Genomic DNA, 230,686 nt, shown 5'->3' with positions numbered 1-230,686 from the left:
AGGCAGGTGACGGCCGATACCTGGGCGAACTCCAGCTTGTTGCCCGCGACGTCGGGTGAGCCGGAGAGGATGACCGGGTTCAGCACGATGATGTAGGCCATCGCGATGAAGGTGACCAGGCCTCCGCGGACCTCGGAGAGGGCCGTCGAGCCGCGAGCCGAGATCTCGAAGAAGCGATCGAGTCGATTCATAACCGATGAGCCTAAGGTCGTGGCGCCCGACTCACGCCGCATTGCCGCACCGTGGGTGGCGTCGGGACCCTGTCCGAAAATCGCTTGACCTCAAGCTATGTTGAGATGTGATGCTGCCGGTATGAACGACGGGCGGGCGGAACGATTCGAGCGCGATGCGCTGCCGTTGGTGGATCAGCTTTACGCGGCGGCGCGTCGCTACACGCGCAGTACGGCCGACGCCGAAGATCTCGTTCAGGAGACAATGGTCAAGGCGTACAGCAGTTTTCACACCTACCAGGACGGCACGAACATCCGGGCCTGGTTGTTTCGGATTCTGACCAACACGTGGATCAACTCGTACCGCACCGCGCAGCGCCGACCGCAGGAGGTCTACGCCGACGAACTCACCGATGCCCAACTCGCGGAGGTGGCGCAGCGCTTTCCGCTCGGTGTGGTCTCGGCGGAACTGGCAGCCCTGGAGTCGATGGGCGACGACGAGGTGCGCCGGGCGGTGCGGGCACTGCCGGAGTCGCAAGGTGTCGTCGTGTACTACGCCGACGTAGCGGGATTCCGGTACAAGGAGATTGCGGAGATTCTGCAGATTCCGGTCGGAACGGTGATGTCGAGGTTGCACCGCGGACGGCGTGCGCTGCGTTCGCGGCTGGTCGAAATGGCAGTCGCCCGAGGCTATCTCGACCGTCCTTCGCGCAACGGCTCGGCGGCCTGACCCGCCTCGGATCTCGGGCTTTCAGGTAATCGACAGCAAGTTCACAATATTTGGACCTCCGGCGACGTTCCCGGTCGAAGCGGTGTAAAGTCCCCCGCGCTGTACATAGTTATTCGAACTAATTCGCCGATCGCCGGGGCGTCTCGCCGTCGGCGGGTTCGGGTAATCGTCGGGAGGTACCGGTGAGTCCTGGTGGGACTGTTCGTCGTGCGTTGAAACATGCGTGGATTCCGTTGGTTCTGGTGGTCGTGCTGGCGGTGTCGGGTCTGGTGGTCTCGCGTCTGCACCGGATGTTCGGCTCCGAAGATCTCAATGCCAACGCCGGCGCGGGCATCGAGATCGTCCAGTTCAATCCGAAGGTCATGGTCTACGACGTCTATGGCCCGCCCGGAACCACCGCGCAGATCAGTTATTTCGACGCCGACGCCAAGGTGCATTCTCTGACGGCGCCCCTGCCGTGGTCGGTCACCCTGTCGACGACGTTGCCTGCGGTCAGCGCCAACCTCATGGCCCGCAGCGACGGCAACTCAATCGGCTGCCGTGTCACCGTGAATGACGTTGTCCGCGAGGAGAAAACCGCCGATGGCATCAATGCGCAAACGTACTGCCTGGTGAAGTCCGCATGATGAATAAGGCCGCCACCCATGAGAAAAGACCTGTCGTAGCTCACGCGCTCCGCATCTTGGCGGTGCCGATCATCGTGTTCTGGGTCCTGGCCACCGTCGCCGTGAACGTGGTCGCCCCGCAACTCGAGGTCGTCGGTGAGGCCCATTCGGCTCCGATGGCTCCCGCGGACGCGCCCTCGATGATCGCGATGAAGCGGATGGGCGCCAACTTCAAGGAATTCGATTCCAACAGCACGGTGATGATCATCATCGAGGGCCAACAGCCACTCGGTCCCGAAGCTCACCAGTACTACGACGAGATCATCCGCAAACTGCGGCAGGACCCTGAGCACGTCCAGCACATTCAGGACTTCTGGGGGGACACCCTGACCGCCGCCGGTGCTCAGAGCGCCGACGGCAAGGCCTCCTACGTGATGATCAACCTGGCCGGCGAAACCGGCCAGACCTTGGCCAACGAAGGCGTCGAGGCCGTTCGCAAGGTCATCGAGGAGACCACGGCCCCGCCGGGGGTACAGGCCTACGTCGCGGGTCCGACGGCGCTCCTTGAGGACATGCACGTCATCGGCAACGCCAGCCTGGCTCAGATCACCCTGTTCACCCTGGTGGCGATCGCGGGCATGTTGCTGATCGTCTACCGCTCGATCGTCACCACACTGATCCAGCTCTTCTTGACCGGTATCGCACTACTGTCATCGCGCGGCGTGGTTGCGGTCCTGGTCAACCATGACGCATTCGGCCTCACCACGTTCGCCGGGAACATCCTGACGATGTTGGCGATCGCCGCCGCCACCGACTACGGCATCTTCATATTCGGCCGCTACCGCGAGGCGCGGGGCATGGGCGAAGATCGGGACACCGCCTACTACACCACTTTCAAGTCCGTCGCTCCGGTCATCATCGGCTCGGGCCTGACGATCGCCGGCGCCACCTACTGCCTGAGTTTCGCGCGCCTGCCCTACTTCACCACCATGGGCGCCCCCGTAGCGATCGGAATGGTCGTGGTCGTGGCGTCCGCGGTCACGCTGGGACCGGCCGTACTCTTCCTCGGCAGCCGCGTCGGGCTCTTCGAATCCAAGCGACCTGCCCAGAGTCGGTTCTGGCGGCGGGTCGGTACCGCGGTGGTCCGGTGGCCCGGACCCGTTCTGGTGGCAAGCGGGTTCGTGGTGCTGATCGGCGTGATCGCCCTTCCAGGCTTCAAGCCGGCGTACAACGATCGCTACTATCTGCCGGACGACGCCAAGACCAACATCGGCTTCGCCGCCGCCGACCGGCATTTCTCGCAGGCGCGGATGAACCCGGACATCCTGATGGTCGAGGCCGACCACGACATGCGCAATCCGGCCGACATGATCGTTCTCAACACGGTGGCCCGAAATGTCATGCATACCGAAGGCATTGCGATGGTCCAGAACATCACCCGGCCGTTGGGTATTCCGATCCAGCACAGCTCGATTCCGTTCCAGACGAGCGTCCAGGGCCAGACGAACAACATGAACCTGCCGTTCCAGCGGGAGCAGTTGGCCAACCAGCTCAGAATGGTCGATGCGACCAACGTCTCGATCGACATCATGGAGCGGCAGTACGAACTCGCCCTCCAGCAGACCAAGCTCACCCAGGACTCGGCGGCCAAGTCGCAGGAGTTGCTCGAGGTCACCAAGAAGATGCGGGACAACATCGCGAACTTCGACGACCAGTTCCGGCCCATGCGCAACTACTTCTACTGGGAACCGCACTGCTTCGACATCCCCATGTGCGCGGCGGTGCGTTCGGTCTTCGACGCTCTCGACGGGATCGACGAACTGACCGACAAGACCTCGGCGGTGCAGACCAATACCGACCAATTGGCGGACCTCGCTCCGAAACTGACTGCGCTGCTTCCTCAGACGATCGCATCGATGAAGGCCAGCAGGGACCTGTCGCTGGCGTCGTACAACTCACAGAAGGCTCTGCTCGATCAGATGGAGGCGATGAACGACACCGCCCTGGCGATGGGCCAGGCCTTCGACGAGGCGAAGAACGACGACATGTTCTACCTGCCCCCGGAGGCGTTCGAGAACCCCGACTTCAAGCGTGGCCTGGATATGTTCCTGTCGCCGGACGGCAAGTCCGCTCGGATGTTCATCACCCACCAGAGCGACCCCGCGACGCCCGAGGGGATTGCCCGGGTCGATTCGATACGAAAGGCCGCACAGGAGGGCTTGAAGATGTCCTCGCTGTCGGACGCCAAGGTCTACCTGGGTGGCGTCGCGTCCAACTACAAGGACATGGCCGACGGCGCCCGCTACGACCTGATGATCGCCGTGGTGTCGGCACTGACCCTGATCTTCATGATCATGCTGATCATCACTCGGAGCGCGGTGGCAGCACTCGTCATCGTCGGCACGGCGGCCAGTTCGATCGCCGCGGCCTTCGGTGTCTCGGTGCTGCTCTGGCAGGACCTGTTCGGCATCCACGTGCACTGGCTGGTGATGTTGATGTCCGTCATCATCCTGTTGGCGGTGGGTTCGGACTACAACCTGCTGCTGGTCTCCCGATTCAAGGAGGAGATCCACGCCGGCTTGAAGACCGGCATCATCCGCTCGATGGCGGGCACCGGCGGCGTGGTGACCTCGGCGGGCATGGTGTTCGCCGCCACCATGGCCGGGATGCTGGGCAGCAAGTTGATCGTGCTGGCCCAGATGGGGTCGACGATCGCGATCGGTCTGCTGCTGGACACGTTGATCGTGCGCTCGCTGCTGATGCCGTCGATCGCCACCCTGCTGGGCAGGTGGTTCTGGTGGCCGCAGGTGGTTTATCCCCGCGGGGACAACCACTTTCGCACGCGTGTGACGCCGCGCCCGCCGCACGCCGACGATGAGGACACGACGGTCCTTCCGGTGACGTCGGGTTAGCGCCGCGACGGCTTCCTCGATGAAACGATCGCGGCCGCTCCGCAGGCCTTCCTCAACGACAAGGAGATCTACGGAGTTGCGGAGCTGCCGGTCACCTGGTGACTGCCGGCGCGGCATCCGGCTGTACAACTGACAGCACTATGACGTACTTCGGCGAGTTCCGGACCAACTGGCAACCGTTGGCCGCCGCGACCGCAGGCCTCAGTGCGGGTTTGAGCCTGAGCGCCTACACGAACGCGGTGATGGGGCCGCAGTTCCTGGCGGCATTCGGGTGGAGTCGTTCGGACTTCGCGCTGACCGGTGCGATCACCTTGCTCACGTTCGTATTCCTACCGTTCTACGGGCGTCTCGCCGACCTGTTCGGGGTGCGCCGGATCGCCGCCATCGGCGTCGTCGGACTGCCCGCGTGCTGGATCGCGTACGCGATGATGTCCGGCCCCATCTGGCAGTACTTCGCGATCAACATCGTCCTCATCGCGCTCGGGGTGACCACGACGCCGGCGATCTACAGCCGACTGGTCGCGACGCGTTTCCGGGCGGCCCGGGGTCTGGCCCTGGCCATCGCGATCTCGGGCCCGCCCCTGTTGGGCGCGATCGGCGCGCCGGTGGTCGATGCCGTCAACCGCGCGTATGGATGGCGGTCCGGGTGTGTGGCAATCGCCGTCACCATCGCGGTCGTCGGCCTCATCGCCCTGATGCTCGTACCCAGGCGCAACGGTGACGCCGTGTCGGTCGTGGGCGAACGCAAGGCCGGCAGGGATTACCGCGCCATCGGCGGCAGTCGGGTCTTCTGGATTCTGTTGGCGGGTGTGCTGCTGTGCAATCTGTACCACTCGGTGACCACCACCCAACTCGGGATCATGCTCGGCGACGCCGGGGCCGGCGACGACGTCGCGGTGCTCATCACGGTGTTCGCGACCGCCGTCATCATCGGTCGCTTCGTCTGCGGCGTAGCGCTCGATCGGCTGCCCGCGCAGGCGGTTGCCGCGGTGGCGATGGCACTGCCTGGTCTCGGCTGCCTGCTCATCGCGTCGCCGTGGGACGGCCTCGGCGTCCTCGCCGTGGCCGTCTGCTGTCTGGGCGCGGCCTGGGGAGCCGAGGGGGACGTGATCGCCTATCTGGTGGCACGCCATTTCGATCTCGGTGTCTACAGCACGGTGCTCAGCATCCTGTCCGCGGTCATCGGTGTCTCGTCGGCGCTGGGTGCCGTGGTGCTGAGTCGTATGTTGGCCGCCACCAACAGCTTCGACGGGTTTCTGGTCCTGGTCGGCATCGCCGCGTTCATCGGAGGCGCGCTTCTGCTGCTGCTGCGACATCAACAGGTCGTATTTACAAATGACGGTGAAAATGTCACGGTGTCCTGATGGACTTCTCCCATGTCGAGCTCTCCGAGGAAGACGCGGTCTTCCGTGACGAGCTGCGCGCCTTCCTAGCCCGCGTCGTCACCGACGAGGTGATCGAGCGTGACCGGGAGACCGGCGAGAACTTCGACGAGGCAGTGCATCTGGCGCTGGGCGAGGCCGGCTATCTGGCCGGCGACTACCGGGCCGAGGCCGACGGCGGTTTCAGCGCGGTCCGGCGCCGCATCTGGGAACTGGAGATCGGCCGCGCGCACACCCCCTGGTTCCACTGGGGAACGACCGCGATGGTCGCCCACACCGTGGAGAAGTTCGCCTCGGCCGAACTCCTCGACGAGGTGCTGCCCGGCGTCCTGGACGGGCGGCTGCGGCTGTGCCTGGGCTACACCGAACCCGAGGGCGGGTCCGATGTCGCGACCTGCAAGACCCGTGCGGTACGGGACGGGGACAGCTGGATTGTTAATGGCTCCAAGATGTTCACCTCGAATGCACACAACGCCCAGTATGTGTTCCTGCTGACCAACACCGACCCGGCCGCGGCCAAGCACAAGAGCCTGACGATGTTCCTGGTGCCGCTGGGATCTGAGGGTGTGGAGATCCAGCCGATCCGTACCGTCGACGGGGACCGCACCAACATCACCTATTACAGCGATGTCCGGGTCAGTGACCGGTACCGCGTCGGTGAGGTGAACGGCGGCTGGACCGTCCTGCGCGGCGCGCTCGAACTCGAACACGGCACCTTCGAACGCGAGACCCGCGGTCTGCAGAAGCTCGCCACCATGACCGAGCACATCAACTTGATGGCCGAGGCGGTGGACCACGTCGCGGCCGTCGCCCCCGATGACGCGGCGTCGCGCTACCGGTTGGGCCGGGGCGTCGCCCGGTTGGAGGCCGCCCTGAGCAGTCCCGACATGTACGGCCGCGTCGCGATCGCCCAGACCATGCGCGACGTGTCCCCGGACCTGATGGACCTCCTCGGATCGGCCGGTGCGTTGCCGGTCGGCGCGACCGGGGCGGCCGACGACGGCGGCGCCGAGTACATCTTCCGGTTGGCCGGCCCGACTGGCATCTACGGCGGAACTCTCGAGGTGTTCCGCAACATGATCGCCCAGCAGGCGCTGGGGCTGGGCCGGCCGAACTACTCGCCGCCCGCAGCGAAGCGAACGGGCTGATCCTTGGGTCTCCCGGGCCATACCTGACCAGGCCGCCGTCAAATCTTTTGACGATGTTCCCCTTCAGATAGTGCGGTCGGCAGGGCATCGGCGGGCCGAGCCACGCACGGCGCACTGGGTAATGTGGTCGGGTGCACCCGTTGGACAAGGCCCTGGAGCTCGAACGGTCCGGTGATGACCGGTGGTGCGGGCGGACGATCCCGGAATGGGCCAACATGGTCGGCCCGTTCGGCGGCATCACCGCGGCCGTCATGGTCCGGGCGGTCGAGTTGCACCCACAACGGCACGGTCAGCCGATTGCCCTGACCGTGAACTACGTGGCGCCCATCGCCGACGGCGCGTTCGACATCGTGACGCGGGTGGTCAGGACCAACCGGTCCAATCAGCACTGGATCGTCGAACTCAGCCAGGACGGCGAGGTCAAGACCACCGCCACCGCGGTATTCGGGCTACGTCGCGAAGGCTGGTCGGACACCGAGATCACCGCACCGCAGGCCCCGGCGCCCGAGGGAATCGAGCCGTCGGCGCCGCCGTTCGGCGTGGCGTGGTTCGACAACTACGACATGCGATTCGTCGACGGGGGGATGCCCGACGCCGGTGATGAGCCCACCGCATCGCCGAGTTCCACCACCAGCCTGTGGGTACGCAATAATCCTTCCAGGCCAATGGATTTCGTAGCGCTGGCTGCGGTGAGCGACATCTTCTATCCGCGCGTGTTCCTGCGCCACGGCCAGTTCGTGCCGGCCGGGACGGTATCGATCACGGTGTACTTCCACGCCGACGACGAGCAGCTTGCCGCGCAGGGGGACGACTATGTGCTGGGAACAGCGCGGGCGCACAAGTTCTCCGGCGGCTACTTCGACCAGACTGCGCAGTTGTTCGGCCGCACCGGCACCCTGCTGTCCACCAGCCACCAGTTTGTGTACTTCAAGGCCTGAGGTTTTCGGGGACCGATTGTAGGGCGATCCAGGCGCTCACCCGGGTCTGCGGATCGTCGAGCTTCCCCGGCAGTGCCGCTTCGATGGCTGCGAGACGATTGCGCACCGTATTACGGTGCAGACCGAGTTCTTCGGCGACCTTGAGTCGGGATCCGTGGTGGCGCAGGAAACAACGCAGAGTTTCCAGCTGCTCGGAATCGAGCCCACGCAACCAGGATTCGGCGAAGGCGGTGGCCTTCTCGGGGTCGATCAGACCGAGCGGACCATTGTCGATCACCCGGTCCCACACCACCGCGCCGGATCCGTCGGTGGCCTGGCCCAGCGCCAGGCCGGCGGTCTGGTAGCCGGTCTGGCCGTCACCGGGGACGACTGAATTTCCGACGCCGACGAGCAGTCCGCCTTCGGCCAACCGGGAACCGGTCGCGGCGGCGCGGGACGGCTCGGTGACCGCGCACAGTTCACCGGCGTAGACCCCGGCGAGGATGCCGCGCCGCTCGAGAGCCGCTACCGCGTTCTCGATGGCGGATTCGTCTCCGACGCCGCGGAGGAAGCGGATGTGCTTGGGCAGCTCAATCGTTGCCTGGTCCACCTCTAACACCAATTGTGCTGTGCGGAGATCGCTTTCGGCGAGAAGCTCAAGAGCCCGGCTGTGCAGGTGCCGTCGGGTGGCGGCGCGGCTGCGGTCCTGTTCGTCGATGAGCCCCAGCAGGGCCACCGCAGTCGTCACGGCCTGGCGCTGGTTCTCCGACGCCCGAGCCGGCATCAAGGCGGCCAGATAGGCCGATGCTCGCCCGCTCAGCCCGATGGGGTGCACCGACACCGAGGTCGTCGGATTGGACTGTGCCGCAGCCGAACGCAAGCCGTGTGCCCCGAGCTTCTTGACGTCGTCGGCCACGTCATCGAATGGAAACTCGGAGCGGCGGGTGCCGACCGGGCCGGTAACGACGCGGCCGTCGGGATTCATCAGGCAGGCCGCCCCGTCGAGCGCAGTGGCCAGGGCGGTGATGACCGCAACGGCAGGATCCGCTTTGGCCGCGGCCGAGATGAGCTTGCGCTGCGTCTTGAGCGACTCGCGCGTGGCGGTGGACTCCTGCTCCTCCAGCAGGTGTGCGACGTAGCGGCTGATCGCGACGAACGTGGTCGGGCGCGGCACCTCGAAAAGATTCACCTGGTGTCGTCGGCAGGCGACGGCCAGTTCGGCGGGCGTTTCGGCGTGGGTGAGTCCGACGGCGAATCCCACCGCCGCCACGCCGGCGTCGCCGAGTCGGCGCACGTAGCCATCCCACTGGTCGTCCCAGTCGCCGGTCTCCAGCCCGGTGGTCAGCAGGATCTCGCTGCCCTCGAGGAACGGCCCCGGGTCGGCGAGCTCACTCGTGGCCACCCAGCGGACCGGTGCGTCGGGACGACAGATCTGGATGGCGCGCAGCCCGAGAACACGCTCATCGAGGAGATCGCCGACCAGGACCACACTGTCAGTGTTGCACAATAGTCGAGTACTCAAATGTGCATTTCCGACCTGCCGCCGGTGCCGCCCGCTGCCTAGCGTGAGGACAAACATCCGCCAGCAGCAGGAGGAAACGTGACCATCGCCGAGATCGCGGGTGCGGCCGTCACCCAGGAACGCCGGCTCGTCACCGCCATTCCGGGCCCGGTCTCCCAGGACATGCAGGCACGGAAAACCGCTGCGGTCGCCGGCGGCATCGGGACCACGCTGCCCGTGTACGTGGTGGCCGCGGGCGGCGGAATCCTCGTCGACGCCGACGGCAACCAGCTCATCGACTTCGGGTCCGGCATCGCGGTGACCACCGTGGGCAACAGTGCCCCCGCCGTGGTGGAGGCCGTCACCCAGCAGGTCGCCGCGTTCACCCACACCTGCTTCATGCTGACCCCGTACGAGGGTTACGTGCGCGTTGCCGAGGAGCTCAACCGACTCACTCCCGGCGACCACGTCAAGCGCAGTGCACTGTTCAACTCCGGCGCCGAGGCCGTCGAGAACGCCGTCAAGATTGCGCGGGCCTATACGCGCAGGCAGGCCGTCGTGGTGTTCGACCACGCCTACCACGGCCGCACCAACCTGACCATGGCGATGACCGCCAAGAACCAGCCGTACAAGAACGGCTTCGGGCCTTTCGCCGGTGAGGTGTACCGGGTGCCGACGTCCTTCCCGTTCCGGGACGGCGAGACCGACGGCGCCGCCGCGGCCGCCCGCGCCCTTGACCTCATCGACAAGCAGGTGGGCGCCGACAACGTCGCCGCCGTGGTGATCGAGCCCATCCAGGGGGAAGGCGGATTCATCGTTCCCGCACCGGGATTCCTTCAGGCGCTGCAGAACTGGTGCACCGAGGCCGGCGCGGTGTTCGTCGCCGACGAGGTGCAGTCGGGCTTCGCTCGCACCGGCGCGATGTTCGCCGTCGAGCACGACGACGTCGTGCCCGACCTGATCGTCACCGCCAAGGGCATCGCCGGGGGCCTGCCGCTGTCGGCGGTCACGGGCCGCGCCGAGATCATGGACGCGCCGCATGCCGGCGGGCTCGGTGGGACCTACGGCGGCAACCCGATCGCATGCGCCGCGGCGCTCGCCGTCATCGACACCATCGAGCGGGACGGACTGCTGGCCCGCGCCGTGGAGATCGAGAAGACCATGACCGGCCGTCTCAACGCGATCGCCGCCCAGGATTCCCGGATCGGCGACGTCCGCGGCCGCGGCGCCATGATCGCCGTCGAACTGGTCAAGGCCGGCACCACCGAGCCCGACGCCGACCTCACCAAGCAGGTCTCGGCCGCCGCTGCCGCCCAGGGTCTGCTGGTGCTGACCTGCGGAACCTACGGCAACGTGCTGCGGTTCCTGCCGCCGCTGTCGATGCCCGATCACCTCCTGGAGGAGGGGTTGGACATCCTCGCCGCCATCTTCGCCGAGACCCGCTGACCTTCGCGATCCCCGGAGCCGCCGTGAACACACAGAAGGCGATCGCCGAACTGGATGCCAAGCACGCCATCCTCGTCGACGGACAGACCCGCGGTGCCGCAACCACATTCGAGGTGTACGACCCGGCGACCGGCCTGACCATCGCCGAAGTGGCCGACGGGACGGTGGCCGATGCCCGCGCGGCCGTGGACGCCGCGCACCGCGCCTTCGGTGGCTGGGCCCGGACCAGCCCGCGGCACCGAAGCGACATCCTTCGCCGGGTGTTCGACCTGATGGTCGCCGACACCGAACGATTGGTCGCCCTGATCGGTGCGGAGAACGGCAAATCACAGGCCGACGCGCGGGCCGAGGTGGGCTACGCCGCCGAGTTCTTCCGCTGGTTCTCCGAGGAGGCGGTGCGCACCGACGGCGCCTACGGCGCCGGCCCCGCGGGTGGCACCCGCACATTGGTGACACACAAGCCGGTCGGAGTCGCCGCACTGGTGACGCCGTGGAATTTCCCGGCTGCGATGGCGGCCCGCAAGATCGCCCCGGCGCTGGCCGCGGGTTGCACCGTGGTCCTCAAACCGGCCGCCGAGACGCCCCTGACCGCGTTGGCGATTGCCGGAATCCTCTCGGCCGCGGGCGTCCCCGACGGTGTGGTCAACATGGTGCCCACCACCGGTGCCGCCGCTGTGGTCGAGAACTGGTTGAGCGATCACCGGGTGCGCAAGGTGTCCTTCACCGGTTCCACCGGCGTCGGCCGGGTGTTGCTCAAACAAGCCGCCGACCGAATCGTCAACGCCAGCATGGAACTCGGCGGCAACGCCCCGTTCGTCGTGACCGCCGACGCCGACGTCGATGCGGCCGTCGCCGGTGCAATGGTCGCCAAGTTCCGCGGTGGCGGTCAGGCCTGCACCGCGGCCAACCGGTTCTATGTGCACGCGTCGGTGGTCGACGAGTTCGTCGTCGGCTTCGGCGCCGAGGTTGCGGCGCTGCGGGTGGGTCCCGCGTCGGATCCGGCGTCAGAGATCGGTCCCCTGGTCAGCGAACGCGCCGCGCAACGGGTCACCGCGGCGATCGATGCCGCGGTGGCCGACGGTGCGGTGATCGCCGCCCGAGCCGACGCGCCGGCCGACGGGTGGTTCGTCGCCCCGACCTTGCTGACCGGAGTTGACCCGGACGCCGCGATCCTCGCCGACGAGATCTTCGGACCTGTCGCTCCGGTGGTGGTGTGGGAAGACGAGAAGGAACTTCTGCGCTGGGTCAACGACACCGAATATGGTTTGGCCGCATATGTTTACGCCGGACGGCTACAGGATGCGCTGCGGCTCGCCGAATCCTTCGACGCCGGCATGGTCGGCATCAACCGGGGGGTCGTGTCCGACCCGTCGACCCCGTTCGGCGGGATGAAGCAGAGCGGCCTCGGCCGCGAAGGCGCACGGGTTGGCCTTGAAGAGTTCCAGGAGACGCAGTACTTCAGTGTGGCCTTCGACTGAGCGGTCGACTCAGAACGGCGCCGAGTGCTGCATCAGGCTCAACATCAGCACGACCAGGCACAGCAGTGAGCTGAACATGATCAGCCCCATGGCGATGATCACGATCCACGGCGCGCAGAGTTTCTTGTCGCGGCCCAGTTTCGCGAGCCGCTCGTCGTGCATGAGTTCATCTGCCACGATGGCGAATTCGACACTGGCCCGCTCGGCGTCGGCAGCAGGTGCGCCGCAGGATATTTCGCGCAGGCGCGCGGAGGTGATACCGACGCCGACCCCGGCGAACCGCCGACTCATCTGACGCGCCTGCCGGCGGCTGAGGTGGTGATCGAGCGCACCGATCGGAAGCGGCCGCTGTGCCCATCCGCCATGCGCGTTTGACGGGGTCGTCATAACCCATTGAGTCTACGAGCGTGCCGGGTTGTCAGGAAGCGTTCGGGAGGGGACTTTTTCCGTGCGCAACCTCTGAAGAAGTGGCATTCCGGCCGGGAGCGGAGGGGTGCCACGCCGGTCTCGCTACACTTACCGTAAGTCCAACGGTCAGGAGTCGCGTTGATCAAGGTCATGCAGGGCGTGCGAGTGCTCGAGGTCGCGCAGTTCACTTTCGTACCGGCGGCCGGGGCCATCCTCGCTGACTGGGGTGCCGACGTCATCAAAGTCGAGCACCCAGTGCGCGGGGACACTCAGCGGGGCTTCATCAACATGGGCGGGTTCCAACTCGACCCGAACCGGCATCCGCTCATCGAGCACCCCAACCGCGGCAAGCGCAGCGTAGGTATCGACGTCTCGACCCCCGGTGGGCAGGAGGTGCTGTACGAGATCGCCAAGACGGCCGATGTCTTCCTGACCAATTATCTTCCCGCCCAGCGGCAGAAGAACAAGTTCGATGTCGAGCACATCCGTGCGGTGAACCCGAACATCATCTACGCCCGCGGCAGCGCATACGGCGACAAGGGTTCCGAGCGCGATACCGGCGGCTTCGACGGCACCGCCTTCTGGACCCGCAGTGGTGTCGGCCATGCACTCACCCCGGAGGCCATCGACGGTGCACTGTCGCAGGGGATTCCGGCCTTCGGTGATTCGATCGGCGGGATGAACATCGCCGGGGGCATCTCGGCCGCACTGTTCCACCGCGAGCGGACCGGGGAAACCGCCGAGATCGACGTGTCGCTGCTGAGCACGGCGTGGTGGGCGGCCGGCGCCAGCGTCACCCAGGGTATGGAGACCGGTGAGACGATGCGCTCGCTGATGCCCGACGACGCGACTTCGGTGAACCCGTTCATGGCCAACTACCGGACGTCCGACGGCGGCACCATCAATCTGTGCATCGTCAGCCCGACCGGCTACATCCGCGATGCCTTCGAACATCTCGGTCTGCCCGAGCTCGCCGATGACCCGCGGTTCTCCGATGTGCTGCCGCTGATCGAGAATGCCTCCGAAGGCGTCGAACTCATCGCCAAGGCGATCGCCGGCAAGCCGTTCGAGTACTGGCGTCAGCATCTCAAGACCATGAAGGGGCAGTGGGCGCCGTTCCAGAGCCTGGTCGATCTGAACACCGATGAGCAGGCGATCGCCAACGACATGGTCGTCGAGGTCGAGGCTGCCGACGGGGGCAAGCCGTTCAAGGTGGTGCGCGGGCCGGTGCAGTTCAACCACGAACCGCTGCAGACCACCCGGGCGCCTCAAGCCTCCGAGCACACCGAGATCGTGCTGATGGAACTCGGCATCGACTGGGACCGGATCGAGGAACTCAAGGACTCGGGCGCCATCGCCTGAGCGCGGGGTCTTGGTCTGACTGGGCTGACTGGGCTGACTGGCCTGACTGGGCGCCGCTTTCTACCGCACGGCTGTTCATCGGCCGCGGCCGCAGCCTCTAGGTAGAAATCGGTGCACGGCGGCGTGGAAAACGCCGACGCGTCATCGCCTGAGCTAGTTGCAACCGCCCGCGTGGACCCACCGGCCGTTGTAGCCGATGCAGCCGCTCACGTTCGAACCCGGTGGGGGCGGCGGCGGTGGCGCGTCCTCCGGGAGCGGGGCGTAGTAGGCCGGCGGCGGAACGTACGGGGCTACGGCGTCGGCGACGTTCACGCACCCGCCGACTGAGATCCGGCGTCCGGCACTGGCGCACACGTCGGCGTGGGCGGTTCCGGCCGGGGCGGCCAGGACGATGGCGCCGGGCAGGGCGGTGAAGGAGAGCAGGACCGTGGCCGCGCGGAGCCACGATGATCGACGCGTTGGGGTGTTCATCGTTGTCCTAGGGGCTGATCGGGTGGCTTGATCCCACAGCGGCTGCGGAAATCGGTCATCGGCTGACGGATTCCCACCAGGTCGGCGTGGGCCTGAGGGTTGGCGTCGAAGTAGGCACGAATGGCGTCCGGCACTTCTTCCTGTGGGCGGCCGTGCAGATTTGTGTAGAAATCGTTCACGTCTGGATGGGTCCACAAATACGTGGATGTGGCGGCGGCGACCCCGGAGGCGATGCCGGCGAGGTCGGCGGCCGTGCAATTGGGTGGGCGCGGTGGCGGCTCGGCGGTCGCTGTCACGGGGCCGAACAGACCGACGGCAAGCCCGACGGCACCGGCGGCGAAAGCGGGCACCATTCCGTAGCGCACGGTGGTCAGTGAGCGGGACACAGCAGGGCTCCTTCCCGAGGCGGGCAGGTGCCGATTGCATCGCCCGGCGGGCCGAACTTTAGCAGCTGGGACGGGGTGCGCGCGATGAATCCTTCGTTCGTCATGGACGTGGCTTGGCTTGGCATGGCTGGTGTTTAGGGTCGCGGCGGTGCCGTGTGCCGGGCGCATGGACCCGACAAAACGAGGTGGCTGCCGGACCAGGTCCGGCAGCCACCTCGAAAGTTGTTTGGTGCGCGTTGGTTTAGATGCGCACCACCCGGTGGCGATGACGAAGCAGGCGGGTCAACCAGCGGACATCGATCAACATTGCGTTGGCCTTTCTCTCAGGCGCTCTTGACAAGCAGGGGCAGCAACCGGCGACGTGCCGTGTTGCCTTCGGCGAAGTGATGCAGGGCTTCGGGTACCGACGAGCTGAGCGGCACGCCCATCTGTTGGTGGCGGATCTCGGCGACGACCGGTCGGCTGGCGACTACTGCCCAGTCCACACCGAGTGCGCCGCACCGGTCATCGATGTCGTAGAACAGCGAGATCGCCTGCGGTGAAAAGCTGTTCACGCCACTCAGATCGAGTGCCAACGGCTTCTCCGCAAGAATGAACCTGTTCACATACGATGCGATCTGGTCGATGTTGGTGCTGTCGATATCTCCCTTGACCGTCACCACTGTCGCCAGTTGGCGGCACTGCGCGCGCATCGATGCGCCATCGCAGATGACTGCCGAGTTCCCGTACCGAAAGTGTCGATCCAATGCCGGGGTGTTGTTCGTGAATGTCATGATCAGCCTCCCGCCGTCTTTCCTGAGCCCTGGCTGAGCTCCGTCGCGTCAACCTGAAGACCACGCTATGCGGGCAATTTAAGGCGGCGGGGAGCCAGCGTTAATGCTTTGCTAAGAACATTCGCGTCCTACCCGCCAGTAGGGTTCTCCACGATCAGCACGTCCAGAGTTCGGGGCCCGTGGACACCCTCAACCCGCTGCAGTTCGATGTCGCTGGTGGCGCTGGGGCCGGAGATGAAGGTCAGCGGCCGCGTCGGCGTCAGCACGGCGAATGCCTGCGGCACGGTGTCGACGATCTGGTCCGCACGGACCACGCAGAGGTGATGGTCGGGCACCAGGGTCAGCGCCCGCCGCCCCTGGCCCGGACCCGCATCCAGGACGACCGTCCCGGTCGCAGCCACACCCAACGCGCAACCGGTCAGCACCGCATCGGCCCGATCGAGTTGCTCGACACTCAGCGCGAGCGTGTCGCGGACCGTCGTCAGCCCGCTCACCCATTCGGACGGCAGATCGGCCGGGATGACCACGGTCGCATCGGGCCCGACCAACTCGAGAACGGTGGAGGCGATCGCGTCGGCTCTGATGCGATGGACCCGCGCCCGGTATTCGGCGACCGTCTCGGCGAACCGTTCGACGTTGCCGGCACCGGTCAGCTGGTCACGGTGGTAGTCCCTGGGCACCGTGACCGCCTGCGGCGGCGCTGCGGCCAGGGCGCCATGGATGCGGCCGAGCACCGCGGCTCTCGCCTCGGACGTCACGCTCGGCCTCCCTCGTGGGTGCGGTGCCACCATTGCCGGAACGTCTCGGCGGGCGGCTCGGGAATGTCACGGCTGGCGGTCCACTTGGAGGCCGGCCAGGGCAGCGCCGAGATGCGGTGATCGCGCCCGGCGATCAGTCGACCAGCGCCCAGGGCCTGCTCGGCCAGTGCGAACCGGCCCGCACCGGCCATCGCCCAGCCCGCGGCCTTCATCGCCAGATCCTGTCCGGACGGAAGGCCGCCCCGTTCGGAATCCACCTGGTTGGCGCGCAGGTGGACGAGGATCGTCGGGATGTCGATGCGCACCGGGCAGGCGTCGAAGCACGCCCCGCACAGCGTCGAGGCGAACGGCAGGCTGGCGTTCGGATCGCGATGACCCGTGGTCCCCGTTAGCTGCGGGCTCAGGATCGCCCCGATCGGGCCCGGATACACCGAGCCGTAGGCGTGGCCGCCGGTGCGCTCGTAGACCGGGCACACGTTCAGGCATGCGCTGCACCGGATGCAGTGCAGGGCCGCGCGGCCTACCTCATCGGCCAGCACCCGGGTGCGACCGTTGTCGAGCAGGACCAGGTGGAATTCCTGCGGCCCGTCGCCGGGGTGCACGCCGGTCCACATCGAGGTGTACGGGTTCATCCGTTCCGCGGTCGACGAGCGCGGCAGCAACTGCATGAAGACCTCGAGATCGGTGAACGACGGCACGATCTTCTCGATGCCCATGACGGTGATCAGGGTCTGCGGCAACGTCAGGCACATCCGGCCGTTGCCTTCGGACTCCACTACCGCGAGCGTGCCGGTGTCGGCGACCCCGAAGTTCGCCCCACTGATCGCGACCTTCGCGGTGAGGAACTTGCGTCGCAGATGGGCCCGGGCCGCCATGGCCAGCACCCGTGGGTCGTCGGTGAGCTCCCCCGCGTCGGGCATCGCCCGGTTGAAGATCTCGCGGATCTCGGCCCGGTTGCGGTGGATGGCGGGCACCAGGATGTGGCTGGGCTTGTCATGGCCGAGCTGCACGATCAGCTCGGCAAGGTCGGTTTCCACCGCGGCGATGCCCTGAGCTTCCAGGTACTCGTTGAGGCCGATCTCCTGGGTGGCCATCGACTTGACCTTGACCACCTCGTCGGAGCCCGTGGTGCGGATGAGGTCGGCGACGATGCGGTTGGCCTCGTCGCCGTCGCGGGCCCAGTGCACCACGCCGCCCCGACGGGTGACGTTGTTCTCGAGTTGTTCGAGCAACTCGGGCAACCGAGCCATGACGTCCTGCTTGAGGGCGCTGCCCGCGGCACGCAACTGTTCCCAGTCGTCGCATTCGGCCACCGCGGCCAGCCGTTTGGCGCGGATGGTGTGGGTGGCGTGGCCGATGTTGCGGCGCAGTTGGGAATTGGCCAACGCGGTGCGGGCGGCTTTCGGGAAGGGTTGCTCGCCACGGAGATTGCCGACGCCGGGGATACCCAGGAAGGTGGTCATGTGGTCGCCGCCAGGATCTCGGCCAGGTGCACGGTGCGTACGCCGGAACGCAGCCGGCTCAGCCCGCCGCCGATGTGCATGAGGCATGAGGAGTCTCCGGCGCTGCACACCTCGGCGTCGGTGTCTGCGATGTGGGCCATCTTGTCGGCCAGCATGGCCGCGGAGGTGTCGGCATTCTTGATCGCGAAGGTTCCGCCGAAGCCGCAACAGGATTCGGCCTCCGGCAGCTCAACGAGAGTGAGTCCCCGCACGTTGCGCAGCAGGCGCAGTGGTTTGTCGCCCACCCCGAGCATGCGCAGTGAGTGGCACGTCGGGTGATAGGTGACGCGGTGTGGATAGTAGGCGCCGACGTCGTCGACGCCGAGCACGTCGATCAGGAACTCGGACAGCTCGTAGGTGGTGGCGGCCAGTCGCTCGGCGCGGGTGGCCAGATCCTCGTCACCGGCGCGACGGGCCACCATCGCATGCTGGTGGCGGGCTGACCCCACACACGAGCCCGACGGTGCGACCACCGCATCGCAGTTCGCGGATTCGAAGGACTCGATGTGGTTGCGCACCAGCGCGGTGGCTTCCTTGAGATAACCGGTATTGATATGCATTTGGCCGCAACAGGTTTGGCCGGGCGGGAAAATCACCTGATGGCCGAGGCGCTCGAGTAGTTGCACGGTGGCGATCGCCGCGGGTGGAAACATCGCATCCGCCAGGCAGGTCGCGAACAGGGCGATTCGCATGTGCACTCCTAAGAATCCCGGTGCCGCTGTGCGCCGCGGTAGTGCTCCCACGGGTTGTAGTCGGCGAGCAGCTCTTCCTGCGGCGGCCGCTCGGCCTCGGGTACGTGCTGCAGGTTGATCCGCACCCGGTACCAGATCGAACTCGGGCCGCGCATCCCGTCGAGCAGAACATCGACGGGTTCCAAATACCCGGCCACCGCGGGATAGCGCTCGCGCCACGCGTCCAGCGCTGTTGTCGCCTCGTCTTTGGTCTTGGTGCGGGCGATCTCGATCAGCGGCATCGAAGAAACGCGCCTGCCGTCACCGCTTCGCCCGCCACCCTTGGGTGCTTTCTCCGCTGGGCCGAGCTCGTCTGCGAGGGTGAGCAGGGGACCCAACCCGCCGACCGCGAGATCCATGCCCTCCCACGGGTCGCCGATCTCAGCGAACCGGTCGGGCACGGTGGCGACCGTGAACACATCGGGGTGGCACCCGTCGACCTCGTCCCAGCGCAGCGGGGTGGACACCCGGGCATCGGGGGTGGCGCGCACGGAATAGGCCGAGGCCACCGTGCGGTCCTTGGCGTTCTGGTTGAAGTCGACGAAGACCCTGGCGCCTCGTTCTTCCTTCCACCAGCGCGCTGTTGCGAGATCGGGAACGCGTCGCTCCACCTCACGGGCCACTGTCTCGGCGGCGAGCCGGACCTTGGTGAACGGCCAGCGCGGCTGAATGCGCGAATAGATGTGGATGCCGCGCGAGCCCGAGGTCTTCGGCCACGCGGTCAGGCCGTGCTCCTCGAGCACCTCGCGGGCGACCTGAGCGACATCGACGATCTGGGACCAGCCGACCCCGGGCATCGGGTCCAGGTCGACCCGCAGTTCGTCGGGATGGTCGAGATCGTCGGCCCGCACGGGGTGCGGATTGAGGTCGACGCACCCCAGGTTCACCGCCCAGGCCAGGCCCGCGGTGTCCCGCAGCACCGCTTCCTTGGCCGACGTACCCGACCGGTACTTGAGTTCGGCCACGTCCACATAGTCCGGCCTCTTCTCGGGCGCCCGCTTCTGGAAGATGGCTTCGGTGGCGATGCCCTTCACAAACCGCTTGAGGATCATCGGACGCCCGTACACGCCGCGCAGGGCACCATCAGCGACGGACCGGTAGTAGTTGATCAGGTCCAGTTTGGTGATCTGCGCGTCAGGGAAAACCACCTTGTCAGGGTTGCTGACGGCGACCACGAGGCCGTCGATCTCCAGCGACAGTGCACCGGCCATCACCACATGCTAGTTACCGCCCCTGGTGCGATAGATGTCACATATTGTGGCGACATGCCAAGTTTGTCTGATCTGCCGGCGAACCTCACCGCGAAGGCCAAACAGTACGCAGAGCGGGGCGTGGCCGAATTGCACTATGCGCGCAAGATGTTGGAGGCGGGCGCGTTACGGCTGGAACCGCCGCACCATATCGCGGCCATGCTGAACGACATCCGGATCTGGGGCGAGATCGGGATGATCCCTGCGCTCAACGCCCGTCGGCATCCCGACCGCGTCGCGGTGATCGACGACGAGGGCGAGTTGACGTTCGGTGAGCTCGACGCCGCAGCGCATGCGGTAGCCAACGAACTGCTCACGATGGGCGTACGGGGCGGCGACGGCGTGGCCATCCTGGCCCGCAACCACCGTTGGTTCCTGATCGCCGAATACGGCGCGGCCCGCGTCGGAGCCCGGATCATCCTGCTCAACTCCGAGTTCTCGGGTCCACAGATCAAGGAGGTCTGCGAGCGCGAGGGCGCGAAGGTGATCATCTACGACGACGAGTACACGGCTGCGGTGGCACAAGCCGAACCGGCGCTGGGGAAGCTCCGCGCGCTGGGGGTCAACCCGGACAGTGCTGAATCTTCGGGCTCCGCCCGAGGCGACAAGCCGTCCGGCAGCACCGATGAGACGCTGGCCGACGTCATCGCGCGTAGCAATGGCCGGCCCGCGCCCAAGGCCACCAAACATCCGTCGATCATCATCCTGACCAGCGGCACCACCGGCACTCCCAAGGGTGCCAACCGGGCCGCCCCGCCGTCGTTGGCCCCGATCGGGGGAGTGCTGTCGCATGTCCCGTTCAAAGCCGGCGAGGTGACCTCACTGCCCGCGCCGATGTTCCACGCGCTCGGGTTCCTGCACGCCACCCTCGCGATGATGCTGGGCTCCACGCTTGTGCTCCGTCGCCGGTTCAAGCCGGCCACCGTCTTCGAAGACGTCGAGAAGCACGGAGTCACCGGGATGGTGGTGGTGCCCGTGATGCTCTCGCGGATGCTCGACCATCTCGATCAGATGCAGCCCAAACCCAACCTGTCGACGTTGCGGATCGTGTTCGTCTCCGGATCGCAGCTCGGTGCGGAATTGGCTTCCCGCGCCCTCAAAGAACTCGGGCCGGTCATCTACAACCTCTACGGATCGACCGAGATCGCCTTCGCGAGCATCGCGCGTCCCAAGGACCTGTCGATCAATCCGTCGACGGTCGGGCCGGTGGTCAAAGGGATCACCGTCAAGATCATCGACGACAACGGCAAGGAGCTTCCGGCGGGCCAGGTCGGCCGGATCTTCGTGCGAAACACCTTCCCGTTCAAGGGATATACCGGTGGTGGCGGCAAGGAGATCATCGACGGCATGATGTCGTCGGGCGACGTCGGGTACTTCGACGAGCACGGTCTGCTCTACGTCAGCGGCCGCGACGACGAGATGATCGTCTCCGGCGGGGAGAACGTGTTCCCGGCCGAGGTCGAGGATCTGATCAGCGGGCATCCCGACGTCATCGAGGCCACCGCACTCGGTGTCGAGGACAAGGAATGGGGTGCCCGGCTGAAAGCGTTCGTGGTGAAGGCCGAGGGCGCCACGATCGACGAGGACGCCATCAAGACCTACGTCAAAGAGCATCTGGCGCGGTACAAGGTGCCGCGTGAGGTGGTGTTCCTCGACGAGCTGCCGCGCAACCCGACCGGCAAGATCCTCAAGCGTGAGCTGCGGGACATCGAATAGGGGCGTTGAGCGTCGAACGGCCACTTGCGGTACGGATTTTCGTCGATCGCGTGCAATAAGTGGCCACTGGACATAGCTCAGGCGAGCATCGCGGTGCCCGGTACTGCCAGGCACATCAGCGACAGCGCCAGCAGGAACCAGCCTGCGCCCTGCCAGATCGGCCAGGTGCCCTCGGCCTTCCACACCTGGTAGGTGCGGACGAATGCGCCGACACCCCCGACGAACAGAATTGTCGGCACCAGCGTCGCCGAGAGCAGGGAGTGGTCAAAGGCGTAGAACGTCAGCGCCAAGCCGGCAAGGGCGACGACCGCGACCACGTAACCCACCGCCGAGCGGAACATCTCCGGGTCGTGCCAACGCTTTTCGACATCGTTCTCGTCGCTACCCATATCTTCCGCTCACCTCCTCACGGCGGCCCATTGATGTACCAGGCCAGGCACCCCGGCCGGTCTCGGCACGCGATGATGGCGCCGGCGTCGGGAGCCGATCCGCGGACCCGGGGTGGCCGGGGTTGCAGATTGCAGTTCACCACATACGGGTTCCACGGGATGACCCCGTTCACACACGGGTCGGCGCGGGTTTCGGCGGGCCCCGGGGAGACCTGCCCCGACACCGCAGTCGGCGCGATGACGACCGACAGCGCCGCTGCGCCCAGCAGTATCGGGCGCAGAATGCGTTGTCGTGACGTGCTCATCGTTGAGTGTCAACCGTTTCTGGTAGGCGCCTATTTCGACGGTACGCCTGACACCGCAGAGAAAGTTACGGATCGCGGGGCAGGCCCAGCAGACGTTCGGCGATGATGTTGAGCTGAACCTCGGTGGTACCGCCGTAGATCGTGGTGGCGCGGCTGGCCAACAGGTACTCGGCCCAGCGGCCGAATTCCTGCTCGGGATCGCCGACGGCGCCGTCGGTGCCGAAGGACGCGACCGCGAACTCCGCATACCCCTGACCGGTCTTCATCGACAACAGCTTCGAGATCGCCGCGGCCGGCATGGCGTCGCCGCCGGCCAACGTCAGCAGGGTGGACCGCAGGTTCAGTACGCGGGCGGCATGGCCTTCCGCGATCAGTTGGCCCGCGCGATTCTGGTCGATCTGGTCGAACTGGCCCGCACCGAGGAAGGCCACGAACTGCTCGAGGTTGGCCAGGAACGGCGGCTCACTGCTGCCGATCGACACCCGCTCGTTGGTCAGCGTGTTGCGGCTGACCTCCCAGCCCCGGTTGACCTCGCCGAGCACCATGTTGTCGGGCACGAATACGTCGTCGATGAACACGGTGTTGAACATCGCGTTGCCGGTCAACTCACGCAGCGGCTTCACCTCGACGCCGGGAGCCTTCATGTCCAGCAGGAAGTAGGTGATGCCGTTGTGCTTCGGAGCGTGCGAGTCCGTCCGCGCCAGCAGCGCACCCCACGCCGAGTATTGAGCACCCGTCGTCCAGATCTTCTGTCCGGTGATCCGCCAGCCGCCGTCGACCTTGGTGGCCTTGGTGGTCAGGCTGGCCAGGTCGGAACCCGCACCCGGCTCGGAAAACAGCTGGCACCAGATCATCTCGCCGCGGAACGTCGGTGACAGGAATCGCTGCTTCTGCTCATCGGTGCCGAACGCCACGATCGACGGGATGATCCAGGAGGCGATACCCATCTGTGGCCGCCGCACTCGGCCGCTGCTGAATTCCTGGGCGATGATGATCTGCTCGATCGGCTCGGACGCGCGACCCCACGGCTTGGGCAGGTGTGGCTGCACCCACCCGCCCTCGGCGATCGCGGTGTTGCGTTCGGCCCCGCTCGGAATCTCTTTCAGTGCAGCGACTTCCGCGCGGATCTCGTCACGCAGCTTCTCGGTGTCGGGATCGAGGTCGATATCGACCAGACGCATCCCGGTGGCGGTCGCGGTATCGACCACGGCCTGCGGGTAGTCCGAGGCCCGGCCGAAACAGGCGGCCAGCACCAGGGCGCGTCGGTAATAGACGTTTGTGTCGTGTTCCCAGGTGAATCCGATTCCGCCGTGCACCTGGATGCAGTCCTGAGTGGTGTGTTGTGCGGCGGCAGGTGCCAGGGTGGCGGCCACCGCTGCGGCGAACTCGAAATGGGTTGTTGCCGAGGGGTCTTCCTGGGCGTCGTCCAACGCCCGGGCGGCGTCCCAGACGGCGGCGGTAGCGCGCTCGGTGTCGGCGATCATCCCGGCGCACTTGTGCTTGATCGCCTGGAACTGGCCGATCGGCCTGCCGAACTGTTCGCGGATCTTCGCGTACGCGGTGGCCGTGTCGGTGGCCCAACGCGCGACACCGATCGCCTCCGCCGACAGCAGTGTGGTGATCAGTGCCCTCGCGTGGGCGCGGCTCAGGTCGGACAGCACCCGGTCGGCCTCGACCTCGACGGCGTTGGCCCGCACGTGGGCCAGTGGGCGCAACGGGTCGACGCTGCGCACCGGCTCGATCTCCAACTGGGCGGCGTCCAGCACCACCCATTGGACGCCGGATTCGATCGCGACCGGGAGCACCAGGATCGACGCCTGCGCCGCGGCGGGCACCGCCCGGGCCTCACCGCGGATGACCAGGCCGTCACCGTGGCGGGTCGCGGTCAGACCGGAGTCGATGGCATAGGCCGCGATGGTCTCGCCGGAGGCCAGGCCGCTGAGGACCGTGGCCTCGGGGTTGCCGGCCGAGATGAGCGCGCCGGCAATCGCCGACGGGACGAAGGGCCCGGGCACCGCTCCGTAGCCGAACTCAGCCAGTGTGATGGCTAGCTCCAGGATGCCGAAACCTTGCCCGCCAACGGATTCCGCGAGGTGGACGCCCTGCAGTCCCTGCTCGGCCGCGGCTTTCCAGTACGGCGGGGGATTGGGGATCGGAGTCTCGAGCGCTTCGTGCAGCACCTCCGACGGCGCCACCCTGGCCACCAGGGACCGAACAGAATCGGCCAGATCGCTGTGCTCAGACGTGATCGCAATAGGCATGCGGTTCCTCCATCCGGGGTCCATTAACCGGTCGGTTGGGCCGAGGGTACCCCGACGTGACGCGCGCCACTCCGGCGGCCTATCTCACCCCGTTAACTACGTTGGCCAACGGTTCTCCATCATGAATGCGCCGGCAATTGTCCACCGCCATGGTCAGATACCGCCGCATGGTGTCGGCCGTGTACCAGGTGACATGCGGCGTCAGCACCACATTGGGCAGCTCAAGCAGGGGGTTGCCGGGCGCTACCGGCTCCTGTGCGAACACATCGAGGCCGGCCGAGGCGACCTGCCCGGTGCGCAGTGCCTCGACGAGGTCGGGCTCGTCGATGATCGGGCCGCGCGCGGTGTTGACGACGACGGCGCCGGGCTTCATCGATGCCAGAGCCTGTCTGTCGAGGAGGCCTCGGGTGGCCTCGGTCAGCGGGAGGTGCAGCGAGACGATGTCGCTGGCGGCCAACAGGTCTGGCAGGCTGCGCCACTGCGGATGACCGGTGTCGCGGGTGCTGGTGTGGATCACCTGTGACGGGTCGGCACCCATCGCCACCACGATCTTCTCGACCCGCTTGGCGATATTGCCGTAGCCGACCAGGCCCACTGTGCAGCCGCCGATGTCACGCACGGTTTCGCCCAGGCTGTGATCCGACGGCCAGCCCGTGCCGTCCCGGGTGGCGCGGTCGAGTTCGGGCAACCGGCGCAGCGCTGCCAGCATCAGCAGCACGGTGCCCTCGGCCACCGACGGCGCATTGGCGCCGGGCATGTTGGCCACCAGGATGCCCAGTTGGCCGGCGGTGTCGACGTCGATGGTGTTCACCCCGGCGCCCAGCTTGTGCACCAGTCGCAGCCGCAGCCCGCGCTCCAGGTCGTCACCGGAAACCGGTCGCAACACATGCCAGAGCACCTCGGCCGCGGGCAGTTCCCGGTAGAACGTAGTGTCGTCGTCCTCGGCGCAGAACGTCACATCGAGCCAGTCCCGATGGGGGGCAAGAAAATCCATCACCTTGTCACCGGGGGTGAAGTGGGCCAGGACCTTGATCCGGCCGGGGTTCACCGCCACCGCTTCGTGATCCATCGGGCGATGGTATCGGCCTGCTCGTCGCGCGCGCCCGGAGTGGTGAAGTAATGATCGGTGTCGATCGAGCATTGGGACTTGTCCGTGCTCGCCAGCGCGTCGTAGATGCGTCGGGCGTCGGACGGGTACACGCCCGTGTCCTGCCCGGCGTTGATCACCAGGGCCGGGCAGGTGATCCGGGTGAGGTGCGGCTCGGCCCGGGTCTGGGCGTGGCGCAGGCTCCACATGCCGATCCAGTTGCGCACGGTGGTGGCCGCGGCGATGCCCCGGGCCGACCGGTTGGCCTTGATCGGTACCCCGGCATAGCAGAGGTTGGGCTGCCTGTTGGTCGGCTCGATCGTCGGATCGACCATCCGCGGGTCGGCCCAGGTGCGCATCACGGTGAACGGCCGGTCCGAATACCCCGCCGCCTGAATCCTTTTGAGTTCGTCCTCGGCCCAGTCGGTGATCTTCTCGTTGCGCGCGACCTGCGCCGCGCAGTAGCGCGCCACGAACTCGGCCGAAAAGGGTGCCGGGTTGCGCTCGTCGAACAGGTCCAAGTCGGGGTCGCCGGCGATGGCGTCGTTCTCGTCGACGACGGAGGCGTCCATCCAGGCGGTCAGCACGTCCGGGCGGCCCGGATGGGCCGCGCTGGCCACATACCCGTCGGCGGGCGGCAGTTCGGTCAGGCCCGTCGCCGGCCGCATGCCCTCGAGTGGCTGTACGTTCGGCTCGACCGCCTGGGACTGATAGGCCGCCATCAAGGAACCGCCACCGGAATTACCCAGCAGAACAACGGTTTCAATCCCCTCGACCTCGCGCAGCCAGCGCACCCCGACCCCGATGTCGACCAGGGCGTGGTCGAGCAGGAAGCTGCTTTCGAAGCCGCGGAACCGGGTGTTCCAGCCGAGGAAACCGACGCCCCTGCTCGCCAGGTAGTCGGCGATGTAGTGCTCGGAGAAGTCGATCTGGTAATGCGTGGCGATTACCGCGACCGTGGGCTTGTGGTCCGCGCTCCGATAATAGAGGCCCTGGCAGGGGTATCCGCCCGCACCCGCGCGCTGGGCCGTAGGCGATTCCAGGCCGATGAACTCGCGAACCACTTCCGGTGACGCATTGGTCATGAGCGGGGGGTCTCCTCGTGGTAGATGGTCCGGTAGAACACGTTGGCCAGGGTGGTGATGCAGGCGGAGTCATCGGCGACGGCATCCCGGCCGCCGGACAGTTGCACATAGCAGAACTGGTTGAGCATCGACACCAACGCGACAGCGGTGAGGTGGGCATCGTCGTCGGGGCAGAATCCTTGCTGCTGAGCATGTTTGACCATCTCGGTGATCATGGCGATCGGTAGCTGGCAGATTTCGTCCCAGTATTCGGCGAAGTCGTCGTCGATCATCGCCATCTGGGACACGGCGATGATCTCGGCCAGCCGGTGCCGGTAGGTGGTCCAGTGGGCGGAGGCGGCCTGGTAGCTGCGTTCCCAATTGGTCAGGTTCGGTCCGGTCGCGGGAAGGGCGCGTTCGCGGGCCTCGTTACGGAATCGCAGGGCCCATTCGCGGACCATCGCTTCTTTCGAGGCGTAGTAGTTGTAGAACGACGCGGCCGACCGGCCTGCCTCGGAGGCGATGTCGGAGATCGTGGTGGCCAGGATGCCCTTGCGGGCGATCACCGCACGGGCTGCGGTGTCGATCGCCGCCTGGGTCTGGCGGCCACGCGCGGTCGGCAACGGGGTGCGGGGGCTGACGGTCACAGACTTCCTCACTCCCGGCGGGCCGGGAAATCTTGCACGGCCATTGATCACATCTGAATCTGATGTTAGATTCAGATTCGCATCTGCGCCAGTCCTTGGCGCGTTCGCCCCGGAGGTTCATCGACGTGATCAAGCCCAACAATCCCAACTCTGAGTTCGAGTTCGGCGGAATCAACCATGTGGCGCTGGTGTGCGCGGACATGGCGCGCACGGTCGACTTCTACACCAACGTGCTCGGCATGCCCCTGATCAAATCGCTCGATCTGCCCGGCGGCATGGGGCAGCACTTCTTCTTCGACGCGGGCAACGGGGACTGCATCGCCTTCTTCTGGTTCCGTGAGGCACCCGACGGCGTGCCCGGGATTTCCGCGCCGGCCGCGATTCCCGGCATCGGCGAATTCGTCAGCGCCACCGGATCGCTCAACCACATCGCCCTGCACGTGCCCGCCGAGAAGTTCGACGAGTATCGGCAGAAGCTCAAGGCCAAGGGTGTTCGCGTCGGCCCGGTGCTCAACCACGACGACAGCCCGATGCAGGCGTCGGCGACGGTGCATCCCGGGGTCTACGTTCGGTCGTTCTACTTCCTCGACCCGGACGGGATCACCCTGGAATTCGCTTGCTGGACCAAGGAATTCGCTGACAACGACGTGCAGGCGGCGCCCAAGACCGCTGCTGACCGGCGTCCGCCGGTGGCGGCGGGGTAGTCGATTCCCGACACTGTGGCGAACGTGTAGCTTGTTGTGTCATTCTCCGCCTGTGGTCACAGCAGCCTGCACGTTCGTCACAGTGCGACGCAGGGAGCAGGGAGTGCCGGCGTCAGGACTTGGTGGCGACGACGAAGTAGCCGCGGGGTACGCCCGGAACGTCCAGCGGCACCGTGGGGGTGAACCATCGGCCCCACTTGTTACCCGGCCCGGCCACGTCGGTGACCACCGCTGACCAGCCCAGCGTTTCGCACAGCTGCTCCGGGGCGTCGGTGCCGAACAGCCACGGCGCCCCGTTCCGGGACATCTCTTCGAGGACCGGGGCCAGCATCACGCTGTCCAGCAGTGTCTTGCCGACGATGTCGTAGAGCAGCACCGAACTGGGCGCCGACAGCGCGTCGACCTGCTCGAACAGCGTGTGCACGGCACCCTCGTTGAGGTACTGCAGCAGCCCTTCCATCAACCAGACGGCAGGCAATTCCGGGTCGAAGCCGTTGGATCGCAAGGTATCGGTCCAGTCGGTGGTGAGATCGCCGCCGATGGCCACCCGCCGGCAGCGCGGTTCGTCGCCGGCCAGCGCCTCAGCCTTGGCCGCGATCACCGCGGGCTGATCTAGTTCGAACACCGTGGTGTCGTCGGGCCACGGCAGCCGGTAGGCCCGGGCGTCCAGTCCGGCCGCGAGAATCACCACCTGTTTCACCGGCGGTACGGCATTCGACAGCGCCTCGTCCCAGAACCGGGTGCGCACCACGATCTGCAGCGTCGACTTGTCGCCGGTGGCAGCGACCACCTCGGCGAGCATCCGTTGCCCGGATTCGCCGGCCAACTTCTGCGCGAACGGATCGTCGAAAAGCCGGTCGGGACGGCGGGTTTCTTCGGCGCGGATGGCCGCCACCAGAACGCCGGTGTCGGCCACGGCCTGGCCTGGTGTCTGTCCGGAAGTCATACCGCCATCATGCGCGAGTGCCGGTGCCTACGCCTCGGATCGCAGTCAATATCAAGCAGGAATCCGGGGCGTTGTCACCGCTGGGGGTCCATGCCGGCCACGGCGTCGAGCATCGAGCGCAACTGGCCGATGAGCTGTTCGGGGGACAGTACGACCTCGCCTGACAGCCACGCGCTGATGGTCTGGGTTACCCCGCCGACCGCAAAATATGAAGTGGCCCTCAGGTAGTCGTTCTCCTTGAGGCGCAGGGCATCGCCGGCGTGCTGACCGAGTAGTGTGGCGAACAATGTGACGGATTCGGTGCGCTTGCGAAGTAGCACCTCGTTGGACAGTTTGACGCTGAACAGTAACCGGCCGATCCGCGGATCTTTGGCGATCAGATGCACGATGTTGGTCATCCCGGCGGTGGTCTGGTCGGCCAGCGGAACAGCCGCGACGGCGGCTTGCGTCGACGTCGCGATATCGGCGATTACCCAGTCGTAGACCGCGGCGATGAAGTCGTCCTTGTCGGTGAAGCTCTCGTAGAAATACCGGGCGGCCAACCCGGCGCTACGGCACACCGCGCGGACGGTGACTTCGCCGTCTTCGGCTCCGAGCAGATCCAGCCCGGCCTCGAGTAGCTGGCTGCGGCGCTGCGCCAGGCGGTCGGCCGCTTCGACGCCGCGGTACGGGCGGACCTGCTTCACCTACACATCTTGACACCCGTCAGTCCGGCAGGCCAGTATCAGGAAACACGCGTTCTCAGTTTCCAGGAAGGGTGGCCATGACGGTCAGCGAACCGGTCCCGCATATCGAGCGGCCGATGAACGAGTCGGCGCGGCCCGGAGCCGCGCTCAAGCGCCGGCGGGGTGCCGGCTTCGACGACGGGCTGATGGGGGTGGCGCTGCTGGCAGGCCCGGCCAACGTGATCATGCAGCTGGCCAACCCCGGCGTCGGCTACGGCGTCGTCGAGAGCCGCGTCGAGAGCGGCCGCACCGACCTACACCCGGTCAAGCGGGCCAGGACGACCTTCACCTACCTCGCCGTGGCCACCCGGGGCAGCGATGCGCAGAAGGCGGCCTACCGGCGTGCGGTCAACAAGGTGCACGCGCAGGTGTACTCCACCGAGGACAGCCCGGTGAAGTACAACGCGTTCGACAAGAACCTTCAGCTGTGGGTGGCCGCCTGCCTCTACAAGGGCGGCGTCGACGTGTTCCGGATGTTCATCGGCGAGCTGGACGACGAGACCGCCGACCAGCACTACCGCGATAGCGTCACGATGGGCACCACACTGCAGGTGCCCGAGGATATGTGGCCGGCCGACCGGGCGGCGTTCGACAGGTACTGGCAAGAGTCGCTGGAGAAGCTGCACATCGACGACACCGTGCGTGACTATCTGTATCCGATCGCCGCGGGCCGGCCCAAGAATCCGAAACTGCCACGCTTCGTGCAGCGCCGGCTCGATGCGGTGGCCCTGTTGATCACCACGGGGTTCCTCCCGCAGCGCTTCCGGGAAGAGATGCGGCTGCCGTGGGATGCCAAGAGTCAGAAGCGGTTCGACCGGCTGATCACGGTGCTGCGCACCGTCAACAACCTGCTGCCGTCGGTTGTTCGGCAGTTCCCGTTCAACGTGCTGCTCAAGGACCTCGACTGGCGAATCCGCACGGGCCGGCCGTTGGTGTAGCTGTCAGAGAAGCGGCGTACCCTCGCGCTGGTGCGCACCGAAAATGACAACTGGGATATCACCACGAGCGTAGGTTCGACAGCGTTATTCGTCGCGGCCTCAAGAGCATTGGAGGCCCGCAAGGCTGATCCGCTCGCCGTCGACAAGTATGCCGAGGCATTCTGTCGCGCGGCCGGCGGCGAATGGGCGAGCGCGGTCGAGGGCGCCGACCCTGAGCACCCGTTGCACAGCGAGTTCGGCGAGAACTTCGTCAATTTCCAGGCGGTCCGCACGAAGTACTTCGACGAGTACTTCACCCGGGCCATCGACGCCGGCGTCACCCAGATCGTGTTGCTGGCGGCCGGTCTGGATTCGCGGGCCTACCGGCTGCCGTGGGCCGACGGCACCGTGGTCTACGAACTGGACCAACCCCGGGTGCTCGAGTTCAAGCGCGAAACCATCGACCTGCTCGGTGCGGCGCCGACGGCCGAGCGCCGCGAGGTGGCTGTCGATCTGCGCGACGACTGGCCGCGCGCACTGCGGGAGAGCGGCTTCGATCCGTCGCGGCCCTCGGCCTGGATCGCTGAGGGACTGCTCATCTACCTGCCTGCCACAGCACAGGAACAACTGTTTGCTGGTATTGATGCGCTGGCCGCGCCGGGCAGCTTCGTCGCCGTGGAGGAGGGCGCTCCGATGCCGGAGGAGGCGTTCCAGGCCAAGCGTGCCGAGGCGGTGTCCTCCGGCGAGGAGAACGCGTTCTTCACCCTGGTGTACAACCAGCAGCACGCACCCGCGGAGCAGTGGTTTGGCGAACATGGCTGGGATGCGGTTCCGGCACCGTTGAATGACCTCCTGGATCGGGCGGGCCGGTCGGTGCCCGGTCCGGACTCCGACGCCGGCGTGATGACGGGAACTATCACCCTGGTGGCTGCGACTAAAAGGTGAGGCAGTTCACGAGCTAGTCCACCTACGTGCCTCTCGACAGTTAAGTTATGCAATGCTAACTTCAGCAAAAGTTAGCTTAGCCATACATAAGGGAGAGATTCGGGGGCTTAGTCGCTCCCGTGCACGCATATGGGTAGTGACACGCTTGCGGCTCCGCCTCTGGGAGCGCCCCGGCTCGATCGCGATGTAATCAGCCGTTTTGCCACATGTTGTCGAGCGCTGGGCCTGACGGTGAACGACCGGCAGCGCCCGGCCGACCTCACCGCAGCCCGGTCCGGCTTTGCTGGAATCGCACACATCGCGCACGACCACTGTGACGCCTGGACCGGTCTGGCCGCCGCGGGCGACGTGTCCGGTGCGGTCGTCGACGCCGTGTGGCGCACCCGAGGCAGCGCCGGTCTGCTGCAGCGCGAGATCGACCTGGCCGCCGGAGACCTCGGTTTCACCTATGACAGCGGGCTGTACCTCCAGTTCCGGGCCACCGAGGTGGATGACTTCCAGCTGGCCTACGCGGCGCGCCGGGTAGATCAGGGGCAGCTCGCCGAGGCCGACGAACTCGTGGGTGAGCTGCTGGCACGTCGGCCCGGATGGTTGAACGCCACCTGGCTGCGGGTGGCGATCAACCATCAGGCGCAGCGCTGGAACGACGTGGTGCGGCTGCTCACCCCGATCGTCACCGACCCGTCGCTCGATGAGATCACCGGTCACGCCGCACGGGTCACCCTGGGGATCGCCCTGGCCCGGCTCGGCATGCCGGCACCCGCCCTGTCGTATTTGGAAGATCCGTCCGGCCCGATCGCCGTGGCCGCGCTCGACGGCGCGCTGGCGAAGGCGCTGACCCTGCGTGGGCAGGGCGAGGATGAAGACGCCAACGAGGTGCTGCAGGATCTCTTCGCCGCGCACCCGGAGAACAAGCAGGTCGAAGAAGCCCTGTCGGATCCCACCTTCGGGCTGCTCGTCACCACGGCCTCCCGGATCGACGCCCGCACCGATCCGTGGGATCCCGACTCCGAACCGTCGGAGTCCGAATTCGTCGACCCGGGTGCCAAGGAGCGCAAGGCCCACCTGCTGGTCGAGGCCGAAGCCGAGCTGGCCGAATTCATCGGCCTGGAAGAAGTGAAGTTCCAGGTGGCGCGGCTCAAGAGCTCGGTGGCCATGTCCATCCGGCGCCAGGAGCGCGGACTCGCCGTCGCGCAGCGCACCAACCACCTGGTGTTCGCCGGCCCGCCAGGAACAGGCAAGACCACCATCGCCCGCGTCGTCGCCAAGATCTATTGCGGCCTGGGACTTCTCAAGAAGGAGACGGTTCGCGAGGTGCACCGTGCCGACCTGATCGGTCAGCACATCGGTGAGACCGAAGCCAAGACCAACGCCATCATCGACAGCGCGCTGGACGGCGTGCTGTTCCTCGACGAGGCCTACGCGCTGGTGTCCACCGGGGCCAAGAACGACTTCGGTCTGGTCGCCATCGACACGCTGCTGGCCCGCATGGAGAACGACCGCGACCGGCTCGTGGTGATCGTCGCGGGGTACCGCAAGGACCTGGACATGTTCCTGGACACCAACGAAGGTCTGCGTTCGCGTTTCACCCGCAGCATCGACTTCCCGTCCTACTCGTCCTCCGAACTCGTCGAGATCGCCGAGCGGATGGCCGAGAAGCGCGACAGCACATTCGAGGAGGCCGCGCACGACGACATGGAGAAGCTGTTCGGCTATCTGGCGGAGGCCACCACGCCGGACTCCAACGGTGTGCCGCGGCGCAGCCTGGACATCGCCGGTAACGGCCGCTTCGTCCGCAACCTGGTCGAGCGTTCCGAAGAGGAGCGCGAGTACCGCCTTGATCATTCCGACCACGACGACTTCACCGACGAGGAGATGATGACGATCACCGCCGGTGACGTGAACAGTTCGGCCGGCCCTCTGCTGCGCGGCCTGGGTCTGACGGTGCCCGCATGACCGCGCCCGGCCCCGACGAGCGTCGCTCCTTCACGTCCCGCACGCCGTCCAACGAAAACCCCGACCAGGTGTCCTACCGGCGTGGATTCGTCACCAAGAACCAGGTCACCGGCTGGCGTTTCGTCATGCGCCGCATCGCTTCTGGGGTGGCCCTGCACGACACCCGCATGTTGGTCGACCCGCTGCGCACGCAGAGCCGGGCGGTGCTGACCGGCGCCCTGATCCTGGTCACTGGTCTGATCGGTTGCTTCCTGTTCTCACTGTTCCGGCCGGGTGGATCGGCGGGCGGCGACGCGGTCCTCGCCGACCGGTCGACGGCGGCGCTGTACGTGCGGGTGGGTGAGCAGCTGCATCCGGTGCTCAATCTGACCTCGGCACGGTTGATCACCGGCAAGGCGGACAACCCGACCACCGTGAAGACCAGCGAGATCGACAAGTTCCCGCGGGGCAACCTGCTGGGTATCCCCGGCGCGCCCGAAAGGATGGCCCAGAACACCGCGAGCGCCGCTGATTGGACTGTGTGCGATGCAGTTTCGGGCGTCAACGCGGGTGTGACGGTCATCGCCGGCGAGCTCGCGACCGGCGACGAGCGTGCGTTGCCGCTGGCGCCGGGTCAGGCTGTGCTGGTGCACAACCCGGCCGGGCCTACCCCGGGTGACTGGATGCTGTGGGACGGCAAGCGCAGTCCGATCGATCTGGCCGACCGCGCCGTGACCGATGCACTCGGTTTCGGCGTAGACATTCCGGCGCCGCGACCGATCGCCGCCGGCCTGTTCAACGCCATTCCCGAGGCGCCGGCACTGACCGTGCCCGGCATCGCCGACGCCGGCGCGCCGACGAGCTACGCCTTGTCGACGCCGGTGCCCGTCGGCGGCGTGCTGGCCGCCTACGATGCCGACAACACCGCCCGCTATTACGCGGTGCTCTCCGATGGCCTGCAGCCGGTTTCGCCGGTGCTGGCCTCGATCCTGCGCAACAGCAATTCCTTTGGGCTGGACCAGGCGCCGCGCATCGGGCCCGATGAGGTGTCGCGAATGCCTGTCTCGCGTGCCATCGACACCGCGGGCTACCCGGCGGCGCCGGTCACCTTGGTCGCACCGTCGACCGCCCCGGTGACCTGTGCACAGTGGATCAAGCCAGCGGGTGCCACCGAGAGCAAGCTGTCGGTGCTCTCCGGAGCGGCCCTGCCGGTACGCGACGGTCTGCACACCGTCGAGCTGGTCGGGGCGGGCAGCAACGGTGCCGCCAACCGGGTCGCGATGACCCCCGGCAGCGGCTACTTCGTGCAGACAGTCGGCGCCGAACCGGGATCGCCGACCGCAGGCTCGTCGTTCTGGGTGAGTGACACCGGCGTCCGCTACGGCATCGACACTGCAGGTGACGGCAAAGTTGTTGAGGCACTTGGCCTCACCTCGCCGGCCCGGCCCATTCCGTGGTCGATCCTGACGCAGTTCGCGGCTGGTCCGACGCTGTCCCGCGGCGACGCTCTGACCGCACATGATGCGCTGTCGCCCAACGTAAATGCTGCGCGTCTGGAGGCCACGCGATGAGTAGGCTGATCTTCGAGCACCAGCGCAGGCTGGCGCCGCCGACCACCCGCAAGGGCACCATCACGATCGAGCCGCCACCTCAGTTGGAGCGGATGGTCCCACCGTCACTGCTGCGCCGGGTGCTGCCATACCTGATCGTCATCCTCATCGTGGGGATGATCGTGGCGCTGTTCGCCACCGGCATGCGGATGATCTCGCCGACCATGCTGTTCTTCCCGTTTGTGCTGCTGCTGGCAGCCACGGCGCTCTACCGCGGTAGCGGCAACAAGATGCGCACCGAGGAGGTCGACGCCGAGCGCGCCGACTACCTGCGCTACCTGTCCGTCGTCCGGGATAACGTCCGTGCCCACGCCGGTGAGCAGCGGGCGGCGCTGGAGTGGTCACACCCGGAGCCCGAGATGCTGGCGACCATCCCCGGGACCCGCAGGCAGTGGGAACGCGATCCGCGTGACCGCGACTTCCTGGTGCTTCGTGCCGGTCTGCACGATGTGCCGCTGGATGCTGCGCTCAAGGTCAAGGACACCGCCGACGAGATCGACCTGGAACCGGTGTCGCACAGCACCCTGCGCGGTCTGCTCGATGTGCAGCGCACCGTGCGCGATGCTCCGACCGGTATCGACGTCACCAAGCTGGCCCGGATCACGGTGATCGGCGAGGCCGAGGAAGTCCGTGACGCACTGCGGGCCTGGATCGCCCAGGCCGTCACCTGGCACGACCCGACGATGCTCGGGGTGGCACTGGCCTCACCCGACGTCGATTCCGACACCTGGTCGTGGCTGAAATGGCTTCCACACGTGGATATTCCGTCGCAGGCCGACGGTGTCGGCCCGGCCCGGTATCTGACCACCGGTGTCAGCGACCTGCGGGGACAACTCGATTCGGCCCTGGCCGGTCGGCCCGCTTTCCCCGCAGAAGCCGATCAGGCCCTGAAGCATCTGCTGGTCGTCCTCGACGACCCCGAAGCCGATCCCGACGACATTGCGCGGCGGCCCGGCCTGACCGGCGTGACCGTGATCCACCGAAGCGAGACGCTCCCCAACCGCGAGCAGTACCCGGACCCCGAGCGGCCCATCCTGCGGGTCCTCGAAGGCCGGATCGAGCGCTGGCAGAGTAGCGGCTGGCAACCCTACGTCGCGCAGGCTGACACGATATCGACCGCCGAGGCTGCGCACATCGCGCGCCGGTTGTCGCGGTGGGATTCCAACCCCGGCTACGTGCGGTCCACCGCCACCGGCGGCGCCACCTTCGGCACGCTCCTGGACATTCCGGACGCCTCGGCCCTGGATGTGGCCAGCCTGTGGGCCCCGCGCAATCGCGACGACGAACTACGGGTGCCGATCGGCGTCACCGCCACCGGCGAGCCGCTGTACTTCGACCTCAAGGACGAGGCCGAGGGTGGCATGGGCCCGCACGGTCTGATGATCGGTATGACCGGTTCGGGCAAGTCCCAGACCCTGATGTCGATCCTGTTGTCGCTGTTGACGACTCACTCCGCCGAGCGGCTCATCGTGATCTACGCCGACTTCAAGGGTGAGGCGGGAGCCGACATCTTCCGCAACTTCCCACAGGTCGTCGCGGTCATCTCGAACATGGCCGAGAAGCGGTCGTTGGCCGACCGGTTCGCCGACACCTTGCGCGGTGAGGTGTCCCGTCGCGAGCAGTTGCTCAAGGAGGCCGGTCGCCGGGTTCAGGGCAGCGCGTTCAACTCGGTCACCGAGTACGAGGCCGCGATCGCCGCCGGGCATGACCTGCCGCCGATGCCGACGCTGTTCGTGGTCGCCGACGAGTTCACGCTGATGCTCGCCGAGCATCCCGAGTACGCCGACCTGTTCGATTACGTTGCACGCAAGGGCCGTTCGTTCCGGATTCACATCCTGTTCGCGTCGCAGACCCTGGACGTGGGCCGGATCAAGGACATCGACAAGAACACGTCGTACCGGATCGGCCTGAAGGTGGCCAGCCCCAGCATCTCCCGTCAGATCATCGGGGTCGAGGACGCCTATCACATCGAGTCGGGTCGCGAGCACAAGGGCGAGGGCTTCCTGGTGCCCGCCCCGGGTGCGGTGCCGATCAAGTTCCGCAGCACCTATGTCGACGGTATCTACGACCCACCGCGGGCCGAGAAGTCGATCGTGGTGCGGGCCCTGCCGCAGCCGCAGCTGTTCACGGCCTCGCGGGTCGAGCCCGAACCCGACACCGTCATCGTCACCAACGAGCCGGAACTCGAAGTGGTGCCGCCGCGCAAGCTGATCGCCACCATCGGCGATCAGCTGGCCACCTACGGCCCGCAGGCACCGAAGCTCTGGCTGCCGCCGCTGGACGGCGCGATCGCCCTGGACGATGTGCTGGCCCGCACCGACATCGAACCGGGTCAACTCCGTTGGCCGCTGGGCGAGATCGACAAACCGTTCGAGATGCGCCGGGACGCATTGGTGTTCGACGCCAACTCGTCGGCAGCCAACGTGCTGATCCACGGTGGTCCGCGATCCGGCAAGTCGACCGCGCTGCAGACCTTCGTCCTGTCGGCTGCCGCGCTGCATTCGCCGAGTGAGGTGAGCTTCTACTGCCTGGACTACGGCGGCGGACAGCTTGCCGGTCTGGCCGATCTGGCTCACGTCGGCAGCGTGGCGACCCCGATGGAGCCCGAGCGCATCCGCCGCACGTTCGGCGAGCTCGAGCAACTGCTGCGGGCCCGCCAGCAGCAGGGCGCGGTGAACCGGAATGCGGGCTCCGCAGGCAAGTTCGACGACGGCTATGGCGACGTATTCTTCGTCATCGACAACCTGTACGCGTTCAGCCGGGACAACACGGACACGTTCAACACACGTAATCCGTTGCTGGCCAAGGTGACCGAGCTGGCCAACACCGGGCTCGCCTACGGCATCCATGTCGTGATCACCACGCCGAACTGGCTGGAGGTGCCGCTGGCGATGCGTGACGGCCTGGGCCTGCGCCTGGAGCTCAAGCTGCACGACAGTCACGACAGCATCGTGCGGGTGGTGGGTGCGCTGCGGCGGCCGGCGGAGTCGGTGCCCGCCGATCAGCCGGGCCGCGGCCTGACGATGGCGGCCGAGCACTTCCTGTTCGCGCAACCGGCACTCAGCGACATCGCCGTCATCAACTCCCGCTACCCGGGGCAGAGCGCACCGCCGGTGCGGTTGCTGCCCACTGCGCTGGCCCCCACCGCGCTGGGACCGTTGTACCCGGCCCCCGAGCGGGTGGTCATCGGGCAGCGTGAAGAGGATCTGGCGCCGGTGGTGCTCGACTTCAAGGACAACCCGCTGCTGGCGGTGTTCGGCGATACGAAGTCGGGCAAGACAACTCTGCTACGCCACATCATCCGGACCATCCGGGAGAACTCCCGGCCGGACGAGGTCGCCTTCACGGTCATCGACCGGCGGCTGCACCTGGTGGAGGAGCCGTTGTTCCCGGACAACGAGTACACGGCCAACGTCGACCGGGTGCTGCCGGCCATGCTGGGCCTCTCGGCACTCATCGAAAAGCGCCGTCCGCCCGCCGGTTTGAGTCCACAGGAGCTCAGCGCCTGGAATCAGCGGCCGGGACCCGACGGCCACATCCACTATCTGATCATCGACGACGTGGACCAGATCCCCGATGGACCCGCAGCCGGCGGGCCGTTCGCCGGGCAGCGCCCGTGGACGAATATCGCGGGACTGTTGGCCGAGGCGACCGATCTGGGCCTGCGCGTCATCGTGACGGCCCGGGCCACCGGGTCGGCGCACGCCGTGATGACCGCACCGCTGCTGCGTCGCCTCAACGATCTGCAGGCGACCACGTTGATGCTGTCGGGCAATCCGGCCGACAGCGGCAAGCTCCGCGGGCACCGGTTCGCCCGGTTCCCCGCGGGACGAGGCATGTTGCTCGGTAACGGCGACGTGCCCGAGTTCGTCCAACTCGTCAACCCACTCATTGAGGACACGGCACTTTCCGTGAACAACGGGCGAAAGGAATTCTGATGACATTGCGGGTAGTTCCAGAAGGATTGACCGCCGCCAGTGCGGCCGTCGAGGCGCTCACCGCGCGCCTGGCTGCCGCACATGCCGCGGCCGCCCCCTTGGTCTCGGCGGTGATCCCACCTGCGGCCGACGCGGTCTCGTTGCAGACCGCGACCGGTTTCAGTGCCCACGGCGCCCAGCATTCGGCGATGGCCGCCCAGGGTGTCGAGGAACTCGGACGCTCGGGCGTCGGCGTCGGCGAGTCCGGTGCCAGCTACCTGACCGGCGACGCGATGGCGGCTTCCTCCTACCTGACTGCGCGCGGCATCTGAGATGACTGCCCCCATGTGGATGGCCCTACCACCCGAGGTGCACTCGACGCTGCTCTCCAGCGGTCCAGGCGCCGGGTCGTTGCTGGCCGCCGCGGGGGCCTGGCAGTCACTGAGTACCGAATATGCCTCGGCAGCAGCAGAACTCACCAGTGTGCTGGGTGCGGTGCAGGCCGGGTCCTGGGAAGGGCCGAGCTCGGAGCAGTACCTCGCCGCGCACGGGCCCTACCTGACCTGGTTGGCGCAGCAGGGCGCGAACAGCGCTGCGGTGGCCGTGCAGCACGAGACCGCGGCCGCGTCGTACACCACGGCACTGGCCGCGATGCCGACCCTGCCCGAGCTGGCACTCAACCATGTGGTGCACGGCGTGTTGATCGCCACGAACTTCTTCGGTATCAACATGATTCCGATCGCGGTCAACGAGGCCGACTATGTCCGGATGTGGATCCAGGCGGCCACCACCATGGCGACCTACCAGGCCGTCTCGGGGGCCGCAGTGATGGCGGCACCGGCCGGCACACCGTCGCCGATGCTGCTCAAGCCGGGTGTCGGGGAGGCCGGTACGGCCTCGGCCAACGCGCGGCAGATGGCCTCGCAGGGCACTGCGTCCGAATCCGGATCGGCGCTCACCACTGCCGACGCAACCGCCGACAACCAGTACCCGAACCTGCCGCAATGGCTGGTCGATTACCTCGGTAACGATTCGATGATCGGCGGCAAGGAGATGCTGCAGTTCCTCAACGATCCGTTGGGGACGATCCAGCAGATGCTGCAGTCGCTGATGACCAACCCGGCGGGATTCTTGACCACGTGGGGGCCGTTCCTGCTCGCCGTCGGCTACCAGGCGTTCTTCCAGCCGGTCGGTTGGGGCACGTGGATCAGTGTCGCGTTGTCCCCGTTCCTGGTGCCGCTCCTCGGCATCGGCCTTGCCGCACTGGGTTTCCTCGACCTGCTTCCCACCGACGACGTGGCACCCGACGCCCCGGCCGACGGGGACGCTCCGGTGGCACCGGTGCGGGGCGATCAGGGCCTGCCGGTGGCAGGCCTGGCCCCGGCGGGAGTCGGCGCCGGGGCGGGAGCCGCCGCTGCGCCCGCCGCTGCCCCTGCCTCCGCAGGGGTTGCGGCACCGGCTCCGGTCGCTGCGGCGGCCTTCGCACCGTATGCGGTGCTCGGCAGCGACCCCGAAGAGGGTTTCAGCCCGACGGTGGGGGGCAAGTCCAGTGCACATGCACCGGCTTCCGGCATTCCCGCCGCGGCATCCGGTGTGGCCGCATCGCTTGCGGCACGGCGCAAGCGCCGTCGCAAGCGAGGTGCCGCACTGCAAGACCACGCCTATGCAGACGCATATATGGATTACGAGCAACCTGACCCGGATCCCGCACCCCGGCCGGAGCCGAGGGTGCGGGTGTCCGAAAGGGGCACCGGCGTCATGGGATTCACCGGTACCGAAACGAAATCCGATACCACAGCGGTCGGGCTGACCACCCTGGCCGGCGAGACCTACGACGAGAGTCCCGTCTCGCCGATGCTGCCCGGCTCCTGGGAGCCCGGCGATTCGGGAGGGGGTACCCGCAGCTGATCAGATCAGCTCCACCACGTTCGATGCACCGCCAAATATCTACGACCCGAAAGGAAAATCCATGAGCCTGTTGGATGCTCACATTCCCCAGCTGATCGCCTCCGAGGCGGCCTTCGGCGCCAAGGCCGCCCTGATGCGCAGCACCATCGCGCAGGCCGAGCAGGCCGCCATGTCGTCTCAGGCCTTCCACATGGGTGAGGCGTCCGCGGCGTTCCAGGCCGCACACGCCCGCTTCGTCGAGGTGTCGGCCAAGGTGAACGCGTTGCTGGACATCGCCCAGCTCAATCTCGGCGACGCCGCCGGTACCTACGTCGCCCAGGATGCCGCCGCCGCCGGCACCTACACCTCGGTCTAACCGAAACACCCCCGGATACAGGAGTTCTCATGTCTCAGATCATGTACAACTACCCGGCCATGCTGGCGCACGCCGGAGAGATGAACACCTACTCGGCTGCCCTGCACGCCGTCGGTGCCGACATCGCCAGTGAGCAGGCCGCGCTGAGCAGCGCCTGGCAGGGTGACACCGGTATGACCTACCAGGCCTGGCAGGCCCAGTGGAACCAGGCGATGGAAGAGTTGACCCGCGCCTACCGCGCCATGGCGTCCACGCACGAGATGAACACCATGTCGATGAGTGCCCGCGATGCCGCCGAAGGCGCCAAGTGGGGCTGATGCCGGAGGCCCGTTGGAGCCGTCTGCATTGAGCACCGGAGCCAACGCGGTCGAGCTGACCACCGATCAGGCCTGGTACCTCGCCGAGGTACTGGGTGCCGGGGCGTACCCGTGGGTGCTGGCCATCACGCCGCCCTACAGCGAACCGGCGCAGCGGGCCGGCTTTGTCGCCGAACAGGCCGCTGAACTGACCAGGATGGGCGTGCTCGACGCCGGTGGCGGAGTCAATCCGCGGGTGGCGCAATGGGTTCGGCTGGCCTGCCGGGCGACCCAGTGGCTGGACCTGCGGTTTGTCTCCGGGCCGGGGGATCTGCTGCGGGGCATCGTGGCCCGCTCGGAGGGGCGCACGGTTGTCGTCCTGCGTAACGCGCAGTTGGTGGCGTTCACCGAGATGGACATCGCCCACCCGCACGGCCTGGTTCCGGTGCTCACGGCCGGGCTGTCGCAGCGCAGGCCGGCGCGGTTCGAGGAGTTCGCGCTGCCGGCCGCGGCCGGTGCCCGGGCCGACGAGCAGATCCGCAACGGCACGCCGCTGACCGAGGTGCTGGGATTCCTGGGAGTCCCGGCCTCGGCCCGCCCGATCGTGGAGGCGGTGTTCGACGGGCGGCGAACGTACGTCGAGATCGTGGCCGGAGAGCATCGCGACGGCCACCGGGTGACCACCCAGGTGGGGGTCAGCATCATCGACACCCCCGGGGGCCGGATTCTGGTGTCCCCGTCGAAAGCCTTCGACGGGGAGTGGATTTCGACCTTCACGGCAGGCAGCGGCGATGCGATCGCCATGGCGATCGAACGACTCACCGACTCCCTGCCGAGTGGCTCCTGGTTTCCCGACCAACCCCTCATCCGCGACTTCGACCGCGAAGCCGTCACCAACGCACTATCCGACGATGCTGTATCCCACCAAGATCCACGCTTCATGAGAAGAACCCAGAAAGCATAGGAATGTCCGACAACACTGTGATGCCGATCGTCCGGGTAGCCGTACTGGCTGCCGGAGACGATGGTGGCCGGCTGACCGAGATGGCCCTGCCGTCCGAGTTGCCGCTGCGCGAGATTCTGCCCGCGGTCCAGCGCATCGTGCTGCCCCCCAGCGGCGGCGATGACGGCGCGAGCGCCCCGGACCCGGTGCGGCTCAGCCTGGCCCCGGTGGGCGGTGCGCCGTACAGCCTTGACGCCACACTCGACACCGTCGGTGTGGTGGACGGGGACCTGCTTGCGCTGCAAGCTGTCCCGTCCGGCCCGGCTGCCCCGCGCATCGTCGAGGACATCGCCGACGCGGCGGTGATCTTCTCGGCGGCCCGGCGACATCCGTGGGGTCCCACGCACATTGCCCGGGGCGCGGCGCTGGCCCTGATCGGGCTGATCCTGGTGGGCACCGGCCTGGCCGTCGCGCATCGCGTCGTCACCGGTGAGCTGCTCGGGCTGTTCGTGGCCGGGGGCATCGCCATTGCCACCGTGTTGGCCGCCCTGTCGACGCGGGCCCGGTCCGGAGCCCTGGCCACCGCGTTGGCCGTCACCGCGTTGGTCCCGGTCGGCGCAGCGTTCGCGCTCGGTGTTCCAGGCGATTTCGGTGCACCCGGCATTCTGCTGGCCGCCGCGGGAGTGGCGGCATGGTCGTTGATCAGCATGGCCGGCTCGCCCGGTGACCGGGGCATCGCGGTGTTCACCGCGACCACGGTGGCCGGAGCCGGTGTGTTGTCGGTCGCCGCAGCGGCCACACTGTGGGAGCTCAGCGCGACGGTGATCGGGTGTGCCCTGATCCTGATCGCCCTGGTGGTCACCGTTCAGGCTGCCCAACTGTCAGCGATGTGGGCCCGCTTCCCGCTGCCGGTCATCCCGGCGCCGGGCGATCCTTCCCCGTCCGCACAACCACTTTCGGTGCTGGCAGATCTGCCGCACCGGGTCCGGGTGAGCCAGTCGCATCAGACCGGCGTGATCGCCGCGGGTGTGCTGCTCGGCGTCGCCGGGTCGGTGGCCCTGGTCGGTTCGTCGACCGCGTCGCCGTGGGCGTGGTACGTCGTGGTCGCTGCGGCACTCGGCTCCGTCCTGCGGGCTCGGGTGTGGGATTCTGCCTCCTGCAAGGCCTGGCTGCTGGCCCATCCCTACCTGCTGTCCGTTGTCCTGTTGGTGGCCTTCGCGATCGACGGCCGGTACCAGGGCGCCTGGTTGACGCTGGCGACGCTCGCCGTGCTCGTCGCGGGGTGGATTTTCGCCGCGCTGAATCCGCGGGCGGCGTCGCCGGACACCTACTCGCTGCCGATGCGGCGCCTGGTGGGCTTCCTGGCGACCGGGCTCGATGCTTCGCTGATTCCGGTGATGGCCTTCCTTATCGGCCTGTTCAGTCTCGTTCTCGACAGGTGATGAACCGGTGATCCACAAGAGTCTGGGTGTTCTGGCCACAGCCGGTCTGGTGCTGTTGGTCGGGTCCCCGTCGGCGGGTGCGGTCAGCCCGCCCGAGATCGACCCGCAGATCTCCCCACCGGCCGGTAGTGCCGGCCCGGTGGAGGCGATGACGCAGCGTTCGGCGTGCGTCACCACCGAAGCGAGGCCGGGTACCGATCCTGGCGCGGTCAACCCGAACCAGTTGGCGCTCAACCTGTCCGGTGCCTGGAAACAGAGTCGCGGGCAGGGTCAGACCGTTGCGGTCATCGACACCGGGGTACAGCCGGGACCGCGGTTGCCCCACGTCGAGGGCGGTGGAGACTTCATCGAATCCACTGACGGCCTGAGCGACTGCGACGGGCATGGCACCGCGGTCGCCGGTCTCATCGCCGGCCAACCCGGGACCGACGGTTTCTCCGGGGTGGCGCCGGAGGCTCGGTTGATCTCGATTCGGCAGAACTCACCGCGTTTCGCCCCGCGAACCCCCAGCGCCGATGCCGCCGAGGCCCGTGCCGCAGCCGATGTGGCCAGCCTGGCCCGGGCCGTGGTGCGCGCCGCCGACATGGGTGCGCGTGTCATCAACATCTCGGTGGTGACGTGCCTGCCCGCCGACAAACAGATCGACCAGACCGAACTCGGTGCGGCGCTGCGTTATGCAGCGGTCGAGAAGGACTCGGTCATCATCGCGGCCGCGGGCAACACCCAGGGCGGGGTCACCACGGGGTCGGCGTGTGCGTCCAATCCGCTGTCCGGAACGCCGGGTGATCCGCGCAACTGGGGCGGTGTCTCCTCGGTGTCCATCCCGTCGTGGTGGCAGCCCTACGTGTTGTCGGTCGGCGCACTCAACGCCACCGGCCAGCCGTCCGGATTCACCATGTCCGGTCCCTGGGTGGGAATCTCGGCGCCGGGGGAGAACGTCTCCTCGGTGAGCAACGCGCCCGGAGGAGGGCTGGCCAACGCGCTGCCCACCGACCAGGGCAAGCTGGTTCCGCTCGACGGCACCAGTTACGCCGCGGCCTATGTGTCCGGGGTTGCGGCCTTGGTGCGCAGCAAGTTTCCCGATCTGAACGCCCGCCAGGTGGTGCACCGATTGACCACGACGGCCCAAGGCGCGGCCCGGTCGCCGTCGAACATCATCGGCGCCGGCGGTGTCGACCCGGTCGCCGCACTCACCTGGGACGTCGCCGACATCCCGCTGGACGGACCCGCGGCTCCCGCAGGCAAACCCATTGCCGCACCACCAGAACCAGCCCCGCGTGACAACACCGGCCGAATCGTCGCTTTCGCCGGCACCGGAGCACTTGCGCTCGCGGCGCTCGCCGTCGCCTTCGCCGCATATCGACGGAAGGACCCCACCACATGACCGCCCGACTCGCGCTGGCGTCGCTGTTCATCGTCGCAGCCGTCCTGGCCCGGCCATGGCAGACCAACTCTGAACGGTGGGTGCTCGGAGTTTCCGTCGCGGCCGTGGTGCTGTTGCTGACCTGGTGGGGCGGGGTGTTCCTGACCACGCGGATCGCCCGGCACCTGGCGATGTGGCGGCGCAACCGTGCCAAGACCGGGCCGGCCGAGCAGTCGGACTCCGAGACCGTCACGCTGCGCGTCGATCCCGCGGACCCGGCGCAGTTGCCGGTGGTGGTCAGCTACCTGGATCGCTACGGCATTCGCTGCGACAAGGTCCGGATCACCCACCGTGACGCCGGCGGCACGCGGCGCAGCTGGATCAGCCTGACCGTGGCAGCAGTGGACAATCTCGATGCGCTCCGCGCCCGCTCCTCGCGAATCCCGTTGCGGGATACCACCGAAATCGTCGGTCGTCGGCTCCGTGACCATCTGCATGAGCAGGGCTGGACGGTCACGCTCGTCGACGGGGTGGATTCCCCGCTGCCCGACCCAGGTAAGGAAACCTGGCGCGGCGTGGCGGACGACTCCGGCTACGTGGCGGCCTATCGCGTGAGCGTGAGCAACGAGCTGGACGCCGTGCTGGCCGGGATTGGTGCGCTACCGGCCCAGGAAACCTGGACCGCACTGGAATTCACCGGATCTCCGACCCGGCCGCAGCTGACGGTGGGCGCAGCGATCCGTACCCAGGACCGGCCCGCACGCAAGGCTCCACTGGCCGGCCTGAAACCGGCGGGTGGCCGGCACCGTCCGGCGTTAGCAGCGTTGAACCCGCTGTCCTCGGAGCGCCTGGACGGCACTCCGGCCGTACTGCCGCAGGTGCTGCTGGTATCAGTCGAACATGAAGTCCCGCAGGAAGCGGGTCATCCGGCGTAGATAGTCCGGCTGGCTCACATGCAGCAGATGATTGCCCGGGAACCAGTGGAATGCGCAGCGATCCCAGTGTTCCCACAGCATTTCGGCCTGTTGCGGTGGGGCCAGCCGGTCACCGAGGCCGGTGATGATCAACCGTCGTTCCTTGGGGACCAGCGGCGCGTAGTTGAGCGGCGAGGTGTACCGCGCCGCGGCTTCGATCAATGCCGGGTCCGTCCCGGCGACGCGACGCTGCAGCGCCACCAGCTTGTTGGCCGGGAACCACTCGTCGACCGTGCGATCCGGCGTCACCACGGGAACATTCGGCACCACAGCCTGGATCCGGTCGTCCACACTGGCCAGCAGGGCCGAGGAGAATCCACCCAGAGAGATTCCGGTCAGGGCGATCCGGTCGACACCGGTGAACTCCAGATAGTCGATCACCGAACGGAAGTCGTGCACGGCCTGGGCCATGGCCTCGGAGAACCCGGCATATCCGTGGGCGAAGTATCCGTAGCCGCTGAACGGTGAGAACCGTTCGGCGCGTTGGCCGTGAAACGGCAGGGTGTAGAGCAGCACGTCGTAGCCGGACCGGTAGAACCACGGCAGCGACAGGAACAGGCCGTTGGCCAGATACGGCGATCCCATGAACCCGTGGATCACACACAACGTCGGGTGCGGCCCGTCGTCATGGCGCCAATGCTGGGCCCGCACAACATTGTTCCGGGTGAACCCGCCCCACATCTCACGCAGCGCCGGGTTGACCGCGGTGAAGCTGCTCTCGAACCGGATGTTCTCCACCCGGCCGTGCGCGATCATCTCGGCTACCGGATTGGCCGGGCGGGTGGACACCCGTGGCAGCCGGGTCGGTGCCGGGAACGACACCGTGGGATCCTGGGCCGCAGCCAGATCCGCGTAGAACCGCATGTGGTCGTTCTCGGCGCGCGACGCGGACGGATGCAGCATCGACGCCAGCGTGGTCGGCACCATCGACGACGCCACGATCGAGGCCACCCCGGTACGTAACGCGATGTCGGCGACCGCCGAGGCGTCGACGATCGCGCGCTGCTTGAGCGTCAGATCGGCCCGCCGCGGCAGGCCCCGCGCGCCGGCGTCACCGCCGGGAACGTCGGGAACAGGAATCGGGGGTTCGACCGGATCTGCGCTGGACGGCTCCACGATTCCCGATGCTAGCCAACTGCTCAGCTCAGCCGAACAACTTCGCGGCGTTGTCGTGCAGGACGTTGCGGCGCCAGGTGTCGTCGACGCCCGGCAGGTCGATCAGATGGTGCACGGCCTCGGCATAGCCGTAGGGAATGTTCGGGAAATCGCTGCCGAACAGGATGTGCTCACCCAGGGCTTTCAGCCGGTTCGCCTCGGTGGCGGGAAACGGCATCGTCTCCTCGACGAACGGCGTGAACGCCATCGTGGTGTCCAGCCTCACCTGCTCGAACTGTTCGGTGAGATCCAGGAACGCCGAGTACTCGGGCATCCCCATGTGCGCGACGATCAGCACCAGCCGCGGATAACGGCCCAGCAGCCGGGCGATCGGGTCGGGCCCGGTGAACTGCCCCGGAACCGGACCGGAGCCGCAGTGGATGACCACCGGGATCCCGGCCTCCTCGATCAGCCCCCAGACCGCGTCGAGCAGGGGATCGTTCGGGTCGTAATTGCCCACCTGGATATGCGCCTTGAACACCTGGGTGCCTGCGGCGATGGCCTCCGCGACGTACTTCGGGGCCTCGGGTTCGGGGAAGAACGTGGCGGTGTGCAGGCAGTCCGGGGTCTCCTCGGCAAAGCCGACCGCCCACTGGTTGAGCCAGGCGGCCATCTCCGGTTTGTGCGCGTAGATCAGTGAGGAGAACCTGCGGACACCGAATCCCCGCAGCGTGGCGACCCGCTCGGCCTCGTCGGCGCGGTAGGTGATCGGCCATTCCCGACCGATCATCGGACCCTGGCTGTCGAAGTACTGCCACACCTTGTCCATGACGTTCTTGGGCATGAAGTGCGTGTGCACGTCGACGATGCCGGGCAGCCCCAGCTCCGTCCAGATCGTCCGCACCTTGTTTGCTTCGTCCATCGTTCCCAGACGATAACCATCCACCCTCGACCCGCGGGTGGCGGGCATGATCGGGGTATGTGGAATCCGGACGCGTACCTCGCCTTCGCCGACCATCGGGGCCGGCCGTTCTACGACCTGATCACGCGGGTTGCGGCGGAGGCGCCCCGACGGGTCGTCGACCTGGGTTGTGGACCGGGCAACCTCACCGAGACCCTCGCGCAGCGCTGGCCCGCCGCGGCTCTGGAAGCCTGGGACAGCTCACCTGAGATGGTGGCCGCGGCGAAGGACCGCGGGATCGAGGCACAGGTCGGGGCGATCGAGGACTGGGAACCACAACCCGACACCGACGTGGTGATCACCAACGCCGCGCTGCAGTGGGTGCCCACGCATCGCGAACTCCTGGTGCGCTGGGCCGGGCAGTTGGCTCCGGGCGCCTGGGTCGCCTTTCAGGTGCCGGGCAATTTCGACGCCCCGTCCCATCGCGCGGTGCGTGAGCTGGCCCGTCGTGAACCGTTCGTCGAACCGCTGCGCGACATGCCGTGGCGCGATGCCGGTCAGGTGGACACACCCACGCAATACGCCGGGCTGCTGACCGATGCGGGCTGCGCGGTGGACGCCTGGGAGACCACCTATACGCACCAATTATCCGGTGAGACACCGGTTCTGGACTGGATCGCCGGGACCGCTCTGACGCAGGTGAAGGGGCGGCTGAGCGAACAGATGTGGGAGCAGTACCGGCAGGCGATCATCCCGATGCTGGCCGAGGACTATCCGAAGCGCGACGACGGCATCACGTTCTTCCCGTTCCGGCGCGTGTTCGTGGTGGCGCAAATCGCGGGGTAGCTACGGGTGATAGGGCACGCCGACCGCGCGGAACACGTACTCCGGGCCGACGTCGAAGGCCAGCGACCGGCGGGGCAGCTGCGCGAGCACGTCGGCCGGGATCTCGGTCTTGTAGTGCAGTGAGAGCTTCCCGTGACAGCGCCGGTCGATCTGGGCCACGTCGGCCTGCAGGGTGAGCCCGGTCTCGCCGATCTCGGCGTGCACCGCGCCGACCTGCGGGGCCGACCAGAGTTGGTCGATGCTGCGGCCGGCGAGCTTGGGCAGGGTGGACATGGTGGCCAGCGCCCGGTAGTTCGTCAGAACCAGGGAGCCGGCATAGCTGGCGACACTTCCTGCCGATCGCATTCCGGGGATCGATCCGGTGAAACGCCTGGTGACCGGTATGTACTCGGCCAGGAACAGGATGCCCTCGGCGTCGGCCTCCGACCGCAGACTGTCCGGCAGCCCGCCGATGTGCATCAGCTTTCGCAGGATCACAGCCATGCCTTCGACGGTAGCGCGCAAAGATGGCAAATCGGTTGGAGCTGGTAGAGATTGTCTGGTGAGAACTCGGGCGGGCCGGCTGATCGTGACCGCGGTGCTGGCCGTCGCGGTGTATGCGGCGTTGTGGATCGGCTACGAGAGGCCGTGGGCCTGGTTGGCCGACGTCGACGCCGCGGCTTTGGCGGGTCCGTACCGGTACGGCTCGGCCCACCCGGGCTGGGTGACGGCATGGGACGTGTTCTGCACCGTGCTCGGGCCGTTCGCCTTCCGGTTGCTGGCGTTGGTGATGATCGTCGTCGCGCTCGTGCGTCGCCACCGGCGCATCGCGTTGTTCCTGTTCTTGACCATCGAGCTCAGCGCGGCGACGACCGAGGTGGCCAAGTACCTGGCCGACCGTCCGCGCCCCGACACTGCGCTGGTCCATGCCCTGTCCACGTCGTTCCCGTCCGGGCATGCGCTGGGCGTGATGGTCGCGGTGCTGGCCCTGCTGGTGCTCGCTTGGCCGACGCTGCGACCACACCGGCGGGGATGGTGGGTGGCCGCCGGCGCGCTGGTCGTCGTCGCGATCGGGGTCGGGCGGGTGGTGCTCAACGTCCACCACCCCTCCGATGTGGTGGCCGGGTGGGCCTTGGGCTACGCGTGGTTCGTGGTGGTCTACCTGCTGTGTCCGCCCTATCCGGCGGTCACGGCAGCGGACAGAACACCGGTAGCACTCGATACCGCACGGTGAAACTGGCCTCACTGAGCGTCTCGCCGACCTCACCGTCGTGCGCGACGACGGTCGGCCCGTCGACGGCGACGAACCGGAACTGTGGCACCTGCAACTCGTGATAGAGCGGGCTGCGTTCGAGCCGGCCGAGCGCCACGGCCGTCGCGATGCGAAGCCGGCTGAACCGCCGCCCGGTCTCCAGGATCCGCACATCGATCAGACCGTCGTCCAGGCGTGGGCGCTGAGACGGGGCGAAACCGGACGGGAAGTACGTCGAGTTGCCCAGGAAGAACAGTTCCGTCTCAAGTGTCTTGTCGTCGTAGCTGATTCGTACCGGAGCCTCCCGGCGCAGCGTCAGGTACAGCGCGTACATCCCGGCCATCCGCTTGCCCATCCGGTGCTCGAGCTTCTCGCGCAACCGCACGTAGTTCGGGTAGGCGCCGATGCTGGCGGTGTTGATCACCATGCGTTGCTCGTTGAGGCACACCAGGTCGACATAGGCGGCGGTGCCGCCGGTGATGGCCGCGACGGTGCGGGCCACCGAATCGCAGCCGATGTCCTTGGCGAAGTGGTTGAACGTCCCGCCGGGGAACACCGCGAGCGGAACACCGGCCTCGACGGCGATGCCCGCCGCGCAGGCCACCGTGCCGTCGCCGCCGCCCACCGCGAGCACGTCGACGCGGGCGGCGGTCTCACGCAGCACCGTCTCGATGTCATCGTCGTCGCCGAGTTCGACGATCTCGGTGCTCGGCAGGGCTTTTCGGACGTCGTCGACGATCCGGGCACCGGTCCCGTCACCGGAGGCCGGGTTGATCACCAGGGCTACACCGGCACCGTCCGGTCGGGGCTCGGTGTGGAACCGCAGCGGATCCGACGTCGGCAGGGTGGCGGCCGGGATGGTCGGGACGATGCGTGCGCCGAGGACCGCGATCGCCGCGCCGATGCCGAATCCCGCGAAGACATCGCCGGGATAGTGCGCCCCGGTGGCCACCCGCGACAGCCCGACCAGGCCGGCGAGCAGCGCCAGCGGCAGACCGACCGGTGCGGACTCCAGGCCGACGCCCACCGCGAAAGCCGCGGCGCTCGCGGAGTGTCCCGACGGCAGGGAATGCGAGGTGGGGACCCGCCGGGTCCGCCGGGCCAGCGGGATCCTGCTGCGGTCCGGTCGCGGCCGCCGCCAGATCCGTTTGGCCACCTGGTTGGTCACGAGACTGGTCACGGCCAGGCTGACGACGCCGCGGGCGGCGCCACGCCGCAACGATGTGCCGCCCAGCGCACCCATGATGGCCGCGATCGCGAACCACAGTTTGGAATGGTCTGCGGCCCTGGTCAGCCTGGGCATCACGGCGTCCAACAGTGGGCTCGGCGACTCGGCGACCGCCTCGAACACCTCGCGGTCCAGGGTGCCCAGGCCTTGGCCGATCGCGCGCACGTCCATGGCGCCAACGTAGCGGCCGCGACCGGATCGTGCTCGTAGCTTTATCCGGCCGTGAGGGTTGCCGACGACGATGGACGGATGCGCCGACTGCTCGCCATGCTGTGTGCCGGGGTGTTGGCTCTGGCATGCGCGCCCACGGCCGGTGCCGTCGACCCGCCCTGGTTCGCGTCCTCGGTGGGCAACGCCACACAGGTGATTTCCGTTGTCGGCGTGGGTGGTTCGAAGGCGAAGATGGATGTCTGGCAGCGCGGGCCTGCGGGCTGGCAACCGATCGGCGCGGGCATTCCGGCCAATATCGGCTCCAACGGGATGGCCCCGAAAACCCGTGAAGGCGATATGGCCACCCCGATGGGCGTATTCACCCTGGACTTCGCCTTCGGGACCGCCCCCAACCCCGGCGGTGGTCTGCAATATGTCCAGGTCGGTCCAGACCACTGGTGGGACGGCGATACGAAGAGCCCTACCTACAACACCATGCAGGTGTGTCAGAAGGCGCAGTGTCCGTTCAGCACCGATTCGGGAAGTGCCACCGAGAACCTGCAGATCCCGCAGTACAAACACGCTGTGGTGATGGGTGTCAACAAAGCCCGGGTGCCCGGCGACGGGAGCGCGTTCTTCCTGCACAGCACCGATGGCGGCCCGACTGCCGGTTGCGTGGCGATCGACGATGCCACGCTGGTGCAGATCATCCAGTGGCTGCGGCCGGGAGCGTTGATCGCCGTCGCGAAGTAGCCGTCAAATATTCAGGGCGGCACCGGGTTCGAGCTTGAAGTTGAGGCCCTCCAGCGACAGGGTGGCGTCGTAGGTGCGGTCGTAGCCGGTGGCGCTGATCTTCCAACCGTCGGCGGTCCGCCGGTAGCGGTCGTGGTAGAACGCCGACCCGAACAGCATGAAGTTCATGCTCGGGATGATCACGCGGTCCTGCAGGTACCAGGTGCCGGTGGCCTCGTCGCCGTCCACCACGATCTCCGGGTGGGCGACGCGATGCTCGGAGATGACCTCCGGCCCCAATGACGCCTTCATGTACTCGACCAGGGAGTCGCGGTCGGTGAAGTGCAGTGTCTTGCCCATGGACTGTCCGTAGTCGCCTGCGATGTCCTCGGTGAGGGTGCCGGCGAAGTCGTCCCAGTGCTTGGTGTCCAGCGCCCGGAGGTACCGGTACTTGACCTGCTTGATGTCGTCGATGTCACCCATGCCCGACATTGGAGCACAACTCCGGCGGACGCAATACCCGCAATCCCGCCACCCGGGCACCAGTGGTTTGCCGACCCGACGGGTCGATCTTCGTCGACGGTGACCATGATCGTTCCCGCACGCGAGGTGGGCGTTGCTGACCTGGTCAAAGATGCACCGCCGGAACGGGCTTCGCCAGGGGTGCTGCGGAGTGTCGAGCGGCCCCGGCGCCGCGCGACGGCTATCGTGGCGAACGTTATGAGCGGCCCGTTGGGGTTGTCGATCGGGACCACCAACTTGGTTGCGGCGCGTGTCGGCAATCAACCTGTCAGCCGGCGTTCGGTGTTGACGTTGTCGACCGACCGGACGCCGCAGATCGGCGTGCCCGAATCCGGTTCGGGTGTCACCTTGAGCGGGTTCGTCGAGCGGGTCGGTGATCCGGTGCCGCTGGTGGCGCCCGACGGTGCGTCCTATCCCGCCGACACCCTGTTGGTCGAGTCCCTCGATGCGATGGTCGAACTCGTCGGCGGCCCCTCCGAACAGTTGGCCATCGCGGTACCCGCCCACTGGGGTGCGCCCACATTGCGGGCGCTGCGCAACGCGCTGCGGCACAATCCCAGCCTGGCGCGCGACGGGCGGCCGCCCCGGCTCATCCCCGATGCCGTCGCCTCGCTGGCCGCGCTGCGCGCCAACCCGGGCCTGCCGTCCAACGGTCTGGTGGCCCTGCTGGACTTCGGCGGCGGTGGTACCAGCATCACGCTGGCCGACGCCGCGGCGGCCTTCGAGCCGATCGACGAGACCACCCGCTATCCCGATTTCTCCGGTGATCAGATCGATCAGGCGCTGCTGACCCATCTGCTCGACGGTGTCGCCCAGGCCGGCGGTATCGATCCGGCCGGCACCGAGGCGGTCGGGTCACTGGGCCGGTTGCGTGAGGAAAGCCGTCAGGCCAAGGAACGTCTGTCGGCGGAGACCGCCACCGATGTCGTGGTAGAGCTGCCCGGATATTCGGCCACGGTGCGGGTCACCCGTACCGAACTCGAAGGGCTGATGCAGGCGCCGCTGGCCGGCGTGATGGATGCGCTGGAAAAGATGTTGGAGCGCAACGGGATCGGCTGGCCCGCGGTCTCGGCGGTGGTGACCATCGGTGGCGGCGCCAGTATTCCGCTGGTCACCCAGAAACTTTCGGAGCACTCGCAGGCGCAGGTGGTGACGACTCCGCAGCCGGCGCTGGATGCCGCGATCGGTGCCGCGTTGTCCGCCGCCTACGCCGTCGATGCCGATGCGCAGACCGGCGTGGCCCCCACCCTGGGCGTGGCGGCGGTGCCCGTGACGGCCGGAATCCCTTCCGGCGCAGAGGGGTCCGCGGATTCCTCGACCTTCCGCGCGTTGGCCTGGTCGGAGGATGAGGCCGGCGACGACGTGGTGCCCTACACCGGACCGGATCTGGTGGATACCTACGGCAGTGAGACGGCGGCGCGTCCCGCCGTGCAGTACGTGCCGCCGACGGGTCCGATCGAGCAGCAACGCGGCGGGTGGGAGCGGTTGCCGCTGACCGTCTTCGCGGTGGCCGCGGCCCTGGTCCTCGTCGCCATCGGCGGTGTGACGTACGCGTTGACCAGCGCGACGGGCACCGCGCCGACTGCAGAGGTCAAGCCGCCCGAGCCGAAGCCGTTGCCTCCGCAGGAGGTGGCGCCGAGCCCGGTCGCACCCCCGCCTCCGGTCGAACCGCCGCCGCCGGAACCGGTGAAACAGGCACCCCCGCCGGTCACGGTGACCCAGGCTCCGCCGCCCCCGGTGACCGAGACGCACGTCGTCACGCAGACGACGACGCCGCCTCCTCCCACGACCACGACGACCACGACGACCACCACAACCACGACAACAACGACGACGACAACCACGACTCCGCCCACCACCACGACGACGCCGCCGACCACCACGACGAATCCGATGACGACGACCTACGTCACCGTGCCGTTCGTCCCGGTGCCCATCCCGATCCAGGTGCCGAACCGCGGTGAGCCGCAGAACCCCTACCCGCAGCAGCCGCAATATCCGTATCAGCAGCAGCCGCAGTATCCGTACCAGCCGTATCCCTGACGAAAAGTGGCCGGAGAAGGTAGCTTTCGGTCAACGCCGGGAGGACCGATGAAACTCACGCATATCGCTGCCATGGGCGCGGTGACCGCAGTCGCCGCAGGTGTATCGATCGCCCCGGCCGCAGCTACCCCGGGCGAGGGCGACGTCGTGCGCACCGATCTCGGTAAAGGCACCACCTCCGCGCCGATCTGGGTCGTGACGGCGGGACAACCGACCACGTTGCACGTGCAGGGTCTGGTGCTCAAACCCGGGGCCGGCAGCGGTTGGCACACCCACCCCGGTCCGGAGCAGTCGGTGATCAACGATGGTGCGGTCGTCGTGCGGAGCGCGGGGAATTGTGCGCCGGCGGTGTACACCGCCGGCCAGATGGTCGTCATCCCGGGCGGGGTGGCCCACCAGGTCACCAATGAGGGGGCCGACGACGCCGATGTGGTCGTGACCTACACGTTGCCCGCCGACGCTCCGGTGCGTGGCGACGCGCCTGCCGAGTGCCCCTAGCTGGTGAAACAGGCTTGCCGCCACGAAACTTTGGGCAGGGCTCGGATATCTCGGTAAGAGTTCGGTTAAGGTTCTGCTGTGCCTGAGATGGATCGACGCAGCGTGATGTTCATGATGGGTCTGGGGGTGGCAGCGGCAGCGCTGCCCGCCGGGACAGCGAACGCCGACCCGGTCGCACCTGGTCCCGTCGCACCCGGGGGTCCGACTCCGCCGGCCGCTACCGCGGCGGCACCCACGTTCCTGTTCCAGGATGAGTTCAACGGTCCGGCCGGGTCCCCGCCGGACCCCACGTGGTGGCACCTGGTGCCCGAGCGGGAGACGATCAAGAACCCGGTCGAGTGGGACAAGCCGTTCAACATGGGCCGCTACGTCGCCGACACCAACCACGCCTTCCAGGACGGCAAGGGCAACCTGGTGATCCGCGCGACCCGCGGCCCGGGCACCACCGTCCAGGAGAAGTACGCCAGCGCCAAGGTGGTCGGAAACTGGCGCGGTGGCATCGGCACCACGTGGGAGGCCCGGGTCAAGCTCAACTGCCTGACCGACGGCGCCTGGCCCGCGTTCTGGCTCCTCAACGACGATCCCGTCCGCGGTGGCGAGGTCGACCTCGTCGAGTGGTACGGCAACCGCGACTGGCCGTCGGGCACCACGGTGCACGCCCGGCTCGATGGTGAGTCCTTTGCCACCAACCCCCATCCCATCGACAGCGGGTGGCACACCTGGCGGATGTCGTGGACACCGCAGGGCATGTACTTCTGGAAGGACTATGCCCCCGGCATGGAGCCCTTCTTCGAGGTCCCGGCAAACTCGTTGCAGGACTGGCCCTTCAACGATCCGGGCTACACGATGGTGCCGGTGTTCAACATCGCAGTCGGCGGCTCCGGTGGCCGCGATCCGAGCGGTGGCAACTACCCGGCCGAGATGCTGGTCGATTGGATCCGCATCTTCCAGGGCTGAGTTTCTCTGCTTCAGGGGCAGACCGCGGTCCGGAGCTTGCCGGGCGGCGGTGGATTCAGTGCCGACGTGATCTCGTCCAGCGCGACCGGCGGCGTGACCAGACATTCCCACGGATAGCGCTCTCGGGTGCGGTCGAGGAATTCGACGGCCCGGTGCAGATGTCGGGGTTCGTAATTGTGCACACCGGTGATGGTCAGCCACCGCCGGACCACGGTTTCCGGATCCACTGACAGTGGTGGGCCCGGGGTCACCGATCCGGCGAGCACCAGGGTGCCACCGATGTCGAGGCGTCCCAACGCATCCGCGACGGCGGCGGACGAACCGGTGTAGTCGATCGCCACGTCGACCGGCCCACCGTCGGAGGCGCGGCCCCCGAAGTCTGCCGCCAGCGCCAGGCGGTCGGCGTTGCGGTCGACGACCTGGACATCGGCCCCGGCCTCGGCGCAGGCCGCGACCGCGGTCAGCCCCAACATGCCTGCCCCGCCGATGAGTACGCGCCGGCCCGTCAGATCGTCGGCGGCTTCCAACGTCGCCATCACCGTCGCCGTCGCACACGCGGCGGGTGCGGCGACCGCGTCGGGTAGCGCGTCGGGAACCACGGCGATGGTGGTGCCGCGCGGCAGAACCAGATGTGCGGCATAGGAACCCGACAGCGGCCAGTCGCTGTCGAACGACTCGTGGCCCACCTTGCGCACCGACAGGCACTTGGCGGTCAGACCGGACCGGCACCGGCCGCATGTACCGCACGCCACGGTCACCGACCAGATGACACGTTGTCCGACTTGGGCATTCGCGTCCGGGCCGGTGGCGACGACCTCGCCGACTGCCTCATGGCCGAGGATCGACGGGCAGGCGGCTGGACGCCGGCCCATCACGGTGTGCAGGTCGCTGCCGCACACCGTCGCCAGCCGCACCCGGACCAGGATCTCGCCGGGGCCCAGTTCGGGGATCGGCACCATCCGCAGGTCGACATCCGAACCGGTCCACACCGCGGCCACCGTCACACGAGGCGGGATCGGATCCATCCGGACAACCTTTCGATGGCGTAGACGATGACGAAGATGACGAGGACGATGGCACCGGCGACATCGAAGTTGAGCGTGCGAATCGACTCGAACAGCAGGTAGCCGATACCGCCCGCACCGACGATGCCCAGAATGGTCGAGGTACGCACGTTCACGTCGAACTGGTACAGGCTGGATCCGACCATCGCCGGCATGGCTTGCGGAATCACCGCGGAGAAAAGCGTTTTCCACCACCCGCCGCCGACCGATCGCACCGCCTCCAGCGGTCCCGGATCGATTTCCTCGACCGCATCGGCGACGAGTTTGGCCAGGAATCCGATGGAACCGATCGCCAGCGCGCAGGTACCGGCGACGGGTCCGAGCCCCAACGCCGCGACGAACACCACGGCCAGGATCAACTCGGGTACCGCCCGCACCAGCAGAATCCATGCCCGCGCGGCCCAGTAGACCGCCGCGTGGGGTGTGACGTTGCGGGCGGCCAGGATTCCGACCGGGATCGACAGCACCACACCGATGGCGGTGGACACCACACCGATAGCGACGGTTTGTCCTGCGGCCGCGAACAACTCACCGCCCAGTGCGGAGAAGTTGGGCGGGATCATCCGGGCGAACACCTCGACGGCCGGGCCCACCCAGGTGACCAGGGAGAGCGGGCTGATCTTCAACACCACCAGGGCCGCCACGCAGACCGCGACCAGTGCACCGCCGAACCCGAACCGGGCGGCGCGCTCGCGGGCCGGGTTGGACACGGCAGCATCGAGGAGCATCCGGCGGATCACGATGGACAGCAGTTCCATCGCGGCGATGATCACCAGGATGACGCAGGCAATGCCGAGCGCCCGCGGATAGATCAACCCCCGCAACGCATCCTGCAACGCGAAGCCGATTCCGCCCGCGCCGACGAAGCCAAGTACCACCGACATGCGCAGGTTGATGTCGATGCGGTAGATGAAGGTGGAGACCCAGGACGGGACGACCTGGGGGACGACGGCGTTGAGCATCTCGCGGAAGTAGCCGACGCCGGTGCTGCGAACCGCCTCCCGCGGTCCCGGATCGGTCTGCTCGATGGCATCGGCGAAGACCTTGCCGAGCATGCCGATGGAGTGCAGGGCCAGCGCGAGAATGCCCGGGAGAACGCCGATTCCGAGGGCCCGGACGAACAGCACGGCGAACAGCAGGTCGGGCATGGCGCGGCAGAAGGTGATGATCGCCCGGGCCACCGCCTGCACGGCCGGGTGCGGGGTGGTGTTGCGCGCCGCCAGGAAGGCCAGCGGCACCGAGGCGATCGCGGCGAGCACGGTTCCGAGCACGGCCATCAACAGGGTCTCGACGGCCAGTCCGCCGATCCGACCCGGATCGTCCAGCCGCGGCGGAATCATGCGCTGCAGCAACGCCATAACGTCGTCGAACCCGTTCAGCAGCGTGGCGGGGGCGAAGTCGATCGACCAGGCCGCCACGAGGGTGGCCAGCAGTGCGGCCACCGTGAGCAGGTGCAGCAGACCGGGCAGCGGTCGGCGCGGGGGCGCCGGTCGCGCGGTCGGTGCCGGGCGTTCGGTCAGGTCAGTGCTCACGACGGGCGGACCGCCGAGCGGGCAGCGGGGTCGACGCGCTGATAGATCTCCATGACGTCGTCGCGGGTCATGCCGACTGCGGACCGGTCGAGGATCTTCTGGCCGTGCCGCAGTCCGACCAGTCGATGCGCCCAGCCGAGTGCGAGGTCCACCTGGTGCAGGGTGCACACGACCGTCAGCTTCTCCTCGATGCAGACCCGGAACAGCAGATCCATGACGACACCGGCATTTTCGGGATCGAGCGAGGCGACGGGTTCATCGGCCAGCAACAGACCGGGTTTCTGCATCAGGGTGCGGGCGATCGCAACGCGTTGCTGTTGGCCACCGGAGAGGGTGTCGGCGCGGCGGTCGGCGTAGTCGGCCAGGCCGACCCGATCGAGGTAGGTCAGGGCTTCGGCGCGCATCGCCTTGGGGTATGTCAGTGCGCCGTACCGCGGCAACCGCAGTTGACCGAGCCCGCCGATCAGGACGTTCTCCAGGCAGCTCAGCCGCCCGACCAGATTGAAATGCTGGAACACGAACCCCACGTTGCGGCGCAGTGCGCGCAACTGCGTGGCCGAGGCCGTATCGACGTGGGTGCCGCCGACCTCGACACTGCCCGAGGTGACCGGATGCAGGCCGTTGAGACAGCGCAGCAGCGTGGACTTGCCCGAGCCGGAAAGGCCGAGCAGCACCAGCATCTCGCTGCGCCGGACGTCGAGGCTGACCCGGTCCAGGGCCAGGGTGTCCCCGAATCGTTTGGTGACGTCACGGGCGATGACGACGAGGTCGTCACCGGCGACGGCAGGGTGGGGGCCGTTGGTGCTCATGGGTGGTCAGCCCTTGCACTTCTCGGAACCGGTGACGTCGCAGACGCGGCGCACGCCGCTGTAGTCCGAGTCCTCGACCGGCACGAATCCCCAGGCGCGTTCGTCGGTGATCCGGCAGGCATCGCCCTCGCAGAGGCCCTCGGCCTCGAGGTTGGGCACGTTGACCTTCTCGGCGAAGAGTGTCTTGAGCTTGCCGATGGCCTCGCTGCCCAGCGAGTCGTTGGCGGCGAACACCGATCCGGCGATCGTCTCGGACTTCCAGACCGTCTTGAGCTGACCGGGTTCGAGGTCGCCCTTGGCGATCATGGTCTTGTCGACCATGGTGTCGAACGCGAAGCCGGCGTCGCAGTCGCCGTTGGCGATCGCCAGGGCCGAGGAATCGTGACCACCGGCGTAGATCGGGGACATCGCCGCGGAGAGATCACCTTCGGATCCGGATTTGATCACCCCGGCCTCGATCAGCCCGGCCGTCGGGTACAGGAACCCCGAGGTCGAGCTCGGGTCCACGAAGCAGACCTTCTTGCCGGCAAAGTCCTTGAGACCGTTGATGTTCGCCTCATCGGCACGGGCGAGGCCGTAGGACTGATAGCCGGGATTCGCGCCCTGCTCCTGGGTCACCGCGCCGACCGGGGTGACCTCGGCGCCGTTGACTCCGGCCACCACGTAGGCGAACGGACCGAAGAAGGCGAGGTCGACGTTGTTGGCGATGATGCCCTCGACTACCCCGGCGTAGTCGGAGGCCTGCACGAACTCGACCTCGGCGCCGGTCTCCTTCTCCAGCAGCTTGATCAGCGGCTGGTAACTGGCCTTGAGGTCGGTGGAGTTCTCGGCGGGGATCGCGGCCAGGGTGAGGGTTTCGGGGAAACCCTGGGCGGTCTTGGCGTCGGAGTTGTCGGAGCTCGAACAGCCGGACAATACGAGGGCGGTGCCGGCCGCTGCCACGGCTGCGATCCGGGCCGGCTTAAAGGAGGTACGGAACAACATGGCGCGCAGGACCTTTCGTGGCGGGGCCGATTGACGGGCAGTGCGTCCGCGGAGGCGGACGATTGCCATGACCCACACCCTGTGTGGTGGTCTATACCAACGGGTGCCCCCGAGTTGGCGCGGAGGTTAACAACGCGGCAAGTCTTGGTCTATACCAAGACTTGCTACGGTGAGCGGGTGTCCGCGAGCGCTGAACCTCGGGTTCTCAAGCATCAGCTGGTTCGTGCGCAACTCGAGCGCCTGCTCGATGACCTGGAGGTCGACGACCCTTTCCCGGCGGAGCGGGAGATCGCGGAACGATTCGACGTCGCCCGTGAGACGGTCCGACAGGCGTTGCGAGAGTTGTTGTTGGCCGGTCGGATCGAACGCCGTGGCCGCACCACCGTGGTTGCCCGGCCCAAGATCCTGCAACCCCTGTCCATGGGGTCCTACACCGAGGCAGTCAAGGAGCAGGGCCGCAGCGGTGGGCGCATCCTGGTCGGTTGGAGCGCCTTGGTTGCCGACGACATTCTGGCCGGGCAGTTGGCCATCCAAATCGGATCTCCCGTACTGCAATTGGAGCGCGTACTGACCACCGACGGCATCCGGGTCGGCCTGGAAACCACCAAGCTGTCCGCAGCTCGATACCCGGGGCTACGGGACACCTTCGACTACCGGGACTCTCTCTACGCCGAGATCCGCAGCCGTGGTGTTCATTTCGCCCGGACCGTCGACACCATCGAGACCGCACTGCCGGACTCCCGCGAATCGGCGCTGCTCACGGTCGACACCCGCACCCCCATGTTTCTGCTCAACCGGGTGTCCTACGACCAGAACGGAATCCCGATCGAACAGCGGCGCTCCCTGTATCGGGGTGACCGGATGACTTTCACCGCGGTGATGACCGCGCCGTAGCGGCGTCAGGGCGGGCCTCGTTATGCGGTTCAGGCCGGATATTTCGCCAGGTCGCAGTTTTCTTAGTGTTTTCTTATTCACGTTACCGATTTGTGACTAATGACCTGCAAAAACACATCGGTGAAACATGCAAGACGTTCCTGAGGAAACTCCCAGATCGGGGGAGAGGTTGCTGCCCCACCCCGGAACTGTCCGTATGGTGCTCGTGTGGGCCGACACGTATTAGCCAGCCCCCGCCAGCGCAAACTTCAGGCGGTAGCGGCTGTGATCCTTGCGCCCGTCGCTGCGTTCTTCGTCAGTGGTGGTGATACCCACCCGTACCCCGCCGAGCGCGCCGCCAAACCCGTCGCCGCCACCGAAGCTGCGCCCTGTTGCATGGAGATCGTGTCCGCAACCGCCGCGTCCGCGTCGGCTCCGTCCGTACAGACCGTCGCGTTGAGCGCCGCGCAGGCGCAGCCCGCCACAGCCTCGCGTTGGCGCGTCATCAACATCCCGCAACTGCTGCCCGTCGGTATCGCCCCCGAGCGGGGTTTGCAGGTCAAGACCATCCTGGCCGCCCGCAGCGTCCACGCCGACTTCCCCGAGGTACGCAGCATCGGCGGTGTCCGGCCCGACTCCCTGCGCTGGCACCCCAACGGTCTGGCCCTCGACGTGATGATCCCCAACCCCACCAGTGCGGCCGGCATCGCGCTCGGTAATCGGATCGTCGCCTATGCGTTGAAGAACGCCGACCGGTTCGCCCTGCAGGACGCCATCTGGAGGGGCACGTATTACACGCCCAGCGGGCCACAGTCCGGCGGTTACGGTCACTACGACCACGTCCACCTGACCACCAAGGGCGGCGGCTACCCGACCGGCGGCGAGCAGTACCTGCGTTGAGCGTGCTGCTCACCCCAGCGTGTCCCCGGACCGGGGAGCGCTGGGCCATTTAGATTCGCCTCGTGGTGCGCAGAATGTCGTTCCGCCGGGCACGATCGGTGATGAGCGCCGAGATCGCCGCGATCCGGCGGAGTGATCCCGATCTGGATCCCGGCGATATCGCGGGTTTCACGTTTCCCATCCTGGTCCGGGTGCTGGGCGTGTGCGTCGTCGGAGCGGTGCCGCTGCTGGTGGTGCGCAACAGTCAATCCGAGAACTCACAACTGGTACCGGCGATCGCCTCGTTCGCCCTGGTGCTCATCTGCGCGGCCGTGGTGACCTGGTTGATCTCGATCGTCCTCTCCGGGTTGGTGGTGATGGTCCTGTACCGAACCCGCCCGGCTGCCTCGTCGAAGCTGGTGATGAATGTCCTGACCGCGTCGTTCATCCGCATCAACGAGGCCACGTCCGCGCTGATGCTGTTGGCGTTGTTGACCGGTCTGCTGTCGTTGGCGGCCGGGTTGCCCACCAGGATGGATGACGAGCTGGCCAACTCGGTGATCGATGACCTGCTGGCCGCCCAGATCGGTGTGCTGCTGGTGGCATTGGGCTGTGCCTTCATCGTGGAGTCGATTCGCTCGGCCGCCCACATCGTCGACGATCAGTCACTGCTGCTGGCGTGGCCGTGGGCGCTGCTGATCGCGTCACTGGCCTGGGTACTGGGCACGGCCTTCGGACCATTCGAAGCAACCCGGATGCTGACCATCCTGTTGCACGAATGGTTGCCCGCCGTCGTCGACGGTCGACCGAGCGCCCAGGTGATCGCCGAAGTCGCCACGCCCGCCGCACGGTGGTGGGTCGCATTCGGGCCGCTGCCGATCATCGCCACGATCTGGGCCTACCAGGCACACCGCCACGGCGGGTTCCTCGCGATCCGGCAGTTCTTCGAAGGCCCCAGCCCTATCGCCGGTCCCGTCGCCGGCCCGGACGCTCCCCGCGACAGCGAAGACCCCGCGGGATAGCCTTCGCTGGAAGGGGGTGCCGGTGGCCACAGTGGCGTCGTCGCTGCACATGGTGTGGCGCAGTCTGAGCATGCTGCGCGCGGTCCGCGGCGTGCTGGCCCTGCTGCTGGTGATCGGCGGGATCGCCTCAGCGCTGCCCTATGTCACCGTGGCCGCCTTCGGGCCGATGGTCCAGGTGATCGCCGACGCCGGGAACAGCGGAAACCTCAGTGGCGTATGGGATCTCAGTGGTCCGCTGGTAGCTCGTCAGGACGGTGTGCTGCATTCCCTGGCGGCGTCGGTCCCCTTTGCCGTGCTGTTGACGGTCTGGGCGTCCTCGCTCGTGCTGACCCAGCTCATGTACTTCGTCAACGCCTGGATCGGCGCATACGTCGAGCGGGTGCTGGTGGTCGACATCCGGCAGCGCGTGCACGACCACCTGCAGTCGCTGTCCCTGGACTTCTTCCTGGCTTCACGCAGCGGCGAGCTGATGCACCGGGTGATGACGGAATCGACTGGTGTGCAACGGCTTCTGACCGACTGCCTGCTGCCGCCGTTGATCGATGCGGTCGTGCTGGTGGTGGTGATCAGCTACCTGCTCGCCATCTCGTGGCAGATGACGGTGGCCGCATTGGTGCTCACGCCGCTGGCGCTGCTCACCCTCAGATTCGCCGGTCGCCACGTGCAGGCGGTGATGCATCGGGTGATGAAAGCGGAGCGGGCGATGGCCGCCGAGGTCGAGCAGACGATCAGCGGGATCGCCGAAATCCAGACGTTCAACGCGCAACCGCTGCGGAGCAAGCGCTTTCATGCCGTCTCGGAGGAGGCCGCCAGGGGATCGGCAGCGTCGGTGGTGTGGATGCAGGCTACCGTCAACGGCTCTCAGATCTTCGTCGCGCTCAGTACGGTGGTCGTGCTCCTCGTCGGCGTAGGACTCAGTGGACACTTCGGACTGACCTTCGCCGGCCTGTTGGTCTTCGCTGGTGTGGTTCCGGTGATGTTCAGTGCCGCACAACGGGTTCTCGGGGCGTACACCACATACAAGTCGCTGGCGCCGAACGTGACGTCCACTTACGAACTGCTGGATACGACGCCCTCGGTTCGCGAAGCCGAGGATGCCGTGGCGCTGGGCGAGGTTCACGGCAACGTGGTCTTCGAGGATGTGACGTTCGGCTACACGCCCGGTCGGAACATCCTCGAAGGGCTGTCGTTCTCGATCGCCGAGGGGGAGACGGTAGGGCTGGTCGGTGGTATCGGGTCGGGCAAGTCGACGGTGTTCAACCTGATGCTGCGGTTCCGCGACCCTCAACACGGCCGAATTCTGTTGGACGGTCATGACATCTCGACCGTGACCATCGCGTCGTTGCGCGAGCAGGTGTCCAAACTCGCCCAGTTCCCGTTCTTCACCAAGGACACCATCCGGGAGAACATCCGATTGGCGCGGCCCGACGCCACCGACGCCGACGTCGAAGCCGCCTGCGTCGCGGCGCATATCGATTCCGTCATCACGACGCAGATGCACGACGGCTACGACACCGTGGTGGACGTCCAGATCCCCTCCGGTGGGCAGAAACGCCTGATCGCGCTGGCGCGCTGCCTGCTGCGCCGGCCCGAGGTGCTGCTGCTCGACGAGCCGACCGAGAACCTCGACGCCGACGAGCGGGCCCGGATGATCGGGGTGATCCGCGGCTACGCCAAGGACCGCACCTGCCTGGTGGTCAGCCATGACCTGGATTTCATTGCCGCGGTGGCCGACCGGATCCTGGTGCTCGAGGACGGGCGTATCTCACAGAGCGGAGATCATCAGACCTTGATGAGCCAGGGTGGCCTGTACAAGCGTTTGCACGAGGTGCAGACCGGGAGTGCAGTCAATAAGCATTGAATTCCAGGCATAACCGCTTGACCGCCCGGTGCAGGAGATGCCATGGCAGTTATGCATCATTTTTCAGACATAGGGGTGGGCGGCGGTTCCAAGGTGGCCGCGACCGCCGAGCTACTCAAGACCGTCGTGTTTTCCTGGCGCATCGGAAACGGCGATCTGCACGGAAAGAACTTGTCGATCTATGACCCCGACGGGGTGTGGCAACCAACGCCCGCGTACGACCTGCTGTGCACCCAACCCTACGCAGTCGATGAGCTTGTTGGCGCTGCGTACGACTGGCCGGACAGATGTGTTCAGATCGGATTCGATGACCGGCGGACAGAGCTTCTGGCCGAGATGCCGCGGACAAGCTAAATCAGTTCTCCCTGTGTGCCGCAACACCATTCATATTGACTAGATATGCTCTACATCTAGGATTGCAGCCACATGCTGGCAGTAATCCTAGACGTAAGTGCTTCCAGGGTTGAATTAGCTGCGCCTGGGCCAGCGTCCGCTGCGACACCATGGCCGGCGACTTGGGTCTGCCCGAATTGTCAGACGCGACCTAGTCGGTCTCGGGTTCGGCGTCGGGCACTTCGCGTCGATGCGCGAACATCAGCACGATGTCACGGATCGGCGCCTCGCGCCGGCCGCCCCACTCCGGGCCGACGGCATAGTCGGCATCGGTGGCCACGAACCGGTAACCCGGGAGATCTCGTTGCGGCGCAAACGGAAACTTCATGTGCCACAACCTTTGTGCAGTGACAACGGCCGCATCGATGGGCATCGGCCGGTCGATCCCGAGCGGGATGCAGATGTCCTGGGTGTGTACGAGGACGTCCATGAGCGGATCGACCTCCTTGGTCATGGGCGGACGCTTGCGCGAACCCGCCATGGCGCGCAGCCGCGCGGTGATGGCAGCCGGGTCGGAAGGATCGTCCAGCGCGGCCCGGCGCACCATGGCGTCGAACCGGAAGCCCGACTTGAGCGCCGCGGGCAACATCTCGCGGAGGCTCGCATGAGACTGCGTGATGTGGATGGCGACCTCACGTACCGTCCAGCCCGCACACAGTGACGGTGTGGCCCACTGTTGGGGCTCGAGGGTGTCGAGAAGATCGGCGAGCTGTCCGCGCTGCTCGTCGATGTTGCGCCAGATCGTGTCGGAGTCCACGGCTGTTCCTAACGTCAGGGTTGCCTGATCAACTTAGTCGTGCCGGACGCCGATCAGTCCGTTGCGAACGCGGCCTGCGCCTCCCGGTTCAGATCGACGTACTTCAGCTCGCTCACGTCGACCGCGACGCCCTTGATGGTGCCGCCGGTGAACCGTCCCGGGTTCTGGTACAGATCAGACACGTTGTCGCCACTGTCGAACCCGACGCACAGCCCGTCGCCGGCGAGGGTGAACTTGCCGATCTGGGCCCGCATCGGACCCTTGGCCGCTTCCTTACCGTCAACGTAAAGGATTGTGGTTCCCAGGGATTCACCGTGGTCACCCTTCTTCTCCCAGACGAACTCCATGCCCAACGCATGCTTGCCCTCGGGCAGCGGACCGGAAACGAACACCTGCTCGGGTTTGATACCGAGGAAGTTGTAGACGTAGTGCAGCTTGTTGTCCTTGATGAACAGTGAGTGCCCGCCGAAGCGCGATCCATGGGCGAACAACACGCCCTGGGCGCCTTTGGTCATATCCACGTCGGCGATGATCTTGTACGACCGCCCGCGGATGTTGACCGCTACACCCTCGGGCACCGGAGAGGTGTCCGGGTAATAGAGGTAGCGGGTGCGGGGCGGTTCGAACTGGGGTCGCTCGATGGTGATCATCTCGACGGCGGTGCGATCGTCGAGGGGCAGGACGTAGTTGTTCTTGGCCTCCTCGTTCCACGCGTCGATCAGCTCCTTGAGTTTCTCCGGATTCTGATCGGCGACGTTCTTCGACTCGGAGCGATCCTCGTCAACGTGGAAGAGCTCCCACTTGTCCTGATCGAAGTGGCTCTTTCCGCTGAGGGGCGCGTGCAGTGCGGACGCTTTCCAGCCGTCCTGCCAGATACCGCGGGTGCCCAGCATCGCGTAGTACTGACGCTTCTTCGTGGTGGCGGCATCGGCACCGTCGAAGCTGTACCGCATCGACACTCCGTTGACCGGGTACTGCTTGATGCCGCGGTAGTCCTCGGGCATCTCGATACCCGCCACATCCAGAATGGTCGGGACGACGTCCGTGGCGTGGTGGTACTGATGACGCACTTCGCCCCTGGCCTTGATGCCCTTGGGCCAGTGGATCACCATCGGATCGCACGTCCCGCCCGAGAACTGCGAGTACCGCTTGAACATCTGGAACGGTGTGGAGAACGCAACCGCCCACCCCGTCGGATAGTGGTTGTAGGTATCGGGCGTGCCGAGCTTGTCGAGCATCTTCATGTTCTCGGCCAGATCGTCGGGATAGCCGTTGAAGAACTTGTTCTCGTTGACCGACCCGTTCGGCGAACCCTCTCCGGACGCGCCGTTGTCGGCGCAATAGAAAATGACGGTGTTGTCCAACTGCCCGGTCTGTTCCAGGTAGTCGACGACCCGCCCCACCTGGGCATCGGTGTATTCGGAGAAACCGGCGAAAACCTCGGCCATCCGGGAGAACAACTTCTTCTCGTCGGGGTTCAGTGAATCCCAGGGGCGAACCGCATCTGCCTCGACCGCGACGTCGGCCGGCAACGGGTTGATCGGCGTCAGCTCAGTGCCTTTCGGCATGATGCCCTTGTCGATCATCCGGCCCAGCACCCACTCGCGGTAGGCCTCGTAGCCGTCGTCGAACTTGCCCTTGTACTTCGCCGAGTACTCCTCGGGGCTGTGGTGCGGCGCGTGGTTGGCGCCAGGGCAGAACCACAGGTACCAGGGCTTGGACGGGTTGCTGGACCGCTGATCGCGCAACATCCGAATCGCTTGATCAGCAAGGTCTTTCGACAGGTGATAACCCTGCTCCGGCGGATACGGCTGATCGATGAACCGGTTGTCCTCGGATAAGTCGGGATACCACTGGTTGGTTTCACCGCCGAGGAAGCCGTAGAACCGGTCGAAGCCCTTCTGCAGCGGCCACTCCGACTTGCTCCCGCCGCTGGAGACATCCTCCTCCGGCACGTTGTGGTCCTTGCCCACCCAGAACGTGCTGTAGCCGTTGTCCTGCAACACCTGTCCCACCGTCGCGCACTGTGCGGGCAATCGCGCCGCCGCACCCGGGAAACCGTCGGAACCCTCGGTGATGCTGGCGAACCGGTTCACATGGTGATTGCGGCCGGTCAGCAGGCAGGACCGGGTGGGCGAGCACAGGGCGGTGGTGTGCCACTGCGAATAGGTGAGTCCGTTGTCGGCCAACTTTTGCAGCGTCGGCATGTTGATCCGACCGCCGTACGGCGACCACGACGCCATACCGGTGTCATCGAACAGGACCACCAGGACGTTCGGTGCGCCCTCCGGTGCGTGCTTGAGTTCGAAGGGTTTCCAGTCCGGCTTCGAATCACGAACGTCGAGTTCGATCTTCCCGTCGAAACCTTCGTTGATGCCCGTGCCGTAGTCGGGTGGGCCGGCGTTTCCGCCGGCGTCGGATTTACCGCCGGCCTTGTCGGTGTCGTTACAGCCGGACGCCAGTGCGCCTACGGTGGCCGCGCCTACACCGGCGGCTGCGATGCCTCCCAGCATCGAACGCCGCGACAGCTTCCCGTGCTTGTCGGTCTCGGTGATGTCATCGCTGGTCGATTCCATACGGCAAGACTAAGCAGGGTTTGCATGCGTTGTCCGGATATCAACCGCAGAATTGGTTGGGTAGCGGCGGTGCTACAGCGGAATCGGGCGGTTCAGATCGTCGGCATCGTCCTCGGTGAGTAGCTCGTGGAAGCTGCGCAATGCCGACGCACACGCGGCCCGCTCGGCCGGGTCGAGCCGGTCCAGCACCTTGCTCAGTTCCCGCCGGCGCCGAGAGTTCACCTGCCGGACCAGTTTCCGGCCACGCTCGGTCAGTGACAACGTGACGACACTGCGGTTACTCGGATCGGAGCCGCGGACCAGGTGTCCGGATGCGTCCAACCGGTCAGCCAACCGCGTCACCGTCGACCCGACCACCCCGAGCGCCTGAGCGCACTCCGTCGATGTCGACTTCCCGCGCTCCTGCAGCACAAGCAACAGCCGGAACTGCGGTAGTGAGATCTCCAGTTGTTCCACACTGCGCAGCGCCACGCCCACCAGGTCGCGGGTTGCGACCTCGAACACCGACAACTCGTCGGCCGGAGTGCGGGTCATCTCGTGCTGCTGCGGCGCGCTGCCCATCAATTGAGTATCCCACGATCTGGGGCCACGTCCGGTGCGCAATGTGGCGGGTCGACCGAGTTCACAGGAAGAACACAGTCGCCGCACCTTTCCATCGAGAGGTGCGGCGACCGGGCGTGAACCTAGTCTGCGGATCCACCGTTGTCCGAAGCCCCGCCCTTGCTCTTGCTCTTGCTGTCGGCTGACTTCTTGGTGGCGGCGCTCTTCTTGCCGCCGAGGGTCTTCTTGATGCCGTCGGCCACCTTGGAGACGGTCTTGTCGACCCCCGTGCGGATGTTCTTCAGTGCGCTGCTCGGCCGTACTGTCTTGCGCAACTTGCTTGTCGGAGCGACCGTGCCCGGCGTGGCCTTGTTGCCGTCGGAAGCTGCAGTGGTACTGGCGGATTCAGAACCTTCGGATTCAGCACTGCCGGATTCATCTTCGTCGGCCACCGGAGCCGCCGGGAGCGCAGCAGGCCCCGACTCTGAGAGCTCGGCATCGGGTGCACCGACGTTCAACGCCACCATCGTGGAACCACCCACGTTGGTGTCGGTGACCGACATACTGGTGGCGGCGGGAGCGGGAACGGGCGGCAGCGCCTTGGCGAGGCGTTCCGGCATCTTGACCAACAACGAGGTGAGCGCGCCACCCAAGATCACCCGGCCGCCGGCCACCGACCGGTAATCAAGCAGACCGCCGTCGCTGTTCAACAGCGCATTGGCAAGGGTCGCGGGAGTGTTGATGATGGCACCCAAGGCGGCCACCGGGTCGCCGGCCTCCATGGCGTCGACCACATGTTGCGCGCTGACTCCCAACGCGTTGAACGGGTTGTAGAACGGCAGCTGGACGCCGTTCAGGATGTCGGTGACGGTGTTGAGCGTAAGCGTGAACTTCACCGTTGCGGTGAGGTCTTCCATCACAGCTTGAGGCACGTAGAGCCATCCCGACATCCCCATGCCGGCCCAGATCACGCCGCCGATCGCGGCCGTGACGGTCTGGGTCGCAAGGGCTGGCTCACCGGCGAGCACCTGCTCGACCGCCGTCTGTAACCCGGCAGGGAGACTCTGCGTCGCCCAATTGCCAAGGGCCTGAAGAAAAGCGGGGTACCCGCCGAACAGCTGGTCTCCGTAGAACTCCAGCTTGGCTTGCAGGACCCTTTGCAGTGCAGGGTTGGTGGAGACGCGGGTGAATATCTCGGTGAGATTGGCCGACGACTGTTGCAGGACGTCCGCCCAGGCGGTGACCGGGTTGAGGACGGCGAGATCGCTTGCGGCCGCGGACAGCTGCACCGCGCTGGCGCGAACGTCGGGCAGGGCGGGTGGTGCGGAGATGGGCGTGACGGCGATGGCGCCGGCGCCCACCAGGGCGACGCCGGCTGTCACATAGGGCCGAAGTGTGCGTTGCAAGGCTTTCCTTTGCTGACTGGATGGCGACGCTGATCAGCGACCGATGACGCTGCGAAGAATCTCGGGGTCGCCGATGATGGTTGATCTGACGGGGTAGTTGAAGGATGAGACGACCAGAAAGTAATGGACTGAGGGGCTCTGGAAGCCTGACGCCGGGAAACTCTGTCCACCTGATGGACGGCTGCGATCCGGCCGCACCCATTTTGAGCAGGTAGTTTGCTGTCTCGGTGGCTCGGAAATTGGTCGTCGGCTGCTTCAAGATTCAAAATGCCGGCTAGTTGCCGGAATCGCACGCGCACATACTGGATACCGTGCGCCCGCAGTCATGGCCGGCGGCGGTGTGGAGATATGTTCGCAGCGCCCCGCTGACCTACGCCTGGTTGGCGGCACTGCTGGTCACCACGATCATCCAGCGTCAGACGCATGGGCGGGAGTTGCACGACCTGTTGGTCGAGAGCTCGACCAACATCCACCACCTGGAGACCGATCCGCTCTACGTACTGGTCACCAGCCTGTTCTGGATCGACGGCCGTTTCTGGACGCCGTACCTGGTCCTGTTCAGCCTGATCCTCGCGCCGGCTGAGCGTTGGCTCGGTCAAATACGTTGGCTGACTGTCGGTTTGATCGCCCATGTGCTGGCCACCTACCTCAGCGAGGGGCTGCTGTATCTGGCGATCCACAACCACCTCGCACCCGAACGGCTCGTCCATGTCCGCGACGTCGGGGTCAGTTACTTCCTGCTCGGGGTCGGCGCCGTGCTGGCCTATCGCATTCCGCGGCCGTGGCGCTGGGGGTATCTCGGTGCGGCATTCGTGTGCTTCGGTGCCGCTTTGGTGGTCCACATCAACTTCACTGCGATCGGTCACCTGGCGGCGCTGTTGGTCGGGTTGTGCTGTTACCCGCTGACGCGGCGGAGGGGTGGGGGCGGGCTCAAGACCGCGGCTGATCCAGCAACGCGACCACGGCGTCGGTCAACGTCGCGCGGGCGATCTCCAGGTCCGAGGTGAAACCCACCTGACGTTCGTTACTCAGGCCGCGGATCGCGGCGGGCAGCAGACACCGCACTCGATACAGCTGGTCCGCGTCCAGGTCCAGCCCGTCCATCAGATAGTCGAAGCCCTGAATCCAGTCGAGTTCGCGTGCGGCGAAAGCCGCTGCCGTGAGCGGATACTCGGCAGCGATATCGGAACGACGTGCAGGCAGCGAGGTGCGCAGAGCGGTGAGGGCCCGGCCTTCGGTGGTGTCCAGATAGGCCCAGACGGAATCGATGGCTGCGGTCACGCGCTCCCGCAGGGTGTCGCTGCGCGTTATTTCGTCATCGGGTGACCAACTGCGGGAATGGATCTCGGTGATCACCGCCACCCACAGCCCGTCCAGGTCGCCGAACTGGTGCTGCACCGTGCCCCAGGTGACGCCCGCGTCTTTGGCGATCCGATTGGCCGAGACCGGCTCGCCACCGCTGTCGGCAAGACAGCAGATGGCGACGTCGAGGAGGCGCGCCCGGGTTTCCAGGCCGCGCTTGTTCAGCCGCGTGCCCGCGGCCGACTGGGCGACCGCGTCGTTCCATTGTTCTCGGGCGCGGGTGGCCTGCGGGGATTCGCGGGTGTTCAGGCGAACCGTCCGGGGTTCGCCGCGACAGCCCGGCGCAAGGTCGGCCGGTTGTCTCGGTACGCCTGCACGACGGGCGCGAGTTCATGCGGGCTGGCGCCGTGCATGATGACCGAGTGGGTGCCCAGGCCATATTGCCGGGCAATGGTTTTCGCGCAGTCCTGCGGCGAACCTTTGGCCACCGAGTCCAACCATTCGGCGGGAATCAACTCGGCGATGCGTTGCAGCGTCTCGAATGAGGCACTGGCGTCGATCGGCCCGGCCGTGGCCGCATCGGCGAACAGTTCGGTCTGCTTGATCCGCTCCCATACCGCCGGATCCCAACCGTTGGACGTGACGAGCACGTCGGCGTACGCCTGCAGGTAGGTGGCCAACCGGCCGACACCGCGACGCATCTGATCCTCCGGCGACAACGCGTCGGGGACCGTCGCCAGGCACGCCCAGATGCGGACGCTGTCGGGATCTCGGCCGGCGCGTTCCGCCCCGCGGCGCACTGCGGCGACCGACGACGTCGTCGCCTCGTCGGAGAAAAAGGTATGGAGCACAACGAAATCCGCGATCTCGCCGGCAAGTTCCATGGTCTTGGGGCCGACCGCTACCAGGCCGATCGGAGGGCCGTCGGGCAGGCCGCTCGCGTGGCGCAGGAACGGGTATTTCCCTGCCGGCCCGTCGTGATCGAGGATCATCTCGCCGGCCCAGAGTCGGCGCAGGATCCCGAAGAAGTCACGCAGACGCGCCTCGGTCACCACAGGCAGGCCGATCGCCTGCCAGTACGCCGCCATACCGCGCCCGAACGCCATCGCGAAGCGGCCCTCGGTGAGGGCGTGCATCGTCGACCCGATCGTCGCGGTTACCGTGGGGTGCCGGGTGTGGTAATTCGTCGACGGCGCGATCCCCAGCGTCGTGCTGGCGCCTGCGACCGCGCCGGAGAGAACCGCGGGATCCTTCACCGTGAAACGTTCACCGATGTGGCACGAGCCCAGGCCGAGCTCGTCTGCGGTCCGGGCTTCGGGCAGAACCACCCGGACATCCGCGGGGTGGCGGGTCACGGCGTAGTAGCCGAGTTCGTTGAGCTGGTCGAGCTGGTTCGTGCTCAATGACGTGCCTTTCGTTCCGTGGACGTCTTGCACTGTCGGTCGCGGTGGCCGTAATTGTCAATGAGGGTTCTCAATGAATGGGAAAGTGAGTACTAGCATCATCTTCGAGGGGCCGATAGCGACCGGTGTCCGCTCGGCGGTGGGAGCAACGACATGGCTCACAGGGTCAGGGTTTCACCCGATCTGGTTGGCGGCGGCGTCAACGAGGGTTACGGGAAGGTCGTCGACGCGTTTCGTCGCAACCTCGACGGCGGAAGTGAGATCGGTGCCGCCGTCGCCGCCTATCGCGACGGCCGCAAGGTCGTCGATCTGTGGGGTGGCTACCGCAACGGGACGACGCACTCACCGTGGGAGCACGACACGATGGTGATCGTCTTCTCGACGACGAAAGGGATCGCCGCGCTGACCGTGGCGCTGGCCGTCTCGCGCGGATACGTCGCGTATGACACACCAGTGGCTGACTACTGGCCCGAGTTCGCCCAGAACGGCAAGGATTCCGTCACGGTCCGGCAATTGCTTTCGTATCAGGCAGGATTGGCTGTTTCCTCCCCGCCGTTGACGCTGGGCGACTATGCCGACCCGGCGCAAGCGTCGGCGAAGCTCGCGGTCCAGCGACCCGCCTGGACCCCGGGAACTCGGCACGGCTATCACCCCTGGGGCCTGGGCCCGTACGTGAGTGAACTGATCCGGCGTACCGACCCCGCGGGGCGGACGCTCGGTCGGTTCTTCGCCGAGGAGATCGCCGCACCGCTCGGATTGGATTTCTACATCGGGCTACCGGAGTCGGTCGATCGCGACCGCGTGGCGCACCTGCACGCGTTCTCGGCGGCCCAAATGCTGTTGCATCTCCACACGCTTCCGCCGGGCTTCGTCCTTGCGATGATGAATCCACGCAGCCTTACCGCCCGCGCCGCCATACCGCCCGGCGTCAAGGCTTTGGACGAGTTCAACCGCGATGAGTTGCGCGTTGTCGAGATGCCGGCGGGAAACGGCACCGGAACCGCGCGGTCCATTGCGCGGCTGTACGGCGACGCCGCCACCGACGGCGCCGGGATCGGCTTGTCGTCGACGACCCTCGAGGCGTTGAAAGCGTCGGCGGTACCCCCGGCAAACGGATTGCACGACACGCTTTTACACCTGGATGCCTCATGGTCGCTCGGCTTCTTGAAGCCACCAGTTCCGAGCGTCTTCGGCTCGTCCGACCACGCGTTCGGCACCTGCGGGGCCGGCGGTTCATTCGGATTCGCCGACCCGGATACCGGCACCGGCTTCGCGTACGTGCCGAACAAGATGGGCTTCCACGTGGTCAGCGATCCGAGAGAACTGGCCCTTCGGCAGGCGCTCTTTCGGGATGTGATCGGCGCTCGGGTGCAGACGTGAGCTGCAGGTATGGAGCCGATGACGGGAATCGAACCCGCGTATTCAGCTTGGGAAGCGATGGAGTGCCGGCGCTGTGGTTCCAGCGCCGGCGTCAGTCGTCGATGGTGACGTCGGGCTGCCAATAGGCCGGCAGTCCGCCGCTAACCCGTTGCTCGATGACCCGGTCGACGGCGCGGGTCGCCTCGGTGAGCGGATGTCCCTCGCCCAGAACACGACCCGCCTCCTCGATCAACGTATGCGTGCGCTTGCGGGCGAGTTCGAACATTCCGCCCTCCCAAAACAGCCACGCCAGCCAGTACCGCCACAGCAAGGCCTGCTCGCTGTCGTTGCCGAAGCTGCGAACCGCGTCACCGAAGCCTCGTTTGCCGGCGATCACCCGGAGCATCAGATCCCGCATCTCGGATTCCTCGTCGCTGGCGAAACCGTCGGCCTCCGCGATCGCGTCCTCGTCAAGGTCGCCGGATCCCAGCCACGGCCGGTCCGGGTCTAATTCCACCTCCTCGCGTTCGGCCTCGAACTCGATACCCAGGTCGTAGGCCATGTCCCGGTACTCCTGTAGGTACCGCTGCCATTCGGCCCGGGCGGCCTCGCGCTTCTCGTATGCATCGACGGTCAGCGGATCCTGCGCTCCACGGCCGCGCGCCAGATCGTCCGCCAGCACTTCCCACTCTGAGATCCGGTCGATCGCTTTCGCGTCGTTCGGTGTCCACGTCGCCCGCGTGCTGCGGGCCAGCAGGGTATTCGGGCTGTCGTATCCGAACACGTTCTGCAGGGTCGGGATCAACTGATCGAGTTCCTCGAGAATCCGTGGCGTGACGCCCACGGCTTCCCCTCTCCACGTCCACTTGGCCAGCGCCGCCACCAGGGTCCGCGGATGATGTTCGCCCAGAAGCGTTGTGCTATAGATCTGCACGGTCGACGCGTCGACGCTGGCGCCGAACGGATCGCGGAGGGCGTGGCGGGCCTGCGCGGACCCGTAGAGCGACGCGAGGGTCAGTTCGTGCTTGACGCCGAAACGCCGGGTTTCGGCGCCGCACAGTTCGGTCCAGGTGAGCAGGCGCTGTGCCGGAGTGTCGCTGGCATCCGCCAGGTATGCCAGGGTGTGACGAGCCTGCAGCGTGGCCGCGTGCTCGGCGCCCAGCACGCCGGACATTGTGGGGACCAGGTTTCGCAGTGTCTCGCCGGCGTCGGTATCGCCTCGGTGGTAACACCAGTCGGCCCGCATACCGGCCACGGTCAGGGTGTCGGGGTGGTTTTCGCCGAGGATCTCCCGGCGGCCCTCCAGCACGGAGGTGACCTCGTCGATCGCGGCGTCGGTGTCGCCGGCGGCCATCCGGGCCGACGACAGCGTCAGCAGCGCATCCAGGGTCTGGGAATCCCGATCACCATGTGCGGCGCGCAACGCCAGCCACTGCTGCTCGGCAGCGGCCACTGGATCAACGGGTCGGTCCTCGTCGGCCACGGTATGTCCCCTCTCGATGTGTCGTCGGCGTGGTCAGCGGATCACGCTGACGGTGACCACGATGACCACAAAAACCAGGTATGCCGTCGCCCAAGCCAGGCTCGCGGCGGCGAACCCGAGAGCCACCGGCCGCGCCGGTCTGATGAGCGACACCAGCGCCGCGATCGCGGCCGGAACGATCCAGGCGACCGGGAGTAGGTCGATGAATATCGGATGCGCTGTCGTCAGCGCTCCGAGGAACAACCCGAGCACCTGCAGGGCCGGCCGCGACGATAGAAGAAGCGGCTGTGACGCAGGTGCAGGCTCGAACCGATCGGTCACTTGGCGATTCCGAAGATCATGAGTGACAACAGCATCGGCAAGCCCAGCAGGGCGCCCAAGGTGATCGCCGCGCCGATTCGAGGAGCTTTGTACCGATACAGCCCGATGCCAGCGGCGGCGATCAACAGCGCAACCGCACCCACCGTAACGACATTGCGTGTATGCGGGACCGGATCGAAGATGCCGATGCAGGCCAGCAACACCGGCCACAGCAGTCCGGCGAAAACCGCGGCGCCGAACACGCTCGGACCCCAGCTCTTCATGGTCGTGGACGAACCGGCGATCATCGCGCGGGCGCCATTGTCGGAAGTATCAACAACGGCCCAACGATCGGTACGGACACGGGGCGCACACTGGACCCTGGGGGGGCTGTGGCCAGCGGAGCGGCGAGCGTCGGCGAGGCGGCCGGAACCGGCTCACGCTCGTGGGGTGTCAGGGACGGCATGCCGATATCGGCGAGAGTCATCGACCCCATCGGCATCCTCCTCGTCGTGGAATCAACCCCGGAACGGAGGGCGTGTTCCATAGTTTATCTAGCCTCGCGACGGTCACCGGACACAAAAGTTCCGCGGACGCCATGTCGGGGGCCCGCCCGTAAGCCTGGGAATCGGCTGTAGGTGAAGGGCGCTGGCGCCGCGTGAAAATGAGTGTGTCGGGGGTTTGAAGGCGGCATTGGGTCCGCCGGCTCGCCCGCCGCGCGACTTCCGCCTGCCCAGCGGTGACCCCGGCGATTGGCCGGGCACCGGCTAGTTCGGTGCCGGAGTGTCGCAGTTGGATGTGGAGCCGATGACGGGAATCGAACCCGCGTATTCAGCTTGGGAAGTATTTTCCAGACGCGAACAGGTGAGCGATAACGCCTGGTAGATCGGCCGCATAGCAAAGCCAAATTGCAACGCGGCCTGCAACTTAGGTACGGCTAGCGCACTAGTCGGGTACGGCTACGGTACGGGCGCAGTACGGGTTCAGTCGGGGGTATGGACGGGGTACCGGGACACGACGCCCCCGTCGACACGCCGAGTCGTGTCAGAGCACGGTCATAGACTGGCTCCAGTCGCTCGAACGCATGAGCGAGAACTTGCGCATGCACCACAGAAGGCGAGGCAATGACAACCACAGGCGACCTCCCGGCGAAGTACAGGGATGCTGCTGTGATCACCTTCGAACACCACGCGATCAAGATGGCTAGCAAGATCACCGCGAGCAAGGTCAACCCGCTGACCGGTGACGTGACTCTCACCCTCATGCCTTTTGAGGGTTTGATCCACCCGTATCCGTTGCTGTTCGACCCGCCGCTGATCGAGCATGCCGTGGGCAAGAACAACGGCTTCGCGCACCGCTGGGAGATGCTGAGCTACGCGTTCGCTCTGCCGGACCCGGCTGACTTCCCAGCCCTCGCAGGCCTCACCGATGACGACAAGACCGTGTTGCGTCGCTACGCAAAGGTATGTCGGCGGCTCGCCGGATACTCTGCGCTCAACGACGAGACCGGCCTTAGTTGGTCCGTGAAGAAGGGCGGCCAACCCGACGTCAAATTGTCGTTCCCGACTGAGGAAGCCTTTGGGGGCACCTCGCTTGCCTTCCGCCAGCTGCACAGCGACGACGAGACAGCGTCATTTAGCCGGACAAAGGGCCTGCTGATGAAGGCGATCAAGCTGCTACCCGCTGCCGAACAGGAAGCACCGAAAAATGTTGTAACACAGTGGGCAAAGGCCCGCGGCAAGCTAATGAATCGGCTGTTGGAGAACATCGTCGCGACCAAGGTTGGCAAGTCCGGTCCTCACCCAGCGCCGGATGACTTCCCGTTCAGCTACTGCAACATCGATCCGCAGAAGTTGATTCTGACGTTCAACTACGGCGACACCATTCACTTCTCTGGCGAGCAGGAGTCGCTATCCGAATTGCTTGAGGTCGAAGCGAACGCAGCCTATTACAGGCACGCCGTGTTGCTTGCGATCACCAGTCTCAGCCACCTGTATTTCGGCTTCGCGGTGTTGGCTGAGGCCGCAATGGCAGACGCGAGCTAGCGCGCTTCTTCTGCTTGGCCGTGCTACTAGCGGCTTACGCTCCACTATTAGTGGGTCACGGGGTCGCCCGAGTAACCGCGTGGTGCACCGCTGCGCCTGTACCTGCCCTTCGGCGGATCGGTCATGTCCGGCGACCGGCCCACATATGCGCCACCCTCGCTCGGCGGGGCGTACTCCCGCCCTGGCGGGGCCGGCCCCGGTCCCCAGGAGAACTCGGTGGCGCCGGTGTGCTCACAGCCACGGGCGTGTTCGCCGTCGCCGTACCACTTACGGTCGAAGCTCATCGTGGTTACCTGTGGGCGACGATGACGGGCGGCGTGTAGGTCGTGCTGCCCGTGATCTGAATTGCTAGGGCCGCGCTACGGTGCCGAATGCCGACGCCGAACGAACGCGCCAAGAACGACTCTTGCAGCGGGTACGGCCCCACACCGGGAATCGCGCGCAGACCGCGATAGGCCGGGTTGGTATGTTCCCTAAAACCAATGGGATTCGACTCACTGTTGGGCCCACCAGTCGCAACAATGGCCGCCCAACCTGCGGGGATAAAGTAGCTTTCGATCACCAACGCCTTGCCGTAACTGCCGGTGACCTCTAGGCCGTTGTAATCGGGCGGCGGGGCAGCCCCTTCCACGCGTTCGGTGGTGAGCCGCGCCGGGGCGTTGGAGGACGGGATGAAGTCGTACTTGGGAGTTTTACTGGTATCGAACGTCACTCCCGCCCGCCAGCTCGTGATCTTCGACGACTCCAAATCGTTCGGATGTACCAAGAGCAGGAACCGCGCGGATTGTGTTGAGCCGTAGCCGTGTTCCTTCACATGGTTGATGCCGGCCTCGACATGAACGGGGTCGAGTGTGACACTTTGGGTCGTGAGGTAATGGGTGTGTGCACCGTCGAACGTGCGGCCCAGGTGCGCGGGCGGGACCATCCCGTCACCGTTCCACAGTCCGTAAACCGAATGACCGAAGTCGTTGGTACGCACCACGTTGGAGAACAACCGCTGAAGGATCGTGCCAGTGGTGAGCCGGTTATCGGCTTCGAATGCGCGGATGATGCGGTTGTCGACCTGCTCCCGCGTCGCATCGCGGAGGTAGCGCCAGGTCATCCGTAGCGCGAGGTCGTGGTCTTTGAAGCTGTAGCCGAGCTTTAAGTACGACGGATCGGAAATGCCACGGGGAGCGCCGAATTCTGTGGCCTCCTCAAAAAGTTCCGCTTGCACGTCCTGCGCTACAGCGTCGGCGGCGTTGATTGTCTTGTACGACAGCAAGTTGGCAATGGCGCTTCGGTGCTGGTTGTACTCCGCCAAGGCGGTGGTCAGCTCATCCCAGATGACCGAGAGGTCTGTGCCGTCCGCGAGCTGATTGACAAGTACATCACCGCGGGTTTGCGTTCCGCTGCGGTTCACCATAGTCGTCTCCTTGTGTAGCGGTTAGGGAGAACCTACGCCTGAAACACACTGCCGCGCTGAGCCAAAGACGCCGACTGTTAGTTTCGCGGCGGTCGGCAGCTTAATGTCGGCGGACCGGGGCGGTTAGCGGCTAGAATCGAATATATGACGAATAGCGCTGCACCGCCGATGAATACGGCGCGACGAGCGGAAACCTTTGCAAGAGATTGGCAGGTCGAGCCAGTGCCAAAGAGGCATGAACCACCGCCCGGCGTGGTCGTGTCGGAAGTGCCAACTATCCGAGGTCGAGCCGGTGCACACCGCTGGCTGAACGATGTTCTCGGTGTGCCAGTGCGCCTGAACTATGTTCGCGCCGCGACGGCCAAGGGTGAATTAAGTGGCGTGAGAATGTCTGGCGCGCTGTTTTTCTCAACACAAGGACTATTCGACTGGATCATGTCCCGATACGACGACACCAACAAAGGAGCGACTACATGACCATGGATCCGCAAAGCCGACAACTCTTTGACAAATATCGGATGGGTGAGTCGCCCGACCCCGATCACCCCATTGTGCAGGCGATGCTTGACGCCAAGCGGATCGTGGTGCGGTCGACAAGGTCTGGCGATGACGCAAGCTCGCTTTTCGACCCGGCTTGGTCACCGAGGATGTACGACCTCGCCGAGCGGACATTAAGCAACGTCCACCATGGCCTCGGCCGCGGAGGCGACATGCGGTATGTCAACACCGCCGGCAATACCCTTCGAGGGCCAAGACGCGACCGTGAAACGTATGTACATTTCGTTGGCGACGAACGGGCTTTCGTCTGCAAGGGCAAGCCTGATGAGTTCGCGGCGACATTGCCCCACCTGCATTGGCTACACGACATCGCGAACGGATGCCAGATCAATATTGCGGACGACTGCGGCGGGGCGACGGTTCGGGTTCCGCTGCTGCGGGGGCGGTTCTTACTGATCTTCGCGTGCTGTGTACCGTGCCGCGAGCAGGCGGGTGTGATGGCCGACGACGGTTTCATCATCAGTGAGATGGATGAACAAGCGGACCTGCTACCCGGCGCGCGGATCATGCCAAACCCCGAGCCCGACGTGAACCCCGACGCCTGGGCGTAGAACACATCGCCCTGGCACCCGTCGTGGTGCGTAGCGGCGTGCCGAGCACCGGGACGGCGACCGGGTAGGCCGGGGCGGGCGGCACCCCTGATAGTTGTGGACGGCGTGCACAAGTTCGCCGGGTTAAGGACGGTCCTGGCACGCTCGGTGATGGCTGGCTAGACTGATGGGGACCGCCGTGATCGGCTCGGCGGGATGAACAGTCTTTCGGTGACGGCATCCGCCCCACGGGGCGGGGGACCAGAACAGACTGAGGCGCAGCAAGCTGACGCAGGGTGCCCTCGGAGAGACAAACCAAGTCTGTACAGAAGTGCAGGTGAAAGTTTGCTTCTCCGAGGGCACCTTTGGTTTCTCCGGGAGAGGCATAGAACGGAGGAACACATGAAAGAGACGGACGAGCACGCCGTGGTCTTGGGCCAGCTGGACCCGCACGACAAGGCCATCCGTGAGGATGAAGGCAGGAGCATCGAGGCCCGTTGGGACTTTGGCAACGTCCTGTTGAAGCAGCGCGACGACAAGAAGCAGCTGCGGCGCGGGTTGGTGGCGAGGGTCGTGAAGGAGTACGGCGTCAGCCGTAGCGAGATCCATCGGCGTATGCAACTCGCCGAGAAGTTCAAGAGCAAGAGCGAAGTGTCCCACGCGTGGGACAAGTACGGCTCGTGGCGACGCATCACCCGCGACGTACTGCCGAAAACTCCACGCAAGGAGAAGGCTGAACGATTGACGGAGAAGGTCGAGCCGTCGCCGGAGGATCAAACCAGGGTGACGGTTCGCCGCCTTGCGCTGTGGGCCGGGGGCTCCGATGATCGCTGTGACAAGCTCGTGGCGATCCTGCGCGAGGATTTGCGCCCGCTGGGCATCAACGTCACAAAGGCCGGATCATGAGCGCGGAGTGGAAGATCGGTGCGAGCCAGCTGTGCAGTCTGCGCGGCATGATCATCGACCGGGATGCGGCGTGGCGGGCTGACCCCGAGTGGGCGCCCATCATCGACGCAGCGATTCGCGCGGGCATCGAGAACATCGATGGGCCCACATTCGGCCGCATCTTCGCGCAACTGTGGGGTGGCGGCTACCGAGGCGACTACACCACCTACGGGATGGGAGAGGTACGCATGGCGAAGGCCTGGCGACGGTACCTCAAGAAGCACAGGGTGCAACCCGCCGACACGTAACCCGCTGCGCCGCTGCCGCGTTCGTCGGTGTTGAATCGGCGGCGCGGCTGCGGGCCGGGTAAGGTATAGGTATCGACAACTGAATATCGCCCGCGAAAGGCCACATAGACGAGCTGTTTCGTCAGCAACATTCTACGGACCGACGCGACGCGCTAAACCGATCTGAACTGGCGTGCGTCGAAGGCAATCCCTCACATACCTAGAGGGTGCGCTTTCGATGCGCGCCAGTTTTGTTTGCGCGCCGATTTTTCCGAGGACAGTGATGGACGAGAGCCAGAAGCCGACCATGACCGAGCAAGAACTCTGGGAGTGGCTGCACTACGACGAGGGCATCCCCGTGACGCGACGTGCAATCAAGCACGCGGTTCTGCGCCGGGAGATTCTGCCGACGCGTATCGGCAATTACAACCTCTACAGCAAGCAAGACGGCTGGGACTGGATCAAGTCCCGCAAGCAACCGGGCGTCTATCGGCTGCCGAAAACTGCGGCAGCCCAATAAGAGTGTTGCCCCGGTGGGGATGGCAACCCGCCGGGGCGATACGACCGTCAAGCCTGGCAACCGAAGGACGTAATCGTGAGCTTACCTGAACGGACAGAACGCCGAAAGCGCAAGCGGCGCAACCCGATGTACCTAGCGATCACGAACGGTGAGTCTGTGCCGCAAAAAGGTCTGCACTTTCCGGACGTGACCGGCATGACTCTGTTGGAAGCGGCCTTGGCCTATGCCGAGGCGGGGTGGTTCGTGTTGCCGGTGAAGAGTGGCACCAAGAACCCTGGCAGTGTGGTGGGCGGTCGGTGGCAGGAGCTGTCTAGCCGCGACCCCGAGCAGATACGCGAGTGGTGGTCCGAGAACTCAAATCACGGGATCGCCCTACACTGCGGCCGCTCTGGTGCTGGGGTGTTCGACTACGACATGAACAACCTGGACGCTCTGAGGGTCATGGGTCGCGGCGACCTGGCTGACGCTCTGTTGAGTGCCGAGGCGGTGCAGGGCACGCGCGGCGAGGGCGACCGAGGGCACTACATCTTCTTGCTACCCGACGACGGCAAGGAGTACGGCAACAGCGCTGGCGCGTTCACCGTCGTCGGAGAGTTCCGGGGTAAGAACGGCGTCATCATCGCCGCCCCGACACCACACCCCGACGCCGAGACCAAAGGCGGGGAGTACCGACAGGTCAGGACCGGCCCGGTGGGGCGGATGCCGGACGTGTTGCGGGAGTGTTTGTCCGAGGCGGGGGCGAGCGCCGACCCGCTGACCGATGCGGAGACGGAAGCGCTTCTCGACACACACACCGCGCGGGGCGAGTGTGGCCGGGAGGGATGCCGACACGGAGTCGAAGGTCCGGTGAAGCAGTTCCGCGAGCGCATTGCGAACGGCGAAAGCCGCCACGACAGCCTCGTGAGAGTTGCGCCGTGGGCTTTCGCGGAGGCGATGGCCGGCTGCTATCCGGCGGGCGAGTTGTTCGGCACGCTGCACTCGGCCTACGCAGCAGAGTTCAGCGCCGACGACGAGCCCGAGCGAGTGGCTCAGTTGAGCGACGAGTACGTGCGGGTCGTGCGGTGGGCGATGGCCGTCGCGCAGGCTGACCCAGACCGGGCTCACCGCAATGATGACTTGCCGACCGATGCGGAGTTGGAGGCGTTCTGGTCGGCACGGGACATCCTGCGCCACATATACGCGTCGTCGTTGGCGCAGCAGATGGACCCGCGTGGTGTCTTGGCGGTGCACCTTGTGCGTGCGATCTGCTCGATACCGCCGTATGTGACGCTGCCGGGAACCACTGCGGCGCGTGCAAGCCTGAATCTTCACGTAGCTTTGGTGGGTCCGAGTAGCGGCGGCAAGAGCAGTTCGGTTGGTGTCGCCAAGGCAGCGGTCGCGGTGACACCGGAACCTGAAGTGACGACGCTCGGCAGCGCGGAGGGGATCGCTAAGCAATACGCCTACCGCGACACCAAGACCAAGACCATAGTGACCGTGACAGACACGCTGCTGTTCAACGACACGGAGATCGAATCTGTTGAGGCGCTGTCGAAGCGGTCCGGCAACCCGCTGATGAGCCAGTGGCGCAAGACCTTCACCGGCGAACAACTTGGCTTTGGCTACGCCGACCCCAAGCATCGGATACCCGTGCGCGCCCACAAGTATCGGTTCTGCCAAGTTCTCGGGATTCAACCGGAACTGGCGGGATGGCTACTCAACGGAACGCAAGCGGCAGCTGGTACGCCGCAACGCATCCTGTGGGCGCCGGTCGTCTACTCACAGATGCCGCGACCAGAGGACCTGCCCGCCTGGCCGGGGCAGAAAGTGTTGCAGGAGTGGCCTATGCCGGTAGATGAACGCAGCACCGATACATCTGGCACGAGGACCAAGTGGCCGAATCTGAAGGCTGTCGACCGGGACGCGAACGAAAACATGTTGCGGGAACACGAGTTAGGGGTACCGGGGGCTGTGGGCGCGTTGATCCGTGAGGCCCGTTACAGGTTCCACCACGGTGAGGTCGACAGTTTTGGCGGCCATTCGACGCTGACGCGGTTGAAGGTCGCTGCGGGACTCATGTGGCTAGACGGCCGGACCGACAAAGTCACCGAGGAGGACTGGGACCTAGCCGGGGTCGTGATGAGGGTGTCGAACTCGACGCGTGCGAGCGTGCAGAATGCTTTGGCCACCGAGGCGAGGGACACGAACAGGCGACGTGGACACGCAGAGGCTGAACGCGAGGACGCCAAAGAGGACTACAAGTACGACAAGACCATTGCGCGAGTGTCCGAGCGGATACGAGAGAAGCTGCGTGGCAACAACGGACAAGCCAAGGCGAGGTTGCGGCGACAGTTTGGCCGCGACAAGGAGTATGTGGACGAGGCTCTCGCGCGACTTATTGCAGTCGGCGACGTTGAACTAGAACCCATTGAAGGCACAGGGAATCCGGGCCACCGAGTGTGGCTGAAGGCGGGCCGATGAATAAGCGGCTCGAAGGGGGTACGGGGGTACGAACGTACCCCCTTGCGCCGAAAGTTCGTGACTTAGGCCGTCCTAAAAAGACCTGGTCGTCGTCAATCGACCATTCGCGTTATACGCGCGAGGCTGAAGGTTTCGCGCCGCAGAGGGGGTACGGCGTACCCCCCGTACCCCCCCGTACCCCCTTGAACGCCGCCTTGGCTATACGCCTTGGCCGAGAATCGAAGCGACGGCGCACCGCGCGTGAGGAGGAACCGATGAATGTATTCACCCCGCTGGAACCGCCGTATTGGTGGCGGCCCCAGAAGCGAACCCGCCGTGGGCATCCCACGCGACCGCGACGAAACCCGCGTGGTGAACCGAGACCGCCAGAAGCCGCCTGGCGTCCGGGAATGCGTTGACGTGACCGATAAGTGCTAGGACAAAGAATATGGCTGAGAAACAGCCTTGGGCTGCCACAAATGCACCCACCTACGCGGAGCGCATGGCCACACAGCACCCGCGACTTTGCAAGGCACACCGGGCAAGTGATGGCGAGCCATGCGGCGCTTTTGCGATCCGCGGCGGGTCTGTGTGTGCCGTCCACGGCGGGCGGGCACCTCAAGTACGGCGAAAGGCACAGCAACGCTTGGAGTTTGCAAAGGACATGATGCTCGTGCGCGCCTTCAGGGGCATACCTGAGCCACAGGCACCGCCTATGCCCCGGTGCAAGCCCGCGCCGAAGCCCCCGCCCCGCCGAGCCACACGGCCCGCTGGCCCCGCCGGGTCACCCGCCCCAGCAGCGCCGGTAGACCCACCCCGGCGGGCAGCTCCTGTGGACGAGGGCCATGCGGGCGCGCCGGGCGTACCCGAGTGGGCCGAACCGCCCCCGCGCACCGCTACGGGCCAGTTAGTCACAGAAGAGGACGCGCTAGCCGCCGTAGCCCGCGCCAACCGACGTGCAGGAGTTCGCAGACGGAAGCAAAAGCGCAGGTGAAGCGGCAGACGCGCATGTGGTACTGGCGTACCGTTTCGGGGCGTAAGGCGGTTACGACCGTTTCCGCCCCGACGAGAGGAACCGACGTGGAGAACATCCGCTATCCCGCCGACTGGCTCACCAAGGGTGGGCCGCCATTCGAGTCGATGGGCCTGCGCCAGCTGCCGGGACCGCTAACCGATTACGCGGCGCTGACGCTCGTCCGCGACCACGGCGTGTGGATATTTGTTGCAGGCGAAAACAATACGATGCTCGGCACGACCGACGAGCTAGATGATGTTGTCCAGTACGTCGGCACGTACGCGTGGCACGTCGAGCACGCCGAGCGACAGGGCGACGCATGAACGCGGCAGCCAAGGCGCGGGGCGCGTTGATGTTCGGATATGCGCGTGTCAGCACCGAAGAACAAGCCGAGAAGCGCAACGGGTTGGAGGCACAGCGCACGACTATCGACGCCGAAGCCGAGCGCCGGGGCTGGACCGTGGAGCACCACACAGACGCGGCCGTCACCGGCAAGATGATCGGGCCGCAGCTGCGGGAAGTGTTGGAACTGTTGGCGTCCGGGCAAGGCGACGGCCTTGTGGTGGCGAAGCTCGACAGGCTATCGCGGTCGATAGTCAACGCCGCCAACATAATCGAAGCCGCCACCACGCAAGGTTGGTCGCTAGTCGTGTTGGACCTCGGCGTGGACCTGACGACTGCGGCGGGCCGCATGGTGGCGATGAACCTGGTCAACTTCGCACAGTACGAGCGCGAGTTGATATCAGAGCGCACGCGGGCCGGTCTCGCCGCGAAGCGGGCACGTGGTGAGCGGTTGGGCCGTCCGCGACTGGCGAAGCCGGGAGTGGTTCGACGAATCGTGTTGGACCGCGACGCCGGTCTGAGCTTCACTAAGATCGCATCCGCCTTGGAAGCCGAGGGCATCCTGTCGCCTGCAGGGCGACCGAACTGGCAGGCCTCCACTGTGCGGCGCATCTACGCGAGCGCCACCGCCGCAACAGAAGCCGAGCAGGCCAGCGCATGAGGCCGCTAATCCGCCGCACACCGGACGGGCGCAAGGTCGCCGTGCCGAGCACACCCCGGCAGCCCGTGCCGCAACCGCCCGAGCAGTCCACGAACGGCCACGACGGCGGGCCGGAACAGACGACCCCGCAGGGCCGCGAGCGACGGGTGAAGCTGGACCCCGACGACGTGCGGGCGATCCGCGCCGATTACGCGGCGGGCCGGTGGGACCAGGCCGACCTCGCCTACATCTACGGCGTCACCCAATCCACCATCAGCGCCGCGATCAGCGGCAAGACCTGGCGAGACGTCACCGACACACCGAGAGAACAGGATTCATAAATGGCCCGAGTACAGAAGCGCGTAACCACCAAGGGCGCAACAACCTACGTGGCGAAGTGGCGGGAACCGGATGGGCGCGACCGCTCTAAGGGCGGGTTCACGACCAAGAAGGCCGCCAGCGACTACGCGAAGAACGCCGAGAGCGCGGCAGCGCAGGGACTGCTGTTCGACCCGGCCAAGGGCAAGTTGCTGTTCCGCGACGCGGCGGCGATCTGGTTGGAGTCCCGCAAAGCCGACACCCGCAACAACGCCGAGAACCACCGCTACGCGCTCGCCCCTGCCGCAACTCGTCGCGGCGACGGCAAGACGCTCGGCATTGACGCGGTGTTCGGCGGCTACCCGCTGAACAGGATCACCCGCGAGTACATTCAGGCGTGGGTCAACCGGCTCACCGAGGCGGGCAAGAAGCCGTCGACCGTGCGGCACGCGTTCTGGACGGTGCGAATGGTGTTGGAGCAGGCGGTGGTCGATGCCCGGCTGGCGAAGAACCCCGCCGATTACGTCAAGCTACCCACGGAGCGCAGCACCAAGGGCAACAAGCCCGGTGTGGTCGATGACCCGGCGCAGTTCCTCACGGCGCAGCAAGTTTCAGCACTCTTTGACGCCACGCCTTGGCCGTACAACGTGTTGGTGCATGTTGCGGCGTGGGGCGGGTTGCGGGCGGCAGAGCTCGGCGGGCTGACCGTGGGGAACGTCGAACTGCCGGACCCACCGCTGAACCCGAACGCCCCGGCGAAGCCAGGAGTACTGCGGGTAACGCAGGCGGTCCGGCACAACGGCACGGTGGTCGAGTACGGCCCGCTCAAGACGGACCAAAGCTATCGGCGGGTGCCACTGACGCCCGAGACGACGGCGCTGCTGCGGGACTACCTCGCGCAGCACCCGCGCCGCGACGAGCCGACCGCGCCGCTGTGGCCAGCTATGGTGCTGAGCCGCCCCCGGCCTAGCGGAGTCCGCGCCGACGCCGCCGACCCGCGAGCGGCCAAGCCGGGTGTGGAAGGTGCCCCGCTGAGCGCGACCGCGAAAGCCCGCGCACGACGGCAGGCCGACGCCTTGGCCAAGTTATCGGTGGAGGACGCCGAGGCGCGGTTGCTGCTCGACTGGACGCAGCCGCTACGGCACGCGACGTTCTACAAAGCCATCTACCGGCCCGCTGTGCTCCGTGCCAACCGGACGACTGGCGCGACGGTGCTGCCGCCTGAACTCAAGTTCCACGCGCTCCGCCATACCTACGCGAGCCTGTGCGTCGCGGCGGGGATCAAACCGGACAAGCTCAGCGGGCGGATGGGGCACGCCAACGTGCGGACGACGCTGGACGTGTACGTGCACCTGTTCCCCGATGACGACGCGACCGAAGACATGGCCGCGCTGGGCGCGTTGGCCACGCCGAAGCCGACCTACCGCGGAAATGTTGTGCCGCTGCACGGTTAGACGCCGCCCCGCGCTCGCGGAAAGTAGTGCCCGCCCGTTTGAGTAGTCCGCGCACGCGTGTGATTCCGTAACCAGTCTCGGCGACATTCTGACGGATGCTTTCCCCTGCCTCGTAGCGGATGCGGAGTTCTTTGCCGTCGGCGACGTGCCTGGCCGCGAGCACGGCGAGAGGTACCCGTAAATGCCCTAGAGTTCTGATGACAAAGGTGTTAAGTGTTAGTTGTGAATTCGAAGACATGGATCGGCTGGGTAGCAGTAGCCATCGGCATCTGCGCTGTGGTGTCGGCGTTCGCGTTCAGTTCGACTCAGGTTGGGGAGGGATTCGCCTTCGGCTTCGGCGCATTCATCGCCTTCTTCGGGGCGCTGTCCGTCCTCGCCCACAACCGGACCCCCGATCACTGGGGCTTGGTCGTCGTCGGCCTGGCCATGTTCACCGTTCCGTTCATTGGCAACGCCTACAGCTACGACCGGGGGGCCTCCTGGACGTGCTGGGTCGCCGGGAGCTTCGCCATAATTCTCGGTGGCATCGCCTGGACGCACGATAGGACGCCGACCGAGTACGGCATCACCGAGTTGGGAGACAGCCAACGGCTGCGACACCCCTGGAGTTACTGGATCGGGCGGCTCGCGTTGATCATCGGTCTCGCCAGCGTGCTTCTGGGTATCGAGTTCCACTCGACGGCAGCCGGGACCGCAGTCACCATCGGTCTGGGCGGGATGATCGCCGTGGTCGCCGTCTGGTCGCTGCTCGCCTCCGAGCCCACCCACAACTTCCTGACGCTCGCCATCACGGGATTCGCACTATTCTTGTCGCCCTGGGTGGCGGCGTTCACCGGGGACAAACTCGCATGGACGGCCTGGGTGGCTGGTGCCCTCGCCACCGCGCTTGGCGTGGCAGGCTACCTGCGAGATGAGCGCCTAGACTTCGCAACCGCCGTCCGCGACGATTCGGCTGAGCGGTACCGCAGACGATACCGCTGACGCTGCGCTGGAAAACGTCCTACTTACCTTCATCTAAGAAGTTGTCGGCGGCGTTGGTGCCGGTCGCTACGCTTTTGCAGCATGCCGCGACCTAAGCAGGTCTACAAGATGACGTACCCGAACGGGATGATCTATGTCGGCATGGGCCTCACCGGATCGATTACCTATTTCGGGAGCCACGCTGGGAAGCTACCAGCCGTCACCCGCGCCGAGGCCAGGCAACTCGGGGTACGGGCGGGGTACTGGCTCAACAGCCGGGCCGACAACCCAGGGCTGAATGCCCTGTTCAACCTGGAGCCGGTGACGGGAATCGAACCCGCGTTCTCAGCTTGGGAAGCTGATGTTCTGCCATTGAACTACATCGGCGTGGTGCTGACGAAGGATAGCAACCCGGCCCCGGTGGTGGGTCAGGCGGGCGGATATCGCCTCGGTGAGTCTAAGAAATTGACGCCGGCTTGCCGGACGGGTGATGGCCGGTTCCCGGCGAAGCGTGCCGACGCGGCCGAATCCACGCTGCCCAGGGCGGATCCGGAGCCTGGGCCGGCCCGGCGAAATTCATGACCCCAGAACATGATTGCCGTTCACACGCGACCCTGAGAGTCACGTAAAACCTCGGGCCGTCGTTCTCAGGCGCCCGGCCTACCGTCGGTTGTCGTGGGCTCCATCCGGTGCTGAATGGAGCGAGCAGGCCCGCCGGTCGGGCCGAACCAACCGAGGGGTTTGGACCCATGGACGTTGTTATCGGTATTGCCATGACCTCGCGCGATGCCCGACTCCTCCTGGTGGAGGGCAGCCACGGCGACGGCGCGGTGATCGACCACGACTCGTTCGACGCGGACACCGTCGTCAACGCCGTGCTCGACACCCACGCCGACGCGCCCGCGAACGGATACACCGCGACCCGCGTCGCGCTGACCTGGACTGATGAGGTGGCCACTGACGCGAAGCTGGTGCTCGGCGCCCTCGAGGAGCAGGGCATCGCCGCCGTGGTGGTGGTCTCCGAAGCGGACGCGGAAACCCTTGTTGGGGAAGGAAATTCAGTGACAGCGCGGCCCGTCGCACCCGGCGATGACGAGGCCCTGCTGCTGGCGCGTGGTGCGCTGCTGGCCAGTGCCGACATTCGGGATGAGGCGACGGCGCCGAAGCGCGACCCGCTGATGCGCACCTTGGCCATGATCGTGACGACGGCGGTCCTGATCGTGGCGGGTTCGGCGTTCCTGGCGATCACCGTCCATCGAAACGACGACAGCCCGCCGTCGCAGGCGTCGACCTCGGCTCAACACAGTGCACCGGCCCCACCGCCGGTCCACACCGTCGTGCGCAAGGTGGTCCCGCTGGCCGGGCGGGCGGCTCAGAGGTCCCTGGCGGCGCCCTATGCCGACACCGTTCTGCCGCCGTCGACGGGGGTGGTCCGTCGCTAACCGATACGCTCGTCGGGTGCTGCTCTCCGATAGGGACATCCGGGCCGAGATCGCCGCGAAACGCCTGGCCATCGAGCCGTTCGACGACACCCTGGTCCAGCCGTCGAGCGTCGACGTCCGCCTGGACACCCTGTTCCGGGTGTTCAACAACACCCGTTACACCCATATCGACCCGGCCAAACAGCAGGATGAGCTGACCACCCTGGTCGAACCCGCCGAGGGCGAGCCGTTCGTGCTGCACCCCGGTGAGTTCGTGCTCGGCTCTACGCTCGAGGTGTGCACGCTGCCCGATGACCTGGCCGGACGCCTGGAAGGTAAGTCCTCGCTGGGCCGCCTCGGATTGTTGACGCACTCGACGGCCGGGTTCATCGACCCGGGCTTCTCCGGACACATCACCCTGGAGCTCTCGAACGTCGCGAACCTGCCGATCACGTTGTGGCCGGGCATGAAGATCGGCCAGCTGTGCCTGCTGCGGCTGACCAGCCCGGCCGAGCATCCGTACGGCAGCGACAAGGTCGGCTCGAAGTACCAGGGCCAGCGTGGCCCGACGCCGTCGCGCTCGCATTTGAACTTCATCAAGTCGTCGTAAGCCGCCCCGAGTGGCCACTTGTGACACGCGGACCAGTGATTCGCGTGTCACAAGTGGCCGCTGGGCGCGACTGGCAGGGCCTGGCCCGGTGAACTTTCAGTAACCGCACGGCAACACGAAACACGGCTGAAACACGCTCGCCCCGCGGCTGAAACGCGCGCCGGACATTCTCGTCGAGACCGAAGGAGTCCGACGTGCCCGAAATCGATCCGGCCGCCACGGCCTGGCTGCTGGCCAGCACCGCGTTGGTCCTGCTGATGACCCCCGGCCTGGCCATCTTCTACGGCGGCATGGTGCGCACCACCGGCGTGCTCAACATGATCATGATGAGCTTCATCTCGATCCCGCTGGTCACGGTGGCCTGGCTGCTGGTCGGCTACACCCTGGCGTTCTCCGAGGATGCGGGTGGCGGTCTGATCGGCGGTCTGCAGCACTTCGGCATGCTGGGCATCACGCCCGGCACCGTCCACGGCGCGGTACCCGAACTGCTGTTCGCGACATTCCAGCTGACCTTCGCGATCATCACTGCCGCCCTGGTCAGCGGGGCCATCGCGGACCGCGCGAAGTTCGCCGCCTGGATGCTGTTCGTCCCGGTCTGGGCCGTCGCGGTGTACGCCGTCGTCGCGCACTGGGTCTGGGGGCCCGGTGGCTGGCTGGCCGGCCTCGGCGTCCTCGACTACGCCGGCGGCCTCGTCGTCGAGATCGTCTCCGGCTCGTCGGCCCTGGCGCTGGCCCTGGTGCTGGGGCCTCGCATCGGCTTCAAACAGGACGCGATGCGCCCGCACAACCTGCCCTTCGTGCTGCTCGGCGTCGGCCTGCTGTGGTTCGGCTGGTTCGGCTTCAACGCGGGCTCGGCGATGGCCGCCAACGGCACCGCCGCCGCGATCTTCCTCAACACCCTGGTGGCCGGCTGCCTCGGCATGCTCGGCTGGCTGACCGTCGAGCAGGTCCGCGACGGCAAGCCGACCACCTTCGGCGCGGCCTCCGGTGTGGTGGCCGGCCTGGTGGCGATCACCCCGTCGTGCGGCACGGTCAACACGCTCGGCGCGGTCGTGGTGGGCCTGGCCGCCGGCGTGGTGTGTTCCTTTGCAATCGGCCTGAAGTTCCGGTTCGGGTATGACGACTCGCTCGACGTCGTGGGCGTGCACTTCGTCGGCGGTGTGGTCGGTGTGCTGCTGATCGGATTCCTGGCCACCGAGGTGATGACCCAGGGCCCGCAGGGTCTCTTCTACGGCGGCGGGCTGACCCAGCTGGGCAAGCAGCTGCTGGGCGCCATCGTGGTGGCGGCCTACGCCTTCACCATGTCCTACCTGCTGGCCAAGGCCATCGACCGGTTCATGGGATTCCGGCTCAGCCCCGAGGACGAGACCACCGGCGTCGATTTCACCCAGCACGCCGAGTCCGCCTACGCCGAGGGCGTACACGGGCACCTGCCGCAGCGCCGTCCCGGATTGTTCGGGCAGCTGGGCCAGCCCGGGGGCCTGATGCCGCGCCCGGATCCGGCCGAAGAAGACAGTGCGGGATGATCCGGGCGGCGTTATTTGTCGTAATGCCGAGTAGGGTCTGACTAACCGGCGCCGGCGCGCAGCATGCCGTCGCGGTCCGACCGGAATCTGAGTGCGTTGGCTGATGCGCAGGGTGTAACGATCGACCTCGCTACACCGAAAAAGGTTCTAGTTGTCGGTTCGTGCGGAATGTGTGCGCAATGGCGACAAAGGCAGTGCAGCAAACACATTGGAGGGCTCGGTGGACATCGTACTGGGTGTGGCGATGGCACCTACGACAGTCCGCATGGTACTGGTCGAAGGGGAGAAGGCCGACGGGGTCACCGTCGATCACGACGTCTTCGACGTCACGGCCGGTGATGATTCGGCAACCACTTCTGCGTCCGATCAGGTGGTCGCCGCCATCCTCGGAACCCAGGAGAGCGCCACCGCGGGCGGGCACCATCTGAAGTCGATCGGCGTCACCTGGACCGACCACTCGGACGCCGCCGCGCTGCGCGACACACTGTCTGCGCACGGCATCGACGACGTCATGCTGGTCTCCGAAGGTCATGCCGCCGCGGCACTGGCCCAGGCGGTCGGTCGCGCGGTCGGTTACGACACCACCGCATTGCTGTTCATCGATCGTGACACCGCGACGTTGTCCGTGGTGAAGACCGACGACGGTTCCGTGGTGAAGGTGTTGGCCCAGTCGTTGCACAGTGCCGACGCGATGGCCGTCCTCACCGACATGGCCGCAGCGGTCGAAGCGTCCGACTCCGCGCCCGACGGCATGTTCGTCCTGGGCGCCGGGGTGGACGTCGCCTCGGTGAAGGCGCATCTGGAGAACCTGGTGTCGCTGCCGGTCAGTGCCCCCGACGAGCCGGAGATGGCGCTGGCCCGCGGCGCCGCGCTGGCCTCGGCCCATGCGCCCGCGTTCGAGGCGACGACCGTCGGTCTGGCCTATTCGCAGGATCCCGACGGCAGCACCGCGGGCAGCGCCTACGCGCTGGCCGGTCTGGCCACCGAGATGGCCCCGTTGGGTGACGCGCCGGTCGACGGCGTGGAGCTCGTCGGCGACGAGATGCCGATGGAAGAGGAGCGCAAACCGTTCCTGCTCGTCGGTTCCGCATTGACCTCGGTCTTCGTGGTTGGCGTTGTGGCACTGGTTATTTCGCTTGCGGTGAATATCCGGCCGACGGTCGATCAACGCCCCGCGCCGGCGCAGGGTGCCGTGGCACCCAGCGCCCCGGCCAAGCTCCCCGCCCCGGCGCCGCCGCCGGCAGCGCTGGTACCGCCGCCACCGGCTCCGCCGCCGGAGACCATCAAGGCTCCGATCCCGGTGGTGCAGGAGGCCCCGGCGCCCGCACCGCAGGCGCCGCCGCGCACCGTCTACGTCGAGCAACCCGCCGCGGTCCCGCCGCCGGCGCCCGAGGCCCCGGCCCCGGCCCCGGTACCCGAGGCTCCGGTGCCCGCTCCGCCCCCCATCGCGCCGCCGCCGGCGCCGTACATCCCGCCGCTGGTCGTGCTACCGCCTGCGCCACGGCTGCCGAACATCTTCCGGCCCCAGTGGGATCCGCCGCAGCGTCAGTGGGATCCGCCGCGGCGCCAGTGGGATCCGCCGTCCCGCCATGAACGCGAGGCCCCGCAGTGGCCGGGCCAGGGTTCGGATGACTGGAACCCCGGCCGTTCGGGTCGCGGGTCCGACGATTGGAACCCCGGCCGTTCCGGTGGTTCGCACCGCGGTGGCGACGGCGGAACGCTGTGGCCCTTCCCGTTCGGTGGGCACTGAAAACCGTCACCTGACGTTGGCCTGCCGCTCAGTGTCACGTAGCAACTAGCTCATCCTGGCCGCCTATCCAGGCAGTATGCGATGCACCGTATTCGGTACCGGTTATCTGGGCGCGACACATGCCGCGGGGATGGCAGAGCTCGGCCACGAGGTGATCGGGGTCGACATCGACCCGGGCAAGGTCGCCAAACTCGCCGCGGGCGACATCCCGTTCTACGAGCCCGGCCTGCGCAAGGTGCTGAACGACAACCTGTCTGCCGGGCGGTTGCGGTTCACCACCGACTATGACGAGGCCGCCGACTTCGCCGATGTGCACTTCCTCGGCGTCGGCACCCCGCAGAAGAAGGGCGACTACGGCGCCGACCTGCGCCACGTGCACGCCGTCATCGACACCCTGGTGCCACGGCTTCGGCGGTCCGCGGTGATCGTCGGCAAGTCGACGGTTCCGGTCGGCACCGCCGGCGACCTGGCCGAGCGGGCCCGCGGACTCGCGCCTGCCGACGTCGACGTCGAGGTGGCCTGGAACCCGGAGTTCCTGCGGGAAGGCTACGCCGTGCACGACACCCTGCATCCGGATCGCATCGTGCTTGGGGTGCAGCACGATTCGACTCGGGCCGAGGCCGCGGTGCGCGAACTCTACGCGCCGTTGATCGACGACGGGGTGCCGTTCCTGGTCACCGACCTGCAGACCGCCGAGCTGGTCAAGGTGTCGGCCAACGCGTTCCTGGCGACCAAGATCTCGTTCATCAACGCGATCTCCGAGGTGTGTGAAGCCGCCGGCGCCGACGTCACCCTGCTGGCCGACGCGCTGGGCTACGACCCACGCATCGGACGGCGATTCCTCAACGCGGGCTTGGGTTTCGGTGGTGGCTGCCTGCCCAAGGACATCCGGGCGTTCATGGCCCGGGCCGGTGAGCTCGGTGCCAACCACGCGCTGACCTTCCTGCGTGAGGTCGACAGCATCAACATGCGTCGTCGCACCGCGATGGTGGAACTGACCACCCGGGCCTGCGGCGGATCCCTGCTCGGCGCCAACATCGCCGTCCTCGGCGCGGCATTCAAACCCGAGTCCGACGACGTGCGCGACTCGCCGGCCCTCAACGTCGCCGGCATGCTGCAGTTGAACGGGGCCGCGGTCAACGTGTACGACCCCAAGGCGATGGACAACTCGCAACGAGTGTTCCCCACCCTGAACTACTCCACCTCCGTCGTCGAAGCCTGCGATCGGGCCGATGCGGTGCTGGTGCTCACCGAGTGGGCCGAGTTCGTCGACCTGAATCCGGCCGAGCTGGCCGACACGGTGCGCGTCAAAGTCGTTGTGGACGGCCGCAATTGCCTGGATGCGCAGCGGTGGCGGGAAGCCGGATGGCGGGTCTACGCGCTGGGACGCCCCGTCGCCACTGTTTGACGCTTGTAGAACAATTTGTACGGCCGTAGGCTCGGGCCATGCGGGAACGAATCCGGTGGATGGCCCTGCACGGGGTGGTTCGGGGCATCTCTGCGTACGGCGTGCGTCGCGGGGATCCGCAGGCCCGGTTGATCGCGGACCCGGCGGTGCGGGCCGACCCGGCGCCCTTCGCCGACGAGATGCGCCGTCGTGGACCGATCGTGCGCGGCCGCGCGATCTTGATGACCTTCCACCACGACGTGGCCACCGACCTGCTGCGCTCTGACGACTTCCGGGTGTCGCGGCTCGGCGGCAACCTGCCGCGTCCGCTGCGCTGGGTGGCCGACAAGACCGACACCGGAATGCTGCATCCGCTGTTGCCGCCGTCCCTGCTGGCGGTGGAACCACCCGATCACACCCGCTACCGCAAGCTGGTCTCCTCGGTCTTCACCACGCGCGCGGTGGCCCGGTTGCGGGAACGGGTGAAGGAGACCGCCGACGAACTGCTGGACTCGATGGACGGCGACGCCGGGGTGGTCAACATCGTGGACCGGTACTGCGCGCAGTTGCCCGTCGCGGTGATCAGCGACATCCTCGGCGTCCCCGACGCCGACCGCTCCCAGGTCCTGCGCTTCGGCGAACTCGGCGCACCGAGTCTCGACATCGGGCTGAGCTGGCAGCAGTACCAACAGGTGAACTCCGGCATCCACGGATTCGAGACCTGGCTGACTCATCACCTGCGCCAACTGCGGCGCAACCCCGGTGATGACCTGCTCAGCCAGATCATCGCGGCCTCCGAGGCGGGAGCCGCCGGAGAACCGCTCGACGAGGCGGAACTGCGGGCGCTGGCCGGGCTGGTGCTGGCGGCCGGATTCGAGACCACGGTCAACCTGCTGGGCAACGGTATTCGGATGCTGCTCGACCATCCCGAACACCTGCAGACCCTCTCGGCCCGCCCCGAGCTGTGGCCGAACACGGTGGAGGAGATCCTGCGACTGGACTCACCGGTGCTGATGAGCGCGCGGGTGGCCCTGCGCGACACCGAGGTGGCGGGCACCGCGGTGCAGGCCGGGGAGCTCGTCATCGTGCATCTCGCCGGCGCCAACCGCGACCCCGCGGTGTTCACCGACCCACACCGCTTCGACATCGAACGGGACAACGCCGGCCGGCACCTGTCGTTCTCCGGTGGCCGACACTTCTGCCTGGGGGCGGCCCTGGCCAGGGCCGAGGGACAGGTGGGCCTGCAGACCTTCTTCGACCGGTTTCCCGATGTGCGGGCCGCCGGTGAAGGCAACCGGCGGGACACCCGGATCCTGCGCGGCTGGTCGTCTCTTCCGATAACGCTCGAAAAGGCACGCACAGCGGTAGGTTCGTGATGTGGACTTCCGCGCCGCTCTGCTCGACCAGACCCGGAGCTTCGGGGAGCTGATCGCCTCCAGCGATCCCGAGACGCCGGTGCCGACCTGCCCGGACTGGACGCTCAAGCAACTGTTCCGCCATGTCGGGCGCGGAAACCGTTGGGCGGCACAGATTATCTCCGAGCGCCGGGTCTCACCGCTCGATCCGCGCGAGGTTCACGAAGGGAAGCCGCCCGACGATCCCGACGCCGCGATCGAATGGCTCAACGCGGGTGCGGCCCAGGTCCTCAAGTCGGCAGACCAGATCGGCACCGACGCCAGGGTGTGGACGTTCCTGGGCCCCAAGCCCGAGGGTTGGTGGATCCGCCGACGCGTCCACGAGGTGGCGGTACACCACATCGACGCCGCGCTGGCCGTGGGATCCGAGTTCGTCCTCCCGGCCGATCTCGCCGCCGACGCCGTCAGTGAATGGCTCGCGATCGCCACCGGCATGGCCAACAAGCGGCACCATGAACCGCTCGCATTCGGCAGCAGCATCCACCTGCACGCGACCGACGACGGTCTGGGGCCGACGGGGGAGTGGACGATCGAGCACGACGAGGACGGGCTCGGGTGGTCGCACAGTCACGGCAAGGGCACCGTCGCGCTGAAGGGGCCGGCCCAGAAACTGCTGATGGCGGTCACGCGCCGGGGTACGGCCGCCGACCTCGGGCTGGAAGTGTTCGGCGACACCGCGACCTGGGACACCTGGCTCGACCGCACACCGTTCTGAGTAGCGTACGTTTCGTTCATGACCACATCCGAGATCGCCACGGTCCTGGCCTGGCATGACGCGCTCAACGAGGACGACGTCGAGACCCTGATCGCGCTGTCCAGCGATGACATCGAGGTGGGCGATGCCAACGGTGCCGCGCAGGGGCACGCCGCCCTGCGGAATTGGGCAGAGTCCGGCGGGGACACCGTGACGCCCGGGCGGATGTTCGTGCACGACGGCGTGGTCGTCGTCGAACAGACCATCATGGCCGGCGACGGGAGTACCCGCACCGGGGCGGCAGCGTTCCGGGTGGTGCACGACCACGTCACGTCGGCGTTCCGGCATGACACCCTGGCCGCCGCGCTGGCCGCCACCGAGCTCACCGAAAAGGACCTCGTGGGCTGAGGCGCAGGCTATTTCGTCCCGGTGGTGGGCGTGGCGAGCACCGCGGCGATGCCCGTCGTCAACGGGACGGACAGCGCCAGGGCGATACCGCCTACCGCGGAGCGGGCGATCTCGATCGCCACGCTCTCGCCGGTCAGCACGTCACCCAGTGACCGGTTGGCCACGCTGAACAACAGCAGCAGCGGCAGGGCACTGCCGGCATAGGCCAGCACCAGGGTGTAGACCGTGCTGGCGATGTGGTCACTGCCCACCCGCATGGCACCGGCGAAGATCGCGCGCCGACTCCCGCCGTGTTCGGCCAGCTCGAATACCGCTGAGGCCTGGGTGATGGTGACGTCGTTGAGCACACCGAGGGAGCCGATGATGAACCCCGCCAACAGCAGGCCGGTGATCGACACGTTGCCCATGTAGGCCGCGACCTCGTTGTTCTGGTCTTCGGACAATCCCGTCAGGTGGGCCAATTCGATTGCCGCCCAGGACAATATCGCGGCGAGCAACAACGATGTCAGGGTGCCCAGGAGGGCCGCGCTGGTGCGCAGGCTGACACCGTGTGCCAGATAGATCACCGCGTAGAGAATCGCCGCCGAGGCTACCAGTGACACCGGAACCGCCGGGGCGCCGTCGCGCAGCGCCGGTAGCAGGAAGATCATCAACACCGCGAAGGCCACCACGATGCCGACGATCGCACGCAGGCCGCGCCAGCGCGCCACCGCCACGATCACGACCGCGAACACCACGGCGAGCGCGACCAACGGCCAGGTGCGCTCGAAGTCGAAGAACGCATAGCTCGTCGTCCCGGCCTGGTCCACTTGGCGGCTCACCCGAATGCTGTCTCCGGCAGCAAGGTTCGGTTGTCCGGGCCCGGTGGTGAACTCCAGCAGGGTCTTGGCGCCCGCGTTGGGGCCGGAATCGATGGCCACCAGGTTCTGCACGCAGGTGCCGCCACCCGGTTCGGCCGGTTTCGGTGCGGCCGTCAACACGCCCCCGGCCGACGGGCTGCCGCAGTCAGCCAGCGTGCTGGAGGTGACGTGCCCGGCCTCGGTGGTGACGGCCCCGCCCGCGGCGTTCTGGAACGGCAGCGGGATGTCCACCTTCTGGTGGCTCGGCCACAGCATGGCGGCGCCGATGAGCATCGCGACGCCGATCGCCACCAACAGGCCGACGACGATGCGGGCAGCCAGCGGACTCAACGGAGACGAACCGGCCAACGAATGGGAGTGGGAATGCGAGTGCGCCACCCGGACAGCCTAGAGCGGTCGGCTGTCCGGTTCCTGGTGCCTACTGGCGGTAGCCGGCCAGGAAGTTGCCCAACCGCTCGATCGCCTGGGCCAGGTCCCGCGCCCACGGCAGCGTGACGATGCGCAGGTGATCCGGTGTGGGCCAGTTGAATCCGGTGCCCTGGGTCAGCAGGATCTTCTCCTGCAACAGCAGATCGAGCACCAGTTGCTCGTCGTCGTGGATGTCGTGGACCTCGGGATCCAGGCGGGGGAACGCATACAGCGCACCGGCGGGTTTCACACAGGACACCCCGGGGATCTCGTTGAGCTTGTTCCAGGCCATGTCACGCTGCTCGAGCAGCCGGCCACCGGGCAATACCAGGTCATCGATGCTCTGATGGCCACCCAATGCGACCTGAATCGCATGCTGGGCAGGCACATTCGGGCACAGCCGCATGTTCGACAGCAGGCTGATGCCCTCGATGAAGCTGCTCGCGTGCTCCTTGGGGCCGGTGATGACGAGCCAGCCGGAGCGGTAACCCGCCACCCGGTAGGCCTTGGACAATCCGTTGAACGTCAGGGTCAGCAGATCCGGCGCCAGCGTGGCCAGGGAGATGTGCTTGGCGTCGTCGTAGAGGATCTTGTCGTAGATCTCGTCGGCGAGCAGCATCAGCTGATGCTTGCGGGCCAGTTCGACGATCTGCTCCAGGGTTTCGCGGCTGTACACCGCACCCGTGGGGTTGTTCGGGTTGATCACCACGAGCGCCTTGGTGCGCTCGGTGATCTTCGACTCGATGTCGGCGACATCGGGATTCCAGCCCTGGGTCTCGTCGCACATGTAGTGCACCGGGGTGCCACCCGCCAACGCGGTCGAGGCCGTCCACAGCGGGTAATCCGGGGCCGGGATGAGCACCTGGTCGCCGTTGTCGAGCAGGGCCTGCAGGGTCATCGTGATGAGCTCGGAGACCCCGTTGCCCAGGTAGACGTCTTCGATGTCGAACTTGGGAAATCCCTCGACCAGTTCGTACCGGGTGAACACCGCGCGGCGGGCGCTGGCGATGCCTTTGGAGTCGGAATAGCCCTGCGCGTACGGAAGGGCCTGGATCATGTCGCGCATGATCACGTCGGGTGCTTCGAAGCCGAACGGCGCGGGGTTGCCGATGTTCAGCTTGAGGATGCGGTGACCTTCAGCTTCCAGCCGTGAGGCGTGTTCGTGTACCGGTCCGCGGATTTCGTACAGGACATCCTGCAGCTTCGTGGACTGGGCGAACGTACGCGGCTTCGGGTGCTGACCGGTCTGCCACGGCAACTGATGGGTAGTCACGTTCACCATGGTCTCACCACCGTCCACTGATTTTGGAATTTGCCGATCTGCAAAGTGGTCACCGCCACACGTGCAGTTCCTGCAATTCGGGTACGAAGCCACTGTGGATTCGCTTGGGTGGCCTCGCCCCCGGCGGAAATGTGGGCAACCATGACTGCTGACGGTATGTCGACTATTTGCCCAGGTCAGAGGGTATTTGAAGCGGCAAAAGCTAGACAAGGTTGGTAATCCACATGGCACGAATCAACACCCTGGCCGCGGCAATCGGCGGCAGTGCCGTCGTCGCGATGGGCATTCTCGCCCTGACCCTGGGCGGACCGCATGAGAGCCCAACGGCCATCGCGTACGGCGGATCGATGACCATCGGTCAAACCACCACGGTCACCTACACGGGAACGGTCTCCCCCGCCTCCGCGGCGCCCGCCGTCAAGGCCCCGCCCTACGGCAAGCACTGACCTCCCCGAATACGCCGAACGGCCACCCCCTTGCGGAGATGGCCGTTCGGTGCGTCAGGGACGTACTCAGCGCTTACCGGGACGCTTGACGCCCGGCTTCATGCCAAGGCCCACCGCCGGGGTTTCCGGCTTGGCGGGCTCGGCAGGAGCTGCGGTCGGTGCCTCGGCTTCCGGTTCCGGCGTCGGCTCGGCGGCAGGGGCCGCAGGGACTGCGGGCGCAGCCGCGGTGGCCTTCTTGGCCCCCGGACGACGTGCGCCTGCGGCGATGCCCAGACCCACCGCCGGGGTTTCCGGCTTGGCCGGTTCGGCCGGTGCCGCAGCAGGTGCTTCGACAGCAGGTGCTTCGGAAGCGGGTGCCGCCGAGGCCGCGGGTGCCGCGGTCTTCTTGGCGCCGGGACGCTTGGCGCCGCCGGCCATGCCCAGCCCCTTCACCGGAGCCGCGGGAGCGGCTGGTGCTTCGGCAGCGGGTGCCGCCGAGGCCGCGGGTGCCGCGGCCTTCTTGGCGCCGGGACGCTTCGCGGCGCCGGCCATACCCAAACCGGTGACCGGCTTGGTGGTGGCGGCAGTCGCCGTCGCGGCGGGCGCCTCTGCGGCAGCCGCAGGTGCGGCTTCTTCCACGGCGGGCGCCGCGGCTTCGGCCTTGGCCTCTACTTCGGCGCGTGCCTCGGCCCGCTTCTCGGATTCCTTTGCCGCCGTGCCCTTTTCGGGCAGCTTGAGGCCACTCTTGTCCAACGAGTTCAGCAGCAGCTGAGCCACGTCGAGCACTTCGGCCTTCTCGACGTTGCGGGCAGCGGCGACGTCGTCGACACCGTCGGTGATCATCACGCGGCAGAACGGACAGCCCGTCGCGATGGTCGAGGCGGTGTCCATGGCCTCTTCGGTGCGCTCCACGTTGACGCGCTTGCCGATGTGCTCTTCCATCCACATCCGCGCGCCACCGGCACCACAGCACAGGCCGCGGTCGGCGTGGCGGGGCATTTCCTTCAGCGTCACGCCGGAGGCCTCCACCAGCTCGCGCGGAGCCTCGTAGACCTTGTTGTGACGGCCGAGGAAACACGGGTCGTGGTAGGTGACCTCGGGCCCGCCGGTGGACTTGACCGGCACCAGCTTCTTGTCCCGGACCAGCCGGTTGAGCAGCTGCGTGTGGTGCACGACGGTGTAGTTGGCACCCAGCTGCGGGTACTCGCGACCGATCGTGTTGAAGCAGTGCGGACAGGTCACGACGATCTTGCGGTCGACGGTCTCGACACCCTCGAACAGCTCGTTGATGGTCTCGACGTTCTGCGCGGCCAGCTGCTGGAACAGGAACTCGTTGCCGGAACGGCGAGCCGAGTCACCCGTACACGTTTCGCCGGTGCCCAGCACCAGGAACTTCACGCCCGAGGCGGCCAGTAGTTCGGCGACGGCCTTGGTGGTCTTCTTGGCCCGGTCCTCGTAGGCGCCGGCGCAGCCGACCCAGAACAGGTACTCGAAGCCGTCGAAGCTCTCCACGTCCTCGCCGTAGACCGGGACGTCGAAGTCGACCTCGTCGATCCAGTTGGTCCGGTCCTTGGCGTTCTGGCCCCAGGGGTTGCCCTTGGTCTCCAAGTTCTTGAACAGCACGCCGAGCTCACCGGGGAACTCCGACTCGACCATGACCTGGTAGCGGCGCATGTCGACGATGTGGTCGATGTGCTCGATGTCCACGGGGCACTGCTCGACACAGGCGCCACAGTTGGTGCAGGACCACAGCACGTCGGGGTCGATCACGCCGCCCTGTTCGGCGGTGCCGACCAGCGGGCGTAGCGCCTGCTCGGGGCCGGACCCGGCGATGCGGACGAAGCCGTCTTCGGGGACGCCGTGGCCGTGCAGGCTGTCGCCCAGCGTGGTGAAGTCGACCGAGCCCTCTTCGGGCATCGGCTTGCCTTCGATGATGTAGGGCGCCTTGGCGAACAGGTGATCGCGCAGGTTCATCATCAGCAGCTTGGGCGACAGCGGCTTGCCGGTGTTCCATGCCGGGCACTGCGACTGGCAGCGACCGCACTCGGTGCAGGTCGCCATGTCGAGGTTGGCCTTCCAGGTGAAGTCCTCGATCCGGCCCTTGCCGAACACCGCGTCTTCGGCGGGATCCTCGAAGTCGATCTTGTCGCCCTTGTTTTCCATGGGCAGCAGCGGGCCGAGGCCGTCGGGCAGACGCTTGAAGGTGACGTTGATCGGGGCCAGGCCGATGTGCAGGTGCTTGGAGTGCAGCACGATCAGCAGGAAGGCCAGCATGACGCCCAGGTGGGCCATCAGTCCCAGGCTCTCGATCCAGACGTTGGCGGTGTGGCCCAGCGGGGCCAGTAGCGCGGCCATGGCGTCGGAGAAGAACGCGCCCGACTGGTAGGGGAAGTTCTCACCGAGCACGTTGACGGCCGCACCGCGGAACACCGCGTAGGTCGCGATCACCAGGAAGATCATGATCAGGATCGTCCAGGCGCCGCCGTTGTGCGAGCCGTAGAAGCGCGACTCACGGCCGAGCTGCTCGGGGTTCTTGCGGATGCGGATGATCGCGAAGACGATGATGCCGGCCAGCACGGCGACGGCGAAGAAGTCCTGCAGGAAGCCCAGCACGGCCCAGCGGCCGACGAACGGGATATGGAATTCGGGGTTGAACAGGACGCCGTAGGCCTCGAGGTACACCGTGGCGAGGACGAAGAAGCCCCACATGGTGAAGAAGTGCGCGATGCCGGGGATCGACCATTTCAGGAGCTTCGACTGGGCGAAGACTTCCTTGTTCTGATTCAGGAAGCGCTGGACGAGATGGTCTTTGCGGCCACGCTCGTCGCCGACCTTCTGTCCCGAGCTGATCAGCTTGGTCAGCCACAGCACGCGCTTGCCGGCGAACACCAGCACGACGAGCGTTGCGAGCACACCGAGAATCAGTCGCGACACAACCAGCGTGTGTTCGAGACTCTCCACAGAAACGCCTCCATTCGGATGTTACCCGTGAGTAACTTGGGCACAGTTACCCGTCGGTAACTTAGCTTCCTTCTGCTCATAGTGACATTTAGGTGTTTCTCGCCGCTACCGAGGCTTACCTAACTTTGAGATTGCTGTGGTATGGATCTCAGCCCGGCGGCGCCAGCATGGCCCGCAACATCGACAGCATCTCGGTGCGGGATTCAGCCCCCAGGCGCCGGCGAATCCGGGCGACATGGTGCTCGACGGTCTTCGCCGAGATGAACAACTGACTGCCGATGTCCCGGTAGGGCATCCCGAGCAGCAGCAGTTCGGCCACCTCCCGCTCGCGGTCGGACAGCTTCGTAGAGGATGGAGCGGGCGCCTGGCGTGCGCTCCCGGTCGGAGGCTCCGAGCCCAACACGACCTCCTCGACCGCGCTGGTCTGCTTGAGATCGCGGGCCAACTGCAACATCGCCTGGGACACCCGGGCATCCGGGGTCTGCAGCGCGGCCTGGCTGGCCAGCCGGGTGCCGTCCCAGGTCAGACCGAACTGGGACAGGGCCCGGGCCGCGGTGGTGACTTCATCGGTGTCGACGTGATTGGCCAGCACTCGCAGCCAGGTGCGCCCGGCATTGGCCAGTGCCCGGGCGAAGGCACTCTGACTTGCCGCAGCGGTCAGTGCCTGTCCGTGTGGGGCGACGGCTCCGGGTGAGTTGGCAAGGATCCCGGCGTGCACCCCGGCCCAGTGCAGCGGCACCGACCACAACACCGGATCACCCAGCCCGGCAAGCAGGCTCCACGCCTCGGACAGCGTATGTTCCAGGCGGTCGACCTGACGCATCCTGGCGCCCGCCACCCACAACTCACCCAGTGGCAGCAGTGAGAACAGGTCGATCGAATACTCGGCGAGCACTTCGACCGCGGCATACCAGTGCTTCTGGACGGCGCCGCTGTCCCCGCTGCGTCGGGCGATCGCGGTACGCAGCGCTGCGGCCCACAACGCGTCGCGGCGGTGCAGATCCTCACCCGCTTCGGCGGCGGCAGCATCCGCGCCGGCCGCACCGAGCTGGCCGTCCTGCATCTTCACCCAGCCCAACAGCAGGCGGTGGCGCGCCGCACTGAACGTCTCCTCGCCCGTGCCACCGGCCCGGACCGCGCGGCCGATCACACTGCGTGCCCGCACAGAGTCGCCGCCGTGCAGGGCGGCCAACGTGACCAGCGCCGCCGGGGTGTCCGGGGCGACGCCGCCGGCCTGGTGTTCGGACGTGACCGCCTGCCCCAGCCGGGCCACGGTCACGGCGAACGGCTGATCCAGCGACAGCACCAATCCTTCGGCCAGGCTGCGGGCGGCGCGCGCCGTCGAGGTGGGTGGTCCGGCCACCTCCGAGCGCGACGACGCCCGCGCCGCATCGGCGTCACCGGCGGCCAGGAAGGAGGTCACGGCGGCCGAGCTGATCAAGGTGTCCGGATAGGGACCGAGCCAACGGAACAGGTCGGCGGCCTGGGCCGCGCCGCCGTCGTGCATGGCGACGCTGCCCGCGACCCGCACCGCGGTGGCCCGTTCGGACGGGTCCTCGGAGCTGAGCAGTTCATCGGCCATGCGGGCCGCGGTGGTGCAGTCTCCGGCCAGTGCCAGTGCATCGGCGAGTCGGGTGCTCACCGCGGTGGCCCCGGCGGTGACCGCCGCGCGGTAGAGCCGGGCCGCCCGCGCCGGCCGGGCGCGATTGTGGGCGGCGTGTTCGGCCAGTGCCTCGGCCAGCCGGTCATCGCGCAATCCGTGCTCGGCCAACCGCACCGCGAGGTCGGCAGACAACGTCGACAGCTCGAGTTGCGAAGTGAGCAGGGAGGTTTCGATCTCGTGATGGCGGGCGGCACCGGCGATCTGGGCAAGCGATTCATGCAGCAGTCGCAGGAACCGCCGGTCGTGGGACGGCTCCACCAGCCCACCGGCGCGGGCCCGATCCACCAGGGCCGACGCCTCGGCACCGGTCAGTCGCAGTGCCGCCGCGACGTCGTCGGGGCCGAGATCGTGGCTCAGCGACAGGATCAGCAGTGCATCGCGGGTGGCGTCGTCAACCCGGCGCAACCGCTGCAAGAGTGCGAACCGTGCCGCGTCGGTCGGTGCCTCGACCGCGTCCGCGGCCGCCCGCAACAGGAACGGCAGCCCCGCGGTTGCGGCGAGAACCGATCTCACGGTTTCGACCGTGGCCGCAGACCCCGGCGCCGTGGTCAGTATCCGGCCCACCTCCGCGGCGGGCAGGGGCCCGAGTCGCAGCACCGGGTTCTCCCGCTCCAGTGCGGTGGTCAACGCCTGCAACGACGGGCGGTGGGTCAACGGCTCGCAGGCCACCACCACCACCGTCGTCGCAGTATCTGCGACTTTTTCTGCAAGGCAGTCGATTTCGGCGTCGGTCAGCTGGTCCGCGTCATCGACGACGAAGGCCGCCTCAGTCTCGTCGCCCGGTCGCGGTGCTCGGGTCAGCACAGTGCGGCCGCCGTCACGCAAGGCGCTGCGGATCTGGGCGAGCACCGTGCTCTTCCCGGTTCCGATGCCGCCGGACAGCAGCAGCTTGACCGGGTCGGCCGGATTGGCCAGCACCGCATCGATGGCTGATCGTGCCGCCACCGGAAGCTCCGGAACGATCTCCGGCGCCGTCATCAGCCTCTGCCTAGGCTTCGCCGTCCGGGGCCTCCGCGGCCGCGGAGGTCGTGATCGGCGCCTGAGAGGTGGTCGGCGGGTTCGTCGTCGGCGGCGCCGTGGTGGTGGTCGGCGGTTGGGTGGTGGTGCGAGTGGTGGTCGTGGTGGTCGGCTGCGTGGTGGTCGTGGTTGTCGTCGAAGTGGTCGTGGTGGTTGTCGTAGTGGTCGGACTCGTCGTCGTGGTGGTTTCCGGCGCGGACGTCGTGGTCTCGGGAGGAGGCGGCGGAGGCGCGATGACCGTGGTGGTCTCGATCCCGTCCGGTCCCTGGGTCACGGTGGTGATCGGTTCTGGTGGCGGGCCTTCCGGGGAGGGGCCCATCGAATAGGTGGTGCTGGTTTCGGTGACCGGCCCGGAATCTCCGTCCGAGCTGGTCAAGGTCACCGCGAGACCACCGGCGGCCAGCAGTGCCGCCGCGGCGGCCGCTCCGAACAGAATCGGCGGGCGCTTGTACCAGGCCAGTGGCGCCGGCTCGGCGTCGTACATCTCTTCTTCATGACTGAATGCAACGGGTGGCCGCGCCCCGGTCGCGCCCCCGGCGGTTTCGTATTCGCCGCCCGCGTAGGGCACCGGTTCATTTCCGGGTGCGTCGTCCTGGGACCAGGCCAGGGCGCCCGCGTCCGCGTCGTTGGCCGACGGCTGCGCCACCGTGGCTCCAGCCGCCCAGGCAGCCGGACCGAGGCTGGTCGGAGCCATGCCGGTCGGGGCGTCGGCCGCCGCCACTTCGGGGGCCATGCCGGTCGGTGCACCGGCGTCGACGACTCGTTCGGCGACGAGTGCGGCCCCCACCGCCACATCGAGTTGGGGTCGCGGGGTCGTCACCACCGGTGCGCGCAACCGCTCGGACAGTCGCTGTGTCACCAGGGGAATTGCCGCTCCGCCGCCGACGGTGGCGACCGCGTTCACACTCGACAACGCAATGTTGTTGCGCTGCAATGTGTCTTCGATGACATCCAGTAGGCCGACCAGCGGTGCGGACATGAGCTGCTCTAGTTCTGGCCGGGTGATCCTGACATCAGAGTTGAACCCGGGCAGGTCGGTGGGAATCGCCGTCGCGGTCTCGGCGGACAACCGCTCCTTGGCCTGCCGGCATTCGGCCCGCAGTCTGTTGAGCGACCCGACCGCCGCAGTGCCCGCCGGATCGGCGTCGCCGGCCGCCGCGACTCCGCTGAGCACATGGCTGAGCAGTGCCTGGTCGACCTGGTCGCCGGAGAACTCGGGATAACGAACCGTCGGTCCGATAGTGGCGAAGTCGGCACTGGCGTCGGCCAGCGTCACGCTGGTGCCGCTGCCACCGAAATCGCACAACACCACAACGCCGTCGGCGGGCAACCCCGGATCGGCCTGCAGCGCCGCCATCGCGGTCAACGAGTCGGGCACCAGGCCCGGCGGAACTCCGCCGGGCGACAGTGCGGGCTTGTTGCGCAGGGCACCGCGCAACGCGTCGACGGTGCTCGGGCCCCAGTGGGCCGGTACCGCGATCACCACGGGTGCACCGCCGCCGGCGGCGCGGGCCATCACGTCCAACGCCTCGGCCAGCACCAGTTCGCCGCGGTGCTGGGACCCATCGGCAGCGACAAGAGGTACCGGGTCGCCCACTCGTTCCACGAAGCCGGCCAACGGCAACCCGCCGCCGGTGTACTCGCCCACCTCCGGTGCGCGGTCGTTGTGCAGCGTGAAGATCGATCGGCGGATCACCGGTTGGCGGCCTTCGCGGGCTGCCACCAGGTTGGTCATCCCGATCGACAAGCCCAGTGCGTCGGTCATCAGGCGTCACTCCTGTTGTCTCGGCCGACCCTCACCCTAACTGCTGAGGCCGCCAAGGCCCGGCATTGTTCCCCTAGTGGCGTCAATCCCCTAATGTCCACCCCCCTAATGGCGGACGGGCAAGGGTGGGTTCGGCACCGATCCCAGCACCCTCACAGCTGGCTAACATTCGAAGCGAACTGTTGAGGAGGTGGAGCATGGCGAATACATTGCTGGACTTCGTGATGTCGCTGGTGCGCGACCCCGAAGCCGCTGCCCACTATGCCGCCGACCCGGCGCAGGCCATCGCGGATGCACATTTGACCGATGTGACCAGTGCGGACGTCAATAATCTGATTCCGGTCGTATCCGAGTCGTTGTCGACGGCCGGCACCAGTGGAGTGTTCGGTGATCCCGGTGTCGCCGACCCGGGCGGCAACGTCTGGGCCAGTGGCGCGGCGACGGCAGCATTCGACGCCTTCGGCGATCATTTGCCCGTCGATGCCCCCAACCATGCCTGGGATGCGGCGGCGAGCCAGGTCATCGATCAGGCGGACTCCCTGGACCAGGTGGTCTCCTCAGTACCGACCATCGACGATGGCGGCCTCGTGAATCAGTCGCTCGACGAGGTATCACTGCAGCTCAACGAGCCCGCGATCGAGGATGCTCCGATCTTCGACCAGGCCCCGGCCCCCGACTGGGCCCACCCGGTCGTCGACGACCAGCAACACACGGACAGTGGCGCGGGATTCGACATCTTCGACTGAAGTCACCCGGCATTCCAATAAGCGCGCGACCCATGCGGTCGTGCGCTTATTGCGTTTCACCTGCATAAACGTCAATAGAATCGGGGGTTCCCACCCATGCCCCTACGTATCCCCTATGCCCCTATTGGGGTGACCCCCTGCACCCCGGGTGGGGGCGATACGGGGAGGGGAATCGACCCCGTTTCCGGCGCCGCCGCGCACCCATAAATTTGTCTTCAGATCGCCGGACAGCCCGGCGGGGGACTTCGGAAGAAATTCCCGACAACAACCGAAAGGGTTGGAGCAATGGCAATCTCTCTGATCGACTTCATCCTCGACCTGTTCCGCAGCCCGGCCTCCGCAGCATCCTTCATCACCGACCCGGACGGCAGCCTGCGTGACGCCGGACTGCCGAACGTCACCGCGGCCCAGCTGCACGCCGTCGCGGCCACCGCCGCCCCGGCCGGTGTCCTGCTCGGCGGCGGCAACCCGGTGCTCGGCCTGCAGCGCGCGGTTGCCGACCACCACAGCATCCCCGGGCAGTTCGCCAGCCAGGTCGCGTCGCCGTTCTCCCCGCAGACGCAGTTCGCGCCGGAGGTGGCCAGCCGCAACAACACCGATTTCGCCAGCCACAACGACACCGACTTCGCCAGCAACAACCACACGCCGATCATGAGCCCCAACCAGGACGCCGGCGCCAACGCCCAGCAGGGTGCGTTCAACCTGGGATTCGGTGACATCACCCTCGGCGACAAGAGCACCAACACCGCCACCAACGGCGGCGTGGTGGTCGACGGCGAGAACAAGGGCGACATCGTCAGCGGTGACGGCGCGGTGCTCGGCGACGGCAACACCATGAACAACGGCGACATCCTGGCCGGTTCCGGTTCGCACGTCGCGGTGGGCAAGGACAACGCCATCGAGGACAACTCGCAGCACGCCGGCGGTGACGTGGTGTCCGGCAACGACGGCCCGGTGATCAAGGACGTCGACATGAGCGGCGGCCACGGCGGTGGCGCGTCGGGCGGCGACAGCCTGATCGGTATCGGCAGCGGCGGTGCGTCCGGTGGCGACGGCGGCAACGCCGGCTCGATCATCCTCACCGATGCCTCGACCCACGCGGTCGGTGGCAACCAGACCACGGTCGACGGTGACTACGGCAGCCGCAACACGCAGGACAACTCGACGCACACCTCGGTCCAGACCGAGACCACGCACAGCGTCGAGGACAACTCGTCGAGCTACACCTCGAACATCGGGTCGGGCAACGACACCGCGTTCGCGTCGAACAACGACACCGCGTCGCACAACGACACGTCCTTCGGGTCGCACAACGACACCAGCTCGGCGCTGGGCTCGGGCAACAGCTACGAGTCGCAGTCGCACACCGACGTCGCGTCGCACAACCCGATCGAGACCGGGCTCGACGTCTTCTGATCCGATCCGCACAGGGGCGGGGGCCATCCGTTACGCGGGTGGCCCCCGTCCCGTTCGCGCGCCTACCGTTGAGCCCGGCATGCAGGAGGGACTTCCATGACGCAACCCAACGACACCAGGGCCGGCGGCCCGGCCCGACCGGTCAAGGTGATCGTCGAACTCATCGACCACACCAGTACGATCGCCGCCACGTACGACCGTGGCGACCTGGTGGAGCGTCTGCGGGTGGCGAAGGAGCGTATCAGTGACCCGCAGATCCGCGTGGTCATCGCCGGCCAGCTCAAGCAGGGCAAGAGCCAACTGCTGAACTCGCTGCTCAACATTCCGGTGGCCCGGGTCGGGGATGACGAGTCCACCGTGCTGGCCACCGTCGTCTCCTACGGTGAGCAGCCGTCGGCACGTCTGGTGGTGGCCCGGCCCGACGGGGCCGAACCCGAACTGGTCGACATCCCGCCGTCGGAGGTGACCAACGACCTGCGTCGGGCCCCGCAGGCCGGTGGCCGTGAAGTGTTGCGGGTCGAGGTGACCGCTCCGAGTCCACTGCTCAAGGGTGGGTTGGCATTCGTCGACACCCCCGGTGTCGGCGGGCTGGGGCAGCCGCACCTTTCGGCGACCCTGGGCCTGCTGCCCGACGCCGACGCCCTGCTGATGGTCAGCGACACCAGTCAGGAATTCACCGAACCGGAAATGACCTTCATCCGTCAGGCGATCGAAATCTGCCCGCTGGCAACGATTGTCGCGACCAAAACCGACCTGTACCCGCACTGGCGCGAGATCGTCGGCGCCAACACCGCCCACCTGCAACGGGCCGGGATAACAACCCCGGTCACCCCGGTCTCTTCGGTACTGCGCAGTCACGCGATCCAGCTCAACGACAAGGAACTCAACGAGGAATCGAACTTTCCGGCCATCGTGAAGTTCCTGTCCGACCGGGTGCTGACCCGCGAGAGTGACCGCATCCGCGATCAGGTGGTGGCTGAAATCCATTCGGCCGCAGAGCATCTGATCTTGACGGTGAACTCCGAGCTGTCCGCCTTCACCGATCCGGGTGAACGTCAGCGGCTCACCGCCGAGCTGGAACGCCGCAAGCAGGAAGCCCAGGACGCCCTGCAGCACACCGCGCTGTGGCAGCAGGTACTCAACGACGGCATCTCCGACCTCACCGCCGACGTCGATCACGATCTGCGCAACCGCTTCCGCAACATCACCGCACACGCCGAGAAGGAGATCGACACCGGTGACCCCACCCTGCACTGGGCCGAGATCGGCTCGGAGTTGGAGGAGGCGGTCGCGACCGCTGTCGGCGACAACTTCGTCTGGGCCTACCAGCGCGCCGAGGCACTGGCGGCCGAAGTGGCCCGCACCTTCACCGAGGCGGGTCTGGAGGCGGTACAGCTGCCGCAGATCGACGCCCGCGACATGGGGGCCGGATTCGGGGAGATGAAATCGCTGGCCCGGCTGGAGGCCAAGCCGATCAAGGCCGGGCACAAGGTCATCACCGGTATGCGGGGTTCCTACGGCGGCGTGCTGATGTTCGGCATGCTGACATCCTTCGCCGGGCTCGGCATGTTCAACCCGCTGTCGTTGGGCGCCGGTCTGGTGCTGGGCCGCAAGGCCTACAAGGAGGACATGGAGAACCGCATGCTCCGGGTGCGCAGTGAAGCCAAGACCAACATGCGCAAGTTCATCGACGACGTCGCCTTCGTCGTCGGCAAGGAATCGCGGGACCGGCTCAAGGGGATCCAACGGCAACTGCGCGACCACTACCGCGGCATCGCCAACCAGACCACCCGCTCGCTCAACGAGTCGCTGCAGGCCACGCTCGCCGCGGCGAAAGTCGAGGAGACCGAGCGCAACGCCCGGGTCAGGGAACTGGAGCGCCAGCAGAACATCCTGACCCAGGTCATCGACCACGCCCAGCGTCTGGCCGTCGAGGCCCCATTAGGCTCCAACAGTTAGTTTCGATTTGGTTGTCGGGTTGGAAGGGTTGGACTCCGTAGCGTGAGCACGGCCGATCAGGTGCGCTCGATTCTGGGCGGCACCATCAAGGCGTACCGGGGTGATCCGGCTTACCGGAATCGGCCCGACGTGCACAACGAGCTCGACCGCATCGGGCGCCGGCTCAACCAGCCGATCCGGATCGCGTTGGCAGGCACGCTCAAGGCGGGCAAGTCGACGCTCGTCAACGCGCTGGTCGGCGAGGACATCGCGCCCACCGACGCGACCGAGGCCACCCGTATCGTCACCTGGTTCCGGCACGGGCCCACCCCCAAGGTGACCGCCAACTACCGCGGCGGGCGACGTGGCAATGTGCCGATCGCGCGGGATCCCCATGACCGGGGTCTCACCTTCAGCTTCGCCGGGCTGAACCCCGAGGACGTGGTGGACCTCGACGTCGAGTGGCCGGCCGCCGAGCTCATCGACACCACGATCATCGACACCCCGGGAACCTCGTCACTGTCGCGGGACGTCTCCCAGCGAACCCACCGACTGTTGGTCCCCGAGGACGGCGTCCCCCGCGTCGACGCGGTGGTGTTCCTGCTGCGCACCCTCAACGCCGCCGACATCGCCCTGCTCAAGCAGATCGGTGAGCTCGTCGGCGGATCCTCCGGTGCACTCGGCGTCATCGGGGTGGCTTCGCGGGCCGACGAGATCGGTGCCGGGCGCATCGACGCGATGATGTCGGCCAAGGATGTCGCCAAGCGGTTCACCGAGGAAATGGACAAGACCGGCATCTGCCAGGCCGTTGTCCCGGTGTCCGGACTCCTCGCACTCACCGCCCGCACCCTGCGTCAGAGCGAGTTCGTCGCGCTGCAGAAACTTGCCGGCATCGAACCGGCTCAGTTGACGAAGGCCATGCTTTCGGTGGACCGGTTCGTGCGCGAGGACAACTCACTGCCGGTGGACGCAGCCACCCGCGCGGCGCTGCTGGACCGGTTCGGCATGTTCGGCATCCGGATCTCGATCGCGGTGATGCATGCCGGGGTGTCCGACTCCGTCGCCCTGGCCGACGAACTGCTGGAACGCAGCGGCCTGATCGCGTTGCGCGATGTGATCGACCAGCAGTTCGCGCAACGTTCGGAGCTGCTCAAGGCGCACACGGCGCTGCTGTCGTTACGGCAGTTCGTGCAGCGCAATCCCATTTATGCGACGCCCTACATCCTCGCCGACATCGACCCGCTGCTGGCCGACACGCACGCTTTCGAAGAGCTGCGACTGCTCAGCCTGCTGCGTTCCCGCCCCACGACGCTGAACGAGGACGAGATGGCCTCGCTGCGCCGCATCATCGGCGGCTCGGGCACCGACGCGGCCAGCCGGCTCGGGCTGCAACCCGACGCGCCGTTCGACGGGCCCCGGTCGGCCTTCGCGGCGGCGCAACGCTGGCGGCGGCGGGCTGACCATCCGCTCAACGATCCATTCACGACGCGGGCCTGCCGAGCCGCGGTGCGTAGCGCCGAAGCGCTGGTCGCCGAGTATTCGTCGCGCCACTAACGAATTGGACCCCTCCGTCGACATACAGGTATGCGTGATTGCCTGGGGTTGTCCGTGGGGGCGACCAATCTGGTGGCGATCGCCGACCACACGCCGTTGATGCGGCGGGCCGTGCTCACGGACGGGTTGGTGTTCACCGATTTCGTGGGACGAGTGGGTGACCCGGTGCCACTGGTCGCGGCCGACGGCTCGACGCATCGTGCGGAGCAGTTGTTGGCCGGTGCCGTCGAGGCGCTGACGCGTGAGGCCAGCCCGGCGCATCGTCCCGATGTCTCGGTGTTGGCGGTGCCCGCACATTGGAATGCCGGGGCTGTGCAGGCTGTGCGGGGTGCACTACCCGGCGTCCGGATCGTTCCCGATTCGGTCGCGGCGTTGACCGCCATCCAGTCGTATCCCGGCCTGCCCGCGCGCGGCGTCGTCGCCCTGTGCGACTTCGGCGGCTCCGGCACCAGCCTCACGCTGGCCGACGCTTCTGCGGGCTTCGCCACCATCGGGGAGACGGTGCGGTACCTGGACTTCTCCGGCGATCTGATCGACCAGGAACTGCTGCGCGGCGTCCTGAATGCTCTGGATGCCGAACCGGCCGGCACAGCAGCGGTGGCCGCATTGACCCAGCTGCGGGAACAGTGCCGCGACGCCAAGGAACAGTTGAGCTCTCGGGCGGCTGCCAGCGTGGCAGGGGCTGGCGGCGCGATCAGGATCACCCGTGCCGAGCTGGAGGCAGTGGTGGACCAGCCACTCGGCGGGGTGATCGAGGCCATGCTGGACCTGCTGCGCCGCAACGGGATTCACCCGGCACGGCTGGCGGCGGTGGTCACCGTTGGCGGCGGTGCGCGGATACCCCTTGTTACTCAACGGCTTTCCTCGACCTTCCGCCTTCCGGTCACCACCGTGCCGCAAGCTCAGGTGATCGCCGCCGTCGGCGCCGGACTGCTGGCCCGACGCGGAGTCGACGAGACGGCGACGCAGGTGGCGGTTGCTCCTCCGGTATCGACGCCCGGGTTTGGGACCGCCACGGTCGCGGCCTCTGCGCTGGCCTGGTCGGCGGAGGACTCGGTGGCTGAGGTTGCCGAGTTCGTTCCCGAATCGGTGACCGACGATTCGGCCCGTCCCGAATTCGTGTTCTCCGAACCGCCTCTGGTGTCTGCTCCGGTGCGCCTTGCCTGGTATCGGCGCGGAGGCGTGGTGGCCTACGCGGCGGTGTTCCTGGCCGTGGTCGGCACGGTCGGCATGGTGTTGTCGGCGCGGGCCGATCGGCTCGACGCCGCAGTCGAAGGATTATCGGCGCCGCAAACCGTTCCGGCCGAGTCGCCGTTGGTCCAGGCCGTACCCGCACCGCCCACCCGGACCGTGGTCGTGCGTGATCCATCCTGGCCGGGGCCCGCAGCGGCTGCTCCCGCGCAGGCTGCCGCGCCCCAACCGGCCGCCGCACCGCGGTTGGTGCAGAGCGGGCAGAGCGCACCGCTTGCCCCGGCCCCGCGACAGGCAGCCCCGGCGCCACAGGCGCCCCGACCGCGGCCGGCCGCTCCTGCACCTGCTCCGCTGCCCGCGCCTGCACCCGTTGGGCTCCCGCCGATCCCGGTGCCGCCATTGGTGTTTCCGCCTGTGACGCTTCCACAATTGCCGATCCCGACGTTCAAGCCGCCTGCGCCGAGCCCGACGCCTACGCCGTCGCCGACTGCCACGCCTGAGCCGACTGCCACGCCGTCGCCCAGCCCTTCGCCGTCGCCGACCGCCACGCCTGAGCCGACACAGACGCCAGAGCCGACTGTGGAGCCGACGCAGACCCCCACGCCCACATCGGTGGCGCCGTCACCCTGACGCGGCGTGGACTTAAATCTAGGATTGCTGCTCAATGCTGACTGGGATCCTCGGTGCTGATGACTATGCGGCCCGGTCGAGTCGAGTGAACTCACACTCCGGCCCACACGGGTGCCCGGTTACCGCGATCTCGTGCCGCTGCAGCACCTGAGCGATCTTGCTCGCGGTCTGGCATGGCCGGTCGAAGACCTGCCCGTAGGAGAGCCTGACAGTCGAACGGCCGTCAACGGCGGCGTCGAGATCTCGCTCGAAGTCCGCATCCCGACTGGTCGCCGAATCGTGGTACATCCGGCCGTCGAGCTCGACGATGAGCTGTTCGCCGTATTCGGCGTCGCGATAGCAAATGCCGACGGATGACGTGGCCCGCTTCTGTCGCGTGGCCCGGGGCAGGCCGTGCGGCCGCTCCACCCGAGTGAGATAGCCGTGCTCAAGCACCGAGTAGGTGCCGTCGGCGATGTCGACGAGCACTGCGCGCAACCACCGGCGACGGCGGACCCGCGTCCGAGAATCGAGCACATGGAGCAGCCGCTGCGCCGTGGTTCGTCGAGATTGGCAGGCATTGGCCAGGATCGCGATGGCATCGAGTTCGGATGCGGCACGGCACGCAACGTCGAGCGTGGCTTCGTCGTACCGCATCCGGGGTGGGCTGACGTTCCACAGCACCCGTTCCTCAAGATTCACCAGGTGGTGAATGCGGACTCCCGCCGGCTCAGCCAGTATCGCCCGGTGTTGCACGACCGCGAGATGGATGGGAGACGTTTCAGCTCCCAGCGCTGATTCGAAGCACAGCGCCGACGGAGCCGCGTAAAGCACTGCAGCCCAAGTGCGTTGCGGCCACGTCAGGGGCCCGGTGTGGTTGACGTACACCCCCGCGTGGACCCGTGCCCACTGGTTGCGCCTGAGCAGCCGACGGATCGCATGCTCTGGCAAACCCGCATCCAACGCCTGCCGGCGTGAGATCACCCCGTCTTGTTGGCGAAGCACATCGTCAACGTCCACCAACTCGATACTCGTGGACCGCCGCGACGGCCACCAGAAGCATTTCGGGGACCTGTGGATAACTGCCTGCGTCGAGCCGTGTCAGGGATCAGCCCGCATCGTCTCCCTGGAGGTGCTGATCTTCCCCAGTCCCGATTGAACTTGCGAGGGATTGAGGGCGATGACACGGCTGCAATCTCAAGCCATCTCGCGGGTCGGCTGCTGCCCTACTGGGAGGCTGTGTAGCTAATTGATCTAGCAAACAAATTGGGCCGCGACGGGCGGGCGGCAGCATCATCGCGATCGAGCCGATGGCGGTGCGACCGGTCCACATCGACGCGGTCGGAATCGCAAGCACGTTACTTGTACGTAATTTTTTCGTAATACGGCTGAAACACCGCGGCGTTTGCAGGACGGAGGCTACAGTGCTCCAACCTGATCTTAAATATAAACAGAACGGCCCATTTCTGCACTACAAACCCAGTTTTTGTGGAGCCCGCGCGCTGATTGCGCTGCCCATGACTTAAACATTGGAGATGCGAACGATGTCCGTCCCGAACGCAGAACGTGCCAAGTCGAAACGCAGTGGGGGCCGCAAGGGCCGCCGTTCGTCCGAGTACGCCGTCGTGCGCTGGCTCGGCGCCGGAGCGGTAGCTGCTGGATTGGGTGCCGCAATGACGACCGGGCAGGCTGTCGCGTACGCGGATGAATCGTCGGAATCGTCATCGGAATCATCGTCCGGGTCGCGGGGGTCTGCGCGAGACTCGTCGACTGCAGGAACATCGAACGCTCGCACCGACGGCCAACAGCCGACACTGCGTTCGCGTCTGACCGCCGGAATCGACGCGACGAGGGGGCCCCGCCGGAGTTCAGCGCCTAATGCGGCGCCCAATGCGGTCGGTGCGCCTGGGTTGCGGCCGACGGGGATGAATGTGGCGGCTTCCGGTGGGGCGGGGACCCGAATCCCAGGTGGTAACGCACGTCGGGACGCGGTTGATCGCATTCGCAACACCGCGGCAGCTGCCGCGGCCGAGCGAGACAGTTCTGGCGCTGCGTCGGTATCCGACGGTGAACGTGGCGAATCGTCCGCTGACGCAGCGACGGGGTCCGTTTCGGTGGAAACCGTGGAGGGCACGACCGGTTCCGAAGCTGCTGCCGAAGAAGTGGTGGCAGCGGCCCGAGAGCTGTTGACACAGCGTGGCATTCCGGTAGTGGGGTGGGAGTTCGACGCTATCGCGAGGCCAGAGCGCGACCCGGCGCCTGTGCAGCGGAGTCGGCCGAACGGCGACTCGACCCGGGTGGGTTCGGCTCCGCGGTTCGCCGCAGCCGTGGAGCGGTATCGTCCGCTAGGAACGGTGCGACCGGAAAAGCCGGCGGCACATGTTGATTCGAGTCCAGGCCAGGTCGCGTCACTGCCAGTTCCGGTCGACGCTGGTCCGCGCGGCTCGTCGGCGCAGACCGCTGCTGTCTCGGTGGCCGAGCCCGTCTCCCCAGCCACGGCCGCCGCGCCGCCAGTGGTGCAGCAGCTCCTGCGGATAGTGGGCTTGGCTCCGGCCCTTGGCTCCGGGTCTACGCCGCCGGCGGGTGCGCCGTTGGCGTGGGTGATGCTGGGATTCGTCCGTCGTGAGACCGACAGCCGCGCCGCCGTCGAAGCAATGGTGCTGCGCGCCAACACCGATGGCAGCCGCCAGATCGCGATCACCGACAGCCTGGGTGGTCTCGCCGCGCAGTCGCGAGGTGTCGCAGCGCTGGGTGCGGCGCTGGATTCTCAGCGTCCGGCGATGGGTAGGGGCGGCTGGTTGATCGGCGATGGGATCGACGCCGCCGCTGATTGTGTGGCGGACGCCTGCAATGGCGGTGATGGCGGCTGGTTGATGGGCAATGGGGGCAGTGGCGCCAACGGTGGCCACGGTGGCGACGCGGGCATGATCGGGCGTGGCGGTGTGGGCGGTGCCGCAACCGCTGCCGGCCAGATCGGCGGGAACGGCGGGAACGGCGGCCTGCTGTTGGGAGCCGGCGGTGCCGGCGGGTCCGGCGGCCTTTACGGCGTGGGCGGCCGCGGTGGCGATGCCGGAATTTTCTGGGGCAATGGCGGCCGTGGCGGCGACGGCACCAGCGGTGGTAACGGCGGGAATGCAGCATTCACGATCGGTTCTGGCGGCCGGGGCGGGGACGCGTTGGCTGCCGGGCAGCAAGGTGGCGACGGCGGACACGCGGGCTGGCTGCTCGGCAACGGCGGGGCCGGCGGAAAAGGCGGAACCGGTAGCGCCGGGACGACCGGTAGCTCCGGATCGGCGGGAGCGTTGGGACAGGACGGCGGTGACGGCGGTGCGGGCACCGCGGGTGGGGCCGGCGGCAACGGCGGTACCGGAGGCCGAGGCGCCCTGTTCGGCAAGGGCGGTGTCGGCGGCGCCGGCGGCGACGGCGGTACCGGCGGCGACGGTGGCACAGGTGGGCTCGGCGGTGCGGGCACCGCTGACGGCGGAACCGGTGGCAACGGCGGAAACGGTGGTGTCGGCGCCGATGGCGGTACCGGCGGCAATGGCGGCGCCGGAGGACGAGGCGGCCTCTTCGGTTCGACCGCTCGCGCCGGTGTGGGCGGGGCCGGCGGGGTGGGCGGCGACGCCGGCACTGCCGGTGACGGCGGCGCCGGTGCTGAAGCCATCACTCCAGGCAGGAGCGGCGGCGCAGGAGGTGACGGTGGTGACCCCGGCCAAGTTGGATCCGGTGGTACCGGTGGCATCGGGTGGATACGAGGGGCTGACGGGGCCCAGGGCAGCCTGCCGACCAATGGCGGTAACGGAGGTCGCGGCGGCGATGGGGCTGACGCCGATGTCCTGGGCAGTGCCGGTGGTGCCGGTGGTCGCGGCGGCGACGCCGGGCTGATCGGACGCGGCGGTGACGGCGGCACCGGCGGTAACGGTGCTGACGGCGGTAACGGCGCCGACGCGCACGGCGTCGACGCCGACGGAAACGGACTGACGGGTGGCTCCGGGGTGACCGGGGGAGCGGGTGGCGTCGGTGGCGCGGGTGGCGCCGGCGGCGCCTTGGCCGGAAATGGCGGTGCTGGCGGTGACGGCGGTAGCGGTGGCCGAGGAGGTGTCGGCGGCCAGGGCTCCGATGGGGCCGACGGCACGTTCGTCGCTGGAGCCATCGGCGATGGGGGCCGCGGTGGAGATGGTGGTGCCGGCGGGACAGGCGGAGTCGGTGGCGACGGCGGCACGGGTGGAGCCGCGCAGGCCGGTGGCGTCTGGAGTGCCGGCGTCACCGGTGACGGGGGCGACGGCGGTGCAGGCGGAAACTCAGGAGTTGCCGGCAACGGCGGCAACGGCGCTGACGCGATCGTCGCCGGCGGCACCGGAGGTGCCGGCGGAGACGGGGGTGACCCCGGCCTCGTCGGGGCCGGCGGCGCGGGCGGTATCGGATCCAACCCCGGCGGCACCGGCGCAGCCGGGATGTTGCCCACCTATGGCGGCGACGGCGGCGACGGCGGCAACGGTCTTGCCGGCACCGCGGGTGCCGACGGCGGTGCTGGCGGCCGCGGCGGTGACGGAGGACGTCTCGGTAACGGCGGCGACGGTGGCGACGGCGCCGACGGTGGTGCCGGTGGGCAGGGCACCGCGGGTGCCGACGGCGTCTATGTCCTCAGCGGCGGCGACGGCACGGGCGGTATCGGCGGCACCGGAGAGACCGGTGGCGCCGGTGGTGTCGGCGGCGCCGGCGGCAATGGTGGCGACCTCGCAGGCGATGGCGGAGTGGGTGGCGCCGGCGGCAACGGCGGTATCGGCGGTATCGGCGGCACCGGGGGCAGGGGCGCCGACGGCGTCGTCCTGGTGGTCTACGACGGCGGCGATGGCGGCGACGGCGGTGCTGGTGGCACCGGCGGTATTGGCGGCAATGGTGGCGCCGGTGGCCTCGCGCATTCCGACCTTGGCGTCGATGGCAGCCAGGGGATCGGCGGCGACGGCGGAAGCGGCGGTGCGGCGGGCATCGCCGGTGACGGCGGTACCGGCGCTCACGGCAGTACTTTCGGTAGTAGCGGATCGACCGGCGGCGACGGCGGCGACCCCGGCGCAGCAGGGACGGGTGGGGTCAGAGGTACCGGCTCCACTGACGGCCAGGATGGCGCGAGCGGTGCCCAGGCCACTACCGGTGGAAACGGCGGGAACGGCGGAAACGGCAGCACTGGATCGATTTTCGGCCCCTTCGGCCCGGGCGGGAACGGCGGCAACGGCGGCAACGGCGGGCTGGTCGGCAACGGCGGTGACGGCGGCGACGGTGCCGACGGCAGCAGCGGCGGCGGACTGATCGGCCCCAATGGCTACAACGGCGGCAACGGTGGCAACGGCGGACTGGGCGGCGCCCAGGCCGGCAACGGCGGCAACGGTGGCAACGGCGGTGACGCCGGCAACGGCGCAGCGGGCACCAACGGCAGCCATGGCGCCAACGGCACGGGCGACGACGGCACCGACGGCACCAACGGCGGAAACGGTGGCACCGGTGGCAAGGGCGGTAACGGTGGACTCGCGCAATCGAGCACCGGCTCCCAAGGTGCGGGCGGGAACGGCGGTGATGGCGGCGACGCGGGCCGTGCCGGCGACGGCGGGAACGGCGGCGACGGCGGGGTCGTCAAGGTCTCCGGCGGCAAGGGCGGCAACGGCGCCAACCCTGGTACCGCCGGAACGGGCGGAGTGGGAGGCACCGGGTCGACTGACGGCACCGACGGCACCGACGGCTCGTCCGCCGGTGGCGGCAAAGGCGGCGTCGGCGGCAACGGCGCAAACGCCACCACCAACGGTGCAAATGGCGGTGCCGGCGGCAACGGTGGCAACGGCGGCATCGTCGGTAACGGCGGCGCGGGCGGCAACGGCGGCCACGGAATGGTAGGTAGCGCCGGTGCCGCCGGCACCTTCGCAGGCGGCGGCGACGGCAACGGCGCCAATGGCACGGCGGGCGGAAACGGCGGTAACGGCGGCGCGGGCGGAAGCGGCGGATCCGATGCCGGCGTCGGAGGCACTGGCGGCAACGGCGGCAACGGCGCCGTCGGCGGTACCGGCGGCGCGGGCGCGGCCGGCGACGGTCCCGGCGCGTCGGGCGGTAACGGCGGCAATGCCGGTAATGGCGGCAGCGGCGGCAGCGGCGGCGCGGGCGGGGCAACGCAGCACTCCGGCGGCACCGGCGGCAAGGGGGGCAACGGCGGAAATGGTGCCGTCGGGGGCTCTGGCGGCAAGGGGGGCAATGGCGCCGATGGTGCGATCGTTCCGGGGGGCACCGACGATCAGGCGCTCGGCGGTGCCGGCGGTGATGGCGGCAACGGCGGAAACAACGGTATCGGAGGCGGCGCCGGGTTGGGCGGTGCGGGCACGACACCGGGTGCATCTGGTGGATTCGGCAACACCCCGACGGGGAGCGGCGGTAACGGTGGCGACGGCGGTGACGGTGGAGACGGCTTCCAGTTCTGGGGCGGTGCCACCGGCGGCGCCGCCGGAAACGGCGGAAACGGCGGGAACTATGGCGACGGCGGTAACGGCGGTCACGGCGGCGACGGTGGAAACGGGCGGGGTGGCGGCATCGGCATCGACGGCGAAAGTGGCGCCAACGGCGGTGCCGGAGGCGCTGGGGGTACCGGCGGCGCCTTCGGCGGTACCGGCGGCACCGGTGGTACCGGTGGCGACGGCGGCGATGGCGGCAACGGCGTTGATGGCACAACAAGTCTGAACGCGGACGGCAGCAACGGCGGCAGTGGCGGCGCAGGCGGCGTCGGCGGCGCGGGTGGGTCCGCAGGGTCCATTTACGGCAGCGCCGGCAACGGCGGAGCCGGTGGCGACGGCGGATCAGCAGGTAACGGCGGAAACGGCGCTGATGCTCTTCAATACCAGAGTGGCGGCAACGGCGGTAACGGGGGCTCGGCCGGCGCAGCCGGAGCCGGTGGCGCCGGCGGTACGGCCTCCTTCCCCGGCGGGAACGGCAGTAATGGTGCTGCCGGCACCTATCTGGATGGTGGAACCGGCGGCAAGGGTGGCAACGGCGGCAACGGCAGCGACGGTCAGACGACAGGCTCGCAGACAAGTGCCGGTGCCGCCGGCAAGGGCGGTAACGGCGGCAACGGCTTCAATGGCGGCGATGCCGGCAACGGTGGCAACGGCGGCAGCGGTTGGAACGCCACCAACGGCGGCGCCGGTGGCAACGGTGGCAGGGGCACCGGCGGTGCGGGCGGCGACGGCGGTGACGGCGGCAAGGGCGGCACCGGAAGTAACGTCAGTCAGATCATAGTCGTCATTCACGACGCCAAGCCTGGCGGCGCGGGTGGCGCCGGCGGCCACGGCGGTGACAGCATCGGTGGCACCGGTGGCGGCAAAGCCGGCCAAGGCGGCCAGGGCGGTAACGGCGGCAACGGCAACCCCGGACTCTTCGGGGCACCATCCGCCGTTGGAGGTCACGGCGGCAAGGGCGGCAACGGCGGATGGTACTACCCGGCTGGCATCGGCCTGGTCAAGCAGGGCGCGACTGGGCAAAATGGTGGCTCGCAGGTAGACCGAACCCCGCCGCTAGGCGGCCTAGGCGGGGCAGGCGGGGCAGGTGGCGCAGGCGGGGCGCCGTAGCGAGCCGCGTTAGGGGTTCTGCCCAGCGGGCGGCTGCGTCGTGGTCACCGGTGCGGTCGTGGTTGTCGTCGGCGGCTCGGTCGTCGTGGTCGTGGTCTCGGTGGTGGTTGTGGGTGGCGCCGTCGTCGTGGTCGTGGTGGTGACGGGGGCTTCTTCAACCGTGGTGGTGGTCGGTGCGACTGTCTCGGTGACGGTGTGAGTCGGTGCCGGAACCACCGGGGCCGAGGTGACGACCGATGTGGTGGTGGTCGGCGTCGTTGACGTGGTCGTGGTCAGCGTCGAAGAATCAGACGGGGAATCCGACGAGAACAGCTGCACCAGTGCGTAAATGACCAACGCCGCGATGAGTGCACCGACAGCGCCCAGACCGAGCAATGCGGCGGGCTTGCGGTACCAGGGGATGGGCTCGGGCGTGGGCGGCGCGGGCGCGTCGGAGTACTCGCCGTAGCTGGGGGCGTACTGCGTTGGCTCGTCGTTGTCCTCGTAATAGTTCGACACGCGCCGATGGTAGGCGCGCTCAGCCGCCCGGCGGTGGATACAGCGTGCGTGTCACGGTGGTGGGGTATTCGCCGTAGTCGACGCCAGGCTGGGTATACGACGGCGTCGTCGTCGTTGTCGTGGTGGTGGTCGTGGTTGTAGTGGTCGTCGTCGAAGTCTCGGAGGACGTTGTAGGCGACGTTTCCGTGGTCGTCGTGGTCGAAGTGTCCGACGGCACGACAAACTCGGAGGTCACGGGGAGGCGCGAGGTGGTGGTCCGGGTCGTCGTGGACTTCGACGTCTTTGAGGACGTCGACGCGTAGCTGGGCGGGACGAAATCAATGGGGGCGTCTTCGGGCCCTCCGGAGCTGGTCAGAGCGATCACCGCCCACAGCACCAGGCCGATCACGGCGAGGGCGGCTGCGCTGGCTCCCGCGACAGTCGACGTCGAGTGATGCCAGGGCACCTCGGCGGGCTGCCCCTGATCGTCGTCGTCAACGGTCACGGGGCCGATCCTATGCCCGGCGTTGCAGTGGGCTTCGGTCAGCTCAGCTGAGGGATGACATCACCGGCAAAGAGCTCGAGATGATCCAGATCGGACTGGTCGAGCATTTGCAGGTAGACGCGCTGCACACCGGCCTCAAGGAAGGGGCCCAGCTTGTCGACGATCTCGGCGGGCGTGCCGACCAGCGGCGAATTGCTGCGTAGTTCGTCCACCTCGCGGTTGATCGTCGCGGCGCGTGTGGCGATCTGCGCTTCGTCGCGGCCTGCGCACAGCACGAAGGCAGCCGAGTAGGTCAGCGCATCGGCCGGGCGTCCGGCGGCCGCCACTGCGTCGGCCACCCGCGCGAACTGGGTCTTGAGCGTGTCCAGCGGTACGAATGGCACGTTGAATTCCGAGGCGAACTCGGCGGCCAGTGCCGGCGTGCGTTTGGCGCCCATCCCGCCGATGACGATAGGCAACGATGACTGTGCGGGCTTTGGCAGCGCCGGTGAGTCGACGACGGTGTAGTGCTTTCCGGCGAATTCGAAGGTCTCGCCGACGGGCGTTTGCCACATTCCGGTGAGGATGCGTAGCTGCTCTTCGAGCCGGTCGAATCGCTCGCCCAGTGGCGGGAACGGGATGGCGTACGCCTGGTGCTCGGCTTCGAACCAGCCTGCACCGAGGCCCAATTCGACACGCCCACCGCTCATCTCGTCGACCTGTGCCACCGAGATCGCCAGCGGTCCGGGGTGGCGGAAGGTGGCCGAGGTGACCATGGTGCCCAGCCGGATCGTCGAGGTCTCGCGGGCGATGCCGGCCAGCGTGACCCAGGAGTCGGTCGGCCCGGGCAGGCCGTCACCGCTCATCGCCAGGTAGTGGTCAGACCTGAAGAATGCGGAGTAGCCGAGGGCTTCGGCGGCGCGGGCCACCGCGAGCTGATCGGAGTAGGTAGCACCTTGCTGGGGTTCGACGAACACACGGAAATCCACGAGGCCAGCCTATCGGCGACATCAAGTGGGCGGTGGTTGGCTGAGCTCGTCGAAGCGGGTGAGCGCAGCATCGAGGTCCGACTCTTCGAATAGCTCGCTGCGACTGATCAGATCGTCTTCGACCATCATGATGTCGATCCCCCGCCATTCGGCCTCGAAACCCTCGAGTGTGGCCCCCTCCGCTGCGTGAGTGATGACCGCGCCGCGGCCGCTCATCCGGTGTACGGCTTCGATGTAGATGCGCCCGTCGGGCATGTCGTCCCACGAGGAACGGATGTATGCGTTCAGCCCACCGGGCTCGAACGATGTCGCTCGGTGGTGGTCGACATTCACCCAGTCGGGCGTGGTCGAGGGTAGTTCGTGACGGTTGGCCGCGGCGATGGTTCGCGTGATGACTGACCAGGTGTGGGCACTGTCGGCTGCTTTCCCGGCCAGGTAGCGGGATTCGAGTTCAGCGAAGGCGGCGTTGATGTCGTCAAGGTCGAACACGACGATAGCCAAAATCCGCTCATCCGTGCCGATCTCGACCATCTGATACGCATCGATGTTGAACCGATCCTGATCATCTCCCGGCACACTCACCCGAACACGCATGAGGGCGAGGCACTTCCCGCGGATCGCGACGGTTGTCATCTTGTCGGTTCCCATTCCGACGTTGGCCACTGCGCGCCCATTGGCGATCGCCGCCTCACGGCCGTGCCGGGCGCCGGCCCCCACAAATGGACGACGATCGTCGATCACCGCGTCGGCGGTGAGTAATTCCTCCACTGTGCCCCAGTCGCCTGCGGTGTAGGCCCAGTGAATGCGCTCGAACATCTGGGAGGCTGTGTTTTCCAGCTGCGGTGCAGGACGGCTGAGTTCGTCGAACCTTGCGAGCGCGGCATCGAGGTCTGCTGAGTCGAAGACTTCCGAGTGGCTGATCAGATTGCCTTCGAACACGAGCAAGCAGATTGCACGCCACTCAGCGTCGAAGCCTTGTTGTGCCGTCCCCTGCGCCTTGTATGTCACGACTGCCCCGATCTTGTGCAGCCGATGAATCTCCTCGATGCGCAACCGGTACTCGGGCATCATGTCCCACGTCGCACTGAGGTATGGGAACGCTTCGCCAGGCGCGAAGGATGCAGCTCGCCGGTGGTCGATATTGACCCAATCCGGCGTGGTCGCCGGGAGATTGTGCCGATTAAGTGTGGCGTAGGTGTCAGTGACGATCGACCACGTCTGCGCGTGCGGCGCAGCCTCACCGGCAACGTATCGGGCGTCAAGTTCTTTGACGGCAGAGTCGAAGTCGTCGGGGTCGAAGGTGACCAGACCGACGATGCGCTCGTCGGTATCCAACGCAACGACTTCGAGGAGGTTGACGTGAAACGCATCGGCCTGCTTATCGCCGACGACGTATCGGGAACGCCTGAGCGCGAGGCGCTCACCGCGCGTCGCAACGACGGTTGCCGCCGCGTTGATGGCGCCGAGGCCGATCACCGCACGTGCGTCTTCAAGCGCGGCATCCCTACCCTGCCGGATGCCGGAGCCAACGACGTGACGACGATCATCGCCGCTGAAGTCGTCGGCCAGTATGGTCGTTATCGCATCCAAATCCCTGTCCGCCAAGTGCTTCTGGAGGCGTTCATACGTGCGGCTCGCCGCGTTTTCCAGCTGCGGCGCAGACCGACTGAGTTCATCGAAGCGAGCCAGGGCGGCATCGAGGTCGCCCTCGTCGAACATCTCAATGCGGCTGAGCATGTTGCCTTCGACGCTCGCAAGGCAGACTTCTTGCCATTCGGCGGCGAAGCCGTCTTGCGACGTACCGCTGACCGCGTGAGTGAAGACCGCACCGAGGCTGCCCAGACAAAGAACAGACTCTGCGTAGATGCTGACATCCGGCGCGAGATCCCACGTGGCACGTATGTATGCAGCCAGGTCGCCGGGCGCGAACCCTCTCGCTCGCCGGTGATCGATGGTGACCCAGTCCGGCGTGAAATCGGGCATTTCGCGCTTGTTGAATGCGGCAAGGGCCCGCGCGATGACGGACCACGCACGCGCGTGGGCGCCGGTTTCGCCGGCCAGGTACCGAGCGTCGAGTTCAGCGATCGCGGCGTCGAAATCGTCGGGATCGAAGGTGACCGTCGCTGCAACCCGACTGTCGGCGTCGATCTCGATCACGTGCAGGAGATCGAGGCCGAACTCCTCGGGTGCTCCACCGCCGAGCGAGAATCGAGCGCGGGCGAGGGCGAGGCGTTCCCCACGGATCGCTATGGCGTTCAGCGTTTGTGTGGCACCGAGATCAGCTGCTACACGGAAATTGTCAATGTACGCATCCCGGCCGATCTGAAGGTTGGCGTTCACCACGGGACGACGGTCATCGAAGCTGATGTCGTCAATCACCATCTTCGACAGGGCGTCCCAGTCGTGGGCGTCGAATAGCTCTACAAAGCGATCGGCTACTTGGCTTGCTGCATTTTCCAGACGCCGGACTGGCCGGCTGAGCTCGCCGAACTTCGCAACGGCGGTGTCGAGATCGGCCTCGTCGAATAGTTCTGAGTGGGAGAGTATTTCGTCTTGCACAATGAGGATATGGACGTCTCGCCACTCGGCGTCGAAGCCGCTCTGCGAGGTTCCGCGGGCTACATGGGTGACGACGGCCCCACGCTCACTCAGGTGGTGCACCGCCTCAATGTAGATCTCGGTGTCAGGCGAGTCTCCCCATGCGGCTTGGCAATACCTGATGAGGTCACCAGGTGCGAATGCTGCTGGGTGGCGGTTGTCGATGTTCGTCCAATCCGGTGTCGTCGCGGCGAGTTCGCGCCGGTTGAACGCGGCATATACACCCATCACTGCCGACCACGCGCGCGCATCCGGGGCGGCTTCACCGGCGAGATACCGCGCGTCAAGTTCTGCGAAGGCGGCGTCGACATCGTGGGGTTCGAACTCGACCTTGGCAACGATCAGCCCCTCGGAGTTGACCTCGGCAATCTCCAGCACTTCAACACAAAATGCTTTGGAATCTTCGAATCTCATGCGGCTGAGAGAGAGGCGATCCCCGCGCACCGCGATAGTCGACTTCGTGACAGCGGCCCCCAGGGCTGCGATCGAACGGATGTTGTCGACTGCGGTCGCGCGGTCATTGATTTCACAGCGGAAGCCTTGGCGTCTGTCGTCGAGTTGGGTGTCCTCGGTGAACAGCACAGCGATCTCATCCACGCGGCCTTCGCCAAACAGCGCGCTCAAACGATCGTCGGCCCGCGTCGCCGCGTTCGCCAGTGACGCTTGCGGACGTTCTTGGTCGAACTGGACGTACAGAGAGTCGAGCTCAGCGAACGCGGCGTCGATGTCGTCGACGTCGAAGGACACCTGCAGGTGGATGCGACCTTTCGCATCCAGTCCGAACAGATGCAACAGCTCGTCGCGTGGTGCGCCAGGATTCTCATCTGCCGTACTCAACGTCGAGCGGACCAGGGCCAGGCGTTCACCGCGGACGGCGACAAACGTCCGATGGATCTGCACGACGCCGATCTCAAGGAACTTTTGCGCCGCACCTGCCCACTCGCTGGATGAAAACTCGCTACGTGTGAAGCCCACTATCTTCCGTCGGCCCTCGAGTGAGATTCTGGGAGCGAACACCTGATCCAACTCGTCCCAGCCTTCGCGGGCAGCACTGTCGTCCAACCGGCGGATCGCCCGCACACAGGCGGTATCCGACTCGGCCCCGTCTTCCGACCGGGCATCGAAATGTGACCGAAGGCGCCGGGGCACTTGGCCCTCCGACTGCTGCACCCCGAATCGTGCGTACTGCGCGTCGAGTTCGGCAAGCGCGGCATCCATGTCATCGACGTCGAACCATATTTGCAGAGCGATTCGGCCGTCCTCATCGATGGCGTATATCTGGAGAAATTCGTCCTGTGGTGCGCCAGGGCTTTCATCGCCAGTGCCCACGCTTACTCGTGCGAGAGCGAGGCGGTCTCCTCGGACGGCGACAACGGCATGGCTTGCCCGCATGACGCCGTTCTCAAGATCGCACCGCGCCTGGTGCGCCACTTCGTGTGGTGTGAATGCGGTCCGGTCGAAACCGACAAGTCTGCGCCGACTTTCGATAAGGCCGTCGGGGGCGAACATCCCCTCGAATTCGTCCCACGCCCCGGCATCGATCGCGGCCACAGCCCGTTCGCTCGCCCGTGTGCAGGCGGTATCCGGAACGGTGTTGGCTTCGAATCGCTCGTACTGCGCATCGAGTTCGGCGATGGCGGCGTCCATGTCATCGAAGTCGAAGGACACTTGCAGGGCGACTAGGCCTTCCTCGTTGAGACCGACCACCTGAACAAACTCATCCTGTGGCGCTCCTGGGTCCGTATCGTCGGTAGTGCTTGTGAGCAGGACCAGGGCAAGGCGGTCGCCGCGCACCGCAAGAAACGTCGGTCGGTGACGAACTATGCCGACTTCGTGGTAACGCCTCATCTCGTCGGTCCATTCACGGGGCGAAACTTCAGTTCGTGTGTAGCCGACGATCTTCCGGTGACTTTCAACGACGATGACGGGTGCAAACACCGCCTCGGCTTCATCCCAGTCCTCACGGTCGACAGCGCTGGTCAACGCGTTGCCGATTCGCACGCACGGATGGTCCGGTTCAACTGCCCCAAATCCAGGCGTGGTTGGTGTCGCCGGCGATAGAAGCGACCGATTGCCGGGAAGCGTGCGCGCCTTGTCGACCAGCGCCACAGCACCTTTGCGCTCGTAAAGCTTGCTCGCTCGCTCGGCAGCCGACCGTGCGCTGACAACCTCGCCGGCGGCATCCAGCACCGTCGCCAATGCCAGACACGCATCACCGTGGTCGACCAGCGCGTCCGTGCGCTCGGCAATAGCCACGGCCTCCTCCGCTACCCGCCGGGCCTCGGCGTGCGCGCCGCCGCGGGCCAACAGCTGTGCCCGGACCGTCCGCCAGGTGATCGACGCCTTCAGAGCGTGCCCCGCAAGTCGCTCACTCTCCGAACACAGTTCGTCGGCCTCGACGTCTCGATCCTGCAAGAGGCAGGCACGGGCCAACAGTGCGGCTGTCTCGGCGGCGTCTGCGTCCAGGCCCATCCGACGGAAGCCGTTGTAGGCCAGACGAAGATGCAGCTCGGCTGCGGCGGGATCGTCGAGTACCAACTCGACGATGCCGGCGAAGTGCTCGACTTCGAGGAGCGCATGGCGCAAGGCCAGTTCGGTGACCGTGCGTCGCGCGGAGTCGATCATCCGCCGGGCCGCTGCGGCCCGTCCACGAAACGCCTCCAGGACCGCTTGGCAGCGCGTCGACGTCGCTTCTACTGCGGGGGAATCAGTGGTGATCCGCAGCAGGCGCACCACGTCAAGGCACCGACCGCCCGCACGCGGCACCGGATTGGGCCCCCACAGTGCGGCCAACGGGGCGCCCGCCAACACCGCATTCACCAGACGGTGCTCACCCGCGTGTCGCGCTGCGGTGAGCGCGTTGTCCAATGCGAGCTCGCAGTCGGCGACGCGTCCGAGACGGGCCAGGCACCCTGCCCGTACGGTGTACGCCTTGGCTTCCCCTGCGGCGTCATGCAATTCGGCCAGCTTGACGGCCGCGGCGCCCACCGAGGTTTCTATCTCGTCCAGACGCTCGGGATCGACGAGCATCGAGAGCTGCCCGTCGAAGCATGTCGCCCATGCAGCGAGACGGGCCGAATCGCGTGTTCCCTCTTTCAGTTGCGATACCGCACTCGTCGCCGAGGACACATCGCCTGCGGCCAGGAGCGCTTCGCAGCGCGCGACCAGAAGCTCGACGTGCTGCTCGTCGCGGTCGGGCAACTCGTCGTCCAGTTCGTCCAGTGCGTGCAGGGCATGGTCGTAAAGGTCGGCGGCACCCTCGTATGCCAGTCGTGCCATGGCCTGGTCCGCGGCACGGCGGCAGTATTCGACGGCCTTGAGTGCGTTTCCCGCCCAAGCACATTCGAAGTAGTGGTGGGCCAAGTCGGCCAACAGTTCGTCGTCGGCACCTGGCTCGTTCTCCAGCGCCGCCGCTATCCGCTGGTGCAGTCGCATGCGGCGCACGGAGGCCAGTTCGGCGAGCAGCGATTGCCGGACGATGGCGTGGTTGAAGCGGTAGCGCCCACCGGGCTCCTCGATGAGGATGCCGGCCTGGCATGCCGCTTCGAATGCGTCGATGAGATCCTGGCCGACCACGTGCTCGACAAGGTCCAGGGGAAACTGGCTGCCTACCACCGCGGCTGCGGCCAGTGCCTTGTTCGTCTCGGCCGGAAGCCGGGAAAGTCTGCGGCTCACCGCTTCCCGGACGCCCTGAGGCAGGGTGCTCGGGTCCCAGTGCCCGCCGCTTTCGTCCACATGCCGCAACGCCTCGATGAGGAAGAACGGGTTGCCGCCGGTGACCGACGCCAGCGCCCGGGCCAACTCTTCATCGTCGTATCCCGCCTCGGCCACGTATGTGCTCACGTCGTCCTCGTCGAGTCCGCCCAGGGCAATGCGGTTGGCGCTGCCATCGCGGTGAAGGTCGGCGAGCATCGCGGCCAACGGGTGGGACCGGTCAAGGTCGGTACTGCGGTAGGTGCCGATGACCTGGACGCGGGCGTGCTCGCCGAAGCGCAGGAGGTGGCGCAGCAGCAGGAGGGTGGGCTTGGCCGCCCAATGAAGGTCGTCGAGCACCAGGACGATGGGCAGGTCCACCGAGGCGATGCCCAACAGTGCAACGACGGCGTCGAACAGTGCATAGCGTTCGGTGTCCGGGTCGCCGCGCGCTGGTGCCGCGAGATCGGGGAGAACGTCGGACAAGCCGGGAACCAGCGGGAGTAGCGCCTCGACGCCACGCATCCCGTGCAGTCGGTTGGCACCGACGCACGGCACGAGCGTGCGCAGGGCTTCCGCGAACGGTTGGTACGGCGCACCGAGGTCCTCGTCGGAACGGCCGTACAGCACCACCGCACCCTGTTCATACGCCTGCCGGCACCACTCGCCGGCCAGACGGGTCTTGCCCACCCCCGGTTCTCCGGCGATCAGGACCGCGCGAGTGCCACCGGTGAGCGCCGACTGCCAGGCGGTGAGAAGCTCCGCGAGCTCAGGACCGCGCCCGACGAATGGGCCGGGTCCCGTGAGGACTGCCGGTATCTCCGGCCGTTCGATCGGGGTACTGCCCGACAGCGGCGGGCTTTCGTCGGTCTGTAGGCGGAGCTCGAAGATGTGCTCGGGCCGTGTCAGGTTCTTCAGCTGGCGCATCCCCAGATCGTCAAGCACGACGTCGTCGGACAAGGAGTCGATCACGAGCTCAGCGGTCGCACCCGAACACAGGATCTGGCCGCCCGAGGCTTGCGACCGCAGCCGGGCGGCGCGGTTGACGGCGCGGCCGAAGTAGTCGCCGCCGCGTTGCTCGGCCTCGCCGGTGTGCAAAGAGATACGGATACGCATGGGTTCGGCCAGCACCCACGGCTCGTGAAAGATCGCATCCTGCAACTCGATCGCGGCAGATGCGGCGGCGGACGGGCGGTCGAAGACCGAGAAGGTGGCATCGCCCTCGCCACGCGTCTTGATCAGCCGACCGCCGCGGGACGTGACGACCTGTTCGACGAGCTCGTCGTGCCGCGCGAGCGCCACAGCCATGGCGTCGGCGTCTGCCTCCCAGGCGGCGGTGGATCCCTCGATATCGGTCAGCAGGAAGGTCACTGCCCGCGTCACCGACGGAACATGCTGTGTGGCAGGGACGTCGAGTTGGGCATCCTGTGCGACGATTGCGGCCTCCAGCCGCCGCAGCTCAGGCCCGGGGTCGACGCCGAGTTCATCGGCCAACAGCGACCGGGCCCGTCGGTAGGCGCCGAGGGCCTCACCCTGCCTCCCGGCCCGGTAGAGCGCGAGCATCAGCTGACCCCAACGTCGTTCGCGCAGCGGTGCATCCGCCACCGCAGCCTCGAGATCGCCGATGATCTCCGCGGCGCGGCCAGTCGCAAGCAGCGCATCGGCCCGGTCCTCGACCAGCGCCGCGTGGGCCTCGATCCACCGGGTTTTCTCGGAGACACCCCGCCGGCCATCGGGTAGTTCCGGAGTGCCACGCCAGAGGGTCACGGCTTGGTCGAACCGGGTGACGGCACCGTGGGTGTCGCCGGCACCCAGTGCGTCGCGGCCCGATTTGGCCAGCGCCCGGTAGCGCCGGGCGTCGACCTCGGCGGCACCCAGGCGCCAGCCGGTGCCCTCGGTCAGCACGAAGCCGTCGCCGAGGGCGTGACGCAGCGAGGAGATGTGGGTCTGCAGGGCCTTGGCCGCGGTACGTGGCGGATCGTCGCCCCAGAGCAGTTCCATGAGCACGTCGGCGGGAACCACCGAACCTCCGTGCAAGCCGAGCATCGTGAGGAGCGCGCGCGGCTTTGCGCCCGGTATCGCGACGGGCGCTCCGTCCAATAGGACCTGAAGAGGTCCCAAAACCTCCAGCTCCACCGATGAAAGCGTACCCACGCGCCAATCGTCGGGGTGACGATTCAACGCACGATCAAGAGCGAGTAAAGGTGCGGACCACCTGGTGTTTTACAGCCCGCGACGGGCGGCGCGCAGCGCGGCGACCGCGCCGTTGTCACCGGAGAACTCCACCCGGGCCGGCCCGCGGCCGGCGGCGAACAACAGCAATTCGCCCGGCTCGCCGGTCACCGTCACCTCCGGACCGGAGCCGACGGTGGCCAGCGCCTTGCCCGCCGGGGTGGTCAGCGCCACCCGGGCCGGCGATTTACCCATCGTCATCCGGGCCATCGCGCCGATTCCACGGGACAGTGCCGATACCGTCGCATCGTCGAGATCCCTTGGTTCCCAATCGGGTTGGGCCCGGCGTACATCCTCGTTGTGAATGAACATCTCGGCCACGTTGACCAGCGGATCCAGCAGCTTGAACGGGGAGTACAGGGGAGGCCCCGCGGCGATCTGATCGACGAGGTCGCCCCATTCGGTGCTTTCGGTGACCTGCTTCTGTACACGCTCGGTATAACCGGCGAGCGCAGGCACCAGGATGCCGGGGGCGGCATCGAGGCGACGCTCGCGCACCACCAGATGTGCGGCCAGGTCGCGGGCGGTCCAGCCCTCACACAGGGTGGGTGCATCGGGGCCCGCGGCACGCATGGACTCGACCAGGGCGGCACGTTCGCGCCGAGCAACAGTCATGCGCCAACTCTAGAAGGTTTTCACCCCTTCGACAGCGATGGTCATCCCGTGCCCGGTGCTGTCATTGCTGATCCGGGTGCCGTCCTCGCCGGCATCGATGGTCCAGCCCACCGCGCTGTACTTGCGATAGTCGAGGGTGACCACCGGGATATCGCCGAGGTTGCCCACGACCCACTTGATCTGGCCGTCCGGGGTGAGCCTGACGCCGGTCGCGTGCTCACCGTCGATCACCGGTGCGTTGGTGAAGTCCGATTCGCAGCCCACGTCCTGTTTGGACAGTTGGCAGCGCGTCCTGCCGGACTTGGTCTCGATGAAGACGTACCCGTTCTGGGGCTGAAGTTCGGTGGCGCCGGAGGGCACACGGGAGGTGCTGGGTGGAGTCGCGGCGGTGGTGCTCGGCGAGGGCGCCGGACTGGACCGGGTGGGCCGCGCGGTCGGGAAACTGGGCTCGGTCGGTGATTGCGGGCTGGTGGTCGGAGTGCCTTCGATGCTCGATTGACAGCCGGCCAGCAGGGCACCGACGGCGAGCAGGGCGCTCCCGAGTTGCCACGCCTTCACCGCGCCAAGGCTACGCATACCGCGTGGTCACGGCCAGCTATGACGCGCCGAACAATCCGGCGTAGCCGTCGGAGAGCGCACGTAGCTGGCCGGCGCCGTCACCGTGGAACGAGGCGCCGTGCATCAGGGCCAAGGTGGAGGGGTTCAGCTCGCCAGTTGGGTCAGGGTGGGAACCAGGTCGGTGGTCAGGCCCGTGGCGTGGAACAACGCTTCGGCGTCCAATACGGTTGCCACACAATCGAATTCGGTAAGAGCCGGGCACTGGCCGGTGTGGAACAGGAACGGCTCGTCACCGGTCAGCAGGAACTGGTTGAAGGTGAAGCCCGTGCTCGGTGATCCCGGGTATCCAGGTGGACAGCCGGTAGATGTCCGGGGCGATCTCGTCGACGCGGGTTTCCAGGTCGGAGGCCATGTGACCATGGTCCGCCCCGGGGAACCCGACGTCTTGGGATTTTCCCAGTTGCGTCCCTTACCGTCGTCGCGTGCTCGGCAAAGCCCTCGATGCGTTTCTGGACTCCCCGTTGTCCGGGATCGTGCCGTGGGCGTTGATGGCGATCCTGGCCGGGCCGGGCCGCTACGAGATCGCCGTGTGGGGTGCGCTCGGTTTCTCATTGCTGGTGTTGGTCCTGGACCGGCTTCGCCATATTCCGGTGCACGTGCTGGAAATGCTCGGGGTGGTCTTTTTCGTGGTGCTGGCCGCCGTCGGCCTGGTTGCCTCCCGAGATCAGAAGACGTGGCTGGAAATGTGGTCGGGGGAGATCACGAATGCCTCGTTGGCGATTTTCGCACTGGTCAGCCTGATGATCGGCCGGCCGTATACGACGGCGTATGCGCGCGACGTCACCCCGCCGGACCATTGGGACACGCCGCTGTTCAAGCGCATCAACATGGTCGTGGCCGCGGTGTGGGCGGCTGGGTTCGGCTTCTCGGCGTCGGTCGGTTTCCTGGGGGACGTGCTCTACGGCAGCACCGACAATTTCTGGACCGGCTGGATTCTGCAGCTGGGCGCGCTGTTCTTCGCGGTGGCCGTCACCGAGTTCTATCCCGAGTACGCCCGCGCCAAGGATGCGGCGCATGCGCTGCATCCGGCGCCGTCATGGTGGCGGGTGTTCGAGTGGCTGCCACCGTTCGTGCTGGCCACCGGCGTCGCAGGCTGGCTACTGGCCGCGGTCAGCAGTGGGGTGGCGGCTGACCTGGTGGTGGTCGGCGCGTTCGGCACGGCCCTGTTGCGACGGCGCGAGCTGCGGGCCCCGGCCGGCTAGTGGTGCAGCACCGTCCGCATGAGCTCCGGCAGTGCCGAGGACGCAGCGGGGTCGTTGCCGAAGTGCTCGATGACCTGCACCTGAATCTCGCCGACGAGGCCGCCGAGAACGGCACCGACCGCGATCATGGTCGGCTCGTCGTCCTTGAACACCGGGCGCAGGATCGACTCGTATTCCTCGTTGGTGAGCTGACCCATCTTGTCGATGATGGTCTGCTCCAGGTCGAGGGCGCCCATGGCGTAGTCCTGTGCGTCGACCAAGGTGGTGGGGAGCCGTTCGAGCACCATCTGCACCAGGTTGTCCTTGAATGCGTTGTAGCGCTGGGTGCCGACGGCGAACTTGACCAGGGGGGTCGCGATGCCGGTCTGGGCGTCGATGGCCCCTTCGACCTCCTTGCCGATGAGCGAGAACAATTTGTCGGCACCCGGTCCGCGTAGCACACCGTCGAACAGGATCGCGGGGGAAAACAGGTCCTCGGACAGGATCCGCGCGTAGTCCTTGGTGATGGTGTCGCGCTGCGCGTGCAGCAACCCCTGGAACGGGATGAAACCGAGGTACTTGGTCGGCTGCACGGGCCGGAACAACATGTTGAGCGCGATGTAGTCGCTGATGAGGCCGACGCCGAAGCCGAAGGCCGGCATGATCCACGGATTCTGGAACAACGCCCATGCGACCACCTGGACCAGGCCGATGACGAGGCCGAAGTAGATGCCGCTGCGACGGACGAAGGCCATCGCGTTGTCGCCGAGCCCGCGCATCAGCTTGTTGAGCTTGTCCTTGTTGCGGACCAGCGTGGTGACCGCCAGATACTGGATATCGACGAACCGGTTGAGGTCCGACCGCATCTCGTTGAGCATCTTCTCGACGATCTTGGGCGTCTGGTCGTGGACGCGCGACATGATCGCGTTACGGGCGGCATCGGGCAGCGAATCCCACAGTCCGGGTCGGATCTGCTCGGCGATGTCGCGGGAGATCTCGTCGACGGCCTGGGTGAGTGGCTCCCGCAGCGCGTCGACGGCTTCTCTGGCGTCGACCTTCTCCAGCAGCTCTTCGGGTTTCAGCAGGTTCTGGGTGAGAAGCTCGATGGTCTTGGACCCCACCTTGCCCGCGCGGCGGGGCACGATGCCCTGCCAACCGAACGGGCCGATGCCCTTGAACTCCATCGGCCGGTACAGCATTTCGAGCGCCACGATCTTGGTGCTCCAGCCCACGAAAGCCGCAACGAACGGCATGGACAGGTAGATCAGCCAGTTGACGCCGAAATCGGCCTTGATCTCCTGCCACGTCTGGACCGCGAGAATCGTCTCGCTGGTGCTCATGCGCGATCCGCCTGCGGCTTCTCGCTGGCGCTCATGCGGTCATGAACCGTCCCGTAGCACCGCGGACTCCCACAGGCCCCGCCCCAGACTCGACAGCGACAGGGTCAGCTTCTCCACCCGTGCGACCAGCGGCCCGCGGGATCCGCTCTTGATCGCCTGCAACACCATCGGCTCAGCGAGGAGCACTTCGTACTCGGCCTTCTGGGCGGGGTCCTCGGGACCGGTCTCGACCAGACCCAGCGACAGCAGATGACCGACGTACTGCGGGACCATGCCGGGCAGCGCCACATTGGCGGTGCGGCCGATCAGACAGGCATGCTCCAAAACCGCTTGACCGGGGGTGCGTGATCGGGTCCAGGAGTGGACGTTGACCAGCGGCGAAGCATCTCCTTCGGAGAGCGCACCGATGATCCGGGCTTCGTCGGCTACCAGTTGGTCGAGCAGGCGGTGGTACAGCTCCACCTGACTGCCCGCGGTGCTCTGATCCAGGGCCCGGTCCAGTAGGCGGTCCATCTTGGTGTTCAGTGACTCGGCCGTCGGCTCTTCTGGTGTGGCGATTGTCATCGGTCGGGGCGTCGCCGCGTCGATGGCCTCCAGCCGGTTCTTCACCAGCGTGGCCAACTGCTCTTCGCCCCAGGCGGCCAGCTTCATGCTGGTCTTCGCGGCGTCGACGGCACGGTCTGCGATACCGAACGGGTCGAACCGCTTCGGCACGAGCGGGCGGGGGTTGCGCGGGGTGCGGATGGCAATGGCGATATCGCCGACCGGGGTGGCCCACCTGAAACTCCGGCGCTGGTAGCCGTGCTTGGCAGGCCTCTCCTCGGGCACGTTCGCGCCGGTCCTGGACATCTCGTCTGCCATCGCCGATCGATCCCCCCTCAGTTGGCTGCTTGCGTTCCTGCACGGTCGAGCCGACCGGCGGCATCTGATTATGGGGCACGGTACCCGGTACGTGCGGTACCGAGTCCGGGGTGAGGGCGCCCTTTCAAAGAAGTCGCTGGCTCCGGGAACAAAACCGCAGAAACCCCCGTTGACCACATCGACAGCAAGTTGAGTGATAGTGACTCAAGTCTGGGTTGACAATCTATGCTCTCCCAGAGCAAGCTTGAGCGCAGTCCGCTCAGACCCCTATATCTCTACAGGAGGCAACACCATGGCTCGTGCGGTCGGTATCGACCTCGGGACCACCAACTCATGCGTGGCGGTCCTGGAAGGCGGCGACCCCGTCGTCGTCGCAAACTCTGAAGGCTCCCGGACCACCCCGTCCGTCGTCGCATTCGCGCGTAACGGCGAGGTACTGGTCGGTCAGCCTGCGAAGAACCAGGCGGTAACCAACGTCGACCGGACCATCCGTTCGGTCAAGCGTCACATGGGTACCGATTGGACCGTCGAGATCGACGGCAAGAACTACACGGCGCAGGAGATCAGCGCGCGCACGCTGCAGAAGCTGAAGCGCGACGCGGAGGCCTACCTCGGTGAGGACATCACCGACGCGGTCATCACCGTGCCGGCCTACTTCAACGACGCTCAGCGTCAGGCCACCAAGGAAGCCGGGCAGATCGCCGGCATGAACGTGCTGCGCATCGTCAACGAGCCCACTGCGGCCGCCCTGGCCTACGGACTGGACAAGGGCAGCAAGGAACAGACCATCCTGGTCTTCGACCTCGGTGGCGGCACGTTCGACGTTTCGCTGCTGGAGATCGGCGACGGTGTCGTCGAGGTGCGTGCCACCTCCGGTGACAACCACCTCGGTGGCGACGACTGGGATGACCGGATCGTCGAGTGGCTGGTCGACAAGTTCAAGGCCACCAGTGGCATTGACCTGACCAAGGACAAGATGGCAATGCAGCGGCTGCGTGAAGCGGCCGAGAAGGCAAAAATCGAACTCAGCTCCTCGCAGAGCACCTCGATCAACCTGCCCTACATCACCGTCGACGCCGACAAGAACCCGCTGTTCCTCGACGAGCAGTTGACCCGCGCCGAGTTCCAGAAGATCACTCAGGATCTGCTGGACCGCACCCGTTCGCCGTTCCAGTCGGTGATCAAGGATGCCGGCATCTCGGTCGGCGAAATCGATCACGTGGTGCTGGTGGGTGGTTCCACCCGTATGCCCGCCGTGACCGACCTGGTCAAGGAAATGACCGGCGGCAAGGAGCCCAACAAGGGCGTCAACCCGGACGAGGTTGTCGCAGTGGGCGCCGCGCTGCAGGCCGGTGTGCTCAAGGGTGAGGTGAAAGACGTTCTGCTGCTTGACGTCACCCCGCTGTCCCTCGGTATCGAAACCAAGGGCGGCGTGATGACCAAGCTGATCGAGCGCAACACCACCATCCCGACCAAGCGGTCGGAGACCTTCACCACCGCCGACGACAACCAGCCGTCGGTGCAGATCCAGGTCTTCCAGGGTGAGCGCGAAATCGCTTCGCACAACAAGCTGCTCGGCTCCTTCGAGCTGACCGGTATCCCGCCGGCCCCCCGCGGCGTGCCGCAGATCGAGGTCACCTTCGACATCGACGCCAACGGCATCGTGCACGTCACCGCCAAGGACAAGGGCACCGGCAAGGAAAACACGATCAAGATCCAGGAAGGCTCCGGCCTGTCCAAGGAAGAGATCGACCGGATGATCAAGGACGCCGAGGCGCACGCCGACGAGGACAAGAAGCGTCGCGAAGAGGCCGATGTCCGCAACCAGGCCGAGTCGCTGGTCTACCAGACGGAGAAGTTCGTCAAGGAACAGCGTGAGGCCGAAGGCGGGTCGAAGGTTCCCGAAGACACCTTGACCAAGGTCGACGGTGCCATCGCCGAGGCCAAGTCGGCGCTGGAAGGTACCGACATCTCCGCGATCAAGGACGCCATGGAGAAGCTCGGCGTCGAGTCCCAGGGTCTGGGTCAGGCGATCTACGAGGCCACTCAGGCCGAGCAGGCCGCCGGTGGAGACGGTGCGTCCGCGAGCGCTGCCGACGACAACGTGGTGGACGCCGAGGTTGTCGACGACGACCAGGAGACCAAGTGACCGAGAACGATTCGCACGAGCCGGTGACCATCACCGACAAACGGCGCATCGATCCCGACACCGGTGAGGTTCGTGAGCAGGCGCCGGCCCCTGGTGGGCCGGCGCCCGCCGCCCCCGCAACGGGGGAGTCTGGGAGCGATAGCGACGAGGTCGCCGAGCTCAAGGCAACGCTGCAACGCGTGAAGGCCGAATACGACAACTACCGCAAGCGGTCACTGCGCGATCAGCAGGTCACCGCCGACCGGGCCAAGGCCAACGTCATCACCCAGTTGCTGGGTATCCTCGACGATCTGGACCGGGCCCGCAGCCACGGCGACCTGGAATCCGGGCCGCTCAAGTCCGTTGCCGACAAGCTCGTCGGTGCTCTTGAGGGACAGGGCCTTTCCGGGTTCGGCGCGGAGGGTGACGAGTTCGATCCGTCACTGCACGAAGCCGTGCAGCACGAGGGCGAGGGTACCCACCCTGTGGTGGGGACCGTGATGCGCCGGGGTTACCGGATCGGTGATCAGGTGGTCAGGCACGCCATGGTCGGCGTGGTCGACACCGTGCCGCCGGCGGAAGCGGAAAATGCTGACGCCGCAGGCGATCAGACCGCAGAATCAGACAATTAGTCCAACCAACTAGAGAGAAGAGGTTAGGAGGTGGCGCATGGCCCAACGTGAGTGGGTCGAGAAGGACTTCTATAAGGAACTCGGCGTCTCCTCTGACGCCAGCGCCGACGAGATCAAGAAGGCCTACCGGAAACTGGCCTCTGAACTGCATCCCGACCGCAATCCCGACGCGGGAGCGGCCGAGCGGTTCAAGGCGGTTTCCGAGGCCAACAGTGTTCTGTCGGACCCCGCGAAGCGCAAGGAGTATGACGAGACCCGTCGGTTGTTCGCCGGCGGTGGTCGTCGGTTCAACCCGGGCGGGAACTTCAGTGGCGGATTCGGTTCCGATGGAGCCGAATTCAATCTGGGGGACCTGTTCGACGCCGCCGGCCAGAGCGGCGGCGCCAACATCGGTGACCTCTTCGGTGGGCTGTTCGGGCGCGGTGCGCAACCACGCCCGAGCAGGCCCCGCCGGGGCAACGATCTGGAAACCGAAACCGAGCTGTCCTTCTTGGAAGCCACCAAGGGCGTGGCCATGCCGCTGCGGTTGACCAGCCCGGCGCCGTGCACCAACTGCCACGGCAGCGGTGCGCGACCGGGCACCAGCCCCAAGGTATGTCCGAACTGCAACGGCTCCGGTGTGGTCAACCGCAACCAGGGGGCGTTCGGGTTCTCCGAACCCTGCACCGAATGCCGGGGCAGCGGTTCGATCATCGAGCACCCGTGTGCTGAGTGTCAGGGCACCGGCGTCACCACCCGGACCCGCACGATCAATGTGCGGATCCCGCCGGGTGTCGAGGATGGTCAGCGAATTCGGCTGGCCGGCCAGGGTGAGGCCGGGCTGCGGGGTGCGCCCTCGGGCGATCTCTACGTCACCGTGCACGTGCGTCCCGACAAGGTGTTCGGGCGTGACGGCGACGACCTGACCGTCAGCGTTCCGGTGAGCTTTCATGAATTAGCTTTGGGGACAACGCTTTCCGTTCCCACACTGGAGGGCAAGGTCGGTGTGCGGGTGCCCAAGGGCACCTCCGACGGCCGAATCCTGCGGGTGCGCGGGCGCGGGGTACCCAAACGCGCAGGCGGCCACGGTGACCTGTTGGTCACAGTGAAGGTCGCAGTGCCGCCGAACCTGGAAGGTGAAGCGGCAGAGGCGCTCGAGGCATATGCGAAAGCCGAACGGGCCGGCGGTTTCGATCCGCGGGCCGGCTGGGCAGGCAACATATGAGTCAGCGCAAAGAGGAAGCCCGCACGTTCTTGATCTCGGTGGCCGCCGAGCTGGCCGGTATGCACGCGCAGACCCTGCGCACATACGACCGGCTCGGCCTGGTCAGCCCGCAGCGCAGTTCCGGAGGCGGCCGCCGGTACTCTGAGCGTGACGTCGACCTGCTCCGTGAGGTGCAGCGGCTGTCGCAGGACGAGGGCGTCAACCTGGCCGGCATCAAGCGCATCATCGAACTCACCAATCAGGTGGATGCACTGCGCGCCCGGGTATCCGAGTTGACCCACCAGGTCGAACAACTCAGTACCAACCAGCGTCATGAGGTGGCGGTGGCGTCCAAGGCGGTTGTTCTGTGGCAGCCCGGAGCCGCTCGGCGGCGACATCGGCCGTAGCCAGCCGCACCGAGGTGGGCGTTAGCCGATTCTGATCGAAAAGGTGGCCGTCTCCGGACTTCCGGGGGCGGCCATTTTGTATTTTCCGCGGCGTAATGCGTCGGTGGGTGCGGCCATTGGCTCGATCCCCACCACGCTGTCACTCCGTGGGGCGAAGAGTTGGGCTGCACCATAGCCCCGGTCGAAAGTGACCTCCACCCGCGCCGCCCCGCCGGTCAGCGCGAACACCGCACCCTCGGCGACGTCGTCGAATCCGTCGTCCAGCTCGGTGCTACCTAGACGCCTCACCCCCGCCTGCCACGGTTGGGTTTCGCCGGTGGGCAGGCCCCGGTCGTCGACGCGCAGATGCCGCATGGCGGGGGTCTGCAATTGCCAATCCTCGCGTGGCACTGCGGGAATCGTCACGTACGGGTGGTAGCCGTAGCACAGCGGGACGTGTTTCTGGGCGGTCGATGTCACGGTGGTGGCCACCGTGAGGGTCCTGTCGGCGAGCGCCACTGCCATCGTGAGGCGGTGGGGAAACGGGAACGTTGCCAGCAGTCGTGGATCGATACCCCAGTCCAGCTCCGCTGTCAGCACGTTCCCGGATTCCTCGGTCACCTGCCAGTCCGGGTTGGCGGCGAGCACGCCGTGGATCGGTGCCCCGTGCGCATCGCCACGCACACCGTTCACCCCGGGGGTCACGTCCACCACGGCGTCGTCGACCCGGTATTCGTTGGCACTCAATCGGTTTGCCCACGGATAGAGGATCGGGATGCCCATCGTCTTGCCGTCGGCGATATAGGCTTGCAGCCCGCGTCGTTGGCCCAGGTACTCGTCCATGCCGTCGGCCAACGACGTGCAGATCATCCCCGCGGCCGGAACATAGGTGGCCGTCAGCGACGACGACGGATCCTGCAGGGTCACCGCGCGGATGTCGGCCATCAGCGCGTCAACGGGTCGTGCTGGATGCGGTCGGCCGGCGCGCCTCGCTCGACCAGAGCGGACTTGGTGGCGGTGACCATGTCCGGTCCGCCGCACACCAGGATCTGCCGATCGCCCCAATTGCCGAATTTCGTCACCACCTCCGCCAGAGTGCCGGTCTGGCGCACATGGAGCCCGCGCGGCGGTCGGACGTCGGGATACTGGCCGGCCCACGGGGGATCGGTGCTGTACTCCGACACCGGGGTCACCGACAGCCACGGGTTCGTCGAGGCGATGTGCCACAGCGTTTTCAGGTCATACAGCTCGCACGGATAGCGGCCACCGAAGAACAGGTGCACGCGCGGATTCTCGCCGTGCAACGTCATGTCCATGATGATGTTGCGCAGCGGGGCCAGGCCCGTACTGCCCGCCACCATCAGGACATCTTCGCCGTCGCGATCGACATGCAACCCCCCGTGCGGGCTGGACAGCCGCCAGCGGTCCCCGATCTTGGTCTCGGCGACGATGGCTGTGCTCACCATGCCGCCGGGAACCGACCGGACGTGGAACTCGATGCCCCCCGAACGATCGGAGGGGATGGCCGGGCTCAGGTAGCGCCACCGGCGCGGCCACTGTGGAACCTGGACGGTGACGTACTGGCCGGGGTGATAGAACAGCGGCTCGTCGAGTTGCAGCCGGATCACCGAGACGTCGCGGGTGACCCGGTGGTGCTCGATGACGGTGCCGTCGCGGTAGGCCGGAGATTCCTCGGCGTCGGCCGCGCCGCGCATCACCCCGATGATCAGGGCCACGGCATCGCGGGTGGCCTCGGCCAGGCGGTCGTCCCATTCGGAGTCGAGGTGGTCATGCAGCGCGTTGTACAGCGCACCCTGCATGGAGTCGTAATGCCCCTGCGTCACACCGTATTTGCGGTGGTCCCTGCCGAGCTGGGCCAAAAACGCCACCGGCTCGTCGGCGCGTTGGGCGATCAACTCTCCGAACAACCAGGTCAGGGCGCGCGCGAACACATCGCGCTGGTGGTCCATGTCGGGGGGAAACAGATCGCGGGCCGAGAGGTCGGTGGCGAACCACCGGGTGTAGAAATCGCGGATCAGGGGCGCTGAGCCCTGCTCGGGGTCGACGGCGTTCTGCAGCGTCTGCAGCGCGTCACGGTCATCGAGTCCCACGGAGTCGCATCATAGGCGCGGTACGCGCGGGCCGCCGCAAAGCGGCGCTGATCTCCAACATCAGTCCGACGATTGCCCAGCAACTGAGCACGATGATCGCAGTGTCGAACCTGGTCGGTACCGCGATGCTGCGCTATGTGATGGCGGTCCCGCCGACGGCGGAACCGGGTTGGCTGATGCTGTAGGGCTCGGTTCCTACTTGCCGAACGTCGCGCTTGCCGCCACCTTGGTGTATTGCCCGATGACCTTCCCGACCTCGACCGCGTTCGCTGCTGCGTTGGTGGACATCATCGACATCTGTCCGGCAGCAAGAGGTACTGAGCCGGCGACAGCTCCGACCTCAATTGCCAATGCGACGGCAGGACCTTGCGGACCGGAGACCTTCGCAATCATGGCCGGCAGGATCGCATAGCCGAGGACAGTCGCGCATGTGCCGAGGAACGAGCGCGTCTGATCGACTTGACTCGCCTGCTTACTCACGATTGCTTCCAAGGCCTTGTCGGCTTCCGCAAGCGAGCGCGCGAGGTCTTGCTGTTTGGCGTCTTGGCCGGTGTAGGCCTGCGAGGCCTCGCCTTGCCACCCCGATGTCGGCTTCGCCGATTCCAGGGTGTCATGGACGTGGCCTAACTGTTCTGCGCCCTGCCCGAACCTGTCGCCAGTATCCGGATTGCCGACTCCGCAAGTGAGAGTCATACCTTGGATGCCCAACAGGCCGACGTTGATAATGGGAGTTGCGAAGGACTTACCGAGGAACATCTGCACGATGCCAATCGCGTCGGAACCCAGTCCCAGCTTGTCCCCGGCTTCGTCATGAGATTTCGTGGACCACAGAGTGTTGGCATCCCCGAGATCGCTCAACGCGTCGCTCTTGCCGAGAGTCTTGCTGACCTTCTCCGCGGCATCCCAAAAGCTCATTCTTGTCTGGTCCTTCCTTCGCTGGGGCGAGCCTAACAGCACGCCAACATGTTGCTATGCGCCAATTTTGGGTGTTCAAAACACGGCTTTGGTGTTCTCTGGGGCAACCCTGAATGCGCTGACGGCTGGTGTCTAGGCTGACGGCACACTCATCGGGCCCACCGCGAGAACGGCGCTAGCGAATCGAGATGGTCATACAGAAAGTGTGCAAAAGTGGTGGCCAGCAGCAGCGTAGGCATTGGTGGGGACGTGGGATGCGCACAGTCGAGCCGGTAATCGAAGGTCGCGTACATGAACATGGCTTCGAGCTTGGATTGGTTCCGTTGACTATGTACCCGTCCGATCTCTGTACTGGTGTCGTAAATCGGTTCGTCGAGTTCCAACTTGGTGAACTTGGGGATATAGGAACGTATTTTGGTGGCGCCTAGCGATTGGTCCTGATACTCGAGCTCGAACGAAATTTTTGGGGTTCGGAAGAATTGCCAATACGAGCTGGTCTGCCGAAGGCAACCGAGTTCACGGCCGTCGGGGTCGCGAACGTGCAGACCATGTTTGCCATGACCCCGGAATCCAACGGATCGGATGAACTGCAGCAGTTGTGTTCCATCGGGCCGAACGACCTCGAATACGAGTTCGCTGATTGCCTCAGCCCCCAGGGGGGGTGCTTTCAGTAGTTGGATCAACGCGAGTAGTTGCCCACGCGGGTTTGTAATCGAGCAACGGATATCGGAGCCCGCTCCACCGTGGATTGGTTGGAGGAACAGAGTGGGCTCCCCGAACGGGTACCCGCCTGAAGTCAGCGGCGGGGCAGGGACCTTGGCCGCGGTCGGCGGTTGCATCGGCGGACCAGATGCCACGTGGGCTGTCCACTGCCTGCCGTCGAAGTACCGGATCTGCTGAGTGTTCCAAGGGTCGGTAAACCATCCCGCCTGCGGCGGTGGTGGCACGGTTTCGTTGATGGTCGCCCCTCGGTCAGTCTTCGCGCTCGGCGTGACGTGCGATGAGCGCGAGGTCGGCCTCGTGGGCCTGTTCCGGTGTGGCGAACGGCATGTTGGTCTCCACGAATTCCCGCGCGTCGCGGAGATCCATGCCCTGCTCGACGAGCATGTTCACCACACCGACGTGCACGACAGCTGTTGCTTTCGTGGCTGCCACTCCTGCCACGAACCGGATCTCTTCGGCCAGTTGCGATTCGGTCAAGGTGGTCACCTTGGGATCCAGATCGACGTGGGCGACCGAACCTCCGAGGTAGGCCGTCACGGAGACGGTGCCGGGCGGGTTGATCGCCTCGACCACGGGGACCTGGTCCTCGTCCGTGGCAGCTTCGTCCGAGTCGACCGCGCCGAAACCATCGTCCTCGTCTTCCTCGACGTGGGTATCGGTGAAATCGTCGACACCATCGAGGCTTGTTCCGTGGTCAATGCCGCCGTCGAAGTAAGCCGGAAGAGCGTCGAGTCCCGACGCGTCATCGCCGAGTTGGGGTGTGTCGAAGTCGAGCGCGTCCAAACCTGTGTCTTCGGAGTGGAAAAACTCATCGTCTGGATCTTGTGTGGTCACGTATCTGCAGTCCCGATTCTGGTCGACGGCCGGAGCGAGCCGAGACAAGTGGCTTCGATCCGTACGTTACCGCCGACGAAGTTGCCGACCGGAAGTGGTCTCAGCGTGGATGCATCTCTTTACCGAGTTTGCCGGCCCCTTGTGCGTCGGACTGGTCGTAACGTGACGCGGCCATTCCCAGCCTGCTTGACAGACTGGTCGACACCGAGTTCAAACCAGCGCAGGCAGCAGCGCGTGCTGCCTCTGCCGCTGCGACGGCAATGTTGGATGTTGAGCAGACGACGCCGTGATTTACCGCCATTGATGTACTGACACCATGCGACGCTGAGGCCGCCGCGAGAATCTGCTCCGCGGCGCTAGCCTGCATTTTCGCAAGTTCGAGCACGTGTGAGGTAATCACGCGCAGTTCGCCGGACATGTCGATCTCCTCGTGTAGGGGTAGCGGGCGCCGTCCGTTGTCGCCTCGTCCTGTCTGTTGGTGAGCTTAACGGCCGGCGAAGGCTCCTCTGCGCACCAATTTCACTTCCAACGCGGCTCGCTAGTCCTTCGACCAACTACGCGATATCACAGGGCCGCGGCCCTCAGCTACCTTCAAACTGATTCTGGCCCAAGGTATCCACAAAGCTGGGTCCACGGCGTTCGAGTTCACCTAGATACTCGTCGGACCAGGTGCCGAATGGCTGGTGTGCCAGATACTCATTGCGGAACCGGTCGTCCTCGGAAACCTCCGAAACGCAGAATGACGGAATTGCCAGATCGACGACCGGTCCGCCGCGCTCGACTTCGGAGAGCAGCAGGGGTGCGTTTCGGCCGAGGAATTGGTCGATGATCCAGCCGTCCTCGCCGAGCCACATCGAATAGCGAACCTTGGCGACCACGAATTCGGACCGGCGCACGATCTGCGCCGCGATCAGTGGGTCGAGTTCGCGTTCGGCTTCATAGCGGGTGCCCCCGACGGCGGGACCTTTGGCGGTCATGGTCCCGATCGATTCATCGCCCAACGCCTCGGCAAGTTCGGCGGGAGCGGCGCCCAATTCTGCGGGGGCGGGCCCCTGAACGCGGACGCGGACGGCATATCCGTCGGACGCGAAAAGGTAGGCCTGGACGATCAGCGCTGGTGCGGGATCCGATGCTGCCACTGCGGGCAATTCGCGGACAAAGAACTTCCGCTCGAATTCGAAATCACCGAAACCGGATTCGGACATGGGCACACCGTAGCCCGACCCGCGCCGAATGCGACGTCTATAACGCGTGAATTCCCTTGTAGAGCACGAGTAGGCCGATCACGACGAGAATCACCGCAATCAATACGGCATGCTGACGTTCCATCCAGTCTTTGAGTCGGGTCAGCGCGGGGTCCAGGCGAGCACCGGACACCGCATACGCGAGGATCGGCAGGGCCACCGTCGATCCGGCCGCCAGCACGTAGTAGAGCCCTGCCGCCCACACCCCGGGCTGGCCGAGGCCGGCGCTGCCGATTGCCAATCCCGCTGCTGCGCAGATGAACAGCACCTTGGGGTTCACCACGGTGAGCGCCAGGCCCGCAGCTCCGGCCTTGACGGGGGTGAGCTTGCTGAGGCCGGTCATCCAGCCGGGCATGTGCTCCGATTTTTCCCGGGTGAGGAATCGGTAGGCACCGAAGACGATGAGGGCGACACCCACCACGATGCGTAACCACGAGGCCCACGTCGGGGCTGCGTTGAGCCCGCCGAGCATGCTGGAGACGCCGACGAAGATCGTGGTCAGTGCGGCCAGGCCGACGAGCCATCCGGTGAGGAAGGCAAGGCCGGTCGGGCGCGGGTGGCGTGTGTGCAGCACCAGCACCGCCGGGATGATGGACAGCGGCGACAGGGCCACCACCATGGCCAGGGGGATGAGTTCGGCCAGCACCGAACCCCAGCTTTGCGTCATGGTCGCCTCTCGATCCGAAAATTTCTAAAGTTGAGCGGAACAGACTCAACATTGACTACGTTGTAGATCACGACAAGCATTTTCTCTACACGAAAAGGGAGGTGTCGTGGACTCGTTCAACCCGACGACCAAGACTCAGGCGGCGCTGACCTCAGCGTTGCAGGCGGCCAGTTCCGCAGGCAACCCGGAGATCCGGCCCGCACACCTGTTGATGGCGCTGCTCACCCAGAACGAGGGTATCGCCGTACCGCTGCTGGAGGCCGTCGGCGTCGACCCCGCGAGCATTCGCGCCGAGGCGCAACGGCTGGTCGACCAGCTGCCCAGCGCCAGCGGCGCCAGCAGCCAACCCCAGCTCAGCCGGGAATCGCTCGCTGCGATCACCACGGCCCAGCACTTGGCCACCGAGATGGACGACGAGTACGTGTCGACCGAACACCTCATGGTCGGTCTGGCCACCGGCGATTCCGAGGCCGCCAAGCTGTTGACCGGGCACGGCGCCTCGCCGGAGGCGCTGCGTGAGGCGTTCACCAAGGTGCGCGGCAGCGCCCGCGTCACCAGCGCGGACCCCGAAGGCACCTATCAGGCGCTGGAGAAGTACTCCACCGACCTGACCGCCGCCGCCCGCGAGGGCAAGCTGGACCCGGTCATCGGGCGCGACAACGAAATTCGTCGCGTTGTACAGGTGCTGAGCCGTCGTACCAAGAACAACCCCGTGCTCATCGGTGAGCCCGGCGTCGGCAAGACCGCGATCGTCGAGGGGCTGGCCCAGCGCATCGTGGCCGGCGACGTGCCGGAAAGCCTGCGGGACAAGACCGTCGTCTCCTTGGACCTCGGGTCCATGGTGGCCGGTGCCAAGTACCGCGGTGAGTTCGAGGAGCGCCTCAAGGCTGTGCTCGATGACATCAAAGAGTCTGCCGGACAGGTCATCACGTTCATCGACGAGCTGCACACCATCGTCGGCGCCGGTGCCACCGGTGAATCCGCGATGGACGCCGGCAACATGATCAAGCCCATGCTGGCCCGCGGTGAGCTGCGGCTGGTCGGCGCGACCACGCTCGACGAGTACCGCAAGTACATCGAGAAGGACGCCGCCCTGGAGCGTCGCTTCCAGCAGGTGCTGGTCGGTGAGCCGTCCGTCGAGGACACCGTCGGGATCCTGCGCGGCCTCAAGGACCGCTACGAGGTGCACCATGGTGTGCGTATCACCGACTCCGCGCTGGTCGCGGCGGCCACGCTGAGTGACCGCTACATCACCTCGCGGTTCCTGCCGGACAAGGCCATCGACCTGGTCGATGAGGCCGGATCCCGGCTGCGCATGGAGATCGACTCCCGGCCCGTCGAGATCGACGAGGTCGAGCGGCTGGTCCGTCGCCTCGAGATCGAGGAGATGGCGCTGGAGAAGGAGGAGGACGACGCCTCCAAGGAACGCCTGGAGAAGTTGCGCGGCGAGCTGGCTGACTACAAAGAGAAGTTGGCGGAGCTGACGACCAGATGGCAGAACGAGAAGGGCGCCATCGACGTCGTCCGCGAGCTCAAGGAGCAACTGGACGGCCTGCGTGGTGAAGCCGACCGGGCCGAGCGCGACGGCGACCTGGCCAAGGCCTCCGAGCTGCGTTACGGGCGTATCCCCGAGGTCGAGAAGAAGCTCGACGCCGCACTGCCGGTAGCCGAGGCCCGCGAGAATGTCATGCTCAAGGAAGAGGTCGGTCCCGACGACATCGCCGATGTGGTCGAGGCGTGGACCGGTATTCCGGCCGGCCGCATGCTCGAAGGCGAGAGCGCCAAGCTGCTCCGCATGGAGCAGGAGCTGGGTAAGCGCGTCATCGGCCAGAAGGCGGCGGTGACCGCGGTGTCGGACGCGGTGCGCCGCACCCGCGCCGGGGTGGCCGACCCCAACCGGCCGACGGGTTCGTTCATGTTCCTGGGCCCGACCGGTGTCGGTAAGACCGAGCTGGCAAAAGCGTTGGCGGAGTTCCTCTTCGACGATGAACGCGCCATGGTCCGCATCGACATGAGCGAGTACGGCGAGAAGCACTCGGTGGCTCGGCTGGTCGGTGCGCCTCCCGGCTACATCGGGTACGACCAGGGTGGTCAGCTGACCGAGGCGGTGCGGCGGCGTCCGTACACGGTGGTGCTGTTCGATGAGATCGAGAAGGCTCACCCGGACGTGTTCGACGTGCTGCTGCAGGTGCTCGACGAGGGCCGGTTGACCGACGGCCAGGGCCGCACGGTCGACTTCCGCAACACGATCCTGATCCTGACCTCCAACCTGGGTGCCGGTGGCACCGAGGAGCAGGTGATGGCGGCGGTGCGGGCGGCGTTCAAGCCGGAGTTCATCAACCGGCTCGACGACGTGATCCTGTTCGACGCGCTCGATCCGGAGCAACTCGTCTCGATCGTCGACATCCAGCTGCAACAGCTGCAGAAGCGGCTGGCGCAGCGCCGGCTCACCCTCGAGGTGTCGCTGGAGGCCAAGGCGTGGTTGGCCGAGCGTGGGTTCGACCCGCTCTACGGTGCCCGCCCGCTGCGCCGCCTGGTGCAGCAGGCCATCGGCGACCAGTTGGCCAAGATGCTGTTGGCCGGTGAGGTGCACGACGGTGACGTGGTCCCCGTCAACGTCACCCCCGACGGCGAAGGCCTGGTCCTGGGTTGATCTAGATCCACCACATGACGCGAATACCCCCAATTTCCACGGAAGTTGGGGGTATTCGCATCTGCTCGCGTAAAGATGAACGGGTGATCACCAAAGTCCCCGGCAAGCCCAATCTGCTCCTCGGCGCCTACGACCTGGCCACGCTGGGTTACCGCGCCGAGGAGTTCTTCGTCTCGGGGACGGCCGGGTCCTACTCCGACACCGTGGCGTCCGAGGCGGACTACACCACCCGCATCGTCGTCCTCTCACCAGTCGATGCGGCGAAATCGAACGGCACCGTGATCGTCGAATGGCTCAATGTCAGTGGCGGAATCGACGCGCCCGCGGTCTGGTTCATGGCGCACCGGGAGATCGCCCGGGCGGGCTACACGTACGTGGCAGTCTCGGCCCAGCAGGTGGGTATCGAGGGTGGAACGAGCCTCGTCGGCGCCGAAATGTCGTTGAAAGCGCAAGACCCACAGCGCTATTCCGCTCTACACCACCCCGGTGACCCGTTCTCCTACGATATCTTCACCCAGATCGGACGCTTGATCCGAGATGGCGCGATCAACGATCTGCGTGTGGAGGCCGTTCTGGCAGTAGGTGAGTCGCAATCGGCGGCGTTCCTGACGACATACGTCAACGCGGTAGATCCGGTGGCGGCCAGCTATGACGGCTTCCTGGTACATTCCCGATTCGGCAACGCCGCACCGCTCGACGACACGAATATCTTCGACGAGGACGGGTCGACGGTGGCCGTGCCCTTCCGCACCGATCTGCGTGTCCCGGTGCTCACCGTGCTCACCGAGACGGACGTCGTCGGTGGATTCCGCGTGGGCTATCACGCGGCCAGACAGGCGGACAACGAGTTTCTGCGCGCCTGGGAGGTGCCCGGTACCGCCCACGCCGACAACTACACCATCCGCGTCGGTTTCATCGACGACGGATCTTCGGAGCTGGCTGACATCGTCGCGGCGTACGCGCCCACCGATGAGTTGATGGGCACGCAACTGTCATACAGCCTCAACTTCGCTCCGCAGCATCACTATGTGCTGCAGGCTGCCTTGGCCGCACTCAACACCTGGATTCGCACCGGCACTCCCGCGCCGAGTGCACCGCCGATCGCCTTGACCGCCGGCGATCCGCCCGGAATCGCCCTGGACGCGAACGGGCTCGCCGAGGGCGGCGTCCGTACCCCGTGGGTCGATGTCCCGATCGCGTGGACGTCGGGGCTCGCGAAGGACGAGAGCCCCATGTCCTTCCTGTTCGGGTCGGGCGAGCTCTTCGACGCCGCGAGGCTGTGTGAGCTCTACCCGAAAGGCGTCGAGGGGTACCTCGAGCAGTTCACCGATGCGCTGGACCGGGCAATCGAGGCGGGATTCCTGCTACCCGCGGACCGCCCGGAGATTCTTGAGCTCGCCGCCGCGATGTTTCCCGGCTGACTATCTCCTCGCGCTAAATGTTGAAGCGCCCGGCGAACCCGCGCAACGGCACATCGGCACTCGTCAGCAGCCCGGGCGGGGCGGCGACCACCGACGCGATGGCGTTGAGTGCGGGCAGGCCGGTCACGGTCATGCCGATCGAGGCGAACGAGGTCGGATCGGACAGGTCGACGCCGGGCTTCGGGAAGACCATGTGCTTGTTGTAGATACACGGATCACCCTTGATCTGAGTGATGTAGCAGCCCTTGATGTCCCAGCTGGGATCGGTGTGTGGGGTCATCTGCCATTCCAGGTGGGTTTCGACGCGTGGCACACCGTCGACCATGCCCTGGTATTTGATGTAGTTGCCGCCCAGCGATCCCTTGGGCAGCGTGTACCAGCCGAGGTCGACATCCTTGGTGCAGGCGCCGAGCTCGGCGCTGAACGTGACCTCGTCGAGTTCCAGTCCGAAGCAGTCGGCCATCATCAGCACGCTGTCGGCGAATACCCGGGTGTACTTCTCCAGCTTGCCCGGGATCGACGGATCGTCGACCGGTAGGCCGTAGCCGACCTCGATCCAGGTGTCCTTGCTGTGATGGCATGACACGTCGACGGATTCGATGGTGGTGACGTTCTCGATCTCGGCGACGTCGGCCGAGCACACCACGCCGAGGATCTGATTCACGCCGGGGTTCATCCCGGTGCCGTAGAACGTCGACCCACCCTTCTCGCACGCCTCGGCCAGCAGCTGAGACACCGGCTTGCCGGACGGGTGTGGGTGGTTGGTGTCGCGGTGCCAACCGGTGATCCAGTCCGCGGTGGTGACGATATTGATGCCGGCCTCAAGGACTTTCACGTAGAGGTCCTCGTCGGGGAAGACGCCGTGGAAGGTGAGTACATCGGGACGGGCGGCGATGATCTCGTCGATCGATCCTGTCGCCGTCACCCCGATGGGCTCGATCCCGGCGATTTCACCGGCATCACGGCCCACCTTTTCCGTTGTATAGCAATGTAATCCGACCAGTTCGAGATCGGGTCGCTTGCCGATACGCTTGATCATCTCGGTGCCGACGTTGCCGGTCGCCACCTGGAATACCCGGATCTTCTCGGTCATAGGGTGTCTGCCTTCCGTATAAGCGACAGGTCTGCGGCACTACCGCCCAGGCCATCGGGATAGAACTGCATGGCCCACTTGCGGATTGCGGTGAAGCCCTCGTATTCGGCGGTGGCCAACGCCGGCGGATCGGAGTAGCGCTGGTGTGACCAGATGTGGATGTCCTGGGTGAACTGGCGGATCACTTCGTCGCCGAACTCGGCAGCACGTTCAGCGGCCCGCGGCGTGTCCTTGCCGGGGGTCCGGCCGATGTAGACCATGAACCGCACGTCGGAGGTGGACTCGTCGACCGGGGTGACCGCGGAGATGGTGCGGTTGTCGATCATTCCCCAGCTCTTGGTCACCGCGATGCCCAGACCGCCGTTGATGGCCTCGACGCCGCTGCGCACATCGTCGATCGACTGCTGATCGTCGCCCTCAAAGGTGATGGTGAAGTCGACGTAGGAGATCGGCGCGGCGAAGTCGTGACGGGTGAACACCGGCACGATCGGGGTCTGGTGCACGTATTTGAAGTGCGCGAAGTCGACGCCGTTCTCCAGTACGTACTGCGGATGCAGTTCGAGTCCCGCACGGAAAAGTCGCTGCTGGGGGTAGTAGTCGGCGACGGTGCTGCCGTCGGCGAAAGACGCGAACACGTCCGGCGCATCGAAAAACGGCTCCCGCCCCTCGACGTCGTGCCAGATGTAGATGGCCTCGTTGCGTTCGACGACGGGGTAGGTGCGCATCCGCCGGCCGCGGTTGGGCCGATCCTGATACGGGATGCAGACGTTGCGGCCCTCGCCGTTCCACTGCCAGCCGTGGAACGGGCACTGGATCACCTCGCCGACCACCTGGCCACCGAAGCCGAGGTGGGCGCCGAGATGTTCGCAGTAGGCGTTCATCACGGTCACCTGCCCGGACTCCGAGCGCCAGGCCACCATCTCCTCGCCGAAGTACTTCATGGCGTGCACGGCGCCGGCGCCGACCTGGTCCGACCAGGCGACCTGGAACCATCCCGTCGGTTTCATCGACAACGGTGGTTTGGCCATGACGCGAATCGTAGGAGGTTCTGTGAAACTTGTGAAGGGTTTAGTAGAGGGTTCTGCGAAAACTGGTCCCGACCGGTAATCTCCGGAGATGACCGAGGTGAGCGCGCGCCGTACCAACCGGCGCGGCGAGGCCACCCGGGAGAACATGCTGGAAGCCGCGCGCAAGGCGCTGGCCACCGGCGACCCGGGCGCGGTATCGGCCAACCGGATCGCCAAAGAGATCGGTGCCACCTGGGGCGCGGTGAAATACCAGTTCGGCGACATCGATGGATTTTGGGCGGCGGTCCTGCAGCGCACCGCCGAACGCCGCGCAGGCATGCTCAGTCATTGCGATGAGAGTGCGCCGCTGAGGCAGCGCGTCGCCGGCATCATCGACCTGCTCTACGACGGGTTGACGGCCAGCGATTCGCGGGCGATCGAGAATCTGCGCGCCGCACTGCCGCGGGACCACGCCGAACTCGAACGGCTCTACCCGAAGACCGCAGCCGAACTCTCGTCATGGGGGCAGAGTTGGTTGCAGACCTGCCAGCAGGCCTTCGCCGATCTCGACGTGGACCCCGAACGGGTCCGCGAGGTCGCCTCCTTCATCCCCGGCGCGATGCGTGGCATCACCTCCGAGCGTCAACTCGGCACCTATACCGACCTCGATGTGGCCCGGCGGGGCCTCACGAACGCGATCGTCACCTACCTCGAAGAGCCCCGGTGACAGGGCTCTGATCACCAGTAACCGGGTTGTGACCTCACAAGGTGGGGGCATTTCCGCCGTCAACAAGTAGGCTAGGCCCGATGGTCCCGCTCTGGTTCACGCTGTCCGCACTCTGTTTCGTGGGTGCGGCCGTATTGCTGTACGTCGACATCGACCGTCGACGTGGGTTGGGACGGCGCCGCAAGTCGTGGGCGAAGTCGCATGGCTTCGATTACGAGCATGAGTCGCACGAGATCCTCAAGCGCTGGAAGCGCGGGGTGATGTCGACCGTCGGTGACGTCACGGCCAAGAACGTCGTCCTCGGCCAGATTCGTGGCGAGGCGGTGTTCATCTTTGACATCGACGAGGTGGCGACAGTGATCGCGCTGCACCGCAAGGTGGGCACGAACGTCGTCGTCGATCTGCGGCTCAAAGGCATCAAGGAGCCCCGGGAGAGCGATATCTGGCTGCTCGGCGCGATCGGTCCGCGGATGGTGTACTCCACCAACCTCGATGCCGCTCGCCGCGCGTGCGACCGCCGGATGGTCACGTTCGCCCACACCGCTCCCGATTGTGCCGAGGTCATGTGGAACGAGCAGAACTGGACGCTCGTCAGCATGCCGGTCACGAGCACCCGCGCCCAGTGGGACGAGGGACTACGCACCGTGCGTCAGTTCAACGACCTGCTGCGGGTTCTGCCGCCGGTTCCGCAGAACGGTGTGGCACCGCAGTCCGGCCAGGGCAGCCAGGCCGCGCTGGCCCGTCGCGCAGGCTCACCCAGCCGCCCGTTGACGCCGACCCCCGCCGGACGTCGCGAGCTGCCGCCGGGCCGGGCCGATGCGGCACCCGGACGCGGTGACGTGAGTCGTTACACCCAGCCGCGGCAGGAGCCGGGTCGCCCGGATGCGATTCGTCGCACCCCGCCGCCGGCCCGCAACGGGCGTCACGCACCGCACTACCAGCGCTAGGTCGTGTCTCGTCCCCTCGCGCTGATCACCGGACCGACCTCGGGGCTCGGTGCCGGGTTCGCCCGGCGCTACGCGCGTGACGGTTATGACCTGGTCCTCGTGGCGCGTGACGGCGCACGGTTGGAACAACTCGCCGCCGAACTGCACGACGAAGCCGGTGCCGACGTCGAGGTGCTGCCCGCGGACCTCGCATCCGCCCCGGACCGGGCCAAGGTCGCCGATCGGCTCCGCGCCGGGGTACAGGTGCTGGTGAATAACGCCGGGTTCGGCACATCGGGTGAATTCTGGACCGCCGACCTCGCACAGTTACAGGCCCAACTCGATGTCAACGTCACCGCGGTGATGGAACTGACGCATGCCGCGCTGCCCGCGATGATCGAGGCAGGCAAGGGCACCGTCATCAACGTGGCCAGCGTCGCCGGGCTGGTGCCCGGGCGTGGATCGACCTATTCGGCCTCCAAAGCATGGGTCGTCTCGTTCACCGAGGGGCTGGCCAACGGGCTGAGTGGCACCGGGGTCGGGGTACACGCCCTGTGCCCCGGATTCGTCCACACCGAGTTCCATGCCCGCGCGGGCATCGACATGGCGGGCACACCGTCGTTCCTGTGGCTGCAGGTCGAGGATGTGGTGTGTGAATGTCTGGCCGACGTGGCCGCAGGCAAGGTGGTCATCGTGCCCGGCTTGCAGTACAAGGTGCTTACCGCCGGGGGTCGGCTGGTTCCGCGAAACCTGGTGCGCGCCATAACAAAAGCAGTGGGAAAAGGTCGTGGGAGAACTTAACGCAGAACTGACGTGGCAGTGCGGGCGCTGATCGCGGCGGTGATGGCGATACTTCTCGTCGTCACCGCGGGCTGCACGTCCGATGAGCCGAAACGTACGTATGAGGCCTCGACCGCCACGCTCGGCGAGTCGCTCGACATCCTCGGTTGGCGCCTGAAGGTGTCGGATCTGCGGTTCGACTCCGAACATGTGCTGGTCGACGTCGAGGGCTCGGCCGCGGGTGATACCCGCGCCAAGCCCGAGGACATCCGGTTCGGCCTGTACGGCGCGCTGGCGCATCCGGTCGAGGCCGACGCGCTCCACGGCTGCGATGACATCACCAACTTGGGGATCCGGCCGCTGTCCGCGCCCTCACCTGACAAGCTCAGCGGCACGGTCTGTCTGGGACCGTTCCGGGATCAGAGCCAGGTGCGCGGAGTGTATCTGTACTCGCCACGCGAGCGCATTGCCGGAACCACGGTCGCCTATCCGGCGGCCTTCCCGGTGGGTTTGCTGCCCACCAACATCAACGACACCGGGGTCACCGTGAAGTCCACCAGCGTCGACGGCTTCAGCGCCGACGGCGGTCAACTTTCACCGGCCGCGATGGGGGACCCCACGGCCTTCAGTGGCAAGGGCTACATGCTGCTCGGTCTCGAAATCAACGGTGCAGCAAAGCGTTACGGAGAAGATGCGGCGGCCCGCGGCGGTCCGCTGATGGTGGTCGCCGGCCCCACGCTGCCGCCGCCGGGGCTCAGCCATCTCTGTTCGGTGTACGGCTCGTCGGTGCTGATCCTGCCGGAGGCCTCGCGTGAGGCGGTCAATGTGCGGGCCTCGCTGTGTACGCAGGGTGAGATGAACGCAGCGCTGCTGTACGCGTCGGTGTCGGTGATCGGCACGCATGCTGCCCTGTGGACCACCCGTGGCTGACGCTGTCGGCCCGACCGAGTGGGGAGAATCCCCGGGAGTGGGTCCGTGGGAGGGACCGCTCCCGGACGATCCGCGCTACGATCCCGCACTCCTGCATGACGGAGATACCCGCAATGTCGTTGACGCCTACCGGTATTGGACCCGGGAGGCCATCATCGCCGACATCGACCGGCGTCGGCATCGGCTGCACATCGCGATCGAGAACTTCGGCAACGACGCCAATATCGGTGCGGTGGTGCGCACCGCCAACGCCTTCGCCGTGGACACCGTGCACATCGTGGGCAAACGCCGCTGGAACCGGCGGGGCGCCATGGTGACCGACCGCTATCAGCGGTTGTGTCACCACGACACGACCGCCGAACTGCTGTCCTTCGCCGCCGATGCCGGGCTGACCGTCGTCGCAGTGGACAACGTGCCCGGCGCGGTACGACTGGAACAGACCGAACTGCCCCGCGACTGCCTGCTGATCTTCGGCCAGGAAGGCCCGGGTATCACGCCGGAGGCGCAGAATGGGGCGGCCGTCACCGTCTCCATCGCACAGTTCGGCTCGACCCGCAGCATCAACGCCGGAGTCGCCGCCGGGATCGTCATGCACGCCTGGATCACCCGACATGCCGACATTTCGGCCGCCTGGTAAGGCAGGATCGTAAGCATGGATCAGCTATGGGCCAACCGTGCGGCCAGCGCCGAAGCGGCGATCACCAAGCGACACCTGTCGAAGCTCTGGCGTCTGCCGGGCACTCAACTCGGTGTGACGGCCTGGCCGTCGTCCAAGAAGTACAGCCAGTTCGGCACCTGGCACTACTGGTGGCAGGCGCATCTGCTGGACACGCTGGTCGACGCACAGGTGCGTGATCCGCAGCCCGAGCGGAGAACCCGTATCGAACGGCAGATCCGCGGGCACCACATCCGCAACAACCTGTCCTGGACCAACAACTACTACGACGACATGGCCTGGCTGGCGCTGGCTCTGGAGCGGGCCGGACGCTTGGTCGGGGTGGAGAAGGCCGGCGCGCTCAAGAAACTGTGCAACCAGTTCGTCGACGCCTGGGTGCCTGAGGACGGCGGCGGCATCCCCTGGCGCAAACAGGACCAGTTCTTCAATGCCCCGGCCAACGGTCCGGCCGGGATCTTCCTGGCCCGCTACGTGACCCCTCAAGGCGACCGGTTGCGCCGGGCCCAGCAGATGGCCGACTGGATCGACGACACCCTGATCGACCCCGAGACCGACCTGGTGTTCGACGGGATCAAGGCCGGGTCGATGGTGCGGGCGCAGTACACCTATTGCCAGGGCGTGGTGCTGGGACTGGAGGTCGAACTCGCCGTGCGTACCGAGGACGCCCGGCACGCCGAACGGGTGCGTCGCCTGGTGGCCGCGGTGGACCGGGAAATGGCCCCCGACGGCGTCATCAACGGCGCAGGCGGCGGCGACGGCGGGCTGTTCAACGGCATCACGGCCCGGTACCTGGCGCTGGTGGCGAACACCTTGCCGGGGGATACGGCCGAGGATCGTGCCGCGCGCGACACCGCGCGCAAGATCGTGCTCACCTCCGCGCAGGCGGCCTGGGACAACCGTCAAACCGTCGATGGGCTGCCGCTGTTCCCGGCGTTCTGGGACCGCGAAGCTCAGATTCCCGTGGCCGAAGGCCAACAAGCTCAGTTCGTCGACGGTGCGGTGAAACCGTCGGCGATCCCCGAGCGTGACCTGTCGGTGCAGGTTTCGGGCTGGATGTTGATGGAAGCCGCGCACACGCTTGGCGAGTAGTCCCGCTCATCGGGATCTGGAGCGCAGTCGGGCAATTTGTCAGACAACATGGTGCGCGCACAGTAGCGGTACGAAGTAGGTGAGTGGTTGATGGAACGGGTCGCACGGACCTCCATAGTCGACGTTGTTGTCGCCAGATTGCGCGACCAGATTCACAACGGCAATTGGCCGGTGGGGACCAAGGTCCCCACCGAGGCGAAACTTGTTGAGGCACTGGGCGTGAGTCGCCCGTCGGTCCGCGAAGCGGTACGGGCACTGGTGCAGGTGGGCCTGTTGGAATCCCGGCAGGGTGACGGCACGTACGTGGTGGCCGACGACGAGGCCGCAGTGGCGCTGCAGCAGGCGGTGGACGCCGCTGACGACGGCGAGGTACTGGTGGTTCGCCGGGCACTCGACGTGTTGGCCGCCCAGCAAGCCGCCCGCCATCGCACCCGGGCGGACGTCGCCGCGTTACGCGCATCGCTCGTCGCTCGTCGTGCCGCCATCGCCGATTCGAATATGGCGGCGTTTATCCACCATGACATCGCCTTTCACGTCGGGGTGGCACGGGCGGCGCACAACGGGCTGTTACTGATGCTGTACAAGAGCTTCGAGAACTCCATGCGCGACTCGATCCTTCAGCTCAACTGCATAGCGGAAATCGGCGGACTGCATCCCGAGTTCCACGAGGTGTTGCTGGTTGCGGTCGAGCGCGGGGATCACCGCGGTGCGGCCCGCGCTGCTATCGGCGTGCTCGACGACCACGAGCGGCTGCTGTACGCGGTCGGCAGCTGACAAAGCAAAGTTCTCTTCTGTTGCGCCGTCGACCTTGCGTCCTGCGGGGTGCTCTCAGCCCAAGGCCGGATATGTGCCCGGCGCGGGCTACCTTGGTCACTGCCAGAGAGGTGCTTGCCGATACGCGGTCGGTCAGGCGAGCGGATGTGAGGAGTGGTCAGTGACTCGAGCCAGGATCGATTTCCCCAGCCGCATCGGCGTGTGGTGGGCCAGCGAGACCTGGTCGATGCCAGCCGCGCAGGAGGTCGCTGCCGAGATCGAGGCGTTGGGGTTCGGTTCGCTGTTCCTGCCCGAGGTGGTCGGGAAGGAGTGCCTGACGCAGTCGGCCGCGTTCCTGGCCGCGACCCGACGCCTGGTGGTCGGCACCGGCATCGCCAATATCCACGTCCGGGTGCCGAGTGCGGCCGAGACCGGGGCCCGCACCCTCACCGCGCTGTATCCGGGCCGGTTCGTGCTCGGTCTCGGAGTCAGCCACGGCCCGCTGGTAGAACGCGGTCTGGGTGGTGTGTACCAGAAGCCGCTGGCCACGATGCGCGACTATCTGGACCGGATGGCCGCGGTGCCCGAGCAGATCGAACCGGGTGTCGGCCGTCCGCCGCGACTGCTGGCGGCATTGGGTCCCAAGATGATCGAACTGTCGGGTACGCATGCCGACGGCGCGCACCCCTACCTGGTGACCCCCGAGCAGACCCGGGCCACCCGCGAGATCCTCGGTGCGGACAAGTGGATCGTCTCCGAACAGGCGGTGGCCATCGGCTCTACCGACGAGGATCAGCTCCGCCGCGCCCATGCCCACCTGGATGTCTACAGCGGGCTGCCGAACTACCGGAACTCGTGGCTGCGTCAAGGGTTTGACGAGTCCGATCTGGTACGCGGTGGATCCGACCGGCTGGCCCGTGCGGTGGTGGGGATGGGGTCGGTGGAAAGCACCGCCAAAGCAGTGACGGCCCATCTGGACGCCGGTGCCGACCACGTGGTGCTGCAGGTGCTCGGTGACGATATGACCGCAGATCCCCGGCCCGCGCTACGCGAACTCGCGGCTGCGTTGGCCTTGGTCTAGCTCAACTCCACAGGGTCACATGCACTTTCGGGCGAAACCGGGTGACTCCGACGCCGCTGCCGCGGATCATCGCCTGCGTGCACCGCGGGGTGGTGATGAACCGCACCAGTTCGGACACCGCCGGTTGACGGGCGGCCGGGGGCAGCGTTGAGGCGAACCATTCCCCGGCGATCTGCAGACCGGATCCCTTGATGTGCACCAGGCGTCCGCTGCTGAGATCCTTCGCAACGGCGAATCCGATCGTCGGCATGACCCCGCCGACGCGCTGAGCCTCCTCGAGGGCGGCCGCATCGCTCTGGAAGATGCGTTGCCGCGCTTCGGGTATCGCCAGCTGCCGCAGCATGGTGGCGATCTCGCCGTCCGCGCTGCCGCCGGACGGGCCCAGCATCCACGGCTGTTCACGCAGCAGGGCCGGGGTGGGGGCGCGGCCGGCGAGCGGATTGTCGGGTGTGGTGACCGTGATGACCTGATACTTCAGGAACGGGCGAACAGCGAGATCATGACCGTTGCCTTGCGGGGGCGGACCGAGCGCGATGTCGACGGCCCGGGAGGCGATCAGATAGCCGAACCGGCTAGCCGGGTGCACACTGAGCTCGACCGAAAGATCGTCTGCGCGTGAGGAAAACAGTTCGATGAGCCCCGGCGCGGCATGCTCGGCGAATGCGCTGGACGCCGCGATACGCAGCAGCCTCCTGCCGTGGGCGGCCTCGGTGACCTCGATGGCGGTCTGCTGCTGAAGTCCGAGGATCTCGACGGCGCGACTGGCCAACCGCAGGCCGCCCGGGGTGAATGCCAGGCCGGATGCGGTCCTGGTGAACAGCGGGTCGTCGAGTTCCTTGCGTAGTTGGGCGACGTGCATCGAGACCCCGGCATCGGAGACGCCCAGTTCTTCGGCGGCGGCCCGAACCGAGCCCAGTCGGACGACTGCCGAAAACGCCCGTAGTTGCGCAGGTGTCACGACTGAAGCCTAGATTGGTTTCCGTGAGGGATGTGCTGAGCACCTTGTTAGCGGTTTGGCGGGCAGGTGGTACCGCCGGCGTCGGGACGGTGGTGCGGACCTTCCGGTCGGCCCCGCGCCCGGCCGGTGCGTCGATGGTCGTCGGCCCCGACGGCACGGTCACCGGGTCGGTCTCGGGTGGGTGCGTCGAGGGCGCCGTCTACGATCTGGCCACCGAGGTGATCGCCACCGGCACCCCGATCCTGCAGCGCTACGGTGTCAGCGACGACGACGCCTTCGAGGTCGGTCTCACCTGCGGTGGGATCCTCGACGTGTTCGTGGAGCCGGTGTCTCAGAGCACGTTTCGTCAACTCGAAGCCATCGCCGATGACATCGAGGCGCATCGTCCGGTTGCCGTCGCCACGGTGATCGCCCATCCTGACGCGTCGTGGGTCGGTCGGCGGTTGGTGGTGCACAACGACCGGGTGGACGGGGAGCTGGGGTCGGCACGCGCCGACGCCGCGATCACCGACGACGCGCGGGGTCTGCTGGCGGCCGGCCGAAGTGAGGTGCTGGTCTACGGCCCCGACGGGCAGCGCCGCGGCGAGGGCATGCAGGTGTTCGTCGCCGGCCACGCGCCGCGGCCCCGGATGCTGGTGTTCGGTGCCATCGACTTCGCGGCGGCGGTGGCCCGCCAGGGCGCGTTCCTGGGCTACCGGGTCACGGTGTGCGATGCCCGCCCGGTGTTCGCCACCTCGGCGCGATTCCCCACCGCCGACGAGGTGGTGGTGGACTGGCCGCACCGCTACCTGGCGGCTCAGGTCGGGGCGGGGGCGATCGATGCCCGCACGGTGATCTGCGTGCTGACCCATGACCCCAAGTTCGACGTGCCACTGCTGGAGGTGGCGCTGCGGATACCCGACGTCGCCTACATCGGTGCGATGGGCTCGCGGCGCACCCACGAGGACCGATTGGCGCGGTTGCGCGAGGTCGGGATGACCGAAGCGGAGTTGGCCCGGTTGTCCAGTCCGATCGGACTCGACCTCGGCGGCCGCACCCCCGAGGAGACCGCTGTGTCGATCGCCGCGGAGATCATCGCCCGCCGCTGGGGCGGTGGGGGCCGACCGTTGGCCGAGGGCGGTGGCCGCATCCACCACGAGCAGGGCGAACGCGAGTCGCTACCAGCCAGTTAAGCGATCGCTTAACTGGCTATTGACGTGCGCGTCGGTTACGTGTGAGGTGACTCACATGCAAGTTCCGGGCCCATTCGAGTACGAACGCGCAACCAGTGTCGACCAGGCGGTCGGCCTGCTGGACAGATTGGGGGAGGACGCCAGGATCGTCGCAGGCGGCCACAGCCTGCTGCCGATGATGAAGCTGCGCATCGCCAACCCCGAGTACCTCGTCGACATCAACGACCTCGCCGCCGAGCTCGGCTACATCGTCACCGACCCCACCCAGGTGCGGCTCGGGGCGATGGTCCGCCACTGCCAGGCGCTTGAGTCGGATCCGCTGGCTGCGGTGTGCCCGATCTTCCGGGACGCCGAGCGGGCCATCGCCGACCCGGTGGTTCGCAACCGCGGCACGGTGGGCGGTTCGTTGTGCCAGGCCGACCCGGCCGAGGATCTGACCACGGTGTGCACGGTGCTGAGCGCGGTCTGCCTGGTCCGCGGACCGGCCGGGGAGCGCGAGATCCCCATCGACGACTTCCTGGTCGGCCCGTATGAAACCGCGATCGCGCACAACGAGATGCTGATCGAGGTACGCATCCCGGTGCGGCACAACACCGCCAGCGCCTATGCCAAGGTCGAACGTCGGGTGGGGGACTGGGCGGTCGCGGCGGCCGGGGCCCAGGTAACCCTGGACGGGGAGGAGATCAAGGCCGCCCGGTTGGGCCTGACCGCGGTGAATGCCGATCCCGATGCGCTGCGGTCGGTGTCGGAGTCCCTGGTGGGCCGGCCGGCGGTCGAGGAGACCTTCGCCGCGGCCGGTGCGGCGGCCGCGCAGGCCTGTGAGCCGGTCAGCGATATGCGCGGCAGTGCCGACTACAAGCGGCACCTGGCATCCGAGCTGACCATCCGCACCTTGCGCACCTCGGTCGACCGGGTTCGCAATACCCCTGTCCTGGAAGGGAATTGAGTTATGCAGGTCAACATGACCGTCAACGGTGAAGCGGTGAGCGCCGAGGTCGAACCGCGCATGCTGCTGGTGCACTTCCTGCGTGACCAGCTCGGCCTGACCGGGACGCACTGGGGTTGCGATACGTCGAACTGCGGAACCTGTGTCGTCGCGGTGGACGGTGAACCGGTGAAATCCTGCACGATGCTGGCCGCGATGGCCGCCGGGCATGCGGTCCGGACCGTCGAGGGCATGGAGGTGGACGGACGGCTCGACCCCGTGCAGGAGGGCTTCATGCAGTGCCACGGCCTGCAGTGCGGGTTCTGCACCCCGGGCATGATGATCACCGCCCGCGCCCTGCTCGACCGCAACCCCGACCCCACCGAAGACGAGATCCGCGAAGCGATTTCGGGTCAGATATGCCGCTGCACCGGCTACACCACCATCGTGCGATCGGTGCAGTGGGCCGCCCGGCACGCCGGCGAGTCGACTGCGGATGAGGAGATCACAGCATGACCACGCTGGAGAACCCGGTCAACCGGCCCGAGGACACCGCATCCAACGATGCCAAGCCCTGCGGTCACGGCCGGATGCTGCGCAAGGAGGATCCGAGGTTCATCCGGGGCCGGGGCACCTACGTCGACGACATCACTCTGCCCGGCATGCTGCACCTGGCGATCCTGCGGTCCCCCTACGCGCACGCCAAGATCGTCGGCATCGATGTGACTGCGGCCCAGGCGCACCCGAAGGTCAAGGCGGTGGTGACCGGTGCCGACCTCGCGGAAAAGGGCCTGGCCTGGATGCCGACGCTGTCCAACGACGTGCAGGCGGTACTGGCCACCGACAAGGTGCGGTTCCAGGGTCAGGAGGTGGCCTTCGTCGTCGCCGAGGACCGGTACTCGGCGCGAGATGCGCTGGAACTCATCGACGTCGACTACGAACCGTTGGATCCGGTGATCGACGTCCGGCACGCACTGGACGCGGATGCGCCGGTGATCCGTACCGATCTGGAAGGCAAATCCGACAACCACTGCTTCGACTGGGAGACCGGGGACGCCGCGGCCACCGAGGCGGTGTTCGCCAAGGCCGACGTGGTGGTCAAACAGGAGATGGTCTATCCACGGGTGCATCCCGCGCCGATGGAAACCTGTGGGGCGGTAGCCGATCTGGACCCGGTGTCCGGCAAGCTGACGCTGTGGTCCACCTCCCAGGCTCCGCACGCGCACCGCACCCTGTACGCGCTGGTGGCCGGACTGCCCGAACACAAGATCCGGGTGATCTCGCCCGATATCGGTGGCGGCTTCGGTAACAAGGTGCCGATCTATCCCGGCTATGTGTGCGCCATCGTCGGCTCGCTGCTGCTCGGCAAGCCGGTGAAGTGGATGGAGGACCGTAGCGAGAACCTCACCAGCACCGGCTTCGCCCGCGACTACATCATGGTCGGCGAGATCGCCGCGACCTCCGACGGCAAGATCCTGGCCATCCGCACCAACGTGCTGGCCGACCACGGTGCGTTCAACGGCACCGCGGCCCCGGTGAAATATCCCGCCGGTTTCTTCGGGGTGTTCACCGGCAGCTACGACATCGAGGCCGCCTACTGTCACATGACCGCGGTCTACACCAACAAGGCACCCGGCGGGGTGGCCTATGCCTGCTCGTTCCGCATCACCGAGGCCGTCTACCTCGTCGAGCGGCTGGTGGACTGCCTGGCCTTCGAGCTCGAAGTGGATCCTGCCCAGCTGCGGTTGCGAAACCTGTTGAAACCAGAGCAGTTTCCCTACCGGAGCAAGACCGGGTGGGTGTATGACTCCGGTGACTACGAGACGACCATGCGCCTGGCGATGGAGATGATCGACTACGAGGGGCTGCGCGCCGAGCAGAAGGAGAAGCGGGCCCGCGGCGAGCTCATGGGCATCGGCATCTCGTTCTTCACCGAGGCGGTGGGTGCGGGCCCGCGCAAGGACATGGACATCCTCGGGCTCGGGATGGCCGACGGCTGCGAACTGCGGGTGCACCCCACCGGAAAAGCAGTGGTGCGCCTGAGCGTTCAGACCCAGGGACAGGGCCACGAGACGACGTTCGCGCAGATCGTCGCCGAGGAGCTCGGCATCCCGCCCGAGGACATCGACGTGGTGCACGGCGACACCGACCAGACCCCGTTCGGTCTGGGCACCTATGGCAGCCGGTCCACGCCGGTATCAGGTGCGGCAGCCGCGCTCGTGGCGCGCAAGGTCCGGGACAAGGCCAGGATCATCGCGTCGGGCATGCTGGAGGCCTCGGTGGCCGACCTGGAATGGGAGAAGGGCTCGTTCCACGTCAAGGGTGACCCCACCGCATCGGTCACGATCGCCGATATCGCGATGCGCGCCCACGGGGCCGGCGACCTCCCGGACGGTATCGAAGGCGGCCTGGACGCCCAGATCTGTTACAACCCGGAGAATCTCACCTATCCCTACGGTGCCTACTTCTGCGTCGTCGACGTCGACCCCGGTACCGCGGTGGTGAAGGTGCGCCGATTCCTCGCGGTCGACGACTGTGGTACGCGGATCAATCCGATGATCATCGAAGGGCAGGTGCACGGTGGCCTGGTCGACGGAATCGGCATGGCACTGATGGAGATGATCGCCTTCGACGAGGACGGCAACTGCCTGGGCGGCTCGTTGATGGACTATCTGATTCCCACCGCGATGGAGGTACCGCACTTCGAGACGGGCCACACCGTGACGCCCTCGCCGCATCATCCGATCGGCGCCAAGGGGATCGGCGAATCGGCCACGGTCGGATCGCCGCCCGCCGTGGTCAACGCCGTGATCGATGCGTTGGCACCGTTCGGGGTGCGGCACGCCGACATGCCGCTGACCCCGTCTCGGGTGTGGGAAGCCATGCGGGGCAACGCCACGCCCCCGATCTAGATGGAGGCCCGATGTCACTCACCGAACGCGTAGCGCAACTGCGACGGGACCGCACCCCGTTCGTCCACGCGACCGTGGTGCGGGCGCAGCAGCCCACCTCCGCGCACCCGGGAGACGAGGCGATCCTGTTGGCGGACGGCACCATCGAGGGATTCGTCGGCGGCCACTGCGCGCAGAACTCGGTACGCAAGGCCGCCCTCGGGGCCCTTCAGGTCGGCGAGAGTGTGCTGCTGCGGGTGCTGCCCGACGGCGATGTCCATTTCCCGGAGGCGCCGGGAGCGTGCGTGGTGGTCAATCCGTGTCTGTCCGGGGGCGCCCTGGAGATCTTCCTGGCGCCCGAGGTGCCGGCCCCGTTGGTGCGCATCGTCGGTGGGACCCCGGTCGCACAGGCCATGGTCGAGTTGTGCGCCATGCTCGGCTATGACGTGCAGCGCGCGGAGACGGCCGAATCCGCCGACTTCGCCGATGCCACCGCGGTGGTGATCGCGAGCCTCGGCGGGCCCGAGGCGGACGTGATCAGGGCTGCGCTCGACGCGGGCGTGGGCTACATCGGCTTGGTGGCCAGCCGGGTCCGGGGTGCCTCCATTCTGTCCGCGCTGGCATTGTCGGAGGCCGAGTCCGCCCGGGTGCACACCCCGGTCGGGTTGGCGATCGGAGCGCGGACGCCTGCCGAGATCGCGGTGTCGGTGGTGGCCGAGGTGATCCAGGGGATCCGGGTCGGCGGATTGGCGGTACGTACCTCCGGTCCGGCGCCGCAGTCGACCACGTCGAGCGAGCCTCACTGCGGGTCGCATGACCACTGATCCGGTATTCGGCGACGTCGGTGATGTGGTGCGGCGCTTCGACGCCAACGACTATCTGCTCGACGAGGGCACCGCAACGGCGATCTATCTCGCGGTCACCCTGGGGCGCCCGCTGCTGCTGGAGGGGGAACCCGGCGTCGGTAAGACCACCGCCGCCAAAACCCTTGCCGCAGTGCTTGATACACCACTAGTCCGGCTGCAGTGCTACGAGGGTCTGACCGCCGCCGAGGCCCTCTACGACTGGAACTATCAACGGCAGCTGCTGGCGATCCGGTTGTCGGAGGCGCGCGGGGCCGGCGCTATCGAGGAGGCCGACCTCTATACCGAGGCGTATCTCGTCGACCGGCCGATCCTGCAGTGCGTCCGTCACCGCGGGCCCACCCCGCCGGTGCTTCTCGTCGATGAGATCGACCGCGCCGACGACGAATTCGAGGCATTGCTGCTGGAGTTTCTCGGTGAATCCGCGGTCACGGTGCCCGAATTGGGAACCTTCGTCGCGCAGCGGCCACCGATCGTGGTCCTGACCTCGAACCGCAGCCGTGACCTTCACGATGCGTTGCGCAGGCGGTGTCTCTACCACTGGATCGAATACCCGCAGCGTGCCCAGGCCGTGGCGATCGTGCGCCGCACCGTGCCGGGGGCCTCCGATGCGCTGATCGAGCAGGCTGCCCAATTCGTAGGTGCAGTACGGGATCTCGACCTCGACAAGCCGCCGGGTATCGCCGAGGCCATCGACTGGGTGGCCGCGCTGGTCGCGCTGGGGGTCGGTGACCTCGTCGCGCCTGCCGCGGCCGGCACGCTCGGCGCGCTGGCCAAAACCCCCGACGACGCCGGACTGCTGCGTGACGCCATGATGGAACTGAGAGGAAGTCCCCTATGAAGATCGCCAACGAGTTCGCGGTCAGCGTGCCGATCGATGACGCGTGGAACCTGCTCACCGATCTCGAGCAGGTGGTGCCGCTGATGCCCGGCGCGGCGTTGACCGGCCAGGACGGCGAGGACGTACTGGGCAAGGTCAAGATCAAGGTCGGGCCGGTGACCAGTGAGTTCAACGGCAAGGTGCGCTTCGTCGAGCAGGACCGCGACGGATACCGGGCCGTGATCGACGCCAAGGGCCGGGAGACCCGCGGAACCGGCAACGCCGCCGCCACCGTCACCGCCACACTGCACGACGCGGGGCAGACGACCCGGGTGACCGTCGACACCGACCTGAAGATCGTGGGCAAGCTCGCGCAGTTCGGCAGCGGCATGCTGCAGCAGGTGTCCGAGAAGCTGCTGGGTCAGTTCGTCGAATCGTTGGAGGCCAAACTCGCCGCCGACGGATCCGCCGACGAACCTGCCGAGCAGTCCGCCGAGCGACCCGCCGACCGGCCGGCATCGACCACCGCCGCCCCCGCGGCCGAACCCGCACCCATCGACCTGCTCGACCTTGCCGGTGGCACTGCGCTGAAGAAGTACGGTCCTCGCGTGGCCGGGGCCTTCCTGCTGGCGGCGCTGCTGTTCACCATCGGCCGGTTGCGAATGGCCAGAAACGCGGCCCGCCGCCGCCCATGACGGCACCGCTGCTGCTGCGCGGGGTCGATCATGCGGCCTTCGCCGTGGCACTGGTGGACCGGTTGCGTTCGGCCGGGGTCGCGGTGCCCGCCGTCGGGCCCGCTGCCCTGGTGCAGGCGATGCACGTGCTCGTCCCGGCGAAACGGTCCGAGCTGTACTGGGCGGCCCGGCTGACCCTGATGTGCCGGGTCGAGGATCTGCCCGCCTTCGACGCCGTGTTCGATGCGGTGTTCGGTGATGCCGTGCTCGGGCTGGACCCGCCCAGCCTCAAACAGCAGCGATCGTCGATCACGCCGGCCCGGTCCGCGAACACCGGCGAGCCCGGACCGATCGAGGAGGGCGACGGTCTGCCGTGGTCGACGCGGCCGGCCACCGTCACCGCCGCGGCCCATCCGCCCTCCGGTAGCGCGATACCCGACCTGGCCCCCAGCGGGCTCGCCGTCCGCGGCGACGAACCCTTCGATCGGTTCGACCCCGACGAACTGCGGCAGCTCGGTGCTTGGCTGGAATCGATCGAAGCCGGCTGGCCGCACCGCCGGTCGCTGCGCCGGCGGCGGCATCCGCACGGCCACCGCGTCGACCTGAGGGAAACCATCCGGGCGTCCCGGGCCACGGGCTGGGAACCGTTGCGGGTGGCCAGAACCCGCCGCCGGCTCCGGCCGCGACGGGTGGTGTTCGTCTCCGACGTCAGCGGCTCGATGCAGCCGTATGCGGCGGTGTATCTGCACCTGATGCGGGCCGCGGCGATGCGTCGGCGGGGCATGCGGCCCGAGGTGTTCGCATTCGCGACGACGCTGACCCGGCTGACGCCGGTGTTGTCACACCGCTCTGCGGAGATCGCCCTGGCCCGTGCCAACGAGACGGTGCACGACCGGTACGGCGGTACCCATCTGGGCCGCTCGATCGCGGACCTGCTGGCCCCACCGCACGGCAGTGCCCTACGCGGAGCGGTCGTGGTGATCGCCTCGGACGGGTGGGACGCCGATCCTCCCGAGGTGCTGCGGCAGGCGATGAGTCGGCTGCGGCGTCGGGCGCACCTGGTGGTCTGGCTCAATCCGCGGGCGGCCGCCCCCGGCTATCGCCCGTTGGCCGGCTCGATGGCCGCGGCGCTGCCGTACTGCGACCACTTCCTGCCCGCCCACACCCTCGCGGGTCTGCAGGTCCTGTTCGACGTGCTCGCGGGCAGTTAGACCTGCTCGGCGGCGGACTTCTTGGCGGCGCGGCGGCGCTTGAACCACTCGATGAACATCGGTGCGACCGAGGCCACGACGATCAGGACGAAGATCGGCTCGAGCAGCTTCTGGATGACCTCGAACTGACCCAACCAGTAGCCGAGCAGTACCAGGCCGACGCCCCACACGATCGCGCCCAGCACGTTGAACGTCGTGAACACCGAATAACGCATCTTCGCGGCGCCGGCGACGATCGGTGCCAGCGTGCGCACGATCGGCACGAACCGGGCGATGACGATGGCGAACGGGCCGCGCTGCTCGAAGAACGTGTGGGCCTCGTCGAGGTACTTCTGCTTCAACACCCGGGCGTCTGGTTTGAACATCTCGACGCCGATGAACCGGCCGATGAGGTAGCCGACCTGACCGCCGAGAACCGCCGCGATCGGGATGAACACCAGCAACTGCCAGAGTTCGAAGTTGGCGCCCACTGCCGTCCCCTGGGCGGCGGTGCCTGCGGCCAGCATGCCCGCGACGAACAGCAGCGAGTCGCCGGGCAGAACGGGGAACAGTACGCCGGACTCGACGAACACGACGACCAGGATGCCCACCAGGGCCCAGGTGCCGAAGGAACCGATGAGGTGCAGCGGATCCATGAAATCCGGCATGAGGGCCAGATTGGTCGTAGCCTCGGGGAGGGCGATGTCGATCACGACTCCCAAGGGTACCTGGGCCGTATGACCGGTCTTCACCTGCGATAACCCCGCCTCAGACGGAAGGACACGCCATGCCGATCGCCACGCCCGAGGTCTATGCCGAGATGCTCGGCCGGGCCAAGGAGCATTCCTTCGCATTCCCGGCCATCAACTGCACGTCGTCGGAAACCGTCAACGCGGCCATCAAGGGTTTCGCCGACGCGGGCAGCGACGGCATCATCCAGTTCTCGACCGGCGGGGCCGAGTTCGCATCGGGGCTCGGGGTCAAGGACATGGTGACCGGCGCCGTCGCTCTCGCCGAATTCGCCCACGTGATCGCCGACCGGTACCCGATCACCGTGGCCCTGCACACCGACCACTGTCCGAAGGACAAGCTGGACACCTATGTGCGGCCGTTGCTGGCCATCTCGGCCGAGCGGGTCGCCGCCGGCCGAAATCCGCTGTTCCAATCGCACATGTGGGACGGCTCGGCCGTTCCCATCGACGAGAACCTGACCATCGCCCAGGAACTGTTGAAGCTCGCGGTGGCGGCCAAGATCGTCCTCGAGGTCGAGATCGGTGTGGTCGGCGGTGAAGAGGACGGGGTCGAGGCCGAGATCAACGACAAGCTCTACACCTCATCGGAGGACTTCGAGAAGACGATCGACGCGCTGGGTGCCGGTGAACAGGGTGCGTACCTGCTGGCGGCCACGTTCGGAAACGTGCACGGCGTCTACAAGCCCGGCAATGTGGTGCTCAAGCCCGAGGTGCTGGCCGAAGGGCAGCGGGTGGCGGCCGCGAAGCTCGGATTGCCTGACGACGCAAAGCCTTTCGATTTCGTCTTCCACGGCGGATCGGGTTCGCTGAAGTCCGAGATCGAGGACTCCCTCAGGTACGGCGTGGTGAAGATGAACGTCGACACCGACACCCAGTACGCCTTCACCCGCCCGCTCGCCGCACACATGTTCACCAACTACGACGGCGTACTCAAGATCGACGGCGAGGTCGGCAACAAGAAGGTCTACGACCCGCGTAGCTACCTGAAGAAGGCCGAGGCGTCGATGAGTGAGCGCGTGATCGAGGCCTGCAACGATCTGCACAGCGCCGGGCGCAGCGTCACCGCCGGTTAGGTGGTTAGCCGGTAGGTGCCTGGCAGATCTTCCACTGATTGTCGCGGAACTGAAGGTCGAAGCTACGGGTGGACCGGGTTTGCGGGGCAAACGCCATGAAGCTGGTCACGTTGGCCTCGGCGTGGTCGCCGCTGACGATCACCTGGTCGATGCTGGACACCACGGGGTATTGCTTGGCGCTCTCCACCCGGGCGTGGGTTTCGTCCCAGGCCCGCTGGTCGTACTTGACGTAGTTGTCGCGGGTGGTGCCGCAGGTCATCGATCGCAGGGCGGCCAGGTCGCCACGCTGGATGGCTGCGTCGAAGCTCTGGATCGTGGTGCGCACGTCGTCTTCCCTGGAGGACGACGATGACGATTCGCGGGTGAGCAGGACGGTACCGAGAACCGCGATGGCCGCCAGGGCCGCGATCACCAGTACGACCGCCACCACCCATCCCCAGCTGCGTCGGGCCGGCACCGGTACCTGGGTCGACTCCTCGCGCGGTGCAATGACCTGGGGGGCAGCGCCTTTCGACACTTCCCCGGTGACGGTGTCGCCCTCGGCGGGCGGTGCGAATATCTCGGTCTCCGGGTCGGGCGGGGTGTCGATCTTCTGGGTGGACCCGTCGAACCCGGACGGTGCGGTGAAGCGTCGTTCTTCGCTGAGCGCCACCGCCTCGGTGACTTCATCGGCTGAGCCGATGATCTCGGTGGCCGGCTCGGACAGCTCGGCCGTTGAAGGCAACTCGACTTTCTCGGTCGGTGCATCGTTGTGGTCGGGGCGGTCTTCGTCAGGTCCTATTGGGTTCGACATACCTGTTGCGGTCCTCCTGTACGTCGGTACCGGTGGAGCTTATAGGTCGGTGCACAATAGGCCCATGACACGGATGGGTGATTTGTTGGGACCGGAGCCGGTCCTCCTTCCCGGGGACCCTGAGGCCGAGGACGAATTGGCTGCGGGTGAGAAGCCGGCCGTGGTGGCCGCTGCCCACCCGTCGGCGTCGATCGCGTGGGCGGTGCTGGCCGAGAAGGCGCTCGCCGACGACAAGGCCGTCACCGCATATGCGTACGCCCGCACCGGTTATCACCGCGGGTTGGACCAGTTGCGGCGTAACGGCTGGAAGGGTTTCGGTCCGGTGCCGTTCGCCCATGAGCCGAACCAGGGCTTCCTGCGGTGTGTGGCCGCGCTGGCCCGCGCCGCCGACGACATCGGTGAGACCGATGAGTTCCAGCGGTGCCTCGACCTGCTCGACGACTGCGATCCGTCGGCCCAGGCCGAACTCGGCCTGGCCTAGTCTTTCGCGTCGCAGGAGCAGTCTTCAGCTGAATCGGGTGGCTCTACCTGCACGGTGGCGTGAGCCAGGCCCCGGGCGTTGAGCACCGCGCGGGCATCGTCGAGCACGCGGGCGGTGTCGGAACTACTGGTCAGGTGCGCGGTGACCATGTCTTTCCCGGGGACCAGCGTCCACACGTGCAGATCGTGCACACCCGTCACGCCTTCGACCGCCCCGAGCGCGGTCCGCAACTCCTCGACGTCGATGTGTTGCGGGGAGGATTCGCTCAGGATCCGCAGGGCTGCCCGGGCCAGGGCGATGGCCCGTGGGAGGACCCACAGGGCGACCAGGACCGCGACCACCACATCGGCGTAGGGCCAACCCGTGGTGACGGTGACGATGCCGGCGATCAGCACGCCGATGCTGCCGACGGTGTCGGCCATGACCTCCATGTAGGCGCCCTTGACGGCCAGGCTGTCCTTGGAGTGCGACCGCAGCAGTAACACCACGACGCCGTTGGCGGCCAGGCCGGCCAGCGCCACCACGATCATCGGCACGCCGGGCACATCGGGAGCGTTGCCGAGTCGTTCGATGGCCTCGTACAGGATGAAGCCCGCCACGCCCAGCAGCAGGGCGGCGTTGGCGACCGCGGTGAAGACCTCGGCCCGGTGCCAGCCGTAGGTGCGGGCCGGGGAGGTGCTGCCGCGTTTGGCCAGCAACACCGCGGTCAGGCCCATGAACATGGCGACCAGGTCGGTGAGCATGTGGCCGGCGTCGGCGAGCAGTGCGATCGAGTTGATCGTCAGCGCGGTGACCAGTTCAAGGACGAAGAACGCGGTCAGGATCGCCGCGGCGATGAGCATCCTGCTGACGCGGGTATCGCTGCGGTGACTGTGATCGTGGCCTGCGCCCATGCCGGCAATATATGCGGAAGTGCGCATATGTGGCAAGTGGCCGCTCCTCTGGCCCGCCTTTGTCACGCCAGAGTGGCTGTCGTCGTCGAGCGTCACGCCAGCGTGACGACGGGTGCGCGGGTGGTGGGTGTGGTCAACGACGCCGACGCGTCAGAGCCAGGCCGCCCAGAACCGGGTCAGAGACATTCCGCTCCACACCCAGTCGCTCGGCACGCCGGAGAGATCGACGAACCAGAAAACCACCGAGAAGAACCACTGGTTGAGCGTGGGCGTGATCAACAGGATCAACAGGATGAAGAAGCCCCACTGCTTGGCCGGCTCCACCGCCCGCTGGGTGGCGGGGCTCAGATGCGGTTCCAGTGCGCCGTACCCGTCCAGCCCGGGAATCGGCAGCAGATTCAGCACTACGGCGGTGACCTGAAGGAACCCCAGGAAAGCCAGCCCCGACCAGAACACCCCGTGGGCCGGGTCGAAGAAGACCCGGGTGATGCCCAGCAGCAGCACCCCCAGGACCAGGTTGGCCGCCGGGCCGGCCAGGCTGACCAGCGTCTTCTGGCGCGCGGTCATCCACGAGGTGCGGACGTAGACGGCCCCGCCGGGCAGGCCGATGCCGCCGAGCGCGATGAACAGCACCGGTAAACCGAGTGACAGCAGGGGATGGGAGTACTTGAGCGGGTTCAGCGTCAGATAGCCGCGCGCCGCGACATCATGGTCACCGAATCGCCACGCGGTGTAGGCGTGGCCGAACTCGTGCAGGCACAGCGACACCAACCAGCCGGCGATCACCAGGATGAACACCCCGACGTAGGACAACGGCTTCACGTTGTCGGCGGCGAGCCAGGCCAGCACCCCGCCGGCCACCGTGACCGCGACGACGGCCAGAAAGACCGGGCTGGGCCGTACCGACTGATGCAGCGGGCGGATGTTCACGGTTCGACGCTACCGGGGCCGGCCCAGTTCAGCCGACGCGTAGCCAGCCTTCGGTGTGCCGGTAGAACGTCGAACGCCGCACCGTCCGCGGCGCGGGAACCCCGTCCCGGATCACGTGGGCACCCGGGGTGCCCAGCTGCGCCGCGCGGCCGACGACCCAGTGCCGTGCCCGGCCGCGGGCCGAGAGCACGCTCGCGCGCAGCCCTGGCATGTTCGGCGTCGGCTCGACGCGGACACCGGGGGCCTCGCCGTCGAAGAGCACGCAGTCGTCGACGATGGCCTCGCCCTGCAGCGGCGCACCGTCGGCTCCATGCCATTGCGCCGCGCCGACCAGCACGGTTCCCGTTTCGTCGCGGATCAGCGGGACACGCCGGGCCGGGGCGCTCAAGGCGCGCCGGGCCGACCATCTGCCGGTCGCGGGGGCGACCTCGACATCGAGCCGATCGGCGCGCAGCAACGCGGTGAGCACGGCGGAAAGCTCGGCGTCGCCGCCGGTCACGACCACCCTGCGGTGTGCCCCGAGCCCATCGACATCGACTCTCGGGAGGTCGCGGAGCGGACGCGCGACACGCGCTCCGCCGACCACCGCAACCTCGTCTGAGGTGGTCAACACTGTTCCTTGTGGTCGGACAAAATGTGGTTCCTGGCGTGAGCTGGGATAAGGTGGCCTACCGGCTGCATCACATTAATGCGGAAGATTAGGCGGGAGATTACGCCATGCCGGCAATCGTCCTCATCGGCGCCCAATGGGGCGACGAGGGCAAAGGTAAGGCCACCGATCTACTGGGTGGTCGTGTGCAGTGGGTAGTTCGCTACCAGGGGGGCAACAACGCGGGGCATACCGTCGTGCTGCCGACCGGGGAGAACTTCGCACTGCACCTCATCCCCTCGGGCATTCTCACGCCAGGGGTCACCAACGTCATCGGTAACGGTGTGGTGGTCGATCCGGGTGTGCTGCTCACCGAGCTCCAGGGTCTGGAAGATCGCGGCGTCGACACGTCGGGCCTGCTGATCTCCGCCGACGCGCATCTGCTGATGCCGTATCACGTCGCCATCGACAAGGTGACCGAGCGCTACATGGGCAGCAGGAAGATCGGCACCACCGGCCGCGGCATCGGGCCCTGCTATCAGGACAAGATCGCCCGCATCGGCATCCGGGTCGCCGACGTGCTCGACGAGGAGCAGTTGGCCAACAAGATCGAGGCGGCGCTGGAGTTCAAGAACCAGGTGCTGGTCAAGATCTACAACCGCAAGGCGCTGGAAGTGGATGAGGTGGTGGCCAACCTGCTCACCCAGGCCGAGGGCTTCAAACACCGCATCGCCGACGCCCGGCTGCTGCTCAACCAGGCGCTGGAGAACGGCGAGACCGTGCTGCTGGAGGGCTCGCAGGGCACCCTGCTCGACGTCGACCACGGCACCTACCCGTTCGTCACGTCGTCCAATCCGACCGCCGGCGGCGCCGCGGTCGGTTCCGGGATCGGGCCGACGCGGATCACGACGGTTCTGGGGATCCTCAAGGCGTACACCACGCGCGTCGGATCGGGTCCGTTCCCGACCGAGCTGTTCGACGAGCACGGCGCCTATCTGGCCAAGACCGGCGGCGAGGTCGGAGTGACCACCGGCCGGGCCCGGCGCTGCGGCTGGTTCGACGCCGTGATCGCGCGGTACGCCACCCGGGTCAACGGCATCACCGACTACTTCCTGACCAAGCTCGACGTGCTGTCCAGCCTGGAGACCGTTCCGGTGTGCGTCGGCTACAAGGTCGACGGCAAGCGCACCAACGAGATGCCCATGACGCAGTCGGACATCCACCGCGCCGAGCCGATCTATGAGGAGCTGCCCGGTTGGTGGGAGGACATCTCTACCGCCCGTGAGTTCTCCGATCTGCCGGCGAAGGCCCAGGATTACGTGCTGCGCCTGGAAGAGCTTGCCGGCGCACATGTTTCGTGCATCGGCGTCGGTCCGGGTCGTGATCAGACGATCGTGCGGCGTGACATTCTGGCTGCCAAGTGACCGACGAGCGCCCATCGGTTTTTGAGCAGCACGGTGGATTCCCGGTTTTCGAACCGGCCGATCCCGGACCGGGTTTCGCGCGTTTCCTGACCGCGATGCGTCGGGCACAGGACCTGGCCGTGTCGGTCAATCCGGCCAGCGACACCTGGGACGACGCGGCTGACCGGGTGGAAGAACTCGTCAAACTGCTCGGCCCGTACGAGGCTGCCGAGGGTGTCGGGCCGGCCAACCGGGTGCCATCCCTGCCGGGGGTGGGCAGCCTGCTGATGCCGCCGTTCACCATGTCGAAATTCGAGCCCGAGGGCGTCGAATTGAAGGTCGAGTTCAGCCGATTCCACGTCGGCGGCAACTACGCGGTGCACGGCGGTGTGCTGCCACTGCTGTTCGACTCGGTGTTCGGCATGGTGATCCATGCGGCGGGCCGACCGATCAGCCGTACGGCTTTCCTGCATGTGGACTACCGCAAGGTGACGCCGATCGACACGGTGCTGACCGCCCGCGGTTGGGTGCGTGAGGCGGAGGGGCGCAAGGCATTTGTGAACGCCGAACTGCGTGACCCCGACGAGAATCTGCTGGCCGAGGCCAACGGCCTGATGATCAGATTGCTGCCGGGCCAGCCCTGATCCGTGTCACCATGACGCAGTGGATCAACGACCGTTGCACAGTCTGTCGACGCCGCGTGCCGCGGCGATCGCGGGAGTGTTGTTCGCGCTGCTGTTCGGCGCCGCGCTGATCCTGATCCGCACCGCGCTGCCCGAAGGCGCCGAGCCGGGTTCGCAGTGGATCGACGGGGCAAGTACCCGACTGCGGGTGGCGTCGATCCTGATGCCGTTCGCGGGCATCGCGTTCCTGTGGTTCATCGGTGTGGTGCGCGACGGCTTCGGTCGTTACGAGGACCGGTTCTTCGCGTCGGTGTTCCTCGGCAGTGGGATCCTGTTCCTGGCAATGATGTTCGTGTCCTCGGCGGTCGGTGCCGCCTTGATCGCCAGCAAGGCCGGGATGGTCGATCCCGCAGCGCATTCCGATGTTGCCGCGTTCGGACAGATGTTGTTGATGGCGCTCAGCAAGACCTACGGGGTCCGCATGGCCGCGGTGTTCATGATCTCGTTGGCCACGATCTGGTTGAAGACAGGGCTGATGCCGCGCCCGCTGGTGTTCACCACATACGTCGTCGCGGCGGCCCTGTTGGTCGCTGGCGATGTGAGCATGTGGATCGTGTTGGCATTCCCGATCTGGGTCCTGGTGGTCAGCCTGCTGATCCTGATCCGGGCCGGGGTGATCGAGATGCCGGGCGAGCACGAGCATTCCGGGTAGTCAGCAGTAGTTTTGCCTGCGCGTGTCTGACCCGCGTGGCATACTCGAACGTATGTTCGACATCGAGTCGGGGTCCGATGTGGCGCTGATCGACGCGGTCGGTGCTGGGGCGCGGGCCGAGTCGATGGCGATCGCGGGGCGACTTGCCGCGATCGGGGCGTTGGATGCGCTGCGGGAACGCGAATTGGCCGAGTCGATCTTCTGGACCACCGACCCGTTCGAAGCGGTGGCCGCCGAGATTTCGGCGGCGATGCGGATCAGCCGGGGTCGGGCCGGCGCCCAGATCCACCGCGCCCGAGTGCTGCGCGACAAACTGCCCCAGGTGGCCGCCCGCTTCGCGGTCGGGGATATCGATTATCGGATGGTGTGTGTCATCATCACCCGCACCGAAACCGTGGATAGCGCGATGTGGGGCCGGTTGGATGCGCAGTTGGCCGGGCGGGCACCTCGATGGATGCGGCTTTCGGAACGCCAGTTACGGGATCGGGTGGATCAGTGGATCGCCAAACTCGACCCCAACGGGGTGCGGGTGCCTCCGGATGTGAATGCTGAGCGGTTCGTGCAGATCGAGCCGAGCAGCCCGGGTATGGCCTCGCTGTGGGGCAACCTGCACGCCGAAGACGGCGCCGCGCTGCATCAACGGTTGGACGCGGTGGCCGACACGGTGTGTGACCACGATCCGCGTACCCGTGAGCAGCGCCGTGCCGATGCCATCGGGCCGTTGGCCCGGCTGGAATCCCAGTTGCCGTGCCGGTGTGGTCGTGAGGACTGCCCAGCCACCCAGAAGCGGGCCGCGGCCGATGCTGCGGTGGTTCATGTGTTGGCCGAGCAGGCCACCCTTGACGGCAACTCTGATGCGCCGGGGTATCTGCCCGGCCATGGCATCCTGCCCGCCGAATCGGTGCGGAACCTGGCCGCCAACGCCACACTCAAACCAGTGGTCGTGCCCGCCGAACCCGCCGAGACGCCAACCGAATCCGGCGATGCCACCGAGCCGGGGTACCGCCCGTCGGTGGCGCTCTCGGAGTTCATCCGGTGGCGGGACCTGACCTGCCGGTTCCCCGGTTGTGATGCCCCCGTCGAGCGCTGCGACATCGACCACACCGCACCCTGGCCCGCGGGCCCGACGCATCCGTCGAACACCAAACTCTTCTGCCGGGCCCACCATTTGGTGAAAACGTTCTGCCCCGGCTGGACCGACCGTCAATTCCCCGACGGCACTATCGAATTCCAGTCCCCGACCGGACACAACTACATCACCGAACCGCACGGTGCTGCCATGTTTCCCACCCTGGCCCAACCCACCGGGGGCCTCACACTTCCCGAACCGCAGGCCCCGCACCCGGACCGGGCCGCGAAGATGCCCAGGCGCCGCAAAACCCGCGAACAAGACCGCCAAGACCGCATCGCCGAAGAACGACGCCTACGCGCCGAACTCAACAACGACCTCGCCTACGAACGCGACTACCAAGCCTGGCTCGCCGAACAATACGGACCACCCCCACCCTTCTAGACGGTGGCGCCCGCAGTCACTCCCCGGTGAGCTTCAACGCTGATGCGGGGCACAGCTTGACGGCCTCGCGTGCGTGCGCGATTTCATCATCGGGCACTTCGTCGACGAGGACTTTCACGACTCCGTCGTCGTCCTGGTCGAAGATGACGTCGGAGACCATCACGCAGTTGCCTGAGGCAATGCAGGCGTCCTGATCGGCTTCTACTTTCATGGCGCTCACCACGTTACCGCCAACGATTTCAGCCCGTAGATGAAGTGGAAAGACCGGTAGGTGACATCCTCGAACGGCTCGGCCAGCGCGAGGGCGGGGAACCGTTGCAGGAGGCCCGGGAAGGCGATCCGCATCTCCATCCGGGCCAGCGGAGCGCCGAGGCAATGGTGCACGCCGTGGCCGAAGGCCAGATGGCCGGACGCGCCGCGGCTGACATCGAGTACGTCGGGGGTGTCGATGAAGTCGGGGTCCCGATTGCCCGCAGGAAGTGAGGCAAAGACCAACTCTCCCGCGGGAATCCGCACACCGGCAACGTCGACGTCGGTGGTGGTGAAGCGCGGGATGGCGTTCTGCACGATGGAAAGCCAGCGCAGTAATTCCTCGACGGCGGGGCCGACGGCATCCGGATCCTCGCGTACCGCTGCCAGTTGGTCGGGGTGGCGCAGCAAGGCCAGGACGCCCAGGCCCAGCATGTTCGACGTGGTTTCATGCCCGGCGAGCAGCAGCAGCCCGGCGATGCCGACGAGTTCGTCGTCGGACAGCTCGCCGCCGTGGTCGCGGACCAGCATGCCGAGGATGTCCTCGCCCGGATCCCGGCGGGCTCGCAGGACGAGGCCACGCATGTAGTCACGGCTCTGCTGTTGCAGCGCAAGGCGTTCGGGGATGGGCAAGGACAAGTCGAGCTGGTGCGCCGAGCGTTGCTGAAAGTCGTCGCGGTCCTCGTAGGGCACCCCGAGCAGTTCGCAGATCACCAGCGACGGGATGGGAAGCGCAAAGTCGGCCACCAGATCCGAGGGCGGGCCGGCCGCCGCCATCGCATCGAGCCGGGTCTCGACGATCTCGACGATCCGCGGTTCCAGACGTTTCATCCGGCGGATGGTGAACTCCGCGGTGAGCATGCGGCGCAGCCGCTGGTGTTCGGGCGGGTCGAGCCCCAACAGGTTGCCGGCCCGGGCGCTGGCGATCTCCTTCTCGGACATCTCGGGTGCCCCGGGCAGGGTGAAACCGGGTGGTCTGCTGTTGGAGAACCGTTCGTGATCGCCCAACACCGCCTTGACGTCCTCGTGGCGGGTGATCAGGTAAACGGGATTGCCGAGCGCACTGATGACCTTGCGTACCCCGTCGCTCTCCCGGATCTCGCGCAGGTCCGGTGCCGGATCGAAGGCATTGCGCCGCATATGCAAAGGCGGCTGGGCGGGTGCCTCGGTCATCCTTCGACGTTAGCACGAGGCGCGCAGTCCCGGCCACCAGATGCGGGGGCCGATCAACGTGAACAGGGCCGGGATGATCACGGTGCGGACCACGAAGGTGTCCAGCAGGATGCCGAGCCCGACGATGATGCCCAGTTGGGTCAGCACGATCAGCGGCAGTACGCCCAACACACAGAACACCGCTGCCAGCACCACCCCGGCACTGGTGATCACCGCGCCGGTGGCCGACACGGCCCGCACGATGCCCAGGCGGGTTCCGTACTCGGGTGTCTCTTCTCGAGCCCGGGTCACCAGGAAGATCGTGTAGTCCACGCCGAGGGCCACCAGGAACAGGAACGCGAACAGTGGGGTGCTGTTGTCCAGGGCCGGGAACCCGAATACGTGGACACTGGCCCAGCCACCCAGCCCGAGCGCGGCCAGCGCCGACAGCACCGTCACCCCGACCAGCACCAGCGGTGCGAAGGCCGATCGCAGCAGCAGGTAGAGGACTGCCAGCACCACTGCCAGGATCGCCGGAATCACCACGAGCCGGTCGCGCTGGGCTGCCGCGGCAGTGTCTCTGGCCTGGGCGTCGGAACCGCCCACGAGCGCGTCGGGATCGGCGGCGTGTACCGAATCACGCAGGGCGTCAATGGTTTCAAAGGCCTCGTCGGAGGCGGGTTCGGCCGCCAGGACCACCGACCATTGGCTCAGCCCGGTCGGAGACTCGCCGACGGGGGTGGCGGAGACGACGCCGTGGGTGTCGGTGATGGCGCGTTGCACCGCGCCGGCGTCGGCGGTCGCGGCGATGACGCGCGTGGGGTCGGTCAGCCCGCTCGGGAAGTGCGCGGCCAGGGCCTGGTAACCGGTCACCGATTCGGCCTGCACCCGGAATTGCTCGGTTTGGGTCAGCCCGATCGGCGTGGCCGCCACGGCGGTGCACAGCAGGGCCAGGCCGGCCAGCGAGGCTACCGCGACGCGGACGGGCTTGCGCGCCACGGAGTCCGCGATCCGGTGCCAGACACCGCTTTCGGTCAGCGGCGTGGCACCGACCTGGGGAATGAACGGCCAGAACAGCCGCTTGCCGCACAACGCCAGCAGGGGCGGCAGCACGACCAGGACGAAGATCGCGGCGACCACCAGACCCGATGCGGCCTGCACGCCGAGGCTCCGGTTGCTGGGTGCGGAGGCGAACAGCAGTGTCAGCAGGGCCAGCACCACGGTGGCATTGCTGGCCACGATCGCCGGGGCGGCGGCGCGCACCGCTATCGTCAGCGCCTCCAGATGCCCATCGACACGCCCGAGTTCCTCGCGATACCGCGAAATCAACAGCAGCGCATAGTTGGTGCCCGCACCGAACACCAGCACGCTGGTGATGCCCGAGGTGGAACCGTCCGGGCTCAGCCCGAGTCCGGAGGCCACCGCGGTCCCGACGACGGCGCCGACACGGTCGGCAAAGGCGATCACCAACAGCGGCACCAGCCACAGCACCGGCGAGCGGTAGGTGACGATGAGCAGCAGGGCCACCACCGCCGCCGTCACCGCGAGCAGCGTGATGTTGGCTCCGGCAAACGAATTGGCGATGTCCGCACCGAACGCCGGACCTCCGGTGATCTCGGCCCGCAACCCGGCCGGAAGGCCGTCGGCGGCGGTGGCGCGCAGATCTTTCACGGCGTCGTTCAGCGCGAAGCCGGACAGGTCAGCCTTCAGCGGCACGGTGGCAACAGCAGCTTTGCGGTCGTCGGCAACCACCACGGGCGGACCTGGTGCCGCGGTCATCCGGTTCCGTGCATCGGCGGTGGCGTCGACGTCGTCCATGGTGAGCTCACCGCCGTCGGTGCGGGTCACCACCAGGATCGCCGGAATCTGATCTCCGCCGGGGAAATCGGCCCGCAGCGCGTCGGCCCGCGCCGACTCGGCATCGGACGGAACGGAGACCGGTGACTGCGAGGCGGCATCGCTGCCGCTGAGCAGGCCCAGCAGTGCTCCGGAGACGATCACGACCAATACCGCCAGCCACGCCAGACGCCTAATCACGATTCAGTGTCGCCTCTTCCAAGTCGAGCCCATGTAGGACAGTACGCAGGACCTCGTCGGGGATGTGTCCGGCGTCCCGTTCGGCGATGAACGTGTCCCGTTCGGCGGCAAGCATTTCCAGGCGCAATCGACGGAAGGCCGCCGTCGGACTCTCACCGATGTCGGCGTCGTCGCGGCCCAACCGCTCCCAGGCGGCATTGCGCCGACGGGTGTTCCACGCCCGCAGCACGTCGCCGGCGCGTTCGGGCGCATCGGTGGCCGATTGTTCGGATATCAGGGCGTCGAGCCGGTCGGCGGCGGCCCGGGCCGCTTTGTCCTGCGCCGCGGCCGTGGCGAGGGCGTCGCTGTGTGCCTCGTTCCCCTGGGCCCCGAGCACCCGGATCAACCAGGGCAGCGTCAGGCCGTGCAGCAACAGCGTGCCGACCACGACCACAAAGGTGAGGAACACCAACTGCGGGCGGCCGGGGAAGGGGTCGCCGGCCAGGGTGGTGGCGGGTACGGCGAACGCGGCGGCCAGCGACACGACACCACGCATACCCGCCCAGGCGACGATGAACACCTGCGCCCGTGACGGCTCGGGTTCGCGATTGCGGATCCGCTTGGACAACAGCCGGGGTAGGTAGGTCGAGACATAGACCCAGACGATGCGCACCCCGATCACCGCGGTGAGCACGGCCGCCGAGGAGATCGCCAGGTTGGCCGCCGAGACTCCGGCCAGCTCGCCGATCACCTTGGGCAGTTGCAGCCCGATCAGCAGGAAGGCGAACGATTCCAGGATCAGCTGCAGCGCCTTCCACACCGCCTTGTCCTGCAGTCGGGTGGCGTAGCCGGCCTGCGTGTCGCGCTGGCCCAGCAGTAGCGCCGCCACCACCACGGCGATCACTCCCGAGCCGTGGATCTCCTCGGCCAGCAGGTAGATGAAGAACGGCGCCACCAGGCCGATCGCGCTTTCGATCAGCGGGTCGTCGAGCCGGGTGCGGATGAAGTGCACCACCATGCCGACCACCCAGCCCACCACCACGCCACCGACCGCGGCCAGGGCGAAGGTACCCAGCCCGTTGCCCCAGCTGGCGGCGGTGCCGATCGCGGCCCCGAGCGCCACCTTGTAGGCGGTCAGCGCGGTGGCGTCGTTCAGCAGGCTCTCCCCGCCCAGCAGCGTCATGGTGCGTCGGGGCAGCCCGAGCCGGCGGCCGACGGCGGTGGCCGACACGGCGTCGGGTGGAGCCACGATGGCGCCGAGGGTCAGGGCCGCGGCCACGGTGAGCGCGGGCACGGTGTGGAACGCGACGAAGCCGACGACGAACGTGGTGGCCAGTGGCAACCCGACCGCCAGCAACCCGATCGGGCGGATATTGCGGCGCAGGGCCACGTAGCTGCTCTCCAGGCCCGCCGACCACAACAGCGGCGGCAGGATCACGAAGAGCACCAGCTCGGGATCCAGGTGGACATCGTCGAAGCCGGGCAGCGCGCTACCGGCCAGACCGGCCACCACCAGCGCCAGCGGCGCCGAAACGTCGAACCGGCGGGCCACGGCGGCCAGCAGAATTGCGGCGACCAGGGCCGCCAGGAGTGAGGCACCCACGTTGTCGTTCCTCCTTCGTGTGCCGTGCCTATCCTTGATCAACATGTTGAGGAGATCACGCCGGCGGGAGCAGAATCCGGCACCTCGCACCTGTGAGCATCTGAACGCCGAGGTCGCCGAGCCGCAACCGGTCACCCCCGGGCGATGCCAGGAATGTGCCGAAGACGGCGAGAACAACTGGGCGCATCTGCGGATGTGCCTGACATGTGGTCACGTCGGTTGCTGTGACTCGAGCCCGCATCAGCATGCCACCAAGCACTTTCAGCAGAGCGGTCATCCGGTGATGCGGTCGGCCGAGCCCGGCGAGAGTTGGCGTTGGTGCTATATCGACCAACGGGTCGGGTGACGATCTGGCAGGCTGGTGCGTGCGATGAGTGAATCGATTGAGGACGCGCAGACCGACGAACCGGGCGCCGACAGGCCCACCGACCCCGCGGCAACGGTGCTGCTGCTGGGCTCGGGTGAGTTGAGTCGGGAGCTCGCATTGGCATTCCAGCGGCTGGGCGGTGTCGTCGTGGCCGCGGACCGGTACTACGCACCTGCGCACGGCGTCGCGGACCGCTCGGCGGTGATCAAGATGAACGACGCCGAGGAACTCGCCGCGCTGATCGAGCGGGAGAAGCCGCGTTACGTGGTGGCCGAGTCGGGCGTCATCGCCGCCGACGCCCTGGTGGCGGTGGCCGAGCGGGGCGACATCGAGGTGCTGCCCACGCCGCGCGGCATCCGGCTCAGCCAGGACCGCGAAGGTCTGCGCCGGCTCGCATCGGACGAGCTGGGCCTGCCCACGGTGCCGTTCTGGTTCGCCGGGTCGGTCGAGGAACTGACCGCGGTGGCCGAGCATGCCGGCTTCCCATTGGTGGTCAAGCCGGTGGTGGGCGCGCAGCGCGACGGTGAGTCGGTGATGCTCCGATCCGACGATGTCGAACCGGCCTGGCAGCGTGCCACCACCGCCGGCCACTTCGTCCAGAACCGGGTGCTGGCCGAATCGGTGGTCGAGGTCGAACACGAGATCACGATGCTGACGGTGCGCACGGCCGGGCCGTCGGGTCCGGGTGTGCAGTTTTGCGAGCCGATCGGGCACCGTCAGGTCGGGACGGACGTGCTGGAGGCATGGCAGCCTCAGGCACTGTCGCCGGCTGCGCTGGACGCCGCGAAGTCGATCTCGGCACGGATCGTCAACGCGGTGGGCGGACGCGGGGTGTTCGGCGTCGAGCTGCTGGTCCAGGGCGACGACGTGTATTTCTCCGACGTCCGGATCCGGCCCCACGACAGCGGGCTGGTGACGCTGCGGTCGCAACGGTTGTCGGAGTTCGAGCTGCACGCCAGAGCGATTCTGGGCCTGGCGGTCGACACCATCATGATCTCCCCGGCGGCCGCCGAGGTCAGCTACGGCGGGGCCGATGCCGGCGAGCTGTCGGCCGATATCAGCACCGTGTTGTCCGAAGCGCTGGCCACGTCGGAAAGCGACGTGCGGTTGTTCGGCCGCCAGGGCGAATCGGAGGCGCCGCGGCGTCTCGGGGTCGCTTTGGCCACCGCGCCCGACGTGATCATCGCCCGTGACCGTGCCCGCCGGGTCGGCTCTGCGTTGCGCAAGCTGTGGTAGGCCGGGATGACTGACGAGACGGACGACACCGCGGATCGGCCCACGATGGCGCCGTTCCTGGGCGCGCTGGCCGTCATTGGGTTCGTGGTGATCATTGTCATTCTGCTCAACATCTTCGGCGGCGACGGGCGCAGCGAGGAGCAGAAGGTCAGCCTTGCCGCGGTCGGCCAGAACGACGCGTTGCAGCGGCAGGACTTCGGTGAATTCTCCGGTTTCACTTGCACCGCGCAACGCGGCACCGAGGCAGATTTCATTGCCCGGCAGCGTGATTCGGTGGGCAAGCACGGTGCCCGGTACGTCGACGATGTCACCGCGGTGCAGGTCGAGGGTGATCGGGCCACCGCGACGGTGGTGTACCACTTCGACAACGCCCCGGACGCCAAGGTGAACACCGAGACGGCCTTTGTCCGCGAGGACGGCCAATGGCGGGTCTGTTCGGGTATGGGAGACTCACGCCCGTGAGCTATGCAGGAGACATCACGCCAGAGGAGACCTGGAAACTTCTGAGTGAGAATTCCGAGGCCGTGCTGGTGGACTGCCGTACCGACGCCGAATGGCGCTTCGTCGGTGCGCCGGATCTGTCCAGCCTTGACCGTGACGTGATCTACGTGGAGTGGAACCGGACCGACGGCAGCCATAACGATGCATTCGTCGACGATCTGTTCGAAAAGATGCGAGCTTCGGGCGTGACGCCGGGCGAGCGACCGGTGGCCTTCCTGTGTCGCTCTGGCAACCGATCGATCGGCGCTGCCGAGGCCGCCACCGCGGCCGGTATCGCGCCGTCCTACAACATCCTGGACGGCTTCGAGGGCAACCTCGACGAGAACCGTCACCGTGGCACGACCGGCTGGAAGGCCGTTGGTTTGCCCTGGAAACAAAGCTGAGCCGCAGAGTCGAGAACAACATGACTGATACCCCATCTGTCCGGATCCCGGCTGCCCTGCCCGAGGGCGTCAGCCAGGCCACCATCGGAGTGCGCGGCGGCATCCTGCGCTCGGAGTTCGAGGAAACCGCCGAGGCGATGTACCTGACCTCGGGCTACGTGTACGAGTCCGCGGCCGCTGCGGAGAAAGCGTTCACCGGCGAGATCGACCGCTTCGTCTACTCCCGCTACGGCAACCCGACCATCTCGATGTTCGAGGAGCGACTGCGGCTCATCGAGGATGCGCCGGCCTGTTTTGCGACCGCCACCGGCATGGCGGCGGTGTTCACCTCGCTGGCTGCGCTGCTGGGGGCCGGTGACCGCCTGGTGGCCGCCCGCAGCCTGTTCGGCTCGTGTTTCGTGGTGTGTAACGAGATCCTGCCGCGCTGGGGTGTGGAGACCGTGTTCGTCGACGGCGACGACCTCGCGCAGTGGGAAGAGGCACTTTCGGTGCCGACGACGGCGGTGTTCTTCGAGACGCCGTCCAACCCGATGCAGTCCCTGGTGGATATCGCCGCAGTGTCTGAGCTGGCCCACGCTGCCGGCGCAAAGGTGGTGTTGGACAACGTCTTTGCCACGCCGCTGCTGCAGCAGGGTATGCCGCTCGGCGCGGATGTGGTGGTGTATTCGGGCACCAAGCACATCGACGGGCAGGGCCGCGTGCTCGGCGGGGCGATCCTGGGCGACACGGAGTACATCGACGGCCCGGTGCAGAAGCTCATGCGTCACACCGGCCCGGCGATCAGCGCGTTCAATGCCTGGACGCTGTTGAAAGGCCTTGAGACGCTTAATGTCCGGGTGGACTATGCGAACCGTTCGGCGCAGACGATCGCGGAGTTCCTGGAGGGCCATTCCTCGGTGAGCTGGGTGAAGTACCCGTTCCTGAAGTCGCATCCGCAGTACGAGCTGGCCCAGCGTCAGATGAGCGGCGGCGGCACCGTCATCACCTTCGAGCTGGATGCCACCGACGGAAAGGCGCGGGCGTTCGAGGTGCTCGACAAGCTGCGCCTCATCGACATCTCCAACAACCTGGGCGATGCGAAGACACTGGTCACGCATCCGGCCACCACGACGCACCGGGCCATGGGTCCGGAGGGGCGCGCCGCGATCGGGCTGGGTGACGGCGTCGTGCGCATCTCGATCGGGCTGGAAGGCACCGACGATCTGATCGCCGACCTGGATCAGGCGCTGAGTTAGCCGGGGTTGGGGATGTCCAAGGAGAGTGCCGCCAAGAAGGCCCGCCGTCGCAAGCGGCAGGCCGCTCGCGACACGCGGTGGGTGTCCCAGGAGGCAGTCGACCAGCTGGCCGACATCCCGGATGCGGTCGTTGCCGATCTGGCCGAGTTCGACGAGCGGATCACCGCGCGCGGCTGGACTTTTGACGAAGACGAATCCAACGACGACTACGCGGTGTGGTTCTACGAGCCGTCCGGCACCCAGGTGTCCGACGGCCTCCCGGTGACCTCTCTGTGGCTGGACGCGGCCGAGGACGGCGAGATCGTGCGGGTGGTGTTCGTCGGCAGCGTCGAGCGCTACGAGTTCACCCACGAGGAGCTGCTCGGCGGCGCCCTCGACGTGATCGAGGGCTACCGCCACGGTGCTGAGCTGCCCACCTTCTAGCTCGGGTTCGCGGCTCCTCCGCTCTCGATGACACCCTGGGCCGCCCGGGCCCGGTCCTCGTAGCTCTTGCGCTTGGCGGCGTCGAACTGCAGGAACACGCCGTCCAGTCCCAGCTTCCTGTTCATCCAACGCCGGCCCTTGGGCGGCAGCAGCTGCGCGGCCTGCGCGGTGAAGCGCAGCGGCGGCGGCACCGACACATGGGTCTTGGGCTTGTTCAGAGTTTTGACGATGGCTGCGGCAATTTCTTCGGGCTCGACGGGTTTGAGCGCACCGCTGGACTTGGTGCCCGCGATCAGGTCGGTGTTGGTGAACGGCGGCATGATCACCGATACGTCGACCCCGTGCGGGGCCATTTCATCGGCCAGTGCGGTGGTCAGTCCGACGACGGCGTATTTGGCGCCGGCGTAGACCACCTGGCCGGGCAGCGGGATCAGGCCCGACAGTGAGGCGATGTTGATGACGTGGCCGCTGCGGCGATTGACCATCTCGGGCAGTACCAGTTGGCAGCCGGTGAGCACGCCGTAGACGTTGACCTCGACGGAGGATCGGATGGCCTGCTCGGACTGTTCCAGGAACGGGCCGATCGGCATGACGCCGGCGTTGTTGATCAGCACGTCGATGTGCCCGCCACCGTCGGTGCGGGCCTTGTCCAGGAACGTCGCGAAGGATTCGCGGTCGGTGACGTCGAGCGGGTAGCCCGACACCGGGCCGAGCTTGGTCAGCTCGACGACGGCCGACTCCTGAAGAGCGACGTCACGGTCGCCGATCACCACGCGGGCACCCTTGGCCAGCAGGGCCTTGGCGGTGGCGTAACCGATGCCGCGGGCGGCACCGGTGATCGCGATGGTCTTGCCCCTGATGTTGTCCATGGCGGCGAACTTTACACGTGTCAAGTTTGGTGCGGAAGGGGGTGGCGCAAGCGGGTAGCCTGGGCGGGCGTGATGGCAAATGGCACCGATCAGCAGGCGATTAGCGAAACCGCAGAGGATTTCTTCGAACGGATCACCTCGGCGATCGACAGCGCAGGGTTGACCCTCCTGCTGAGTATCGGCCACCAAACCGGACTGTTCGACGCCATGGCGCAGCTAACGCCGGCAACGAGCGCCGAGATCGCCGCCGCGGCCGGCCTCGACGAACGCTACGTCCGCGAGTGGCTGGGCGGGATGGCCGCCGGGCGGGTGGTCGACTACGACGCCGAGTCCTCGACATACCGGTTGCCCGCCCACCGCGCCGCTGCGCTGACGCGCGACTCCGGCCTGGGCAATCTGGCGCGCCTGGCCCAGTACGTCCCGCTGATGTGCGAGGTCGAACAGAAGATCCTCGGCTGCTTCCGCGACGGGGGCGGTCTGCACTACGACGACTATCCGCGCTTCCACACCGTGATGGCAGAGCGCAGCGGTGAGGTGTTCGACGCGGCCCTGATCAGTGCCGTGCTGCCGTTGGTCGACGGCCTTCCGCGACGGCTCGAGAGCGGAATCGACGTCGCTGATTTCGGTTGCGGCAGCGGATACGCGATCGGCCTGATGGCCCGGGCCTATCCGGCCAGCCGATTCACCGGTATCGACTTCTCACCGGAAGCGATCGCCACCGGGGCCGCCGAGGCGGAGCAACGCGGATTGACCAATGTCTCGTTCCTGCCTGCGGACTTGGCCGAACTGGACCAGACCGCGACGTACGACGTCATCACCGCATTCGATGCGATTCACGACCAGGCGCAGCCGGCGCGCGTTCTGGAGAACATCTATCGCGCGCTGCGGCCGGGTGGAGTGCTGGTGATGGCCGACATCAAGGCTTCCAGTCGGCTGGAGGACAACATCGGCACGCCGATGGGTACCTATCGCTACGCCGTGTCCCTGACGCACTGCATGTCGGTGTCACTCGGCCTGGGCGGCGCCGGGCTGGGCACGATGTGGGGCAGGCAGCTGGCGGTGTCGATGCTCGCCGACGCCGGGTTCACCGACGTGGACGTCACCGAGGTCGAGCAGGACCCGTCGAACTACTACTACCTCGCCCGGAAGTGAGTGCCGTTGCCGGGCAATTCATCTGCCGCCGTACGACGACCCTCCCGGGTGAGACGCGTCGGCCGGGTAGGACGAAACAGGTGACGTCGCAGTGGCGGTGCCGATACCGGCAAAAGGTATGAGAAGGATGGCATCCGTGCGTGGTGTGCGATTTGTCGCGGTCGGCCTGGATGATCCACTGGCCGGACCGCTGCTGGCCGAGCTGTCGGTCGAGTACTCGGGGCGCTACGGCGGAACGCCGGAACAGATGCTGGGCTGGCTGCGCGGGAAATCCGCCGACGAGTTCGCCCCGCCCGGCGGAGGACTGTATGTCGGTGTGCTCGACGGTGTGCCGGTTACCGGCGGCGCGTTCACCCGGTTCGACGCCCAGACCGCCGAACTCAAACGCATCTGGACCGACAGCCGTTACCGGCAGCGGGGGCACGCCAGGGTGCTGCTGGCCCACCTCGAAGGCGAGATCGCCGCACGCGGGTACCGGAGGATCTATCTGACGACGGGTCACCTGCAGCCCGAGGCCGAGGCGCTCTACGACTCCGCGGGTTACACCCGACTGGTCGCTCCGATGCCGGCCGAGGCCGAAGGGGCGGTGTGTCCGATTGCGTTCGAGAAGCAGTTGAGCTGACGATGCCGGTTAGGCTGGCCCCCGGACTTGTCGTCACTGCTGGGGGTGCATTTGCCGAGTGTGCAGGTGTTCGTGGGGTCGCTGCTGCTGGTAGCGGCGGCGGTGGTGTTCGCGACCGGGGTGGCTTTGCGACTGTTCATCGGACGCCGGGCGGACTCGGCGGAATCACAACGACGGATGCACGCGTTTCGCCGGACCAGGTTTGCCCGGGTGCTGTTCGGCTCGGTGTACGACGACGAGGTGTTCGACCCCGACGAGCTCGACCAGATGGTCCTGATGCCGACGATCGTGCTGGCCTGCGGGCTGTGCCTGACCGGGTTCTTCTTACTCGGGTACCGCATCTTGCAGCATTAGGTGCGGAGCGCCGCCGCGGCGGCGTCGGCGATCGATCCGCGCCACACCGGGCCATGGCCGGGCAGCATCACGTCGGTATCGACGGCCGCCAGCGTCGTCAAGCTGGACCGGCAGCCGGCCTCGTCGTGGTTGAACAGGGCGGGCAGCAGCGTCGGGCCGGTGTGGCGCAACAGCGGATGCCCGGTCACCAGGGCGTCCCCACTGATCAGGACCCCGTCGACGAGGAACGAACAGTGCCCGCCGGTGTGCCCCGGGGTGGGGACGGGCACCGGGCTGCCCGGGAGGTCGTCCGCGCCGGTCAGCGCCTGCGCCGTCGGGATGCCGGCGTGGTTCAGCCCGCCCTTGGCGGTGATGGTGGCCGCCCACTTCAGCCAGCGGGGCTGCCAGATATTGCGGACCACGTCAGCGGGCGCGGCTTGTTCCAGGTACTCACGTTTGGTGTGGCCGAGTTCTCCTGCGTGGCAGAACACCGGTGTGCCATGGGTTTTCGCCAGCCAGATGGCACTGCCGAGGTGATCGATGTGGGCGTGGGTCAGCAGCACGGCGGCGATGTCGTCGACGGTGAAGCCGAGTTGGCGGACCGATCCGACGACATCGTCGCGCTGCCCGGGGAACCCGGCGTCGATCAGCATGACCCGATCCCGGTCGGTCACCAGCGTCCAGTTGACCAAGTCGGTCTGGGCGAAGTGCACGTGCTCGGTGATCGCACTCAGGACTGCTGCCATGCCGCGAGTTTAGGGACTGGAGTAGAAACGAACCGTGGCTGAACTCAAACTTGGTTATAAAGCGTCGGCGGAGCAGTTCGCGCCCCGGGAACTTGTCGAGCTGGCCGTGCTGGCCGAAGCGGCAGGGATGGACAGCGCGACGGTCAGCGACCATTTCCAGCCCTGGCGCCACGAGGGCGGGCACGCGCCGTTCTCGCTGGCCTGGATGACGGCGGTGGGCGAGCGGACCGAGCGGCTGGTGCTGGGCACCTCGGTGCTGACGCCGACGTTCCGGTACAACCCGGCGGTGATCGCGCAGGCCTTCGCGACCATGGGCTGCCTGTACCCGGGCCGGATCTTCCTCGGGGTGGGCACCGGTGAGGCGCTCAACGAGATCGCCACCGGGTACATGGGGGAGTGGCCGGAGTTCAAGGAGCGCTTCGCCCGGCTGCGCGAGTCGGTCAAGCTCATGCGCGAGCTGTGGGTCGGCGACCGAGTCGATTTCGACGGCGAGTACTACAAGCTCCGGGGCGCCTCGATCTACGACGTGCCCGAGGGCGGCATCCCCGTGTACATCGCCGCGGGCGGTCCGGTGGTGGCCAAATACGCCGGCCGCGCCGGTGACGGGTTCATCTGCACCTCCGGCAAGGGGGAGGAGCTGTACAAGGACAAGCTCATCCCCGCGGTCGCAGAAGGTGCCGAGGCTGCCGGCCGCAATGTCGAGGACATCGACCGGATGATCGAGATCAAGATCTCCTACGATCCCGACCCGAAGCTGGCGCTGGAGAACACCCGGTTCTGGGCGCCGCTGTCGCTGACGCCCGAGCAGAAACACTCGATCGAGGATCCGATCGAGATGGAGAAGGCCGCCGACGCGCTGCCCATCGAGCAGGTTGCCAAGCGCTGGATTGTCGCCTCGGACCCCGACGAGGCGGTCGAGAAGGTCGGCCAGTACGTCAAGTGGGGCCTGAACCATCTGGTGTTCCACGCCCCCGGTCACGACCAGCGTCGCTTCCTCGACCTGTTCAAAAAAGACCTGGAGCCGCGACTGCGCGCACTCGGGAGCCGTGCATAAGGCAAAATCTGAGGCGATGAACGATGACAGTCGGGCCTCGATCGCGACCGCCGTATACGTAGCTTCCCCCGAAGGCGACACCGGCAAGTCGACGATTGCGCTGGGCATCCTGCATCGACTTGCCGCGACGGTGCCGCGGGTCGGGGTGTTCCGCCCGATCACCCGACTCGGCGAGAATCGGGATTACATCCTCGAATTGTTGCTGTCCCGTGCCACGGCCGGGCTGAGTTACGACGAGTGCGTCGGGGTCAGCTACCAGCAGGTGCACGAGGATCCCGATCTCGCGATCGCCGACATCGTCGATCGGTTCCACCGCGTCGCCGAGCAGTGCGACGCCGTGCTGATCGTCGGTAGCGACTACACCGATGTCGCCACCCCCAGCGAGCTGAGCATGAACGCGCGCATCGCGGTCAACCTCGGTGCTCCCGTCGTACTCGCGGTCAAGGCCGCCGACCGAACGCCTGAGGAAGTCGCTCATGCGGTCGAGGTGTGCCTGGCCGAGCTGAGCCATCAGCATGCCCACGCCGCGGCCGTGGTCGCCAACCGGTGTGACCCGGCGCAGTTGGACGCGGTGGCCGAGGCTCTCAAACCCCTCGGGCCGCCTGCCTATGTGCTGCCCGAGGAACCGTTGCTGGTGGCGCCGTCGGTCGCCGAGATGCAGGCGGCGGTCGACGGCACCATGGTCGCCGGGGATCCCGAGTTGCTGTCCCGGGAGGCGATGGGCGTGATGGTGGCCGGCATGACCGCCGAGCATTGCCTGGAGCGGCTGACCGAAGGCATCGCCGTGGTGACCCCGGGCGACCGGTCCGACGTGGTGCTGGCACTGGCCAGTGCCCATGTCGCCGAAGGATTTCCGTCACTGTCGTGCATCATTCTCAACGGCGGGCTCGAACTGCACCCGGCCATCGCCGCGCTGGTCGAAGGTCTGGGGCTGCGGTTGCCCATCATCGCCACCAAATACGGAACCTTCGAGACCGCGAGCCGGCTCGCCGGCACGCGCGGCCGGGTCACCGCGGCATCGCAGCGCAAGATCGACACGGCTTTGGCACTGATGGACCGCCATGTCGACATCAACGACCTGCTGGCCCAACTGAGCATCCCGATTCCCGCGGTCACCACGCCGCAGATGTTCACCTACCAGCTCCTCGACCGGGCCCGCTCACACCGCAGGCGCATCGTGCTGCCCGAGGGCACCGACGACCGCATCCTCAGAGCTGCGAGCCGGCTGTTGCAGCATGAGGTGGCCGAGCTGACCATCCTGGGCGAAGAGAGTCAGATCCGCTCGCGTGCAGCCGAACTCGGGGTGAACATCGATGCCGCCGTGGTGCTCGATCCGCTCACCAGCGTGTTGTGTGACCAGTTCGCCGAGCAGTACGCCGAGCTGCGCCGCAAGAAAGGCGTGACCGTCGAGCAGGCCCGCGAGATCATCCACGACGTCTCGTATTTCGGCACGATGCTGGTGCACAACGAGATGGTGGACGGCATGGTGTCGGGTGCCGCGCACACCACCGCGCACACGGTGCGGCCGGCCTTCGAGATCATCCGCACCGCACCCGGAATCTCGACGGTGTCGAGCATCTTCCTGATGTGCCTGGCCGACCGGGTGCTGGCCTACGGCGACTGCGCGATCGTGCCGGATCCGAACGCCGAGCAACTTGCCGACATCGCGATCTCCTCGGCGCGCACCGCCGCCCAGTTCGGTATCGCCCCGCGGGTTGCCATGCTCTCCTATTCGACCGGAAGCTCGGGTACCGGAGCCGACGTCGACAAGGTCCGGGCGGCAACCGAACTGGTGCGTCAACGCGAACCGGATCTGTTGGTGGAGGGGCCGATCCAGTACGACGCGGCCGTGGAGCCGTCGGTGGCGGCCACCAAGATGCCCGACTCGCCGGTGGCGGGTCGGGCGACCGTGCTGATCTTCCCCGACCTCAACACCGGTAACAATACGTACAAGGCGGTGCAGCGCAGCGCAGGCGCCATCGCGATCGGCCCGGTGCTGCAGGGGCTGAACAAGCCGGTCAACGATCTGTCCCGGGGTGCCCTGGTAGAGGACATCGTCAACACCGTGGCGATCACCGCGATCCAGGCGCAGGAACAGGTTAAGCCGTGAGCGCCACCGTACTCGTCATCAACTCCGGCTCATCATCACTGAAATGTCAACTCGTCGAACCTGATTCGGGTGAGTCGCGGGCCGACAGCATCATCGAGCGAATCGGTGAGGATTCGGCGCTGGCCGGTCTCACCATCGGCGACCTGGAGGTGCGCCGCGACGGCACCGCCATCCCCGACCACGAGGCGGCGCTGCGCACCGTGTTCGACATGCTCGACGAGGCCGGCGCCCACGTGGAATCCGTCGGTCTGGTCGCGGTGGGCCACCGGGCCGTGCACGGCGGTCGCCAGTTCTATGCACCCACCCTGGTGACCGACGAGCTGATCGCCAGGATGAAGGAATTGGCGCCGTTGGCGCCGCTGCACAACCCGCCCGGGGTGCTGGGTATGGAGGTGGCGCGCAGGATGCTGCCCGATCTCCCGCACGTGGCGGTGTTCGACACCGCGTTCTTCCACAACCTCCCGGCGGCAGCGGCGAATTACGCCATCGACCGCGAAGTCGCCGAGCGGTGGCACATTCGCCGTTACGGGTTCCATGGCACCTCGCACCGGTACGTCAGCGAGCAGGCCGCGGTGTTCCTCGACAGGCCGTACGAGTCGCTGAATCAGATTGTGCTGCACCTGGGTAACGGCGCGTCGGCGTCGGCGATCGCCGGGGGTCGGGCGGTGGACACCTCGATGGGCCTGACGCCGATGGAGGGCCTGGTGATGGGCACCCGCAGCGGCGACGTCGACCCGGGCATCATCATGTACCTGTGCCGCACGGCAGGCATGGGTGTCGAGGACATCGACACGATGCTCAACCGGCAGTCGGGTGTGCGTGGCCTCGGCGGCGAGAACGACTTCCGCAAATTGCGCGCCCGGATCGAATCTGGCGATGCGGATGCGCAATTGGCGTACGACGTCTACATCCACCGGCTGCGCAAGTACGTCGGTGCGTACCTGGCAGTGCTGGGCCGGGCCGATGTCATCAGCTTCACCGCGGGTGTCGGGGAGAACGATGCCGCGGTGCGCCGCGATGCCCTGGCCGGGTTGACCGGGCTGGGAATCGAGATCGACGAGGAACTCAACACCGCGAGAGGTAAAGGGGCGCGGTGCATCTCGGTTAAAGGCTCACCGGTTACGGTGTTGGTGGTGCCGACCAACGAGGAGTTGGCGATCGCACGGGCCGCCGCAGAGCTGGTCATCGGCTAGTTATGTGTGTGGCACACCACTAGATTGACGTGAAGCAATCATCGAACGAACGTGTCGCCACGGTTCGAGTAGTGCGCTACGTCAATTGGAGAAACTCAGAACGTGCTCATCGGCCGCACACTGTTGGCCAGGTCGATCAGGGCGTAGCGGTGCGACTGGGTGGGGGCGACGCGGGCCAGCGCCCGCAGCGACGCCTCGACACCGAGCTTGAGACCGTGCTCGGTGAACGGGAATCCGAGAATGTGATTGCTGCTCGCCGTGTTGTCGGCCAGCCAGTCCATCGCGGTGCCCAATACGAGTGCCCGGATCTGCAGCACCCGCGGTTCCGAATCGGGCAGCGCCTCCACCCGCCGTGCCGCATCGCGGATGTTCTGCTCGGTGATCTCACCGGTGGATCGCCCGGACAGCAGGGTGACCGCACTTGTCAGCCGGGCCGTCGTGAAATGTCTTGAGGTGGGCGGAACTTCGTCCAGGGTCTGGACCGCCTTGTCCCGCGACCCGGCGACCGACTCGGCGCGGGCGAACCCGAAGCCGGCCGAGATCACGCCGTTGTCGGTGCTCCACACGGTGTTGTAGAACTTCAGCTCGTCGGCGGATCCGGCCAGCTCGGCCGTCGCGGCCAACGCCAGCTTGGGGGCCAGCTCGCCGGGTAGGGTGTCCAGTACCTCGGTGAAATGCTTTGTGGCCGAATCATAATCGGCTGACAGCATCTCGGCCACACCACGGAACCACATCAGCTGCCAGCGCCAACCGGCCCAGGCGGCCAGATCGTCGAGCTTGCGGGTGGCCTTGGCGACATCGCCCAGATCCAGCAGGGCGCGTGCCTCCATCAACGGCAGTTCCACCGATGCGGAGATGTCCACACCTTCGGCGTCGATCGCGGCGTGGCGTGCCGCGCGCAGCTGGTCCAGGGTGTGGACGGGCTGGCTGAGCACACTGGCCACCAGGATCGGGGCCCCGACGTCGGTCCGGTCCACCAGCGGCACCGGCAGCGCCCGCACGATCTCCTGCGCGGTGAGCTTCTCCGAATGGACCTGTCCGTCAACGTAAACGTCGGTGTGGGCCACCAGCAGATCGACTCCGAACGTCGACCGGGACGGGCTGAACACCGTCGACAGGCCGGGGCGGGGGATTCCGGTGTCGGCGGCCACCACCTCGCGCAGTACTCCGAGCAGCTGTGACGACATCTCCTCGGCACTGCGGAAGCGTCGCCGCGGATCGGGATCGATGGCGCGGCGCAGGAACCGGCCGAACGAGTCATAGGTGTCCAGTACCGGATCCTCCGACGGCAGACCGTCGACGTAACGGCCCCGCCGGGTCCGCAGATTCAGGGTGAGCGCGGCCAGCGTTCGTCCCACGGTGTAGATGTCGGTGGCCACCGTCGGCCCGGTGCGCACGATCTCGGGTGCCTGGAATCCCGGTGTGCCGTAGAGGTATCCGTAGGAGTTGAGCTTCGACACCGCACCGAGGTCGATCAGCTTGAGCTGCTCCTCGGTGATCATGATGTTCTCGGGTTTCAGGTCGTTGTAGGCCAACCCGATCGAATGCAGGTAACCCAGCGCGGGCAGGATCTCCAGCATGTAGCCGATCGCCTCGGCCACCGGGAGCCGAGTTCCCCTGGCCTGTTTGAGCGACGTTCCGCCGACGTACTCCATCACGATGTACCCGACCGGATTGCCGTGCTTGTCATCGTGTTCGACGAAGTTGTAGATCTTCACGATTCCCGGGTGCGTCACCTCGGCCAGGAACTGGCGTTCGGCCATGGCGATCACCTGGGCCTCGGCATCACCGGAGTGCACCAGGCCTTTGAGCACCACCGGGCGTTCGTTCACGTTGTGGTCGAAGGCCAGGTACACCCAACCCAACCCACCGTGGGCGATACAGCCCTTGATCTCGTACTGGTCGGCGACGATCTCGCCCGGGGACAGCTGCGGCAGGAATGAATATGCGCTGCCGCAGTGCGGGCACCACCCCTCCGACAGGGCATGCGCATCCGATGAGGCTCGGCCGACCGGCTTGCCGCAGTTCCAGCAGAACCGTTTCTGTTCGGCCACCACCGGATTGGTCATCAGCGCGGTCAACGGATCACGCTCGGGCACCCGCACGATCTCCACGAGGCCACCGCCGAGCCTCCGGATCGGCGAGAGGATGCGGGTGGCGATCGTGGCGTGGTTCTGCGGTTCGGTGTCCTCGCTGCCGAACGGTCCCTCGTCGGCATCGTCGAACTCCGGGCGGAACACCGCCTGGGTGGCCATGGGCCGCAGGGTCGAGTCCATGTCGAGGTCTTCCAGGCTCGCCGGCTGCGTCCCGGGACCGCCCTCGGTGTCGGGATCGGTCGCCGCGGACGCTGGGAGTCCGGTGTCGTCGGGTTTCTTCATCAGTCGACGTACCTCGCGACCGGGGGTGAGGGCGCGGGCCCCAGAACCGTCAACCACTTGCGGTACAACGTGTTCCAGGTGCCGTCGCGCCGGATGCGTTCGAGTGTGCCGTTGACGACCCGCACCAGCCCGGTGTTCTCCAGGTTCAGCCCGATGCCGTAGGGCTCCTCGTTGAGACTGGGGCCGACGATATGCAGATAGGGATCCTGGGCCACCAGCCCGGCCAGGATCGAATCGTCAGTGCTGACCGCGTCGGCCTGCCGCTGCTGCAGCGCCACCAGGCAGTCCGCCCAGGTCACCACCGAGACGATGATCGGCGACGGGCTGATCTGCTGAATCCGTTTGAGCGAGGTGGTGCCGTCCACCACGCACACCCGCTTGCCCGAGAGATCGGAAGCCTGCGAGATGTTGGAGTCACGGGCGGCCAGGATGCGTTGGTGGGCCATCAGATACACCGTGGAGAAGTTGACCTGCTTGCGGCGCTCACAGGTGATCGTCATGGTCTTGACCACGATGTCGACCTGATTGCTCTGCAGCGCGGTGATGCGGTCGGCCGAGGACAGGATGCGGTACTCCACCTGGGACGGAGTACCGAAGATGTCGCGGGCCACCTCGCCGGCGATGTCGACGTCGAACCCGTTGATCTGGCCGGTGATCGGGTCCCGGAACGAGAACAGGTTGCTGCCGATGTCCAACCCCACGACCAACCGTCCACGGTCGCGGATCTTAGCCACTGCCGCGTCGGCGTCGGCCTTGTTGGCGAACGGCCGCAGGCTCGCGGTGCGGTCGCACTGTTCGGTCTCGGTCGACGGCACCCGCACCGGCTGGGGAGCCATCTCCTGCATGCCCGCCGGGGTGGGCGGCGCCAGCGTCATCGTCGGCGTCGTCGACGGCGGTGCGCTCTGACCGCACCCGGCCACCGCCGCCGCGGCGGCGAGGACCGCCAACATCTTTCGCATCGCGCTCATCAGCGGCTGTCTCTTCTTCGCGCAAGCGCTCATCAGCGGTACTCGCTGAGTCGAGGCCACAATCCCAGCGCCACCGCCAGCGCTGCCGCCAAACTGAGCAGGGCGGCACCCACGGTCGCGCCGGACAACACCCGGCGGGCATTGGCGATGTCGCTGCGCAGCTGGCTGCGGCTGTGTTCGATGCCCTTGGCCAACGCGCCGTCCAGCTTGTCGAAGGCCGACGTGGAATCGTCCTCGCCGGTGCCCAGCGCGACCTGTGTCGCGGCCTGGTAATTGCCCACCGCGATATAGGCGTTGATCCTGTCGTCGGCCGCACGCCATTTCGTGAGCAGATCCTCGGCCCCCGTCAGATCGCTCTTGTCGATACCGGTGTCGCGGGCCAGATATTTGGCGAGCTGCTGTTGCATGGCCTCGATGCGCTGGTAGTAGGACTGCTTACGCAGGTTCTCGTCGCCCCGCCGGATCAGGGCCAGGGTCTCGTCGGCTCGTGCCTGCTGGGCGGTGATGGCCAGGTTGGTCACGGTCTTCAGGGATTCGGCCGCGGTGTCCTTGGCGCTGCGGCTGTCCGACGTCGAGATGACCAGTGCCGTCGTCACCCAGATCAGCATGATCAGCACGGCCATCCCGCCGGCCACGAAACCGATGTTGACCCGGCGCCGGGTGCGTCGGGCCAGCCAGCGGTTGGCGAACGCACCGAACATCAGCGTGGCCAGCACCACCAACATCACCGCGGCCGGGATCCGGGTGGAGGCCGTCGTCTCGGCATCCACCCGTGCCGAGGTCTCCTCGTACAGGCGTTGCGCATCGGGCAGGATCTGCGCCTGCATCAGCGCCGACGCTTCCGACAGGTACGACGAGCCCACCGGATTGCCGGCCCGGTTGTTGGTCCGCGCCGTCTCCACCAGGCCGGTGTACACCGCCAGCCGCGCGTTGATCCGGCCGAGCAACTGGACCAGTACCTCGTCGGTCAGCCCGCTCGACGCCCTGGTCACCGCCACCGAGGCATCGGTGATGGCCTGCTCATAGCGCTGCCGCACGTCACGGGGCTCGGCTCCGGCGATGAAGGCCGTGGCCGCGGCGGCATCGGCGACCGACAGCGTGGTGTAGAGCTGGCCCGCGGCGAACGCCAGGGGCTCGGTGTGATCGAGCACCGTGGTCAGCGCCTGCTGGCGGTCGTTGATCGTGGTGGAAGTGGCGAACGCGCTGGCGATGACCAGCCCGGCGAGCACCACACCGATGGTCAGGATGCGCCCCGGGGTGGTCCACAGAAACCACCACCGCGGATGGGCAGGAGTGGTCGGCGACCGGGACGCGAGCGGTTCGGTCGACGGATGTGCCAACTCCACAGTCACCTGCGCACGGACCTCATTTAGTTTCGGTGCTTACGGCTGCTTCCACACTATAAAAAGATTCTGAGAGTGCCTGCATAGGCTCGCGGAGAAATATGGAGGCAGGCGAATCTGGCTGCGTTCCTTATCCTGTACGGGTGCATGGCGACGGTGACGGCTGGGTGTTCTCCGACAACGGTGCCCGGTACTGGGGGCGTCATGGTGCGGCCGGCCTGCTGTTGCGGGCCCCGTGGCCCGGCGGATCGGCCGCCGTACTGCTGCAACACCGGGCGCCGTGGAGCCATCAGGGCGGAACCTGGGCGTTGCCCGGCGGTGCTCGCGACAGTCACGAGACGGCCGAGCAGGCCGCGGTCCGGGAAGCCCACGAGGAAGCCGGGGTGACCGCCGAGCAGCTCACCGTGCGGACCACGGTGGTGACCGCCGAGGTGGCCGGAATCGGCGGCACCCACTGGAGCTACACCACGGTGATCGCCGACGTGCCCGCACCACTGGAGACGATCCCCAACCGGGAGAGCTCTGAGTTGCGCTGGGTGGCCGAGGACGAGGTCGCCGAACTGCCGCTGCATCCCGGGTTCGCCGCGAGCTGGCCGAAGTTGCGGGAAGTGACGGCGGCCATCCCGCTGGAGCTCAACCGGCCGCTCTGATTGCGTCCTTCAACTCCGCGGCTGCCGCCCGCGGATCCTCGGCCGCGGTGATCGCGCGGACCACCACGATGCGCCGGGCCCCGGCAGCCAGCACCTCGGGCAGCCGCTGCGCATCGATCCCACCGATGGCGAACCACGGCTTGGCCGGGTTCAGCGCGGCCGTCGAACGCACCAGGTCCAGTCCCGGCGCGGTGCGGCCCGGCTTGGTCGGGGTGGGCCAGCACGGGCCGACACAGAAGTAGTCCACCTGCTCATCGATGGCGGCCGCCGCCTGGTCGGCGTCATGGCTGGAGCGCCCGATCGCCGCCCGATCCCCGACGATGCCGCGGGCGATGTCCAGCGGCAGATCGTCCTGGCCCAGGTGCAGGATGTCCGCTCCGGCCGCCAGTGCGATGTCGGCACGGTCGTTGACCGCGAGCAGTGCGCCGTGCCGGCGGGCCGCGTCGGCCAGGATCTCGAGCGCCGCCAGTTCCTGACGCGCCTCCAGCGGACCGAACTGTTTCTCCCCGGCCGACCCCTTGTCCCGGAGTTGGATCAGATCCACCCCGCCGGCCAGCGCCGCGTCGGCGAATTCGGCCAGGTCACCCCGCTCCCGGCGGGCGTCGGTGCACAGGTACAGGGTCGCGCGTTGCAAACGGTCGGCCGGTGATTCCACACCGCGACGGTAGCCGGTACCGCCCGGGTACCCTGGACTCGCAATCAAAACGGGAGTCCCGGGAACGAGGGGCTGAGAGTGGGCGTACGGACCGGCCCTGACCGTCACACCTGATCCGGGTCATGCCGGCGAAGGGAGCGGATATGGCGCGAACACTCGCCGTCATCGGCGGCGGTGTCATCGGGCTGTCTGTCGCACGCCGGGCCGCACTCGACGGCTGGACGGTGCGGCTGCACACCACCACCGAACGCGGCGCCTCGTGGGTGGCCGGCGGCATGCTGGCCCCGCACAGCGAAGGCTGGCCGGGTGAAGAGCAGATCCTGCAGATCGGCCTGGAATCGCTGAAGCTGTGGCACTCGGGATTCCTCGACGGGCTGGCGCCCGAGGTGGTCACCGCCCGCGAGTCGCTGGTGGTCGCCGTCGACCGGGCCGATGTGGCCGATCTGCGTACCGTCGCCGAATGGCTGTCCGCCCAGGGGCAGCCCGTTGAGCTGACCACCGCCGCCCGTGACGTGGAACCCCTGCTGGCCCAGGGCATCCGGCACGGATTTCGAGCCACCACCGAACTCGCGGTGGACAACCGCGCCGTGGTCGACGGGCTGGCCGCGCACTGCGAGCGACTGGCCGTGCGGTGGGCCGGGCCGGTCGAGGACCTGGCCGAGGTCGACACGGACGTGCGGGTGATCGCCAACGGGATCGACTCCCCGAAGCTCCTGCCCGGCCTGCCGGTGCGCCCGGTCAAGGGCGAGGTACTGCGGTTGCGCTGGCGTAAGGGCTGTATGCCGGTGCCGCAGCGGGTGATCCGGGCCCGGGTGCACGGCCGGCCGGTGTACCTGGTGCCGCGGGCTGACGGTGTGGTGGTCGGCGCCACCCAGTACGAGCACGGGCGCGACACCGCGCCGGTGGTCAGCGGGGTGCGGGACCTGCTCGAGGACGCCTGTGCGGTGATGCCCGCACTCGGCGAGTACGAGCTGGCCGAGACGGCGGCCGGATTGCGGCCCATGACGCCCGACGGGCTGCCCATCGTCGAGCGCGTGGATGAGCGCACGCTGGTGGCCGTCGGGCACGGCCGGAACGGATTTCTGTTGGCGCCGTGGACCGCTGAGCGGGTCGCGGCCGAGCTCGAGATGAGTGTGGGAGCGAAATGATCACCATCACGGTCAACGACGAGACCCTCGAGGTGGCCGACCGGACCACCGTCGAGGGCCTGCTGGAAACCCGGGGCTTCCCGGACAAGGGCATCGCCGTCGCCCTGGACTGGACGGTGCTGCCCCGGTCGGAATGGGATCGGACTCTCGCGGACGGCGCCCGGGTCGAGGTTGTGACGGCGGTGCAGGGTGGGTGATTCCGTTCTGAGGATCGGCGGCCGGGAGTTCGGCTCCCGGCTGATCATGGGCACCGGTGGCGCGCCGAATCTGGCGGTGCTGGAGGAGGCTCTGATCGCCTCGGGGACCGAGTTGACGACCGTGGCGATGCGGCGGGTGGACGCGACGGGTGGAACCGGGGTGCTCGATCTGCTCAACCGCCTGGGTATCGCGGCGCTGCCCAACACCGCGGGCTGTCGCGGTGCGGCCGAGGCCGTGCTCACCGCACAACTGGCCCGTGAGGCGCTGGGCACCGACCTGGTGAAACTCGAAGTCATCGCCGACGAGCGCACGCTGCTGCCCGACGCCATCGAATTGGTCAAGGCCGCAGAACAATTGGTCGACGACGGGTTCATCGTGCTGCCCTACACCAACGACGACCCGGTGCTGGCCCGCCGGCTGGAAGACACCGGCTGTGCCGCGGTCATGCCGCTGGGCTCGCCGATCGGCACCGGCCTGGGCATCTCCAACCCGCACAACATCGAGATGATCGTCGAACAGGCCGGGGTCCCGGTGGTGCTGGACGCCGGGATCGGCACCGCATCGGATGCCGCGCTGGCGATGGAACTGGGGTGTGACGCCGTGCTGCTGGCCACGGCCGTCACCCGGGCTTCCGATCCACCCACCATGGCCGCGGCGATGTCGGCGGCCGTCACCGCCGGATACCTGGCACGGCAGGCCGGTCGTATCCCCAAGAGGTTCTGGGCGCAGGCGTCGAGCCCGTCGTTGTGACTCGGCGTTGACTCTGCGGTGATGGCGTTGTCTACTCGCAGTTTTGCGCCGTGGACGCAGAGTCAACAGGAGGGATCGCGGTGAAGCGCTATGTCGCGCTGGGCAGTTCGATGGCTGCCGGGCCGGGGATCAAGCCATCGGCCGCAGGGGCGCCGCGGCAGGCGGGCCGCTCGGCGCGCAACTACCCGCACCTGGTGGCCGCCGAACTCGGGCTGCACCTGGTCGACGTGACGTACTCCGGCGCCACCACCGCGCATGTGCTGCGCGATCGGCAGAACGGTGCGCCACCGCAGATCGAGGCACTCGATGGATCCGAGGCGCTGGTCACGGTCACCATCGGGGGCAACGACGCCGGCTACGTGCCTCAGCTGATGGCCGCTGCGATGCCGCGTTTCACCCGCTCCCTGCCGTTGGTTGGGCCGCTGCTGCGCGGCCTTCTCGATCCCGGCGCGCGGGAAACCTCGTTGACCGAAGTGGCCGATTCGCTCGTGTCGGTGGGGCGTGAGGTCCGCCGGCGAGCGCCGCAGGCGCAGGTGTTGTTTGTGGACTACCTGACCCTGCTGCCGCCAGAAGATGTCGCTGCGTCGCCGTTGTCGCAGACCGACGCGGCGCTGGGGCGGCACGTCGCGGCCACGCTGGAACGGCTCACCGGAGAGGCTGCTGCCGAGACGGGCTGCGGGTGGGTGCGCGCCGCACAGGCGAGCCTGCCGCACCATGCCTGGTCGGCGCAGCCCTGGACGACCCGGCCGGGGCTGCCCTGGCCAGGCCGACCGGCACCGCTGCACCCGAACGCCGCGGGCATGCGCGCGGTCGCCGATATGGTGGTGGCGTGGGAGCCATGATCGAACTGACCGGGCTGACAAAGCTCTACGGCACCCACCGCGCTGTCGACGATCTGACGTGCACCGTCGAGCCGGGCGTGGTCACCGGCTTCCTCGGGCCCAACGGCGCAGGCAAGACCACCACGATGCGGCTGATCCTCGGACTGGACCATCCCAGTGCCGGGACGGCAACCATCGACGGCAAGCGCTATCGGGAACTCCGTGATCCGCTGCGTACGGTCGGCGCCCTGCTCGACGCGCGTCAGGCCCATCCGAACCGGACCGCCCGCAACCACCTGCGCTGGATCGCCGCGGCCAACCGGATCCCGGCGACCCGGGTGGACGAGGTCCTCGAAACGGTCGGGTTGACCTCGGCAGCGGACCGCAGTGCCGGGACGTTGTCGCTGGGCATGAGCCAGCGGATGGGGATCGCCGCCGCGCTGCTGGGCGATCCGCCGGTGCTGCTGTTCGACGAACCGGTCAACGGACTGGATCCCGAGGGCATCCACTGGGTGCGCACCCTGATGCGCAGCCTGGCCGCCGAGGGCCGCACGGTGTTCGTGTCCAGCCATCTGCTGGCCGAGATGTCCAACACCGCAGATCGGTTGGTGGTGATCGGTCAGGGCAGGTTGATCGCCTCGACCACCGTGAGCGAGTTCGTCAGCGGCACATCCGCCGACACCGTGCGGGTGCGCAGCCCCCAACTGGAAACGCTGCGCGACGTTCTGACCGGCGCCGGGTTCGAGGTGGAGGCCGCCGCCGACGGCGACGCACTGGCGGTGCACGGTGCGGCCATCGAGGTGATCGGCGACCTGGCCGCCCGCAACGCGATCGCCCTGCACGAGCTGAGCCAGCGGCAGGCCTCGTTGGAGGAGGCATACCTGAAACTCACCGATGATGCCGTCGACTACCGGGCGGCCCAGACGTGAGCGCGCTGGCCGCGCTCGACGCCGAGCGCATCAAACTGTCCACCACCCGCTCCCCACTGTGGTCGACGGTCGGCGTCGCAGTGCTCAGCCTGGGACTGGCCGCCTTGCAGGGCATGACGACGGACCACTACTCCGCGCTGCCCCCATCCAAGGCGGCCCTGGGTGTCGCGGTGTTCGGGGTTCCGGTCCTGATGGTGCTGTCCTCGATGACGATGACCGGCGAATACCGCAGCGGGCTGATCCGCACCACCTTGCTGGCCACACCGAACCGCACGCAGGTGCTGACGGCGAAGGCGGTGGTGTGCGCCGCGTTCTCGTCGGTGTGTGCGGTGTTCATGGTGCTGGCTTCGGTGCTGGTGGCCCGGATGGTCGCCGATCCGGTGGCGGGGACGCAGCTGTCGATGGCCAATCCGGCGACGTGGCGGGTGGCAGGCGGGTTCGCGTTGTACGCCGCGCTGGCCGCAGTGCTGGGGGTGGCCGTCGGGGCGCTGGTGCGCTTCGCCGCCGGTGCGGTGGCGGTCCTGCTGCTGTGGCCGCTGGTGGCCGAGCCCCTGCTGGGCAATATGCCCAACTCCGGCCCCAAGGTCGGACCGTGGCTGCCGTTCTCCAACATGTTCACGTTCCTGCACGTGGAGTGGTTGTTCCCGACGTATGTCACGCCCTGGGGTGAGATGGGCTCGCTGTTCTATTTCATGGTGTGGGTTGCGGTGGCATTCGTCGCCGCGGCGGTGGTGCTGAACAGGCGTGACGCCTGACCCGGATTACTCCGGGTCAGACGCCACATCGTGGGGACCGGTGGTGCCGAGCGCCAGCACCACCTTCGACCCGTACGGCACGCGATCGATCAGCTGCAGCTGAGCCAGGGCCGGGTGGGCGTCCAGCAGCTTGCCGGCATTGGCCAGCGCGCGCAGTGCCGCGGTCTCGGCGCGGGCCGCTTCCAGCTTCGCCGCACCGGTGACCTTGGCCGTCACCAGTTGCATCGCCGCGGCCCGGATCTCGGCCGGGATGATCACGTCCTTGACGAACGCCTCGATCACCTCGACCCCGGTGCGGGCACCGGCCGTCCGTGCCGCCGCCGCGATCGCCCCGGCATCGATGCGGTTGCCGCGCTGCATCACCTCGTCGGCGGTCACCGCGGCGACGAGGTCGCGCAGGGCGATCTGTGCGGCCAGGTACACCGCAGCCATCGGATCGGCCGCCGTCTCGACGTAGGCCACGGCGTCACTGACCTTGAACTGCAGCGCGACGGTGATCCGCAGCGTCACCGCATCCGAGGTCAGCACCTCCTGCGGAGCCAGCGTGAGCACCTGCTCACGCATCTCGACACGCACCACCGAGGCCGCCACATCAATGCGGTGGCGCCCCGGTGGCAGGACACGACCCAGCCTGCCGTCGCGGTACTCCAGTGCGCACTGGCCTGCGGAAACGGTGATTCGGTTGAACGTGAAGATGCCCATGTCGTGTCCTCCTTTCGGTGTATCTGTCTGTGCGGCAACCCGATACCGCCGCCGGACGTGATCGGTGACGGGGCGTCGGACCCCCGTACCGGCGGGTGCGGGCCACAAGGTCGCTGATCGCGTGAACCCGGCGACGGTATCGGGATTTGCAGGAGAGGATTCGAACCTCAGGCCTTTCACCTGTGCCACGACGCCGTCGGCAACACACAGAAACGTTGCGGTACCCCGCTCGGCCTGCTTCCCGTCGGCGTCGGGAAACACCATGCCATCACAGCAAATCGCCGGGCAACCGATTTATCGGCCTGGCAGTTCGAGGCAGCGGCTACCGTGGGTGCAATGCGACGTACTTCGACGGGGGCGGTGCTCGGCGCGCTGACGCTGATCCTGGGACTGGCCGGCTGTGATGCGAATACCGAACTGCACACCGAAGGGCAGCAGTCCCGGGAGTCCTCGTCGGCGGCGGCGCAGTTCGCCGACGGGTTGCGCGAGCGGGTGTCGACCGACGCGATGATGGCGCATCTGGGCAAGCTGCAGGAGATTGCCGACGCGCACGGCGGCAACCGCGCGCTGGGCACCGCGGGTTACCACGCGAGCGTGGACTACGTCGCCGGCGCGCTGCGCGACAAGGGGTTTGACGTAGAAACCCCGGAGTTCGAGGTGAAACTCCCGTTCGCCGAGGACCCCCAGGTGACTGTCGGTGGCCAGCCGGTCACGGCCAAGCCGCTGGAGTTCACCATCGGCACCGCCCAGGACGGGGTGTCCGCACCGCTGGTGCCGGCCAAGGTGGAGGACACCCCGGGGTGCAAGGCCGCTGACTACGACGGACTGCCGGTCGCCGGTGCCGTGGTGCTGGTCGACCGCGGCTCGTGTTCCTTCGCCGACAAGCAGGCCGCGGCCGCCGAGCGCGGTGCCGTCGCGATGATCGTCGTCAACACCGACAACGACGAGAAGATGGGCGGCACACTGGGCCGCAACACCGACGTCAAGATCCCGGTGGTCAGCGTCACCAAGGACGAGGGCACCCGGCTACGCAACGCACCCGGTACCACCACGATCAAACTCGTGGCCGGGGTACGCGTCGAGCGCACCCGCAATGTCATCGCCCAGACCAAGACCGGATCCACCTCGGACGTCGTGATGGTCGGGGCACACCTCGACAGCGTTCCCGAAGGCCCCGGCATCAACGACAACGGTTCCGGTGTCGCGGCAGTGCTGGAAACCGCTCTGCAGCTGGGTGATTCACCGCAGGTGGCCAATGCCGTGCGGTTCGGCTTCTGGGGGGCCGAGGAGAAGGGTCTGCTCGGCTCGAACAACTATGTCGAATCCCTGGACACCGAAGCACTCAAGGACATCGCCATGTACCTGAACTTCGACATGCTCGGCTCGCCCAACGCGGGTTACTTCACCTATGACGGCGACCAGTCCGCACCGCTGGACGAACAGGGGCGGCCGCGCGTCCCCGAGGGCTCGGCGGGAATCGAGCGCACCTTGGCGGCATATCTGGAAAACGCCGGAAAGACACCGCGCGACACTAGTTTTGACGGCCGGTCCGACTACGACGGGTTCACCATGGCCGGGGTTCCCGCCGGTGGGCTGTTCTCGGGCGCCGAGGACAAGATGAGCGCCGAGGAAGCCAAGTTGTGGGCCGGCGAGGTGGATCAACCGTTCGACCCGAACTACCACAAGAACACCGATACCCTTGACCACGTGAACCGGGATGCCATGCAGATTCATGGTGAGGGAGTCGCCTACGTTGTCGGGCTGTATGCCCAAGATCAGCGGGGTCGCAACGGTTTACCGATCCGCTCGGACCGCACCCGGCACCAGATCAGCCCGCAGTGAGGGTGCGTCGACTCGCTGTCATATTGCTCGGTGCCGCACTGGCGGCCTGCTCGGCACAGTCCACGCCGAAGGCCGTCGAGCCCGAGGAGCTGGCGGGCCGGATCACCGTCGACGCCATGTTCACCCACCTGCGCAAGCTCCAGGAGATCGCCGACAGTCATGACGGCAAGCGATCGGTCGGCAGTCCCGGATACGACGCCAGCGTCGACTATGTGGCACAACTGCTGCGGGACAAAGGTTTCGACGTACAGACCCCCGAGTTCGAGCGAATGGGCTCGATGCGCGGAGGTAACCCGGCGCTGAATGTTTCCGGGCGCAGTTACCCGGTGGATCAGGCGTCGATGCTGGTGATGACGGCGCCGGGCGGGCTCAACGCGCCTACGTTGCGCCCGGTCAAACCCTCTGGATGCGCGGCCACCGACTACGGCTCGGTCGACATCTCCGGCGCCATCGCGGTCGTCGACGACATCGGGTGTTCCGTTGTGACGAAACAGAACACCGCGTTGGACAAGGGCGCGGTGGGCCTGCTGGTGGTCAACCGCGGGCGCCAGCCCGCTCCGGGTGGGCTGTTCAGTACCGGCTACTACCGTCAGCTCACCGTCCCGGTCGGTGTCATCGACGAGAATGCAGATGCGGCACTGCGGCGCACCGATGCCCCGGTCCGGTTGACCCTCGACGGCAAAGCCGAGATGGTCACATCCCGCAACGTGACTGCGCAGACCAAGACCGGTTCGGCCGCGGATGTGGTGCTCGTCGGCGCGCACCTGGACAGTGTGGGTGGCGGGCCCGGCATCAATGACAACGGGTCGGGGGTGGCTGCCGTACTGGAAACCGCGCTGCAGTTGGGTAGTTCGCCGACGGTGACCAACGCGGTGCGGTTCGCGTTCTGGGGTGCCGAGGAGATAGGACTGGACGGGTCGACACAGTACGTGCGCCGCCTGCCGCCCGGCGAACTCGACGATCTCGCGCTGTACCTGAACTTCGACATGGTCGGCTCACCCAACGCCGGGTTCTTCACCTACGACGGAGACCAGTCCGGCCAGGCCACCGACCCCAAGCCGATACCGGAGGGCTCGGCCGGCATCGAGCGGACCATGGCCGGTTACCTCAACCTGGCCGGGGTGCGACCCGCGGACATGCCGATCGGCATCAACTCCGACTACCACCCGTTCCTGCAGGCCGGGGTACCGATCGGGGGCGCGACCACCGGATCGTCACAGCGCAAGACCGAGGTTCAGGCCCGGCTGTGGGGCGGACGGGCCGGGGTCGCCTTCGATCCGAACAATCACACCCGCCGCGACACTATCGACAATGTCGATGCGCGTGCGCTCGGAATCATAGGATCGGCGATCGCGTTCACCGTCGGCACGTACGCCCGGTCGATCGAGGGCCCCAACGGCGTCCCGGCGCGGGACAAGCGGCAGCGCGGCTGAACCGTCGAGGGTAGGTCCCCGTTGTAGGGGTATGGGAATTAACGTCGCGGGAATGCCCAGCCACAGCACGATTGCCGGCGTCCACGCGGTACTGCCGCCCCATCGGTACACCCAGGACGAGGTCACGAGCGCCCTGCTGGACCTGCCCGGATACGCCGAGTCCGAAGACGTGGTGCGAGCTCTGCACAAGAGCGCGAGGGTGAACAGCAGATATCTGGTCCTGCCGCTCGAGGAATACGCCGAGCTCGATGATTTCGGCAAGAGCAACAGCCTGTTCATCGAACACGCAACCGAACTGGGCTGCGCCGCACTGTCCGGGGCACTCGATGATGCGGGTCTGCGACCGCAGGATGTCGACCTGATCGTCACCACCACCGTCACCGGCGCCGCGGTCCCGTCGCTGGATGCCCGCATCGCCGGGCGGCTCGGCCTGCGCCCCGATGTGCGGCGCATCCCGATCTTCGGGCTGGGTTGTGTGGCCGGTGCCGCCGGCATCGCCCGGCTCAACGACTATCTGCGCGGTGCGCCCGACAAGGTGGCGGTCCTGGTGTCGGTCGAATTGTGTTCGCTGACCCGCAAACACAATCCGGCAATCCCCACGCTGGTGGCCGGCGCGCTGTTCGGTGACGGTGCGGCCGCGGTGGTCGCCGTAGGCGAGCAACGGGCCCGCAAGCTCAACCCGGTCGGACCCGATGTGCTGGACTCGCGCAGTCACCTCTACCCGGATTCGTTGCACGCCATGGGTTGGGACATCGGTTCCGCCGGCTTCGAGATCATTCTCAGCGCAGAGGTACCGAGCTTCGTCGGTCGCTACCTGGGCGATGACGTCGCCGGGTTCCTCGGTGCGCACGGACTTTCCGTCGAGGACGTGTCCGCCTGGGTCAGCCATCCCGGCGGCCCGAAGGTGATCGAGGCGATCATCGAAACCCTCGGATTGCCTGAGGATGCACTGGATCTCACCTGGCAGTCGCTCGCCGACGTCGGCAACCTGTCGTCGTCCTCGGTACTGCACGTGCTGCGGGACACCATCCGCAAACGGCCGGAGTCGGATACGCCCGGGGTGATGATGGCCATGGGTCCGGGTTTCTGTTCCGAACTCGTTCTGCTGCGCTGGCGCTGATGACGGCCAAGAGATTCACCGCGCTGATCGTCCTCGTCGCCGCCGAACGGGTCCTCGAGTTAGTGGTGTCCAAACGCAATCTGAAGTGGAGTACCGCTCACGGTGGCAAGGAATTCGGGGCCGGCCACTATCCGCTGATGGTGGCGCTGCACAGTGCGCTGCTGATCGGTGCCGTGGCGGAAGCCCGCCGGCGCAGGCCGCCGCCCATCCTCGGCCCGGTGATGGTCGCGGTGGTGCTCGCCGCTCAGGCGTTGCGTTGGTGGTGCATCACCACGCTGGGCAGGCAGTGGAATACCCGGGTCGTGGTGGTGCCGGGTGCCACGCGCGTCGTCGACGGCCCGTACCGGTTGCTTCCACACCCGAACTACCTCGCGGTCATCACCGAGGGGGCCGCGTTGCCGTTGGCCGGCGGCGCCTGGATCACCGCCCTGGTGTTCACCGTGGCCAATGCCGCGCTGCTGCGGACCCGGATCCGTATCGAAAACGAAGCATTGCAAGGTTTGTCGTGATCGATCTGCTCGTCGCGGGTGGCGGCCCGGCCGGGCTGGCCACCGCGGTGCACGCCGCGCGGGCCGGGTTGGAGGTCGTGGTGGTGGAACGGCGCAGCGGCCCGATCGACAAGGCCTGCGGTGAGGGCCTGATGCCGCACTCGGTCCGGCAGTTGCAGCGCCTGGGCGCCGAGATCGACGGACGGGCATTTTGGGGTATTCGGTACCTGGACGGCCGGCGCACCGCCGAGGCCAGGTTCCGCGACGGGTCCGGGTGTGGGGTGCGTCGCACGGTGCTGCACACCGCACTGTCGGAGGCGGCGTCGGCGGTCGGGGTTCCGGTGGTGCACGGTGAGGTGGGACCGGTGACCCAGGACTCGACATCGGTGAGCGCAGCGGGTTTTCGGGCCCGCTACCTGGCGGCCGCCGATGGCCTGCATTCACCGATCCGCAGCGCGCTCGGGCTCAGCGGCGGTGAGGGCAGGCGACGCCGCTGGGGCATTCGGCGTCATGTCCAGATCCCGCCGTGGTCGGATTGTGTCGAGGTCTACTGGGGCGCCGACGCCGAGGCGTACGTGACGCCGATCGGCCAGAACTACGTCGGGATAGCGATCCTGACCTCGGAGCGCGGCGGCTTCGACCAGCACCTGGCGGCATTTCCGATGCTCATGGAGCGGATCAACGGCCTTGAGCACGGCCAGGATCGGGCCGCGGGACCGCTACGTCAGAAGGTCCGCCACCGCAGTGCGGGCCGGGTGTTGTTGGTCGGTGACGCGGCAGGTTACGTCGACGCGTTGACCGGGGAGGGGTTGGGTCTGGCCTTCGGTGCGGCCGAACTCCTGGTCGGATGCATCCGCGCGGACCGCCCCGATGCCTACGACCGGCAGTGGCGTGCGTTGACCCGTCGCTACCGGTTGCTGACCGCGGCCCTGTTGCACGGCAGCGGTTTCGGTCCGGTTCGCGCCGGTATCACGCCGGTGTCTGCGGCGTTGCCGTCGGTGTTTTCCCTGGCCGTGAATGCCCTGGGCTCCTAGGCGGGGCCAGGTTGCCGAGGTGTTCCAGCAGTCGCATGCCGTGATAGACCAGCAGCGCGGCGATGGAGCCCAACGCGATCCCGGTGAACACCAGAGATCCCCATTGCCAGGTGAAGTCGGCGATCCCGATGATCAGCGGGATCGCCGCGGTCATCTGGTTGATCGGCTTGGAGAAGTCCACATGATTGGTCAGCCAGATCCGCACGCCCAGAATGCCGACCAGGCCGTAGAGCACAATCGTCGCTCCGCCCAGCACACCCGGCGGGATGGCCGAGATGGCCGCTCCGACCTTGGGGCACAACGACAATACGATCGCCACTGTCGCGGCGACCCAGTAGGCGGCCGGCGAGTAGACCCGGGTGGCCGCCATCACCCCGATGTTCTCGGCGTAGGTGGTGGTGGCCGAACCGCCGCCGGCACCGGCCAGCACGGTGGCCACCCCGTCGGCGGCCAGCGCCCGGCCGATCATCGGATCGAGGTCGGTGCCGGTCATCTGTCCCACCGACTTGACGTGCCCGATGTTCTCGGCGACCAGGGCGATCACCGCGGGCAGGAACAGCGGTAGCACCGCGAGACTGAACGTCGGGGTGTGGAACTCGGGCAGCCCCAGCCACGGTGCCGAGGCTATCGCCGCGGTGTCCACGTCGCCGAGGGCCAGCGCCAGCAGATAGCCGATCACGACCGCGCCGAAGATCGCCAACCGGCCGACCAGCCCCTTGAAGAACGCCAGCGTCGCGACCAGCAACACCAATGTCACCAACCCGACCAGCGGGCCCTTCTCGAAATTGGCCTTGGCCGCCGGGGCCAGGTTGAAGCCGATCAGTGCGACGATCGCACCCGTCACCACCGGCGGCAGGGTCAGGTCGATCCACCGGGTCCCGATCAGGTGCACCACTGCGCCGATGAGGATGAGCAGCACCCCGACGGTGATCAAACCGCCCAGTGCACTGCCGGTTCCGTGTGACGCCACCGCCGCGGTGACCGGGGCGATCACCGCGAAACTCGACCCCAGATAGCTCGGCAACCGGTTGCCGGTGATCAGCAGGAACAGAATGGTCCCGACGCCGGAGAACAGCAGAGTGGTGGCGGGTGGAAAGCCGGTGAGCACCGGGACCAGGAACGTGGCACCGAACATGGCCACCACGTGCTGGGCACCGATGCCGATGGTGCTGGCCCAATCGAGTCGTTCCCCGGGGGCCACGACGAAGTCGTCGTCGGTGCGGGTCTCGACGTATTTCCAACTCAGCGGAATCACGAGTGTTGACTGAACACCATGAGCGGTCGCCTCGCACCCCAAACGTGGCTCCCGGGACTGGCGCAGTTCACCGGCTACCGGCGGTCCTGGCTGCGTGGAGACGTCCTGGCCGGGGTGACGGTCGCGGCGCTGGTACCGATGGCCGTCGACGCGCTGCGGTTCGTCGTCGAGCGGCCACTTGTGGCCCGCGCTTCCGGGCGGGAAACCTGCGCAATAACTGGCCACTCGGCGCCGGTCAGCGCCGGCGCACGCCATAAATCATTGCACCGAGCGCCACCACGGCCAGCCCGGTGAGCACCGACGTCAGAGGCAGCGAAAAGGCTAGCACCAGGCAGCCGGCCAGGCCGAGCGCCGGAATGACCCTCCGACCCAGAGTCCAGGCGGCAGTATTCGCGATCGCGTAGTACAGCAGTACCGCGAACGACGAAAACCCTATCGCCCCACGCAGATCCACCACGGCGGCCATGATGGCCACGACAATACCGACCAGCACCTCGGCCCGGTGGGGCACAGCGAACCGCGGGTGGACGGCGGCCAATGCGTGCGGCAGGTGATGGTCGCGAGCCATCGCCAGCGTCGTGCGCGACACCCCGAGGATCAGGGCCAGCAGCGAGCCCAGCGCCGCCACCGCAGCTCCGGCCCGCACCACGGGTTGCCACTGCGGGGCGCCTGCCGCGGCCACCGCATCGGCCAGCGGTGCGGGTGCGGATGCCAGGCCCGAACTGCCCAGGACCGACAGCGCCGCGACGGCCACCACCGCGTAAATCACCAGCGCGATACCGAGCGCGATCGGAATCGCGCGCGGGATGGTGCGCGCCGGGTCCCGGACTTCTTCCCCCAGCGTGGCGATCCGGGCGTAACCGGCGAACGCGAAGAACAACAGGCCCGCGGCCTGGAGTACACCGCCGACACCGGCGCCGTCGCCGATCTGCAGGCGGGCGGAGTCAGCGGCGCCGGAACCGGCGATGATCACCACCACCGCGGCCAGCACCGCCAGCACGCACGCGACGATGATCCGCGTCAGCAGCGCCGACTTCTGTATTCCGGCGTAGTTCACGGCAGTCAATGCCACCACCGCGGCCACCGCCACGGCATGCGCCCATTGGGGCCAGACGTAGAGCCCGACCGTCAAAGCCATCGCCGCACACGACGCGGTCTTGCCGACGATGAAACTCCACCCGGCCGTGTAACCCCAGAACTCGCCGAGACGTTCGCGCCCGTAGACGTAGGTGCCGCCGGACTGCGGGTAGAGCGCGGCCAACCTCGCCGAGGACGTCGCGTTGCAGTAGGCGACGACGGCGGCGACGGCGAGGCCGATGAGCAGCCCGCTGCCGGCCGCGGCTGCTGCCGGGGCCAGGGCGGCGAAAATGCCCGCACCCACCATGGAGCCCAGGCCGATCACGACAGCGTCGGTGGTCCCGAGCCTGCGCTGCAGCCCGCCGGGCGTGGTCACCCCGCGATACTAGTGCCGAGTCTGCTATCGAGCAGCTGGGCGTGGATGAAAGAAGACACCTTCAGCGCGGACCGTGATGCCGTCCGAGGTGGCGAGGTGGCCGACGGCAAAAGTCTTGACTCCCTCTACCCGGTCGATGTGCGCCTCGGCGCGAACAGGTCCGAGCCGGGTCCCGGCTTCGTATCGGAGGGTGAGAGTGCCGGTCACCGCAGGCCGCCCCGGCTGGTGCGCGGTTGCGCCGAGGACGTGGTCGAGCAGCAGCGCGCAGATCCCACCGTGCACGTGGCCGGCGGGCCCTTCGTAGGCCGCGCCGAGCGTCACATCGGCCCACACTCGGCCGTCGGGTTCATGGTGGACCACCAACGGTGGAGCCAAGGCATTACGGAGTCCGATGACTGCGTTCCCCCACGCCAGTGACTGGCCGCCGACTGCCTGTTGGACGCCGAACGAACCAGGGATCAGCGACTGGCTGAGTTCGCCTGCTGCCGCATCGATCTTCGCTTTGGCGGACAGGAGGGTGTCGAGATCGGCTTGACTTCGGATGGTCGCATCGACGAGTCGGCGGACGGAATCGGTGATGGACGCGTAAAGCGCTTCTGGGACATCGGTTTCGCTGTGTATGGACAATCCCTCACTCCGTCGTGGAATCGAGTCGCCGGTCATCGAAGCCACCGTAATCGCCGCGGTAGAACAACAATGGCTGGCCGTCGTGGGTGCTCAACGAGGTGACGTGGGCGACGACGATGGTGTGGTCGCCCGCGCCGTGCTCGTACTCGAGGTCGGCTTCGATGGTGGCCAACGTGCCGTGCAGGCGTGGGGCGCCATTGTTGGCCGGGCTCCACTGGACTCCGGCGAACTTGTCCGCGCTGCTGCGTGCGAACTGGGCGCATACCGCTTGCTGATGGTCGGCCAGGATGTTGATACACATCCGGCCGGAAGCTCGGATCAGCGGCCACGTCGAGGAGGATCGCGACGGGCAGAACGACACATAGGGCGGCTCCAGCGACACTGATGTCACCGATTGACAGGTGAAACCCAGTGGTCGCTGCCCTTCCTGACCGGTGATGACAGCGATGCCGGTGCAGAAGTGGCCGAGCACCGCCCGCATGTCCTGGGGACCTGGTCGTTGGTGTGGGCTGCCCAGTGTCGCAGTGCTATCGAGTCCCATCGCTGCGTCTCCCTCATCTGTTGTCATCAACCAGATTCGTCGAGACATGGACCGCGGGCAACGGTGTCTCCCGGTCAGCGGTTCGGCCGGACAAGTGTCGTGACCTCGATTGTTACCCTTGCACCATGGAAGAATCCGAGCAGGCAGCCAAGCCGGCGCTCGCCGCCACCAGCTGGGCGCTGCTCGGGTTGCTGTCGTATGAGCAAGAACTCTCCGGCTACGACATCCGCAAATGGCTGCACTGGAGCATGCGCTATTACTACGGCAGTCCGGCTTACAGCCAGATCTACTCCGATCTGAAGAAGCTCGAAAAGATGGGTTACCTGACCTCGCGGGTGGACGGGACCGGCACGCGAAACCGCCGGCTCTACAAGATCACCGAATCCGGTCTGGATGCCGTCACGCAGTGGGCCAGGAAGACACCGCCGGATCCGCCGTCGTTGAAGCACCCGGCGCTCATGCGGGTGACGATGGGTCACCTGAGTGACCCCGCCACGCTGAAGCAGATGCTGCAGGAGCATCTTGCCTACGTGGATGGGATGCAACGAGATGCCGCCAAGGAGGCCCGTTGGTCCGGAGCCGACCCTGCGTGGGCATATGCCAAGATCGCGCTGGATTGGGCGGATCGCTACTACGCGTCCGAGCGGGAACTCACCCTGCAGCTGATCAAAGATCTCGACGAAGCCGAAGCCAAATTCCCGAAAGTCGGTGAAGGCGCGAAGATACCGTGGCCAGATCCCGCCTACTGGTACGAAATCGAACGGAAAGCCGACGCCGAAGACGCCGACTGACTCCGTCCTTTGGTATTTGGGGCCGGTTATCTTCCGGCAGCGTCGAGTGCTGCGATATAGCCATAGACCAATCCCTGCGCGATGGTTGCCCCGGCACCGGGATAGGTGTGGCCGAAGGCGTTGGCGGCGGTGTTGCCGATCGCATACAGCCCGTCGATGACGGTGCCGTCCTCGCGAAGCACGTGGGCGTGGGCGTCGGCTCGCAGACCGCCGCACGTACCCAGGTCGCTCAGCACCATCTTTACCGCGTAGAACGGGCCTTTGACCAGCGGGCGCAGGTTGGGGTTCGGGGTGACCGTGGGGTCGCCGTAGTAACGGTCGTAGGCGCTGCGGCCGCGTTCGAAGTCGGGATCCTCACCGGCGAACGAGTTCTCGTTGAATCGCCTGACGGTGGCCGAGAAGCTGTCTTGCGGCACCCGCATCTTGGCTGCCAGCTCGGTGAAATTGTCTGCCTTGACCGCGATTCCAGCGTCGTACCAGGTCTGTGGGATCGGCATGCGTGGAAACAGTTCGGCGGCAAAGACGTAGCTGTTGCGGTACTGCTGGTCGAAGACGATCCACATGTCTTCGACCGGCGTACCGGCTTTTTCGAGCTCCAGGACGCGTTGCCCGAAGCTCATATAGTCGGCCGATTCGTTCGCAAACCGATGACCGTCCTGGTCGACGATGAACGATCCGGGCAGCGATCGTTCGGCGAGCATCACCGCTGGGGCGGCGCCCGGCAGTGGAGCGACGGCGGGAAACCACCAGGATTGATCCATCAAAGTGATGTCGGCACCGACATCCTGGCCCAATCGGATGGCGTCGCCGGTGTTGGATTCTGCACCCAGGCTGAGATTGCTTCCCAGAGACTCGGATTGGAACTTGTGGCGCATGTCCATGTGGTGATCGAAGCCGCCGGCCGCGAGCACGACACCGCGCCGCGCGGTGACGGTGAACGCCTTGTCGCCATGCTCGACGACGGCGCCGGTGACTCGGCCTCCGTCGGTGATCAGCTCGGTCAGTGAGGTGTCGAGCCAGATCGGAATCCCGGCACGAATTGCTCCGGCGAACAGGCCCGCGGCCAGCGCCTGGCCGCCGGCGGCGTAGCGCCTGCCGAGCGCGAGCCCGCCGATGCCCTGGGCAAGTCGTTTGGCGATGGTGGGCAGCCCTTTTCGTGGCACCCGGCTCATCAGGTTCAGCCAGCGGTAGTCGGCACCTGTGGTCGGCATCGGAATCTTGACTTCCATGACACCGGGCCGCAGGTCGGCCAGGTATTCGCCGAGCACAGCCGTGTTGAACGGGCGACATTCACAAGTGCGCCCTGCCGCCGATCCACCGGGTGCCTCGGGGTGATAGTCGGAGTACTCCTTGGCCCAGAACAGCTTCATGGGCGTGGTTCGGCGCAACATTTCGACCGTTGCCGGCAGGTTGTCGAGGTATGCGGCGGAACGCTCCTGTGGCGCGGAATCCCCGACGACCGATTCCAGGTACGTGTGTGCCCGAGACACAGGGTCGGTGCCGCCGCAGTCCTCGATCACCGGGCTCGACGGCAACCAGAGCGCACCACCGGATCGGGCCGTCGAGCCGCCGACGTAGGACGACTTCTCGACGACGAGAACGGACAACCCCTGCTCGTGGGCTGCCAGGGCGGCGGCGAGGCCGGTACCGGATCCGACGACGAGAAGGTCTACGTCGGTGGCGGCAACGGGCAGCCCGGCGGGAATGGTCTTGTGGGTGGTGGCGGTCACGACCGAAGACGATAGGGCGATAACCGGCAAAGTTGATTCTGGTCTCCTGTTGAGCGGAACACTGACCTTCCCGCCGGTGCGTCATCGCAGTTCAATGGGGCCATGACGACGCACGCAGATACCGACGAAATTCGGTTGATCGAGGCCGGTTCGGTACCCACCAGATTCGCCCGCGGCTGGCACTGCCTGGGGATGGTCCGCGAATTCGGTGATGGAAAGCCTCACCAGATCAACGCCTTCGGGCAGAAGCTGGTGGTGTTCCGGGGGGAGGGCGGCGCCATCAACGTGCTCGACGGGTACTGCCGGCATATGGGCGGGGACCTCTCGCAGGGGACGGTGAAGGGCAACGAGATCGCTTGCCCGTTCCACGATTGGCGCTGGGGCGGCGACGGCCGCTGCAAGATGGTGCCCTACAGCAAGCGCACCCCCCGATTGGCGAGAACCGCGGCCTGGCCCACGATGGAGCAGGACGGCATGCTGTTCGTCTGGAATGACCCCGAGCGCAAGCCGCCGCCGGCGGATGTGACTATTCCGCGCATCGAGGGGGCCACCAGCGACGGGTGGACCGAATGGCACTGGTACACGACGGTCGTCAGCACAAACTGCCGCGAGATCATCGACAACGTCGTCGACATGGCGCATTTCTTCTACATCCACGGCTCGCTTCCCACGCATTTCAAGAACATTTTCGAAGGCCAAGTCGCGACTCAGTACATGAAGAGTGCGGGCCGGCCGGATATCGGCGATCCCGAGGGGTCCAAGCTGCTCGGCACCACCTCGCTGGCCGCCTACCATGGCCCGTCGTTCATGATCGATGATCTGACCTATCACTACCAGGAGTTCGACCAGCGCACGGTCTTGATCAACTGCCACTACCCGATCGACGCCAATTCTTTTGTGCTGCAGTACGGCATCGTGGTGGAAAAGAATGCTGCCATGCCGGAGGAACTCGCCATGGAGACCGCCATCGCACTCGGCGACTTCGTCAAGATGGGATTCGAGCAGGACGTCGAGATCTGGCGCAACAAGACCCGGATCGACAATCCGCTGCTCGTGGAAGAGGACGGGCCGGTGTACCAGCTGCGGCGCTGGTATGAGCAGTTCTATGTCGATGCGGCGGACGTCGCGCCGGACATGGTGGACCGCTTCGAATTCGAGCTGGACACCACCCGGCCGTATGAGGCTTGGATGAGGGAAGTCGAAGCCAATCTCGCTGCCCGCGCCGCCACCTCCGGGTCCGTGGGGTGAAGATGGCTGTCCGCCCGGACAATCGTCTCGACGACGCGCCGATGACGCCGGTGACGTGCGCGCGCTGTGGCGCCGGTGTCGAGGTGCGCAAGAGCAGCTGGAACCAGACCAGCGTTCAGTGGACCGGTACTGCCCTGGCCCGCTGCGAAGAGCGTTGCACAGCGGCACAGTTGGTCGGCGACGGTGGGCACGGTTTGTTCCTCGCCTGCTCGGCTTTGGGTGTTTCCATCGTCGACGCAGTGAGTTCGGGAGCGTTGAGGGTCGTCGACGAGATGTCGTGAAGCCCGGATACCGTCGGCTACCCCTTCAGGAGGCCGACGGTACGGGCGATCCGTTCTGACAGTTCCGCCACCGCGATGCGCTGCTGAGCGAATGCTGCGACATTGGACATCCAGACGTCGGAGAGGATTTCGGCAGCGCCGATCTCTCTCGTTGTCGAATTTTCGCCTCCGACGGCACGAACAAAGATCCGAACGGTCTGCCGTCGCACCAGGTCGGCCTGGGTCGCAGCAGCGCCGTCGGCATAGAGGTACGGGCGAATCATGGCTTCGGCAAATTGTGGTGACGAGCAGAGCCTGCCGGTGAGTGCCAGGGAGACCTGCAGCAGACGCTGAAACGGATCCGTGTCGCTGGTGCCGCAACGATACTCAGTTTCGAAATCCCACAGCCATTCGTAAAAACATGCGAGCAGCAGGTCGTCCTTCGATGGGAAGTATTGGTACACAGTGCTGGCCGACATGCCCGCCGTCGCGGCGACTGTACGGATCTGGCATGCGTCGTAGCCCTGGAGAGCCAGTGACGTCGCGGCATTGACGATCCGCTCGCGACGGGCCATCCGGCGAGCAGTGAGTTCTGTTGTCCCCGAGTCTGATTCGGGAGTCATCAGGCACGTCGTCTCCACATTCAACTCAGATGCCCTCACGATGACAACACTAGGTCCGCCTCAGCTGTTTGAGCACCCGTGCTCTCGCTGACCGGGCACTAGTTACCAAAGATTTCCAGCGGACCCACATACGCACGGTTGGCCTTGATGCGCTCGGTGATACGCCAACGACCATCGCTGTCCCGCCGCCAGGTGTCGTGGTAGTCGCCCAGCGTGTAGAAGCGGGTCGACGGGTCGCCGGCCGCGTTCAGGTGAACGTCGCGGATGTAGGCCTTGCTCGTGGCGGTGTCGTCGACGACATCGATGATGATGTTTCCCAACAGATGTTGGGTAGGACCACATCTGTCGAGGAATCCGCGAATCATGTCGACGATCGCGGCGACTCCCGCCAGGCGTCCGGTGCCGAAATCTCCTTCGACATCGTCGGCCAGGATCGCGGCCATCGCCGCCCAGTCCCGGTTGTCCATGGCGCGGGCGAACAGATTCAGCGCCCGTTCGATGTCTCGCTCATCGCGCAGCACCCTCAGGGCGACTGAATCCATGCCCACATTCCTCCCACTGCTCAGGCGTGCGCGCCGCCGTCGACGCGAATCTCGGTGCCGGTGATGAACGCACCGTCATCAGAGGCGACCATGGCGATGACCGATGCTACTGCGCCTGGGTCCCCGAGGATTTCGCTTTCGGTGCCGTGCAACAGCGGGGTCTGCTTGGCCCAGAGGCCCAGGTCGTATCCCTCCGGCATCTTGTCCAGCGTGCTGTTGGCCAGGGCCGTGGAAACCCCACCCGGCTGGATGTTGACCGCGCGCAGGCCCTGCTTCGAGTACTCCAGCGCCAGTGAGTGGGTGAAGCTGAGGATTCCGCCCTTACTGGCTGCATACGCCGCCATGTAGGGGTGCGCGAACGTCGCAGCGGTGGACGTGAAGTTCACGACGACACCCCGTCCCGATTCCAGCAGCGCCGGGAGCGCCTGACGTGTCATCAGGAAGGTGCCGGTGAGGTTGACCGCCAAGGTGCGGTTCCACTCCTCCAGAGTGGTTTCGTGTGTGTGCGAACAGGTCTGCATCGCAGCCACGTTGACCAGAACCTCAAGTCCGCCCAACTCGGCCACCGCCGCCGACACCGCGGCGATGACGTCCGCCTCGCGGGAGATGTCGAGGACGGTCGTGGTGAGCCGCTTGGCGGTGCCGGCAGCTTCGGCGGCTGCTGTGGTCGCGGCCAGGCCGTCGGCCGAGATGTCGTAGGCGACGACCGTCGCAGCTTCGTCGAGCAGGCGGGCCACCGTGGCCGCGCCGATACCCGACCCCGCGCCGGTGACGATGACACGACGATCTGAGAAACGGTCCATCAGATGTCCCTTCGAGATCAGGAGAGTTGAAAGGCGGAGATCGGAGCCTCCTCCGGGTAGCTGCTGGGGCCACCGAGGTCGTAGGCGGCATTGAGCGCTCCGATGAACGCCGGGTCATGCAACGGCTCGCCGGGTACGTCGAGCTTGATGCCCTTGACCTTGAGATCGTCGACCATCATCCCGATGGCGCGTTCGATCGTGATGTCGTCCGAACCGTCCATGTTCTTCTTGAGTTCTTCGTAGTCGGAGAACACCTCGGCAGACCAGTGGACGAGGAACCTCAGCTCGTCGGTGTGGTGGCGGGCAATGACATCTTCACCGTTCTTCAGCAGCCACTGGTCGCGGTCTGCCGGGTCGCCGGTGAACACGGTGTCGAACGCCAGGCCGGCCGGAACCTGTTGCTCCAATGGGCCGTTGGCTTCTCCGCGGTGCACCATCATCTCGTTCTGCACGACGACACCGCGGTTGTTGATCGGCGGCAGTACCCGGGCCGGCGGCTTGAGCGGACCCTCGGGCCAGTAGGTGAAGCCCGAACCTTCGTCGAGGGAGAACCAGGTGATCACCTGAGCCATTTTGATCAGGTAGTCGGTGAACAGGCCGGACTTGCCCATCACGCTGCACAACCAGGTGGGGGCGTTCTCGTGGCGCACGCCGCGGAAGCTGGGGGAGTCCAGGTGCCCGGGATCGCGGTTGGCGCACGGTCCGTTGATGTTGAACAGCATCATTTCCGGCTTGGCGTACTCGGCGTTCCAGTAACCCTTGGCTTGCTCGATGAAGCCGGCGTTGTAGAAGCAGTCGTGCAGCTCGGGGTACAGAACGGCGCCATAGTTGGCCAGGTAACCGCGGAACGTCGGGGTGAGGAACAGGTCCAGTGACGGGGTGAAACCCTCGGGGAAGGCGCCGCTCATGGTGGCCATCAACTCGTCGGCCGAGGCGAAGTGCTGGGCGATGATCAGCTTCCACGGGCCCTGGGTGTGTGCGACGTCGAGCAGTCTGCGCTTCTGGTCTTCGGTGTAGATGTCGGTGAGCTCGCGCGGTGGGGCGGCGGGACGCAGGATGTCGGACAGCTCAAGGCGCCGTTCGTCGGTCAGCATTCTTGTCTCCTAAAGGCTTTCAGCGGTCTCGCTCCTTCGAGTCTGGAGGCACTGCGAAATTTCGAACGTGGAGGTGACCGCTGATCGGGACACGAATTCAAGACGCCACCAGGCACGTAGCGGTCGTTTGCTCAGCTGCGCGCAGGTGCCGTTGCGCGGCAGACCAGTGTCACGAGGGAGTCGATCTCCTCGTGTGTCAGCGCTCGCCCTTCGAAGAGAGAGTTCGACCTTGCCCTCGGTCAACAGTTCCAGGCAAGCGCGCAGCACAGATTTGCGGACGTGCTCGCTGCGTCCTCCCGGCCGGACGCGTGGTTTCGCTGCTGAATCCGGGCCGCCCATGTCACCGGTCTACTACGGCATTTCGGTCGAGAATCATCGCCTCCCGCTGAGCGGTCCAATTGGAGGGCGTTAACGCGACATTCTGTTCAAATAACCCCGCGGCGGTCGCCAGAACCCCTTGGAAAGGGACGTACTCCCAAATGCACATCAGCATGGGTCTTCCGACCCTCTTCCCTCACGGGCGCGAGACCGAGCTTGCGTGGTATCGCAAGATCGACGAAGGGCCGTGGGACGGCCTCGTGACCTACGAACGGGTGCTCTATCCGGACAGCTGGTCGGTCGTCCCGCAGCTCGCCGCCGCGGCAGCGATGACCGAGCGCGTGCGGCTCTGGACCGATGTCGTTGCGCTCCCGATGCGGGACCCGGTCCTGTTCGCGAAGGACCTGGCGACCATCGATGTCCTGTCCGGTGGGCGCCTGACGCTCGGGGTCGGTATCGGGGCCTGGGACGAGGACTACGTCGCAGTCGGCAGTGCGCTCGACCGGAAGCGTCAACGTATGGACGAGGCCGTAGCGGCGATGCGCAGGGTGTGGGCTCAAGAACCTCCCGTCGAAGGACACCTTCCCGTGGGTCCCGCGCCCGTCCAGGTTGGGGGCATCCCGCTCGTCGCCGGAGTGATCGGTCCCAAGGCGCTCGCCCGAGCCGCGCAGTGGGCTGACGGGGTGAGCGACCCGGCGCATTCACTTCACTTCGATGCCGACGCGTTGGCTGCGCAGCGTGAACGCGTCATGGAGGCCTGGCGGGCGGCGGGAAGGACGGACCGGCCGCACTTCTCCGCACCGGTCTGGTTCGCGCTCGGTCCGGATCCGGAGATCCAGCTCGGCGAGCATGTACAGGATTTCTGGAACCAGGATGTCGACCTCACCGGAGCTGAGTCCTCCTTCCTCACCGCCCCGACCGCAGGGACGTTGAATTGCGGAGCCTTCGGGCTCCTCGCCGCCGTCAACGGCGCACGGGAAGCAGGGCTCGATGAGCTCAGGCTCGTCCCGACGACCGCAGACCCCGACGAAATAGACCGGGCGCGCGAGGTACTCGGTATCTGATCCGCGTCAGAATGCCAAGGGGTGCGCGAACTTCGCCCGGAGTAGCGCGCCGATCTCCGCCAAGGCCAAGCGGCCCCGCGCGGTGGTGTCCGAGCGCATCAGAAAGCCGTGGTACATACCGGGATAGCGTGTGACGGTGGTCTGTACGCCGGCATCGCGCAGGCGCCCGGCGTAGCGCTCACCCCAATCGCGGATCGGGTCGCACTCCCCGGTCACGACGATCGCCGGCGGCAGACCACGAAGGTCGGTCGCATATGCCGGGACCTGATACGCATCGCGCGGTGAGCCGCCACGGTCGACCAGTTCATGCATGTAGACGATGTCCTCATGCCGAAGCAGTGGGGCGTCGGGCATTGAGGTGATCGATGCTGCACCCATGTCGCGATCCAGACCGGGATACAGCAACA

General features: G+C 66.9%; 210 protein-coding genes, 1 tRNA gene and 3 pseudogenes (2 of these 214 cut by a window edge). 122 read left to right on the top strand and 92 right to left on the bottom strand.

All coding sequences use genetic code 11. The features are described 5' to 3' along the window. Positions 1-191: the start of an NCS2 family permease gene (locus tag G6N44_RS15600; RefSeq protein ID WP_163665447.1), read on the bottom strand. Its footprint begins 1,222 nt before the window's first position; only the first 191 of its 1,413 coding nucleotides appear in the window; its start codon is at positions 189-191; its stop codon lies beyond the left edge, outside the window. Between the two features lie 121 nt (positions 192-312). Between G6N44_RS15600 and G6N44_RS15595 the strand changes: the two genes are divergently transcribed. From G6N44_RS15595 to G6N44_RS15570, 6 genes are all read left to right on the top strand, one after another. Next, positions 313-900 carry a sigma-70 family RNA polymerase sigma factor gene (locus tag G6N44_RS15595; RefSeq protein ID WP_235682743.1) on the top strand — a complete coding sequence of 196 codons (588 nt, stop codon included), beginning with the start codon at positions 313-315 and terminating at the stop codon, positions 898-900. A 242-nt stretch (positions 901-1,142) separates the two neighbouring features. Beyond that, entirely contained in the window at positions 1,143-1,526 is a 384-nt protein-coding gene (locus tag G6N44_RS15590; protein WP_372508203.1) for an MmpS family transport accessory protein, read from the top strand. Beyond that, a complete protein-coding gene (locus G6N44_RS15585; protein WP_372508204.1) occupies positions 1,523-4,417 on the top strand; it encodes an MMPL/RND family transporter in 2,895 nt (964 codons plus the stop codon). The genes G6N44_RS15590 and G6N44_RS15585 overlap by 4 nt, the downstream gene beginning before the upstream one ends. 140 nt (positions 4,418-4,557) lie before the next feature. Continuing rightward, entirely contained in the window at positions 4,558-5,781 is a 1,224-nt protein-coding gene (locus tag G6N44_RS15580; protein ID WP_163665442.1) for an MFS transporter, read from the top strand. Further along, a complete protein-coding gene (locus tag G6N44_RS15575) occupies positions 5,781-6,947 on the top strand; it encodes an acyl-CoA dehydrogenase family protein (RefSeq protein WP_163665440.1) in 1,167 nt (388 codons plus the stop codon). The genes G6N44_RS15580 and G6N44_RS15575 overlap by 1 nt, the downstream gene beginning before the upstream one ends. Positions 6,948-7,078: 131 nt before the next feature. After that, a complete protein-coding gene (locus G6N44_RS15570) occupies positions 7,079-7,885 on the top strand; it encodes an acyl-CoA thioesterase (RefSeq protein ID WP_163665438.1) in 807 nt (268 codons plus the stop codon). Here the strand turns inward: G6N44_RS15570 and G6N44_RS15565 are convergent. Next, positions 7,875-9,353: a PucR family transcriptional regulator gene (locus G6N44_RS15565; RefSeq protein WP_163665436.1), complete on the bottom strand. Its 1,479-nt coding sequence runs from the start codon at positions 9,351-9,353 to the stop codon at positions 7,875-7,877. The genes G6N44_RS15570 and G6N44_RS15565 overlap by 11 nt on opposite strands. 111 nt (positions 9,354-9,464) lie before the next feature. On the opposite strand from G6N44_RS15565, the gene gabT reads away from it, so the two are divergent. Next, positions 9,465-10,811, top strand: coding sequence for a 4-aminobutyrate--2-oxoglutarate transaminase (gene gabT / locus G6N44_RS15560; RefSeq protein ID WP_163665434.1), 1,347 nt, complete (start codon positions 9,465-9,467; stop codon positions 10,809-10,811). Positions 10,812-10,834: 23 nt separating this feature from the next. Next, positions 10,835-12,289, top strand: coding sequence for an NAD-dependent succinate-semialdehyde dehydrogenase (locus G6N44_RS15555; RefSeq protein WP_163665432.1), 1,455 nt, complete (start codon positions 10,835-10,837; stop codon positions 12,287-12,289). A gap of 9 nt (positions 12,290-12,298) precedes the next feature. Here G6N44_RS15555 and G6N44_RS15550 read toward each other — a convergent pair whose 3' ends face one another. After that, on the bottom strand, positions 12,299-12,676 hold the full coding sequence (locus G6N44_RS15550; RefSeq protein WP_163665431.1) for a hypothetical protein: 378 nt from the start codon (positions 12,674-12,676) through the stop codon (positions 12,299-12,301). A gap of 171 nt (positions 12,677-12,847) precedes the next feature. Between G6N44_RS15550 and G6N44_RS15545 the strand changes: the two genes are divergently transcribed. Next, positions 12,848-14,059, top strand: coding sequence for a CaiB/BaiF CoA transferase family protein (locus tag G6N44_RS15545; RefSeq protein WP_163670005.1), 1,212 nt, complete (start codon positions 12,848-12,850; stop codon positions 14,057-14,059). Between the two features lie 153 nt (positions 14,060-14,212). Here G6N44_RS15545 and G6N44_RS15540 read toward each other — a convergent pair whose 3' ends face one another. From G6N44_RS15540 to ligD, 7 genes are all read right to left on the bottom strand, one after another. Then, entirely contained in the window at positions 14,213-14,530 is a 318-nt protein-coding gene (locus G6N44_RS15540; protein WP_163665430.1) for a hypothetical protein, read from the bottom strand. Beyond that, positions 14,527-14,883: a heme-binding protein gene (locus tag G6N44_RS15535; RefSeq protein WP_163670003.1), complete on the bottom strand. Its 357-nt coding sequence runs from the start codon at positions 14,881-14,883 to the stop codon at positions 14,527-14,529. The genes G6N44_RS15540 and G6N44_RS15535 overlap by 4 nt, the downstream gene beginning before the upstream one ends. Positions 14,884-15,239: 356 nt before the next feature. Continuing rightward, positions 15,240-15,689 carry an STAS domain-containing protein gene (locus tag G6N44_RS15530; RefSeq protein ID WP_163665429.1) on the bottom strand — a complete coding sequence of 150 codons (450 nt, stop codon included), beginning with the start codon at positions 15,687-15,689 and terminating at the stop codon, positions 15,240-15,242. A 128-nt stretch (positions 15,690-15,817) separates the two neighbouring features. Then, on the bottom strand, positions 15,818-16,480 hold the full coding sequence (locus tag G6N44_RS15525) for a LutC/YkgG family protein (RefSeq protein ID WP_163665428.1): 663 nt from the start codon (positions 16,478-16,480) through the stop codon (positions 15,818-15,820). Next, the gene (locus G6N44_RS15520) at positions 16,444-17,910 is read right to left on the bottom strand and encodes a LutB/LldF family L-lactate oxidation iron-sulfur protein (protein ID WP_163665427.1); all 1,467 of its coding nucleotides are present in this window, start codon (positions 17,908-17,910) and stop codon (positions 16,444-16,446) included. Before G6N44_RS15520 ends, G6N44_RS15525 begins: the two co-directional genes overlap by 37 nt. Further along, positions 17,907-18,641 (bottom strand): (Fe-S)-binding protein, encoded by a 735-nt coding sequence (locus tag G6N44_RS15515; RefSeq protein WP_163665426.1) that lies wholly within the window; start codon positions 18,639-18,641, stop codon positions 17,907-17,909. Before G6N44_RS15515 ends, G6N44_RS15520 begins: the two co-directional genes overlap by 4 nt. A gap of 8 nt (positions 18,642-18,649) precedes the next feature. Next, complete coding sequence (gene ligD / locus G6N44_RS15510) at positions 18,650-19,891, bottom strand: non-homologous end-joining DNA ligase (protein ID WP_163665424.1); 1,242 nt, start codon at positions 19,889-19,891, stop codon at positions 18,650-18,652. A gap of 54 nt (positions 19,892-19,945) precedes the next feature. Here ligD and fadD2 point away from each other — a divergent pair, with 54 nt between their 5' ends. Continuing rightward, complete coding sequence (fadD2, locus tag G6N44_RS15505; protein WP_163665422.1) at positions 19,946-21,646, top strand: long-chain-fatty-acid--CoA ligase FadD2; 1,701 nt, start codon at positions 19,946-19,948, stop codon at positions 21,644-21,646. Between the two features lie 77 nt (positions 21,647-21,723). On the opposite strand, the gene G6N44_RS15500 is transcribed toward fadD2, so the two are convergent. The 6 genes from G6N44_RS15500 to G6N44_RS15475 all read right to left on the bottom strand — a co-directional run bounded on the left by G6N44_RS15500 (position 21,724) and on the right by G6N44_RS15475 (position 27,399). After that, the gene (locus G6N44_RS15500) at positions 21,724-22,035 is read right to left on the bottom strand and encodes a hypothetical protein (protein ID WP_163665420.1); all 312 of its coding nucleotides are present in this window, start codon (positions 22,033-22,035) and stop codon (positions 21,724-21,726) included. A 17-nt stretch (positions 22,036-22,052) separates the two neighbouring features. After that, positions 22,053-22,340 carry a hypothetical protein gene (locus G6N44_RS15495; protein WP_163665418.1) on the bottom strand — a complete coding sequence of 96 codons (288 nt, stop codon included), beginning with the start codon at positions 22,338-22,340 and terminating at the stop codon, positions 22,053-22,055. 65 nt (positions 22,341-22,405) lie between these two features. Next, the gene (locus G6N44_RS15490) at positions 22,406-24,601 is read right to left on the bottom strand and encodes an acyl-CoA dehydrogenase family protein (RefSeq protein WP_163665416.1); all 2,196 of its coding nucleotides are present in this window, start codon (positions 24,599-24,601) and stop codon (positions 22,406-22,408) included. Between the two features lie 79 nt (positions 24,602-24,680). After that, the gene (locus tag G6N44_RS15485; protein ID WP_179964389.1) at positions 24,681-25,670 is read right to left on the bottom strand and encodes a 2-hydroxyacid dehydrogenase; all 990 of its coding nucleotides are present in this window, start codon (positions 25,668-25,670) and stop codon (positions 24,681-24,683) included. After that, positions 25,646-26,773, bottom strand: coding sequence for an alpha/beta hydrolase (locus tag G6N44_RS15480; protein WP_163665414.1), 1,128 nt, complete (start codon positions 26,771-26,773; stop codon positions 25,646-25,648). Before G6N44_RS15480 ends, G6N44_RS15485 begins: the two co-directional genes overlap by 25 nt. After that, positions 26,770-27,399, bottom strand: coding sequence for a TetR/AcrR family transcriptional regulator (locus G6N44_RS15475; RefSeq protein WP_163665413.1), 630 nt, complete (start codon positions 27,397-27,399; stop codon positions 26,770-26,772). The genes G6N44_RS15480 and G6N44_RS15475 overlap by 4 nt, the downstream gene beginning before the upstream one ends. 125 nt (positions 27,400-27,524) lie before the next feature. On the opposite strand from G6N44_RS15475, the gene G6N44_RS15470 reads away from it, so the two are divergent. Then, positions 27,525-28,103, top strand: a complete 579-nt coding sequence (locus G6N44_RS15470) for a VOC family protein (RefSeq protein ID WP_163665411.1) — start codon at positions 27,525-27,527, stop codon at positions 28,101-28,103. A gap of 112 nt (positions 28,104-28,215) precedes the next feature. Here the strand turns inward: G6N44_RS15470 and G6N44_RS15465 are convergent, their stop codons facing one another. Beyond that, on the bottom strand, positions 28,216-29,049 hold the full coding sequence (locus tag G6N44_RS15465) for an SAM-dependent methyltransferase (RefSeq protein ID WP_163665409.1): 834 nt from the start codon (positions 29,047-29,049) through the stop codon (positions 28,216-28,218). 74 nt (positions 29,050-29,123) lie between these two features. Next, on the bottom strand, positions 29,124-29,735 hold the full coding sequence (locus tag G6N44_RS15460) for a TetR/AcrR family transcriptional regulator (RefSeq protein WP_163665407.1): 612 nt from the start codon (positions 29,733-29,735) through the stop codon (positions 29,124-29,126). 116 nt (positions 29,736-29,851) lie between these two features. Between G6N44_RS15460 and G6N44_RS15455 the strand changes: the two genes are divergently transcribed. From G6N44_RS15455 to eccE, 13 genes are all read left to right on the top strand, one after another. After that, complete coding sequence (locus G6N44_RS15455; RefSeq protein WP_235683092.1) at positions 29,852-30,712, top strand: oxygenase MpaB family protein; 861 nt, start codon at positions 29,852-29,854, stop codon at positions 30,710-30,712. Between the two features lie 30 nt (positions 30,713-30,742). Continuing rightward, complete coding sequence (locus tag G6N44_RS15450) at positions 30,743-31,636, top strand: class I SAM-dependent methyltransferase (protein WP_163665403.1); 894 nt, start codon at positions 30,743-30,745, stop codon at positions 31,634-31,636. Between the two features lie 129 nt (positions 31,637-31,765). Further along, positions 31,766-33,592 carry a type VII secretion AAA-ATPase EccA gene (gene eccA, locus G6N44_RS15445; protein ID WP_163665402.1) on the top strand — a complete coding sequence of 609 codons (1,827 nt, stop codon included), beginning with the start codon at positions 31,766-31,768 and terminating at the stop codon, positions 33,590-33,592. Next, positions 33,589-35,142: a type VII secretion protein EccB gene (gene eccB, locus G6N44_RS15440; protein ID WP_163665400.1), complete on the top strand. Its 1,554-nt coding sequence runs from the start codon at positions 33,589-33,591 to the stop codon at positions 35,140-35,142. Before eccA ends, eccB begins: the two co-directional genes overlap by 4 nt. Further along, entirely contained in the window at positions 35,139-39,119 is a 3,981-nt protein-coding gene (eccCa, locus tag G6N44_RS15435; RefSeq protein WP_163665398.1) for a type VII secretion protein EccCa, read from the top strand. Before eccB ends, eccCa begins: the two co-directional genes overlap by 4 nt. Continuing rightward, complete coding sequence (locus G6N44_RS15430) at positions 39,119-39,430, top strand: PE family protein (protein WP_163665381.1); 312 nt, start codon at positions 39,119-39,121, stop codon at positions 39,428-39,430. Before eccCa ends, G6N44_RS15430 begins: the two co-directional genes overlap by 1 nt. Before the next feature lies 1 nt (position 39,431). After that, complete coding sequence (locus tag G6N44_RS15425; RefSeq protein WP_163665379.1) at positions 39,432-41,006, top strand: PPE family protein; 1,575 nt, start codon at positions 39,432-39,434, stop codon at positions 41,004-41,006. A gap of 61 nt (positions 41,007-41,067) precedes the next feature. Further along, entirely contained in the window at positions 41,068-41,361 is a 294-nt protein-coding gene (gene esxG, locus G6N44_RS15420; RefSeq protein ID WP_163665377.1) for a type VII secretion system protein EsxG, read from the top strand. A gap of 29 nt (positions 41,362-41,390) precedes the next feature. After that, positions 41,391-41,678: a WXG100 family type VII secretion target gene (locus G6N44_RS15415; RefSeq protein WP_003880383.1), complete on the top strand. Its 288-nt coding sequence runs from the start codon at positions 41,391-41,393 to the stop codon at positions 41,676-41,678. Continuing rightward, on the top strand, positions 41,650-42,621 hold the full coding sequence (locus G6N44_RS15410; RefSeq protein WP_235683091.1) for an ESX secretion-associated protein EspG: 972 nt from the start codon (positions 41,650-41,652) through the stop codon (positions 42,619-42,621). The genes G6N44_RS15415 and G6N44_RS15410 overlap by 29 nt, the downstream gene beginning before the upstream one ends. Positions 42,622-42,623: 2 nt before the next feature. Then, on the top strand, positions 42,624-44,042 hold the full coding sequence (gene eccD, locus G6N44_RS15405) for a type VII secretion integral membrane protein EccD (protein WP_163665375.1): 1,419 nt from the start codon (positions 42,624-42,626) through the stop codon (positions 44,040-44,042). A gap of 7 nt (positions 44,043-44,049) precedes the next feature. Beyond that, positions 44,050-45,426: a type VII secretion-associated serine protease mycosin gene (gene mycP, locus G6N44_RS15400; protein ID WP_163665373.1), complete on the top strand. Its 1,377-nt coding sequence runs from the start codon at positions 44,050-44,052 to the stop codon at positions 45,424-45,426. Further along, positions 45,423-46,340: a type VII secretion protein EccE gene (eccE, locus tag G6N44_RS15395; protein ID WP_163665371.1), complete on the top strand. Its 918-nt coding sequence runs from the start codon at positions 45,423-45,425 to the stop codon at positions 46,338-46,340. Before mycP ends, eccE begins: the two co-directional genes overlap by 4 nt. Here eccE and G6N44_RS15390 read toward each other — a convergent pair. Continuing rightward, a complete protein-coding gene (locus G6N44_RS15390) occupies positions 46,296-47,495 on the bottom strand; it encodes an alpha/beta hydrolase family protein (RefSeq protein ID WP_163665369.1) in 1,200 nt (399 codons plus the stop codon). The genes eccE and G6N44_RS15390 overlap by 45 nt on opposite strands. 28 nt (positions 47,496-47,523) lie before the next feature. Next, positions 47,524-48,396, bottom strand: coding sequence for an amidohydrolase family protein (locus G6N44_RS15385; RefSeq protein ID WP_163665367.1), 873 nt, complete (start codon positions 48,394-48,396; stop codon positions 47,524-47,526). A 57-nt stretch (positions 48,397-48,453) separates the two neighbouring features. On the opposite strand from G6N44_RS15385, the gene G6N44_RS15380 reads away from it, so the two are divergent. Continuing rightward, the gene (locus tag G6N44_RS15380) at positions 48,454-49,221 is read left to right on the top strand and encodes a trans-aconitate 2-methyltransferase (RefSeq protein WP_163665365.1); all 768 of its coding nucleotides are present in this window, start codon (positions 48,454-48,456) and stop codon (positions 49,219-49,221) included. On the opposite strand, the gene G6N44_RS15375 is transcribed toward G6N44_RS15380, so the two are convergent. Then, entirely contained in the window at positions 49,222-49,704 is a 483-nt protein-coding gene (locus tag G6N44_RS15375) for a hypothetical protein (RefSeq protein WP_163665363.1), read from the bottom strand. It abuts the gene before it with no gap. A 55-nt stretch (positions 49,705-49,759) separates the two neighbouring features. Between G6N44_RS15375 and G6N44_RS15370 the strand changes: the two genes are divergently transcribed. Continuing rightward, positions 49,760-50,434, top strand: a complete 675-nt coding sequence (locus G6N44_RS15370) for a phosphatase PAP2 family protein (RefSeq protein ID WP_163669997.1) — start codon at positions 49,760-49,762, stop codon at positions 50,432-50,434. On the opposite strand, the gene G6N44_RS15365 is transcribed toward G6N44_RS15370, so the two are convergent. After that, entirely contained in the window at positions 50,388-51,851 is a 1,464-nt protein-coding gene (locus G6N44_RS15365) for a bifunctional phosphatase PAP2/diacylglycerol kinase family protein (protein WP_163665361.1), read from the bottom strand. The genes G6N44_RS15370 and G6N44_RS15365 overlap by 47 nt on opposite strands. Positions 51,852-51,929: 78 nt before the next feature. Between G6N44_RS15365 and G6N44_RS15360 the strand changes: the two genes are divergently transcribed. Further along, entirely contained in the window at positions 51,930-52,583 is a 654-nt protein-coding gene (locus G6N44_RS15360; protein ID WP_163669996.1) for a L,D-transpeptidase family protein, read from the top strand. A 3-nt stretch (positions 52,584-52,586) separates the two neighbouring features. On the opposite strand, the gene G6N44_RS15355 is transcribed toward G6N44_RS15360, so the two are convergent. After that, entirely contained in the window at positions 52,587-53,045 is a 459-nt protein-coding gene (locus G6N44_RS15355) for a nuclear transport factor 2 family protein (RefSeq protein ID WP_163665359.1), read from the bottom strand. Between the two features lie 237 nt (positions 53,046-53,282). Between G6N44_RS15355 and G6N44_RS15350 the strand changes: the two genes are divergently transcribed. The 3 genes from G6N44_RS15350 (at position 53,283) to G6N44_RS15340 (ending at position 56,582) form a co-directional block, all read left to right on the top strand. Further along, entirely contained in the window at positions 53,283-55,127 is a 1,845-nt protein-coding gene (locus G6N44_RS15350) for an Hsp70 family protein (protein ID WP_163665357.1), read from the top strand. Between the two features lie 48 nt (positions 55,128-55,175). After that, positions 55,176-55,625, top strand: coding sequence for a cupin domain-containing protein (locus G6N44_RS15345; protein WP_163665355.1), 450 nt, complete (start codon positions 55,176-55,178; stop codon positions 55,623-55,625). Positions 55,626-55,712: 87 nt separating this feature from the next. Then, positions 55,713-56,582, top strand: coding sequence for a glycoside hydrolase family 16 protein (locus tag G6N44_RS15340; protein WP_163669994.1), 870 nt, complete (start codon positions 55,713-55,715; stop codon positions 56,580-56,582). Positions 56,583-56,593: 11 nt separating this feature from the next. Here G6N44_RS15340 and G6N44_RS15335 read toward each other — a convergent pair whose 3' ends face one another. From G6N44_RS15335 to G6N44_RS15320, 4 genes are read right to left on the bottom strand one after another with little or no spacing between them, the layout of a single operon-like run. Beyond that, positions 56,594-57,607, bottom strand: coding sequence for a zinc-binding dehydrogenase (locus G6N44_RS15335; protein WP_163665353.1), 1,014 nt, complete (start codon positions 57,605-57,607; stop codon positions 56,594-56,596). Next, entirely contained in the window at positions 57,583-59,178 is a 1,596-nt protein-coding gene (gene phnE / locus G6N44_RS15330) for a phosphonate ABC transporter, permease protein PhnE (RefSeq protein ID WP_163665351.1), read from the bottom strand. Before phnE ends, G6N44_RS15335 begins: the two co-directional genes overlap by 25 nt. After that, the gene (phnC, locus tag G6N44_RS15325; RefSeq protein ID WP_163665349.1) at positions 59,175-59,987 is read right to left on the bottom strand and encodes a phosphonate ABC transporter ATP-binding protein; all 813 of its coding nucleotides are present in this window, start codon (positions 59,985-59,987) and stop codon (positions 59,175-59,177) included. Before phnC ends, phnE begins: the two co-directional genes overlap by 4 nt. Positions 59,988-59,993: 6 nt before the next feature. Next, positions 59,994-60,971, bottom strand: coding sequence for a phosphate/phosphite/phosphonate ABC transporter substrate-binding protein (locus tag G6N44_RS15320; protein WP_163669992.1), 978 nt, complete (start codon positions 60,969-60,971; stop codon positions 59,994-59,996). Positions 60,972-61,148: 177 nt separating this feature from the next. Between G6N44_RS15320 and G6N44_RS15315 the strand changes: the two genes are divergently transcribed. From G6N44_RS15315 to G6N44_RS15295, 5 genes and pseudogenes are all read left to right on the top strand, one after another. Continuing rightward, positions 61,149-61,865 carry a GntR family transcriptional regulator gene (locus tag G6N44_RS15315; RefSeq protein ID WP_163665347.1) on the top strand — a complete coding sequence of 239 codons (717 nt, stop codon included), beginning with the start codon at positions 61,149-61,151 and terminating at the stop codon, positions 61,863-61,865. A 207-nt stretch (positions 61,866-62,072) separates the two neighbouring features. Next, complete coding sequence (locus G6N44_RS15310; RefSeq protein ID WP_163665345.1) at positions 62,073-62,744, top strand: VldE C-terminal domain-containing protein; 672 nt, start codon at positions 62,073-62,075, stop codon at positions 62,742-62,744. Positions 62,745-62,818: 74 nt separating this feature from the next. After that, positions 62,819-63,745 carry a hypothetical protein gene (locus G6N44_RS15305; protein ID WP_235683090.1) on the top strand — a complete coding sequence of 309 codons (927 nt, stop codon included), beginning with the start codon at positions 62,819-62,821 and terminating at the stop codon, positions 63,743-63,745. A 22-nt stretch (positions 63,746-63,767) separates the two neighbouring features. Then, entirely contained in the window at positions 63,768-65,606 is a 1,839-nt protein-coding gene (locus G6N44_RS15300; RefSeq protein WP_163665343.1) for an ABC transporter ATP-binding protein, read from the top strand. 78 nt (positions 65,607-65,684) lie between these two features. Continuing rightward, positions 65,685-65,960, top strand: a pseudogene (locus tag G6N44_RS15295) (HipA domain-containing protein); the annotation flags it as partial. Positions 65,961-66,150: 190 nt separating this feature from the next. On the opposite strand, the gene G6N44_RS15290 reads toward G6N44_RS15295, so the two are convergent. From G6N44_RS15290 to G6N44_RS15275, 4 genes are all read right to left on the bottom strand, one after another. Next, the gene (locus G6N44_RS15290) at positions 66,151-66,756 is read right to left on the bottom strand and encodes a maleylpyruvate isomerase family mycothiol-dependent enzyme (RefSeq protein WP_163665339.1); all 606 of its coding nucleotides are present in this window, start codon (positions 66,754-66,756) and stop codon (positions 66,151-66,153) included. A 53-nt stretch (positions 66,757-66,809) separates the two neighbouring features. Next, positions 66,810-69,332: an arylsulfatase gene (locus tag G6N44_RS15285; RefSeq protein WP_163665337.1), complete on the bottom strand. Its 2,523-nt coding sequence runs from the start codon at positions 69,330-69,332 to the stop codon at positions 66,810-66,812. A gap of 72 nt (positions 69,333-69,404) precedes the next feature. Beyond that, complete coding sequence (locus tag G6N44_RS15280; protein ID WP_163665335.1) at positions 69,405-69,893, bottom strand: MarR family winged helix-turn-helix transcriptional regulator; 489 nt, start codon at positions 69,891-69,893, stop codon at positions 69,405-69,407. Positions 69,894-70,015: 122 nt separating this feature from the next. Then, positions 70,016-71,278: a hypothetical protein gene (locus tag G6N44_RS15275; protein ID WP_163665333.1), complete on the bottom strand. Its 1,263-nt coding sequence runs from the start codon at positions 71,276-71,278 to the stop codon at positions 70,016-70,018. 311 nt (positions 71,279-71,589) lie between these two features. On the opposite strand from G6N44_RS15275, the gene G6N44_RS15270 reads away from it, so the two are divergent. Next, the gene (locus G6N44_RS15270) at positions 71,590-72,285 is read left to right on the top strand and encodes a rhomboid-like protein (protein ID WP_235682742.1); all 696 of its coding nucleotides are present in this window, start codon (positions 71,590-71,592) and stop codon (positions 72,283-72,285) included. Here G6N44_RS15270 and G6N44_RS15265 read toward each other — a convergent pair. Beyond that, entirely contained in the window at positions 72,209-72,676 is a 468-nt protein-coding gene (locus tag G6N44_RS15265; RefSeq protein WP_235682741.1) for a TetR/AcrR family transcriptional regulator, read from the bottom strand. The genes G6N44_RS15270 and G6N44_RS15265 overlap by 77 nt on opposite strands. A 209-nt stretch (positions 72,677-72,885) precedes the next feature. Next, positions 72,886-73,983, bottom strand: coding sequence for a TIGR03857 family LLM class F420-dependent oxidoreductase (locus G6N44_RS15260; RefSeq protein WP_163665331.1), 1,098 nt, complete (start codon positions 73,981-73,983; stop codon positions 72,886-72,888). 153 nt (positions 73,984-74,136) lie between these two features. Between G6N44_RS15260 and G6N44_RS15255 the strand changes: the two genes are divergently transcribed. Next, positions 74,137-75,363, top strand: a complete 1,227-nt coding sequence (locus G6N44_RS15255) for a serine hydrolase domain-containing protein (protein WP_163665329.1) — start codon at positions 74,137-74,139, stop codon at positions 75,361-75,363. Between the two features lie 91 nt (positions 75,364-75,454). Here the strand turns inward: G6N44_RS15255 and G6N44_RS15250 are convergent, their stop codons facing one another. The 3 genes from G6N44_RS15250 to G6N44_RS15240 are packed head-to-tail and all read right to left on the bottom strand — an operon-like array spanning position 75,455 to position 77,433. Further along, entirely contained in the window at positions 75,455-76,825 is a 1,371-nt protein-coding gene (locus G6N44_RS15250) for a tetratricopeptide repeat-containing protein (protein ID WP_163665327.1), read from the bottom strand. Positions 76,826-76,858: 33 nt separating this feature from the next. Continuing rightward, positions 76,859-77,146, bottom strand: a complete 288-nt coding sequence (locus G6N44_RS15245; protein WP_163665325.1) for a hypothetical protein — start codon at positions 77,144-77,146, stop codon at positions 76,859-76,861. After that, on the bottom strand, positions 77,143-77,433 hold the full coding sequence (locus G6N44_RS15240) for a hypothetical protein (protein ID WP_163665322.1): 291 nt from the start codon (positions 77,431-77,433) through the stop codon (positions 77,143-77,145). Before G6N44_RS15240 ends, G6N44_RS15245 begins: the two co-directional genes overlap by 4 nt. A gap of 861 nt (positions 77,434-78,294) precedes the next feature. Between G6N44_RS15240 and G6N44_RS15235 the strand changes: the two genes are divergently transcribed. Then, positions 78,295-79,170, top strand: coding sequence for a hypothetical protein (locus G6N44_RS15235; RefSeq protein WP_163665320.1), 876 nt, complete (start codon positions 78,295-78,297; stop codon positions 79,168-79,170). Positions 79,171-79,217: 47 nt separating this feature from the next. Here G6N44_RS15235 and G6N44_RS15230 read toward each other — a convergent pair whose 3' ends face one another. Further along, the gene (locus tag G6N44_RS15230; protein ID WP_163665318.1) at positions 79,218-79,454 is read right to left on the bottom strand and encodes a hypothetical protein; all 237 of its coding nucleotides are present in this window, start codon (positions 79,452-79,454) and stop codon (positions 79,218-79,220) included. A gap of 5 nt (positions 79,455-79,459) precedes the next feature. Next, positions 79,460-80,575, bottom strand: a complete 1,116-nt coding sequence (locus tag G6N44_RS15225; protein WP_163665316.1) for a hypothetical protein — start codon at positions 80,573-80,575, stop codon at positions 79,460-79,462. A 144-nt stretch (positions 80,576-80,719) separates the two neighbouring features. On the opposite strand from G6N44_RS15225, the gene G6N44_RS15220 reads away from it, so the two are divergent. The 10 genes from G6N44_RS15220 to G6N44_RS15175 all read left to right on the top strand — a co-directional run bounded on the left by G6N44_RS15220 (position 80,720) and on the right by G6N44_RS15175 (position 89,563). Continuing rightward, positions 80,720-81,052: a hypothetical protein gene (locus G6N44_RS15220; RefSeq protein ID WP_163665314.1), complete on the top strand. Its 333-nt coding sequence runs from the start codon at positions 80,720-80,722 to the stop codon at positions 81,050-81,052. Next, entirely contained in the window at positions 81,049-81,684 is a 636-nt protein-coding gene (locus G6N44_RS15215) for a hypothetical protein (protein ID WP_163665312.1), read from the top strand. The genes G6N44_RS15220 and G6N44_RS15215 overlap by 4 nt, the downstream gene beginning before the upstream one ends. Positions 81,685-82,065: 381 nt before the next feature. Then, positions 82,066-82,569 (top strand): hypothetical protein, encoded by a 504-nt coding sequence (locus G6N44_RS15210; protein ID WP_163665311.1) that lies wholly within the window; start codon positions 82,066-82,068, stop codon positions 82,567-82,569. Further along, the gene (locus tag G6N44_RS15205) at positions 82,566-82,856 is read left to right on the top strand and encodes a hypothetical protein (RefSeq protein WP_163665309.1); all 291 of its coding nucleotides are present in this window, start codon (positions 82,566-82,568) and stop codon (positions 82,854-82,856) included. Before G6N44_RS15210 ends, G6N44_RS15205 begins: the two co-directional genes overlap by 4 nt. A gap of 286 nt (positions 82,857-83,142) precedes the next feature. After that, the gene (locus G6N44_RS15200) at positions 83,143-83,355 is read left to right on the top strand and encodes a hypothetical protein (RefSeq protein WP_235682740.1); all 213 of its coding nucleotides are present in this window, start codon (positions 83,143-83,145) and stop codon (positions 83,353-83,355) included. 75 nt (positions 83,356-83,430) lie between these two features. Next, positions 83,431-85,815, top strand: a complete 2,385-nt coding sequence (locus tag G6N44_RS15195; RefSeq protein WP_163665304.1) for a bifunctional DNA primase/polymerase — start codon at positions 83,431-83,433, stop codon at positions 85,813-85,815. A gap of 1,059 nt (positions 85,816-86,874) precedes the next feature. Further along, complete coding sequence (locus tag G6N44_RS15190; protein WP_163665303.1) at positions 86,875-87,132, top strand: hypothetical protein; 258 nt, start codon at positions 86,875-86,877, stop codon at positions 87,130-87,132. Continuing rightward, positions 87,129-87,812 carry a recombinase family protein gene (locus G6N44_RS15185; protein ID WP_308213838.1) on the top strand — a complete coding sequence of 228 codons (684 nt, stop codon included), beginning with the start codon at positions 87,129-87,131 and terminating at the stop codon, positions 87,810-87,812. Before G6N44_RS15190 ends, G6N44_RS15185 begins: the two co-directional genes overlap by 4 nt. Further along, positions 87,809-88,132: a helix-turn-helix domain-containing protein gene (locus G6N44_RS15180; protein ID WP_163665301.1), complete on the top strand. Its 324-nt coding sequence runs from the start codon at positions 87,809-87,811 to the stop codon at positions 88,130-88,132. Before G6N44_RS15185 ends, G6N44_RS15180 begins: the two co-directional genes overlap by 4 nt. After that, on the top strand, positions 88,133-89,563 hold the full coding sequence (locus tag G6N44_RS15175; RefSeq protein WP_163665300.1) for a tyrosine-type recombinase/integrase: 1,431 nt from the start codon (positions 88,133-88,135) through the stop codon (positions 89,561-89,563). A 58-nt stretch (positions 89,564-89,621) separates the two neighbouring features. On the opposite strand, the pseudogene G6N44_RS29885 reads toward G6N44_RS15175, so the two are convergent. Then, positions 89,622-89,801 (bottom strand): annotated as a pseudogene (locus tag G6N44_RS29885) (hypothetical protein); the annotation flags it as partial. Between G6N44_RS29885 and G6N44_RS15170 the strand changes: the two are divergent. Continuing rightward, on the top strand, positions 89,786-90,544 hold the full coding sequence (locus G6N44_RS15170; protein WP_235682739.1) for an SPW repeat domain-containing protein: 759 nt from the start codon (positions 89,786-89,788) through the stop codon (positions 90,542-90,544). The pseudogene G6N44_RS29885 and the gene G6N44_RS15170 sit on opposite strands and share 16 nt — an antisense overlap. Before the next feature lie 292 nt (positions 90,545-90,836). Here the strand turns inward: G6N44_RS15170 and G6N44_RS15165 are convergent. Beyond that, a tRNA-Gly gene (locus tag G6N44_RS15165) sits at positions 90,837-90,910 on the bottom strand. 386 nt (positions 90,911-91,296) lie between these two features. Here G6N44_RS15165 and G6N44_RS15160 point away from each other — a divergent pair. The 8 genes from G6N44_RS15160 (at position 91,297) to G6N44_RS15125 (ending at position 99,734) form a co-directional block, all read left to right on the top strand. Further along, positions 91,297-91,965: a DUF7159 family protein gene (locus G6N44_RS15160; protein ID WP_163665299.1), complete on the top strand. Its 669-nt coding sequence runs from the start codon at positions 91,297-91,299 to the stop codon at positions 91,963-91,965. Between the two features lie 16 nt (positions 91,966-91,981). Continuing rightward, positions 91,982-92,554 (top strand): dCTP deaminase, encoded by a 573-nt coding sequence (gene dcd / locus G6N44_RS15155; protein WP_163665298.1) that lies wholly within the window; start codon positions 91,982-91,984, stop codon positions 92,552-92,554. 194 nt (positions 92,555-92,748) lie between these two features. Then, a complete protein-coding gene (locus tag G6N44_RS15150; protein WP_163665297.1) occupies positions 92,749-94,080 on the top strand; it encodes an ammonium transporter in 1,332 nt (443 codons plus the stop codon). 220 nt (positions 94,081-94,300) lie between these two features. Then, entirely contained in the window at positions 94,301-95,830 is a 1,530-nt protein-coding gene (locus G6N44_RS15145; protein ID WP_163665296.1) for a DUF7159 family protein, read from the top strand. Between the two features lie 76 nt (positions 95,831-95,906). Further along, entirely contained in the window at positions 95,907-97,238 is a 1,332-nt protein-coding gene (locus G6N44_RS15140) for a UDP-glucose dehydrogenase family protein (protein WP_163665295.1), read from the top strand. A 38-nt stretch (positions 97,239-97,276) separates the two neighbouring features. Then, positions 97,277-98,593, top strand: coding sequence for a cytochrome P450 (locus G6N44_RS15135; RefSeq protein WP_170309401.1), 1,317 nt, complete (start codon positions 97,277-97,279; stop codon positions 98,591-98,593). 1 nt (position 98,594) lies between these two features. Next, positions 98,595-99,347: a maleylpyruvate isomerase family mycothiol-dependent enzyme gene (locus tag G6N44_RS15130; RefSeq protein WP_163665294.1), complete on the top strand. Its 753-nt coding sequence runs from the start codon at positions 98,595-98,597 to the stop codon at positions 99,345-99,347. Between the two features lie 18 nt (positions 99,348-99,365). Next, the gene (locus G6N44_RS15125; RefSeq protein WP_163665292.1) at positions 99,366-99,734 is read left to right on the top strand and encodes a nuclear transport factor 2 family protein; all 369 of its coding nucleotides are present in this window, start codon (positions 99,366-99,368) and stop codon (positions 99,732-99,734) included. A gap of 8 nt (positions 99,735-99,742) precedes the next feature. Here G6N44_RS15125 and G6N44_RS15120 read toward each other — a convergent pair whose 3' ends face one another. Together G6N44_RS15120 and G6N44_RS15115 are read right to left on the bottom strand one after the other, a co-directional pair. Next, complete coding sequence (locus tag G6N44_RS15120) at positions 99,743-100,972, bottom strand: YibE/F family protein (protein WP_163665290.1); 1,230 nt, start codon at positions 100,970-100,972, stop codon at positions 99,743-99,745. A 40-nt stretch (positions 100,973-101,012) separates the two neighbouring features. Beyond that, a complete protein-coding gene (locus tag G6N44_RS15115) occupies positions 101,013-102,302 on the bottom strand; it encodes a pyridoxal phosphate-dependent aminotransferase (RefSeq protein ID WP_163665288.1) in 1,290 nt (429 codons plus the stop codon). Positions 102,303-102,508: 206 nt separating this feature from the next. On the opposite strand from G6N44_RS15115, the gene G6N44_RS15110 reads away from it, so the two are divergent. Then, complete coding sequence (locus G6N44_RS15110; protein WP_163665286.1) at positions 102,509-102,730, top strand: hypothetical protein; 222 nt, start codon at positions 102,509-102,511, stop codon at positions 102,728-102,730. 66 nt (positions 102,731-102,796) lie between these two features. Here G6N44_RS15110 and G6N44_RS15105 read toward each other — a convergent pair whose 3' ends face one another. The 3 genes from G6N44_RS15105 to G6N44_RS15095 form a co-directional block, all read right to left on the bottom strand. After that, on the bottom strand, positions 102,797-105,670 hold the full coding sequence (locus tag G6N44_RS15105) for a heterodisulfide reductase-related iron-sulfur binding cluster (protein WP_163665284.1): 2,874 nt from the start codon (positions 105,668-105,670) through the stop codon (positions 102,797-102,799). 148 nt (positions 105,671-105,818) lie between these two features. Then, positions 105,819-108,311 (bottom strand): isoniazid response ATPase/transcriptional regulator IniR, encoded by a 2,493-nt coding sequence (iniR, locus tag G6N44_RS15100; RefSeq protein WP_163665282.1) that lies wholly within the window; start codon positions 108,309-108,311, stop codon positions 105,819-105,821. A 10-nt stretch (positions 108,312-108,321) separates the two neighbouring features. After that, the gene (locus G6N44_RS15095) at positions 108,322-110,115 is read right to left on the bottom strand and encodes an Hsp70 family protein (RefSeq protein ID WP_163665281.1); all 1,794 of its coding nucleotides are present in this window, start codon (positions 110,113-110,115) and stop codon (positions 108,322-108,324) included. A gap of 197 nt (positions 110,116-110,312) precedes the next feature. On the opposite strand from G6N44_RS15095, the gene G6N44_RS15090 reads away from it, so the two are divergent. The 5 genes from G6N44_RS15090 (at position 110,313) to G6N44_RS15070 (ending at position 117,590) form a co-directional block, all read left to right on the top strand. Further along, complete coding sequence (locus G6N44_RS15090) at positions 110,313-110,861, top strand: Rv0340 family IniB-related protein (RefSeq protein ID WP_163665279.1); 549 nt, start codon at positions 110,313-110,315, stop codon at positions 110,859-110,861. A 285-nt stretch (positions 110,862-111,146) separates the two neighbouring features. Beyond that, positions 111,147-112,277: an IniB N-terminal domain-containing protein gene (locus tag G6N44_RS15085; protein ID WP_163665277.1), complete on the top strand. Its 1,131-nt coding sequence runs from the start codon at positions 111,147-111,149 to the stop codon at positions 112,275-112,277. Between the two features lie 96 nt (positions 112,278-112,373). After that, on the top strand, positions 112,374-114,236 hold the full coding sequence (gene iniA, locus G6N44_RS15080) for an isoniazid-induced dynamin-like GTPase IniA (RefSeq protein WP_163665275.1): 1,863 nt from the start codon (positions 112,374-112,376) through the stop codon (positions 114,234-114,236). A 42-nt stretch (positions 114,237-114,278) separates the two neighbouring features. Next, entirely contained in the window at positions 114,279-115,769 is a 1,491-nt protein-coding gene (locus tag G6N44_RS15075) for a dynamin family protein (RefSeq protein ID WP_163665273.1), read from the top strand. Between the two features lie 30 nt (positions 115,770-115,799). After that, positions 115,800-117,590, top strand: a complete 1,791-nt coding sequence (locus G6N44_RS15070) for an Hsp70 family protein (RefSeq protein WP_163665271.1) — start codon at positions 115,800-115,802, stop codon at positions 117,588-117,590. Between the two features lie 63 nt (positions 117,591-117,653). Here the strand turns inward: G6N44_RS15070 and G6N44_RS15065 are convergent, their stop codons facing one another. After that, the gene (locus G6N44_RS15065; protein ID WP_163665269.1) at positions 117,654-118,589 is read right to left on the bottom strand and encodes a type IV toxin-antitoxin system AbiEi family antitoxin domain-containing protein; all 936 of its coding nucleotides are present in this window, start codon (positions 118,587-118,589) and stop codon (positions 117,654-117,656) included. A 1,103-nt stretch (positions 118,590-119,692) separates the two neighbouring features. Here G6N44_RS15065 and G6N44_RS29695 point away from each other — a divergent pair. Continuing rightward, entirely contained in the window at positions 119,693-125,170 is a 5,478-nt protein-coding gene (locus tag G6N44_RS29695; RefSeq protein WP_163665267.1) for a PE family protein, read from the top strand. A gap of 9 nt (positions 125,171-125,179) precedes the next feature. Here the strand turns inward: G6N44_RS29695 and G6N44_RS15055 are convergent, their stop codons facing one another. The 7 genes from G6N44_RS15055 to G6N44_RS29880 form a co-directional block, all read right to left on the bottom strand. Further along, entirely contained in the window at positions 125,180-125,668 is a 489-nt protein-coding gene (locus G6N44_RS15055) for a hypothetical protein (protein ID WP_163665265.1), read from the bottom strand. A gap of 19 nt (positions 125,669-125,687) precedes the next feature. Next, complete coding sequence (locus G6N44_RS15050; protein ID WP_163665263.1) at positions 125,688-126,152, bottom strand: hypothetical protein; 465 nt, start codon at positions 126,150-126,152, stop codon at positions 125,688-125,690. A 38-nt stretch (positions 126,153-126,190) separates the two neighbouring features. After that, positions 126,191-127,120 carry an LLM class F420-dependent oxidoreductase gene (locus G6N44_RS15045; RefSeq protein ID WP_163665261.1) on the bottom strand — a complete coding sequence of 310 codons (930 nt, stop codon included), beginning with the start codon at positions 127,118-127,120 and terminating at the stop codon, positions 126,191-126,193. 21 nt (positions 127,121-127,141) lie between these two features. Next, on the bottom strand, positions 127,142-135,547 hold the full coding sequence (locus tag G6N44_RS15040; RefSeq protein ID WP_163665258.1) for a BTAD domain-containing putative transcriptional regulator: 8,406 nt from the start codon (positions 135,545-135,547) through the stop codon (positions 127,142-127,144). An 87-nt stretch (positions 135,548-135,634) separates the two neighbouring features. After that, positions 135,635-136,258 (bottom strand): TIGR03085 family metal-binding protein, encoded by a 624-nt coding sequence (locus G6N44_RS15035; RefSeq protein ID WP_163665256.1) that lies wholly within the window; start codon positions 136,256-136,258, stop codon positions 135,635-135,637. A gap of 9 nt (positions 136,259-136,267) precedes the next feature. Continuing rightward, complete coding sequence (locus G6N44_RS15030) at positions 136,268-136,834, bottom strand: hypothetical protein (protein ID WP_163665254.1); 567 nt, start codon at positions 136,832-136,834, stop codon at positions 136,268-136,270. Positions 136,835-137,105: 271 nt separating this feature from the next. Continuing rightward, on the bottom strand, positions 137,106-137,228 hold the full coding sequence (locus G6N44_RS29880) for a hypothetical protein (protein WP_372508107.1): 123 nt from the start codon (positions 137,226-137,228) through the stop codon (positions 137,106-137,108). Between the two features lie 70 nt (positions 137,229-137,298). Between G6N44_RS29880 and G6N44_RS15020 the strand changes: the two genes are divergently transcribed. Next, positions 137,299-138,078: a hypothetical protein gene (locus G6N44_RS15020; RefSeq protein ID WP_163665252.1), complete on the top strand. Its 780-nt coding sequence runs from the start codon at positions 137,299-137,301 to the stop codon at positions 138,076-138,078. Here G6N44_RS15020 and G6N44_RS15015 read toward each other — a convergent pair. After that, entirely contained in the window at positions 138,075-139,397 is a 1,323-nt protein-coding gene (locus tag G6N44_RS15015; protein ID WP_163665251.1) for a DUF445 domain-containing protein, read from the bottom strand. The genes G6N44_RS15020 and G6N44_RS15015 overlap by 4 nt on opposite strands. Before the next feature lie 39 nt (positions 139,398-139,436). Further along, positions 139,437-140,258: an Abi-alpha family protein gene (locus G6N44_RS15010; RefSeq protein ID WP_179964387.1), complete on the bottom strand. Its 822-nt coding sequence runs from the start codon at positions 140,256-140,258 to the stop codon at positions 139,437-139,439. Between the two features lie 292 nt (positions 140,259-140,550). On the opposite strand from G6N44_RS15010, the gene dnaK reads away from it, so the two are divergent. Genes dnaK through G6N44_RS14990 form a run of 4 tightly spaced genes read left to right on the top strand, consistent with a single transcriptional unit; the run spans position 140,551 to position 144,608 of the window. Further along, complete coding sequence (dnaK, locus tag G6N44_RS15005) at positions 140,551-142,407, top strand: molecular chaperone DnaK (RefSeq protein ID WP_163665248.1); 1,857 nt, start codon at positions 140,551-140,553, stop codon at positions 142,405-142,407. Continuing rightward, positions 142,404-143,018: a nucleotide exchange factor GrpE gene (grpE, locus tag G6N44_RS15000; protein ID WP_163665246.1), complete on the top strand. Its 615-nt coding sequence runs from the start codon at positions 142,404-142,406 to the stop codon at positions 143,016-143,018. Before dnaK ends, grpE begins: the two co-directional genes overlap by 4 nt. A gap of 37 nt (positions 143,019-143,055) precedes the next feature. Continuing rightward, positions 143,056-144,222, top strand: a complete 1,167-nt coding sequence (dnaJ, locus tag G6N44_RS14995) for a molecular chaperone DnaJ (protein ID WP_163665244.1) — start codon at positions 143,056-143,058, stop codon at positions 144,220-144,222. Beyond that, positions 144,219-144,608, top strand: a complete 390-nt coding sequence (locus G6N44_RS14990) for a heat shock protein transcriptional repressor HspR (protein WP_163665241.1) — start codon at positions 144,219-144,221, stop codon at positions 144,606-144,608. Before dnaJ ends, G6N44_RS14990 begins: the two co-directional genes overlap by 4 nt. A 21-nt stretch (positions 144,609-144,629) precedes the next feature. On the opposite strand, the gene G6N44_RS14985 is transcribed toward G6N44_RS14990, so the two are convergent. From G6N44_RS14985 to G6N44_RS14945, 8 genes are all read right to left on the bottom strand, one after another. Next, a complete protein-coding gene (locus G6N44_RS14985; RefSeq protein ID WP_163665239.1) occupies positions 144,630-145,532 on the bottom strand; it encodes an aldose 1-epimerase in 903 nt (300 codons plus the stop codon). Then, a complete protein-coding gene (locus G6N44_RS14980; RefSeq protein ID WP_163665237.1) occupies positions 145,532-146,698 on the bottom strand; it encodes an FAD-binding oxidoreductase in 1,167 nt (388 codons plus the stop codon). Before G6N44_RS14980 ends, G6N44_RS14985 begins: the two co-directional genes overlap by 1 nt. Before the next feature lie 195 nt (positions 146,699-146,893). Further along, entirely contained in the window at positions 146,894-147,613 is a 720-nt protein-coding gene (locus tag G6N44_RS14970) for an EspA/EspE family type VII secretion system effector (protein WP_163665235.1), read from the bottom strand. Between the two features lie 149 nt (positions 147,614-147,762). Then, positions 147,763-148,560: a DUF2510 domain-containing protein gene (locus tag G6N44_RS14965; protein ID WP_235682738.1), complete on the bottom strand. Its 798-nt coding sequence runs from the start codon at positions 148,558-148,560 to the stop codon at positions 147,763-147,765. A 25-nt stretch (positions 148,561-148,585) separates the two neighbouring features. After that, positions 148,586-149,170: a hypothetical protein gene (locus G6N44_RS14960; RefSeq protein ID WP_163665233.1), complete on the bottom strand. Its 585-nt coding sequence runs from the start codon at positions 149,168-149,170 to the stop codon at positions 148,586-148,588. A 100-nt stretch (positions 149,171-149,270) separates the two neighbouring features. Then, a complete protein-coding gene (locus tag G6N44_RS14955; protein ID WP_163665231.1) occupies positions 149,271-149,588 on the bottom strand; it encodes an ESX-1 secretion-associated protein in 318 nt (105 codons plus the stop codon). 163 nt (positions 149,589-149,751) lie between these two features. Further along, positions 149,752-150,375 (bottom strand): CYTH domain-containing protein, encoded by a 624-nt coding sequence (locus G6N44_RS14950; protein ID WP_163665229.1) that lies wholly within the window; start codon positions 150,373-150,375, stop codon positions 149,752-149,754. A 37-nt stretch (positions 150,376-150,412) separates the two neighbouring features. Then, positions 150,413-151,081: a GAP family protein gene (locus tag G6N44_RS14945; protein ID WP_163665227.1), complete on the bottom strand. Its 669-nt coding sequence runs from the start codon at positions 151,079-151,081 to the stop codon at positions 150,413-150,415. 106 nt (positions 151,082-151,187) lie between these two features. Between G6N44_RS14945 and clpB the strand changes: the two genes are divergently transcribed. Continuing rightward, complete coding sequence (gene clpB, locus G6N44_RS14940; protein WP_163665225.1) at positions 151,188-153,734, top strand: ATP-dependent chaperone ClpB; 2,547 nt, start codon at positions 151,188-151,190, stop codon at positions 153,732-153,734. Between the two features lie 83 nt (positions 153,735-153,817). Further along, positions 153,818-155,155 carry an alpha/beta hydrolase domain-containing protein gene (locus G6N44_RS14935; protein WP_163665223.1) on the top strand — a complete coding sequence of 446 codons (1,338 nt, stop codon included), beginning with the start codon at positions 153,818-153,820 and terminating at the stop codon, positions 155,153-155,155. 13 nt (positions 155,156-155,168) lie between these two features. Here the strand turns inward: G6N44_RS14935 and G6N44_RS14930 are convergent, their stop codons facing one another. After that, the gene (locus G6N44_RS14930; RefSeq protein WP_163665221.1) at positions 155,169-156,248 is read right to left on the bottom strand and encodes an NAD(P)H-dependent amine dehydrogenase family protein; all 1,080 of its coding nucleotides are present in this window, start codon (positions 156,246-156,248) and stop codon (positions 155,169-155,171) included. Continuing rightward, a complete protein-coding gene (locus G6N44_RS14925) occupies positions 156,245-157,276 on the bottom strand; it encodes a 3-ketosteroid-9-alpha-monooxygenase, oxygenase component (RefSeq protein ID WP_163665219.1) in 1,032 nt (343 codons plus the stop codon). The genes G6N44_RS14930 and G6N44_RS14925 overlap by 4 nt, the downstream gene beginning before the upstream one ends. A gap of 88 nt (positions 157,277-157,364) precedes the next feature. On the opposite strand from G6N44_RS14925, the gene G6N44_RS14920 reads away from it, so the two are divergent. The 8 genes from G6N44_RS14920 to G6N44_RS14885 all read left to right on the top strand — a co-directional run bounded on the left by G6N44_RS14920 (position 157,365) and on the right by G6N44_RS14885 (position 164,217). Continuing rightward, a complete protein-coding gene (locus G6N44_RS14920) occupies positions 157,365-157,982 on the top strand; it encodes a TetR/AcrR family transcriptional regulator (RefSeq protein ID WP_163665217.1) in 618 nt (205 codons plus the stop codon). An 80-nt stretch (positions 157,983-158,062) separates the two neighbouring features. Then, a complete protein-coding gene (gene ttfA, locus G6N44_RS14915) occupies positions 158,063-158,929 on the top strand; it encodes a trehalose monomycolate transport factor TtfA (protein WP_163665215.1) in 867 nt (288 codons plus the stop codon). Between the two features lie 3 nt (positions 158,930-158,932). Beyond that, positions 158,933-159,709: an SDR family NAD(P)-dependent oxidoreductase gene (locus G6N44_RS14910; RefSeq protein ID WP_163665212.1), complete on the top strand. Its 777-nt coding sequence runs from the start codon at positions 158,933-158,935 to the stop codon at positions 159,707-159,709. Positions 159,710-159,727: 18 nt separating this feature from the next. After that, positions 159,728-160,618, top strand: a complete 891-nt coding sequence (locus tag G6N44_RS14905) for a hypothetical protein (protein WP_163669977.1) — start codon at positions 159,728-159,730, stop codon at positions 160,616-160,618. Then, positions 160,611-161,255 carry a TrmH family RNA methyltransferase gene (locus G6N44_RS14900; protein WP_163665210.1) on the top strand — a complete coding sequence of 215 codons (645 nt, stop codon included), beginning with the start codon at positions 160,611-160,613 and terminating at the stop codon, positions 161,253-161,255. Before G6N44_RS14905 ends, G6N44_RS14900 begins: the two co-directional genes overlap by 8 nt. 15 nt (positions 161,256-161,270) lie before the next feature. After that, positions 161,271-162,383 (top strand): glycoside hydrolase family 76 protein, encoded by a 1,113-nt coding sequence (locus G6N44_RS14895; RefSeq protein WP_163665208.1) that lies wholly within the window; start codon positions 161,271-161,273, stop codon positions 162,381-162,383. A gap of 90 nt (positions 162,384-162,473) precedes the next feature. Beyond that, entirely contained in the window at positions 162,474-163,157 is a 684-nt protein-coding gene (locus G6N44_RS14890; RefSeq protein ID WP_163665206.1) for a FadR/GntR family transcriptional regulator, read from the top strand. 160 nt (positions 163,158-163,317) lie between these two features. Beyond that, the gene (locus G6N44_RS14885) at positions 163,318-164,217 is read left to right on the top strand and encodes an LLM class F420-dependent oxidoreductase (protein WP_163665204.1); all 900 of its coding nucleotides are present in this window, start codon (positions 163,318-163,320) and stop codon (positions 164,215-164,217) included. 1 nt (position 164,218) lies between these two features. Here G6N44_RS14885 and G6N44_RS14880 read toward each other — a convergent pair whose 3' ends face one another. Next, positions 164,219-165,175 carry a LysR family transcriptional regulator gene (locus G6N44_RS14880; protein ID WP_163665202.1) on the bottom strand — a complete coding sequence of 319 codons (957 nt, stop codon included), beginning with the start codon at positions 165,173-165,175 and terminating at the stop codon, positions 164,219-164,221. A gap of 23 nt (positions 165,176-165,198) precedes the next feature. Here G6N44_RS14880 and G6N44_RS14875 point away from each other — a divergent pair, with 23 nt between their 5' ends. Genes G6N44_RS14875 through G6N44_RS14840 form a run of 8 tightly spaced genes read left to right on the top strand, consistent with a single transcriptional unit; the run spans position 165,199 to position 173,731 of the window. Next, positions 165,199-166,347 (top strand): XdhC family protein, encoded by a 1,149-nt coding sequence (locus tag G6N44_RS14875; protein WP_163665200.1) that lies wholly within the window; start codon positions 165,199-165,201, stop codon positions 166,345-166,347. A gap of 55 nt (positions 166,348-166,402) precedes the next feature. Next, positions 166,403-167,293 (top strand): FAD binding domain-containing protein, encoded by an 891-nt coding sequence (locus G6N44_RS14870; RefSeq protein WP_163665198.1) that lies wholly within the window; start codon positions 166,403-166,405, stop codon positions 167,291-167,293. Between the two features lie 3 nt (positions 167,294-167,296). After that, the gene (locus tag G6N44_RS14865) at positions 167,297-167,788 is read left to right on the top strand and encodes a (2Fe-2S)-binding protein (RefSeq protein WP_163665196.1); all 492 of its coding nucleotides are present in this window, start codon (positions 167,297-167,299) and stop codon (positions 167,786-167,788) included. Continuing rightward, positions 167,785-170,184 carry an aerobic carbon-monoxide dehydrogenase large subunit gene (locus G6N44_RS14860; RefSeq protein ID WP_163665194.1) on the top strand — a complete coding sequence of 800 codons (2,400 nt, stop codon included), beginning with the start codon at positions 167,785-167,787 and terminating at the stop codon, positions 170,182-170,184. Before G6N44_RS14865 ends, G6N44_RS14860 begins: the two co-directional genes overlap by 4 nt. A gap of 11 nt (positions 170,185-170,195) precedes the next feature. After that, complete coding sequence (locus G6N44_RS14855; RefSeq protein WP_163665192.1) at positions 170,196-170,987, top strand: XdhC family protein; 792 nt, start codon at positions 170,196-170,198, stop codon at positions 170,985-170,987. Beyond that, a complete protein-coding gene (locus tag G6N44_RS14850) occupies positions 170,977-171,867 on the top strand; it encodes an AAA family ATPase (RefSeq protein WP_163665190.1) in 891 nt (296 codons plus the stop codon). Before G6N44_RS14855 ends, G6N44_RS14850 begins: the two co-directional genes overlap by 11 nt. Further along, the gene (locus G6N44_RS14845) at positions 171,864-172,541 is read left to right on the top strand and encodes an SRPBCC family protein (protein WP_163665188.1); all 678 of its coding nucleotides are present in this window, start codon (positions 171,864-171,866) and stop codon (positions 172,539-172,541) included. The genes G6N44_RS14850 and G6N44_RS14845 overlap by 4 nt, the downstream gene beginning before the upstream one ends. Beyond that, positions 172,538-173,731 carry a vWA domain-containing protein gene (locus G6N44_RS14840; RefSeq protein ID WP_163665186.1) on the top strand — a complete coding sequence of 398 codons (1,194 nt, stop codon included), beginning with the start codon at positions 172,538-172,540 and terminating at the stop codon, positions 173,729-173,731. The genes G6N44_RS14845 and G6N44_RS14840 overlap by 4 nt, the downstream gene beginning before the upstream one ends. On the opposite strand, the gene G6N44_RS14835 is transcribed toward G6N44_RS14840, so the two are convergent. Continuing rightward, positions 173,728-174,423, bottom strand: coding sequence for a DedA family protein (locus G6N44_RS14835; protein ID WP_163665185.1), 696 nt, complete (start codon positions 174,421-174,423; stop codon positions 173,728-173,730). The two genes, G6N44_RS14840 and G6N44_RS14835, sit on opposite strands and share 4 nt — an antisense overlap. Before the next feature lie 74 nt (positions 174,424-174,497). Here G6N44_RS14835 and fbaA point away from each other — a divergent pair, with 74 nt between their 5' ends. Beyond that, complete coding sequence (gene fbaA / locus G6N44_RS14830; protein WP_163665183.1) at positions 174,498-175,535, top strand: class II fructose-bisphosphate aldolase; 1,038 nt, start codon at positions 174,498-174,500, stop codon at positions 175,533-175,535. A gap of 4 nt (positions 175,536-175,539) precedes the next feature. Here fbaA and G6N44_RS14825 read toward each other — a convergent pair whose 3' ends face one another. Continuing rightward, a complete protein-coding gene (locus G6N44_RS14825; protein ID WP_163665181.1) occupies positions 175,540-176,328 on the bottom strand; it encodes an Rv0361 family membrane protein in 789 nt (262 codons plus the stop codon). Between the two features lie 64 nt (positions 176,329-176,392). On the opposite strand from G6N44_RS14825, the gene G6N44_RS14820 reads away from it, so the two are divergent. Further along, complete coding sequence (locus tag G6N44_RS14820) at positions 176,393-176,809, top strand: DUF3151 domain-containing protein (RefSeq protein ID WP_163665179.1); 417 nt, start codon at positions 176,393-176,395, stop codon at positions 176,807-176,809. Here the strand turns inward: G6N44_RS14820 and G6N44_RS14815 are convergent. From G6N44_RS14815 to G6N44_RS14805, 3 genes are all read right to left on the bottom strand, one after another. Next, positions 176,806-177,702, bottom strand: coding sequence for a cation diffusion facilitator family transporter (locus G6N44_RS14815; RefSeq protein WP_163665177.1), 897 nt, complete (start codon positions 177,700-177,702; stop codon positions 176,806-176,808). The genes G6N44_RS14820 and G6N44_RS14815 overlap by 4 nt on opposite strands. Before the next feature lie 150 nt (positions 177,703-177,852). Beyond that, a complete protein-coding gene (locus G6N44_RS14810) occupies positions 177,853-178,632 on the bottom strand; it encodes a site-2 protease family protein (RefSeq protein WP_163665175.1) in 780 nt (259 codons plus the stop codon). A gap of 28 nt (positions 178,633-178,660) precedes the next feature. Then, positions 178,661-179,242, bottom strand: a complete 582-nt coding sequence (locus tag G6N44_RS14805) for a hypothetical protein (RefSeq protein WP_163665173.1) — start codon at positions 179,240-179,242, stop codon at positions 178,661-178,663. 107 nt (positions 179,243-179,349) lie between these two features. Between G6N44_RS14805 and G6N44_RS14800 the strand changes: the two genes are divergently transcribed. Genes G6N44_RS14800 through G6N44_RS14785 form a run of 4 tightly spaced genes read left to right on the top strand, consistent with a single transcriptional unit; the run spans position 179,350 to position 183,472 of the window. Then, positions 179,350-180,645 (top strand): adenylosuccinate synthase, encoded by a 1,296-nt coding sequence (locus G6N44_RS14800; RefSeq protein WP_163665171.1) that lies wholly within the window; start codon positions 179,350-179,352, stop codon positions 180,643-180,645. Continuing rightward, complete coding sequence (locus G6N44_RS14795; RefSeq protein WP_163665169.1) at positions 180,642-181,268, top strand: PaaI family thioesterase; 627 nt, start codon at positions 180,642-180,644, stop codon at positions 181,266-181,268. Before G6N44_RS14800 ends, G6N44_RS14795 begins: the two co-directional genes overlap by 4 nt. Before the next feature lie 19 nt (positions 181,269-181,287). Beyond that, positions 181,288-181,959, top strand: coding sequence for a hypothetical protein (locus tag G6N44_RS14790; RefSeq protein WP_235682737.1), 672 nt, complete (start codon positions 181,288-181,290; stop codon positions 181,957-181,959). 52 nt (positions 181,960-182,011) lie between these two features. Next, positions 182,012-183,472 (top strand): HNH endonuclease signature motif containing protein, encoded by a 1,461-nt coding sequence (locus tag G6N44_RS14785; protein ID WP_163665167.1) that lies wholly within the window; start codon positions 182,012-182,014, stop codon positions 183,470-183,472. Positions 183,473-183,488: 16 nt separating this feature from the next. Here G6N44_RS14785 and G6N44_RS14780 read toward each other — a convergent pair whose 3' ends face one another. The 4 genes from G6N44_RS14780 to G6N44_RS14765 are packed head-to-tail and all read right to left on the bottom strand — an operon-like array spanning position 183,489 to position 188,492. After that, positions 183,489-183,683 (bottom strand): ferredoxin, encoded by a 195-nt coding sequence (locus G6N44_RS14780; protein ID WP_163665165.1) that lies wholly within the window; start codon positions 183,681-183,683, stop codon positions 183,489-183,491. 5 nt (positions 183,684-183,688) lie between these two features. Then, a complete protein-coding gene (locus tag G6N44_RS14775; protein WP_163665163.1) occupies positions 183,689-184,894 on the bottom strand; it encodes a cytochrome P450 in 1,206 nt (401 codons plus the stop codon). A gap of 9 nt (positions 184,895-184,903) precedes the next feature. Next, complete coding sequence (locus G6N44_RS14770) at positions 184,904-186,910, bottom strand: MMPL family transporter (protein WP_163665161.1); 2,007 nt, start codon at positions 186,908-186,910, stop codon at positions 184,904-184,906. Then, positions 186,903-188,492, bottom strand: a complete 1,590-nt coding sequence (locus G6N44_RS14765) for a Na+/H+ antiporter (protein WP_163665159.1) — start codon at positions 188,490-188,492, stop codon at positions 186,903-186,905. The genes G6N44_RS14770 and G6N44_RS14765 overlap by 8 nt, the downstream gene beginning before the upstream one ends. A 43-nt stretch (positions 188,493-188,535) precedes the next feature. Here G6N44_RS14765 and G6N44_RS14760 point away from each other — a divergent pair, with 43 nt between their 5' ends. From G6N44_RS14760 to G6N44_RS14735, 6 genes are read left to right on the top strand one after another with little or no spacing between them, the layout of a single operon-like run. Beyond that, positions 188,536-188,838, top strand: coding sequence for a UBP-type zinc finger domain-containing protein (locus G6N44_RS14760; RefSeq protein WP_163665157.1), 303 nt, complete (start codon positions 188,536-188,538; stop codon positions 188,836-188,838). A 24-nt stretch (positions 188,839-188,862) separates the two neighbouring features. Then, positions 188,863-190,095 (top strand): formate-dependent phosphoribosylglycinamide formyltransferase, encoded by a 1,233-nt coding sequence (purT, locus tag G6N44_RS14755; RefSeq protein WP_163665155.1) that lies wholly within the window; start codon positions 188,863-188,865, stop codon positions 190,093-190,095. A gap of 6 nt (positions 190,096-190,101) precedes the next feature. Then, positions 190,102-190,557 (top strand): Rv0361 family membrane protein, encoded by a 456-nt coding sequence (locus G6N44_RS14750; protein WP_163665153.1) that lies wholly within the window; start codon positions 190,102-190,104, stop codon positions 190,555-190,557. Further along, the gene (locus G6N44_RS14745; protein WP_163669973.1) at positions 190,554-190,979 is read left to right on the top strand and encodes a rhodanese-like domain-containing protein; all 426 of its coding nucleotides are present in this window, start codon (positions 190,554-190,556) and stop codon (positions 190,977-190,979) included. The genes G6N44_RS14750 and G6N44_RS14745 overlap by 4 nt, the downstream gene beginning before the upstream one ends. Before the next feature lie 20 nt (positions 190,980-190,999). After that, a complete protein-coding gene (locus tag G6N44_RS14740) occupies positions 191,000-192,214 on the top strand; it encodes an O-succinylhomoserine sulfhydrylase (RefSeq protein WP_163665152.1) in 1,215 nt (404 codons plus the stop codon). Between the two features lie 12 nt (positions 192,215-192,226). After that, the gene (locus G6N44_RS14735; protein WP_163665149.1) at positions 192,227-192,637 is read left to right on the top strand and encodes a hypothetical protein; all 411 of its coding nucleotides are present in this window, start codon (positions 192,227-192,229) and stop codon (positions 192,635-192,637) included. Here G6N44_RS14735 and G6N44_RS14730 read toward each other — a convergent pair. Continuing rightward, the gene (locus G6N44_RS14730) at positions 192,634-193,506 is read right to left on the bottom strand and encodes an SDR family oxidoreductase (RefSeq protein WP_163665147.1); all 873 of its coding nucleotides are present in this window, start codon (positions 193,504-193,506) and stop codon (positions 192,634-192,636) included. The two genes, G6N44_RS14735 and G6N44_RS14730, sit on opposite strands and share 4 nt — an antisense overlap. Positions 193,507-193,578: 72 nt before the next feature. On the opposite strand from G6N44_RS14730, the gene G6N44_RS14725 reads away from it, so the two are divergent. The 3 genes from G6N44_RS14725 (at position 193,579) to G6N44_RS14715 (ending at position 195,634) form a co-directional block, all read left to right on the top strand. Next, the gene (locus G6N44_RS14725) at positions 193,579-194,658 is read left to right on the top strand and encodes a class I SAM-dependent methyltransferase (RefSeq protein ID WP_163669970.1); all 1,080 of its coding nucleotides are present in this window, start codon (positions 193,579-193,581) and stop codon (positions 194,656-194,658) included. Between the two features lie 127 nt (positions 194,659-194,785). Further along, positions 194,786-195,280 (top strand): GNAT family N-acetyltransferase, encoded by a 495-nt coding sequence (locus G6N44_RS14720; protein WP_163665145.1) that lies wholly within the window; start codon positions 194,786-194,788, stop codon positions 195,278-195,280. A gap of 39 nt (positions 195,281-195,319) precedes the next feature. Next, positions 195,320-195,634, top strand: coding sequence for a hypothetical protein (locus G6N44_RS14715; protein WP_163669968.1), 315 nt, complete (start codon positions 195,320-195,322; stop codon positions 195,632-195,634). On the opposite strand, the gene G6N44_RS14710 is transcribed toward G6N44_RS14715, so the two are convergent. Further along, positions 195,631-196,359 carry an MBL fold metallo-hydrolase gene (locus G6N44_RS14710; RefSeq protein WP_163665143.1) on the bottom strand — a complete coding sequence of 243 codons (729 nt, stop codon included), beginning with the start codon at positions 196,357-196,359 and terminating at the stop codon, positions 195,631-195,633. The genes G6N44_RS14715 and G6N44_RS14710 overlap by 4 nt on opposite strands. Positions 196,360-196,393: 34 nt before the next feature. On the opposite strand from G6N44_RS14710, the gene fgd reads away from it, so the two are divergent. The 3 genes from fgd to G6N44_RS14695 are packed head-to-tail and all read left to right on the top strand — an operon-like array spanning position 196,394 to position 200,716. Next, entirely contained in the window at positions 196,394-197,413 is a 1,020-nt protein-coding gene (fgd, locus tag G6N44_RS14705; RefSeq protein WP_163665141.1) for a glucose-6-phosphate dehydrogenase (coenzyme-F420), read from the top strand. A 16-nt stretch (positions 197,414-197,429) separates the two neighbouring features. Continuing rightward, a complete protein-coding gene (gene pta, locus G6N44_RS14700; RefSeq protein WP_163665139.1) occupies positions 197,430-199,523 on the top strand; it encodes a phosphate acetyltransferase in 2,094 nt (697 codons plus the stop codon). After that, a complete protein-coding gene (locus tag G6N44_RS14695) occupies positions 199,520-200,716 on the top strand; it encodes an acetate kinase (protein WP_163665136.1) in 1,197 nt (398 codons plus the stop codon). Before pta ends, G6N44_RS14695 begins: the two co-directional genes overlap by 4 nt. A gap of 95 nt (positions 200,717-200,811) precedes the next feature. Here the strand turns inward: G6N44_RS14695 and G6N44_RS14690 are convergent, their stop codons facing one another. The 3 genes from G6N44_RS14690 to glnX are packed head-to-tail and all read right to left on the bottom strand — an operon-like array spanning position 200,812 to position 205,414. Further along, positions 200,812-203,094: a serine/threonine-protein kinase PknG gene (locus G6N44_RS14690; protein ID WP_163665134.1), complete on the bottom strand. Its 2,283-nt coding sequence runs from the start codon at positions 203,092-203,094 to the stop codon at positions 200,812-200,814. Beyond that, positions 203,094-204,053, bottom strand: coding sequence for a glutamate ABC transporter substrate-binding protein (locus G6N44_RS14685; protein ID WP_163669966.1), 960 nt, complete (start codon positions 204,051-204,053; stop codon positions 203,094-203,096). Before G6N44_RS14685 ends, G6N44_RS14690 begins: the two co-directional genes overlap by 1 nt. Positions 204,054-204,094: 41 nt before the next feature. Further along, on the bottom strand, positions 204,095-205,414 hold the full coding sequence (glnX, locus tag G6N44_RS14680; RefSeq protein ID WP_163665132.1) for a protein kinase G-activating protein GlnX: 1,320 nt from the start codon (positions 205,412-205,414) through the stop codon (positions 204,095-204,097). A 134-nt stretch (positions 205,415-205,548) separates the two neighbouring features. Between glnX and G6N44_RS14675 the strand changes: the two genes are divergently transcribed. After that, positions 205,549-206,055 carry an NUDIX hydrolase gene (locus G6N44_RS14675; RefSeq protein WP_179964385.1) on the top strand — a complete coding sequence of 169 codons (507 nt, stop codon included), beginning with the start codon at positions 205,549-205,551 and terminating at the stop codon, positions 206,053-206,055. On the opposite strand, the gene thiE is transcribed toward G6N44_RS14675, so the two are convergent. Further along, a complete protein-coding gene (thiE, locus tag G6N44_RS14670; protein WP_163665128.1) occupies positions 206,039-206,710 on the bottom strand; it encodes a thiamine phosphate synthase in 672 nt (223 codons plus the stop codon). The genes G6N44_RS14675 and thiE overlap by 17 nt on opposite strands. A gap of 143 nt (positions 206,711-206,853) precedes the next feature. Here thiE and thiO point away from each other — a divergent pair, with 143 nt between their 5' ends. From thiO to G6N44_RS14640, 6 genes are all read left to right on the top strand, one after another. After that, on the top strand, positions 206,854-207,858 hold the full coding sequence (gene thiO, locus G6N44_RS14665) for a glycine oxidase ThiO (RefSeq protein WP_163665126.1): 1,005 nt from the start codon (positions 206,854-206,856) through the stop codon (positions 207,856-207,858). Next, the gene (gene thiS, locus G6N44_RS14660) at positions 207,855-208,055 is read left to right on the top strand and encodes a sulfur carrier protein ThiS (protein ID WP_163665124.1); all 201 of its coding nucleotides are present in this window, start codon (positions 207,855-207,857) and stop codon (positions 208,053-208,055) included. Before thiO ends, thiS begins: the two co-directional genes overlap by 4 nt. A gap of 46 nt (positions 208,056-208,101) precedes the next feature. Then, positions 208,102-208,806: a thiazole synthase gene (thiG, locus tag G6N44_RS14655; protein ID WP_407666177.1), complete on the top strand. Its 705-nt coding sequence runs from the start codon at positions 208,102-208,104 to the stop codon at positions 208,804-208,806. 80 nt (positions 208,807-208,886) lie between these two features. Beyond that, positions 208,887-209,648, top strand: coding sequence for an SGNH/GDSL hydrolase family protein (locus G6N44_RS14650; protein ID WP_179964384.1), 762 nt, complete (start codon positions 208,887-208,889; stop codon positions 209,646-209,648). Continuing rightward, positions 209,645-210,556 (top strand): ABC transporter ATP-binding protein, encoded by a 912-nt coding sequence (locus G6N44_RS14645; RefSeq protein WP_163669962.1) that lies wholly within the window; start codon positions 209,645-209,647, stop codon positions 210,554-210,556. The genes G6N44_RS14650 and G6N44_RS14645 overlap by 4 nt, the downstream gene beginning before the upstream one ends. Next, complete coding sequence (locus G6N44_RS14640; protein ID WP_163665121.1) at positions 210,553-211,311, top strand: ABC transporter permease; 759 nt, start codon at positions 210,553-210,555, stop codon at positions 211,309-211,311. Before G6N44_RS14645 ends, G6N44_RS14640 begins: the two co-directional genes overlap by 4 nt. A gap of 6 nt (positions 211,312-211,317) precedes the next feature. Here the strand turns inward: G6N44_RS14640 and G6N44_RS14635 are convergent, their stop codons facing one another. Then, on the bottom strand, positions 211,318-212,013 hold the full coding sequence (locus tag G6N44_RS14635; RefSeq protein WP_163665119.1) for a slipin family protein: 696 nt from the start codon (positions 212,011-212,013) through the stop codon (positions 211,318-211,320). Between the two features lie 336 nt (positions 212,014-212,349). On the opposite strand from G6N44_RS14635, the gene G6N44_RS14630 reads away from it, so the two are divergent. The 5 genes from G6N44_RS14630 to G6N44_RS14610 are packed head-to-tail and all read left to right on the top strand — an operon-like array spanning position 212,350 to position 217,930. After that, a complete protein-coding gene (locus tag G6N44_RS14630; RefSeq protein ID WP_170309400.1) occupies positions 212,350-213,855 on the top strand; it encodes a M28 family metallopeptidase in 1,506 nt (501 codons plus the stop codon). Next, positions 213,852-215,288 (top strand): M28 family metallopeptidase, encoded by a 1,437-nt coding sequence (locus tag G6N44_RS14625; RefSeq protein WP_170309399.1) that lies wholly within the window; start codon positions 213,852-213,854, stop codon positions 215,286-215,288. Before G6N44_RS14630 ends, G6N44_RS14625 begins: the two co-directional genes overlap by 4 nt. A gap of 52 nt (positions 215,289-215,340) precedes the next feature. Beyond that, on the top strand, positions 215,341-216,408 hold the full coding sequence (locus G6N44_RS14620) for a type III polyketide synthase (protein ID WP_235682736.1): 1,068 nt from the start codon (positions 215,341-215,343) through the stop codon (positions 216,406-216,408). Then, complete coding sequence (locus G6N44_RS14615; RefSeq protein ID WP_163665113.1) at positions 216,408-216,917, top strand: isoprenylcysteine carboxyl methyltransferase family protein; 510 nt, start codon at positions 216,408-216,410, stop codon at positions 216,915-216,917. Before G6N44_RS14620 ends, G6N44_RS14615 begins: the two co-directional genes overlap by 1 nt. Next, positions 216,914-217,930 carry an NAD(P)/FAD-dependent oxidoreductase gene (locus tag G6N44_RS14610; RefSeq protein ID WP_163665111.1) on the top strand — a complete coding sequence of 339 codons (1,017 nt, stop codon included), beginning with the start codon at positions 216,914-216,916 and terminating at the stop codon, positions 217,928-217,930. Before G6N44_RS14615 ends, G6N44_RS14610 begins: the two co-directional genes overlap by 4 nt. Here the strand turns inward: G6N44_RS14610 and G6N44_RS14605 are convergent. Continuing rightward, complete coding sequence (locus tag G6N44_RS14605; protein WP_163665109.1) at positions 217,866-219,185, bottom strand: uracil-xanthine permease family protein; 1,320 nt, start codon at positions 219,183-219,185, stop codon at positions 217,866-217,868. The genes G6N44_RS14610 and G6N44_RS14605 overlap by 65 nt on opposite strands. An 18-nt stretch (positions 219,186-219,203) precedes the next feature. On the opposite strand from G6N44_RS14605, the pseudogene G6N44_RS29515 reads away from it, so the two are divergent. After that, positions 219,204-219,332: pseudogene (locus G6N44_RS29515) on the top strand (hypothetical protein); the annotation flags it as partial. Between the two features lie 88 nt (positions 219,333-219,420). On the opposite strand, the gene G6N44_RS14600 reads toward G6N44_RS29515, so the two are convergent. The 3 genes from G6N44_RS14600 to G6N44_RS14590 are packed head-to-tail and all read right to left on the bottom strand — an operon-like array spanning position 219,421 to position 221,806. Further along, positions 219,421-220,638: an APC family permease gene (locus G6N44_RS14600; RefSeq protein WP_163665107.1), complete on the bottom strand. Its 1,218-nt coding sequence runs from the start codon at positions 220,636-220,638 to the stop codon at positions 219,421-219,423. A 24-nt stretch (positions 220,639-220,662) separates the two neighbouring features. Then, the gene (locus G6N44_RS14595) at positions 220,663-221,301 is read right to left on the bottom strand and encodes a PaaI family thioesterase (RefSeq protein WP_163665105.1); all 639 of its coding nucleotides are present in this window, start codon (positions 221,299-221,301) and stop codon (positions 220,663-220,665) included. Further along, positions 221,270-221,806 carry a flavin reductase family protein gene (locus G6N44_RS14590; protein WP_170309398.1) on the bottom strand — a complete coding sequence of 179 codons (537 nt, stop codon included), beginning with the start codon at positions 221,804-221,806 and terminating at the stop codon, positions 221,270-221,272. The genes G6N44_RS14595 and G6N44_RS14590 overlap by 32 nt, the downstream gene beginning before the upstream one ends. Positions 221,807-221,931: 125 nt before the next feature. Between G6N44_RS14590 and G6N44_RS14585 the strand changes: the two genes are divergently transcribed. Continuing rightward, positions 221,932-222,597, top strand: coding sequence for a PadR family transcriptional regulator (locus G6N44_RS14585; protein ID WP_064878240.1), 666 nt, complete (start codon positions 221,932-221,934; stop codon positions 222,595-222,597). 26 nt (positions 222,598-222,623) lie between these two features. Here G6N44_RS14585 and G6N44_RS14580 read toward each other — a convergent pair whose 3' ends face one another. Then, positions 222,624-224,327 carry a 3-ketosteroid-delta-1-dehydrogenase gene (locus tag G6N44_RS14580; RefSeq protein ID WP_163665103.1) on the bottom strand — a complete coding sequence of 568 codons (1,704 nt, stop codon included), beginning with the start codon at positions 224,325-224,327 and terminating at the stop codon, positions 222,624-222,626. Between the two features lie 102 nt (positions 224,328-224,429). Between G6N44_RS14580 and G6N44_RS14575 the strand changes: the two genes are divergently transcribed. Together G6N44_RS14575 and G6N44_RS14570 are read left to right on the top strand one after the other, a co-directional pair. Next, entirely contained in the window at positions 224,430-225,575 is a 1,146-nt protein-coding gene (locus tag G6N44_RS14575) for a 3-ketosteroid-9-alpha-monooxygenase, oxygenase component (RefSeq protein ID WP_163665094.1), read from the top strand. Between the two features lie 2 nt (positions 225,576-225,577). After that, positions 225,578-225,856, top strand: a complete 279-nt coding sequence (locus tag G6N44_RS14570; protein WP_163665092.1) for a ferredoxin — start codon at positions 225,578-225,580, stop codon at positions 225,854-225,856. A 17-nt stretch (positions 225,857-225,873) separates the two neighbouring features. On the opposite strand, the gene G6N44_RS14565 is transcribed toward G6N44_RS14570, so the two are convergent. Genes G6N44_RS14565 through G6N44_RS14550 form a run of 4 tightly spaced genes read right to left on the bottom strand, consistent with a single transcriptional unit; the run spans position 225,874 to position 228,897 of the window. Then, a complete protein-coding gene (locus tag G6N44_RS14565) occupies positions 225,874-226,497 on the bottom strand; it encodes a TetR/AcrR family transcriptional regulator (protein WP_163665090.1) in 624 nt (207 codons plus the stop codon). A 59-nt stretch (positions 226,498-226,556) separates the two neighbouring features. Beyond that, a complete protein-coding gene (locus G6N44_RS14560) occupies positions 226,557-227,000 on the bottom strand; it encodes a nuclear transport factor 2 family protein (protein ID WP_179964382.1) in 444 nt (147 codons plus the stop codon). Positions 227,001-227,020: 20 nt separating this feature from the next. Beyond that, on the bottom strand, positions 227,021-227,803 hold the full coding sequence (locus tag G6N44_RS14555) for an SDR family NAD(P)-dependent oxidoreductase (protein ID WP_163665088.1): 783 nt from the start codon (positions 227,801-227,803) through the stop codon (positions 227,021-227,023). A gap of 17 nt (positions 227,804-227,820) precedes the next feature. Further along, positions 227,821-228,897, bottom strand: coding sequence for a hypothetical protein (locus tag G6N44_RS14550; protein WP_163665086.1), 1,077 nt, complete (start codon positions 228,895-228,897; stop codon positions 227,821-227,823). A gap of 491 nt (positions 228,898-229,388) precedes the next feature. On the opposite strand from G6N44_RS14550, the gene G6N44_RS14545 reads away from it, so the two are divergent. Further along, positions 229,389-230,279 carry an LLM class flavin-dependent oxidoreductase gene (locus G6N44_RS14545; protein ID WP_163665083.1) on the top strand — a complete coding sequence of 297 codons (891 nt, stop codon included), beginning with the start codon at positions 229,389-229,391 and terminating at the stop codon, positions 230,277-230,279. A 6-nt stretch (positions 230,280-230,285) separates the two neighbouring features. On the opposite strand, the gene G6N44_RS14540 is transcribed toward G6N44_RS14545, so the two are convergent. Next, positions 230,286-230,686: the 3' portion of an alpha/beta hydrolase gene (locus G6N44_RS14540; RefSeq protein WP_163665081.1), read on the bottom strand. Its footprint extends 538 nt past the window's final position; 401 of the gene's 939 nt are visible here — the last part of the coding sequence; the start codon falls outside the window, past its right edge; it ends in the stop codon at positions 230,286-230,288.

Source organism: Mycolicibacterium alvei, assembly GCF_010727325.1.
In the GTDB taxonomy this organism is placed as follows: Bacteria; Actinomycetota; Actinomycetes; order Mycobacteriales; family Mycobacteriaceae; genus Mycobacterium; species Mycobacterium alvei.
This window is presented reverse-complemented; position numbering and strand designations above follow the sequence as displayed.

What these genes read in the sequence shown, in the direction of transcription:
- G6N44_RS15210 (WP_163665311.1), top strand. Translation starts at nt 82,066, where the DNA reads ATGAAAGAGACGGACGAGCACGCCGTGGTCTTGGGCCAGCTGGACCCG.
- G6N44_RS14800 (WP_163665171.1), top strand. Translation starts at nt 179,350, where the DNA reads ATGCCGGCAATCGTCCTCATCGGCGCCCAATGGGGCGACGAGGGCAAA.
- G6N44_RS14870 (WP_163665198.1), top strand. Translation starts at nt 166,403, where the DNA reads ATGCAAGTTCCGGGCCCATTCGAGTACGAACGCGCAACCAGTGTCGAC.
- G6N44_RS14775 (WP_163665163.1), bottom strand. Translation starts at nt 184,894, where the DNA reads ATGACCGAGGCACCCGCCCAGCCGCCTTTGCATATGCGGCGCAATGCC.
- G6N44_RS15175 (WP_163665300.1), top strand. Translation starts at nt 88,133, where the DNA reads ATGGCCCGAGTACAGAAGCGCGTAACCACCAAGGGCGCAACAACCTAC.
- G6N44_RS29880 (WP_372508107.1), bottom strand. Translation starts at nt 137,228, where the DNA reads ATGGCCTCCGACCTGGAAACCCGCGTCGACGAGATCGCCCCGGACATC.
- G6N44_RS15305 (WP_235683090.1), top strand. Translation starts at nt 62,819, where the DNA reads ATGTCGTTCCGCCGGGCACGATCGGTGATGAGCGCCGAGATCGCCGCG.
- G6N44_RS14970 (WP_163665235.1), bottom strand. Translation starts at nt 147,613, where the DNA reads ATGAGCTTTTGGGATGCCGCGGAGAAGGTCAGCAAGACTCTCGGCAAG.
- G6N44_RS14855 (WP_163665192.1), top strand. Translation starts at nt 170,196, where the DNA reads ATGTCACTCACCGAACGCGTAGCGCAACTGCGACGGGACCGCACCCCG.
- G6N44_RS14615 (WP_163665113.1), top strand. Translation starts at nt 216,408, where the DNA reads ATGACGGCCAAGAGATTCACCGCGCTGATCGTCCTCGTCGCCGCCGAA.
- G6N44_RS15215 (WP_163665312.1), top strand. Translation starts at nt 81,049, where the DNA reads ATGACCATGGATCCGCAAAGCCGACAACTCTTTGACAAATATCGGATG.
- G6N44_RS14890 (WP_163665206.1), top strand. Translation starts at nt 162,474, where the DNA reads ATGGAACGGGTCGCACGGACCTCCATAGTCGACGTTGTTGTCGCCAGA.
- G6N44_RS14860 (WP_163665194.1), top strand. Translation starts at nt 167,785, where the DNA reads ATGACCACGCTGGAGAACCCGGTCAACCGGCCCGAGGACACCGCATCC.
- G6N44_RS14725 (WP_163669970.1), top strand. Translation starts at nt 193,579, where the DNA reads ATGGCAAATGGCACCGATCAGCAGGCGATTAGCGAAACCGCAGAGGAT.
- G6N44_RS14595 (WP_163665105.1), bottom strand. Translation starts at nt 221,301, where the DNA reads ATGACCGGCGACTCGATTCCACGACGGAGTGAGGGATTGTCCATACAC.
- G6N44_RS15200 (WP_235682740.1), top strand. Translation starts at nt 83,143, where the DNA reads ATGACCGAGCAAGAACTCTGGGAGTGGCTGCACTACGACGAGGGCATC.
- G6N44_RS15525 (WP_163665428.1), bottom strand. Translation starts at nt 16,480, where the DNA reads ATGGTGGCACCGCACCCACGAGGGAGGCCGAGCGTGACGTCCGAGGCG.
- G6N44_RS15515 (WP_163665426.1), bottom strand. Translation starts at nt 18,641, where the DNA reads ATGCGAATCGCCCTGTTCGCGACCTGCCTGGCGGATGCGATGTTTCCA.
- G6N44_RS15085 (WP_163665277.1), top strand. Translation starts at nt 111,147, where the DNA reads ATGGCAATCTCTCTGATCGACTTCATCCTCGACCTGTTCCGCAGCCCG.
- G6N44_RS15490 (WP_163665416.1), bottom strand. Translation starts at nt 24,601, where the DNA reads ATGCCTATTGCGATCACGTCTGAGCACAGCGATCTGGCCGATTCTGTT.
- G6N44_RS15335 (WP_163665353.1), bottom strand. Translation starts at nt 57,607, where the DNA reads ATGGATCCGATCCCGCCTCGTGTGACGGTGGCCGCGGTGTGGACCGGT.
- G6N44_RS15385 (WP_163665367.1), bottom strand. Translation starts at nt 48,396, where the DNA reads ATGGACGAAGCAAACAAGGTGCGGACGATCTGGACGGAGCTGGGGCTG.
- G6N44_RS14820 (WP_163665179.1), top strand. Translation starts at nt 176,393, where the DNA reads ATGACACGGATGGGTGATTTGTTGGGACCGGAGCCGGTCCTCCTTCCC.
- G6N44_RS14730 (WP_163665147.1), bottom strand. Translation starts at nt 193,506, where the DNA reads ATGGACAACATCAGGGGCAAGACCATCGCGATCACCGGTGCCGCCCGC.
- G6N44_RS15380 (WP_163665365.1), top strand. Translation starts at nt 48,454, where the DNA reads ATGTGGAATCCGGACGCGTACCTCGCCTTCGCCGACCATCGGGGCCGG.
- G6N44_RS15320 (WP_163669992.1), bottom strand. Translation starts at nt 60,971, where the DNA reads ATGTTGTTCCGTACCTCCTTTAAGCCGGCCCGGATCGCAGCCGTGGCA.
- G6N44_RS14690 (WP_163665134.1), bottom strand. Translation starts at nt 203,094, where the DNA reads ATGAAGAAACCCGACGACACCGGACTCCCAGCGTCCGCGGCGACCGAT.
- G6N44_RS15375 (WP_163665363.1), bottom strand. Translation starts at nt 49,704, where the DNA reads ATGGCTGTGATCCTGCGAAAGCTGATGCACATCGGCGGGCTGCCGGAC.
- G6N44_RS14930 (WP_163665221.1), bottom strand. Translation starts at nt 156,248, where the DNA reads ATGACCGAGAAGATCCGGGTATTCCAGGTGGCGACCGGCAACGTCGGC.
- G6N44_RS15595 (WP_235682743.1), top strand. Translation starts at nt 313, where the DNA reads ATGAACGACGGGCGGGCGGAACGATTCGAGCGCGATGCGCTGCCGTTG.
- G6N44_RS14945 (WP_163665227.1), bottom strand. Translation starts at nt 151,081, where the DNA reads ATGACGCAAAGCTGGGGTTCGGTGCTGGCCGAACTCATCCCCCTGGCC.
- G6N44_RS15280 (WP_163665335.1), bottom strand. Translation starts at nt 69,893, where the DNA reads ATGGGCAGCGCGCCGCAGCAGCACGAGATGACCCGCACTCCGGCCGAC.
- thiG (WP_407666177.1), top strand. Translation starts at nt 208,102, where the DNA reads ATGGGCACCGGTGGCGCGCCGAATCTGGCGGTGCTGGAGGAGGCTCTG.
- G6N44_RS15585 (WP_372508204.1), top strand. Translation starts at nt 1,523, where the DNA reads ATGATGAATAAGGCCGCCACCCATGAGAAAAGACCTGTCGTAGCTCAC.
- G6N44_RS14575 (WP_163665094.1), top strand. Translation starts at nt 224,430, where the DNA reads ATGACGACGCACGCAGATACCGACGAAATTCGGTTGATCGAGGCCGGT.
- G6N44_RS14845 (WP_163665188.1), top strand. Translation starts at nt 171,864, where the DNA reads ATGAAGATCGCCAACGAGTTCGCGGTCAGCGTGCCGATCGATGACGCG.
- G6N44_RS14865 (WP_163665196.1), top strand. Translation starts at nt 167,297, where the DNA reads ATGCAGGTCAACATGACCGTCAACGGTGAAGCGGTGAGCGCCGAGGTC.
- G6N44_RS14560 (WP_179964382.1), bottom strand. Translation starts at nt 227,000, where the DNA reads ATGGATTCAGTCGCCCTGAGGGTGCTGCGCGATGAGCGAGACATCGAA.
- G6N44_RS15160 (WP_163665299.1), top strand. Translation starts at nt 91,297, where the DNA reads ATGACCTCGCGCGATGCCCGACTCCTCCTGGTGGAGGGCAGCCACGGC.
- G6N44_RS15455 (WP_235683092.1), top strand. Translation starts at nt 29,852, where the DNA reads ATGAACGAGTCGGCGCGGCCCGGAGCCGCGCTCAAGCGCCGGCGGGGT.
- G6N44_RS15035 (WP_163665256.1), bottom strand. Translation starts at nt 136,258, where the DNA reads ATGACTGTTGCTCGGCGCGAACGTGCCGCCCTGGTCGAGTCCATGCGT.
- G6N44_RS14780 (WP_163665165.1), bottom strand. Translation starts at nt 183,683, where the DNA reads ATGAAAGTAGAAGCCGATCAGGACGCCTGCATTGCCTCAGGCAACTGC.
- G6N44_RS15550 (WP_163665431.1), bottom strand. Translation starts at nt 12,676, where the DNA reads ATGACGACCCCGTCAAACGCGCATGGCGGATGGGCACAGCGGCCGCTT.
- G6N44_RS15205 (WP_163665309.1), top strand. Translation starts at nt 82,566, where the DNA reads ATGAGCGCGGAGTGGAAGATCGGTGCGAGCCAGCTGTGCAGTCTGCGC.
- G6N44_RS14840 (WP_163665186.1), top strand. Translation starts at nt 172,538, where the DNA reads ATGACGGCACCGCTGCTGCTGCGCGGGGTCGATCATGCGGCCTTCGCC.
- G6N44_RS14825 (WP_163665181.1), bottom strand. Translation starts at nt 176,328, where the DNA reads ATGTCGAACCCAATAGGACCTGACGAAGACCGCCCCGACCACAACGAT.
- G6N44_RS14735 (WP_163665149.1), top strand. Translation starts at nt 192,227, where the DNA reads ATGTCCAAGGAGAGTGCCGCCAAGAAGGCCCGCCGTCGCAAGCGGCAG.
- G6N44_RS15520 (WP_163665427.1), bottom strand. Translation starts at nt 17,910, where the DNA reads ATGACCACCTTCCTGGGTATCCCCGGCGTCGGCAATCTCCGTGGCGAG.
- G6N44_RS15225 (WP_163665316.1), bottom strand. Translation starts at nt 80,575, where the DNA reads ATGGTGAACCGCAGCGGAACGCAAACCCGCGGTGATGTACTTGTCAAT.
- G6N44_RS15425 (WP_163665379.1), top strand. Translation starts at nt 39,432, where the DNA reads ATGACTGCCCCCATGTGGATGGCCCTACCACCCGAGGTGCACTCGACG.
- G6N44_RS15125 (WP_163665292.1), top strand. Translation starts at nt 99,366, where the DNA reads ATGACCACATCCGAGATCGCCACGGTCCTGGCCTGGCATGACGCGCTC.
- G6N44_RS15340 (WP_163669994.1), top strand. Translation starts at nt 55,713, where the DNA reads ATGGATCGACGCAGCGTGATGTTCATGATGGGTCTGGGGGTGGCAGCG.
- ttfA (WP_163665215.1), top strand. Translation starts at nt 158,063, where the DNA reads ATGGTCCCGCTCTGGTTCACGCTGTCCGCACTCTGTTTCGTGGGTGCG.
- G6N44_RS14740 (WP_163665152.1), top strand. Translation starts at nt 191,000, where the DNA reads ATGACTGATACCCCATCTGTCCGGATCCCGGCTGCCCTGCCCGAGGGC.
- G6N44_RS14750 (WP_163665153.1), top strand. Translation starts at nt 190,102, where the DNA reads ATGACTGACGAGACGGACGACACCGCGGATCGGCCCACGATGGCGCCG.
- G6N44_RS15095 (WP_163665281.1), bottom strand. Translation starts at nt 110,115, where the DNA reads ATGACCGACGCACTGGGCTTGTCGATCGGGATGACCAACCTGGTGGCA.
- G6N44_RS14550 (WP_163665086.1), bottom strand. Translation starts at nt 228,897, where the DNA reads ATGCTGACCGACGAACGGCGCCTTGAGCTGTCCGACATCCTGCGTCCC.
- G6N44_RS14630 (WP_170309400.1), top strand. Translation starts at nt 212,350, where the DNA reads ATGCGACGTACTTCGACGGGGGCGGTGCTCGGCGCGCTGACGCTGATC.
- iniA (WP_163665275.1), top strand. Translation starts at nt 112,374, where the DNA reads ATGACGCAACCCAACGACACCAGGGCCGGCGGCCCGGCCCGACCGGTC.
- dnaJ (WP_163665244.1), top strand. Translation starts at nt 143,056, where the DNA reads ATGGCCCAACGTGAGTGGGTCGAGAAGGACTTCTATAAGGAACTCGGC.
- G6N44_RS14950 (WP_163665229.1), bottom strand. Translation starts at nt 150,375, where the DNA reads ATGTCCGAATCCGGTTTCGGTGATTTCGAATTCGAGCGGAAGTTCTTT.
- thiO (WP_163665126.1), top strand. Translation starts at nt 206,854, where the DNA reads ATGGCGCGAACACTCGCCGTCATCGGCGGCGGTGTCATCGGGCTGTCT.
- thiS (WP_163665124.1), top strand. Translation starts at nt 207,855, where the DNA reads ATGATCACCATCACGGTCAACGACGAGACCCTCGAGGTGGCCGACCGG.
- G6N44_RS15410 (WP_235683091.1), top strand. Translation starts at nt 41,650, where the DNA reads ATGCCGCCGAAGGCGCCAAGTGGGGCTGATGCCGGAGGCCCGTTGGAG.
- G6N44_RS15345 (WP_163665355.1), top strand. Translation starts at nt 55,176, where the DNA reads ATGAAACTCACGCATATCGCTGCCATGGGCGCGGTGACCGCAGTCGCC.
- dnaK (WP_163665248.1), top strand. Translation starts at nt 140,551, where the DNA reads ATGGCTCGTGCGGTCGGTATCGACCTCGGGACCACCAACTCATGCGTG.
- G6N44_RS14590 (WP_170309398.1), bottom strand. Translation starts at nt 221,806, where the DNA reads ATGGGACTCGATAGCACTGCGACACTGGGCAGCCCACACCAACGACCA.
- G6N44_RS14720 (WP_163665145.1), top strand. Translation starts at nt 194,786, where the DNA reads ATGGCATCCGTGCGTGGTGTGCGATTTGTCGCGGTCGGCCTGGATGAT.
- G6N44_RS14685 (WP_163669966.1), bottom strand. Translation starts at nt 204,053, where the DNA reads ATGCGAAAGATGTTGGCGGTCCTCGCCGCCGCGGCGGCGGTGGCCGGG.
- fadD2 (WP_163665422.1), top strand. Translation starts at nt 19,946, where the DNA reads ATGCCAAGTTTGTCTGATCTGCCGGCGAACCTCACCGCGAAGGCCAAA.
- G6N44_RS14955 (WP_163665231.1), bottom strand. Translation starts at nt 149,588, where the DNA reads ATGTCCGGCGAACTGCGCGTGATTACCTCACACGTGCTCGAACTTGCG.
- G6N44_RS14645 (WP_163669962.1), top strand. Translation starts at nt 209,645, where the DNA reads ATGATCGAACTGACCGGGCTGACAAAGCTCTACGGCACCCACCGCGCT.
- G6N44_RS15580 (WP_163665442.1), top strand. Translation starts at nt 4,558, where the DNA reads ATGACGTACTTCGGCGAGTTCCGGACCAACTGGCAACCGTTGGCCGCC.
- G6N44_RS15135 (WP_170309401.1), top strand. Translation starts at nt 97,277, where the DNA reads ATGCGGGAACGAATCCGGTGGATGGCCCTGCACGGGGTGGTTCGGGGC.
- eccD (WP_163665375.1), top strand. Translation starts at nt 42,624, where the DNA reads ATGTCCGACAACACTGTGATGCCGATCGTCCGGGTAGCCGTACTGGCT.
- G6N44_RS15070 (WP_163665271.1), top strand. Translation starts at nt 115,800, where the DNA reads ATGCGTGATTGCCTGGGGTTGTCCGTGGGGGCGACCAATCTGGTGGCG.
- G6N44_RS14710 (WP_163665143.1), bottom strand. Translation starts at nt 196,359, where the DNA reads ATGGCAGCAGTCCTGAGTGCGATCACCGAGCACGTGCACTTCGCCCAG.
- iniR (WP_163665282.1), bottom strand. Translation starts at nt 108,311, where the DNA reads ATGACGGCGCCGGAGATCGTTCCGGAGCTTCCGGTGGCGGCACGATCA.
- G6N44_RS15540 (WP_163665430.1), bottom strand. Translation starts at nt 14,530, where the DNA reads ATGAACACCCCAACGCGTCGATCATCGTGGCTCCGCGCGGCCACGGTC.
- G6N44_RS15365 (WP_163665361.1), bottom strand. Translation starts at nt 51,851, where the DNA reads ATGGACGTGCGCGCGATCGGCCAAGGCCTGGGCACCCTGGACCGCGAG.
- ligD (WP_163665424.1), bottom strand. Translation starts at nt 19,891, where the DNA reads ATGGCCGGTGCACTGTCGCTGGAGATCGACGGCCTCGTGGTCGCCGTC.
- G6N44_RS14585 (WP_064878240.1), top strand. Translation starts at nt 221,932, where the DNA reads ATGGAAGAATCCGAGCAGGCAGCCAAGCCGGCGCTCGCCGCCACCAGC.
- G6N44_RS14555 (WP_163665088.1), bottom strand. Translation starts at nt 227,803, where the DNA reads ATGGACCGTTTCTCAGATCGTCGTGTCATCGTCACCGGCGCGGGGTCG.
- G6N44_RS15530 (WP_163665429.1), bottom strand. Translation starts at nt 15,689, where the DNA reads ATGACATTCACGAACAACACCCCGGCATTGGATCGACACTTTCGGTAC.
- G6N44_RS15575 (WP_163665440.1), top strand. Translation starts at nt 5,781, where the DNA reads ATGGACTTCTCCCATGTCGAGCTCTCCGAGGAAGACGCGGTCTTCCGT.
- eccCa (WP_163665398.1), top strand. Translation starts at nt 35,139, where the DNA reads ATGAGTAGGCTGATCTTCGAGCACCAGCGCAGGCTGGCGCCGCCGACC.
- G6N44_RS15465 (WP_163665409.1), bottom strand. Translation starts at nt 29,049, where the DNA reads ATGACTTCCGGACAGACACCAGGCCAGGCCGTGGCCGACACCGGCGTT.
- G6N44_RS14985 (WP_163665239.1), bottom strand. Translation starts at nt 145,532, where the DNA reads ATGGCCGACATCCGCGCGGTGACCCTGCAGGATCCGTCGTCGTCGCTG.
- eccB (WP_163665400.1), top strand. Translation starts at nt 33,589, where the DNA reads ATGACCGCGCCCGGCCCCGACGAGCGTCGCTCCTTCACGTCCCGCACG.
- G6N44_RS15545 (WP_163670005.1), top strand. Translation starts at nt 12,848, where the DNA reads ATGCAGGGCGTGCGAGTGCTCGAGGTCGCGCAGTTCACTTTCGTACCG.
- G6N44_RS14850 (WP_163665190.1), top strand. Translation starts at nt 170,977, where the DNA reads ATGACCACTGATCCGGTATTCGGCGACGTCGGTGATGTGGTGCGGCGC.
- G6N44_RS14620 (WP_235682736.1), top strand. Translation starts at nt 215,341, where the DNA reads ATGCCCAGCCACAGCACGATTGCCGGCGTCCACGCGGTACTGCCGCCC.
- G6N44_RS15500 (WP_163665420.1), bottom strand. Translation starts at nt 22,035, where the DNA reads ATGGGTAGCGACGAGAACGATGTCGAAAAGCGTTGGCACGACCCGGAG.
- G6N44_RS15030 (WP_163665254.1), bottom strand. Translation starts at nt 136,834, where the DNA reads ATGCGTAGCCTTGGCGCGGTGAAGGCGTGGCAACTCGGGAGCGCCCTG.
- G6N44_RS15180 (WP_163665301.1), top strand. Translation starts at nt 87,809, where the DNA reads ATGAGGCCGCTAATCCGCCGCACACCGGACGGGCGCAAGGTCGCCGTG.
- G6N44_RS14570 (WP_163665092.1), top strand. Translation starts at nt 225,578, where the DNA reads ATGGCTGTCCGCCCGGACAATCGTCTCGACGACGCGCCGATGACGCCG.
- G6N44_RS14895 (WP_163665208.1), top strand. Translation starts at nt 161,271, where the DNA reads ATGGATCAGCTATGGGCCAACCGTGCGGCCAGCGCCGAAGCGGCGATC.
- G6N44_RS15090 (WP_163665279.1), top strand. Translation starts at nt 110,313, where the DNA reads ATGGCGAATACATTGCTGGACTTCGTGATGTCGCTGGTGCGCGACCCC.
- G6N44_RS15140 (WP_163665295.1), top strand. Translation starts at nt 95,907, where the DNA reads ATGCGATGCACCGTATTCGGTACCGGTTATCTGGGCGCGACACATGCC.
- G6N44_RS15360 (WP_163669996.1), top strand. Translation starts at nt 51,930, where the DNA reads ATGCGCCGACTGCTCGCCATGCTGTGTGCCGGGGTGTTGGCTCTGGCA.
- G6N44_RS15485 (WP_179964389.1), bottom strand. Translation starts at nt 25,670, where the DNA reads ATGGATCACGAAGCGGTGGCGGTGAACCCCGGCCGGATCAAGGTCCTG.
- G6N44_RS15535 (WP_163670003.1), bottom strand. Translation starts at nt 14,883, where the DNA reads ATGGTGCCCGCTTTCGCCGCCGGTGCCGTCGGGCTTGCCGTCGGTCTG.
- G6N44_RS15110 (WP_163665286.1), top strand. Translation starts at nt 102,509, where the DNA reads ATGGCACGAATCAACACCCTGGCCGCGGCAATCGGCGGCAGTGCCGTC.
- G6N44_RS15350 (WP_163665357.1), top strand. Translation starts at nt 53,283, where the DNA reads ATGAGCGGCCCGTTGGGGTTGTCGATCGGGACCACCAACTTGGTTGCG.
- G6N44_RS15220 (WP_163665314.1), top strand. Translation starts at nt 80,720, where the DNA reads ATGACGAATAGCGCTGCACCGCCGATGAATACGGCGCGACGAGCGGAA.
- G6N44_RS14815 (WP_163665177.1), bottom strand. Translation starts at nt 177,702, where the DNA reads ATGGGCGCAGGCCACGATCACAGTCACCGCAGCGATACCCGCGTCAGC.
- G6N44_RS14785 (WP_163665167.1), top strand. Translation starts at nt 182,012, where the DNA reads ATGTTCGACATCGAGTCGGGGTCCGATGTGGCGCTGATCGACGCGGTC.
- phnC (WP_163665349.1), bottom strand. Translation starts at nt 59,987, where the DNA reads ATGAGCACCAACGGCCCCCACCCTGCCGTCGCCGGTGACGACCTCGTC.
- G6N44_RS14545 (WP_163665083.1), top strand. Translation starts at nt 229,389, where the DNA reads ATGGGTCTTCCGACCCTCTTCCCTCACGGGCGCGAGACCGAGCTTGCG.
- purT (WP_163665155.1), top strand. Translation starts at nt 188,863, where the DNA reads ATGAGTGAATCGATTGAGGACGCGCAGACCGACGAACCGGGCGCCGAC.
- esxG (WP_163665377.1), top strand. Translation starts at nt 41,068, where the DNA reads ATGAGCCTGTTGGATGCTCACATTCCCCAGCTGATCGCCTCCGAGGCG.
- G6N44_RS14635 (WP_163665119.1), bottom strand. Translation starts at nt 212,013, where the DNA reads ATGGGCATCTTCACGTTCAACCGAATCACCGTTTCCGCAGGCCAGTGC.
- G6N44_RS14925 (WP_163665219.1), bottom strand. Translation starts at nt 157,276, where the DNA reads ATGGCCAAACCACCGTTGTCGATGAAACCGACGGGATGGTTCCAGGTC.
- G6N44_RS15015 (WP_163665251.1), bottom strand. Translation starts at nt 139,397, where the DNA reads ATGAGCACCAGCGAGACGATTCTCGCGGTCCAGACGTGGCAGGAGATC.
- pta (WP_163665139.1), top strand. Translation starts at nt 197,430, where the DNA reads ATGAACGATGACAGTCGGGCCTCGATCGCGACCGCCGTATACGTAGCT.
- eccE (WP_163665371.1), top strand. Translation starts at nt 45,423, where the DNA reads ATGACCGCCCGACTCGCGCTGGCGTCGCTGTTCATCGTCGCAGCCGTC.
- G6N44_RS15480 (WP_163665414.1), bottom strand. Translation starts at nt 26,773, where the DNA reads ATGACCAATGCGTCACCGGAAGTGGTTCGCGAGTTCATCGGCCTGGAA.
- G6N44_RS15415 (WP_003880383.1), top strand. Translation starts at nt 41,391, where the DNA reads ATGTCTCAGATCATGTACAACTACCCGGCCATGCTGGCGCACGCCGGA.
- G6N44_RS15010 (WP_179964387.1), bottom strand. Translation starts at nt 140,258, where the DNA reads ATGGCAGACGAGATGTCCAGGACCGGCGCGAACGTGCCCGAGGAGAGG.
- G6N44_RS15495 (WP_163665418.1), bottom strand. Translation starts at nt 22,340, where the DNA reads ATGAGCACGTCACGACAACGCATTCTGCGCCCGATACTGCTGGGCGCA.
- G6N44_RS14920 (WP_163665217.1), top strand. Translation starts at nt 157,365, where the DNA reads ATGACCGAGGTGAGCGCGCGCCGTACCAACCGGCGCGGCGAGGCCACC.
- G6N44_RS15285 (WP_163665337.1), bottom strand. Translation starts at nt 69,332, where the DNA reads ATGGAATCGACCAGCGATGACATCACCGAGACCGACAAGCACGGGAAG.
- G6N44_RS15230 (WP_163665318.1), bottom strand. Translation starts at nt 79,454, where the DNA reads ATGAGCTTCGACCGTAAGTGGTACGGCGACGGCGAACACGCCCGTGGC.
- G6N44_RS15255 (WP_163665329.1), top strand. Translation starts at nt 74,137, where the DNA reads ATGGCTCACAGGGTCAGGGTTTCACCCGATCTGGTTGGCGGCGGCGTC.
- G6N44_RS14760 (WP_163665157.1), top strand. Translation starts at nt 188,536, where the DNA reads ATGTTGAGGAGATCACGCCGGCGGGAGCAGAATCCGGCACCTCGCACC.
- fbaA (WP_163665183.1), top strand. Translation starts at nt 174,498, where the DNA reads ATGCCGATCGCCACGCCCGAGGTCTATGCCGAGATGCTCGGCCGGGCC.
- G6N44_RS15185 (WP_308213838.1), top strand. Translation starts at nt 87,129, where the DNA reads ATGAACGCGGCAGCCAAGGCGCGGGGCGCGTTGATGTTCGGATATGCG.
- G6N44_RS15240 (WP_163665322.1), bottom strand. Translation starts at nt 77,433, where the DNA reads ATGATCGCCGGTTCGTCCACGACCATGAAGAGCTGGGGTCCGAGCGTG.
- G6N44_RS14990 (WP_163665241.1), top strand. Translation starts at nt 144,219, where the DNA reads ATGAGTCAGCGCAAAGAGGAAGCCCGCACGTTCTTGATCTCGGTGGCC.
- eccA (WP_163665402.1), top strand. Translation starts at nt 31,766, where the DNA reads ATGGGTAGTGACACGCTTGCGGCTCCGCCTCTGGGAGCGCCCCGGCTC.
- G6N44_RS15430 (WP_163665381.1), top strand. Translation starts at nt 39,119, where the DNA reads ATGACATTGCGGGTAGTTCCAGAAGGATTGACCGCCGCCAGTGCGGCC.
- G6N44_RS15355 (WP_163665359.1), bottom strand. Translation starts at nt 53,045, where the DNA reads ATGGGTGACATCGACGACATCAAGCAGGTCAAGTACCGGTACCTCCGG.